The sequence below is a fragment of the Hymenobacter sp. BRD128 genome, assembly GCF_013256625.1.
GTDB lineage: Bacteria > Bacteroidota > Bacteroidia > Cytophagales > Hymenobacteraceae > Hymenobacter.
This window is the reverse complement of sequence record NZ_CP053908.1, coordinates 4,047,670-4,278,355: the sequence shown is the minus strand read 5'-3', so window position 1 is coordinate 4,278,355 and position 230,686 is coordinate 4,047,670. Positions and strand designations below refer to the sequence as shown.

The 230,686-nt window shown below is 61.5% G+C and carries 191 protein-coding genes, 5 tRNA genes, 2 pseudogenes and 2 riboswitches (2 of these 200 running past the window's edge); of the genes and pseudogenes, 94 read left to right on the top strand and 104 right to left on the bottom strand.

Going from position 1 to position 230,686, the window contains the following annotated elements; genetic code table 11:
* The 4 genes from GKZ68_RS18925 to GKZ68_RS18910 all read left to right on the top strand — a co-directional run.
* A protein-coding gene (locus tag GKZ68_RS18925) for a fatty acid desaturase (protein WP_173117545.1) crosses the window boundary here: on the top strand, nt 1–644 show its 3' portion. Its footprint begins 256 nt before the window's first position; only the last 644 of its 900 coding nucleotides appear in the window; its start codon lies beyond the left edge, outside the window; the stop codon is at nt 642–644.
* A gap of 89 nt (nt 645–733) precedes the next feature.
* Complete coding sequence (locus tag GKZ68_RS18920; protein WP_173117542.1) at nt 734–1,000, top strand: hypothetical protein; 267 nt, start codon at nt 734–736, stop codon at nt 998–1,000.
* Nucleotides 1,001–1,080: 80 nt separating this feature from the next.
* On the top strand, nt 1,081–1,962 hold the full coding sequence (locus GKZ68_RS18915) for a pirin family protein (protein WP_173117540.1): 882 nt from the start codon (nt 1,081–1,083) through the stop codon (nt 1,960–1,962).
* A 192-nt stretch (nt 1,963–2,154) separates the two neighbouring features.
* Complete coding sequence (locus tag GKZ68_RS18910; protein WP_173117538.1) at nt 2,155–3,321, top strand: Gfo/Idh/MocA family protein; 1,167 nt, start codon at nt 2,155–2,157, stop codon at nt 3,319–3,321.
* 3 nt (nt 3,322–3,324) lie between these two features.
* Here GKZ68_RS18910 and GKZ68_RS18905 read toward each other — a convergent pair whose 3' ends face one another.
* Nucleotides 3,325–3,870 (bottom strand): DUF4136 domain-containing protein, encoded by a 546-nt coding sequence (locus GKZ68_RS18905; RefSeq protein WP_173117536.1) that lies wholly within the window; start codon nt 3,868–3,870, stop codon nt 3,325–3,327.
* A 108-nt stretch (nt 3,871–3,978) separates the two neighbouring features.
* Entirely contained in the window at nt 3,979–4,836 is an 858-nt protein-coding gene (locus GKZ68_RS18900; protein ID WP_173117534.1) for an aldo/keto reductase, read from the bottom strand.
* Nucleotides 4,837–5,014: 178 nt separating this feature from the next.
* Here GKZ68_RS18900 and GKZ68_RS18895 point away from each other — a divergent pair, with 178 nt between their 5' ends.
* A complete protein-coding gene (locus GKZ68_RS18895) occupies nt 5,015–6,466 on the top strand; it encodes an NAD(P)/FAD-dependent oxidoreductase (RefSeq protein ID WP_173117532.1) in 1,452 nt (483 codons plus the stop codon).
* A 105-nt stretch (nt 6,467–6,571) separates the two neighbouring features.
* Here GKZ68_RS18895 and dxs read toward each other — a convergent pair whose 3' ends face one another.
* Nucleotides 6,572–8,506 carry a 1-deoxy-D-xylulose-5-phosphate synthase gene (gene dxs / locus GKZ68_RS18890; protein ID WP_173117530.1) on the bottom strand — a complete coding sequence of 645 codons (1,935 nt, stop codon included), beginning with the start codon at nt 8,504–8,506 and terminating at the stop codon, nt 6,572–6,574.
* Between the two features lie 261 nt (nt 8,507–8,767).
* On the opposite strand from dxs, the gene GKZ68_RS18885 reads away from it, so the two are divergent.
* Both GKZ68_RS18885 and GKZ68_RS18880 read left to right on the top strand, forming a co-directional pair.
* Nucleotides 8,768–11,785 (top strand): TonB-dependent receptor, encoded by a 3,018-nt coding sequence (locus tag GKZ68_RS18885; RefSeq protein WP_173117528.1) that lies wholly within the window; start codon nt 8,768–8,770, stop codon nt 11,783–11,785.
* Nucleotides 11,786–11,923: 138 nt separating this feature from the next.
* The gene (locus GKZ68_RS18880; protein WP_173117526.1) at nt 11,924–13,006 is read left to right on the top strand and encodes a lysylphosphatidylglycerol synthase transmembrane domain-containing protein; all 1,083 of its coding nucleotides are present in this window, start codon (nt 11,924–11,926) and stop codon (nt 13,004–13,006) included.
* A 6-nt stretch (nt 13,007–13,012) separates the two neighbouring features.
* On the opposite strand, the pseudogene GKZ68_RS18875 reads toward GKZ68_RS18880, so the two are convergent.
* From GKZ68_RS18875 to GKZ68_RS18855, 5 genes and pseudogenes are all read right to left on the bottom strand, one after another.
* Nucleotides 13,013–13,816 (bottom strand): annotated as a pseudogene (locus GKZ68_RS18875) (IS5 family transposase).
* Nucleotides 13,817–13,846: 30 nt separating this feature from the next.
* Complete coding sequence (locus tag GKZ68_RS18870; protein ID WP_173117524.1) at nt 13,847–14,704, bottom strand: hypothetical protein; 858 nt, start codon at nt 14,702–14,704, stop codon at nt 13,847–13,849.
* A 56-nt stretch (nt 14,705–14,760) separates the two neighbouring features.
* The gene (locus GKZ68_RS18865; RefSeq protein WP_173117522.1) at nt 14,761–16,056 is read right to left on the bottom strand and encodes an erythromycin esterase family protein; all 1,296 of its coding nucleotides are present in this window, start codon (nt 16,054–16,056) and stop codon (nt 14,761–14,763) included.
* Nucleotides 16,057–16,350, bottom strand: coding sequence for a hypothetical protein (locus tag GKZ68_RS18860; RefSeq protein ID WP_173117520.1), 294 nt, complete (start codon nt 16,348–16,350; stop codon nt 16,057–16,059).
* 248 nt (nt 16,351–16,598) lie between these two features.
* Nucleotides 16,599–17,024 carry a lipocalin family protein gene (locus tag GKZ68_RS18855; protein ID WP_173117518.1) on the bottom strand — a complete coding sequence of 142 codons (426 nt, stop codon included), beginning with the start codon at nt 17,022–17,024 and terminating at the stop codon, nt 16,599–16,601.
* A 171-nt stretch (nt 17,025–17,195) separates the two neighbouring features.
* On the opposite strand from GKZ68_RS18855, the gene GKZ68_RS18850 reads away from it, so the two are divergent.
* From GKZ68_RS18850 to metX, 3 genes are all read left to right on the top strand, one after another.
* Nucleotides 17,196–17,492, top strand: a complete 297-nt coding sequence (locus GKZ68_RS18850; protein ID WP_173117516.1) for a LysM peptidoglycan-binding domain-containing protein — start codon at nt 17,196–17,198, stop codon at nt 17,490–17,492.
* A gap of 199 nt (nt 17,493–17,691) precedes the next feature.
* Nucleotides 17,692–17,809: riboswitch (SAM riboswitch) on the top strand.
* Between the two features lie 444 nt (nt 17,810–18,253).
* Nucleotides 18,254–19,639 (top strand): O-acetylhomoserine aminocarboxypropyltransferase/cysteine synthase family protein, encoded by a 1,386-nt coding sequence (locus tag GKZ68_RS18845; RefSeq protein WP_173117514.1) that lies wholly within the window; start codon nt 18,254–18,256, stop codon nt 19,637–19,639.
* Nucleotides 19,640–19,772: 133 nt separating this feature from the next.
* Nucleotides 19,773–20,801: a homoserine O-acetyltransferase gene (metX, locus tag GKZ68_RS18840; protein ID WP_173117512.1), complete on the top strand. Its 1,029-nt coding sequence runs from the start codon at nt 19,773–19,775 to the stop codon at nt 20,799–20,801.
* Nucleotides 20,802–20,884: 83 nt separating this feature from the next.
* On the opposite strand, the gene GKZ68_RS18835 is transcribed toward metX, so the two are convergent.
* The 4 genes from GKZ68_RS18835 to GKZ68_RS18820 form a co-directional block, all read right to left on the bottom strand.
* Nucleotides 20,885–21,478 carry a hypothetical protein gene (locus tag GKZ68_RS18835; protein ID WP_173117510.1) on the bottom strand — a complete coding sequence of 198 codons (594 nt, stop codon included), beginning with the start codon at nt 21,476–21,478 and terminating at the stop codon, nt 20,885–20,887.
* A 36-nt stretch (nt 21,479–21,514) separates the two neighbouring features.
* Entirely contained in the window at nt 21,515–23,005 is a 1,491-nt protein-coding gene (locus GKZ68_RS18830; protein ID WP_254244068.1) for a SusD/RagB family nutrient-binding outer membrane lipoprotein, read from the bottom strand.
* Nucleotides 23,006–23,053: 48 nt separating this feature from the next.
* Complete coding sequence (locus tag GKZ68_RS18825; protein ID WP_173117506.1) at nt 23,054–26,221, bottom strand: SusC/RagA family TonB-linked outer membrane protein; 3,168 nt, start codon at nt 26,219–26,221, stop codon at nt 23,054–23,056.
* Between the two features lie 384 nt (nt 26,222–26,605).
* On the bottom strand, nt 26,606–27,847 hold the full coding sequence (locus GKZ68_RS18820) for an alpha/beta hydrolase fold domain-containing protein (RefSeq protein WP_173117504.1): 1,242 nt from the start codon (nt 27,845–27,847) through the stop codon (nt 26,606–26,608).
* 138 nt (nt 27,848–27,985) lie between these two features.
* Between GKZ68_RS18820 and GKZ68_RS18815 the strand changes: the two genes are divergently transcribed.
* Nucleotides 27,986–28,888: an LD-carboxypeptidase gene (locus tag GKZ68_RS18815; RefSeq protein ID WP_173117502.1), complete on the top strand. Its 903-nt coding sequence runs from the start codon at nt 27,986–27,988 to the stop codon at nt 28,886–28,888.
* Between the two features lie 4 nt (nt 28,889–28,892).
* On the opposite strand, the gene GKZ68_RS18810 is transcribed toward GKZ68_RS18815, so the two are convergent.
* Nucleotides 28,893–29,234: a hypothetical protein gene (locus GKZ68_RS18810; protein WP_173117500.1), complete on the bottom strand. Its 342-nt coding sequence runs from the start codon at nt 29,232–29,234 to the stop codon at nt 28,893–28,895.
* A 134-nt stretch (nt 29,235–29,368) separates the two neighbouring features.
* On the opposite strand from GKZ68_RS18810, the gene GKZ68_RS18805 reads away from it, so the two are divergent.
* The 6 genes from GKZ68_RS18805 (at nt 29,369) to GKZ68_RS18785 (ending at nt 34,816) form a co-directional block, all read left to right on the top strand.
* A tRNA-Thr gene (locus tag GKZ68_RS18805) sits at nt 29,369–29,441 on the top strand.
* 438 nt (nt 29,442–29,879) lie between these two features.
* Nucleotides 29,880–30,803, top strand: a complete 924-nt coding sequence (locus GKZ68_RS18800; RefSeq protein ID WP_173117498.1) for a cation diffusion facilitator family transporter — start codon at nt 29,880–29,882, stop codon at nt 30,801–30,803.
* Nucleotides 30,804–30,851: 48 nt separating this feature from the next.
* A complete protein-coding gene (locus tag GKZ68_RS22815; protein WP_367949181.1) occupies nt 30,852–31,358 on the top strand; it encodes a hypothetical protein in 507 nt (168 codons plus the stop codon).
* Nucleotides 31,313–32,056, top strand: a complete 744-nt coding sequence (locus tag GKZ68_RS22810; protein WP_367949180.1) for a hypothetical protein — start codon at nt 31,313–31,315, stop codon at nt 32,054–32,056. Before GKZ68_RS22815 ends, GKZ68_RS22810 begins: the two co-directional genes overlap by 46 nt.
* Before the next feature lie 98 nt (nt 32,057–32,154).
* Nucleotides 32,155–32,646 carry a methylated-DNA--[protein]-cysteine S-methyltransferase gene (locus tag GKZ68_RS22450; protein WP_173117496.1) on the top strand — a complete coding sequence of 164 codons (492 nt, stop codon included), beginning with the start codon at nt 32,155–32,157 and terminating at the stop codon, nt 32,644–32,646.
* 43 nt (nt 32,647–32,689) lie between these two features.
* Nucleotides 32,690–34,816, top strand: coding sequence for a prolyl oligopeptidase family protein (locus tag GKZ68_RS18785; RefSeq protein WP_173117494.1), 2,127 nt, complete (start codon nt 32,690–32,692; stop codon nt 34,814–34,816).
* A gap of 274 nt (nt 34,817–35,090) precedes the next feature.
* Here the strand turns inward: GKZ68_RS18785 and GKZ68_RS18780 are convergent, their stop codons facing one another.
* From GKZ68_RS18780 to GKZ68_RS18765, 4 genes are all read right to left on the bottom strand, one after another.
* Entirely contained in the window at nt 35,091–35,900 is an 810-nt protein-coding gene (locus GKZ68_RS18780; protein WP_173117492.1) for an O-antigen ligase, read from the bottom strand.
* 580 nt (nt 35,901–36,480) lie between these two features.
* Nucleotides 36,481–37,155 carry an FkbM family methyltransferase gene (locus GKZ68_RS18775; RefSeq protein ID WP_173117490.1) on the bottom strand — a complete coding sequence of 225 codons (675 nt, stop codon included), beginning with the start codon at nt 37,153–37,155 and terminating at the stop codon, nt 36,481–36,483.
* 401 nt (nt 37,156–37,556) lie between these two features.
* The gene (locus tag GKZ68_RS18770; RefSeq protein WP_173117488.1) at nt 37,557–40,751 is read right to left on the bottom strand and encodes a carboxypeptidase regulatory-like domain-containing protein; all 3,195 of its coding nucleotides are present in this window, start codon (nt 40,749–40,751) and stop codon (nt 37,557–37,559) included.
* 216 nt (nt 40,752–40,967) lie between these two features.
* Nucleotides 40,968–41,861 carry an alpha/beta hydrolase gene (locus GKZ68_RS18765; protein ID WP_173117486.1) on the bottom strand — a complete coding sequence of 298 codons (894 nt, stop codon included), beginning with the start codon at nt 41,859–41,861 and terminating at the stop codon, nt 40,968–40,970.
* A 136-nt stretch (nt 41,862–41,997) separates the two neighbouring features.
* On the opposite strand from GKZ68_RS18765, the gene GKZ68_RS18760 reads away from it, so the two are divergent.
* Both GKZ68_RS18760 and GKZ68_RS18755 read left to right on the top strand, forming a co-directional pair.
* A complete protein-coding gene (locus tag GKZ68_RS18760) occupies nt 41,998–42,333 on the top strand; it encodes an ASCH/PUA domain-containing protein (RefSeq protein WP_173117484.1) in 336 nt (111 codons plus the stop codon).
* 124 nt (nt 42,334–42,457) lie between these two features.
* Nucleotides 42,458–43,201 (top strand): lipopolysaccharide assembly protein LapB, encoded by a 744-nt coding sequence (locus tag GKZ68_RS18755; protein ID WP_173117482.1) that lies wholly within the window; start codon nt 42,458–42,460, stop codon nt 43,199–43,201.
* Between the two features lie 91 nt (nt 43,202–43,292).
* Here GKZ68_RS18755 and metF read toward each other — a convergent pair whose 3' ends face one another.
* The 4 genes and pseudogenes from metF to GKZ68_RS18730 form a co-directional block, all read right to left on the bottom strand.
* Nucleotides 43,293–44,270, bottom strand: coding sequence for a methylenetetrahydrofolate reductase [NAD(P)H] (gene metF, locus GKZ68_RS18750; RefSeq protein WP_173117480.1), 978 nt, complete (start codon nt 44,268–44,270; stop codon nt 43,293–43,295).
* A gap of 132 nt (nt 44,271–44,402) precedes the next feature.
* Nucleotides 44,403–48,118: pseudogene (metH, locus tag GKZ68_RS18745) on the bottom strand (methionine synthase).
* Nucleotides 48,119–48,298: 180 nt separating this feature from the next.
* Nucleotides 48,299–48,407: riboswitch (SAM riboswitch) on the bottom strand.
* Between the two features lie 86 nt (nt 48,408–48,493).
* On the bottom strand, nt 48,494–49,867 hold the full coding sequence (locus GKZ68_RS18735) for an SGNH/GDSL hydrolase family protein (protein ID WP_173117476.1): 1,374 nt from the start codon (nt 49,865–49,867) through the stop codon (nt 48,494–48,496).
* Nucleotides 49,868–49,888: 21 nt separating this feature from the next.
* Nucleotides 49,889–51,157 carry an OmpP1/FadL family transporter gene (locus tag GKZ68_RS18730; protein WP_173117474.1) on the bottom strand — a complete coding sequence of 423 codons (1,269 nt, stop codon included), beginning with the start codon at nt 51,155–51,157 and terminating at the stop codon, nt 49,889–49,891.
* Between the two features lie 418 nt (nt 51,158–51,575).
* On the opposite strand from GKZ68_RS18730, the gene GKZ68_RS22805 reads away from it, so the two are divergent.
* The 5 genes from GKZ68_RS22805 (at nt 51,576) to GKZ68_RS18710 (ending at nt 56,009) form a co-directional block, all read left to right on the top strand.
* On the top strand, nt 51,576–51,833 hold the full coding sequence (locus GKZ68_RS22805) for a transposase (protein ID WP_173117472.1): 258 nt from the start codon (nt 51,576–51,578) through the stop codon (nt 51,831–51,833).
* Nucleotides 51,721–52,245: a transposase gene (locus GKZ68_RS18720; protein ID WP_302051998.1), complete on the top strand. Its 525-nt coding sequence runs from the start codon at nt 51,721–51,723 to the stop codon at nt 52,243–52,245. Before GKZ68_RS22805 ends, GKZ68_RS18720 begins: the two co-directional genes overlap by 113 nt.
* A 25-nt stretch (nt 52,246–52,270) precedes the next feature.
* Nucleotides 52,271–52,474: a hypothetical protein gene (locus tag GKZ68_RS18715; protein WP_173109594.1), complete on the top strand. Its 204-nt coding sequence runs from the start codon at nt 52,271–52,273 to the stop codon at nt 52,472–52,474.
* A 212-nt stretch (nt 52,475–52,686) separates the two neighbouring features.
* On the top strand, nt 52,687–53,433 hold the full coding sequence (locus GKZ68_RS21770) for a hypothetical protein (protein WP_217275277.1): 747 nt from the start codon (nt 52,687–52,689) through the stop codon (nt 53,431–53,433).
* On the top strand, nt 53,349–56,009 hold the full coding sequence (locus GKZ68_RS18710; protein WP_217275276.1) for an LpqB family beta-propeller domain-containing protein: 2,661 nt from the start codon (nt 53,349–53,351) through the stop codon (nt 56,007–56,009). The genes GKZ68_RS21770 and GKZ68_RS18710 overlap by 85 nt, the downstream gene beginning before the upstream one ends.
* Nucleotides 56,010–56,057: 48 nt before the next feature.
* On the opposite strand, the gene GKZ68_RS18705 is transcribed toward GKZ68_RS18710, so the two are convergent.
* The gene (locus GKZ68_RS18705; RefSeq protein ID WP_173117468.1) at nt 56,058–56,555 is read right to left on the bottom strand and encodes a hypothetical protein; all 498 of its coding nucleotides are present in this window, start codon (nt 56,553–56,555) and stop codon (nt 56,058–56,060) included.
* A 237-nt stretch (nt 56,556–56,792) separates the two neighbouring features.
* On the opposite strand from GKZ68_RS18705, the gene GKZ68_RS18700 reads away from it, so the two are divergent.
* From GKZ68_RS18700 to GKZ68_RS18680, 5 genes are all read left to right on the top strand, one after another.
* Nucleotides 56,793–58,445, top strand: coding sequence for a TldD/PmbA family protein (locus GKZ68_RS18700; RefSeq protein ID WP_173117466.1), 1,653 nt, complete (start codon nt 56,793–56,795; stop codon nt 58,443–58,445).
* Between the two features lie 104 nt (nt 58,446–58,549).
* Entirely contained in the window at nt 58,550–60,202 is a 1,653-nt protein-coding gene (locus tag GKZ68_RS18695; RefSeq protein WP_173117464.1) for a TldD/PmbA family protein, read from the top strand.
* 23 nt (nt 60,203–60,225) lie between these two features.
* A complete protein-coding gene (locus GKZ68_RS18690; RefSeq protein ID WP_173117462.1) occupies nt 60,226–61,560 on the top strand; it encodes a TldD/PmbA family protein in 1,335 nt (444 codons plus the stop codon).
* 187 nt (nt 61,561–61,747) lie between these two features.
* Nucleotides 61,748–63,397 carry a TldD/PmbA family protein gene (locus GKZ68_RS18685; protein WP_173117460.1) on the top strand — a complete coding sequence of 550 codons (1,650 nt, stop codon included), beginning with the start codon at nt 61,748–61,750 and terminating at the stop codon, nt 63,395–63,397.
* Between the two features lie 32 nt (nt 63,398–63,429).
* Nucleotides 63,430–64,755: a TldD/PmbA family protein gene (locus tag GKZ68_RS18680; protein WP_173117458.1), complete on the top strand. Its 1,326-nt coding sequence runs from the start codon at nt 63,430–63,432 to the stop codon at nt 64,753–64,755.
* Between the two features lie 100 nt (nt 64,756–64,855).
* Here the strand turns inward: GKZ68_RS18680 and GKZ68_RS18675 are convergent, their stop codons facing one another.
* A complete protein-coding gene (locus GKZ68_RS18675) occupies nt 64,856–65,482 on the bottom strand; it encodes a porin family protein (RefSeq protein WP_173117456.1) in 627 nt (208 codons plus the stop codon).
* Between the two features lie 206 nt (nt 65,483–65,688).
* Here GKZ68_RS18675 and GKZ68_RS18670 point away from each other — a divergent pair, with 206 nt between their 5' ends.
* The 9 genes from GKZ68_RS18670 to GKZ68_RS18630 all read left to right on the top strand — a co-directional run bounded on the left by GKZ68_RS18670 (nt 65,689) and on the right by GKZ68_RS18630 (nt 78,035).
* Nucleotides 65,689–66,309 (top strand): DUF4159 domain-containing protein, encoded by a 621-nt coding sequence (locus GKZ68_RS18670; protein WP_173117454.1) that lies wholly within the window; start codon nt 65,689–65,691, stop codon nt 66,307–66,309.
* Between the two features lie 146 nt (nt 66,310–66,455).
* Complete coding sequence (locus GKZ68_RS18665) at nt 66,456–67,433, top strand: MoxR family ATPase (RefSeq protein WP_173117452.1); 978 nt, start codon at nt 66,456–66,458, stop codon at nt 67,431–67,433.
* Nucleotides 67,434–67,596: 163 nt separating this feature from the next.
* Nucleotides 67,597–68,472 (top strand): DUF58 domain-containing protein, encoded by an 876-nt coding sequence (locus GKZ68_RS18660; RefSeq protein WP_173117450.1) that lies wholly within the window; start codon nt 67,597–67,599, stop codon nt 68,470–68,472.
* A gap of 137 nt (nt 68,473–68,609) precedes the next feature.
* The gene (locus tag GKZ68_RS18655; protein WP_173117447.1) at nt 68,610–70,190 is read left to right on the top strand and encodes a BatA domain-containing protein; all 1,581 of its coding nucleotides are present in this window, start codon (nt 68,610–68,612) and stop codon (nt 70,188–70,190) included.
* A gap of 233 nt (nt 70,191–70,423) precedes the next feature.
* Nucleotides 70,424–72,478 (top strand): hypothetical protein, encoded by a 2,055-nt coding sequence (locus GKZ68_RS18650; protein WP_173117445.1) that lies wholly within the window; start codon nt 70,424–70,426, stop codon nt 72,476–72,478.
* A 169-nt stretch (nt 72,479–72,647) separates the two neighbouring features.
* Nucleotides 72,648–74,420 (top strand): hypothetical protein, encoded by a 1,773-nt coding sequence (locus GKZ68_RS18645; protein WP_173117443.1) that lies wholly within the window; start codon nt 72,648–72,650, stop codon nt 74,418–74,420.
* 279 nt (nt 74,421–74,699) lie between these two features.
* The gene (locus tag GKZ68_RS18640) at nt 74,700–75,278 is read left to right on the top strand and encodes an RNA polymerase sigma factor (RefSeq protein WP_173117441.1); all 579 of its coding nucleotides are present in this window, start codon (nt 74,700–74,702) and stop codon (nt 75,276–75,278) included.
* Nucleotides 75,275–77,020, top strand: a complete 1,746-nt coding sequence (locus GKZ68_RS18635) for a hypothetical protein (protein WP_173117439.1) — start codon at nt 75,275–75,277, stop codon at nt 77,018–77,020. The genes GKZ68_RS18640 and GKZ68_RS18635 overlap by 4 nt, the downstream gene beginning before the upstream one ends.
* Nucleotides 77,021–77,096: 76 nt before the next feature.
* Nucleotides 77,097–78,035 carry a hypothetical protein gene (locus GKZ68_RS18630; RefSeq protein ID WP_173117437.1) on the top strand — a complete coding sequence of 313 codons (939 nt, stop codon included), beginning with the start codon at nt 77,097–77,099 and terminating at the stop codon, nt 78,033–78,035.
* A gap of 77 nt (nt 78,036–78,112) precedes the next feature.
* Here GKZ68_RS18630 and proS read toward each other — a convergent pair whose 3' ends face one another.
* Nucleotides 78,113–79,588: a proline--tRNA ligase gene (gene proS, locus GKZ68_RS18625; protein WP_173117435.1), complete on the bottom strand. Its 1,476-nt coding sequence runs from the start codon at nt 79,586–79,588 to the stop codon at nt 78,113–78,115.
* 252 nt (nt 79,589–79,840) lie between these two features.
* Between proS and GKZ68_RS22445 the strand changes: the two genes are divergently transcribed.
* The 3 genes from GKZ68_RS22445 to GKZ68_RS18610 all read left to right on the top strand — a co-directional run bounded on the left by GKZ68_RS22445 (nt 79,841) and on the right by GKZ68_RS18610 (nt 82,893).
* A complete protein-coding gene (locus tag GKZ68_RS22445) occupies nt 79,841–80,590 on the top strand; it encodes a hypothetical protein (protein WP_173117434.1) in 750 nt (249 codons plus the stop codon).
* 59 nt (nt 80,591–80,649) lie between these two features.
* On the top strand, nt 80,650–81,174 hold the full coding sequence (locus GKZ68_RS18615) for a hypothetical protein (protein WP_173117433.1): 525 nt from the start codon (nt 80,650–80,652) through the stop codon (nt 81,172–81,174).
* A gap of 90 nt (nt 81,175–81,264) precedes the next feature.
* Nucleotides 81,265–82,893, top strand: a complete 1,629-nt coding sequence (locus GKZ68_RS18610) for an OmpP1/FadL family transporter (RefSeq protein ID WP_173117432.1) — start codon at nt 81,265–81,267, stop codon at nt 82,891–82,893.
* A gap of 83 nt (nt 82,894–82,976) precedes the next feature.
* Here the strand turns inward: GKZ68_RS18610 and GKZ68_RS18605 are convergent, their stop codons facing one another.
* The 3 genes from GKZ68_RS18605 to prmC all read right to left on the bottom strand — a co-directional run bounded on the left by GKZ68_RS18605 (nt 82,977) and on the right by prmC (nt 86,245).
* Entirely contained in the window at nt 82,977–83,987 is a 1,011-nt protein-coding gene (locus GKZ68_RS18605; protein WP_173117431.1) for a hypothetical protein, read from the bottom strand.
* A 192-nt stretch (nt 83,988–84,179) separates the two neighbouring features.
* Nucleotides 84,180–85,277: an alkene reductase gene (locus tag GKZ68_RS18600; protein WP_173117430.1), complete on the bottom strand. Its 1,098-nt coding sequence runs from the start codon at nt 85,275–85,277 to the stop codon at nt 84,180–84,182.
* Between the two features lie 92 nt (nt 85,278–85,369).
* Nucleotides 85,370–86,245, bottom strand: coding sequence for a peptide chain release factor N(5)-glutamine methyltransferase (prmC, locus tag GKZ68_RS18595; RefSeq protein WP_173117429.1), 876 nt, complete (start codon nt 86,243–86,245; stop codon nt 85,370–85,372).
* An 89-nt stretch (nt 86,246–86,334) separates the two neighbouring features.
* Between prmC and ribD the strand changes: the two genes are divergently transcribed.
* A complete protein-coding gene (gene ribD, locus GKZ68_RS18590; protein ID WP_173117428.1) occupies nt 86,335–87,396 on the top strand; it encodes a bifunctional diaminohydroxyphosphoribosylaminopyrimidine deaminase/5-amino-6-(5-phosphoribosylamino)uracil reductase RibD in 1,062 nt (353 codons plus the stop codon).
* A gap of 66 nt (nt 87,397–87,462) precedes the next feature.
* On the opposite strand, the gene GKZ68_RS22440 is transcribed toward ribD, so the two are convergent.
* A complete protein-coding gene (locus GKZ68_RS22440; protein WP_173117427.1) occupies nt 87,463–88,362 on the bottom strand; it encodes a TerB family tellurite resistance protein in 900 nt (299 codons plus the stop codon).
* Nucleotides 88,363–88,635: 273 nt separating this feature from the next.
* Here GKZ68_RS22440 and GKZ68_RS18580 point away from each other — a divergent pair.
* Nucleotides 88,636–88,713, top strand: a tRNA-Val gene (locus GKZ68_RS18580).
* 140 nt (nt 88,714–88,853) lie between these two features.
* Here the strand turns inward: GKZ68_RS18580 and GKZ68_RS18575 are convergent.
* The 3 genes from GKZ68_RS18575 to GKZ68_RS18565 form a co-directional block, all read right to left on the bottom strand.
* Entirely contained in the window at nt 88,854–89,891 is a 1,038-nt protein-coding gene (locus tag GKZ68_RS18575) for a YncE family protein (RefSeq protein ID WP_173117425.1), read from the bottom strand.
* A 131-nt stretch (nt 89,892–90,022) separates the two neighbouring features.
* Nucleotides 90,023–91,234, bottom strand: a complete 1,212-nt coding sequence (locus GKZ68_RS18570) for a hypothetical protein (RefSeq protein ID WP_173117423.1) — start codon at nt 91,232–91,234, stop codon at nt 90,023–90,025.
* 50 nt (nt 91,235–91,284) lie between these two features.
* Nucleotides 91,285–94,032: a TonB-dependent receptor gene (locus GKZ68_RS18565; protein ID WP_173117421.1), complete on the bottom strand. Its 2,748-nt coding sequence runs from the start codon at nt 94,030–94,032 to the stop codon at nt 91,285–91,287.
* A 446-nt stretch (nt 94,033–94,478) separates the two neighbouring features.
* Between GKZ68_RS18565 and GKZ68_RS18560 the strand changes: the two genes are divergently transcribed.
* Nucleotides 94,479–97,223, top strand: a complete 2,745-nt coding sequence (locus GKZ68_RS18560; RefSeq protein WP_173117419.1) for a bifunctional YncE family protein/alkaline phosphatase family protein — start codon at nt 94,479–94,481, stop codon at nt 97,221–97,223.
* A gap of 115 nt (nt 97,224–97,338) precedes the next feature.
* Here the strand turns inward: GKZ68_RS18560 and GKZ68_RS18555 are convergent, their stop codons facing one another.
* Nucleotides 97,339–97,794, bottom strand: coding sequence for an energy transducer TonB (locus GKZ68_RS18555; protein ID WP_173117417.1), 456 nt, complete (start codon nt 97,792–97,794; stop codon nt 97,339–97,341).
* Between the two features lie 212 nt (nt 97,795–98,006).
* Here GKZ68_RS18555 and GKZ68_RS18550 point away from each other — a divergent pair, with 212 nt between their 5' ends.
* Nucleotides 98,007–98,681 (top strand): response regulator transcription factor, encoded by a 675-nt coding sequence (locus GKZ68_RS18550; protein WP_173117416.1) that lies wholly within the window; start codon nt 98,007–98,009, stop codon nt 98,679–98,681.
* A gap of 6 nt (nt 98,682–98,687) precedes the next feature.
* Here GKZ68_RS18550 and GKZ68_RS22230 read toward each other — a convergent pair whose 3' ends face one another.
* A complete protein-coding gene (locus tag GKZ68_RS22230; protein WP_254244067.1) occupies nt 98,688–99,143 on the bottom strand; it encodes a hypothetical protein in 456 nt (151 codons plus the stop codon).
* Nucleotides 99,144–99,223: 80 nt separating this feature from the next.
* On the opposite strand from GKZ68_RS22230, the gene GKZ68_RS22225 reads away from it, so the two are divergent.
* The 6 genes from GKZ68_RS22225 (at nt 99,224) to GKZ68_RS18525 (ending at nt 107,217) form a co-directional block, all read left to right on the top strand.
* Nucleotides 99,224–100,153: a sensor histidine kinase KdpD gene (locus tag GKZ68_RS22225; RefSeq protein ID WP_254244066.1), complete on the top strand. Its 930-nt coding sequence runs from the start codon at nt 99,224–99,226 to the stop codon at nt 100,151–100,153.
* A gap of 23 nt (nt 100,154–100,176) precedes the next feature.
* A complete protein-coding gene (locus GKZ68_RS18540) occupies nt 100,177–101,610 on the top strand; it encodes a TolC family protein (protein ID WP_173117414.1) in 1,434 nt (477 codons plus the stop codon).
* Between the two features lie 208 nt (nt 101,611–101,818).
* Nucleotides 101,819–102,112, top strand: a complete 294-nt coding sequence (locus tag GKZ68_RS22220) for a hypothetical protein (RefSeq protein WP_254244065.1) — start codon at nt 101,819–101,821, stop codon at nt 102,110–102,112.
* A complete protein-coding gene (locus tag GKZ68_RS18535) occupies nt 102,034–102,675 on the top strand; it encodes an IS630 family transposase (RefSeq protein WP_254244294.1) in 642 nt (213 codons plus the stop codon). Before GKZ68_RS22220 ends, GKZ68_RS18535 begins: the two co-directional genes overlap by 79 nt.
* A 108-nt stretch (nt 102,676–102,783) precedes the next feature.
* Nucleotides 102,784–106,050, top strand: coding sequence for an efflux RND transporter permease subunit (locus GKZ68_RS18530; protein WP_173117412.1), 3,267 nt, complete (start codon nt 102,784–102,786; stop codon nt 106,048–106,050).
* A gap of 27 nt (nt 106,051–106,077) precedes the next feature.
* Nucleotides 106,078–107,217 carry an efflux RND transporter periplasmic adaptor subunit gene (locus GKZ68_RS18525; RefSeq protein ID WP_173117410.1) on the top strand — a complete coding sequence of 380 codons (1,140 nt, stop codon included), beginning with the start codon at nt 106,078–106,080 and terminating at the stop codon, nt 107,215–107,217.
* 28 nt (nt 107,218–107,245) lie between these two features.
* Here the strand turns inward: GKZ68_RS18525 and GKZ68_RS18520 are convergent, their stop codons facing one another.
* A complete protein-coding gene (locus GKZ68_RS18520; RefSeq protein WP_173117408.1) occupies nt 107,246–108,412 on the bottom strand; it encodes a cytochrome-c peroxidase in 1,167 nt (388 codons plus the stop codon).
* 331 nt (nt 108,413–108,743) lie between these two features.
* On the opposite strand from GKZ68_RS18520, the gene GKZ68_RS18515 reads away from it, so the two are divergent.
* From GKZ68_RS18515 to GKZ68_RS18495, 5 genes are all read left to right on the top strand, one after another.
* Nucleotides 108,744–111,830, top strand: coding sequence for a PAS domain-containing protein (locus GKZ68_RS18515; RefSeq protein WP_173117406.1), 3,087 nt, complete (start codon nt 108,744–108,746; stop codon nt 111,828–111,830).
* Nucleotides 111,827–112,390: an ATP-binding protein gene (locus GKZ68_RS18510; RefSeq protein WP_173117404.1), complete on the top strand. Its 564-nt coding sequence runs from the start codon at nt 111,827–111,829 to the stop codon at nt 112,388–112,390. Before GKZ68_RS18515 ends, GKZ68_RS18510 begins: the two co-directional genes overlap by 4 nt.
* 27 nt (nt 112,391–112,417) lie before the next feature.
* Nucleotides 112,418–112,855: a response regulator gene (locus GKZ68_RS18505; protein WP_173117402.1), complete on the top strand. Its 438-nt coding sequence runs from the start codon at nt 112,418–112,420 to the stop codon at nt 112,853–112,855.
* Nucleotides 112,856–112,983: 128 nt separating this feature from the next.
* Nucleotides 112,984–114,840 (top strand): PAS domain-containing protein, encoded by a 1,857-nt coding sequence (locus tag GKZ68_RS18500; protein ID WP_173117400.1) that lies wholly within the window; start codon nt 112,984–112,986, stop codon nt 114,838–114,840.
* A gap of 151 nt (nt 114,841–114,991) precedes the next feature.
* On the top strand, nt 114,992–118,039 hold the full coding sequence (locus GKZ68_RS18495) for a PAS domain-containing protein (RefSeq protein WP_173117398.1): 3,048 nt from the start codon (nt 114,992–114,994) through the stop codon (nt 118,037–118,039).
* Nucleotides 118,040–118,588: 549 nt separating this feature from the next.
* Here the strand turns inward: GKZ68_RS18495 and GKZ68_RS18490 are convergent.
* On the bottom strand, nt 118,589–118,753 hold the full coding sequence (locus GKZ68_RS18490) for a hypothetical protein (protein ID WP_173117396.1): 165 nt from the start codon (nt 118,751–118,753) through the stop codon (nt 118,589–118,591).
* Nucleotides 118,754–118,808: 55 nt separating this feature from the next.
* Nucleotides 118,809–119,168, bottom strand: a complete 360-nt coding sequence (locus GKZ68_RS18485) for a histidine kinase (protein WP_173117394.1) — start codon at nt 119,166–119,168, stop codon at nt 118,809–118,811.
* Between the two features lie 299 nt (nt 119,169–119,467).
* Between GKZ68_RS18485 and GKZ68_RS18480 the strand changes: the two genes are divergently transcribed.
* Nucleotides 119,468–119,770, top strand: coding sequence for a hypothetical protein (locus GKZ68_RS18480; RefSeq protein ID WP_173117392.1), 303 nt, complete (start codon nt 119,468–119,470; stop codon nt 119,768–119,770).
* A 59-nt stretch (nt 119,771–119,829) separates the two neighbouring features.
* A complete protein-coding gene (locus tag GKZ68_RS18475) occupies nt 119,830–121,005 on the top strand; it encodes a hypothetical protein (RefSeq protein WP_173117390.1) in 1,176 nt (391 codons plus the stop codon).
* Nucleotides 121,006–121,032: 27 nt separating this feature from the next.
* On the opposite strand, the gene coaE is transcribed toward GKZ68_RS18475, so the two are convergent.
* The 8 genes from coaE to GKZ68_RS18435 all read right to left on the bottom strand — a co-directional run bounded on the left by coaE (nt 121,033) and on the right by GKZ68_RS18435 (nt 127,059).
* Entirely contained in the window at nt 121,033–121,644 is a 612-nt protein-coding gene (coaE, locus tag GKZ68_RS18470) for a dephospho-CoA kinase (RefSeq protein WP_173117388.1), read from the bottom strand.
* A gap of 98 nt (nt 121,645–121,742) precedes the next feature.
* Entirely contained in the window at nt 121,743–122,204 is a 462-nt protein-coding gene (locus GKZ68_RS18465; RefSeq protein ID WP_173117386.1) for a hypothetical protein, read from the bottom strand.
* Nucleotide 122,205: 1 nt separating this feature from the next.
* Nucleotides 122,206–122,544, bottom strand: coding sequence for a preprotein translocase subunit YajC (gene yajC, locus GKZ68_RS18460; protein ID WP_173117384.1), 339 nt, complete (start codon nt 122,542–122,544; stop codon nt 122,206–122,208).
* Nucleotides 122,545–122,662: 118 nt separating this feature from the next.
* Nucleotides 122,663–123,166 carry a DUF1573 domain-containing protein gene (locus GKZ68_RS18455; protein ID WP_173117382.1) on the bottom strand — a complete coding sequence of 168 codons (504 nt, stop codon included), beginning with the start codon at nt 123,164–123,166 and terminating at the stop codon, nt 122,663–122,665.
* Nucleotides 123,167–123,226: 60 nt separating this feature from the next.
* Entirely contained in the window at nt 123,227–124,231 is a 1,005-nt protein-coding gene (locus GKZ68_RS18450; RefSeq protein WP_173117380.1) for an isocitrate/isopropylmalate dehydrogenase family protein, read from the bottom strand.
* 82 nt (nt 124,232–124,313) lie between these two features.
* Nucleotides 124,314–124,625 carry a YtxH domain-containing protein gene (locus GKZ68_RS18445; protein WP_173117378.1) on the bottom strand — a complete coding sequence of 104 codons (312 nt, stop codon included), beginning with the start codon at nt 124,623–124,625 and terminating at the stop codon, nt 124,314–124,316.
* A gap of 42 nt (nt 124,626–124,667) precedes the next feature.
* Complete coding sequence (gene nusB, locus GKZ68_RS18440) at nt 124,668–125,837, bottom strand: transcription antitermination factor NusB (protein WP_254244064.1); 1,170 nt, start codon at nt 125,835–125,837, stop codon at nt 124,668–124,670.
* 127 nt (nt 125,838–125,964) lie between these two features.
* The gene (locus GKZ68_RS18435) at nt 125,965–127,059 is read right to left on the bottom strand and encodes a Glu/Leu/Phe/Val dehydrogenase (protein WP_173117376.1); all 1,095 of its coding nucleotides are present in this window, start codon (nt 127,057–127,059) and stop codon (nt 125,965–125,967) included.
* Nucleotides 127,060–127,233: 174 nt separating this feature from the next.
* On the opposite strand from GKZ68_RS18435, the gene GKZ68_RS18430 reads away from it, so the two are divergent.
* Entirely contained in the window at nt 127,234–129,030 is a 1,797-nt protein-coding gene (locus GKZ68_RS18430; protein WP_173117375.1) for an ABC transporter ATP-binding protein, read from the top strand.
* 28 nt (nt 129,031–129,058) lie between these two features.
* Here GKZ68_RS18430 and GKZ68_RS21765 read toward each other — a convergent pair whose 3' ends face one another.
* Nucleotides 129,059–129,481, bottom strand: coding sequence for a hypothetical protein (locus GKZ68_RS21765; RefSeq protein ID WP_217275275.1), 423 nt, complete (start codon nt 129,479–129,481; stop codon nt 129,059–129,061).
* A gap of 218 nt (nt 129,482–129,699) precedes the next feature.
* On the opposite strand from GKZ68_RS21765, the gene GKZ68_RS18420 reads away from it, so the two are divergent.
* Nucleotides 129,700–129,773 (top strand) — tRNA-Pro (locus GKZ68_RS18420).
* Nucleotides 129,774–129,894: 121 nt separating this feature from the next.
* Nucleotides 129,895–129,968: transfer RNA gene (locus GKZ68_RS18415), tRNA-Pro, on the top strand.
* A 145-nt stretch (nt 129,969–130,113) separates the two neighbouring features.
* Here the strand turns inward: GKZ68_RS18415 and GKZ68_RS18410 are convergent.
* The 14 genes from GKZ68_RS18410 to GKZ68_RS18345 form a co-directional block, all read right to left on the bottom strand.
* Nucleotides 130,114–130,632 (bottom strand): GyrI-like domain-containing protein, encoded by a 519-nt coding sequence (locus GKZ68_RS18410; RefSeq protein WP_173117374.1) that lies wholly within the window; start codon nt 130,630–130,632, stop codon nt 130,114–130,116.
* Between the two features lie 53 nt (nt 130,633–130,685).
* Nucleotides 130,686–132,506, bottom strand: a complete 1,821-nt coding sequence (locus tag GKZ68_RS18405; RefSeq protein ID WP_173117373.1) for an ABC transporter ATP-binding protein — start codon at nt 132,504–132,506, stop codon at nt 130,686–130,688.
* A 140-nt stretch (nt 132,507–132,646) separates the two neighbouring features.
* The gene (truA, locus tag GKZ68_RS18400; protein WP_173117372.1) at nt 132,647–133,411 is read right to left on the bottom strand and encodes a tRNA pseudouridine(38-40) synthase TruA; all 765 of its coding nucleotides are present in this window, start codon (nt 133,409–133,411) and stop codon (nt 132,647–132,649) included.
* Nucleotides 133,412–133,482: 71 nt separating this feature from the next.
* The gene (locus GKZ68_RS18395; RefSeq protein ID WP_173117370.1) at nt 133,483–133,695 is read right to left on the bottom strand and encodes a hypothetical protein; all 213 of its coding nucleotides are present in this window, start codon (nt 133,693–133,695) and stop codon (nt 133,483–133,485) included.
* Nucleotides 133,696–133,745: 50 nt separating this feature from the next.
* The gene (locus GKZ68_RS18390) at nt 133,746–134,426 is read right to left on the bottom strand and encodes a response regulator transcription factor (protein WP_173117368.1); all 681 of its coding nucleotides are present in this window, start codon (nt 134,424–134,426) and stop codon (nt 133,746–133,748) included.
* Nucleotides 134,427–134,469: 43 nt separating this feature from the next.
* Entirely contained in the window at nt 134,470–136,302 is a 1,833-nt protein-coding gene (locus tag GKZ68_RS18385; RefSeq protein WP_173117366.1) for an ATP-binding protein, read from the bottom strand.
* Between the two features lie 264 nt (nt 136,303–136,566).
* The gene (gene atpG, locus GKZ68_RS18380; protein ID WP_173117364.1) at nt 136,567–137,469 is read right to left on the bottom strand and encodes an ATP synthase F1 subunit gamma; all 903 of its coding nucleotides are present in this window, start codon (nt 137,467–137,469) and stop codon (nt 136,567–136,569) included.
* 161 nt (nt 137,470–137,630) lie between these two features.
* A complete protein-coding gene (atpA, locus tag GKZ68_RS18375; RefSeq protein WP_173117362.1) occupies nt 137,631–139,211 on the bottom strand; it encodes a F0F1 ATP synthase subunit alpha in 1,581 nt (526 codons plus the stop codon).
* Nucleotides 139,212–139,218: 7 nt separating this feature from the next.
* On the bottom strand, nt 139,219–139,782 hold the full coding sequence (atpH, locus tag GKZ68_RS18370; protein ID WP_173117360.1) for an ATP synthase F1 subunit delta: 564 nt from the start codon (nt 139,780–139,782) through the stop codon (nt 139,219–139,221).
* Between the two features lie 97 nt (nt 139,783–139,879).
* Entirely contained in the window at nt 139,880–140,374 is a 495-nt protein-coding gene (locus GKZ68_RS18365; protein WP_173117358.1) for a F0F1 ATP synthase subunit B, read from the bottom strand.
* Between the two features lie 193 nt (nt 140,375–140,567).
* A complete protein-coding gene (gene atpE / locus GKZ68_RS18360; protein ID WP_151086975.1) occupies nt 140,568–140,828 on the bottom strand; it encodes an ATP synthase F0 subunit C in 261 nt (86 codons plus the stop codon).
* Between the two features lie 77 nt (nt 140,829–140,905).
* On the bottom strand, nt 140,906–141,970 hold the full coding sequence (gene atpB / locus GKZ68_RS18355) for a F0F1 ATP synthase subunit A (protein ID WP_254244063.1): 1,065 nt from the start codon (nt 141,968–141,970) through the stop codon (nt 140,906–140,908).
* Between the two features lie 63 nt (nt 141,971–142,033).
* Nucleotides 142,034–142,447 carry a hypothetical protein gene (locus tag GKZ68_RS18350; protein WP_173117354.1) on the bottom strand — a complete coding sequence of 138 codons (414 nt, stop codon included), beginning with the start codon at nt 142,445–142,447 and terminating at the stop codon, nt 142,034–142,036.
* 341 nt (nt 142,448–142,788) lie between these two features.
* On the bottom strand, nt 142,789–143,025 hold the full coding sequence (locus GKZ68_RS18345; protein ID WP_173117352.1) for an AtpZ/AtpI family protein: 237 nt from the start codon (nt 143,023–143,025) through the stop codon (nt 142,789–142,791).
* Nucleotides 143,026–143,186: 161 nt separating this feature from the next.
* On the opposite strand from GKZ68_RS18345, the gene GKZ68_RS18340 reads away from it, so the two are divergent.
* From GKZ68_RS18340 to uvrC, 3 genes are all read left to right on the top strand, one after another.
* Nucleotides 143,187–146,225, top strand: a complete 3,039-nt coding sequence (locus GKZ68_RS18340) for a lipopolysaccharide assembly protein LapB (protein ID WP_173117350.1) — start codon at nt 143,187–143,189, stop codon at nt 146,223–146,225.
* 92 nt (nt 146,226–146,317) lie between these two features.
* Nucleotides 146,318–148,675, top strand: a complete 2,358-nt coding sequence (locus GKZ68_RS18335; protein ID WP_254244062.1) for a penicillin-binding protein 1A — start codon at nt 146,318–146,320, stop codon at nt 148,673–148,675.
* A gap of 210 nt (nt 148,676–148,885) precedes the next feature.
* Nucleotides 148,886–150,694, top strand: coding sequence for an excinuclease ABC subunit UvrC (gene uvrC / locus GKZ68_RS18330; RefSeq protein WP_173117348.1), 1,809 nt, complete (start codon nt 148,886–148,888; stop codon nt 150,692–150,694).
* A 204-nt stretch (nt 150,695–150,898) separates the two neighbouring features.
* Here uvrC and gldN read toward each other — a convergent pair whose 3' ends face one another.
* From gldN to lipB, 10 genes are all read right to left on the bottom strand, one after another.
* Nucleotides 150,899–151,903 carry a gliding motility protein GldN gene (gene gldN, locus GKZ68_RS18325; protein WP_173117347.1) on the bottom strand — a complete coding sequence of 335 codons (1,005 nt, stop codon included), beginning with the start codon at nt 151,901–151,903 and terminating at the stop codon, nt 150,899–150,901.
* 37 nt (nt 151,904–151,940) lie between these two features.
* The gene (gene gldM / locus GKZ68_RS18320; protein WP_173117345.1) at nt 151,941–153,524 is read right to left on the bottom strand and encodes a gliding motility protein GldM; all 1,584 of its coding nucleotides are present in this window, start codon (nt 153,522–153,524) and stop codon (nt 151,941–151,943) included.
* A gap of 55 nt (nt 153,525–153,579) precedes the next feature.
* Nucleotides 153,580–154,392: a gliding motility protein GldL gene (gene gldL, locus GKZ68_RS18315; RefSeq protein WP_173117343.1), complete on the bottom strand. Its 813-nt coding sequence runs from the start codon at nt 154,390–154,392 to the stop codon at nt 153,580–153,582.
* 67 nt (nt 154,393–154,459) lie between these two features.
* Nucleotides 154,460–155,476, bottom strand: coding sequence for an SUMF1/EgtB/PvdO family nonheme iron enzyme (locus GKZ68_RS18310; RefSeq protein ID WP_173117341.1), 1,017 nt, complete (start codon nt 155,474–155,476; stop codon nt 154,460–154,462).
* A 231-nt stretch (nt 155,477–155,707) separates the two neighbouring features.
* Nucleotides 155,708–156,703, bottom strand: coding sequence for a PorP/SprF family type IX secretion system membrane protein (locus GKZ68_RS18305; protein ID WP_173117333.1), 996 nt, complete (start codon nt 156,701–156,703; stop codon nt 155,708–155,710).
* Nucleotides 156,704–156,865: 162 nt separating this feature from the next.
* A complete protein-coding gene (locus tag GKZ68_RS18300) occupies nt 156,866–157,693 on the bottom strand; it encodes a uroporphyrinogen-III synthase (RefSeq protein ID WP_173117331.1) in 828 nt (275 codons plus the stop codon).
* A gap of 69 nt (nt 157,694–157,762) precedes the next feature.
* A complete protein-coding gene (locus GKZ68_RS18295; protein ID WP_173117329.1) occupies nt 157,763–158,953 on the bottom strand; it encodes a DUF4271 domain-containing protein in 1,191 nt (396 codons plus the stop codon).
* Between the two features lie 36 nt (nt 158,954–158,989).
* Nucleotides 158,990–160,096, bottom strand: a complete 1,107-nt coding sequence (locus GKZ68_RS18290; protein ID WP_254244061.1) for an MraY family glycosyltransferase — start codon at nt 160,094–160,096, stop codon at nt 158,990–158,992.
* Nucleotides 160,097–160,148: 52 nt separating this feature from the next.
* The gene (locus GKZ68_RS18285; protein ID WP_173117327.1) at nt 160,149–160,571 is read right to left on the bottom strand and encodes a hypothetical protein; all 423 of its coding nucleotides are present in this window, start codon (nt 160,569–160,571) and stop codon (nt 160,149–160,151) included.
* Entirely contained in the window at nt 160,568–161,404 is an 837-nt protein-coding gene (lipB, locus tag GKZ68_RS18280) for a lipoyl(octanoyl) transferase LipB (protein ID WP_173117325.1), read from the bottom strand. The genes GKZ68_RS18285 and lipB overlap by 4 nt, the downstream gene beginning before the upstream one ends.
* Before the next feature lie 145 nt (nt 161,405–161,549).
* Between lipB and GKZ68_RS18275 the strand changes: the two genes are divergently transcribed.
* Nucleotides 161,550–161,909 carry a YraN family protein gene (locus GKZ68_RS18275; RefSeq protein WP_173117323.1) on the top strand — a complete coding sequence of 120 codons (360 nt, stop codon included), beginning with the start codon at nt 161,550–161,552 and terminating at the stop codon, nt 161,907–161,909.
* Nucleotides 161,910–161,977: 68 nt separating this feature from the next.
* On the opposite strand, the gene GKZ68_RS18270 is transcribed toward GKZ68_RS18275, so the two are convergent.
* Together GKZ68_RS18270 and GKZ68_RS18265 are read right to left on the bottom strand one after the other, a co-directional pair.
* Nucleotides 161,978–163,078: a toxin-antitoxin system YwqK family antitoxin gene (locus GKZ68_RS18270; protein ID WP_173117321.1), complete on the bottom strand. Its 1,101-nt coding sequence runs from the start codon at nt 163,076–163,078 to the stop codon at nt 161,978–161,980.
* Between the two features lie 130 nt (nt 163,079–163,208).
* Nucleotides 163,209–164,021: a cyanophycinase gene (locus GKZ68_RS18265; RefSeq protein WP_173117319.1), complete on the bottom strand. Its 813-nt coding sequence runs from the start codon at nt 164,019–164,021 to the stop codon at nt 163,209–163,211.
* A gap of 161 nt (nt 164,022–164,182) precedes the next feature.
* Here GKZ68_RS18265 and mgtE point away from each other — a divergent pair, with 161 nt between their 5' ends.
* From mgtE to GKZ68_RS18240, 5 genes are all read left to right on the top strand, one after another.
* Entirely contained in the window at nt 164,183–165,565 is a 1,383-nt protein-coding gene (gene mgtE, locus GKZ68_RS18260) for a magnesium transporter (protein WP_173117317.1), read from the top strand.
* A gap of 236 nt (nt 165,566–165,801) precedes the next feature.
* Nucleotides 165,802–166,617 (top strand): hypothetical protein, encoded by an 816-nt coding sequence (locus GKZ68_RS18255; protein WP_173109592.1) that lies wholly within the window; start codon nt 165,802–165,804, stop codon nt 166,615–166,617.
* Between the two features lie 62 nt (nt 166,618–166,679).
* The gene (locus tag GKZ68_RS18250) at nt 166,680–167,339 is read left to right on the top strand and encodes a hypothetical protein (RefSeq protein WP_173117315.1); all 660 of its coding nucleotides are present in this window, start codon (nt 166,680–166,682) and stop codon (nt 167,337–167,339) included.
* A 35-nt stretch (nt 167,340–167,374) separates the two neighbouring features.
* Entirely contained in the window at nt 167,375–168,130 is a 756-nt protein-coding gene (locus GKZ68_RS18245) for a sensor histidine kinase (protein ID WP_173117313.1), read from the top strand.
* A gap of 42 nt (nt 168,131–168,172) precedes the next feature.
* Nucleotides 168,173–168,838: a response regulator transcription factor gene (locus tag GKZ68_RS18240; RefSeq protein ID WP_173117311.1), complete on the top strand. Its 666-nt coding sequence runs from the start codon at nt 168,173–168,175 to the stop codon at nt 168,836–168,838.
* A gap of 694 nt (nt 168,839–169,532) precedes the next feature.
* Here GKZ68_RS18240 and arfB read toward each other — a convergent pair.
* The gene (arfB, locus tag GKZ68_RS18235) at nt 169,533–169,937 is read right to left on the bottom strand and encodes an alternative ribosome rescue aminoacyl-tRNA hydrolase ArfB (RefSeq protein WP_173117309.1); all 405 of its coding nucleotides are present in this window, start codon (nt 169,935–169,937) and stop codon (nt 169,533–169,535) included.
* 70 nt (nt 169,938–170,007) lie between these two features.
* Complete coding sequence (locus tag GKZ68_RS18230; protein WP_173117307.1) at nt 170,008–170,958, bottom strand: 3-oxoacyl-ACP synthase III family protein; 951 nt, start codon at nt 170,956–170,958, stop codon at nt 170,008–170,010.
* A gap of 197 nt (nt 170,959–171,155) precedes the next feature.
* Here GKZ68_RS18230 and GKZ68_RS18225 point away from each other — a divergent pair, with 197 nt between their 5' ends.
* Nucleotides 171,156–171,647, top strand: coding sequence for a hypothetical protein (locus tag GKZ68_RS18225; protein WP_173117305.1), 492 nt, complete (start codon nt 171,156–171,158; stop codon nt 171,645–171,647).
* A gap of 58 nt (nt 171,648–171,705) precedes the next feature.
* Here the strand turns inward: GKZ68_RS18225 and GKZ68_RS18220 are convergent.
* Nucleotides 171,706–171,781, bottom strand: a tRNA-Phe gene (locus tag GKZ68_RS18220).
* A 182-nt stretch (nt 171,782–171,963) separates the two neighbouring features.
* Between GKZ68_RS18220 and GKZ68_RS18215 the strand changes: the two genes are divergently transcribed.
* The 5 genes from GKZ68_RS18215 to GKZ68_RS18195 all read left to right on the top strand — a co-directional run bounded on the left by GKZ68_RS18215 (nt 171,964) and on the right by GKZ68_RS18195 (nt 177,880).
* Nucleotides 171,964–173,346 carry a (Fe-S)-binding protein gene (locus tag GKZ68_RS18215; protein ID WP_173117303.1) on the top strand — a complete coding sequence of 461 codons (1,383 nt, stop codon included), beginning with the start codon at nt 171,964–171,966 and terminating at the stop codon, nt 173,344–173,346.
* A 33-nt stretch (nt 173,347–173,379) separates the two neighbouring features.
* The gene (locus GKZ68_RS18210) at nt 173,380–174,288 is read left to right on the top strand and encodes a (Fe-S)-binding protein (RefSeq protein WP_173117301.1); all 909 of its coding nucleotides are present in this window, start codon (nt 173,380–173,382) and stop codon (nt 174,286–174,288) included.
* A 22-nt stretch (nt 174,289–174,310) separates the two neighbouring features.
* The gene (locus GKZ68_RS18205) at nt 174,311–174,799 is read left to right on the top strand and encodes a hypothetical protein (RefSeq protein WP_173117299.1); all 489 of its coding nucleotides are present in this window, start codon (nt 174,311–174,313) and stop codon (nt 174,797–174,799) included.
* A gap of 82 nt (nt 174,800–174,881) precedes the next feature.
* A complete protein-coding gene (locus GKZ68_RS18200; RefSeq protein WP_173117297.1) occupies nt 174,882–176,828 on the top strand; it encodes an OmpA family protein in 1,947 nt (648 codons plus the stop codon).
* 116 nt (nt 176,829–176,944) lie between these two features.
* Entirely contained in the window at nt 176,945–177,880 is a 936-nt protein-coding gene (locus GKZ68_RS18195) for a DUF4476 domain-containing protein (RefSeq protein WP_173117295.1), read from the top strand.
* A 114-nt stretch (nt 177,881–177,994) separates the two neighbouring features.
* Here GKZ68_RS18195 and GKZ68_RS18190 read toward each other — a convergent pair whose 3' ends face one another.
* The gene (locus GKZ68_RS18190; RefSeq protein WP_173117293.1) at nt 177,995–178,471 is read right to left on the bottom strand and encodes a DUF4293 family protein; all 477 of its coding nucleotides are present in this window, start codon (nt 178,469–178,471) and stop codon (nt 177,995–177,997) included.
* Nucleotides 178,472–178,568: 97 nt separating this feature from the next.
* On the opposite strand from GKZ68_RS18190, the gene GKZ68_RS18185 reads away from it, so the two are divergent.
* The 3 genes from GKZ68_RS18185 to GKZ68_RS18175 all read left to right on the top strand — a co-directional run bounded on the left by GKZ68_RS18185 (nt 178,569) and on the right by GKZ68_RS18175 (nt 181,888).
* Nucleotides 178,569–179,771 (top strand): acetyl-CoA C-acyltransferase, encoded by a 1,203-nt coding sequence (locus GKZ68_RS18185; protein WP_173117291.1) that lies wholly within the window; start codon nt 178,569–178,571, stop codon nt 179,769–179,771.
* Between the two features lie 94 nt (nt 179,772–179,865).
* Nucleotides 179,866–181,146 (top strand): kynureninase, encoded by a 1,281-nt coding sequence (gene kynU, locus GKZ68_RS18180; RefSeq protein WP_173117289.1) that lies wholly within the window; start codon nt 179,866–179,868, stop codon nt 181,144–181,146.
* 70 nt (nt 181,147–181,216) lie between these two features.
* The gene (locus tag GKZ68_RS18175) at nt 181,217–181,888 is read left to right on the top strand and encodes a hypothetical protein (RefSeq protein ID WP_173117287.1); all 672 of its coding nucleotides are present in this window, start codon (nt 181,217–181,219) and stop codon (nt 181,886–181,888) included.
* A 77-nt stretch (nt 181,889–181,965) separates the two neighbouring features.
* Here the strand turns inward: GKZ68_RS18175 and GKZ68_RS18170 are convergent, their stop codons facing one another.
* The 4 genes from GKZ68_RS18170 to GKZ68_RS18155 form a co-directional block, all read right to left on the bottom strand.
* On the bottom strand, nt 181,966–182,628 hold the full coding sequence (locus GKZ68_RS18170) for a phosphatidylserine decarboxylase family protein (protein ID WP_173118537.1): 663 nt from the start codon (nt 182,626–182,628) through the stop codon (nt 181,966–181,968).
* Nucleotides 182,629–182,793: 165 nt separating this feature from the next.
* A complete protein-coding gene (locus tag GKZ68_RS18165) occupies nt 182,794–184,080 on the bottom strand; it encodes a Glu/Leu/Phe/Val dehydrogenase (protein WP_173117285.1) in 1,287 nt (428 codons plus the stop codon).
* A gap of 167 nt (nt 184,081–184,247) precedes the next feature.
* On the bottom strand, nt 184,248–185,186 hold the full coding sequence (locus GKZ68_RS18160; RefSeq protein ID WP_254244293.1) for a phosphatidate cytidylyltransferase: 939 nt from the start codon (nt 185,184–185,186) through the stop codon (nt 184,248–184,250).
* 117 nt (nt 185,187–185,303) lie between these two features.
* Nucleotides 185,304–186,272 (bottom strand): CPBP family intramembrane glutamic endopeptidase, encoded by a 969-nt coding sequence (locus tag GKZ68_RS18155; protein WP_173117280.1) that lies wholly within the window; start codon nt 186,270–186,272, stop codon nt 185,304–185,306.
* A gap of 173 nt (nt 186,273–186,445) precedes the next feature.
* On the opposite strand from GKZ68_RS18155, the gene dusB reads away from it, so the two are divergent.
* Nucleotides 186,446–187,435, top strand: a complete 990-nt coding sequence (gene dusB, locus GKZ68_RS18150) for a tRNA dihydrouridine synthase DusB (protein ID WP_173117278.1) — start codon at nt 186,446–186,448, stop codon at nt 187,433–187,435.
* A gap of 373 nt (nt 187,436–187,808) precedes the next feature.
* Here the strand turns inward: dusB and GKZ68_RS22800 are convergent, their stop codons facing one another.
* The 4 genes from GKZ68_RS22800 to GKZ68_RS18135 all read right to left on the bottom strand — a co-directional run bounded on the left by GKZ68_RS22800 (nt 187,809) and on the right by GKZ68_RS18135 (nt 190,287).
* Entirely contained in the window at nt 187,809–187,922 is a 114-nt protein-coding gene (locus GKZ68_RS22800) for a hypothetical protein (RefSeq protein ID WP_367949234.1), read from the bottom strand.
* Nucleotides 187,923–188,109: 187 nt separating this feature from the next.
* Entirely contained in the window at nt 188,110–188,295 is a 186-nt protein-coding gene (locus tag GKZ68_RS18145; RefSeq protein WP_173117276.1) for a hypothetical protein, read from the bottom strand.
* Between the two features lie 153 nt (nt 188,296–188,448).
* Nucleotides 188,449–189,759: an acyltransferase gene (locus GKZ68_RS18140; protein WP_173117274.1), complete on the bottom strand. Its 1,311-nt coding sequence runs from the start codon at nt 189,757–189,759 to the stop codon at nt 188,449–188,451.
* A gap of 90 nt (nt 189,760–189,849) precedes the next feature.
* Nucleotides 189,850–190,287 (bottom strand): DUF4174 domain-containing protein, encoded by a 438-nt coding sequence (locus GKZ68_RS18135; RefSeq protein ID WP_173117272.1) that lies wholly within the window; start codon nt 190,285–190,287, stop codon nt 189,850–189,852.
* Nucleotides 190,288–190,431: 144 nt separating this feature from the next.
* On the opposite strand from GKZ68_RS18135, the gene gndA reads away from it, so the two are divergent.
* Genes gndA through pgl form a run of 3 tightly spaced genes read left to right on the top strand, consistent with a single transcriptional unit; the run spans nt 190,432 to nt 194,200 of the window.
* Nucleotides 190,432–191,958, top strand: coding sequence for an NADP-dependent phosphogluconate dehydrogenase (gene gndA / locus GKZ68_RS18130; protein WP_173117270.1), 1,527 nt, complete (start codon nt 190,432–190,434; stop codon nt 191,956–191,958).
* Nucleotides 191,959–193,473, top strand: coding sequence for a glucose-6-phosphate dehydrogenase (zwf, locus tag GKZ68_RS18125; RefSeq protein WP_173117268.1), 1,515 nt, complete (start codon nt 191,959–191,961; stop codon nt 193,471–193,473).
* Nucleotides 193,460–194,200, top strand: coding sequence for a 6-phosphogluconolactonase (gene pgl / locus GKZ68_RS18120; RefSeq protein ID WP_173117266.1), 741 nt, complete (start codon nt 193,460–193,462; stop codon nt 194,198–194,200). Before zwf ends, pgl begins: the two co-directional genes overlap by 14 nt.
* A gap of 71 nt (nt 194,201–194,271) precedes the next feature.
* On the opposite strand, the gene rpiA is transcribed toward pgl, so the two are convergent.
* A complete protein-coding gene (rpiA, locus tag GKZ68_RS18115; protein ID WP_173117264.1) occupies nt 194,272–195,024 on the bottom strand; it encodes a ribose-5-phosphate isomerase RpiA in 753 nt (250 codons plus the stop codon).
* Between the two features lie 91 nt (nt 195,025–195,115).
* On the opposite strand from rpiA, the gene GKZ68_RS18110 reads away from it, so the two are divergent.
* The 3 genes from GKZ68_RS18110 (at nt 195,116) to GKZ68_RS21755 (ending at nt 197,832) form a co-directional block, all read left to right on the top strand.
* On the top strand, nt 195,116–196,102 hold the full coding sequence (locus GKZ68_RS18110) for a DMT family transporter (protein WP_173117262.1): 987 nt from the start codon (nt 195,116–195,118) through the stop codon (nt 196,100–196,102).
* A gap of 132 nt (nt 196,103–196,234) precedes the next feature.
* Nucleotides 196,235–196,897: a protease pro-enzyme activation domain-containing protein gene (locus GKZ68_RS21760; protein ID WP_217275274.1), complete on the top strand. Its 663-nt coding sequence runs from the start codon at nt 196,235–196,237 to the stop codon at nt 196,895–196,897.
* A complete protein-coding gene (locus tag GKZ68_RS21755; RefSeq protein ID WP_217275273.1) occupies nt 196,894–197,832 on the top strand; it encodes a S8 family serine peptidase in 939 nt (312 codons plus the stop codon). The genes GKZ68_RS21760 and GKZ68_RS21755 overlap by 4 nt, the downstream gene beginning before the upstream one ends.
* A 63-nt stretch (nt 197,833–197,895) precedes the next feature.
* Here the strand turns inward: GKZ68_RS21755 and GKZ68_RS18100 are convergent, their stop codons facing one another.
* The 4 genes from GKZ68_RS18100 to GKZ68_RS18085 form a co-directional block, all read right to left on the bottom strand.
* A complete protein-coding gene (locus GKZ68_RS18100; protein ID WP_173117260.1) occupies nt 197,896–202,692 on the bottom strand; it encodes a DUF3320 domain-containing protein in 4,797 nt (1,598 codons plus the stop codon).
* Between the two features lie 68 nt (nt 202,693–202,760).
* Nucleotides 202,761–202,979 (bottom strand): hypothetical protein, encoded by a 219-nt coding sequence (locus GKZ68_RS18095; RefSeq protein ID WP_173117258.1) that lies wholly within the window; start codon nt 202,977–202,979, stop codon nt 202,761–202,763.
* On the bottom strand, nt 202,972–203,307 hold the full coding sequence (locus tag GKZ68_RS18090; protein ID WP_173117256.1) for a hypothetical protein: 336 nt from the start codon (nt 203,305–203,307) through the stop codon (nt 202,972–202,974). Before GKZ68_RS18090 ends, GKZ68_RS18095 begins: the two co-directional genes overlap by 8 nt.
* A 97-nt stretch (nt 203,308–203,404) precedes the next feature.
* Nucleotides 203,405–205,123, bottom strand: a complete 1,719-nt coding sequence (locus tag GKZ68_RS18085; protein WP_254244292.1) for an amino acid permease — start codon at nt 205,121–205,123, stop codon at nt 203,405–203,407.
* A 162-nt stretch (nt 205,124–205,285) separates the two neighbouring features.
* On the opposite strand from GKZ68_RS18085, the gene GKZ68_RS18080 reads away from it, so the two are divergent.
* The 3 genes from GKZ68_RS18080 to GKZ68_RS18070 all read left to right on the top strand — a co-directional run bounded on the left by GKZ68_RS18080 (nt 205,286) and on the right by GKZ68_RS18070 (nt 207,934).
* The gene (locus GKZ68_RS18080) at nt 205,286–205,585 is read left to right on the top strand and encodes a hypothetical protein (protein WP_173117252.1); all 300 of its coding nucleotides are present in this window, start codon (nt 205,286–205,288) and stop codon (nt 205,583–205,585) included.
* Complete coding sequence (locus tag GKZ68_RS18075; RefSeq protein ID WP_173117250.1) at nt 205,564–206,064, top strand: carboxypeptidase-like regulatory domain-containing protein; 501 nt, start codon at nt 205,564–205,566, stop codon at nt 206,062–206,064. Before GKZ68_RS18080 ends, GKZ68_RS18075 begins: the two co-directional genes overlap by 22 nt.
* A gap of 730 nt (nt 206,065–206,794) precedes the next feature.
* The gene (locus tag GKZ68_RS18070; protein WP_173117248.1) at nt 206,795–207,934 is read left to right on the top strand and encodes a lipocalin family protein; all 1,140 of its coding nucleotides are present in this window, start codon (nt 206,795–206,797) and stop codon (nt 207,932–207,934) included.
* Here GKZ68_RS18070 and chrA read toward each other — a convergent pair.
* Both chrA and GKZ68_RS18060 read right to left on the bottom strand, forming a co-directional pair.
* The gene (gene chrA, locus GKZ68_RS18065) at nt 207,931–209,232 is read right to left on the bottom strand and encodes a chromate efflux transporter (RefSeq protein WP_367949179.1); all 1,302 of its coding nucleotides are present in this window, start codon (nt 209,230–209,232) and stop codon (nt 207,931–207,933) included. The two genes, GKZ68_RS18070 and chrA, sit on opposite strands and share 4 nt — an antisense overlap.
* 189 nt (nt 209,233–209,421) lie before the next feature.
* Nucleotides 209,422–210,399 carry an isopenicillin N synthase family oxygenase gene (locus GKZ68_RS18060; RefSeq protein ID WP_173117246.1) on the bottom strand — a complete coding sequence of 326 codons (978 nt, stop codon included), beginning with the start codon at nt 210,397–210,399 and terminating at the stop codon, nt 209,422–209,424.
* A 218-nt stretch (nt 210,400–210,617) separates the two neighbouring features.
* On the opposite strand from GKZ68_RS18060, the gene GKZ68_RS18055 reads away from it, so the two are divergent.
* Nucleotides 210,618–211,484, top strand: a complete 867-nt coding sequence (locus GKZ68_RS18055) for a hypothetical protein (protein ID WP_173117244.1) — start codon at nt 210,618–210,620, stop codon at nt 211,482–211,484.
* A gap of 79 nt (nt 211,485–211,563) precedes the next feature.
* On the opposite strand, the gene GKZ68_RS18050 is transcribed toward GKZ68_RS18055, so the two are convergent.
* From GKZ68_RS18050 to GKZ68_RS18035, 4 genes are read right to left on the bottom strand one after another with little or no spacing between them, the layout of a single operon-like run.
* Nucleotides 211,564–212,937, bottom strand: coding sequence for an NAD(P)/FAD-dependent oxidoreductase (locus GKZ68_RS18050; protein WP_173117242.1), 1,374 nt, complete (start codon nt 212,935–212,937; stop codon nt 211,564–211,566).
* Nucleotides 212,938–212,980: 43 nt separating this feature from the next.
* Nucleotides 212,981–213,394, bottom strand: coding sequence for a hypothetical protein (locus tag GKZ68_RS18045; protein WP_173117240.1), 414 nt, complete (start codon nt 213,392–213,394; stop codon nt 212,981–212,983).
* A 13-nt stretch (nt 213,395–213,407) separates the two neighbouring features.
* Nucleotides 213,408–213,890: a GAF domain-containing protein gene (locus tag GKZ68_RS18040; RefSeq protein ID WP_173117238.1), complete on the bottom strand. Its 483-nt coding sequence runs from the start codon at nt 213,888–213,890 to the stop codon at nt 213,408–213,410.
* Nucleotides 213,891–213,923: 33 nt separating this feature from the next.
* Nucleotides 213,924–215,036 (bottom strand): mechanosensitive ion channel family protein, encoded by a 1,113-nt coding sequence (locus tag GKZ68_RS18035; protein WP_173117236.1) that lies wholly within the window; start codon nt 215,034–215,036, stop codon nt 213,924–213,926.
* A gap of 422 nt (nt 215,037–215,458) precedes the next feature.
* Here GKZ68_RS18035 and GKZ68_RS18030 point away from each other — a divergent pair, with 422 nt between their 5' ends.
* Nucleotides 215,459–215,779 (top strand): helix-turn-helix transcriptional regulator, encoded by a 321-nt coding sequence (locus GKZ68_RS18030; RefSeq protein ID WP_173117234.1) that lies wholly within the window; start codon nt 215,459–215,461, stop codon nt 215,777–215,779.
* A gap of 250 nt (nt 215,780–216,029) precedes the next feature.
* On the opposite strand, the gene hemA is transcribed toward GKZ68_RS18030, so the two are convergent.
* Nucleotides 216,030–217,310 (bottom strand): glutamyl-tRNA reductase, encoded by a 1,281-nt coding sequence (gene hemA, locus GKZ68_RS18025; RefSeq protein WP_173117232.1) that lies wholly within the window; start codon nt 217,308–217,310, stop codon nt 216,030–216,032.
* A gap of 173 nt (nt 217,311–217,483) precedes the next feature.
* Here hemA and GKZ68_RS18020 point away from each other — a divergent pair, with 173 nt between their 5' ends.
* Nucleotides 217,484–218,692: an ATP-binding protein gene (locus GKZ68_RS18020; RefSeq protein ID WP_173117230.1), complete on the top strand. Its 1,209-nt coding sequence runs from the start codon at nt 217,484–217,486 to the stop codon at nt 218,690–218,692.
* 28 nt (nt 218,693–218,720) lie between these two features.
* Here the strand turns inward: GKZ68_RS18020 and rfbA are convergent, their stop codons facing one another.
* From rfbA to GKZ68_RS17985, 8 genes are all read right to left on the bottom strand, one after another.
* Entirely contained in the window at nt 218,721–219,599 is an 879-nt protein-coding gene (gene rfbA, locus GKZ68_RS18015; protein ID WP_173117228.1) for a glucose-1-phosphate thymidylyltransferase RfbA, read from the bottom strand.
* 100 nt (nt 219,600–219,699) lie between these two features.
* Nucleotides 219,700–220,707 (bottom strand): SDR family oxidoreductase, encoded by a 1,008-nt coding sequence (locus GKZ68_RS18010; protein ID WP_173117226.1) that lies wholly within the window; start codon nt 220,705–220,707, stop codon nt 219,700–219,702.
* Between the two features lie 159 nt (nt 220,708–220,866).
* On the bottom strand, nt 220,867–221,922 hold the full coding sequence (gene rfbB, locus GKZ68_RS18005; RefSeq protein WP_173117224.1) for a dTDP-glucose 4,6-dehydratase: 1,056 nt from the start codon (nt 221,920–221,922) through the stop codon (nt 220,867–220,869).
* Nucleotides 221,923–222,046: 124 nt separating this feature from the next.
* Entirely contained in the window at nt 222,047–223,069 is a 1,023-nt protein-coding gene (galE, locus tag GKZ68_RS18000; RefSeq protein ID WP_173117222.1) for a UDP-glucose 4-epimerase GalE, read from the bottom strand.
* 88 nt (nt 223,070–223,157) lie between these two features.
* On the bottom strand, nt 223,158–224,459 hold the full coding sequence (locus GKZ68_RS17995; protein WP_173117220.1) for a nucleotide sugar dehydrogenase: 1,302 nt from the start codon (nt 224,457–224,459) through the stop codon (nt 223,158–223,160).
* Between the two features lie 31 nt (nt 224,460–224,490).
* Complete coding sequence (locus GKZ68_RS22795) at nt 224,491–224,751, bottom strand: hypothetical protein (RefSeq protein WP_367949233.1); 261 nt, start codon at nt 224,749–224,751, stop codon at nt 224,491–224,493.
* On the bottom strand, nt 224,634–225,119 hold the full coding sequence (locus GKZ68_RS22790; protein WP_367949178.1) for a DapH/DapD/GlmU-related protein: 486 nt from the start codon (nt 225,117–225,119) through the stop codon (nt 224,634–224,636). The genes GKZ68_RS22795 and GKZ68_RS22790 overlap by 118 nt, the downstream gene beginning before the upstream one ends.
* Nucleotides 225,120–225,491: 372 nt before the next feature.
* Nucleotides 225,492–227,009: a DUF2079 domain-containing protein gene (locus GKZ68_RS17985; RefSeq protein WP_173117218.1), complete on the bottom strand. Its 1,518-nt coding sequence runs from the start codon at nt 227,007–227,009 to the stop codon at nt 225,492–225,494.
* A gap of 239 nt (nt 227,010–227,248) precedes the next feature.
* Here GKZ68_RS17985 and GKZ68_RS17980 point away from each other — a divergent pair, with 239 nt between their 5' ends.
* Complete coding sequence (locus GKZ68_RS17980) at nt 227,249–227,812, top strand: hypothetical protein (RefSeq protein ID WP_173117216.1); 564 nt, start codon at nt 227,249–227,251, stop codon at nt 227,810–227,812.
* 78 nt (nt 227,813–227,890) lie between these two features.
* Entirely contained in the window at nt 227,891–229,210 is a 1,320-nt protein-coding gene (locus GKZ68_RS17975) for a hypothetical protein (RefSeq protein WP_173117214.1), read from the top strand.
* Nucleotides 229,211–229,240: 30 nt separating this feature from the next.
* On the opposite strand, the gene GKZ68_RS17970 is transcribed toward GKZ68_RS17975, so the two are convergent.
* Nucleotides 229,241–230,686, bottom strand: the 3' portion of a protein-coding gene (locus GKZ68_RS17970) for a hypothetical protein (RefSeq protein WP_173117212.1). It continues 402 nt past the right edge of the window; the window shows 1,446 of its 1,848 coding nt (coding positions 403–1,848); its start codon lies off the right edge, out of view — the gene reads right to left on this strand; it ends in the stop codon at nt 229,241–229,243.

Here is a 230,686-nt window from a genome sequence, read left to right as displayed (position 1 = left end):
TGCAGGCCGGCGTGGGTGGGCCCATTTCGTGGCTGAAATCGCACTATTATCGCGACTACTGGCAGAACCAACCCGCTAGCCCCGCCTACTTCCGCTACGACCATCCCATCTGGCTCGATTACCACTGGAACCATCACCTAGCCCTGCACTCGGCCGATGACACCGTGTACGCCATTCCGCCCACCGACCTGCATGACCCGTGGCTGCGGTGGCTCGAAAAAACCTGGGTGCTGCACGTGCTAGCCCTGGCTGGGCTGGTGTGGCTAGCCTTCGGCTTTGAGGCAATGGCCGCCGTGGTGTGCCTGCGCGTAGCCGTGAGTATGCTCGGTCACTGGTTCGTCACTTACGTGTCGCACACCTCGGGCTACGCCCGCTACCACGTGGCCGGCGCCGCCGAAAGCGGCTACAACAACCTGCTGCTCGGGGTGCTCAGCTTTGGCGAGGGCTTCCACAATACCCACCACGCCCACCCGCGCTCAGCCCGCATGGGCACCGCCTGGTACGAGCTCGACCTGGGCTGGCTACTGGTACGCGGCATGGAGGCGCTGGGCCTTGTTTGGGCCGTGGAAGCCGCCGGCCGCACCGATACGCAGAAGCCCCAGGCGCTGGTGCAGTCCACCCGCCGCTGGCCCTGGGCGGGCTAGGCCGCCTGTTTTGCATGGCAGCCTGGCAAGCTAGGTTAGAACTTCTGGTTTGACTTGGCGTATGTTTTCAGCAAAAATCCTCTTTAGCTATGAAAGCGATTTTGCTAGCCGTCCTCCTCAGCAGCGCCACGCTCAGCTACGCCCAAACCACCCCTAGCGCCACCCCGGCAGGCTCGTCAACGGCGGCATCGGGCACTAAAAACGTGGGCAGTGACCGTGCCGACGCGCCCCAGGCGCCGGGTATGCAAGCCTCGGGCACCACGCCTATTTCGTCGGGGCGCCTGCATAGCACGAAAGCCGGCAGTCGGCGCGGGGCTAAAAAGGGTACGGCCCACTCGGCGGCGCCTAGACAATGAGTATAATCGGGGCTAGCTGATAACCTTTAACCTCGCCGTGGCTTATAAAGACTGTACCTACATTGTTTTCCTTATTTCCTATGGCAGCTCCCGAATTCCGCCGCATCTTCCAGGTTATTGATGGCAACAAGAAAGCCGTCGGCGACGGCTTTGACGTGACCAGTCCCATGCCGGGACCGCGCATCCGGCAGCTGAGCCCCTATCTGCTCATCGACCACATCGGGCCGATGCAGATTGCGCCTACCGATACGCCGCTAGGGTCGCCGCCGCACCCGCACCGGGGCTTTGAGACGGTGACCGTAGTCTACGACGGCCACTTGGCTCACCGCGATACGGCCGGCCACGACGGTACCATCGGCCCCGGCGATGTGCAATGGATGACCGCCGGCGCTGGCCTGCGCCACGCCGAGATGTACGACCGCGACTTTGCCCGGCGCGGCGGCACCCTGGAGTTGCTTCAGCTCTGGATAAACATGCCCAAGGCCAACAAGCTTGTGCCGCCCAAGTACCAGGAGCTGCGCGCCGCCAGCATCCCGAGCGTACCGTTGGCCGACGACAAAGGCAGCATCCGCGTTATCGCGGGCAGCTACGGCGGGGCTACTGGCCCGGCCAGCACGTTTTCGCCCCTGACGCTGCTCGATTTGCACTTGCAGCAGGGTGCTGATTTTGTCCTCACGCTGCCCGCTGCCTACAACGTGGGCCTCTACGTGGTGCGTGGCGCCATACTCGTCAACGGCGACCGCCCCGCCCGCACCCAGCAGCTCGTGGTGCTGGGCTGGAACTCGGCCGATGTGCAGCTCACGGCTACCGAAGACAGCCTCGTGTTGGTGCTGGCCGGCGCGCCCATCGAGGAGCCCCTAGCCACCTATGGCCCCTTCGTGATGAACACCAACGAGGAATTAATGGCCGCCATCGCCGACTTTGAGAGCGGCAATATGGGTAAGTTTCCGAAGGATGAGTAAGGCTGGCGGTTCCTCACAGCCGCTGCTCTACCTGTCGTGCTGCACGCAGTGAAGCGTCTTCTCACCGCTGAACGACTTACTCCGGCGCGAGAAGGTGCTGCGTGCAGCATGACAAACGGGGTAGCACGGCTCCGTTAGGCAACTCACCCAGGCTGTTGACGGTAAGCAATAATGCATTCACCACTTGCTGCTATGAAAGACGCTTTTGCTTCCGAATCCTCGCGCCGCGACTTCCTGCGCACGCTCTCGCTCGGGGCGGGCGCTACGCTACTGGGCTCCTCGGCGTTGGCTAGCCCCCTCAATTGGCTCGCGCCTGGGCGCAAGCTGGGCGTGGCGCTGGTGGGCCTCGGCAACTACAGCACCGGCCAGCTAGCCCCGGCTTTGCAGCAAACGAAGTATTGCCAGCTGGCGGGCGTAGTCACGGGCTCACCGGCCAAGGCGGCGCAGTGGCAGCAGCAATACGGCATTCCGGCCAAGAACTGCTACGACTATAAGACCTTCGACCGCCTCATCGACAACCCGGCCATCGACATTGTGTACGTGGTGCTGCCCAACGCCTTGCACGCCGAGTACGTGGTGCGGGCGGCGCAGGCTGGCAAGCACGTCATCTGCGAAAAGCCGATGGCGACCTCAGTGGCCGATGCCCGGCACATGATTGCGGCGATGGAGAAGGCCGGCAAGAAATTCAGCATCGGCTACCGGCTGCACTTTGAGCCGCACAACCAGGCCATGATGCGCCTGGGCCAGTCACAGGCGTATGGCAAAATCAGTCATTTGGCGGCTGATAATGGGTTCAAGTTTAGCAGCGGCGGCACGCCCTGGCGGGTGAATAAAAAGCTGAGCGGTGGCGGCCCGCTCATGGATATGGGCATTTATTGCCTGCAAGGCTGCCTCTACACCAAAGGCCAGGTGCCGGTTTCGGTCACGGCCAAATTCACGCCCGAGACGGGCACTGGCTATTTCAAGGAGGTAGAAGCTGGCGTGAATTGGCAGCTACGCTTCGCCGATGGCACGGTGGCCGACTGCCGCACCAGCTACGCCGAAAATATGCAGGGCCGCCTGCGCGCCGATGCTGCCAACGGCTGGTTCGAATTAGAGCCCGCCTTTGGCTACGGTGGGCTAGCCGGCCGCACCAGCAAAAACGACGGCCTGCTCAACCTACCCAATAGCAACCAGCAAGCCGCCCAGCTAGACGACTTCGCCCAGTGCGTGCTGCTCAATAAATCTACCCGCGTGCCCGGCCAAATGGGCCTGCGCGATGTGCAACTGCTCGAAGCCATCTACCGTGCCGCCGAAACCGGCCAGGCGGTTTCAACCAAGGATGTAGTGCAGCTCATCGACCGCACCAGCGCTCATTAAAGCCTAGCGGGCCGGCACGGGGAAGCGGGCAAATACGTCGGCCACGCCCTTGTCAATCTGCTTGGCGGCGCGGGTGGGCGTGCGCGACAAGATGGCCGACGTGGTGCCCTGCCACACCAGCTCCTTGCGGGCGGCATCGACGAGGTCGATGGTGGCGGTTCCCTCCTGGTACTGGCCCACCGGGATATCGCCGGCCTGCCAGTGGTAGTTGCGCTGGCCGATGTAGTAGGGCGCACCGTCGGTCTGGTAGTTGGCCTGGCGGGTTTGGGTGCGCGTCTGGGTCACGAGGCCGATATTCACCCACAAGTCGGGCTTATCCGCTTTTTGAAAGCCCCGGGCTGCCATCTCGCGCGTCACGGCGCGCTTGAGGTCGAAAATATTGGAGCCTGAGTTTTGAAAAGCCGAGTCGTTGCGGGCCACCTCATCCATAAAATTATAGGTGTGGTACCGCGACAGGTTTACGCCGGGGCGGCTGTCTACTTGCGTAGTGGCCTGCTCCGATGAGCAGGCGGCCAGCCCCAAGGCCAAGGCTAATAATGGCTTATTCAACGCTTTCAAAAAACCAGACATGGGTGGGTAGTAGCGGAAGGGACGGAAAACAAAAAGCCGGCTAGCGAGGCTAGCCGGCTTTACTTAACGCGCAATCCGTTAGCTCCGTTACGCTTTTAGCTTATCGAGCGAGGCCATGTCCTCGGCCGAGAGGTGGATGTCGGCCGTTTTCATATTTTCCTCCAGGTGCTTCACCTTCGACGTGCCGGGGATGAGCAGGATATTGGGCGAGTGGTGCAGCAGCCAGCTCAGGGCAATCTGCTGCTGGGTGGCGCCGTGCTTTTTGGCTAGGGTGTCGAGCGCCGCCAGGGCTTCTTTATTACCGCCCGAAAGCGGGTACCACGGAATGAAAGCCATATTCTGCTCGCGAGTGTAGTCGAGCACCGGCTCCCACTTGCGGTTATCGACCGAATACATATTCTGCACCGACACCACCGGAAAAAACTCCTGGGCCTTTTTAATCTGGTCTACATCGACTTCGGAAAGGCCAATGTGCTTCACCAGACCATCCTGCTGGGCTTTTTGCAGGAATTTGAAGGTGTCTTCCATCGGCACGTGCGGGTCGATGCGGTGCAATTGGTAGAGGTCAATCTGCTCGACTTGCAGGCGCTTGAGGCTGCCGTGCAGCGCTTCTTCGAGGTGCTTGGGGCTGGCATCGACGGGCCATTGGTTGGGGCCGGTGCGCAGCAAACCGCCCTTGGTGGCAATGACGACCTTGTGGTAGGGGTGCAACGCTTCGGCAATCAGCTCTTCCGATACGTTCGGCCCGTAGCTGTCGGCGGTGTCGATAAAATCGACACCCAGCTCGACGGCACGCTTGAGCACGCGGATAGATTCGGCGTGGTCCTGGGGCGGGCCCCAGATACCGTCGCCGGTGATGCGCATGGCGCCGTAGCCGAGGCGCTTCACGGTGAGGTCGCCGCCGATGGTGAACGTGGCGGGATAAGTGGCGGGGGTAGTAGCCATGAGGGAGAGTGGAAAAGGAAAGTAGTTGGCCGGGCGGGCTAGCCCGGTGCTGCCTACGACAAACATCCACCAATACTTGTTTGGGAAAGGGGTGCTCCTTGGCTCATCGGGTACCCCGCCCGGTGAAAATCGCCGGTAGCCTACCCTAGCCCGGCCTATTTGCGTTTACCCGATGCCTATGGATAGTACGTATGATGCCGTCGTCGTTGGCTCCGGCCCCAATGGGCTAGCGGCGGCCATTACCCTGCAGCAAGCGGGCCTTGCGGTGCTGCTGCTCGAAGGTAAAAACGAGCTGGGCGGCGGCCTGCGCACGGCCGAGCTGACGCTGCCGGGTTTTCGCCACGACATTTGCTCGGCCATTCACCCGCTGGCGGTGGCCTCGCCGTTTTTTCGCACGCTGCCGCTGGCGCAGTATGGGTTGAATTTCATCACGCCGCTGGTGGCCGCCGCGCATCCGTTCGACGATGGCACGGCCGCCGCCGCGCTGTCCTCGCTGGCCGCCACGGCCCAGGCACTGGGGTCCGATGCGGCGGCCTACCAAAAACTGCTCACGCCACTGCTCGCCCATTGGCCACGGCTGGTTTCTGAAGTGCTAGCCCCGCTGCACTGGCCCAAGCACCCCGTCGAGCTGGCGCGGTTTGGCTTATCGGCCCTGCTGCCGGCTACGGTGCTGGCGCGTCGCTTTCAGGGCGACAAGGCCCAAGGCCTGCTGGCCGGCATGGCCGCGCACGCCATTCAGCCGCTGAGCAACGTGGCTACCGGAGCGTTTGGGCTGGTGCTGCTGCTCACGGCTCACAGCCAGGGCTGGCCCTTGGCACAAGGCGGCTCGCAGGCCATTGCCGATGCGCTGGTGGCGCATTTCCGGGCGCTGGGCGGCCACGTCGAAACGGGCACCTACGTGCGCTCGCTGGCCCAGCTGCCGCCTGCCCGGGCCGTGCTGCTCGATGTGACGCCGGCGCAGCTTTTGCAGCTGGCCGGGCATCGGCTATCGGGCATCTACCAGTGGCAGCTCCGGCGCTACCGCTACGGCATGGGGGTGTTCAAGGTAGACTGGGCGCTGGCCGAGCCCATTCCCTGGACTGCTGCTGAATGCGCCCAGGCCGGCACCGTGCACCTGGGCGGCACCCTGGCCGAAATAGCTGCTGGCGAGCAAGCTACGGCGCGTGGCCAGCTTCCGGCCCGGCCCTTCGTGCTACTGGCTCAGCAAAGTCAATTCGACCCTAGCCGAGCCCCGGCCGGCCGGCACACTGCCTGGGCCTACTGCCACGTGCCCAACGGCTCGCGCCACGACCTGACCGCCGCTATCGAGGCCCAAGTCGAGCGCTTCGCACCCGGCTTCCGCGAACGTATTTTGGGCCGCCACACTTTCAGCCCAGCCCAGTTGGAAGAGCATAACCCCAACTACGTGGGTGGCGATATCAACGGTGGGCTGCTTGATATTCGTCAGCTTTTTACCCGGCCCGTGCTGCGGGCTTCGCCCTACCGCACCTCACTGCGCGGGTTGTATCTGTGCTCATCGGCCACGCCGCCCGGCGGGGGCGTGCACGGCATGGGTGGCTACTGGGCCGCTCGCCGCGCCTTGCGCGACAGGTTTGGGCTAGCGGCAGCGCCGCTATATCATGAAAATTAGTCTGCCTGCTTATATCGGCGGGAGATGCCCACGGCGGGTGTTTTCCTACATAAAAAAGCCTCGCAGCAGCAGCTACGAGACTTTTTTATGTAAAGAAATCACCCTCTACGCCAACTCGCGCAACGCCACTTTGGCGCTCAGCTCGCGCACGGCCTGGGCGATGCCCTCGGCATCGAAGCCGCATTCTTTGTAGAGTTGATCCTGAGTGCCGTGCTCTACCACGCGGTCGGGGATGCCGAGGCGGCGCACCGGAACGGCTAGGCCCTGCTCGCTCAAAAACTCCAGCACCGCCGAGCCAAAGCCGCCGGGCAGGCAGCCATCTTCGACCGTCACGATGGCGCGGTAGCGGCGGGCCACGGCCAGCAGCATCTCCTCATCGAGTGGCTTGCAGAAGCGCATGTCGTAGTGGCCAGCGGCTAGCCCTTCGGCAGCCAGGGCCGCGGTGGCCTGCACGGCATAGTTGCCGATGTGGCCAATGCTGAGGATGGCCACGCCGCCCGCCTCGCCCTCGCGCACCACGCGGCCCGTGCCGATGGCTACGCGCTGCAAAGGCGTGCGCCAGGCCGGTAGCACCCCCTCACCGCGCGGGTAGCGGATGCTGAACGGCCCGGCGTTTTCGGGCAGCTGAGCGGTGTACATCAGGTTGCGCAGCTCCTGCTCGTTCATCGGGGCGCTCACCACGATGTTAGGGATGCAGCGCATGTAGGCCAGGTCGTAGCAGCCGTGGTGGGTGGGGCCGTCGGCCCCGGCAAAGCCGGCGCGGTCGAGGCAGAACACCACGTGCAGGTTTTGCAGGGCCACGTCGTGCACCACCTGGTCGTAGCCGCGCTGCATAAACGACGAGTAGATGTTGCAAAACGGCACCATCCCCTGCGTGGCTAGCCCCGCCGAAAACGTGACGGCGTGCTGCTCGGCAATGCCCACGTCGAAGGCGCGCTCGGGCATGGCAGCCATCATAATATTGAGCGACGAGCCGCTGGGCATAGCGGGCGTCACGCCCATTATCTTGTCGTTGGCCTGGGCCAGCTCCAGCAGCGTGTGGCCGAATACGTCCTGGTACTTCGGCGGCTGGGGGGTGGTGTGGACTTTCGTAAAAATCTCGCCCGTAATCTTATCAAACAAGCCCGGCGCGTGCCACAGCGTCTGGTCTTTTTCGGCCAGCGCGTAGCCTTTGCCCTTCACCGTGACGCAGTGCAGCAGCTTGGGGCCGGGAATGGATTTTAAATCATTGAGTACCGCCACCAGGTGCTGTACATCGTGGCCATCGACCGGGCCGAAGTAGCGGAAGTTCAGCGCCTCAAATAAGTTACTCTGTTTGAGCAGGGTAGCCTTCATGGCGGCCTCTACCTTGCGGGCAATCTGCTGCGGATTGGGGCCAAACTTGGAGAGCTTGCCGAGCACGTTCCACAGCTCGTCGCGCACTTTGTTGTAGGTGCGCGAGGTGGTAATGTCGGTGAGGTATTCCTTGAGCGCACCCACGTTGGGGTCGATGCTCATGCAGTTGTCGTTGAGCACGACAATCATATTGTTGCGAATGTCGCCGGCGTGGTTGAGCGCCTCGAAGCTCATGCCGGCCGTCATGGCACCGTCGCCAATTATAGCAATGTGCTGGCGGTCAAACTCTTTTTTATAATCAGAAGCCACGGCCATGCCCAGCGCCGCCCCGATGCTGGTGCTGCTGTGGCCCACGCCAAAGGCGTCGTATTCGCTCTCTGAGCGCTTGGGGAAGCCCGACATGCCGCCGTAGCGGCGATTGGTGGGAAAGCGGTCGCGCCGGCCGGTCAGGATTTTGTGGCCGTAGGCCTGGTGACCCACATCCCACACCAGCTGGTCGTAGGGCGTATTAAAAACGTAGTGCAGCGCTACCGTTAGCTCGACCACCCCTAGCGAAGCGCCGAAATGGCCGCCGTAGATGCTCACCGTGTCGATGATAAACTCGCGCAGCTCCTGGCTGACTTGCACTAACTGCTCGGGGGCGAGCTTTTTAAGGTCGTCGGGCGAGGCTATCGCCGCCAGAAGCGGGCCGGGTTCAATCATCATCGGGGCAGGCAGAAAAGAGGGGGCGGCACGCCGCCGCCGGGCGGGCTAAGAGATTGGCCGGCCGACCTCAAAGGTACGACAGCGCGGGCCGGGCGGTTGTGCGCCAAGGAGCCAAAATACGGACCGGACCGGGCTATTGCAATCGGCAGTGTGGCGGGCTTAGTCGGCACAAGCAGGGCTTCGGCCGACCATTTGCCGAAAACAGGGCCGGGCAGTGCAACTATTGCGGGCCATTTGCGCACTTTGGCCGTTATGAATTTTATGAACAAGCTTACTTTTCCTACTGCCTTGGTTCTGGCCGGCGCGCTGGCGGCTAGCCCGCTGCTGGCCTTTAGCCAGGCGGGCGGGCGGGCGCCCGCCACATCGGCCCCGGCATCCCGCTCCACCGGCCGCATCAGCGGTACCGTTACCGACGCGGCCAACGGCAAGCCAGTGTCGTACGCGACCGTCAACGTCATCAACCCCACCACCAACAGCCCCGTGAACGGCGGCGTGGCCGGCGACGATGGCAAGTTTGTGCTGCCCGTGCCCGCCGGTACCTACCGCGTCGAAATCAGCTTTATCGGCTACCAGACGCAGGTGAAAAACGACGTGACCGTGGCCGCCGGCGCCAACCTGGCGCTGGGTAGCGTGGCCCTGCGCGGCGAAGCCCAGAAGCTGGGCGAGGTAGTGGTGACGGGCAAAAAGCCGCTCATTGAGGAGCGCGTGGACCGCACCATCTACAACGCCGACGTGGACAAGACCACGGCCGGCGGCGACGCCACCGACGTGCTCAAGCGCGTGCCGCTGCTGAGCGTGGACCTGGACGGCAACGTGAGCCTGCGCGGCAGCTCCAACATCCGAGTGCTGATTAATAACAAGCCCAGCACCATCGCGGCTAGCAGCGTGGCCGACGCGCTGAAGCAGATTCCGGCCGACCAGATTCAGACCGTGGAGGTCATTACCTCGCCGTCGGCCAAGTACGATGCCGAGGGCTCGGGCGGTATTATCAACATCGTTACTAAGACGAATAACCTGAAGGGCGGCTCGCTGGGCATCAACACCAGCGCGGGCCTGCGGGCCAGCAACCTGGGCCTGAATGGCAACTACCGCAACGGCAAGTTTGGCATCAGTCTGGGCGGTTTTGGGCGGGCCAGCTACAACCAGCCGGGCAGCTTCGAGAACAGCCAGACTAGTACCAGCCTGGCCACCGGCAACCGCACCACCGTGGCGCAAAGCGCCGACACCCGGCGCAACGACGCCTTCGGGCGCTACACGCTGGGCCTCACCTACGACTTCGACAAGCACAACTCGCTGGCGGGCTCGCTAGCCTACGGTGTGCGCAATGCTGACAACTACCAGAATACCCTGGTAAGCCGCATTGGCACCAACGGGGCCCCGCTGGCCGTGAACTCGCTGCGCGACGTGGTTTCGGTAAATAAATCGAACACCATCGACGCTAGCCTCAACTATACGCACACCTACCAGACCGAGCAGCGCGAGTTGAGCGTGCTGACGCTGTTTAGCCGCAATAACCAGACAAACAACTTCACCAACAGCGTTTTCAACCCGAGCGACCTGACCAAGAGCACCTACATCGGCCAGCTCGGCAACAACAACAACAGCTACAACGAGGAATTTACCGGCCAGCTTGACTACCAGACGCCGACGGTGAAAAACCAGCTGCTGGAGCTGGGTGCCAAGGACATTGTGCGCCGCGTGAACAGCGACTACAGCTACTTCTACGACCCGGCGCTGGCGCCGGCGGCCGGCAGCGGTACGCTGAATAATTCGTTTCGCTACCGCCAGAACGTGACGGCCGGCTACGCTACTTATACCATCGGGCTACCCAAGGGCTTTACGGTGAAGCCGGGCGTGCGCTTCGAGTACACTACCATCTCGGCTGATTTTACTAATAACAAGGGCGTGCTCACCAACACCACTATTCCCGACTACGGGGTGCTGGTGCCCAGCATCAACCTTTCGCGCAAGCTGGAGAACGGCAACGTGGTGAAGCTCTCCTATAACCGCCGCATTCAGCGCCCGTCGCTGCAATTTCTGAACCCTAACGTGCAAGCCAGCAACCCGTTGAATGCCTCAGCCGGCAACCCGCTGTTGCGCCCCGAATACACCAATAACTACGAGCTGGGCTACAGCACCACCGTGAAGCAGAAGGTGAACCTGAACCTGACGGCCTTTGTGCGCAACACTACCGGCGCCATCCAGACGGTGCGCGTGCCGCTGCCCGATTCGCTCAATCCCAACCGCATCCAGGGTGCGCTACTGAGCACGTTTCAGAACGCCGGCACCGAAAACGCCTACGGCGGCAGCCTTTTTGCGGGCGCCAACTCGGGCAAGCTCTCGCTCAATGCCAGCGTGGACGTGTACTACGCCGTGCTGCGCAACAACGACCCCAGCGCGCTCTACAACTCCAGCAACCGGGGCACCGTGGTGAATGCGCGGGCCTTCGGCTCGTATGACATGGGCAAGAACTACTCGCTCCAGCTCTTCGGCTTCTACCGGGGCCAGCAGGTGCAGCTGCAAGGCTACCAGAGCGGCTTCGGCATCTACAGCCTGAGTTTGCAAAAGAGTTTTGCCGAAAAGCGCGGCAGCATTGGTTTCGGGGCCGAGAATTTCTTCACCGGCCAGATTCGCATTCGCACCGACGTATCGACGCCCTACGTGGATAGCTACGCCTACAACGGCGTAAACGTGCCCATCAACGGGCCCATCCTGACCCAGAACAGCACCAACGTCATTCACAACCTGAACTTTAAAGTCAACTTCAGCTATCGCATCGGCAAGCTGACGGCTGGCGACACCGGCCGCCGGGGCAAGGGTGTGAACAACGACGACCTGAAGGAAGGCGGCGACAACGGCGGCGTTGGCGGCGGCGAGATGGGCGGTGGCCAGGGTGGCGGCGGGGGCGGCGGCCAGGGCGGCGGGCGGCCTAGCGGCGGCCAGCGCCCCGGCGGCTCTCCCGGCGCAGCCGGCCAGCGGCCGGGCGGGGCACGCCCAGCTAGCGCTACCGACTCGACGCGTCGCGTCATCCCGGCCGACTCGCTGCAACAGCTGCGCAATCAGGCTAGCCCTGCCTCGGCCACGCCCGGCGCTTCTACGCCAGCTACTCCTGGCCTAGCGGCCCCGGCCCAGCAACCAGCCGATAGCTCGGCTACCAAGCCGGCTGCTTCGCCGGCCATGAAACCCAACACCCCGGCCGCGCCGGTAGGCCCGCCCTCGCCGGGCACCACTTCGCCGGGCGGCATCACGCCGGCCGGCAGCCCCGGCGGGCGGCCCTAGCCCTGCCGCACCGGGCTAGCCGCTCGCGGAAAGGCTCTGCTACGCTTGTCGTAGCAGAGCCTTTTTCATTGACTGCTCACGCCTCGGAAGTCCAGGCCTAAGGGTGGCCGTATTTTTGTCCTATCTTTTCCCTGCTCTATGCCGCTAGCTTCTCCTCCCCCCGTCCCGGCCCGCCTCGATGCCGACCTGCTGCACCAGCTGCGGCCTTCGCGCATCGTAGTGCCGGCGCTGATTGGGTTGAGTGTGGTAGCTTTTTTATTCTGGCGCTCCTATAAGCCCGGCGACCTCGCCCCGCTGCTACACGCCAAATGGCAGTGGCTGTTTATTACGCTGCTGGTGCTGTGGGCGCGCGACCTGGGCTACATCTACCGCATCCGCAGCATTTCGGAAAAAGCGTTGAGCTGGCGGCAGTCCTTCGGGGTGATTGTGGTGTGGGAATTTGCCTCCTGCGTGCTGCCCTCGGCGGCGGGCGGCACGGCGGCGGCCCCGGTTATCCTCACCAAGGAAGGCATTCCGCTGGGTAAAGCCATTGCGTACACCATCGTCACGGCCTTTCTCGACAACCTCTATTATGTGCTGATGGTGCCCCTGGTGGTGTGGCTAGCCAGCGATGGCCTCTACCCCCACGGCCTGCAATCGGCGTTTGTGCAATCGCTACGCATCCTCTTCATTTTCAGCTACCTGGCCGTATCGGCCTACGCCGGCCTGCTCATTTATGCCTTGTTCGTAAATCCGCGCTCGGTGCGGCGCTTGCTGGTGCGCCTGGCTTCGGTGCGGGTGCTGCGGCGGTTTCGGCGGCTAGCCTACCGCCAGGGCCAGGAGATGGTACTGGCCTCGGCCCAGCTGCGCGGCGCGGGCGCCGCCTACTGGTGGCGGGCCAGCCTGAGCACCGTGTTTGTGTGGACGGCCCGCTACGCCGTTATCGGCTGCCTCATCGGCGCTTTTTCCCCCATGACGACGAACACGTTTCTGTTCATCTTTGCCCGCAATATCACCTACAAAGTCATTCTACTGCTGGCCATTACGCCGGGCGGCGCGGGCATTGCCGAGGGGGCGTTTCCGACGTTCTTCGGCCGCTTTATGGGCACGGCCGCCATGACGAGCTTCTTGGTGCTGCTCTACCGCATCGTCACGTACTACTTCTACCTGGCGCTGGGCGTGGCCTACCTGCCCCGCTGGCTGGCTAGCCCAACCCGGTCACGCGTGCCTAAGAGGGAGTAGGGAAAATCAATCGCTATGTTTAGGCGGCGGCCCTTTCGCCAGTCGCCGGAGCATGAGATAGCAGAAACAAGCTTTGATAATGGCCTCACTGACACGCGGATTGGTTTCATAGTCGCGGCCCGCTAGGCGGCGATACTTACTGAGCCAGCTGAAGGAGCGCTCGACGACCCAGCGCCGGGGTAGCACCACGAAGCCCTTGGTGCCGGGCGGGGCCCGCACCACCTCCACGCGTAGACCCAACGCCACGGCGGCGGTGGCCACCAGCGGCCCCTGGTAGCGGGCGTCGGCCCAAAGCAAGTGCAATTGTGGAGCATTGGCCTTGGCTTCGGCCAGCACGGGAGCAGCCCCGACGGGGTCTTGCACGCTGGCCGCCTGCACCAGCACGGCCAGGGGTAAGCTGGGTATCGACCACGATATGGCGCTTACGACCAGCTACTTGCTTGCCCGCGTCGTAGCCGTGACAGCCCCCCTTTTACCGCCCGTGCGCACCGACTGCGAATCGATGGCCCCGGCCGTGGGTTCCGTCTCGCGGGAGAGTCGGCGCACTTGCTGGCGCAGGCCCGTAAGCAGCCGGTCCCAGGTGCCGTCCTCGCGCCAGGCTTCGAACTGCTTGTAGACCGTGCGCCAGGGCGGTAGGTCCTGCGGCAGCAAGTGCCAGGCCCCGCCCGCGCGCAACTGGTAGAAAATAGCGTTGAGCAACTCCCGTTTACTGTGTAGTGGCGGCCGACCAAGGCCGCTGCTGCGCACGTAAGGCTCCGCTAGTTGCCATTCCATATCGGTTAAATCGGTAGCGTAAGCAGCGCGGAACATAGACCAAATTTACATCGCTCTTTTATTTCCCTATTCCCTCTTAGGCCGAGCCTCCGGTGTAGCCAGTGCCCCGCCCGGCCGCTGGTAGCTGTTCCAAAACTCGGGGCGATAGGGTACCTGGGGGGTCGGAGGCGGCGGGCTGCCCTTGGATGCCGCAGGCGCAACCGGCGCTGGTCCAGCCCCCGGCAATGGCTTGAATAACTGCTCGCTAAAGCTTTGATAATAAAAATTTTGTCGACTCTTGAGCACGCGGCCAGCGCTCATCGCCTGCCCCAGGCTGTGCCGGGCGTAGTAGCGGTTGTTTTCTCCCTTGGCGTACTCTACCACGTGCGTCGTGCGGTTGGCGGTTAATACCTGCGCGTAAAGCTGCGCTACCAGACTCGTTTTCTTTTGATTCTGACGTGCCACCCTGTTGTAGTACGCCGTATCGACTTGCCACAGCGCCTCGTAGCGCAGCACCGCATAGTCGTGCTGGCGCACCACCAGCTGCCCCTGGTACACGCCCGCGAGGTAAATCCCGGTGCTGCGATAGTCGGGCCGCCGGGCCGCAAAACTTAATACATACAGCGTTTCCGCGCCTTGCTGGCGCACACTGTCGAGCTTCAGGGCAAACTTCCGCAGATTGCGCGCCACGAATAACGGGGAAATCCGCACCGGGTCGGCCATGCTGCCCGCCGGGCCGGCAATGCCATTCGCCGCGGCGTTATAGTCTTTCGGGACTGCCCCCGCCAGCACGTGCCGTTGTTCTACCTGCCGGGCCGGACCGGGCTCCAGCATCAAAAAGCCTTTGGCGTAGTGCCGGTAGCCGGCCGGCACCCACTCCCGGCTCACCGTTTCAATTTCGTAGCGCAGCGTGTCGAAGTTGCTGAGGCGGCGGTGCGCGTACACCTCACTGGCGTACTCCTGCTGCTCATAGTTGGCCGGAATATTCTTGATAACATTCTTCAGAATGGTCTGCGGGTTGAGCGGGGGCTAGCCACGCGCACTTCCGCCAGCGCGTAGTGGGCCGGGGTCAGCACGACCATCAGCTCCTCGGTGCCGGGCGGCGACTGTACCGTTACGGCATCGTAGCCCAGGCTGCTTACCCGCAGCTTCGTGGGCCCCGGCAGCGCGAGCGCAAAATGCCCACTGGCATCGGCTACGGTCCCCCGCCCCTGCCCAGCCAGTTCTACCGAGGCGTAGGGCACCGGCGCGCGGCGCTGGTCGAGCACAACGCCCCGCACCGAGCGCAGGCCCGATACATCGGCCACCGCCACCACGCGCCGCATCGTAGCCCCGGTGCGGCTAGGTATCGGATTGGCCGAGCCGGGTTGGCTTAAAGCAGTTTGGCCGCTGGTACTATCGGCTGGCGCAGTAGCGGCGTCAGCCAGGAGGTGCGGCGGCTCCACGCTGCGCAAAAACAAAAACCCATCTACCACCTCACTCCAGGGCCCGGCCAGGGGCTGGTAGTCAAAGGCATACGTGGTAAGCTGGCGGCCGGGCGCATCATGCCGCAGGCTCACAAAGGCGAAGGGCGTATCCAAAGCTAGCAGGCTGACCTCCAGCGTACCGGCGGCGGGCGGGGGTACGGGCACGCCCGCGGTGCCGGGCAGGCCGTGGCTGCCGCCCCCCGCCAGGGTACCCAGGATGTATACCTGCCCCGGCGGCAGGGCCGCCTTTACCGCCTGGCCCATCGGCTGGTAGCTGCGCAATTCTTCGCTGTTCAGTACGCCCACTTGGTTGGCAAAATGAGGCAGCGCGCCCCAGCAGACCACTTTTTCGGTGGGGTGCTGGCGCAGGTACCACAGCAGGTTATCCGCCATTTGAGCATCGCGCTGGTTGCTGTCGGCCGCTACCCAGTCGGTGGCAGTCTTGGCGCTAGGGTCGTGGGTGGCATAGTCGCGGGCCAGCGCCCGCAGGCTGCGCAAGCACTGCTGCCAAAAAAGCGCGTCGTTGCGCCGGGCCGCCGTGGGCGCGGCGGCCGCCTTGCGCAGCAGCGGCTCGGCTTTGGCTAGCTCGGCCTCCACGTCGGCCAGGTGCAGGTTAGGCGAAAAGGCATAGTGCTCAGCCATGTAGCTCACCGCCTCATCCAGCAGATCATAGTTAATGGCCTTGTTGCCCTGCTCCTCATCCAGAAAATCGTCCAGGTCATCTACCAGGTCGTCGCTATAATCGCCCCCCAGCTGCGGGTCAAAGCCCATCACGCGCAAGCCATCCGGCCCCACCAGCGGCACCACCGCCTGAAACTCCTGCGTGCGCATCTAGACGGGGAAAATGCTGCCATTCAGGTTTTTACCAACCGACTTGCCAATGCTAATCTGCCGCTGCGCCTTGTGCAGGTCAAAAAAACTACTTTCCATGGCTAGGGTCGTAAAGCCTAGCCGCTGCTGCAAATAGGCCAGCAGCCGGGCTTTGGCCGCCAGCACGTTGCCCTCTCCGTGCGTGGGCTCGCCTAAAAAAACCACGCGGGCACTCCCGATTTCCGCTCGCAAAAACTCCAGCTCGGCGAAGGTGGTATCAGTTGGGCTCACGCTAGCCATTCGCCGCGCGGGCACTGCAAGCTGCTCACTACGGCTGCTTTGGGCCCAAGCCTCAGGGGCTCCAACGGCCATGCACCCCCATAGTAAAAGCCAGCCTAGCCAGCTCATCTTCCCGCCAAAATTCAAGGTAAACGACATATTCCCCAAATTTCGGCCTAAAGCCTTAGTTTGAAACACCCCACGAGGTATGTAACATAAAAAAAGCCCCGCTCCGGCACTGGAGCGAGGCTTTTAGCTGGGCATAAGCCCTGTTCAAGTCCTGATTATTTAGCCTTCAGCACGTACATGGCGCCGCTGGTGCCCGACAGCGATAGCTTGTCGCTGGTCAGCTTCTCTACTTTAAAGGTATTGGCTGTCGAGCCACCTTGGGGCGTAAGCGTCAAGGTCTTGGCAGCTTGGTCAAACGTGTAGGTTCCGGTCTGGCTTTGGCCGCCTTCGCTAGCGGTAAAATTGGTGGCGGTAAAAGTAAACTCTGCTTCTTTGGCAGCATCATCTAGCTTCATTTTGCTGCCCGAAGCATCTGTCTGCTTATCAGTTACCCATGTTTTACTACCTGAGCCATACAAGGTAGCTGCATCTTCTACCTTGCCTTTGTCGCCGCCACCGCAAGACGAAACAACGAACAAAACGGCAAGCGCACTCAGTAGCGAGGTAAAGTAAGCTCGGAAAGAAACTGTTGATAGGTTCATAAGGAGAAAGGAAAGAATGTGAAAGAAAAGCTACCTAGCTTCCGGCCTGCTTACGCGCGTATTTTTTTTTAGTTATCCGTAGTAACCCTGCGCAACTGCCGCCGTAAAAGGCTCAAAAGCACCCCGCTTTACGGACGCGCTTTTCTTTCACACTTTAACCGCATTTGTCACATGGGCCTGCTCGATTTTTTGAATAATGAGGGTGATAAAAAGCCCGCTGCACCGGCGCAGCCGGCCGCTGGTGGCACCGATTTTTTCGGCAACAGCAATGCTGCCAACACCGCTAATTCTGCTGCCGCCGGCACCAGCTATACGGTAGTAAGCGGTGATTCGCTCTCCAAAATTGCTAAAAACCACTACGGCGACGCCGCTAAATGGCACCAGATATACGAGGCCAATAAGGCCATCATCGGCTCTAACCCCGACCACATAGAAGTGGGCCAGGAGTTAACCCTACCTAGTATCTAGGTACTTTTTGCAGAAAAAAGGTGAGAAAAGCCACTCCACTATTGGGGTGGCCTTTTTGTTTGTAAGCACCACTCTTCCACCGGGAGCGCAAAAAATATTTTTGACTTTTGCGTGAGCGACCTTGCGCATATCGTGCGCTACACTATCTTTGCCCCTACCAATCCGGTACTCCCCGCAGCAGGCAGGGCAGTTTTAGTAAGTTTTATACAGAAGCGGCGAGAGATTAGGCTCTTTGACCCGCTGGCAACCTTCACCCACTGAAAGGTGCCAATTCCTACCCCGGTAGCTGCCACGCGCCGCCCGGGGGTCTATAACTCGAGTACCCATGGCACACCTACCCTTCTTCGCTGTTTCCGTCCCTTGCGTCGCTTTTGCGCGCAGCTTTGGGCCATTCTCGTCGGTATCGGCTAGCCCGGCGCCTTTGCGCCAGCGAATGCGAATGTGCTGTTGTTGCCAAGGCTAAGGCCCGGCGCTTTTTGCTTTTTTTCTCTTTTGCGGGTAGTGCTCGCAGCCGCTGGCCTAGCCACAGCTGCGGCCAACTGATGCGGCTAGCCCGCGCTCATAATCTTGAAATTCAAGTGCTTGTGCGGTAGCAGTGCAAAAGAGATAAGGCCCGAAACCAACAGCACGGAGCTTCGACCGGGGTTTTCGCTACCCTTTCGCTTTTCAGCGACGGCCGGCCGCGGCGGCGCGGCCGGGCTAGGATTACCCAGCCACTTTTTCCTCGCTCATTACTACTAATTTTTTAACCTCTTAGCCTCATGGCCACTCAAAACCTGCACTTTGAAACCCTGCAACTCCACGCCGGCCAGCAGCCCGACCCCACCACTGGCTCGCGCGCAGTGCCCATTCACCAGACCACCAGCTATGTATTCAAGAACGCGGAGCACGGCGCTAATCTATTCGCGCTGAAGGAGTTTGGTAATATTTATACCCGCCTGATGAACCCCACCACCGACGTATTCGAGCAGCGCATTGCCGCGCTCGAAGGTGGCGTGGCGGCCCTGGCCGTGGGCTCGGGCCAGGCGGCGCAGTTCATTGCCCTGAACAACATCCTGCAGCCCGGCGATAATATTGTGTCGAGCTCCTACCTCTACGGCGGCACCTACAACCAGTTTAAGGTGGCTTTCAAGCGCTTAGGCATAGAAGCGCGCTTTGCCGACGGCGACGATGCCGACAGCATTGAGGCGCTGATTGACGGCAAGACCCGCGCTATTTACCTCGAAACCATTGGCAACCCGAGCTTTAGCGTGCCCGATTTTGAGCGCGTGGCGGCCGTGGCCAAAAAGCACGACTTGCCGCTGGTAGTCGACAACACCTTTGGCGCGGGTGGCTTCCTGTTTCAACCCCTCAAGCACGGCGCCGATATTGTGGTGGAATCGGCCACGAAGTGGATTGGCGGCCACGGCACCAGCGTAGGCGGCGTGATTGTGGATGGTGGCACCTACGACTTCGGCAACGGCAAATACCCGCAGTTTACCGAGCCTAGCGAAGGCTACCACGGCCTGGTTTTCAACGATGTATTTGGGAAGAATGGGCCGTTTGGCAACATTGCCTTCATCATCCGCGCTCGGGTAGAAGGCCTGCGTGATTTCGGTCCGGCCATTAGTCCCTTCAACTCCTTCCTGCTGCTGCAAGGCCTCGAAACCCTGAGCCTGCGCGTGGAGCGCACCGTCGAGAATGCCCTCAAAATAGCCCAGTGGCTAGAGCAGCATCCGCAGGTGGCACACGTGAATTACCCTGGGCTAGCCAGCAGCCCGCACCACGCCACGGCCGCCAAGTACCTGAAGCGCGGCTTCGGCGGCGTGCTATCGTTTGCCCTGCACGGCAGCAAAGACACGGCCACGGCCCTAATTGATAACCTCAAGCTAATCAGCCACCTGGCTAACGTGGGCGATGCCAAGACGCTCATCATTCAGCCTTCGGCCACTACGCACCAGCAGCTGAGCGAGCAGGAGCAGCTCGCCTCGGGCGTGACGCCCACGCTGCTGCGCCTATCGGTGGGCATCGAGCATTTTGAGGACATCAAAGCCGACCTGAAGCAGGCACTGGCGGCCGCCGCTGCCACCGCGCCGAAGGGCACGGATGAGGCGACCGATACGATTCCGGAGCCCGAGCCGGAGCACGCCCAGCCGCTGGAAGTATAAGAAAAATAACTCCTTATAGAATGGTGCCCCGGCAAAAGCTGGGGCACCATTTTGTATTACAGAAGCCGCTAATCGGCCACTACTGGCTTCCGCCGCTAGCCGCTTTTTTATCCGCCTTGTTTAATAGCCTGTTATGTCTGCTTTATTGTTCTCCTTACCCGACCCATTTCTCCTGGAAAGCGGCGAGGTGCTGACCGGCGCGCGGGTTGCCTACCGCACCTGGGGGCAGCTCAACGCCACCCGCGATAACGTGGTGTGGGTGTGCCACGCCCTCACGGCCAATGCCGACGTGCTCGACTGGTGGCCGGGGCTGTTTGGAGAAGGCTGTTTTTTTGACCCGGCCGACTGGTTTATCGTGTGCGCCAATGTATTGGGGTCGTGCTACGGCAGTACCTGCCCGCTCGACCCCGACCCCGCCACCGAGCTCGGGCGCTTTCAGGCATTTCCGCTGCTCACCATCCGCGACCTGGTGGCCGCCCACGAGGCGCTGCGCCAAGAGTTGGGGCTAGGGTACATTCACACGCTCATCGGCGGCTCGCTGGGCGGGCAGCAGGCGCTGGAATGGGCGGCCAGCCACCCCGAAGCTATTGGCCATCTAGCAGTTATTGCTACCAGCGCCCGGCACTCGGCCTGGGGCATTGCCTTTAATGAGGCGCAGCGGCTAGCCATCGAGGCCGATGCCACCTACCACGAAAACCGGCCCGGCGGCGGCGATGCCGGCCTAGCGGCGGCCCGCGCCGTGGCGCTGCTCAGCTACCGCAGTTACGAGGCCTACGGCAGTACCCAGACCGAGCCGACCAACGACGTCTTACGCGACTTTCGGGCCAGCTCTTACCAGCGCTACCAGGGCAATAAGCTCGTGGCCCGCTTCGACGCCTACAGCTACGTGGTGCTCACGCGGGCCATGGATTCGCATAACCTGGGCCGGGGCCGGGGCGGCGTGGCGGCGGCGCTGGCCACCATTCGGGCGCGCACGCTGGTGCTGGGCATTACCTCCGATGTGCTCTTCCCACTCAGCGAGCAGCAGGCCATTGCCGAGGGCATTCCGGGGGCAGTGTACGGAGAGTTGGATTCGAGCTTCGGTCACGACGGATTTTTGCTCGAAACGGGTAAAATCACGCAGGCCTTGGAGGCATTTTATGCAGCAGCGCTGGCCGAATAGCTAGCGGCGACGAGCGCTAACTATCAAAAAAAGAGCCCTGACAATGTGCCAGGGCTCTTTTTTATTGTTCAATTTAATCTTTTCTATATCAGACGCACATCCACTTCGGTGGAAATGAGTTGTGTACCATCTTCCAGTGTAACGAGGAAGAAGAAACGAAGTTGATTAGGGGTCTGCGGGGTTGGGTTTGGAGTGAGCGTTTGGCTCAACCGCTTTGTCTGACCGGTAAAGACGTAGGCCGTGCCTTTAACAGCGCTTGCCGCTAGCTGGCGGCTGTACGCACGTACGGTAGGCAGGTCTGAGGAAAACGTGATAGTGTTAGAACCGTTACCGGCAATGGGAGCGCCCGGGTAATTAGGAGCACTCGAGTTTTGCAGATACGAAACCCCGCTGTTACCCATAGCAATTTTCGTGATTTCCTTAATTTTACCCTTGTCAGCGGGAATGCTAAGGGCAATCGAGAACGTGCCGGTAGAATTAGTAGGGCCTTGCGTAGTATCCACTTTGGCAGTGACCACCGGAAAGCGCTCAAAATACACTTGGTTGGTAACGGTAATCGGGATGGCGGCTAGGCTATCCTGCAGCGGACCAAGCTTATTACCGTAATCCTTCTTGCAAGCTGCGAAGCTTACCGCCAATAGGAGAAGCGCAAAAAATTTGAGAACTATATTCTTCATAATCCAAGAGCGAATGAGAGTGAACGATACGGAGAGCTAATAGGAAGCCCACCAAACCTTATCCGTGATTAAGGCCTTTGGGACATTGTCAGCATTAGCCTGTATCTCAGATGGCGGATACAGCAAGCGTTGCGGTATGGTCGGGGTAATCGTAACGTTCAGGGCTGGTTTCAGGCTCGGATAGCCCGTGCGACGGTAGTCGTTGTAGGCTTCGTAGCCATTACCCACCCAGGCGGTCCACTTCTGGCGAATAATCTGGTTCACCTTGTGCGCGTCGCTGCCAGATAGCGTTACAATGGCCGGGTTGGCGGCGAAATAGGCATCTATAACGGTTGTTGACAGGCCGGTTTCCTCCATCGACCGGCGAATACCCTCCTGATAGAGCGCATTAGCATCGCCCGCTGTCTTCAGCATTATGGCCGACTCGGCTAGAATGAAGGCCCGCTGGAAATTAGTGAGTAAGCGTATCGGAGCCGACCCTGCCCCTGACTTACCATTCAGCACATATGGTCCGTAAACCGAGCGGAGCGTTTTCGTTGGGTCGGGGTCGCGGGCCGGTGGCGTACTATTGCTACCATTTTCGAAGCCCGTAAACTTGCCGAATGACGTTGTTTCGGTCGGGGTTGGGTTAGCCGGCGTAGTGGTGAAATACTGGGGCAGGCGGGGGTCATTGTAGGCTGCCAGCGAATCCAGAAAGCGCGTGCTAGCCATCTGGTCGTCGGGCCGGTTCGTCACGTTATACGAATAGAACGGACTCGTATTTCCTACTGAAGCGCCAAAAGGCACGGCAAAATCATCGGCATTGGCATTAATGGCCGCGCTGCCATCGGCACCCTTAGCCAGAACTTCGTTGATGACTTTGGTAGCCAGGGCCGGGTCTTTGCGGCTCACCGTATTGGCAAACTTTAGCAGCAGCATATTGCCGACTTTCTTCCATTTGGCAAGATTACCGTTATACACGAGGTCATCGGCACCGGGCATTAATGCGCTCGGCTTGTCAAGGTCAGCCATGCCTTCTCGCACCAGGTCAAACAGGCTTTGAATTCCGGTTGCACCCTCGTAGATATCCTGTTGCTTGTCAAATCCCGGGTGGATATTACCTAGTCCCTGCAACGCCTGCGAGTACGGAATGTCGCCCCAGAGGTCGGTGGCCAACGCAAAATCGTAGGCTTTGATAAGCTTGGCAATACCCGCATAGGCCGGGCTGGTGGCCTGAGTACTCGTAATCAGTGTCTGCGCGCCAATCAGGTCGGTGCCGTACAAATCGCTCCGCCACTCGTTGTCGTAGTTGCCAGTGATAACGTAGCGGTCCTCTGTAAACGGCTGGTTGTTAATACCGGCGTAGTGCTGAATGAACAGGTCCGCATCCCGGCCCAGGGTATTACCTACCACAAAAGCGGTACCAACAGTAATTGTCGGCAACTGCACGTTAGGCGGAACGGCGCTCACGTTGTTTGGGCTAACGTTAACGTCCAGAAACTTATTTGGGGAGCAGCTTACGGCCGCCAGGGCGGCAAGAGCAAGCATCGCATAGCGGAAATTAGCTATATTCTTCATTAGGCTTATGTATGTCGATTAGAGGGAGAACCGCAGGTAGGCGCCATAGCTGCGAACGCTTGGCGGACCCTGTAGGTCGAGCCCCCGAATGTTGCCGGCACCCTGGGTATTCACTTCGGGGAAGAAGTTAGCATTGGGTGCGTAGTAGAACAGGTTACGGCCAGACAGAGAGAAAGAAACGTTGCCGAAGGGAGTATGCTCCAGCAGGCCCTTGGGCAACGCGTAGCTCAGCGATACTTCGCGCAGGGTATAGTGCGTGCCATCGAAGATGTTCAGGTCGCTTTGCAAGCCTTGGTTGCTCCAGTAGCTCTGCGCGTCTATCTGAATGTTGTTGGGCCGGTACGAGGTAGTACCGTCGGGGTTAGTTACCGCAATCACCCCGGGAATGATGCGCGGCTGGTCCCGGTTCTGGCCGGTTTCTTTCAGCATCCCGGCATTGCGGTAGGCCGCCTGCGTGAAGGACAGAATGTCGCCGCCCACAATGGCATCAATCAGGAAAGAGAATGTCAGGCCTTTATAGGCGAAGGTGTTGGTTACACCGCCCTGCCAGTTGATGTTGGGATTGGCCGTCTGCTGCGAGCTAAGCTCGGGCACCCACAGGCCCGTCTGGCCGTTTATCAGGTACTGACCATCCGGAGCAGTTGCTTTTTTCTGGCCCAGAATAACGCCATAAGGCTGTCCTACTACGTACGAAGGTACCGAGCCAATAAATGCACTGCCCGGAATCGACGAGCTGGTAACGCCGGGGTAAATCGACACGACCAGGTTGCGGTTGCGCGTGTAGTTGGCCGTGATATCCCACGAGAAACCCGAAGCAGCTTTCACGGGCGTGATGGTAGCCAAGAACTCAAGGCCCTTGTTTTCCAGACGGCCCGCGTTGGTATAGAAGCTGCCGTAGCCGGTCGTACCGGGGAGCGTAACGGGCAGAATCAGCTGGGTGCTGGCCGTCGTGTAGTACGTAGCGTCCAGGGTAAGCCGGTTGTTGAAGAAGCCTACGTTTGCCCCCACTTCAAATGAGCGGGTAAACTCCGGCTTAAGCTGGTCGCCGCCGCCTAGCGTAGAGCTCGGGGTAAAGCCAACCAAGCCGTTAAACGGATAAGTTACGTTAGCCACATTATTGCCCTGACCTGCCTGCGTGTAGTAAGTGGCAATCTGATAAGGAGGCGCATCGCGGCCTACCTGGGCGATGTTGGCCCGAATCTTCCCGTAGGAGAAAAAGTCAGAGCTGATTTTAAAGGCATCCGTGAACACGAAGCTCGCCGCGAGGGAGGGATACAGATACGTGTTGTGCGCAACAGGCAAAGTCGAGGTCTGGTCAACGCGCGCGGTTGCTTCCAGGAACAAATAGTTATTATAGGCCAACGAGAGCTGCCCGAAATAGCCTAGGGTGCGGCGCTTGAAAGTACCGTTGCCAGCGCCATCGCCGCTACCGTTGAAGTTGGCCGCGTTGCTGAGGTTGTAGAAGCCAGGCAGCGACAGCGAAACCCCCGATACGTACTGCTCATTGCGCACGCGCTGGTTGGTTTGCTGCCCCACCAGTAGCGTAGCGTTCAGCTTGTCGAGGAAGAAATTCTCCTTCTTAGCCGTAATCAACAGGTCACCGGTAAATTCAGTGTACTGAATATTGTCTTCAAAAATCAGACCGGTGGGGTTACGCGCCGAGCTAAGCGCAGCAATCTGCTTACGACGGTCATTATAGGTATCCAGACCAGCCCGGTAGAGTACGCTCAGCCACGGGGTGAACTCGTACCCGATAGTAGCCACGTTGATGAAGCGGGTTACACTGCTCGACGTATTGCTGTTGGCCAGGTTGAAGTTCGGGTTATCCGACCCTGGAAAATAGATGTTAGCACCCAGGGCAGTTTGGTAGGGCTGGTTCTGCAGGTCGAAGCTGCGGGGAACTGCGCCTAGCGTACCGAAGGCGCTACCGCCGTTGCCCGTCTGCGGAGCCAGTTGGTCGGTTTGCGAGAAGTTAACCGAGCCCGTAATGCGAATCTTATTCTGAAGAGTAGAGGCCCCAGCTAGCTGCGCGTTGATGCGGTCCAGGTTTGACGAGGCGGTAATACCCGTCTGGTGCGTGTCGTTGACGTTGAGCGAGAAGTTGGAAGTCCCGTTATTACCGGCCAGCTGCACGCCATTAGTCAGCAACACGCCCGTTTTGAAGAAATTACGGATGTTATCGGGGTATGCTTGGTAGGGTAGGTTAGTACCGTTGGTGAGCAACAAACCGTTAGCCAGGGTAGGCGTAGTGCCAAAGGCGGGACCCCAGGAGGTCGACCTGCCGGTGAAGATATTACCCAGGCCACCTGCCGTAGTATTCACGCCGAGGCTGCCCTGACCGTAGGTGTTCTGAAAATCAGGAAGTCCGAGTACCGTCTGCAGGTTGACACCCGAATTCACATTCACTTCTAGCTTTTTGTTGACGTTGGCCCCCGACTTAGTCGTAATCAGAATAGCTCCCGAGGCGGCCCGTGAACCGTAAAGTGCAGCGGCTGCCGGTCCTTTCAAAATACTGATGTTGGCTACGTTCTCCGGGTCAATATCGGCCAGTCGGTTGGAGGTTTGCGCCCCGTACAGCGTACCGGCCGCACCGCCGTTGGTACGGTCAGTATCATTGCTAATTGGCACACCATCTACCACCACCAGCGGCTGATTGCTTTGCGTTAGCGACGTAATACCCCGGATGTTGATGTTGGTAGAAGAGCCGGCCAAGCCGCTGGAACCCGTAATGTTTACTCCCGAAACCTTGCCTTGCAAGGCATTCACCACATTGGGCTCCGATTTGGCAGCTAGCTGATTACCTTGTACTTCCTGGGTGGCGTAGCCCAGCGTGCGTTTGTCCTTAGCAATGCCAAGCGCAGTTACTACTACTTCGCTCAATTCCCGGGTATCCTGCGCCAGCGCTATGTTAATCTGCGTATTTGTACCAATTACGCGCTCCTGGGTAGCCATACCTACCGAGGAGAAGACAAGGGTACCCCCATCTGCCGGTACCGTCAGCGAAAAGTTGCCATCGGCATTGGTAGAAATACCATTTGTAGTACCCTTCACGAGCACCGTTACTCCCGGCAGGCCCTCGCCGGTTTTCTGGTCCGTAACCTTTCCCGATACTGTCTTGGTCTGGGCCAGAGCAATCTGGAACGCCGTTATCAGTAGCAGAAAGGTTATAAGTAAGCGTCTTTTCATGCAAGTGTAATGGGTAATGTGAAGAAAAATGTGAAATAAATCCAGCCCTAAACTAGGCACTAACAATTAGCCATTCACAACACCTTGCCTATTTTTTTTGCAGAAAATAAAAAAGGCCCCCTTTTTCGCAGGGGGCCTTTTACATAAATAACCTGTAAATCAAGGGTAACACCCTGGTAAAACACCCATAATCTTCTCGCATGAATTTATTACACAGCCTATTCCCTAAAGGAATAGATACGTGGATAGGGCAGCTATATCGCGGGCGATTTAGTAGCTGGACAGTTTAATAGTAGTCCGCCAGCTCAGCATTCACTTGCTTATCGGTATTTCATCCATAGGCGGGGTACTTGACCTTGACCGCTACTATGCTTGTGCACCGCCTCACTCAAATAGCACGCGCGCCGGCGCATATCCGGCAAATTTGAGCAAGTAGATACCAGCCGACAAGCTGCCCCGCGCGAGCTGCACTTGTTGTGCCTGCGGCGTAAACTGGCGCAACACGCGGCCAGTCATGTCAAGCAATTGTGCATCGCCCAGTTCCCGCCAATTAGTGGGCAGGGCCAGTTGTACCGCGTCGCGGGCGGGCGTGGGGTAAGCTAGCGCACTAAGGCTGGCGGCACTGGCCGCCCGCACTGCCAGCGGCGTGCCCGATAATCGCAGCAAGGGCCGTAAAAAATCGCGAATGGTCCAGAACGTGGTATCAGCATACGCCGCATTGCTCTCAAAGGGAATATGCGGCGCCTTGCTGAAGCGGCGCAGAGTGTTGCGGACACCCACGGCCGTAGCGCGCGGGTTCAGGCGGCCGCTGCCATATACGTACTTGGGTGGCAGCCCGCCGCCAATGCGCCCCTGCAGGTAAGGCACTGTGGCATCGGCTGTGCCGTGCACGCTGCACAGCGGGGCATTGCCGGCCTCGATGATGCTGGGGCTTTCGGTGGCGCCGCTCAGGTTGAGCACGGCGGCCACGGCGCTGCTGTAGCCGCCGTTGCCACCAGTACCCTCAATGCCGCCCAGCGCGGCTAGCCCTGCGTAGGCAGGCACTTCGCTGGGTTTGTCTAAGTAACCGGTTTCCAAAGCCATGAAGGCGCCGGCTGATGAGCCGCCCACCACGATGTAGTTGCTGTATACACGGTAAGCTTTAGTGGTGGCCGCATCGCTGCGAAAGAAGCGCACGGCGGCGCGCATATCCTGCATGCCCCGGATGGCGGCCTGGGCCACGCCCGCCGTATCGGCCGGCTGCGCAAGGCCCGTGAGCGGGAAGCCCAGGCGGTAGTCGATGCTGGCCGCCACGTAGCCCAGCCGCGCCATGCGGGTGCAGATGGCCACCATGTACGCGTCGGTTTTTGAGCCTACCAGAAACCCCCCCTGGTGGGCGAAAATGATGAGCGGCCGCCGTTTCACGGTGTCGCCGGCCGGCTGGTAGATGTCCATTGTGAGCGTTTGCGAAGTGCCGCGGTAAGTAGGGGCCGTGGCATAAGCCACGCCGCTGGTCACCGTGACAGTGGCAAACACCGGCTGGTAGTAGCGCCCGCCCGTGGTGTCGGCGGGGGCTAGCTGGGCCGAGGCCAGCCCCGGGCTAGCCAGCAGTAAAAGGACCGTCAGGAAGCGGAGAAGTAGTTTCATAGATAAAATGCTGGCGGGTGTACAACGGCCAAGTTGGTGAGCAGTGGTTTTGCCAACGCAGGTTTGGCGCGGAAGGTTAGTGCGGCGGCGGTGGTTTCTTTGTGAACTTTTGCCACTCCTAGCCTCGGTTCTCGCCATATGCTGCCGCTCGCTCCCCCCTTTTTACAAGCTGGCCAGCGCGTGGCTATCGTGGCGCCCGCCCGCAAAATCACTACTGCCGAAATTGAGCTGGCCCGCCAAACGCTGCGAGGCTGGGGCCTGGAGGTGGTACTGGGCGAGAGCATCGACGCCGCGCACCAGCAGTTCGCGGGCGACGATGCACTGCGCCGCCGCGACTTTCAGCGCCAGCTCGACGACCTCGGCATCCGGGCCATCCTGTGCGCGCGCGGCGGCTACGGTACCGCCCGCCTGGTCGATGAGCTGGACTTCCGCGCCTTTGCCGAAAATCCGAAATGGGTGGCCGGCTTTTCCGATATTACCGTGCTCAACAGCCACTTGCTGCGGCTAGGCTACCAAAGCATTCACGGCGTGATGCCGGTGCTTTTCGGCCAGGAAAACGGCGAGGCCACCCTAGCCAGCCTGCACCACGCCCTGTTTGGCGGGTTGCTGGCGTGCGAGGCCCCGGCCCACCCGCTCAACCGCCCCGGCACGGCCACCGGCGAGCTGGCAGGCGGCAACCTGAGCCTGCTGCATACTATTACGGGTACCGGTTCGCAGGCCAGCTTTGCGGGGCGCATCCTGTTTTTAGAAGACCTCGATGAATATCTCTACCACATCGACCGCATGCTGCTGCACCTGCACCGCAGCGGGCAGCTGGCCGGGCTAGCCGGACTGGTGGTTGGTCACTTTTCGCAGATGCGCGACAACGCCGTGCCCTTCGGCCAAACGGCCTACGAGATTATCGACCACTACGCCCGGCGCTACAGCTTTCCGGTTGGCTACGGCTTCCCCATTGGCCATGAGCCGACCAACCAGGCCGTAGTAGTGGGCCGGCCAGCTACCCTCCGCGTTACGGCCGGGGGCAGCCAGCTTAGTCAGTAAATTACTAGCTTATTGGCACTTGCGTCGCTTGCGCAATACCTGTAACCCGGCCCCGGCCACCAGTCCGCCCACGCCGGCAGCCGCGCCGCAGGTTGTACTTACCGCCATCTATCATGTTGTAGTAAAAGCAATTGCTGAGGATATTGCCGAGCATAGCAGCTACGCGGGCCTTGCCCTCACTGGGCTGCGGCAGGTCAGTCAAATACAGAATTTCGCGCAGGCTGCGCTCGTCCAGTACCTCCATGCGGGGGCGTCGTCGGGGGCGCAGGCGGCGCGCCGTTTCGTGCAACACATTGAGGGGGACGGCCCCGGTAAAGCCGGCAGCCAGGAAGAGGAGTAGTTTCATACGGGCTTCTTTGGTGTCTGCATTCAGGCGCAGCCGGGGCGCCGGGATTGCGCAAAATTTTTGCAAGCATTGCGCCGCGTTGGTCGGGCTGCGTATATTTGCAGCCCTGATGGCTACGAGCCATTGTGGAAAGCGCCGATTTAGCTCAGCTGGTAGAGCAGCTCATTCGTAATGAGCAGGTCGTTGGTTCGAGTCCAATAATCGGCTCACCTATTCCTCCCCGGAGCACCCGGAAAACCGCTTCTCACGTCGTGAAGGCAGTTTTCCGGGTTTTTTGCGTCTGGGGGAATCGGTACTCCTGGGCGCGAAACGTGGGGTTTGCGGCGTGAGCCGCGCCCCCCTTTACGCCCCCTATTTATGGTTACCCAATTTGTGTTCCGTAGCGACAAGAAAGACAATATAGGTTTCCCCGTTCGCTAAGTCACTTATAGTCAGATATTTCTTTATACCACTCTTCAAATCCAGTCGGCGGCCGATAGCGCAACCGGCAACCTTGCCAAAAAACCACGCCGCAAGCTGATTTTTTGACTTCTTTCAGCGAAGCCATTACCGGTTGGGCCAGTGCGTAATAGCAATGGCCGGGGGCCGGCTACTGCGCCCAGCCCGCCAACCCCCGCCCTCCGGGCGCGTACATGTCGGTTGCCTATGTCTGCAAACTCTTCTTCCAAGCTCTCGCTCTACGGTGGCATTGCCGCCAACGTGGCCATCGCCATCAGCAAATTTGTAGCGGCCTACGTCACCGGCTCTTCGGCCATGCTCTCCGAGGGTATTCACTCGCTGGTCGATACCGGCAACGGCGGCCTGCTGCTCTACGGCCTGAGCCGCAGCCAGCGCCCGGCCGATGCGCAGCACCCCTTCGGCCACGGTAAGGAGCTGTATTTCTGGGCGTTGATAGTAGCCGTGCTCATCTTTGCCATCGGCGGCGGCATGTCGTTTTACGAAGGCATTAAGCACTTGGAACACCCCGAGCCGCTCGAAGATGCTAAGTGGAACTACCTCGTGCTGGGCGTGTCCATCATTTTTGAGGGCGCGGCGCTGGTGCTGGCGCTGCGGGCACTGCTCGAAAAGCAGGCGGCGGGCACTAGTTTCTGGACCACCCTACGCACGAGCCGCGACCCGGCCGTGTTTGCCTCGGTGCTGGAGAATGCCGCCGCCGTGGCGGGGCTGCTCATCGCCCTGCTGGGCGTTTATTTTGGGCACCTACTAAATAATCCGCTCTTCGACGGCGGCGCATCCATCATCATCGGCCTATTGCTGATGGGCGTGGCTGTGCTGCTGGTGTCGCGCACCCGGGCACTGCTGGTGGGCGAAGGCGTGAGCGATGACACCCTAGCCGAGCTGCAAACCCTGGCCTGCGGCATCCCCGGCGTGACAACCGTGCGCCCGCCGCTCACTATGTACCTGGCCCCCGACGACGTGATGCTGGCCCTCGATGTGGACTTTGACGACCACCTCACGGCCACGCAGGTAGAAGAGGCCGTGGTGGCGGTGCAAAACAGCATTCGCGCCGGCTACCCTGAGTTTAAACGCATTTTCATCGAAGCCAAATCGCTGGCCGGCCGCGTGTAGCACGCCCCCCCACTAACTGGCTCCGGTGCTGATTATATTCCTGTTATTATGCAAAACAATTTGACTACCAATCCGTTTGCCTCTTTTTGGTGGGGCGGCTACGAGTGCACCGACCAACTCAACGCCTTTGGCAACCGGGTTGATTTTCTGCCCCTCACCGGCCACCTACCGCTCATCGACCAAGACTATGCCGACCTCGGCCAGCTCAAGGTAAAGACCGTGCGCGAGGGCATCCGGTGGGCTATGATTGAGAAAACCCCCTACCAGTACGACTGGAGCACTGTGAAGCTGATGCTCGACGCGGGCGAGCGCCACGGCATTCAGCAGGTGTGGGACATCTGCCACTTCGGCTACCCCGACGACCTGACGCCGCTGCACCCCATGTTTGCCCGGCGTTTTGCGGCGGTATGCCGCGCGTTTGTCGATTTTTATCGCTCGGTGCGGCCCGAGGGCACGCTCATCGTCACGCCCATCAACGAGGTCAGCTTTATGTCGTGGCTAGGGGGGATGTGCGCGGCACCTCCCCCTACTGCGTGGGCCAGGGCTGGGAAGTGAAGCTGGGCCTGATGCGCGCCTACATCGAAGGCAGCTGGGCCCTGCGCGAAGCCGACCCCGGCATTCGCTTCCTGAGCACCGAGCCACTCATCAACATTGTGCCGCCGCCCAACCCCTGGGCTAGCCACGTGCGCGAGGCCAAGCGCATGCACCGCGACCAGTTTCAGGCCATCGATATTCTCTCAGGCCGCATGTGCCCCGAATTGGGTGGCCACGAAAGCCTGCTCGACATTATCGGCTTCAACTACTACTACGACAACCAGTGGCAGCTGCACCCGCACCGCCACCTGGGCTGGAACGACCCGGTAATGGACCCCCGCTGGGTGCCCTTGAGCGAGCTGCTGCGCCAAGCGCATAAGCGCTATAAGCGCCCCTTCGTAATTACCGAAACCAGCCACCCTGGGGTAGACCGGCCGCTGTGGTGGCGCATGATTGGGCGTGAATGTGCCCAGGTGCTGCGCGCTGGCCTGCCGCTGCTGGGCGCCTGCATCTACCCGATGGTCGACCGCCCCGACTGGGACCACCTCGACCAGTGGCACCGCTCGGGCCTCTGGGATGCCGAGCTGCGGCCCGACGGCCCGCCCCGCCGCCTCTTGCACGAGCCCAGCGCCGTGGCCCTGGGCGAGGCGCAGGCTATGGTGCAGCAGGCCCAGCCGCTACCCAAAGCGCCCCGGCGCCGCCCAGTGCTGGTGGGTTAGGAAATAAGGCAAAAAAACACCCGGCGGGCAGTGCTCACCGGGTGTTTTGGCGTAGGGGCTAGTATCTTGCTGGAAGTAGCAACCCTTTTTCTGTGCCTATGCAAGCCGTTGCCCACCTGTACTCGCCCATTGGCATGGTCGCCCTGCATGGCTCCGATGCCGGGCTGCACGCCGTGCAGTTTCTCGACCACGACGTGCCGCCGCCCACGGCCCTAGCCGATGTTGCCGCTTGCCTGCAAGAGCCTCATCGCCAGCTGCAAGCGTATTTCAACCGGGAGCTGCGCGAGTTTAAGTTGCAGTGCGAGCCGCTGGCGGGCACCGAGTTCCAAAGGCAGGTGTGGGCCGCGCTGGCTAGCATTGCCCACGGCCGCACGGCCTCGTACCTCGACGTGGCTAAGCTGCTGAATAACCCCAAGTCGGTGCGGGCCGTGGGTGCGGCCAATGGCCAGAACCCGCTGGCCATTGTGTGGCCCTGCCACCGCGTGATTGGGGCTAGCGGTGCGCTCACGGGCTACGCGGGCGGGCTGGTGCGCAAGCAGTGGCTGCTGGCCTTCGAGCAACCCGAGCGCCAAGGCGCGCTCTTTGGATAAGCCAAACTGCTTACATTAGCGGTGCTTACTTCTTCCTTTTCTTATGAAAAACCTTTCCATACTGCTAGCCCTCCTGGCGGCCGGGCCCGCCGGTGCCCAAACGATGGCAGCCATCAAGCCCCTGCCCTACCCCCAAACGCGCAAGGTGGATACTACTACCACCTACTTTGGCACCAAGGTGGCCGACCCCTACCGCTGGCTCGAAAACGACCAAGCCGCCGACACCAAGGCCTGGGTGCAGGAAGAAAACAAAGTCACGCAGGACTACCTGAGCAAGATTCCGTTCCGCGAGGCCATCCGCCAGCGCCTCACCAAGCTCTGGAACTACGAGAAATACTCGGCTCCCCGAAAGGAAGGCAAGTACACGTATTTCTCTAAAAATACGGGCCTGCAAAGCCAGTTTGTGCTGTACCGGCAGCTCGGCACGGGCGCGCCCGAGGTATTTCTGGACCCCAACACGTTTTCGAAGGACGGCACGACCTCGCTGGCCGGCCTCAGCTTCACGCACGACGGCAGCCTGGCCGCCTACCAGATTTCGGAGGGCGGCTCCGACTGGCGCAAGGTTATCGTGCTCAACGCCGCCACCAAAGCCATTGTGGGCGACACGCTCAAGGATGTCAAGTTTTCGGGACTGGCTTGGAAAGGCAACCAGGGCTTCTACTACAGCAGCTACGACAAACCCAAGACTGGCAGCCAGCTGGCCGGTAAAACCCAGATTCACAAACTCTACTTTCACAAGCTGGGCACGCCGCAGAGCACCGACCAGCTCATTTTCGGCGGCGAGAAAGACCCTAACCGCTACATCGGAGCCGACCTCACCGAAGATGAGCGCTTCTTGGTGATTTCAGCCAATAATACGACCACGGGCAACAAGCTCTACCTGCAGGACCTGAGCAAGCCGGGCAGCCCCATCGTGAATGTGGTGGCCGACGAAAAAAGCGATGTGAACGTGGTGGACAACGTGGGCAGCAAGCTCTACATCTTTACCAATTACCAGGCGCCCAACTTTCGGCTCGTGACCGTGGACGCCGCCGCGCCCCAGCAGGCCAACTGGAAAAACCTCATTCCGGAAACCAAGAACGTACTGAACGTGAGCACAGTAGGTGGCCGCATTTTCGCCACTTACCTCAAGGATGCCACCTCGCTGGTCGAAGAGTACGACCTGGCCGGCAAGAAGCTGCGCACCATCCAGCTGCCGGGGGTAGGGGCGGCCAGCGGCTTCCGGGGCAAGAAGGAGGACAAGGAAACGTATTACACCTTCACTTCTTACACCTACCCGCCCACCATTTTCAAGTACGACCTGGCCAGTGGCAAATCAACATTGTACAAGAAGGAGGGCGTGCAGTTCGACCCCAGCAAGTACGAGTCGAAGCAGGTGTTCTACAATTCCAAGGACGGCACCCGCATTCCGATGCTCATTACTTATAAGAAGGGCCTGGTGATGAACGGCAAGAATCCGACCCTGCTTTATGCCTACGGCGGCTTCAACATCAGCCTGACGCCGGGCTTCCGCACTTCCAATATCATCTTGCTCGAAAACGGCGGCATCTACGCCGTGCCCAACCTGCGCGGCGGCGGCGAGTACGGTGAGGCCTGGCACAACGCCGGCATTAAACTCAAGAAGCAGAACGTGTTCGACGACTTTATTGCGGCCGCCGAGTATTTGATTAAGAACAACTACACCTCGAAAGACTACCTGGCCATCGAGGGCGGCTCGAACGGCGGCCTGCTCATCGGGGCTACCATGAGCCAGCGGCCCGACCTGTGCAAGGTGGCTTTCCCGGCCGTGGGCGTGATGGACATGCTGCGCTACAACCAGTTTACGGCCGGCGCCGGCTGGGCCTACGACTACGGCACGGCCCAGGACTCGCCCGAGATGTTCAACTACCTCTACAAGTACTCGCCCTACCACGCCCTGAAGCCAGCCGTGTACCCGGCCACGATGGTGACCACCGCCGACCACGATGACCGCGTGGTGCCGGCGCACTCCTTCAAGTTTGCCTCGCGCCTGCAGGAAGACCAGCGCGGCCCGGCCCCGGTGCTCATCCGCATCGAAACCAAGGCTGGCCACGGCGCGGGCCGCAGCACCGCCCAGGTTATCGGCCAGGAGACCGACAAATGGGCTTTCATGTTCGAGAATATGGGGGTAAGCTACAAACCGGCTATCTAACGGGGCTAGCCCCACTATTTTATAAAAGCGGGATTCGAGTCTATCAGTGGCTTGAATCCCGCTTTATTTTTGAGCGTGAAGTATCTACTGCCTGCTTTATTCTGCGCTAGCCTGCCCCTGAGCGAAGCGGCTGCGCAACAAGTAGTTCCACTTCTGAAAAAGGCGTTTCTCGATTCGACCTGGCATGCGCTGCCCTCGGCGGCCGGCGCCTACTACTGGCTTATCGAACGGGGAAGCATACAGTATAAGGCTAGCCGGCCCTCCTATTCTTTGGCTAGCATGCTGCGGCATCCGGCTCGCGGCACCCTGCCACCGGGGTGGGCGCCGCCGGCTCGGTGGCCAGCAGCAGAAAGAAAAGCCCGGTGAGGATGCCAATGTGCGTTTCCAGCGTGTATTCGACCAGAAAGGAAAGCGTCACCACTACGTAGAGCAGCACCAGCGTAATGTTGCGCCGCCGCAGGGCTAGCCAAAGCGGATAATAAAAGCCTAGCAAAAACACGCCCAAGCCTACCAGCCCATAAGCGACCATGTTGTAGATGAACTGATTATGCGGCATTAAGTAGTGGCGCCGCGCTATCTGCGGGTACATGTAGCCGTACTGCTCGGCCATTGCTTCATCCATTTTTACTTTACTCACCCCTAGCAGCGGGTGCTCGCGAATGATAACCCAGGCCACTTTGTAGGAATACACCCGGGCCGTAACCGAGTAGTTATTAGCCGCATCTACCGATGAGAGCCGGTCCGTATCGTCGCGGGTATTAGTAATCTTATTTTGGAGCGTCGGAAATAGCAGCAGGCACCCGCCTGCCAGCGCCGCCAGCAGCACGGTTGTGGTAAATACTACCCGCCAGCGCCGCTGTTGCCAGCCCAGCCACCCTAGCCACAGTACCCCGCCCACATACATGGTGGCGAGGCCGCTGCGCACCGCCAGCAGGTGCTGAAAGATAAACAGGAGGATAACTCCGGCCGCCGTAGCCCGCCGTAGCCTAATCGCTAGTGTTTTGTCGAATACCAGCACGGCGCCGGTAAGCACGGCCATGCTGATGAGCAGACTAAACCGAATATGGTCGGGAATAGTCGGCATTACCTTAGACTGCAGGTAAATTTTATTTATCTCCTGCTGGTTGCAAAGGTAGTTAATCGTCGCGCCGAGAGTCGCAAGCAAGCAGCAACCAATAAGCACCAGCCAGAGCACGTTTGTGTGGCGCCTGCGCAAGGGAGGCAACAGCCAAAATGACACCGGCAACAGGAGAAAGGGCAGCTGCAATAAGAGGTCTTGCCACAGAATCGGCTGCAGCAAACTACTGTTAATCAATCCCGTAACAACGTGTAGCAGATAAATAAGCGTAAAGCTCAATAGCTCGGGCCACTGGGCCCGTCGGGCAATACGCCGGTGGCTGATGCCGTAGCCTACACTCGTTAAAAACAATCCGGCAACCCCAATACTAGGCAGTATTCTTATTGCAAAAGCCAGAAAAATTCCAACAATAATAACTATACTCCAGCCTACACTAAGCTGGCGTACCCTAGCTTCAGAAAAGAAACTCCACATTCAGGAAATATAGACTGCACGCAGCTTGGAAGAAAATAATTAACTCTAGTAACCACCAACAAGTATGTATGTAGTATTTAGTTACCAGTCTGAAAAGCTATCGAAATTATATCTACCTACTTTGCTTAAAGATGCGCTTGAATTTCTTCCAGCCAATTAACAATTCCACTTGCCTGGTTGCCAGCTTATCAAGGAGGCTAACGGGAAAAAGGCCGTTCTTTATATATACGCTGTCGCTGCCATCTTTATACCAGCTAACGTAATTATGCTCTTTCAGCCAAGAAGTTATCTCCGGCAAAAAAGGATTTGTGTAGTATTTTCCGTGCGTCTCAATAGAAAGGACTTGCGGTTGGCTTTGCAGGTATTTCAACACATACCACTCGGCTCCTTCAATATCTATACTAAGTAACTCAATGGTGCCGTCGTCAATAGTCGAAAACTGCACGCAAGGCACCTCAAATGTAGTAGTGTTGCTAATATGGTACCGGTCATTTTCCAGCGCCGGGCTGGTAGGCAGGTCGGTAGCGAAAGTCGAAGAAGCCGCTTTGGAAAGCTTTAGAAACCCAGTGGTGTGCCAGACGGCTACGGCATGCACAATAACATTTTTTGAAGCAAAGGCCTGCTTGATTTGCGCAGCTATTTCCGGGTCGGCTTCTACCAGCGTAGTCTTTACGTTGTCATTTATGAAATCCAAGACGTTAGATGTTTCGGGCACGTAAACCCCAACCTCGCATACATGACCAAATTTTAATTTCTTAGCCGAAAGCTTTTTATATAATCTGGTCATAAGCTTAAACAGTTTTCTGTTTTTTTAGCAAGTAAGAATACGTCTGCATCAATCAAAAAATAAGCGCGGCGGCTGAATATTACAGCACCTGGCTCCGCGCCTCTTTTACAACTGGAAACCTTCTGCTCTAAGCTCGCCACGCCAGCCCGGCGTCTGCTGAGCAGCCCCCGGAAGCCACCCGGGAACAGCTCTCCGCACTGCACTCAACGGATGTAAAAGTACTGCCGGGAGGGCGGTTGCGGCCAGGCGGCCGGGTAAGCTTGCAACGGCGCCGGCGGCCGCACAAACCAAAATCCTCTTGCCCTGCTTTGCGCGGCCCCACCACGCCACCAGCGGCTTTTGCCCACAAAAAAGCTCCGACCGGCTGGTCGGAGCTTTTGCATTGTCACTGCCCGGCGGCGCTAGTCGAAGATATAGCGCACGCCCACTTGGGCGCGCCAACGGCTAGCCAGGCTGGGGTCGATGTAGAAAGTCTGGCTGCCGCCCCGGAAGGTGAAGGATGGCGTATCGCTGGTGAAGCCGGCCACGTCGATGAGGCGGTTATTGCCCACGAGCTGGCGGTTGCCCCAGCTACGGTTCAGCAGGTTGCCCAGGTTCAGGATGTCGAGGCTGAGCTGGAGCGTATTGCGCTTGCCGCCAGCCGTTTTTACGGAGAAGTCCTGCAGCAGCTTGGCATCGAGCTGGGTGTACCAGGGCGAGATGGCCCCGTTGCGCGCCGAGTACTCGCCGCGGTGCTGGCTCAGGTACTTATCCTGGCCGATGTAGGCATCGAGCTGCTGCCACTGCTGGGCGGCCGAAACCGTTTGGCCAGCGGCGTTGGTATAGGCCACCAGATTAATCTGGTCCTGAGTTTTGGGGATAAAAATCAGGTCATTACCGTCGATATTGTCGCGGTTTAGGTCGCCGGCGTAGGTGTAGCTGAAGCGGTTGCCCTGGCCAGCCTCGAAGAAGAAGCCGAGGGTAGTGGCCATGTGGTCGTTAGCGTAGGCAAAGCGCCGGCCACCGGCCGCGATGAAGCGGTGCTGCAAGCCAAAGTCGCTGTAAGCCAACGAAGGCTTATTGGGATTGCCCACCACCGGGAGGCGCTGAAAGGCGTCGCCGGCAATCTCGCCGGGGTTTGAAGTCACGTCCTTGGCCTGGGCGTAAGTGTAGGCCCCGGTGAGGTAGAAGCCGTTGGTAAACTCCTTGCGCAGCTGGCCGGTAAGCGAGTACTGGTAGCCCTGGCTCGTGTTGGTGAGGCCAATAACCCCGGCGTCGAGGAAAGTAAAGTTGCCATCGGGGCCGTTGAAAGAATTGAGGCGCGGGCCGCTAGCCGGGTAAATCTGGCGGTTATCGGCGCCGGCCAGCGTCTGGGTCGGCGTTACCAGGTTGTAGTTCTGGTGGAGCACGGCGTTGATATCCTTCGTATAAATAGCCTCAATCGTTCCCACGATGCCGCCGGGCAGCAGCTGGTCCACGGCCAGGTTGGTGCGCCACACCTGCGGAAACCTGAAATCGCGGCCCGTGGTATTAATCTGGAACGTGTACCCGTTGCCGAAGCTGGCGTTGGAAGCCTGGTTGCTAATCCACACGAACGGAATGCGGCCGGTAAAAATGCCAGTGCCGCCGCGCACCTGGGTTTTGGCCCCGTCGCCCTGCGAAGTGTAGTTGAAGCCCAGGCGGGGCGAAAACAGCGGCGTCGAGCTTGGCAGCTGCGACACGTCGAGCTTCACCGGGTTGCCGTTGGCATCGTGGAACGTAGCGGCCGAAATCTGTGGGTTTGGGGCGACGCTGGTACCGTAGAAGGGCATATCGGCGCGCACGCCCAGCGTCAGTTTCAGGGCTTGGCTAGCCTGGTATTCGTCCTGCAGATACACGCCCAGCTGCGCCACGTTCACATCTACTTGCTGCACGGGCTTGGCCGCGCCGGCCGCAGCCGTGGCATTGAAGTCAAGGTAGCCAGGCTTGCCGGGCTGGGTATCGGCCAGAAAGTCACTCAGCTCCAGCCGGTAGTAGCCGTAGCGCTGCAGGTTAAAGCCGTTCGTGAAATTAAAGTGCTCGTAGTTGGCCCCGGCCGTCACAATGTGCTTGCCGGCAAAGTAGCTCAGGTTGTCGGTAAGCTGTATAATGTTCTGGTTAAGGATATTATTGGCCGAAAACTGCTCGGTACCCACGCTGGTGTAGGTGGTGCCGCCCTGGGTGATGTCAATCATCGGGAAGAAGGTGGGTCTAGGTAGCGCGCGAAAGTCGCGGAAGGCCGAGAAGCCCGCCTGGGCCTTATTGCTGAACTTGCCACCCCCGAAGGTGCTGTTGAGTTCGGCCACTACCGAGTTCAGGTTGTTGTTGATAGTGTAGCCCGAGTTCGAAAACTGCAGCGTGTTGACGCCGGGCACCCGCGACGACGGCGCGATGGCAATGGGGTGCGGCCCCTGCTCGCGGTAGCTTTTGAGGTAGTTGTAGCGAATCGAGAAGGTATTGCCAGGGCTGATGTTCCAGTCAATCTTGGCCAGAATCTTATCCGAGTACGTGTGGTAGTTGAAGCCCTGGTAAGTGCCGGGGTCGTAGTTGTACACCGACGTCAGGCGCTGCCGAATCAGGTCCAGGTCCGATTGCAGCACCCGGCTCACGCCGTTGAGCTGGCCATTGAGGGCCTGCTGGGCCTCGGCGGCGCTGGTGGCGGGCCGGTAGGTCTGGCCGGGGTCGGTCTGGCGGGTCAGCTCGGCATTGGCAAAGAAAAACAGCTTGTTCTTGATAATCGGGCCACCCAGGGCAAAGCCCGTTTGGTTGAATTTCAGGCTAGGGTTGTCGATGGTAGCCCCCTCCACGTTCTTGCCAATCAGGCTCTGGTTGCGATAGTACGTGTATACCGTTCCCTTAAAGTCGTTGGTACCGCTCTTGGTCACGGCATTGATGCCGGCGCCAGTGAAGCCCCCCTGGCGCACGTCGTAGGGCGCCAGGCTCACCTGAATCTGGTCGATGGCATCCAGGCTTACCGGCTGCGAGTTGGTCTGGCCGCCGGGCGTGGGCGAGTCGAGGCCAAACGAATTGTTGAAGATGGAGCCGTCGAGCGAAAAGTTGTTATACAGCGTATTGCGCCCGCCAAAGCTCTGGCCGCTGGCTTGCGGCGTGAGGCGGGTAAAGTCTTCCTGCGAGCGCGAGATGGTAGGCAGCGTGCGGATGGCCGTCGAGCCGATATTGGTCACGGCGCCGGTGCGGTCGGGGTTAATCTGGCTGTCGCGGTTGCCTTTCACTACCACTTCATCGAGTTTTTGGCCGCTGCCCTCGGTCAGCGTCAGCCGCATTTCGTAGGTCTTGCCCAGCGTGAGCTGAATATTATTCTGGACTTCGGTTTCGTAGCCCACAAATGACACCTTCACCTCATAAGGCCCCCCGATGCGCATGTTCAGCAGGTCAAACTGCCCATTGTCGCGGGTAGCCGTGCCGTAGGTAGTGCCCGAGGGCAGGTGGGTGGCAATTACGGTAGCACCGGGCAGCGGCTGCCCCTTGGCATCGAGCACCAGACCCTTCACGGCAGAGGTCGTAACGCCTTGCGCCTTAACCTGATAGCTACCAGTGAAAAGCACAAAGCCCAGCAGCCAGAGTAGATAGTGTTTCATATACGGCTTTTTTATTTACCCAGGGCGCATCCCTGGATTTTCGCCGTAAAATTACCGTAACATTTATGTTATGCTTGCATCACATTTTAGTAACAATGCAAAACTTAACATTACGCATCCGGCATTACTTTCAGTAATTCTTCATTATCAGCTACTTACTCTAACAAAATTTCCGCTCACAGCATTTACGGCACCGCTGCCTAGCGCAACGGCGCGCTACTTCGCCAGCCGCTTCAACTCAGTATACAGCGTATTACCAGCGAAAAACAGCTGCGTGACCATGCCCACGTGCTTTTTGCCGGGTAAAATCGTGTACTTGGGCGCCTCGCCCAGCGCCGTGAGCCGCTCCCGAAACTTTTCGCTGCTGCCTTTGATGCTTGGGTAGGTATCGCCGCCAATGTAGATGCTCATAGGTGGCGCGCTAGCCCGCACGTGGTAGAGCGCCGAGGCCTGCCGCCACACCGCCGGGTCTTTGCTAAACGGCACGAGGTATTTCTCGTCGCCGGGATACTGCATTTTGGTGAGGTAGTCGAGCATATCGAGGCCGGCCGGGTCGTCGAGCAGCACGGCGTGCACGGCGCGGGCGGGCAGGCCGTGCCTGGCCAGCAGCGTGTCGGAGCCGGTAGCCAGCAGCGCGGCTAGCCCGCCGCCCGCCGAGTGGCCCAGGAGCACGAGGCGGCTAGGGTCGCCGCCGTACTCGGTGATGTGCGCCACCGTCCAGGCCAGGGCGCGGGCGCAGTCGTCGGCCTGCTGGGGCACCAGCACCTGCGGCGCCAGCCGGTAGCTAATTACCACGCCCACGAAGCCATTTTTGGCCAGCCGCCGGCCGATGGCTTTATACAGAATGTCGTCTTTGCTGCCGCTGTTCCAGCTGCCCCCGTGGATGAAGAGCACCACCGGGCGCGGCGCGGCGGCCTTAGCGGTGGGCTGGTAGATGTCGAGCAAGTGCCGCCTGGCGTCAAAATCGGGGGCCGCGGCGGCCACGTAGGGCACGTCGGCTATGCGGCGGCTAGCCTGGGCCACGGCCCATTCATTGGTGCATAGCACGGATGCGGCAGCCAGCAGCAGGCCGAGCGGCGGCAAAGCCAGCCAGCGAAAAACAGACTTCATACAGAGGTAGTTAGTAACCTGGTCGTTGTCCGGCTTTAATGCCAGCGCTTTTTCTTTAACGGCACGATAATGGCGGCTACCGTTTTTTCTACGTAGATTACATTAATTCGGCCCGCCTTAGCGGCCAGCTATCCTTATGCAACACTACACTGCCTCCCCCGTTTCGACTATCACCACGGCCCGCACCCGCACCCACGAGCTACAGCTCTGGACGCCCTGCTTTACGGCCGTAGCCGCCGGCACCAAGCCTTTCGACGTGCGCGAAAACGACTCTGATTTTCAGGTCGGCGATGCGCTCCTAATTCGAGAATACGACCCCGATACGAGTACTTACAGCGGCCAAACGCTGCTGCGCTGGGTGAGCTACGTAATGCCGGGCGGCGCTTTTGGCGTGGAAGCCGGCTGGTGCGTGCTGGGCCTCGGCAACGTGGCCCCGCTGCCCGCCGGCATCACCGATACCCGCCTCTGGTAGGGGCCGCTAGCCCCAGGTTGGTCAAAAACTTGCTGCCCCGGTATTTCAACCGGAGCCAGGTGTATTTTTGCCCATTCGAATTGGGGCTATTCTTTTGCGTCAGGCTTTCTAATTTTTTCTCCGCGTGTTTTTTTGGCTCACTCCCTGCCTGCGGCGCGGGGCTTTTGTTTTTCTGCTAGGCGCAGCGCTTGGCCTGCCCGCCCACGCCCAAAAGGGTAAAAAGGACAGCAAGTCTACCCCACCCCCTAGCGGCCCACAGCGCTTGCAGCCGCTGTTTGGAGGCCTCACGGCGGCGCAGGCACAACAGGCCGTCGGGGCTAGCGTGCTGGCCGATGTGGACCGCAGTTTTCCCTCGCGGCCCGAGGCCAGCAAGTTTTTCAGCACCAAGGGCTTTGAGTATCTGCAAGAAAACCAGCCCGATACGGCCGTCGTGCGCTTTAATTTAGCCTGGGCGCTCGACCCCAAAAACCCCGAGCCTTACCGGGGGCTAGCCGTGCTGCTGAGCCGCCGCCCCGATGCCTCGCCCGAGGCCATTCAGGCGCTGGTGCTGCAGGGCCTGGCCGTAGCTCCCACCAATGGGCTACTGCTCACCGATGCCGCCAACACGGCCCTAGCCCGCTACGAAGAAGGCAAGAAAAAGAAAGAGTTGCAGCAGGCCAGCGACTACGCCCAGCGCGCCCTGCTGGCCGACAGCACCAATGCCAATGCCTGGCAAGCCCAGGCGCGCATCCTGTATTACCAGGAGAAATACGCCGAAGCCTGGCAGGCCGTGCGCAAGGGCCAGAGTCTCAGCCTCACCAGCCTCGACTTTCAATTTTTGAGCGAGCTGATGGCCAAAATGCCCGACCCGGAAGGCAAGTTTAAGTAGGCAGGAGGCGAAAATGCGGGGGTATAAAAATTGCGAAATTACCAAGTAGTCTAGCTTTCATATTTCGCACATCCCCGCCTTTTTACAGCACTTAAAACAACCCGGCCGCCACGCGGCGGATGGCTTCGGCCTTACCCATCGAATAGTAGTGCAGGCAGGGCACGCCGTGGGCCATGAGCTCGCGGCTTTGGTTAAGGCACCACTCGATGCCGACTTCACGGGCGGCGGCATTGTCTTTGGCCTGGTGAATGGCCTCGGCCAGGGCCTCCGGAATGCTGAGGAAGAAGGCCCGGGGCAGCGCCGTGATTTGCGCTTTGGTAGTCAAGGGCTTGAGGCCGGGGATAATGGGCACGGTGATGCCCGCATCGCGGCAGCGCTTCTCAAATTTGAAAAACTCCTCGTTGTCGAAGAACATCTGGGTCACGATATAATCGGCGCCCCGGTCGATTTTCTGCTTCAGGAAGCGGATGTCCGAGCCGTGGTTGGGCGCCTCGAAGTGCTTTTCGGGATAGCCGGCGGTACCAATGCAGAAGTCGGTACACAGCACGGGCTCAGACCCCTCGGGCTGGTACTGCTCGTCGTGGTCGTGGTAGCGGCCGTGGTTGAGCGAGTCAATCTGGCCGATGAGGTCGCAGGCGTAGGTGTGGCCGTCGGGGTGCGGCTGGAAATGGCCTTCGCTCTTGATGGGGTCGCCGCGCAGGGCCAGCACATTGTCGATGCCCAGGAAGTGCAAGTCAATCAGCGCATTCTCGGTTTCCTCCCTGGCAAAGCCGCCGCAAATGAGGTGCGGCACCGTGTCTACGTCGAAGCGGTTTTTGATGGCCGCGCAGATGCCCACCGTGCCCGGCCGCTTGCGCACGGCCTTGCGCTGCAAGAGGCCGCCGGGCCGCTCGCGCAGCACAAACTCCTCGCGGTGGTAGGTGACGTCGATAAACGGCGGCTTGAATTCCATCAGCGGCTCGATATTCGAAAACAGGCTGTGGATATTTTCGCCCTTGCGGGGCGGCAGCACCTCGAAGGAGAAAAGCGTTTTGCCCTCGGCGCGGCGCAGGTGTTCGGTTACTTTCATTGTATGCAGCCCCACCCCCAACTCCTCCCCTTGGGGGAGGGAAGCCGGACGATTTTTAGGCAGGTTTTCAAGCTAAAAAACTGTAAATTAGCACTAGAGTTTCTCCCCCGCGGGAGAGGAACTGGGGTGGGGCTACGCCGGGTCGTAGTTCAAATTCGGCATCAGCCAGCGCTCCAGCTCGGCCAGCGGCATGTGCTTGCGCTCGGCAATGTCGGCCACCTGGTCGCGGCCTATCTTACCCAGGCCGAAGTACTTAGCGGCCGGGTGCGCATAATAAAGCCCGCTCACGGCGGCAGTGGGGTACATGGCCAGGTTTTCGGTGAGCGTGATGCCGGTTTGCCGCTCGGCATCGAGCAAGCGGAAGAGCGTGATTTTTTCGGTGTGGTCGGGGCAGCCGGGGTAGCCGGGCGCGGGCCGAATGCCCCGGTATTCCTCCTTAATCAACTCCTCGCCGCTGAGGTTTTCGTTGGGCGCGTAACCCCAGAACTCCTCGCGCACGCGCTGGTGCAGGCGCTCGGCGAAGGCCTCGGCCAGGCGGTCGGCCAGCGCCTTTATCATGATGCTCGAGTAATCGTCGTGGTCGGCCTCGTACTTTTTAATGAGTTTTTCGATGCCTAGCCCGGCCGTCACGGCGAAGCCACCGAGGTAGTCTTGGCGGCCGGTTTCCTTGGGCGCGAGGTAGTCCGAAAAGGCCACGTTGGGTACGCCGGGGCCTTTTTCGCCCTGCTGGCGCAGCGTAAAAAACTCGTCGCGCACGTGCTGACGGGTATCATCCTCGTAGATTTCGATGGTATCGTGGTCCTTGGTATTAGCTGGCCAGAAGCCCAGCACGGCCCTAGCGGTGAGGCTTTTATCAGCAATGACTTCGGCCAGCATCCGCTGCGCATCTTCGAAGAGACGGCGGGCGGCTTCACCCAGGTTGTCGTCTTCCAAGATGCGCGGATACCGGCCCTTCAGCTCCCAGGTGTGGAAGAAGGGCGTCCAGTCGATATAGCGCGCCAGCTCGTCGAGCGGGTAGTTATCCAGCACCTGCGTGCCCAGGAAACTGGGTTTGGTAATGGGCGTGGTTTCCCAGTCGGCGTGGTAGCCATTGGCGCGGGCGGCGTCGATGCTGAGGTAGTTTTTATCGCGCTGGCGGCTGGCGTGGTCATCGCGCAGGGCCGCGTACTCGGCGGCGATGGTAGCGGTGTAAGTAGCCTTGCCCGTGCCAAGCAGGCTAGCGGCCACGCCTACCGAGCGCGAGGCATCGTTCACGTAAACTGCTGACCCTGAGTAAGCCGGGGCGATTTTTACGGCCGTGTGCAGGCGCGAAGTAGTAGCCCCACCAATGAGCAGTGGCACTTGCAGCTTGCGCTTTTCCATCTCGCGGGCCACGTACACCATCTCATCGAGCGAGGGCGTGATGAGGCCGCTGAGGCCGATAATGTCGGCGCCCTGCTTCTGAGCCTCGTCCAGAATGCGCTCCAGCGGCACCATCACGCCGAGGTCCACAATCTCGAAATTATTGCAGGCCAGCACCACGCCCACGATGTTCTTGCCGATGTCGTGCACGTCGCCTTTCACGGTGGCCAGCAGTATTTTACCGGCCGTTTGGCGGGCCGCGCCGGCCTTTTCGGCTTCGAGGAAGGGCTGCAAGTAGGCCACGGCCTTCTTCATCACCCTAGCCGACTTCACTACCTGGGGCAGGAACATTTTGCCGGCGCCGAAGAGGTCGCCTACTACGTTCATGCCGGCCATCAGCGGGCCTTCAATCACGTCGAGCGGGCGGCCGACTTGCTGGCGCACTTCTTCGGTATCCTGGTCGATAAACTCGGTGATGCCACGCACCAGCGCGTGTTGCAGGCGCTCGGCCACCGGCAGGCTGCGCCAGGCGTCGGCCACTACTTCGACCTTGCCCTTTTGCTTCACCGTTTCGGCAAAGTCCACGAGGCGCTCGGTGGCATCGGCGCGGCGGTTAAGCAGCACGTCCTCACAGAGTTTGAGCAAATCCTTCGGAATTTCGTCGTACACCGCCAGCTGGCCGGCGTTCACGATGCCCATGTCGAGGCCGGCCCGGATGGCGTGGTAGAGGAAGGCCGCGTGCATGGCCTCACGCACCACGTCGTTGCCGCGGAAGGAGAACGAGATGTTGCTGACGCCGCCGCTGGTGCGGCAGCCGGGCAGGTGTTCCTTTATCCACTTCACGGCCGCAATGAAGTCGAGCGCGTAGTTGCGGTGCTCCTCCAGGCCGGTGCCCACGGTGAGGATGTTGGGGTCGAAGATGATGTCCTCGGCGGGAAAGCCAACTTCTTTAACCAGAATATCATACGAGCGCTGGCAGATGGCAATGCGCCGCTCGTAGCTATCGGCCTGGCCGTCTTCGTCGAAGGCCATTACTACCACGGCGGCGCCGTACTGGCGCACCAGCCGGGCGTGGTGGCGGAAGCGCTCCTCGCCTTCCTTCAGCGAAATCGAGTTGACGATGCTCTTGCCCTGCACGCACTTGAGGCCCGCCTCCAGCACCGTCCACTTCGACGAGTCAATCATTATCGGCAGGCGCGCAATGTCGGGCTCCGAGGCGATGAGGTGCAGGAAGGTGGTCATCACGGCCTCCGAGTCGAGCATGCCCTCGTCCATGTTGATGTCGAGCACCTGCGCGCCGTTTTCGGCCTGGGCGCGGGCTACGGCCAGCGCCGCCTCGTAGTCGCCCGAGCGAATGAGCCTAGCGAAGGCGCGCGAGCCCGTCACGTTGCAGCGCTCGCCAATGTTGACGAACAGGCTTTCGGGCGTGATGTTAAACGGCTCCAGACCAGCGAGGTGCGTGGTGCCCTTGGCCAGGCGCTCGCCGTTACCGCTCAGGGCTAGCGACGAAACCGAGGCCTGCTCATCATCAACCAGTTGAGCCGAGGGGCTAGCGGATGCAGCTGCGCAGCGTGCACTGCGCGCGGGCCGTAGCTGTCGGCCAGCTTCTTGAGCTCGGCAATGTGCTGGGGCGTGGTGCCGCAGCAGCCGCCCACTACGTTTAGCAGGCCCTCCTTGAGGTAATCCTCGACCAGGGCCGCAAATTCCTGGGCGCTCTCGTCGTAGCCGCCGAAGGCGTTGGGCAGGCCGGCGTTGGGGTAGGCCGACACGGGCACGTCGGCGAGCCTAGCCAGCTCGCGCACGTAGGTGCGCAGCTGGTCGGCCCCGAGCGCGCAGTTGAGGCCCACACTCAGCAAGGGCAAATGCTTGATGCTGTGCCAGAATGCCTCCACCGTCTGGCCGCTCAGGGTGCGGCCCGAGGCGTCGGTGATGGTGCCCGAAATCATGACGGGCACCACGCGGCCGCCTTCGTTGAAAAACTGCTGCACCGCGAAGAGGGCGGCCTTGGCATTGAGGGTATCGAAGATGGTTTCGATGAGCAGGGCATCGACGCCGCCGTCCACGAGGCCGCGGGTTTGCTCGAGGTAGGCGGTGGCTAGCTCATCGAAGGTCACGGCCCGAAAGCCGGGGCGGTTGACGTCGGGCGAGAGCGAGGCCGTGCGGTTGGTGGGCCCGATGGCCCCGGCCACGAAGCGCGGCTGCGCCGGATTCCGGGCCGTAAACTCGTCGGCCACCTCACGGGCCAGCCTGGCCGACTCGTAGTTAAGCTCATACACCACGTGCTCCAGGGCGTAGTCGGCCTGCGCGATGGTGGTGCCGCTGAAGGTATTGGTTTCGACCATGTCGGCCCCGGCCGCGAAATATTCGGCGTGAATGGCCCGGATAATATCGGGCCGCGTAAGGCTCAGCAGGTCGTTGTTGCCGCGCAGCGGACGCGGGTGGTCGGCAAAGCGGGTGCCTCTAAAGTCGGCCTCTTCCAGCGGGTAGCGCTGAATCATGGTGCCCATGGCGCCGTCGAGCACCAGCAGGCGCTGGCGCAGTAAGGTAGGCAGGGGCGACGTATAAGCGGAGTCGGTGGCGACGGCAGGGGCTAGCGCGGGGGCGGCGGACATATCTTCTGGAAGCAAAATCGGGAGCAAAAAGCGCCTATCCAGAAAGAAAGCCGCGCCGGGCAGCGCAGGTTCCGGCTGATATCTTCTTCGGCCCAAGTGCTTGGCCGAACAGGAGTTGGCACCTACTCGGGGTAGGTTGCCAAGACGTCATCGGGCCTGGTCCCTCGGTCTTTCTGGATAGCAGCAACAGCGAAGATACAACGGCTAGGCCAAAAAAAGCGCCTTCCCGGCGGGGAAGGCGCTTTTAGCAATTTGGCAACCAGGGTGTGGCTAGGGCAGCAGTACGCCGCGGTAGCTGTTGGGGTCTACGCTGGGGATGGTCGAGCCGTAGTAGGCATTGATAACCCGAATCCACTCGTTGGCAATGACGGCGTAGCCGCGGGGCGTGGGGTGCACACCATCGAGGCCAAATAGGTTGCCGCTGGCAAACGTGGCGGTGTTGTTCACAGCGTTAGTTGCAATGCCGCTGGTAGCCAGCCGAGTCAGGAACGCGTTGGCGTCTAGCACGGGCACCTTGAAGCGCAGGGCCGTTTTGGCAATGATGGCGTTCAGCTGGGTGGTGCGCGCCGTTACGTTGGCCGCCTCTACCGGGTCGAGCACGTAGTCGCTGGGCAGGGCATTGGCAGGGGTGGTGCCAACGCCAGGGTGCGCGGCAATGTACGGCTGGGCCGTCAGCGTCAGCAGGTCGGCCGAGGTAGCGGCACGGGCCGCGGTGGCAGTGCCGGCCGCGTTGAGAGCCTGCACATAAATAGTCGTAATGGGGATACCCGCCGCCTGGTAGGCCGCTACTACCGCTGCCACGGTCACGGTATTGAAGTACGGCACGCTGGTCACGTTCGGGATATTGGCCACGGCCCCTTTCACCGTGCCGCCCTTCGAGATGGTATTCAAGATAGCGCGGTAGCCAACGCCAAAGCGCGTGGTATCGGTGAGGCCGCCGAAGGGATTGAGCGGCGACACTACCCCGCCGGCCGTGGCATAGGCCAGCACGTCGTTGTTGCCCATCCAGCAGGTGAAGAAGGTCGGCGACTTCTGGCCGATGTACGTCACGTAGTCTTTGGTCGGTTTCTCGGCCGCCGTCAGCAGACGCTCATAGAAGGGGTTAATGAGGCCGTAGGGGGCTAGCCCACCCGTGAGGGCCGACACGCTGCTAAGCACCGAAATGCCAGGCACGCCCAGGTTGTCGGGCTGGTTGCCCGAATAGGCCTCCAGCTGCGGGCCGCCGGGCAGCGTAGCACCCGTCACGGCCAGCTGCTCACCCAGGTAGTTGTTGGCCGCCGTGGGCTGCACCGGCGCCAGGGCGCCGTTTACTACCTGCAGCTTGATATAGCCCGAACCATCCTTTTTGGCGCTCGAAAAAGCCGGCTGCACGAAGCTGGCCGGGCCTTTGCCGGTTTTGGCAAACTGCTGGGCCAGAATGGCCGGATAAGAATTAGCCTGCCCTTCGTTGTAGAGGCCGCCATCGGTGTAGCCCGAGGTGAGCGAGTTGCCCACGGCTACGTAGCTCGTAAAGTCGAGGCCATTGGCCGAAGGCGCGGGGTTGGCCGCGTCGAGGTTGGGCTGGCAGCCGGCCACCCCGAGGCCGAGGCCCAGCAGCGCAAGGGCCGGGCGGGTCAGCTTAGCAGTTGAAAATAACGGAGTCATTGGGTAGGAGAAAAGACGGAGTTAGAACTTCACGTACAGCTGCACGCCGGGCACGGCGATGGTGGTCTTGTAGGTGCCGGCCACGCGGTCGGTGGTGCCGTTGCTAAGGAGGTCGTCCTGACTCTGGCTGCGCTTCATGAAGTCTTCAAACAGGAACGAGGCATCGATGCCGAAGCGCTGGGCAAACTCGTAGCTAACCCCGGCCGTGAGGCCCAGGCGGTCGGCGTCGGGCGTTTCGGGCGTCACGAAACCGTCGCGCACGGCCGAAAAGTCATAGAACGTACCGGCCCGCACCGTGAAGGCATCCGTCACCTTGTACTGGGCGCCCAGGCGAAAGGCCAGCGCATCCTGGTACTGGCGCTTCGACGACGACGAAGTGGCCCCGCCCAGCACGCCGCCGGAGTACGCGAAGCTCAGCGACTGGTAGCGGCTCCAGCCCACGAGGTTGGCGTCGAAGGCCAGCAAGAGCTGGTCGCTAGGGTGCACCCCGATGCCGAAGCTGTACACGTCGGGCAGCGGCAGGGTCACGTCGAAATTCTTGGCCGTGAAGCTGCCGGCCGCCGAGGCCGGAATGCCGGTCAGCGTAATATCGCCGCTGCCCACGTGGGCGTCCACGGCCGAGCGGTAGCTAAGGCCCACGCTCAGCTTATCCGAAGGCTTGAACAGCACGCCCAGGTTGTAGCCCACCTTGTGGTCGGCCTTGCCCGTGAGCTGCGCGTGCGCGGGGCTGGTGCTGCCCTGGGCCTGCACCGGAATGTCGCGCTGCAAATCCACGTCGCCATACACGAGCGAGGTAATGCCCACGCCCACGCTTAGCTGCGGGGTAATGGCGTAGGCCGCCGTAGCCTGGGCCATTATCGAGCGCAGGTTGATGTCGGTGAGGGCATAGCGGCCTTCCCAGCCCTGCTGGTAGTGCAGTTCGCTGCCGAAGGGCGTGTACACGCCCACGCCCAGGCGCCACTTGCCTTCTTTGGGCCCGAAGCCGATAAAGCCGCTAAAAGGGAATACGTTGGTATTCTGCAAAGCCCGCTGCCCCTGGTCGGCATCGGTGGGCCGGAACGCGATGCGCGGAATTGCCAGGTTGCCCCCTATCTGAAAGCCGGTCGGCGCAAAGGCAAAGGCGCCCGGATTGAAAAACTGCGCAGCCTGGTCGAGGTAGAGGCCGGTACCCGTGCCGCCCATGCCCACGTTCTTGGCGCCGGTGAGGCCAACCTGGAAGCCGCTGGCCAGGGCCCCCGACGTGGCCGCCAGCAGCGCCCCGCCCGCGAGGAATATAGATTTGACTTGCATAAAATGCAAAAATTAGGTGGGGAAGATTGAGGTGCTAAATGTAAGGCCAATTTCTAAATAAGTAGTAGGCTAGCCTACTACTTATCCGGGTGGCGGCAGCCTAGTAGTTGCGGGGCTTTCGCTTATTCCAGCGCCTGGCGGGCACAAAGGTTTTGAGTTACAAATAGTAAGATAACAGATAGCTGCACCAATCAAACTTATTTTTGCACTTTAAATATAATTCATTATTACTTCACTTTATTTTTCATCCCGAGGTTCTGCATGAAAAACGACTCCGCTTCTTGGAAACTGTTTAAGTTAGTAGGCTTGCTGGATGCAGTAAAAGCGTTATAAATCAGCCCTAACTGAGCGCCAATGGCAGCGTATCGCGCCGCTTTTTATTGTGTAGCGCACCAGTAAGTGGCCGCGCTAATCTATTGTGAACGGCATTTTCTGCGTGCTTAGGAACGGCTGTGCCTGGCCAGATGTGCCCGCCGGCCTGCCGCCGTGGGGGACAGTCTACCACTACTTTACGAAATGGAGCGCTGCTGGCACCTGGGAGCGGATAAGTGGCTGCTTGAGCATTGCCGCGCGGGAGCGCGCAAAAAAACGCGCAACCCACGGCAGCTATCCTCGACAGCCAAAGCGTGAAAAACACGGCTACCAGTACGGCCCGCATGGGTTACGACGCAGGTAAACGCATCAAGGGGCGCAAACGCTTTTTCCTGGTGGACACGCTAGGTAATTTACTGGCTAGCTGCGTAGTGGCTGCCAATTGTCATAAAGGGACCACCGCCGCCAAGGTCTGGGATGCGCTGTCCCTGCCCAACGAGCTGCTCGACCAAGTGCGCACCGTATTTGTCGATGGCGGCTTTGGCCGGCGCTTTTACCAGCAGCTGGCCCAGTGCGGTATCCAGGCCCAAGTGCCCACGGGCGTCTTGGCGCGGAAAGGTCGCTTTTTCATCCACGCTAAACGCTGGGTGGTCGAACGCAGCATTGCCTGGGCTGGCAATAACCGGCGTTTAGCCAAAGATTATGAGCGCAAAATTGCCCACGCCAACGCGTGGCTGTACGTGGCTACTATTCGCCGAATTGCTCGATTAGCTTAAACAGCTTCTTAGCCTAACCAACTTTATGACGACTAGTATCCGTCACCTGGGCCTGCTGCTATTCCTCGCCCCGGTGGGCGCCGCGCTCGCCCAAAGCGGCTCGCCCACCACCACCGACCCCACCCCGCAGGCCGACCCCACCGCCGTGCCCCTCGATGGCAGAGCCTCGCTGCTGGCCGGCGGCGTTGCCCTGGGCCTGAAGAGACTGCGCGCCCGGCACCGAACCTAGCCTACCCACTCGCATTTAGTTACTTACAGTAACTTCAGGGTTGGTATAAGGTGCAGGCTACCGGCCCCGTTGCCAAAAGCGCCCGCTGACTTCGCCGGCGGGTGCTTTTGGCAACGGGGCCAGTAGTGGCGGGGTTGGCCGTGCAACACTAGGCGCCGCCCGACCTACTTTGCATCGGCTAGTTTATTGCCGCACCCTTCACCCGCTTCGCTTTGCTGAAATTTTACTGCTCACTGGCCCTGCCGCTGCTGGTAGTCCTGCCGGGGCTAGCCGCGCCGCCCGCCGCACTGCCCTATTTTTCGGAGCCCGCCGTATCGCCCGACCGCCAGGAAATTGCCTTCGTCTCGGGCGGCGACGTGTGGACGGTGCCCGTGGCTGGCGGCGAGGCGCGCCTGCTCATCGCCCACCCCGCCACCGAAAGCCGCCCGCTGTACGCGCCCGATGGTAAGTCGCTGGCTTTCATTTCGACCCGCACCGGCAACGGCGATATTTATCTTTTGAATTTCGCCTCGGGCGAGGTGAGGCGCCTGACCTTCGACGACGGCCTCGACCAGCTCGATGGGTGGAGCGCCGACGGCAAATACCTCTACTATTCGAGCACCAGCCGCGACATCTCCGGCATGAATGATATCTACCGCGTGCCGGTGGGTGGCGGCACGCCCACTGCCGTATCGGCCGACCGCTACGCCAACGAATTCTTCGCCGCCCCCAGCCCCGATGGCCGCACGCTGGCCTTTGCCGCGCGCGGCGTGGCCTCGGGCCAGTGGTGGCGCCACGGCCACAGCCACCTGGATGAGTCCGAAATCTGGCTGCGGCAGGAAGGCAAAACCGGGCCTGGCTACACTGGCCTCACCAGCGGCGGCGCCAAGGCGCTGTGGCCCATGTGGGGCCGGGCGGCCAAAAGCTGTTTTACACCAGCGACCAGGGCGGGGCGGAAAACATCTGGACAACCGGCCTGACCAAGGCCGCGCCCCAACAGGTCACCAATTTCAAAGATGGCCGCGTGCTGTGGCCCAGCGCTTCGGCCGATGGCCGGCTCATCGTGTTTGAGCGCGACTTCGGCATCTGGACTTTGAATACCGAAAACGGCCAGGCGCAGCCCGTGCGCATTGTGCGGCGCGGCGCGCCGGCTAGCCCCACCGTGGAGCGCCAGCGCTTCACCGACCGCTTGCAGGAGCTGGCCCTCTCGCCCGATGGCAAGAAGGTGGCCTTTGTCGTGCACGGCGAGGTATTCGCCGCCTCGGCCGCCGATGGCGGCGACGCTACCCGCCTCACCAGCACCGTGCCCGCCGAAAGCGACCTGACCTGGGCGCCCGACAGCCGCCGGCTCATCTACGCCTCGGCCCGCGACGGCGCCAGGCACCTCTACAGCTACACCTTCGCCACCGGCCAGGAAACCCGCCTCACCAACTCGCCGCTCAGCGATGCCCAGCCGCGCTTCTCGCCCGATGGCAAGCTGCTGGCCTTCGAGCGCGATGCCAAGGAGCTGCGCATCCTGGACCTGGCCACCAAGCAGGAGCGCGTGGCCGGCACCGGGCGCTTTGGCCGGCCGCCGCTGGCGGCCGAGCGCTCGTTTGTATGGTCGCCCGATGGGCGCTGGCTGGCTTTTTCGCCGGCCGGGGCCCGGGGTTTCACCAACGTGCAGGTGGTGCCCACGGCGGGCGGCGCGGCGCGGGCCGTGAGCTTTTTGGCCAACTCCAACAGCAACTCGCTCTCGTGGAGCCCCGATGGCAAGTACTTGCTTTTCGACACCGGCCAGCGCACCGAAGATGCCCAGGTGGCGCGCATCGACTTGCAGCTGCGCACGCCGCGCTTCCGCGAAGACCAGTTCCGCGACTTGTTCAAGGAAGCCGTGCCGGGGCCGGCTTCGCCCGATAAGAACCAGAGCCCGCCCCAGCCGCCGGCCAGGCCGGCTAGCCCCGCGCCGCTGCCCGTGGCCACCGCCGACTCGGCCCGCGCCAAAAATCCGGCCGCGGGCAAAAAAGCCAGGAGCAAAAACGGCGCGGCTACGGCTAGCCTGCCCACGCCCGCCAAGCCGCCGGTCAACATCAACTTCGACGACATCAGGCGGCGCCTGAGCCTGGTGCCGGTGGGCGTGGATGTGCGCAGCCAGCGCATCAGCCCCGATGGTAAGTGGCTGCTGCTCACGGCTACGGTATCGAACCAGACCAACCTCTACATCTACCCGCTCGATGAGCTGAGCAAGGATGCGCCCACGGCCCGGCAGCTCACCGCCACGCCCGGCCCCAAGCGCGAGGCCCAGTTTTCGCCCGATAGCAAGGAAGTGTATTACCTCGACCAGGGCCGCATTCAGGTGGTGCCGGTGGAGGTGGGCAAAGGCCCCGCCGCCCACCCGGTGGCCGTGGCCGCCGAGCTGGACGTGGACTTTGAACAGGAGAAGCTGGTGGTCTTTGACGAGGCCTGGAGCTACCTGCGCGACTTCTTCAACGACCCCACCTTCAACGGCACTGACTGGCCCGCCCAGCGCGAAAAATTTGCGCCCTATGTAGCTGGCGCCCGCACCCCCGACGAGGTACGCCGCCTGGTGAACCTGATGATTGGCGAGCTCAACGCCTCGCACTCGGGCATGGGCCCGGCCCCGGCCGCCACCGGCACCGTGGCCCCGGCTACCGGCCGGCTAGGGGTGCGCTTCGACCCGGCCGAGTACGAGCAAAACGGCCGCCTGCGCCTCACCACCGTGCTGCCGCTGGGGGCCGCCGCGCTGGCCGGCCTCAAGCCCGGCGACGTGCTGCTGGCCGTAGACGGCCGCCCGCTGAATGGCAGCACCAACCTCGACGAGCTGCTGCAATACAAGGTGGGCCGCCGCACCACACTCCGCGTGTCGGCCGATGGCAAGGAGCGCGAGGTAGTCGTGCGGCCCCTGAGCCGCGACACCGAGAAGGGCCTCGACTACCGGCAGTGGGTGGAGGAGCGCCGCGCCTACGTGGCCCAGGCCAGCGGCGGCCGGCTAGGCTACGTGCACATGTTTGACATGAGCGCCGCCTCGCTGGCCCAGCTCTACGTGGACCTCGACGCCGAAAACATGACCCGCGACGGCGTGGTGGTGGATGTGCGCAACAACAACGGCGGTTTCGTGAACGTGTACGCCATCGACGTGCTGGCCCGCCGCAGCTACCTCAGCATGATGAGCCGGGGCATGGCCGCGCCGGTGCCGGCCCGCTCGGCCCTCGGCCAGCGCAGCCTGGAAGTGCCCACAGTGCTCGTCACCAACCAGCACTCGCTCTCTGATGCCGAGGACTTTAGCGAGGGCTACCGGGCTAGCCACCTGGGCAAGATAGTGGGCGAACCCACCGGCGGCTGGATTATTTTCACCTCGGGCACCAGCCTACTCGACGGCTCCAGCCTGCGCCTGCCCACCAGCACCATCCGCGCCACCCGCGACGGCCAGGTGATGGAAATGAACCCGCGCCCGGTCGATATTCCCGTGACGCGCCCCATCGGCGAGAGCTACACCCCCCACGATACCCAGCTCGACGCGGCGGTAAAGGAATTGCTGGGGCAAGTAGGCAAGTAGGGCGAAGCTCGGCTTGCCTGACCGCACGGCTTAGCATCGGCCAGCCTTTTATTTCGTCCCGACCAGCGTCGAAACCTCATCGCTGCTAGTGGCGAGCAGTTGCACGTCGAATTTCACCTTGGCCGTATCTGGCAGCTTTGGAATCAAAACGTAATACACCACGCTGGCCGGCTTGGGTGCTGCATCGGGGGCTAGCTGCACGGCGTAGGTATAGCCGGCACAGGTTTGCACCACCTGCTGGGCTAGCAGGTGGTAGCTGCTGGCAGTGCGGGTTTTGCCGGCCAGCAGGGTGTGAGTAGTAAAATCAACGGGCGGCAGCTTGCGACTCCCGAACAAGTCATGATACTCGGCGGCCGAGTTGATGACGTACTCGTTGGTCTGGCCCACGTAGGGCACCGGCTCGCTGATGCTGGCCTTGAGGCTGGCTAGCGGCGTCAGGGTCACGTCGGCCGAGGCGTTGCAGGGCACCACGTCTTCTTTTTTGCAACTATTACTCATCGCCAAAAAGCTCAGCGTGGCTAATGCCAGGAGTTGACGTATGTTCATATAAACCAAGGTACTCGGGTGGGCAAAGGAGAGCGGGCAAGAAATATAGCGCCCGGCGGCCGATATCCAACCCGGCGCCACGCGCGGGCTATTCCCCTTGGCAAAGCGCTTTTTTAACTTATTCGAAAAAAAGGCTAGGCCAGGCTGCAACGCCCGGCCGGCGGGTATGTCTTTTTCGTGAAAAAGCTGCATCTTGCCAGCCGGTTTGGGCCTAGCGGCCGCTAATTTTTTTCTGCCTTGAAACGACGTGACTTTGTGGGCCTTACTGGCCTGGCCACCGGCGCCCTGCTGCTGCCCAACTTTCCCGGCCTAGGCGGCACCCTCGTAGACCCCGCCCGGCTGCTGGAGCCCGGCCTCGATGTGACCCAGAAAAAGCGCCTGGCCGACGTGGCCCTGAACGCGGCCAAGAGTGCCGGTGCCACCTACGCCGACGTGCGCATTGGCCGCTACCTCAACCAGAGCATTTTCACCCGCGAAAAGCAGGTGCAGAACATTGCCAGCGGCGAAAGCTTCGGGGCCGGCGTGCGCGTGATTGCCAGCGGCAGCTGGGGCTTCGCGGCCACCAACAACGTGAGCGACGCCGGGCTGGCCCAGGCCGCCAAGCTGGCCGTGGCCATGGCCAAAGCCAACGCCAAAACCCAGAAGGAGCCCGTGAACCTGGCTCCGCAAAAAGGCTACGGCGAGGTAAGCTGGAAAACGCCCATCAAGCAAAACGCCTTCGAGGTGCCCGTGGCGCAAAAGGCCGAGCTGCTGCTGGCCGCCAACGCCGCGGCGCAGGCCAACGGCGCCAACTTCGTCAATTCCAGCCTCTTTCAGATAAACGAGCAGAAGTATTTTGCCAGCACCGATGGCTCGTATATCGACCAGGATGTGCACCGCATCTGGCCCACGTTTTCGGTTACGGCCATCGACCGGGCCAGCGGCAAGTTTAAAACCCGCGACGCGCTGAGCTCGCCCATGGGGCTAGGGTATGAGTACCTTTCGCCCCAGGCCGCCGATAAGGTGGCCGGCCCCAGCGGCACCGGCCTGGTGGGCTACCGCAACAGCTACGACATCCTGGAAGACGCGGCCCTGGCCGCCCGCCAGGCCAAGGCCAAGCTCACGGCCACCTCGGTGCTGGCCGGCAAGTACGACCTCGTGCTCGACCCTAACCACCTGGGGCTCACCATCCACGAAAGCATCGGCCACCCTTTGGAGCTCGACCGCGTGCTGGGCTACGAGGCCAACTACGCGGGCACCTCGTTTGCCACCCTGGAGTGGCGCAAGAAAAATATTCCCTACGGCTCGAAGAACGTGACCATCGTGGCCGATAAGCTGCAACCCGGCTCGCTAGGGGCGGTGGGCTACGACGACGAGGGCGTGAAAACCAAGGAGTGGACGCTCATCGACCAGGGAAAACTCATTGACTACGAGAAGATTCGCGACCAGGCGCACATCGTGGGCCAGAAGGAATCGGACGGCTGCTGCTACGCCGACTCGTGGGGCACGGTGCAGTTTCAGCGCATGCCCAACGTGAGCCTGCGCCCCGGCACCGCCAAAATGAGCGTGGATGACCTGATAAGCAAGGTCGACAAGGGCATCTACATCGCCGGGCGGGGCTCTTACTCCATTGACCAGCAGCGCTATAACTTCCAGTTTGGCGGGCAGGTATTCTACGCCATCGAGAAGGGCAAAATCGCCGGCATGCTCGACGATGTAGCCTACCAGGCCAATACCCAGGAATTCTGGAACTCGTGCGCGGCCGTGTGCGACCAGAGCGACTACCGCCTGTTCGGCTCGTTCTTCGACGGCAAGGGCCAGCCCTCGCAGGTGTCGGCCGTGAGCCACGGCTCGGCCACCTCGCGCTTTAATGCGGTGAACGTCATTAATACGGGCCGCAAGCTTGGCTAGCCCCTTTTCCTAACGTCTGCCATTGCGAGCGCAGCGCTCGCAATGGCAGACGATTTTTCAACGTCATTTCTTGTTATCTCTCAAATCTTTACCAGCCTCCTCCCTTGAACAGACGCGATTTTACCACTCTCACCGGCCTTGCCGCCGGCGCCCTGTGGCTTCCTAGCTTTCCGAGCCTGGCCGGCAACCTTGTGGACCCGGCGCAGCTGCTGGAGCCCGGCCTTGACGTGGCCGCCAAAAAGCGCCTGGCCGATGTGGCCCTGAACGCGGCCAAGGCCGCCGGCGCCACTTACGCCGACATCCGCATTCAGCGCACGCTCAACCAGAGCATTTTCACCCGCGAAAAGCAGGTGCAGGGCATTGCCAACATCGAGAGCCTGGGCGTGGGCATCCGGGTGATTGCCAACGGCACCTGGGGCTTTGCCTCGACCAACAACATGACCGACGCGGGCATCGCCAAAACGGCCCAGTACGCGGTCGCCATTGCCAAAGCCAACTCGAAGGTGCAGAAGGAGCCCGTGAAGCTAGCCCCCCAAAAGGGCTACGGCGACGTGGCCTGGAAAACGCCGATTGAGAAAAATGCCTTCGAGGTGCCCATTAAGGAGAAGGCCGATTTGTTGCTGGCGGCCAACGCGGCGGCTACCGACAACGGCGCCTCGTTCGTGAACTCGGCGCTGTTTCAAGTAAATGAGCAGAAGTACTTTGCCAGCACCGATGGCTCGTATATCGACCAGGATATTCACCGCATCTACCCCACCTTCGGGGTGACTGTGGTAGACCGGGCCAGCGGCAAATTCCGCTCGCGCCAGAGCCTGAGCTCGCCCATGGGCATGGGCTACGAGTACCTCACGCCCAAGGCGGCCGATAAGGTGGCCGGGCCTACTGGCTCGGACGTAATCGGCTACAAAAACAGCTACGACATCCTGGAAGACGCCACCCGCGCCGCCAAGCAAACCAAGCAGAAAATAACCTGCAAGAGCGTGGTGCCGGGCAAGTACGACCTCATCTTGGACCCCCACCACCTGGGCCTCACCATCCATGAGAGTGTGGGCCACCCCACCGAGCTCGACCGCGTGCTGGGCTACGAGGCCAACTTTGCCGGCACCAGCTTCGCCACCCTGGAGTGGCGCAAGAAGGGTATTCCCTACGGCTCAAAAAATGTGACCATCGTGGCCGACAAGCTCCAGCGCAACTCGCTCGGGGCGGTGGGCTACGACGACGAGGGCGTGAAAACCAAGGAATGGACCATCATCGACCAGGGCAAGCTCATTGATTATCAGAAAATCCGCGACCAGGCGGGCATCGTGGGCCAGAATGCCTCGGATGGCTGCTGCTACTCGCAGTCGTGGCGCGATGTGCAGTTTCAGCGCATGGCCAACATCAGCCTCAAGCCCAGCGCTACCAAGCGCAGCGTGGATGAGCTGGTGAGCGGCGTGGACAAGGGCATCTACATTGCCGGCAACGGCTCGTTCTCGATTGACCAGCAGCGCTATAACTCGCAGTTTGGCGGCCAGGTGTTCTACGCCATCGAGAAGGGTAAAATCACCGAAATGCTCGAAGACGTGGCCTACCAGACCAACACGCTGGAGTTTTGGGGAGCCTGCCAGGGCTCGTGCGACCAGAGCGACTACCGCTTTGCGGGCTTCTTCAACGACGGCAAGGGCCAGCCCTCGCAAAGCTCGGCCGTGAGCCACGGCTCGGCCACCTCGCGCTTCAACGGCGTGAACGTGATTAATACGGCCCGCAAAATCGGTTAATTAGCTGAAATTCATTTACTAAAATGGCAATTCTTTCCCAAACCGAAGCCCAAGACATTCTCAAGAAGGTCATCGACTTCAGCACCGCCGACGAGTGCGACGCGACGCTCAACGGCAGCCTCGAAGGCAACGTGCGCTCGGCGCGCAACTCCATCAGCACGGCCGGCGCCGTGGATAACGTGTCCTTGGCCGTGACCTCGTACTTCGGCAAACGCTCGGGCACCGCCACCTGCAACCAGTTCGACGACGCCACGCTGCGCCGCTGCGTACAGCGGGCCGAAGAAATAGCCCGGCTAGCCCCCGAGAGCCCCGAGTACATGCCGCTGCTGGGGCCGCAGACGTATCTGTCGTCGCCCCAGTCGTTTGCGGCCAGCACGGCGGGCATCACCCCCGACTACCGGGCCAGCCAGATGGCGGCCAGCATGCAGTACTGCGACCAGAAGAAGCTGTCGTCGGCCGGCTTTCTGAATGACCAGGCGGGTTTCGTGGCCAAGCGCAACTCGAAGGGTTTGGAGGCCTACCAGCGCACGACCAACCTCGATTTCAGCATCACCGTGCGCACGCCCGACGGGCTGGGCTCGGGCTACGCGGCTACCGATTTTACCGACATCAAGAACTTCGACGCGGCGCGCCTCACGGCGGTAGCCGCCAGCAAGGCTTCGTCGTCGGTGGGTGCCAAGGCCATTGAGCCGGGCAAATACACCGTGATTCTGGAGCCGAATGCGCTGGTATCGAACTCCGATGCCTCGCTGCTCGGGGCGCTGATGCGCTCGTTCGATGCCCGTTCGGCCGACGAGGGGCGCAGCTTTTTGAGCAAGAAGGGCGGCGGCAACCGCAAGGGCGAAAAGCTCTTCGATGAGCGCGTAACGATTTATTCGGACCCCACCAACGCCGAGGTGCCCGACCTCACGTTCTCGGGCGACGGCCGCCCGCAGCAGCGCACCACCTGGATTGAGAAGGGCGTGGTAAAAAACCTGTACAGCTCCCGCTACTGGGCGCAGAAATCGGGTATCCCGGACCTGCCCAGCCCCGGCGGCTTCATCATGACGGGCGGTACGCAGAGCACCGCCGACCTCATCAAGAGCACGGCCAAGGGCATCCTGGTCACGCGCCTGTGGTACATCCGCCCCGTGGACCCGCAAACGCTGCTCTACACCGGCCTGACGCGCGACGGCACGTTTTACATCGAAAACGGGGCCATCAAGTTTCCGGTCAAGAACTTCCGCTTCAACGAGAGCCCGATTATCATGCTCAACAACCTGGAAGCCATCGGCCGCCCGGTGCGGCTAGCCGGCAACCTGGTGCCGCCGCTCAAGATTCGCGACTTCACGTTCACGAGCCTCTCCGACGCGGTGTAACGTTTCCGCAACTGGCCCGATACCCGGCACGGCCGGGTGCTCGGGCCACGTGGGCCGCTTCTTACCAGAAGCGGACTAGCCACGCCAAAGAGCGGCCGGGCAACCGGGCCGCTCTTTTTTGCATCTGCCGGCACTAGCTTGCCGCAGCTACCTACTTTTCTCTGACCACTTACACCTTTTTTCTGCCATGAACCGACGCAACTTTGTGGGCCTCACCGGCCTGGGCGCCACGGCCCTGCTGCTGCCGAGCCTGCCGGGCTTCGGGGCCAAAAGCGTGGACCCTAGCCGGCTGCTGGAGCCCGGCGCCGACACCATCCTGAAAAAGCGCTTAGCCGACGCGGCGCTGAACGCCGCCAAGAGCGCGGGCGCCAGCTACGCCGACGTGCGCATCGGCCGCTCGCTCAACCAATACGTGTTTACCCGCGAAAAGCAGGTGCAGAACATCGTGAGCACCGAGAGCTACGGCGTGGGTATTCGGGTGCTGGTGAACGGCTGCTGGGGCTTCGCCTCCACGAGCGTAGTGACGGAGGCCAGCCTGGCCGCCACCGCCCGCCTGGCCGTCGAAATCGCCAAGGCCAACCGCCTCGTGATGAAGGAGCCCGTGCAGCTAGCCCCCCAGCCGGGCTACGGCGAGGTGACCTGGAAAACGCCCCTGGTGCAAAGCGCCTTCGAAGTGCCGGTGAAGCAAAAGGCCGACCTGCTGCTGGCCGCCAACGCGGCGGCGATGGATGCCGGGGCCAATTACATCAGCTCGGCGCTGTTTCAAGTGAATGAGCAGAAGTATTTTGCCAGCACCGACGGCTCGTATATCGACCAGGATATTCACCGCCTCTGGCCCACCTTCACCGCCACGGCCGTCGATACCAAGTCGGGCAAATTCCGCTCGCGCGAGGCGCTGAGCGCGCCCGTGGGCCTGGGCTACGAGTACCTCACGCCCAGCGCCGCCGAGCAGGTGCGCGGGCCTAGCGGCACCGATACCATCGGCTACAAGCTGCGCTACGACCTGCTGGCCGATGCCGCCGCGGCTGGCCGGCAGGCCAGGGCCAAGCTGACCATGAAATCGGTGACGCCCGGCAAGTACGACCTCGTGCTCGACCCCGGCCACCTGGGCCTCACCATCCACGAAAGCGTGGGCCACCCCACCGAGCTCGACCGCGTGCTGGGCTACGAGGCCAACTTTGCCGGCACCAGCTTCGCCACCCTGGAGTGGAAGGCGAAGGGCCTGCCCTACGGCTCGCCGCAGGTCAACATCGTGGCCGATAAGCTGCAGCCCGGCGCCGTGGGCACCGTGGGCTACGACGACGAGGGCGTGAAAACCAAGCAGTGGGACATCATCAAAGCCGGCAAACTGGTCGATTATCAGAAAATCCGCGACCAGGCGCACATCGTGGGCCAGCAGGCTAGCGACGGCTGCTGCTACGCGCAGTCGTGGGAGGATGTGCAGTTTCAGCGCATGGCCAACATCAGCCTCAAGCCTAGCCCCACTAAAATGAGCGTGGACGAGCTGGTGAGCAAGGTCGACAAGGGCATCTACATTGCCGGGGCGGGCTCCTTCAGCATTGACCAGCAGCGATTTAACTTTCAGTTTGGCGGCCAGCTGTTCTTTGCCATCGAGAAGGGCAAAATCACGGAGCCGCTCGAAGATGTGGCGTACCAGTCAAACACCCAGGAGTTTTGGGGTGCCTGCCAGGGCTCGTGCGACCAGAGCGACTACCGCCTCTTCGGCACCTTCTTTGACGGCAAGGGCCAGCCCATGCAAAGCTCGTCGGTGAGCCACGGCTCGGCCACCACGCGCTTCAACGGGGTGAACGTGATTAACACCGCTCGCAAAGTTTAGTCCTGGTTAGCCCATTACATAGCATCATCAATATGGCTATTATCTCCAAAGACGAAGCCCAGGCGCTCCTCAAAAAAGTACTCACCTACAGCACCGCCGACGAGTGCGCAGTGGGCCTGAGCGGGCGCACCACCGGCAACATTCGCTACGCCCGCAACAGCGTGAGCACGGCCGGCGCGGCCGATACCGTGTCGCTCACCGTCGAATCGCGCTTTGGCAAGCGCAGCGGCATTGCCACCTGCAACGAATTTGACGAGGCCACCCTGCGCCGCTGCGTGCAGCGGGCCGAAGAAATAGCCCGGCTAGCCCCCGAAAGCCCCGAGTACGTGCCGCTGCTAGGCCCCCAAGCCTACCTCAACCCGCCTTCGACGGCCCCGGCGCCCCTCACGCCCACTACCCGCGCCCAGGCCGCCGCCGACAGCATGGCCCTGTGCGCAGCCAAAAACCTGACTTCGGCCGGCTTTCTCAACGGGGGCACGACCTTCACGGCCCTGCGCAACTCGAAGGGGCTGGAGGCCTACCAGCAATCAACCAATACCGACTTTTCGGTGACGGTGCGCACCGCCGACGGGCGCGGCTCGGGCTACGCCGTGGCCGATGCCACCGACCCGGCCAAGCTTAATTTCAAGGCCCTGACCCAGCGGGCGGCCGACAAGGCTACCGGCTCGGTGGGCGCCAAGGCCATTGAGCCGGGCAAGTACACCGTGATTCTGGAGCCGGCCGCGCTCATGGCTGGCGACGACCTGTCGCTGCTCGGCGGACTGGTGAGCGGCCTCGACGCGCGCTCGGCCGACGAAGGCCGCAGCTTCCTGACCCGAAAGGGCGGCGGCAACCGCAAGGGCGACAAGCTCTTCGACGAGCGCATCAACATCTACTCCGACCCGCTCAATACCGAGGTGCCCGGCAATGCCTTCGACGGCGAGGGCCTACCCACCAGCCGCATGAGTTGGGTAGAGAAGGGCGTAGTGAAAAACCTGTACTACTCGCGCTACTGGGCCGAAAAAAATAAGGTGGCGCCCACCGCCTACCCGAGCGGCTTCATCATGACGGGCGGTACGCAGAGCACCGCCGACCTCATCAAGAGCACGGCCAAGGGCATCCTGGTCACGCGCCTGTGGTACATCCGCGAGGTCGACCCGCAAACGCTGCTCTACACCGGCCTGACGCGCGACGGCACGTTTTACATCGAAAACGGGGCCATCAAATTTCCGATTAAGAACCTGCGCTTCAACGAGAGCCCCATTATTATGCTCAATAATATTGAGGCCATCGGTCGCTCGGTGCGGCTAGCCGGCTGCCTGGTGCCACCCCTGAAAGTGCGGGATTTCACGTTTACAAGCCTCTCGGACGCTATTTGATTTCGGTGGTAGGCGACCGCTGCTAAAAAAGAACGTCAGGCTTCACTTTGTTCAGCCTGACGTTCTTTTTTAGCAGCGGTCGCCAGTCCTGGCTAGCCCCTTACAGCTTGGGCAGCTGGAATGCGGCGTAAAACTGAAATACCCGGTTTTGCAGTTGCGGGTCATTCACGCCCACCAGGTACTGCACATTATTGATGTCGTTGAGGCCCGCCACGAAGCGGCCCCCCACGCGCACCACGGAGCCCAGCTTGAGCCCCACGCCGGCCACGAGGGCAAAATCGTTGCGCTTGTAGTTGCTGGTCGAGGTCTGGTCGGCACTCACGAACAGCGGCGCACCACTGGCGTTGCGCACCTGAATCATGCCGTTTTCATTGGCCGAAACCAGGTAGCTGAATTGCGGGCCCGCCTCCACGTACACCGGCCCCAAAGTGGCCTTCAGCAGCAGGGGCACCGACACGTAGTTGAGCTGCGTGGTGTAGTTGGCGGTAGTAGTGGCCCCCTTCAGCTGCGCGCCCTGGAGCGAGTACAGCACTTCGGGCTGAATGGAAAGCGGCCCCAGCAGCTTGGCCTCATAAAAGATGCCGGCGTGAAAATAGGTTTTATACGTGGCGTCTTCGCCCACGCGGCCCGTGAGCACGGCCTCATTAATTCCGCCTTTGATACCGAACTGGGCGTGGGCCTGGCTAGCCAGGAGCAGCAGGGCAGCCGCTAGGATAAAATTTTTCATGGGTATTGGGTATGAACAAGTTAACAAAAATCTGGGCGCTACGTGGCCAGGCCGCCCAGGCCGCCACTAGCCCCCCAACGCATACGAAGGGGCTTTTGGGGTGCGCAAAGGTTGCAGCCACAAAGGTTGCGCCGTGCGCCGTGAATGCGTAATGAATCGTTTTTGGGTGCAACCTTGCCACTTCGCTTGCCGCCTTTTTTCACATTATGCCAGCCCCTTTCACCTTCGTGCGCCTCAGCTACCACTCCGGCGATTGGGACGCCGTGGACGAACGCATGCCCGCCAACCTGCTGCACTCGCTGGTGCAGTACACCACGGTGCCCGTCGAAACCAAGGAAAAAGTAGTGGCCCTGGATAGCCCCGAGCTGTTCAACTACCCCTTTTGCTACCTCAGCGGGCACCGGCTGGTGCAGTTTTCGGCCCAAGAGAAAAAAAACTTTATCCAGTACGTGCGCAACGGCGGCTTCGTGTTTGTGGACGACTGCAACCACGACATCGACGGCCTCTTCGCCCGCTCCTTCGAAGAGCAGATGCGGGTGTGCTTCGGCGCCAGCGCGTTGCAGAAAATCCCAAAGACGCATCCCATTTACAGCCAGTTCTTTAAATTCAAGGACGGCCCGCCCAACACCGGCTTCGAACTCAATGGCTGGGGCGACGACCTGGTGCACGACTACCTCAAGGGCATCACGCTCACTAACCGGCTAGGGGTGCTTTACTCCAACAAAGACTACGGCTGCGAGTGGGACTATGACTTTCGCAACAAGCGCTTTCTGGCCGAGGACAACACCAAGTTTGGCGTCAATATTCTGCTGTATGCGCTAAGTTGAAAACGCCCCTGTGGCGTCTGTCATGCTGAGCTTGCCGAAGCATCTTGCCCGCTTTCTTGCTAGGCGTGCATATTGAAACGAACAAGATGCTTCGGCAAGCTCAGCATGACAGACGTTTTTAATAAGTGCTCATTACCAAGTAAATAATGACCGAACAAGACGTAACAACTTTACTCGCTAAGCTACCGCAGCTGAAGGCCGAAATCGGCAAGGTCATCGTGGGCCAGAGCCAGGTGCTCGACGAGGTGCTGGTGGCGCTGCTGGCCGGCGGCCACGCCCTGCTGGAGGGCGTGCCGGGACTAGCCAAAACGCTGCTGGTGCGCACCTTGGCGCAGGCCACCGATTTGCCGTTTCGCCGCATCCAGTTCACGCCCGACCTCATGCCGACCGACATCCTGGGCACCGAGGTGCTGGAGGAAGACCACGGCACCGGCAAGCGCTCGTTCAAGTTCAACCCCGGCCCCATCTTCGCTAGCCTCGTGCTGGCCGATGAGATAAACCGCACGCCACCCAAAACCCAGGCCGCCCTGCTCGAAGCCATGCAGGAAGGCCACGTGACCTACGCCGGCCAGGAGCACGCGCTGCCCAAGCCGTTCTTTTTGCTGGCCACCCAAAATCCGATTGAGCAGAGCGGCACCTACCCGCTGCCCGAGGCCCAGCTCGACCGCTTTTTGCTGTACGTGCGCATCGGCTACCCGAGCGAGCAGGAGGAAATGGCGGTGCTGGGCGGCACCACCGGCACGGCCCGCGCCGAGGTGCGGCCCATGCTGGGTGGCGACGATATCCGGCAATTGCAGCAGCTGGTGCGCCAGGTCAGCCTCAGCCCCGAGCTGCTGAGCTTCGTGAACCGGCTGGTGCGCGCCACCCGCCCGGCTACGTCGGAGGTGAAGTTTATCAAAGACTACGGCCGCTGGGGCGCCGGCCCGCGCGCCGGCCAGGCCCTGATACTCTGCGCCAAGGCGCGGGCGCTGCTGCAAGGCCGCTTCGCCGCCACGCTCGATGATATCAAGGCCCTGGCCCCACCCGTGCTGCGCCACCGCGTGCTCTTGAATTTTAATGCCGAAGCCGAAAACCTCACGCCCGATGATGCCGTGCGCGAGCTGCTGAAAGCCGTGGCCGTGTAGCCCGATGGCGCGGGGCCCTGCTCCGTGCCGGCTACCAACAGACCGCTGGCCTGCACGGAGCCGCACCACTGCCACATCAAGTATCGTTCAACGACTGCGGGCCAGCGGCCCGCCAATAGCCGGCACGGGGCGGAGCCCCGCACCATCGACGTAACTACTCCTAATGCTCACGCCCGAACTCCTCTACGCCCTGCGCAACCTGCCGCTGGCCGCCCGCCAGGCGGCCGAGGGCTTTTTGGCGGGCGCGCACGCCAGCCGCCGGCAGGGCGCGGGCATGGAGTTCAGCCAGTACCGGCCCTACCAGCCCGGCGACGACCTGCGCCGCCTCGACTGGCGCCTGGCCGCCCGCTCGGACAAGTATTTTTTGCGCGAGTCGGAAGTCGATACCAGCCTGGTCATCAACCTCGTGCTCGACGCCAGCGCCAGCATGAACCACCGCGACGACAATGGTCTTACCAAGCTCGACTACGCCCGGCTGCTGCTGGCCGCGCTGGCCTACCTGGCCCAGAAGCAAGGCGATGCCGTGGGCCTCACTATCCTCAGCCCCGGTGGCTTACAGCACTTCCCGGCCCGCGCCGATACCCGGCAGCTGCCGCGCCTCTACCACGCCCTCGCAACGGCCGAGGCGGCTGGCACTTTCCCTGATACCGCCACGCTGGCTCCGCTCACCGCCCGGCGCCAACGCGCCCTCACGGTGTGCGTGAGCGACTTATATGAGGAAAGCGGCGAGATAAACCACCTGCTGGCGCGCCTGCGCGCCACCAGCGGCGACGTGTTACTGCTACACCTCGTGGCGGGCAACGAGCTGAATTTTAGCTATAAAGGTCCCGTCACATTCCGCGACCTCGAAACCGGCCAGACCATCCAGCTCGATGCCGACCAGCAGCGCGCCGGCTACCAGCAGCAGCTGCGCCAGTGGCTGCGCGACACCGCCCAGACCACCCGCCAGCAGGGCCTCGACTACCACCAGCTCAGCACCGCCGACCCGCTCGACGGCGCTATGCGCGAGTTTTTGAAACGCCGGCAGTTGATGAAGTAATTTTTTACCGCGGAAGGCACGAAGGGTTTTCGTGCACGAGCGCGGAGTCCCACACCACCGAAAGTACTACGAAGCGTAGTCAGCTCGCGCAGCGGGCGTATCTGCGAAATCCGTTAAATCAGTTTGAATCTGCGGTATTGCTCACCCTCGCCAACCCTTCTGCGCTGCTTGCCCTGCTCGGCCTCCTGGTGCCGCTGGCCATCCACCTCTGGAACCGCCGGCCCGGCCGCGAGGTGGCGGTGGGCAGCCTGCGCTGGCTAGCGGCCGGCGCCAATCGCCGCCTGCGCAACCTCCGCCTGGAGCAGATTTGGCTGCTGCTGCTGCGCGCCGCCCTGCTGGCCGCGCTGGCCGGGGCGCTGGCCGGCCCGCAGTGGCGGCAGCCCCAGCCCGCCGGCCGCGGCCAGGTGCTGATAAGCCGCGAGCTGGCCGATGGCAGCCGCCTGGCCGCCGTGCGCCCGGCCCTCGACTCGCTGCGGCGGCGCGGCTATGCGCTGCGCTGGCTGGCGGCCGGGCTGCCCGCCATCACCAGTGCCGAGTGGCAGGCCGACTCGCTGGGGCTTAAAAGCCCGGTTGCGAATGCGCGGCCCGATAACCTGGCCTGGGCCCGCATGCAGCAGGCCGCCGACTCCTTTCCGGGCCAGCCGTTGCACGCCGTGACGCCGGCCACCCTGCGCACTTCTAGCGGGCCGCACCCGGCGCTGCCGGCTAGCCTCACCTGGCAAACCATTCCGACCCGCGCGGCCAGCACCTGGCTGCAAGCCGCCGCCGGCAGTGCCGACAGCCTCCGCCTGCTGCTGGGCCAGAGCAACGAAAAGCAGACGACTTACCGGGTACTGCGCGTGGCGCGGCCCCGGCCAGGCGCTACCCTGGCGGTGGCCGGCCTGCCACCGCTGCGCTACGAAACGGTGGGTGGCCAGCCCCAGCTGCGCCCGGCGCCGGCCGATTCGGCCCAGCCGCAGCCGGCGGTGCCGGTGCGCACCGGCCCAGTACGCGTGGTGCTATATGCCCCGGCCGGCGCGGCTGCGGAGGCGCGCTACCTGCGCGCCGCTTTGCGGGCGGCGGCCGTGGGTTTGCCCGCGCCGCTAGCCCTCACCGTAAGCACCACGGAACCTGACCCGGCCGGCGCGCCCGACTGGCTTTTTTGGCTGGGCGATAGTCCGCTGCCCGCTGCTTGGCGCGCCCAGGTGCCGCGCGGCCTACACCTGTGGCAGGAAGCAACCGGCGCCGGCTTGCCTGATACCGCCACCCTAGCCACCGCCGAAACGGCTGGCGACGCCCCCATCCTGCTTACGCGCCGCGGCCGCGCTAGCCTGCCAGCGGGCAGCTCCCCACGCTGGGTCGACGGCCGGGGCCGCTTCGTATTAGCCGAAACCCAACAGGGGAAAGGTGCTAGCTATCACTTGACTACGCGCCTCAATGCCCCTTGGAGCAGCTTGGCCGAAAGCCCGGCTCTCCCGGCTTTGCTGCTCGACCTGCTGGCGACCAATCCGCAGCTCGGTACCGACTCGCTGCTAACCGCCTACGACCAACGCCGCCTCGACCCGGCCCAACTGCCGCCGCACCCGGCGCGGCTGGCTAGCCAGGGGGCCGCCGCGCCCGTGGCCTACCGCTTCACCGACCTGCGGCCCGGGCTGGTGCTGCTCGTGGCTCTGTTATTCGGGCTGGAGCGCTGGCTGGCCGGGCGGCGCTCGGCAGGGCCTTTACCTTTTTCACTATGACGCAAACAGTTGCCTCCGCTCCTGAAATCAGCCTGCTTCATACCCAAGCAATAGCGCATGCTCAACTGCAGGCCGTGCGGCAGAGTTATGCTAGTCGCTACAGTAGCGGCGGGCTGCTGCCGCTGGTGGCAACTGGCTTGTTACTACTGAGTAGTAAATACCAGTGGCCCAGTATACCACCCTTATGGATAGCGCTGGCGGTGGTAGGGCTGCTGGTAGTATCTGGGTGGTGGATGGAGCCGCTGCGTAAGTTCGGCCGCGAAGAAGTAGCCCGGCAGTTAGACCGCCAGTTTCCAGCGCTTCAGGATAGCACAGGACTACTGTTATCAAACCCGGCCGACCTGCCGCTATTGGGTCAGCTACAAGTCAGGCACGTAGCGGAGCAACTCACCCAATTGCTCACTGATGGCCCAGCCTTACTTCCTTTTTCGTTTAAAAAACCGCTCATTATTAGTGGCCTATTAGCAGCGGCGGCGGCCATTATCGCGCTGCTTCCTCCACCTAACAAGCTCACACAGGCTAGCCCAGCCGCGGTAGCCGTGCGCTTCTCGCCCGATGCCGCCAGGCCCGTGCCGGCCGCGGCCCCGCGCCTTACTAAAGTCGAGCTGCTGGTGACGCCCCCCGCCTACACGCGGCGGGCCGCGTTTGCACCGGCGGCCGCCTCGTTTCAGTGCCCGCAGGGGGCGCTGGTGCGCTGGCTGGTGCACGTAAACCGTGCGGCGGGCAACGCGCCCATACTGGAAATTGGTAGCCAAAAGGTGTCGCTCCGGCCCGCCGTAGGGCTAGCCAATCAGTTTGAAGCTACGCAAACCCTCACTGCCTCAACTCTCTACCGGCTGCGCTTTGCGAGGCAGACTTCCGACGACTACGCCATCGACGTGCGGCCCGACCAAGCCCCCAGCATTCGCCTGCAAACCCCTAAGCCCTACACCCTTATTGCCGCCAGGGGCACCCGGCCGGAAGTACCCGTCAAGGCCACGCTGCGCGATGACTATGGCCTCAGCCGGGCCGAGCTGGTCATCACCGTGGCCCAGGGCCAGGGCGAGGCCGTGAAATTTCACGAAGTGCGCCGCGACCTGAGCACTGACCTAGGCAGCCAGCCGGGCGAGGCCACCGTGGCTAGCCTCCTGAATTTGCCCAAGCTCGGCCTGACCTACGGCGACGAGCTGTATTTCTACGTGCAGGCCCGCGACAACCACGGCCAGAGCGCCCGCTCCGACGCCTTTATCGTGCAGTGGCAGGACACGGCCGCCGCCGCCAGCGCCCTCGACATGGGCATGGGCGTGAACACCGCGCCGGCCTATTTTCGCTCGGAGCGCCAGATTATTATCGATACCGAAAAGCTGATTGCCGAAAAGCCCAGGCTCACGGCCGCCGAGTTCAGCAACCGCGCCAACGCCCTGGGCTTCGACCAGCAGTCGCTGCGCCTGCGCTACGGCAAGTTTTTGGGTGAAGAAGCCGAGAAGGGCCTCGGCGTGACGGCCGGCCCACCCACCGCCGACGAGCCCGCCGCGCCCACCGCCGATGCCCCCACGGCCGATGAAAAGCCCGCCGCCCCGAAGGCCGAGGCCGACGACCACGACCATCATCCCGAAGCCCCGCTAGGCCGCAACGCCTCGGCCACCGCCGCCACCGATGCGCTCATGGACCCCTACATGCACAAGCACGACGACGCCGAAACCGCCGACTTTCTGGAGCCAGCCGTGAAGGCCAAGCTTCACGCCGTGCTCGACGAGATGTGGGCCGCCGAGCTGCGCCTGCGCACCGCCCAGCCCGCCGCCGCTCGCCCCTACGAGTACCGCGCCCTTCGCCTGCTCAAGCAGGTGCAGCAGCAAACCCGCGCCTACGTCAAGAAAGCCGGTTTTACGCCCACGCCTTTCCCCGAGGCCACGCTGCGCCTCACCGGCGAGCTGAAGGGCGCCGCCGCCCCCCGCACCCAGGAAACCGTGCCGGCCCCGCCGGCCCAGCCCGCCGTGCGCGCCGCCCTGCGCTGGCTAGCCACCCAAAGCGGCCAGCCGGCCCGCCCCGCTGCCGCCGCCGCCCTCGAACAGGCGGGCGCTGTGCTGGCCCAGGCCGCCCTGCAAATGCCTGGCCTCTACCTACCGGCCTTACGCGCCCTGCGCCAGCTCGCGGCCGATGCCCGCGCCAGCCGCGTGCCGTGCGCTACCTGCCTGCCCCGGGCCCAGCGCGCGCTTACCAACCTGCTGCCCGCGCCCGTGCCCACCGCCGCCCCAGCCCCCGCGCCCGACCGCCTGGCCCGGCGCTACTTCCAGGAGTTGAGCCGCTAGGCCCGTTTTCCTTTATTCAACGCGTATGGGTGAATTTAAAAGACCATCATGCCGAGCTGGTCGAAGCATGACGGTCTACAAGCAATTTTAGTAAAAGCCAAATACACGCTCAGGCTGACATACACTGCGAAACACCGCGCGAAACAGCATTAGCTTGCCCCCCGATTCCTTGCCTACCATTGCCTTAATATTACTCGCCACGCTAGCCCTGGGGCTGCTAGTGGCCGCCCGGCGCCGGCCCGACCGCCGCCGGCTGATGCGGCGGCTGCTGGCTAGCCTGCTCGCCCCGCTGGCGCTGTGGTACACGGCCTACCCGCCGCTGCGCGCCGTGCCCGCCACCCAGGCCGCGGCCATTATCCTCACGCCTGGCTACCAGCCCGATACGCTGCGCCAGCTGCTGCGCCGCCTCGGGGCCGGCACGCCCGTGTGGGCCTACGGTACCCGCCCGCCGGCCCGCGCCAAGGCCTTGGGCAGCCTGCTGAAGCTAGCCGAGCAGCGACCGGCCCTGCGCCGGGTGCACGTGCTAGGTGAAGGCATGGCGGCCACCGAGCTTCCCGCGTTGGGGCCGCTGGCCGTGGTGCCCCACGCCGCCCCGGCCCCTCCGGGCGTGCAGGCCGCGGGCTGGCCCCAGCACCTCACGCTGGGCCAGCGCTTTGACGTAGAAGGCACGGTGGCCGGGGCTAGCTCCACCTGGGTAAGCCTGCAAGCCGAAGGCGCCAGCCGCGACTCGGTGCGGCTGCCGGCCGGCCGCGGCCCCTTCCGGCTGAGCTACCAGCCCAAGGTAGCGGGCCTGGCGCGCTATGCCCTGCGCCTGCGCCGTGAGGGCCAGCCCGCCACCACCGAGCCGCTGCCCCTGGAAATAGTACCCGCTGCGCAGCCCCCGGTGCTGCTGCTGGCCGCCGTGCCGGGCTTCGAATTCAAGTTTTTGAAGAATAACCTGGCCGCCGCGGGCCGGGCCGTGGCCCTGCGCACCAGCGTGAGCCGGGGCTTGGTGCAAACCGAGTTTCTCAACCAGCCGGCCCAGCCGCTCGACCGCCTCACCCCCGGCCTGCTCGCCCGCTACGCCGTGGTAGTGGCCGATGCCGCCACCCTGGCCAGCCTGCCCACCAGCGAAAGCCAAGCGCTGCGCACCGCCGTGCAGCAGGGCCGCCTGGGCCTAGTCGTGCTGGCTGAAGCCGCGGCCCTGCCCGCCGCCACGCCCGCCCGCGCCGACTTCGCCGTGCAGCCCTTGCCCACGGCCGGGGCCGTAGCGCAGCCCCTCACCTGGCCCGATGCGCCGGGTGTGGTGCGGGCGCTGGTGCCCGCCCGGCTGCGGCCCAGCGCCGCGCTGCAACCACTCATCACGGCGCCAGGCGGGACCGTAGTGGCCGCCAGCCGGCGCGTAGGGCTGGGAGCTACCGTGGTATCGGTGGTGCCCGAAACGTTTCGGTGGGCCTTGCAAGGGCAGGCCGCGGCCTATGCTTCTTTCTGGAGCCAGCTCTTAATGGCCGCCACCCCGCCGCCCGCCCCGGCCGCCACCTGGCTAGCCCTGAGCCGCTGGCCGCGGCCGCAGCAGCCGCTTACGCTGCGGCTGGCGGGCACCCGGCCGGCTAGCCTGCCCACCGTGCAGCCGCTGGCGGGCGGCCCCGCCGTGCAGCTAGCCCTGGCGCAGGACACCCGCCTGCCCGAGTGGAGCACCGCCCAGTATTGGCCCGCCACGGCCGGCTGGCACCAGGTGCACGGGCCGGGCCGCACGGTGCATAGCTTCTACGTGTACGACTCGGCGGCCTGGCGCGGGCCCGAGCTACTGGCCCGGCAGCAGGCGCTGAGCCAACGCGCTACCCTAGCCAGCTTCAGCCAGGCTTCCGAAACCACCACCGTGCAGCAGCCCTGGCCAGTAGGCTGGTTTTTTGGGCTGTTTCTAGTGGCCGCGGGCTTCTTGTGGCTGGAAGAAAAGCTGTGATTACCGCAAGTTTAGGGGTAGTGTATGCGCGGGTAGCAACGTGTCCCTACGTTTCCGCATCGGGCGGGCTCCCCGACGACAGGGCGCAGGCCAAGCGTGGCTACCCGCGCCCCTAGGCCAAGGCCGCAACCACTTTAGCTAGCCCTTACTTTGGAACTAAGACTGCCTGCTTGTTCGAAGTAGGCAGTTTTTTTGGGAGCTTACGCAACGGTTAGCCTGGCTTACCGGTCAAGCCCCTAACTGCCGGAAACCGATTCCCGGCGCTCGTGCAGCTTGCGTATGGCTACTCCTGTTTCTGCTGTTTCCGGGGCTTTGCTGGCGGCGTGCCGCCGGGGCGAGGAGGCGGCGCAGTTTCAGCTCTACCAGCTGCTTTCGCACCAGCTCATGGGCGTGTGCCTGCGCTACTGCCCTAGCCGGGCCGAGGCCGAAGACGCGCTGCAAAACACGTTTGTAAAGCTCTTTACCCGCCTCGACCAGTACCGGGCCGAGGGGCCCTTCGAGGCCTGGGCGCGGCGCGTGGCGGTGCGCACGTCGCTGCACGCGCTGGAGCAGCACCGCCTGCGCCACCCCGGCGGCTATGGCCCTAGCGACCTCGATGCTGTAGCTCCCGACTTGCCTAGTCCCGAGCCCTCGGCGCTCGACGAGCTGGCCGCCGCCGACCTGCTGCTGCACCTGGCGGCCCTGCCGCCCGGCTACCGCGTCGTGCTCAACCTCTACGCCATCGAAGGCTACTCGCACCCCGAAATCGCGCAGCTGCTAGGCATTGCCGAAGGCACCAGCAAATCGCAGCTGGCCCGCGCCCGCCAGCTATTGGCCCAGCGCCTGGGCCTAGCCAAACCCAAGCTTTGTCAATCATGAATGAACCGGCTAAATTGCCCACTGACGATACCCGCGACCCGCTGCTGGCTGCCCTGCGGGAGCGCCTGGGTGACTACGGCGCGCCGCCGCCACCGGGAGCGTGGGCCGGCATCCAGCAGCGCCTGCCAGCATCGGTGCGGCCGTGGTGGCGTCGGCCCCGCCGCCTGCTGCCCGCGCTGGCTTTGCTCCTATTCGTGCTGGCGTTGACTGGCTACTTGCTCAACCGGCCGGGTGGCCGCGCGGATAAAATTGCGGCCCACTCAGCGCATCAACCAGTGGCGGCCCCAGCCCGGCCGGCCTATGCAACTAGGGTGGCTGGCGAAAAGATAATACCTACCCCGAATGGCTCAGCTTCCAAGCAATCAGTTGCAGCAGTTACTCGTTCTACCCTAGCCAGCCGCGCCGCGCCAGCGCTTACCCAGCTGCCAACGGCCAGCGAGCTGCCAGCGCCAGCCGGCTTGCCGACTGCTACTACCGCTGCCCCGCGGGCGGACGCGGCCACGGTGAATGCCTCGCCCCACTCGGCACAGGCTACGCGGCCGAGAGGTATCAGGCTTGGCTTATACAAGCACTTACTACCCAGTGATTCCGCAGCTGCACTAGCAGCTAGCGTTTCCAACGTAAACCGCCGGGCGGCGCGGCGGTTGGCGGCCTCCGCGAGCGGCGGCCAGCGGCGGCGTAGCACAACGGCAGGGCTAGCAGAGGTCATTCGCCGCTCGGCTTTCGAAACGAATGGGGAAAAAGCTGCGGGTGGCCTGATTACCCCGCTCACGAGGACAGCCTCTGCCCCAACTAACATCCGAACCCAGGCCCGCCGCCACCAGCTGGCCCGCGCTACGCGGCACCGCCCGCGGCAACAAAGACCGCTTATTATTTCCGAAGCTGCCCAGTCTGCCGAGCCGCTCTTGGCAGGCAGCGACGCGCCCCGCCCGGCCCCGCGGCGCACCGGGCAGCTCGCTACGCTTGCTGCTACTACTTCCCAAGCCTACGCCAGCCAGGCCCTGCGCCGGGCTAGCCTGGCTCCACTAACCGCAGCTAACCTACCGGCCAGCCTGACCGCCTTGCCCGATTCGAGCCCCCTGGCGCGGCCTGGGCGGCGCTGGGCGCTGCTGGCCACGGCCGGCCCTACGCTTAGCTACCGCACCATTGGGGCCCTGCCGCCGGGGTTGGGCACCCGCCCCGATTTTGCGCACCTCGAGCGGCCCGCCGTGGGCCTGGGGGCGCAGGTGCAGGTGCGCCGGGTGCTGTCGGGCCGCTGGGCGCTGGCCGTGGGCCTAGGCTACCAAGAATACGCCACGCGCCTGGCCTTGCAGCAAGTGGACTCGGGGCGCACTACCCGCATTAGGCTGCGCGATACCTACCGGCTGCTGACGCTGCCCATGCAGCTGAGCTACGCGCTGAGCGCGCCGCGCGGCCGCCTGGCCAAGGCCCTGCTGCTAGGGGCCGAAGTAGGCTGGTACCGCGGCGGCCGCAGCACCGAGGGCAGCGACTGCCACTGCCAGCAGCAGGCCTACACGGCCACTGCCACCGACAGCCTTTACTCGGCTAAGACCCTGGCCCTGAGCCTGGGGCTCGACCTACGCTACCGCATTGGGGGCGCAGACTCGCGCTGGCAATGGCTGGTGCAGCCCACCGCGCGCTATGTGCTCACGCCTTTTGTGAAGCCCAACAAGGCGGGCTTTTCGCCGCGCCAACCTTTTAGCCTGGGCCTATATACGGGCTTTTCCTGGGATATCCGCTAGGGTTCAAAGCTGGCCGGCCGGCAGCTTCTACCTGCGCAATAACCCACTATTTCTCACCGATTTTTCTTCTTGACTTATGACTCGCTACCTGCTTTTGCTCGGCGCGGCCGGGCTGTTAGCCCTTGCCGGCTGCCGCAAGGATGACCTTGTGGAATGCGCTCCCACCACCACGCCAACCACGCTGCCACTTGCCGATTTTTCGCGGCGCACTAGCGTGCCGGCCCAGACATTTACCCTCGCACTGGGCACTAGCCAAACCATTACCACCGCCGGGGGTGCGGCCCTTACGTTTCCGGCCAATGGCCTGCTGCTGCCCAGCGGCGCTGTGGCCACGGGCACGGCCCAGGTGCGCATCCGCGAAATTTATACCGTGCCCGATATGGTGCTAGCCAACGTGCCCACCAATATAGTGCGCCGGGGCGATATGCTAGTATCGGGCGGCGAGTTTAATATTCAGGTCTGGCAGAACACTACCCGCCTGCGCCTGGCCCCTAGCCAAACGGTGGCGATACAGTCGCCGGTGCCAACGGCCCAGGATACTACCCGCCAATATGTGTGGCAGCAGCCCGCCGCCGTGATGGCCAGCGACAGCGCGGGCTGGCAGCTGGCTAGTACGCAGCGGGTGCAGCAGGTGCCCGGCTTATACCGGGCCTCGTTGCCCCTCGACTCTATTGGCTGGTGGAACCTCGACCAGTTTTGGCACGCCTACTACACGGCGGGTGTGGTGCAGGTGACTATAAAAACTACCGCTACGGCCGCTGGCGCAACCCGGGTGTACCTGCGCCCCGTGGGCTACAATGGCCTAGTGAAGTTGTGGCCCAGTACCACAGCGGGTACCGACTGGCTCCGCAACATACCGGCCGGTGCCGACATGGTAGCCGTTGTTTTGCAGTCAGTTAATGGCCAACTCTACTACGGCACGCAACGCATCACCATCACCAGTGGCCTGGTTATCAGCCCAGTCGTTAGCCCCGTTAGCGAGGCCGAGGCCGTACGGCTCATTCGGCAGCTCTAGGTTTTCAATTTACTGACATAAACGAACAAGGCCCCTGTGACATCACAGGGGCCTTGTTCGTTGGCAGGGCTAGCGGGCTAATAGGCCCTAGCAAACCACGCCCGGCGCTGGCTAGGCCGGCCGGTCACGATGCACACGCCGTCCTCGTCGGGCTCAGCTAGGGGCAGGCAGCGCACGGTGGCTTTGGTTTGCTCCTTGATGAGCTCCTCGGTTTCGGAGGTGCCATCGTAGTGGGTCACCACGAAGCCCCCTTTGCCATCAAGCACGGCCTTAAACTCGTCGTAGGTGTCGACGCGGGTGGTGTGGGCGTCGCGGTAGTTCTTGGCCTTGTTATAGATACTGCGCTGGATGTCGTTCAGCAGCTTATCTACGCTGTCTACCACGTCGGCTAGGGGCAGTTGCAGCTTCTGCTTGGTGTCGCGGCGGGCCGCCTCCACAGTGCCGGCGTCGAGGTCGCGGGCGCCGATGGCCAGGCGCACGGGCACACCCTTCATCTCCCACTCGGCAAACTTGAAACCCGGGCGCTCGGTATCGCGGGCGTCCACCTTCACCGAGATGCCGCGCTGGGCTAGCCCTTGCTGAATGGGCCGGATGCGCTCAAGCAGCGCGTCGAGCTCGCCGGTCTTGTAAATCGGAATGATGACCACCTGAATCGGCGCCAGCTTGGGCGGCAGCACCAGGCCCTCGTCGTCGGAGTGAGCCATGATGAGCGCGCCCATCAGGCGGGTGCTCACGCCCCAGCTCGTGCCCCATACGTGCTCCAGGCCCCCTTCCTTGGTCTGGAACTGCACATCAAACGCCTTGGCAAAATTCTGCCCCAGGAAGTGGCTGGTGCCGGCCTGCAGCGCCTTGCCATCCTGCATCAGCGCCTCGATGCAATAGGTATCTTCGGCGCCGGCAAAGCGCTCGTTGGGGGTCTTCACGCCCTTCACCACCGGCAGGGCAATGTGCTCTTCGGCAAACTCGGCGTACACGTCGAGCATCTGGCGGGTTTCGGCCACGGCCTCGGTGGCGGTGGCGTGGGCGGTGTGCCCCTCCTGCCACAAAAACTCGGCCGTGCGCAGGAAGAGGCGCGTGCGCATTTCCCAGCGCACCACATTGGCCCACTGGTTGATGAGCAGCGGCAGGTCGCGGTAGCTCTGAATCCAGTTTTTGTAGGTGCTCCAGATAATGGCCTCCGAGGTGGGGCGCACAATCAGCTCTTCCTCCAGCTTGGCGTTGGGGTCCACGCGCAGCTTGCCGGGCCGGTCGGGGTCGGTCTGGAGGCGGTAGTGGGTCACCACGGCGCACTCCTTGGCGAAGCCTTCGGCATTCTTTTCTTCGGCCTCAAACAGGCTCTTGGGCACGAACAGCGGGAAGTAGGCATTCTCGTGCCCGGTGCGCTTAAACATGTCGTCGAGCTGGCGCTGCATCTTCTCCCAAATGGCGTAGCCATAGGGCTTAATGACCATGCAGCCGCGCACGGCCGAGTTTTCGGCGAGGCCGGCGCGCTTCACCAGCTCGTTGTACCAGGCCGAATAATCTTCCTGGCGGGTAGGCAACTTTTTGCTCATAATCGCATCTAAAGACCAGCTAGTCGGGCTAGCCAACTGTGGTATGAGTTTTGTGTCAGTATCTTTCGTATAAAGGCACCGTTTCGGGGCGAAATTACGTTATAGTAGTGCGCGCGCCCGCGGCAGGCTGTTTAAAGTTGAGCGGTTCTTTTTGGGCCGGGCCACGGGGCCTGGACTTCACCTAGCCTCCATTCGCCACGCATTTATTTTACTATCCCACTCAGCCCCCGCTGATTTCTCATTTTTTCAATCATGAAAAACCTGCTCACCGCTACTTTGCCAGCGTTGGCGCTGCTCGCTTTGGGCGGGTGCGCCACCACCGGAGCGCTGACGAACTCCACGGAGAACGACGGCGTGTATTATTCCTCCAGCGACCACACCACCACTACGGTGCCGCGCGCGGCGGCCTACGGCAGCTCGGGTACCATTCCGGCCCGTGCCCTTGATGACACGGTGCCCGCGGCCACGGCGGCTACTACCGAAGATGCCAACCCCGACTACCAGGGCGGCACTACGCAGGGCACTTATGCCACCGGCACCGATTATTACAGCAACAGCTACAACAACGGGCTGAGCACGTACAATCCTAACCCCAGCGGCTTCGGCCAGCCCTACACCGGGCCGGGCGTCAGCGCTTATAACTACTCGCCGGGCTGGTCGGTGTCGCCTTCGTTCTACGGCTCGCCCTTTGGCTACGGCGCGGGGCTAGCCCTGAGCTACGGCTACTCGCCGTTTGCCTATGGGTATGGCTCGCCCTTCGGCTACGGCTACCCCTACGGTGGTTTCTATGACCCCTTCTTCTCGCCTTTCGGCTACGGCTATGGCTCGGGCCTGAGCATTGGCTTTGGCTACGGCTTCGGGGCTTTGGCTATCCGTATGGCTACGGTTATTCGCCCTTTGGCTATGGCTACCCCTACGGCTACTCGTCGTTCTACGGCCGAGGCTATGGGTACGATGCTGGCTATGCCAGCCCGGTTATCTACACGCGGGGCGCCAGGGTAAGCACGCCGGGCGCGGGCGCAGTGCTTTACGGCTCGCGCACTAACCGGGGCGGGGCCGTGATGAACGCCAGCCCGAACGCCGTGAACGCGGGTGGCAACAGCCGCGGCTCTTATACCGGCAATGCCGTGGCCCTGCCCGGCAATGCGGCCGGCGCTCCAACCACCTCGGCTCCTATGGGCCGGGGCGGCCGGGCCGTCAGCTTCGGCGAAGCCACAGGCCAGCCGACGTATTCCAACCCTTCGAGTTCGACCGGCAACGTGGCTCCGCAGACTACGCCGGCCGCTGGTCGGCGCGGGTTCTTCAGCGGCTTTTTTGGCAATGGCAGCACCGGCAACACTACTACCGCCGGCCAGCCGGTCAACCCCGAAAGTCGCCAGCGTAGCTACAGCCAGCCGGCCTACAACAATGGCCAATTGCAGCAGCGTAGCTATAGCCAGCCGCAACGCACCTATAGCCAACCCTCGTATAGCCAGCCGGCCTACAGCCAGCCCAGCCGCTCGTTTGGCGGGGGTAGCGTTGGTGGCGGGGGCGGCGGTAGCTTCGGTGGAGGGGGCGGCGGGGGCGGCGGCCGGGGCCGCCGCTAGGCCAAGCTGCCTCGCCTGCGTTGCTTTACTGCTTGATTTTACTCGAGCCGGTCCTCCTGGCCGGCTCTTTTTTGCCCCTACTTTTTTCTTATGAAGCACGCATTTATGGGCCTGGCTACTATGCTAGGCGGTTTTTTGACCTTCAGCCAGGCGGCGCACGCACAGGGTGGCTACGCCAACGATGCCCTGCTTTACATGCGCCAAAACCCGGCCGGTACGGCGCGCACCCAGGGGCTGGCGGGCGCTAACGTGTCGCTGGGCGCCGATTTTAGCAACCTGACCAGCAACCCCGCCGGCCTGGGTTTCTTCACCAAGTCGGAGGTGAGCCTGACGCCGGGCGTGGGTTTTGGCACCACCAATGCCACGCAGGCCGCCAACGCGGCGGCCGTGGGCAGCAGCTTTCCGACCATCGCGCAAACGGCCAACAGCTTTCACATTGCCAGCGCGGGCGTGGTGTTTGCCAATCGCCGGCCCGACAACGACAACACCAGCGACTGGCGCGGCGGGGCCTTTGCCCTGGGCTTTACCCGCCTGGCCGATTTCAACCAGGGCCTGCGCTACCAGAACACGACCGACGACAATCACTCGTTTTTTCAGCGCCTGCGCGAGCCGTACAATAATGGCGACTACACCAGCGCCGCCTATCAAAACAACCTTACTGATATTTATAATCAGTACAATACCAAAACGTACACCAACATCGATGGGCTAGCCTTCGGCGCTGGACTTGTAGACCAAGTGGAATTCCCCAAACCTGGCAGCGGAGTTTTCCGGGCAGCTACGCCAGCTCCCATTGACCCTAGCAATCCGGGTTATGCCACCACTTCCCCGGCCCTGCGTGCCGCCCGCAAAGGTCCCATCACCCAAACCGAAACCATCCAGACTACGGGCTCGCTCTCGCAGTTTGACCTGGGCTACGGTGCCAACTACCGCGACCGGCTCTACATCGGCGGGGGCGTGGGCATCGTGTCGCTGAATCGCACGCGCAACAGCACGTTTAGCGAGAGCTCGGGCGGCGACCAGGACTTTGTATCGACCGACTACCTCAAGACTACCGGTACCGGTATCAATGCCCGGCTAGGCTTCATTGTGCGGGCCGCCGATGCCCTGCGCCTCGGCGCTTCGATTCAGACGCCCACTTACATCCGCCTGACTGAAGAATACAGCACCAGCCTCACGGCCAATACCAAGTACGCCACCACCGGCACCACCCCCTCGCTCACTACCGCGCCGGGCACGTTTGACTACAGCATCACCACGCCCTTCCGGGCCAATGGCGGCGCCACGGTGCTGCTGGGCAAGGCCGGCTTCCTCACCGGCGATATCGAGTACGTGGGCTACTCGCAGGCCAAGTTTAACACCACCGACGGCAGCAGCGACCAGGGCCTGAACGATGGCAACGCCAACATTGCCAGCAACTACCGCAGCGTGGTGAACTTTCGGGTGGGCGCCGAGGCCCGCCTCGACATCTTCCGCCTGCGCGCCGGCTATGCCTACTACGCCTCGCCCTACGTCAACAACCCCATCAATCGCAGCCAGAGCTATTTCTCGGTGGGCGCGGGCGTGCGCACCAAGAGCTTCTTCGTGGATGTGGCCGGCTTCTACCTCACCGGCAAAGACCAGTACCAGCCCTATTCGCTGGCCTACGTGGCGCCGCCCACAGTCACCCAGACCAACAACCGCTTCACGGCTAGCCTCACCGGCGGCCTGCTGTTCTAGCACTGGCTTAGTCAGCCGCTTTATCCTAAAAAAGGCCTCTCCATGCGTATGGAGAGGCCTTTTGCTATCTAGGAAAGTGCTAATTAGCGCAGCTGCTTGGCTAGCCGCACTTCCAGCTGCAAGCCTACGGCGCTGGTGCCGTTGGGCACGCTGCGCACCAGCATCAGCCCATACACGGGCGTGTTGCTGGTGGGCCTGAAGGCCCGAAACGCGTAGACCTGGTTGACCGCCAGTGCGGGCAGGTAGGCGCGGCCGGTGCCCGTAAACTGATTTTGGATGGTCATGACATCCTGCGCGCTGGTAAAGTCGGTGGCCGAAAAGGTGGTGAGCCGAAAGCGCGTGCTGCGGCGGTTGGCGACGGGCCAGCGGATAGGGTCGAGCGGCGTGTGCTGGCTGGCCGAGTCGGGCGACACCAGGCGCAGGCCATCGGGCAGAATGAGTACGTCGGTGAGCTGCTGCAAGGCCTGGGCATCGCTGGCCGGGCCAATACTTTTCTTGTTGACCACCGTGTTGCCCAGCACCGAGTAGGCCGGCAGGGCTAGCCCCGACTTGAGGTCGAGAAAGCGCCGGGCGGCCACGCCGGTAGCCGGCACCCGCAGCTTGAGGGTGTAGTCGTGAAACACCACCAGCGAGTCGGCCCGGCGCATGGCCAGCACAAACGAGCGCGCCGAAGAGCCATTCACTTTATCCTGAACCGTAAACGTCCAGCGCTCGGTGCCCGCCGTGGTGCGCACCCCAAACACCGGCGTGTACAAAAAATCGCCCCGCGTGAGCGTCGAATCCATAAACGTCACCAGCGAATCGGCGGGCACGTTGTTGATAAACGAGGTGATGGGCGTGGGATAAGCAAACGGTGCCCGCTGCGGCGTGTAGCGCACCGTGGCCGTGAAGTGCGTGAGGTGGTTGGTCTTGTCGGTCGTGGTGTCAGTGATGGCGTAGAGGTTGGTGGCTAGGGTATCGGCGGGGCCCAGGCCGGTTTTGTTGCCGGTAGTGAAGCGCGACGAGCCTACGAAATAGAGCGCCAGCGGACCGTTGGTTTTGGCCCCGCAGCCGGCTAGCAAACCCACACTCAGCACCCCAAGCAAAAAACGCATACGCTGGTAATAAAAAGGAAAGTTTGGCAAAGGTCGGCAGGCGCGCCCGCCCACACTGCCTAACGCCCGGCAGCCCGTAGTTATTCCGTGCCGGGTTGGATTTGCGGCCGGCCGCTTTTTCAGCACCAAAAAGCGCGCCCGCAGCCGAAGCCACAAGCGCGCTAAATTATTATCCTCTAAATACTTATCTACCTACTTAGTAGCCATCGGGTAATCGGTGTAGCCCTTGGGGCCGGGCGTGTAAAACGTATCCTTATCACCCTTTGCCAGGGGCACGTGCTGGGCAAAGCGCGCCACCAGGTCGGGGTTGGCGATGTAGTGCGTGCCGTAGGCCACGAGGTCGGCGTCGCCGTCGGCCAGCACCTTGTTGCCCTTATCCTGGTCAAAGCCGCCGTTGATGATGAGCGTGCCCTTGTAGAGCGGGCGGTAGCGCTTGGCAATGTGCGGCTCGGCAAACTCGTTCTTGCTCACGTCGGTAAACGGCTCCGACAGGTGCAGGTAGGCTAGCCCATAGTCATTGAGGCGCTTGATGATGTAGTCGAACGTGGGAATAGTTTCGGCGTCGAGCGTCATGCCAAACAGGCCGTCGAGCGAGGGGTTGAGGCGGGCGCCCACCTTACCCAGGTCTACGCCGGCCGCCTTGATGCCATCGAGCACTTCAAAGAAAAGCCGGGCGCGGTTCTCGATGGAGCCGCCGTATTCGTCGGTGCGGTGGTTGCTGGTGCCGTTGAAAAACTGGTGAAACAGGTAGCCGTTTGACGAGTGAATTTCCATGCCGTCGAAGCCGGCTTCAAGCGCATTTTTGGCGCCCTGCACGAAGTCAGCCACTGTTTTCTTGATTTGAGCCACCGTCATTTCGGCGGGTGCTACCGTTTCCTTAAAGCCGGTGGGCGTGTACACCTGGCTGTGCGGGTTCAGGGCCGAGGCCGAAAGCGGCAGCTGGCCATCGAGCAAATCGGGGTGCGACATGCGCCCCACGTGCCAGAGCTGCACGAAGATTTTGCCTTCGTGCGCGTGCACCGCGCCGGTCACTTTTTGCCAGCCCGCCACCTGCTCGGGCGTGTAGATGCCGGGCACGTTGATGTAGCCCACCGCCTCGCGGCTCACGTAGGTGCCTTCCGTGATGATGAGGCCCGCCGTGGCGCGCTGGGTGTAGTACTCGACCATCAGGTCGTTGGGCACGTGGCCGTGATTGTCGGCGCGGCTGCGCGTCATGGGGGCCATCACGACGCGGTTTTTCAAAGTCAGCTTGTCGCTGTGGTAAGGGGTCAGGAGCGGTTGCTCGGCCATGAGTCAGGTCAGAAATTGTGGAGAAAGAGCGCCTTCCCGCTGGAAAGCGCTTGATAAGCTCCCGGCCCTCGCTTTTGTTTGATGTTGCTACATTATTTCTTCGACAACTCGGCGCGGCGCACGGCCCGCACAAAGCGCGGGCGCCCCAGGAAATCGGCTAGCACGGCCACCTGCTCCCACGCGGCTTCAGCGAACAAAGCGGCCGTTTCGGCTCCCAGCGCCTCGTTGATTTCCAACCAGATACTGCCGCCCGGCCGCAGCAGCACCTGCCCCACCCCGGCCAGCCGCCGGTAGAAGAGCAGCGGGTCATCGTCGGGCACAAAGAGCGCGGTAGCGGGCTCCCAGGCCAGCACGTTGGCGCGCATCAGCGGGCGCTCGCTTTCGCGCACGTAGGGCGGGTTGCTCACTACAATGTCGAGGCTAGCCGGCGCCACTCCGGCCGGCAGCGCCCGCAGCATATCGACCTGCTCGAACCGCACCGATGGCGCGTAGCGGGCCGCGTTGCGCCGGGCCACGGCCAGCGCCCCGGCCGAAATATCGACGGCCAGCACCTGGCTGCCGGGTAGCTCGCGGGCCAGCGCGATGGCCAGGCAGCCGCTGCCGGTGCCCACGTCGAGCAGGCGCAGGCCCGGCCGGCCGGCGTGGGCACGGGCCACCAGCTGCACCAGCTCCTCGGTTTCGGGGCGCGGAATGAGCGTGGCGGGCGTCACTTCCAGCTCCAGGCCGGCGAAGTGGGCCGTGCCCAGCACATACTGCACCGGCTCGTGGGCCAGCAGGCGCGCTTGCAGGGCGGGCACCTGGGCCAGCACGGCGGCGGGCACCGGCGCGGCAGCCTGCATGCGCCGCTGCAAGGGCGATACACCCAGCAGGTGCTCGGCCACCAGCGCGGCCACGGCCTGGGCCTCGGGGGCAGGGTAAAGAGCTTGCAGCGCGGTGGCGAGGCTAGCGGTGAGTTGCTGGATAGTCATGCGGGCACAAAGATGGCGGGTCCGGCGCGGCCTAGGCAGAATCCTCCCTGGCGAATAGCTTTACGCACCCAACCCGCGCTGCTTTCCCTATGTCCTTGCTCGACGACTCGTTTTTTATGCGCCGCGCCCTCGACCTGGCCATGCTGGGCCGGGGCCGCACCCGCCCCAACCCCCTGGTGGGCTGCGTGGTCGTAGGTCCGGCGGGCGATATTCTCGGCGAAGGCTACCACCAGCAGTACGGCGGCCCCCACGCCGAAGTAAATGCCCTGGCCAGCGTGGCCGACCAGGAATTACTGCGCCAGAGCCGCGTGTTTGTGACCCTGGAGCCCTGCGCCCACCACGGCAAAACGCCGCCCTGCGCCGACCTGCTCATCGCCAAAGGCGTGCCCGAAGTGATAGTATGCAACGACGACCCCAACCCGCTGGTGGGCGGCCAGGGGCTAGCCCGGCTGCGCGCCGCCGGCATAAAGGTTAGCACCGGGCTGCTGGCCGAGGACGGCCGCTGGCTCAACCGGCGCTTCTTCACGTTTCAGGAAAAGCAGCGGCCTTACCTGGTGCTGAAGTGGGCCGAGTCGGCCGATGGCTTCCTGGCCGGGCCGCACTTTCAGCAGGTGCAGATAAGCGGTCCGCAGGCCCAACTCCTTACTCATCAGTGGCGTACCGATGAGGCGGCCATCCTGGTGGGCACGCGCACGGCCCTGCACGACAACCCCCGCCTGAGCGCCCGCGAGTGGCCCGGCCCCCAGCCCATCCGCCTCGTTATCGACAAAAACCTGGCCCTGCCTCCTAGCCACCACGTGCTCGACGGCTCGCAGCCCACCATCATCTATACCCACCGCGAGCGGGCCAGCCGCCCCAACCTCGACTACGTGACGCTGCCCTTTGCCCCGGCCGGCGCGCCGCCCTCGCCCGACCTGCTGCCCGCCGTGCTGGCCGACCTGCACGCCCGCCACGTGCAGTCGGTGCTGGTAGAAGGCGGCCCCACTGTGCTCAACGCGCTCATCAACAGCAATGTGTGGGACGAAATTCGGGTCTTCCGCAGTACCAAGCGGCTCGAGCGTGGCGTGGCCGCCCCCCGGCTAGGCCTGCGCGGCTGGCAAAGCCATGAGAAAGCCGGCCCCGACGACTTGTTTATTTACCGCAATCAGTAATCCATACAAAAAGGGCTCCGGAGGATATCCGGAGCCCTTTTTTATCAGACCGAAGCTAGCGTAGGCCTAGCGGCCAAAGAGGCCGCCGAGCAGGCTGCCCATGCCGCTGCCCAAAAGGCCGCCGCCGCCCGCGCTGGCGGGCTGCGAGTTGGGTCGGCCACCCAGGCCACCCAGCACCGACATAATGGAGCCGAGGCCGCCGCCGCCCATCGAGCCCTGCTGCGGATACTGGCTGGTATCCACGCTCTGCTGCTGGCTGCCACCGCCGCCCAGCACCCCACTCAGCAGGCCGCCCCCGAGCAGGCCCCCGAGCAGCCCGCCCAGCGAGCCTTGCCCGCCCAGCGTGCCCATCGCGCCGCTCAGCAGGCCACCCATCGAGCCGCTGGGGCTTTGTGCCTGGCCGCCGGTGTTGCCGCTACCGCCGCCCATCACCCGCGAAATCACCATCGGGGCTACCACGCCCAGCAGGCCTGCCATCAGCGCACCCTTGGGAATGCCCACATTGCTGAGCTTGTCGCCAATGCTATTCAGAAAGCCTTGTTTATTAGGGTCTTGTGGGTCGTGGGGCACGCTAGCGGCCTGATCCACCACGTTTTCGAGCGTCTGTTTTTGCTCGGGGTTGATGCCGAGGTAGGCGGCCATTTTGCCCACCATCTCTTCTTCGCCGGGCGAATACGTGCCATCGGCGCGGGCCATGCTGATGAGGTCGGTCACGAGCGAGTAGCGTAGGTCGCTGTTCTTGAGCTGGTCGAGGCTCTGCTGCACCGTGTGGTTATCGGCACTATCGGCGGCGGTTAGTACCTGGCGGGTGGCATCCTGCGAAAGGCCAGCCTGCTGCGCCAGGCGCTGCAAAAACTCGGCCTCGGGGGCCGTGGCCTGGCGGTCGGCCGTAGCCAGAGCCGCAATAGCACTCAGGTAAGCGGTTTTTTCGGGCTCCGAATAGTTTTGAAGCAGCTGCGTTTCCATGAAAGAAAAGAATAAGGTGGAAAAAAGGGAAAAGACCAGGCCGCTAATTCACCAGGCCCGGCCCTGCTAACGGCAATGCGACAGCGGCGTTGCCGTTGGCAGGCAACCACCGACCCTAGCGGGCATTTTTTTCATTTTTTTATGCCTGATTGCTAAATTTTTACCTCCCATCGCTCGCTGCCCACCCTACTTTTTTTAGCGCCTGGTTTGGTCAATCCAAAAAAGCCTCCCATCTTTGTACTCCCAAACGGCCCCAACGCCACTATGGGACAAGGGAGATTAGCTCAGCTGGTTCAGAGCATCTGCCTTACAAGCAGAGGGTCACTGGTTCGAACCCAGTATCTCCCACCATTGAGAAACAGCCACTTAGTAGCAATACTGAGTGGCTGTTTTGCTTTTTGGGCATCTGAAATACGAAGGATTTCCTGCTCCCAACAGCAACAAGTCCCCAGTGCGATACACTAGGGACTCGCCGGGCAGGTGAGTAGAAACTACTGCCCAAACTCGAGCACGCGAAAGGTACCGGGCACGATGCTGGGGCGCGGGCGCGGGTTTTCGGCAGTGGCGGCCGGCGTGGGGCCGTAGTCGGCGGTGCAGGTGAAGAGGTGGTGGCTCTTGGGGTTAAGGGCGATGGTTTTGGCCCCTTTAGCCGTGGGCACGTTGGCTACCACCGTGTAGTTGGTGGGCGAGTCCTGGTGGATGACGGTGAACGTGCCCGAGCCGTTGGAGGTCACGATGTTCTGGGTCGAGGGGTCGAATACGGCCCCGTCCACGCCGGCCCCGATGGGCAGCACGGCGATTTGCTGGCCCGTCTTGCTGTCGGTCACGACCAGCTTCTCGTTGTGGCAGGCGCTGAAGAGGCGGTTGTGCTGGGGGTCGTAACCCAGGCCCGTGGGCGCCTCGCCGGGGGCCAGCTTGTGGCGCAGGTGCACGGCCAGCGTTTTGGCATCAAATTCAATCACCTCGCTCTTGTCCTCCACATTGGCAAACAGGTGCCCTTTGCCATCGGTGGCCGGGGCTTCGATATCGCCGCCCAGCTCGGCCGTGCCCTCCACCGCGCCGGTGGTGGCGTTGAGCACCGTGCTCTTGCCCCCGTCATTGCTGAAGAGAAACACGCGGTTGGAAAAGGCATCGTAGAGCAGCGCGTCGGGCTTGGGGCCGGTGGGGATGGGCGCGCCGATGGCTTTGAGCGTCTTCAGGTCAAACATCACGCAGGTGTTGTTGCGCCCGCAGGTGATGTAGCCCCGGTTGGCGCCGGGCACCACGTCGATGCCGTGTACGCCGGGCGTATTGGGGATGGTGCCGATAACCTTACGGGTTTTCAAGTCTACTACCTCGACCTGCGTGCCGTGCGAGAGGTAGAGGCGCTCGCCGGCCGGGTCCACGGTGAGGTAGTCCCAGCCGCCCTCCCCGCCCACCGCAATGGTGTGCAGCAGGTGGTAGGGCAGCTTAGCCGCGGGGGCCGTCTGGGCCTGGGTCCCGCCGCTTAGCCCGAGAGCCAGCGGCACCACAAATAGTAAATTTTTCATAAAGACAGTAGTAAGGAAGAGAGGATGCCGGGCTGGGCGGCAGCCCGGGGGCGAAGCTGGCTAGGGTGGCGAAAAAAGCCCCTGCCGGGGCAGGGGCTTTTTTCAAGCAAAAAATACCTTAAATCATTGTATTAGTGCATATTACCCTTGCCATCGCTGGTGTAGGCGCCGATGTCGTTGTTGTAGGTGGGGTTGCCCTTGCCTTTGGCCGGCGAGCCGGCTTGCAGGTGGAAGTCGCTGTTGTCGGTGGCCGCGCTCACATTGCTGGGGTCTAGGTTGACAAACAGCGGGTTGTTGTTCGAGGTTGAGGTCGAGATAATATCGGTGCTCTGCGCCTTGCCGAAGGAACCGGCCGGGTAGAAGTACTTGCGGGTCGAGTCCACGGCCGTATAAAAGAAATTGTTGCCGTAGCTGATGTTCTTCGTGTCGGCGGCGGCATTGATATCTAGGCCGTAGTAGTTATTCACCAGCAAGTTGTTGTAAAACTGCCCGGCGGCGAAGCGGTCCACCAGAATGCCCCGGCCCGGCTCGGCGTAGCCCCGGCGGTAGCCGTTGGCTACCAGCGTGTTGTTATTTACCGTCACCACGGTCTGGGGCGTCAGCAGCTTGGCATCGGTGTCGATTTTGATGCCGCTGCCCGCGTCGGCCCAAATCACGTTGTAAGCGATGGTGCCCGTCACGCCGTCGTAGATGTTAATCGACTCGCCGTCGGTGCTGCCCTCGTGCTCAATCGTATTGCGCTGCACGCTCACCTGGGCCATGCCCGAGAGGAAGATGGCATCGTCGAGGCCACCCTTAAACCAGCTGTCTTCGATGATAACCGGCACCCGCTTGGCCAGCGTGCGCTTAGGTGAGATGACGAGGGTAGCGCGTGGCCGACCCGTGGCGTCCGGCCCTCCGGTATAATCGATGTGCGTCCACTTGATAGTTACGGCCTGGGCGCTGTCGCACTGAAACCCACCCCACGAGCCGTTCGCATTTTTGGGTGAGGTAAAGGTGATGGGGCTGGCTTGGGTACCTTCAAAGTCAATGACGCCCTGAACGTAGACGGTGGAATTGTTAGGCACGTTCACCGTCACGCCTTTCTGCACGAAAAGCGTGTCTTTAGGACCGATTTTCAGGTCGCTGTTGATGGTGTAGGTGCCCACCGAGCTGAGCAGCGTGCCCTTTACGCTACCTGCCAGCGTAGTACCCGTGATGGGGTTAGAAGGCGCTTTAACCGGGGTCTGCACGGTCACGTCCTCGGTCTTTTTGCAGCTGGCCAGGGCTACGGCACCCAGGGCGATGCCTAGCACCAAGCGACCATTTAGTCGGTTGTTTAACAGCTTAATCAACGTTTTCATGGAAAAAATAAAAAGGAGAAAAGGAAAGGGTCGGTCGTAAAAAAAGCTGCCTAGCGGAGCGCGTAGCGCAGGCCTAGCAGGTAGTCGGCCCGCACTTCGTCGCGCTGTACGATGAGGTCGGACGTGCCCACCTTGAGCGTGGCCGGAGTATTGAGCAGGTTGTTGAATTTGCCGAAGGCCGTGAAGCGGCGCGACAAGCCTTTTTCCAGCGACAGGGCCAGGAAGGACTGCGGCTGCTGGTAGTAGTCGGGCCCGGCAGAATTGACTACTTGCAGCGTGCGGTCCGTGAACTGGTAGGAAAGCTGGGCGTAGAAGCGGGCCGGCCGCGCGCGGTAGAGCAGCGACACGTTGGCGATGTTGCGCGCCTGCCCTTGCAGCGGGCGGTCGAGCGGCAGGGTCACCTGGCTGGTATTGCCGGCCGCGTCGGTGGTATTGTAGGTTTTGCTGACGTGAATGCTTGAGTTCACGTAGGTGTAGTTGCCCGTCACCCCGATGTTGCCAAAGTATTTGGTCGCCACTACTTCCGCGCCGTAGTTGTTGGCCGTGCCGAAGTTCTGGGGCTGCAGCACCAGCTGCGAGCCCGTTACTTGCAGGTAGGCGTACTCGATGGGGTCCTGGATGCGCTTGTAAAAAGTGCCCACCGTGAACAGCCCCTCGTTGCTGGCGTACAGCTCGTAGCGCAGGTCAAAGTTGTCGGCCGTAGCCCGGCGCAGGTTGAGGTTGCCCACGGTGCTGTTGTTGGGCCCCACGTTCAGGTTCGGGTTTTTCTCGACGAGGCTGGGTCGGGTGAGGCCGGCGAAGTACGACAGGCGCAGGTTCTGGCTAGGGGTCAGGGCGTAGCGTAGGTGCAGGCTGGGCAGCACATCCTGGTAGGTCACGGCAAAGTTGTCGGGGTGGCCGGGGTCGGTCAGGATGTCGGCTTTTTGCAGGGTCGTAAAGTGCTGGCTGGTGCTCTCTACCCGCACGCCGCCCAGTACTTGCAGGGCGCCCAGCTCCAGCTTGGCCTGCCCGTAGCCGGCCGCAATGTCCTCGGTACCGTCGTAGTTGCTGGGGTCGCGGGCGGCGGTGCCCTGCGTGTTGTAGACCTCCCAGCTGGCGGTTTCGATGCCCGTAAACACTTCCTTGGCCCCGTTGGCGCCCAGGGCCGGCTTGAGGGTGTAGTCGTCCTGGCGGTTGTAACGGGTGGTGTGGCGGTAGAGGCCCCCGGCTTTCAGCTCTAGGTTTTGGCCAAACAGCGTGGGTTGATACGTCAGGTTGAGCAGGCCCGAAAGGTCGCGGTTGTCGTTGTGCCGCCAGAGCCGGTCCACGGGCTCCAAGAAGCTCTGGGTGCGCTGAATGCGGCGGCCAGTGGGGTCGCTAGGGTCCACCCGCAGCAAATACACCAGGTTCACGGTGGCCCAGTCCGGGGCCCGCTCGCGGCCTTCGGTGGCCACGGCGGCCCAGTCGAGCAGCAGGTTGGGCCGCAGCTCGTGCACCCCTTCCAGCTTGGCGTTTTCCACGAGCTGGCGCTGGGTGAGCGTGCGCACGTAGTCGTGCATCGTGCCCGTACCGGCAATGGTGTGCTGGTCTACCAGGCTCGAATCGGTGCTGGTGCGGGCCTGGGAGAAGTCGGAGAGCAGTAGCAGGTTGTGCCAGCCAATCTTGTTGCGCGGGTTGATAACGAAATCCACGTGCGTCACCAGGCCCACGTTGCGCTGGTGGCTCGACGTGAGGCGGGGCGCCGAAACCAGCGTCACGTTCTGGCGCGACTCGTTGAGCTGCGGCTGCACTTCGGCAAACGTGCCGTTGGAGCCAAAATACTGGTCCTGCCAGCTAGCGGCGGCAATAAAGCCTAGCCGCTGGTTGAGAAAGCGCCGGCCGTAGGTGAGGCCAGCCGTCGAATTGGCCGGCGCCTGCTTGGGCGACACGTGCAGGTTGGCGCGCGAAAAGTCGCCCGGCTGGGAAGTCACCACCTGCCCGGCGCGCTCGTTTGGGCTCTGCTGCTGAATAGCCGCCTTATCAAACCAGCTCCACTTGCGGTCCAGAAACAGCTGGCCGTAGCCCACCGAGCCGGTGGCCAGCAGCAGCGTCGTATCGGGCGCCGTTTTGGTCACAATATTTACCGTGCCGCCGATGGCGTCGCCTTCCATGCTGGGCAGCAAGGCTTTGTGCACCTCAATGCGCTGAATCAGGTCCGACGGGATAATATCGAGCGGAATAAAGCGCGATTGGGCATCGGGGCTGGCGATTTTCACGCCGTTGACCAGCGTATTATTATAGCGCGGCTCCATGCCCCGGATGACGGCGTAGGCCCCGCCGCTTCCCCCCGCCTGGCGCTGCACCGTCACGCCCGACACCCGGGTCAGCACGTTGGCCACGTTGATGTCGGGCGAGCGCTCGATGGCCCGCGCGGCAATGACGTTGAGCACATTATCGGCCGTGTGCTCGGTGCGGCGCGAGGCCGCGTCTTCCTCCCGGCTCAGCTTGCCCGTTACTACCACGTTGCCCAGGTCCTGGGCCTGGGCCTGCAGGCTAAAGTCGAGCGTAACTGCTTCTTCGGTGCCGCGAATGCTAACGGACTTGGCTTCCTGGCGGTAGCCCACGAACGATACCCCGACCACGTAGCGCCCGGCGGGCACGTGGCGAATTTCGTAGTGCCCGGCCGCATCCACCGGGGCGCTCAGGCTGGTACCCTGCACGACGACGACGGCCCCAATCAGATTTTCCCGCGCCGGGCCTCCCGTCACCCGGCCGACTATGGTAGCCGCCCGGCCGGACAAAGCCAGCAGTAATAAGAACAGCGTTCGTAACAGCTTCATAACCCTTCGTACCAAAATCCGGCACAAAGGTCCTGGTCTTAGCCCGGCTTACCGGTTACCGAATTATGACGATGTGATTACGGTTGCTTACGTTGTATGAGTTTTTTATGAGTTTAGTAATCAACATTTTAACTCCAGAATTAAAACAGAATTCAGTCAGATTTATACGAGGGGCTAGCAGGGCGCTTTACCGTATTTTTACGGCTGCCGGGCCGGCTCACTACCACCAGATAATCATAATTCAATGCCCCACTCGCACGGGGCGCAACTGCGGCCGGCCGGCCAAACTGAACAGGACAAGCTGGTAAGCAGGCATACTATCAGCCCCTTGGGGAAGCGCGCTTTATAAGGTATTGATTCGCTAATACTGGCGTAATGGCTACTGGCCGCCGGGGGCTCGTCATTTGCGCTTTTGGCTCCGCATCATGGGCGTACTTGGCAAAGGCATGAATTATTTCTTGACACTAAGCAGCCTGTGCGTGGGAATAGGCATCGGCTTAAGTGGCTGCTCGGTGCCGCCAACCAGCAAAACCACCGCCAGCCTGGAGCAGGCCGATATGCACCAGACCTACGACGACAGCACGCTGCGCACCAGCGGGCTGCCCGTGCTGCTGCCCTACAACCGCCTCGTTGCCCCGGCCGGCCAGGTGGTGCGCTACGGCGACCCCGGCCTGGAAAACCACAGCCTCGATGCGCAGCTGGTGCCAGGCGCGCCGCTACTGGCCGTGGAGGACCGCTACGGCGTGGCGCTGCTCGACACCGCGCGCCGCGCCGTGGTGGCCCGCTGGACCTACGCCGACGATGCGCGCTACAAGGGCGCCATGAGCACCTACTCGGGCCTGAAAGTGCGGCGCGAAGCCGACGGGGAGATTCATTTATTCTGGAGCGCTTCCAACGGCCAAAATCGGCAATCCTACGTGCTAGACGCGGTGTATGCCGCTGGCAAAATCCGGGTGCAGCGGGCATTTCCGTTTGCGGCGGTGGGCGCACCGCTAGCCCTACCCAACGACCTGGCCCTGGCTACGGAAGGCGGCCGCGACTACCTCTACGTGGTGCTCAACGGCAACAACCAGGTGGTGAAGCTGGACCGCGCCACCGGCCAAACCGTGTGGACGCGCCCCACCGGCGTGGCGCCCTACGGCCTGGCGCTGGCCGGCGGCCGGGTATTCGTCAGCAACTGGGGCGGCCCGCTGCCCACCGATACGCTGCACCAGGAAGTAGCCGGCGTGCCGCGCGTGTATGGCCGTACCTACACCGTGCCCGCCACCGGGGCCACTGCCCAGGGCACCGTATCGGTACTGCATCCGGCCGATGGGCAGCTGGTGCAAGAGGTGCCCGTGGGGCTGCATCCTAATGCCCTGCTGGCTAGCCCCGACGAACACTTTGTGTACGTGGCCAACGGCAACAGCGACGAGGTGAGCGTGCTCGAAACGGCCAGCCTGCACGTGAGCGAGCGCCTGGCGGTGCAGCTGCTGCCCGGCCCGCAGCGCTTCGGCGGCGACTCGCCCAATGCGCTGGCCCTCGACCCCGCAGGCACTACGCTCTACGTGGCCAACGGCCTCGACAACGCCGTGGCCGTGGTGCGGCTGGGCCGGGCGGCGGCCCGCGCCGGCGCGGCCGGGCCTAGCCAGGTGCTGGGCTTTATCCCCACCGAGGCCTATCCCGGCGGGCTGGCGCTGGGCGCACACCAGCTCTTCGTGACCAACCTCGAAGGCGAAGGCGCCCGCGTGAGCGCCCGCGACATTCAACAGGCGGGTGGCGAGCTGGAGGCCGTGGCGCGCCGGGCCCCGGCGGCCTACAACTCGCACCACCAGCTAGCCACCGTGTCGCTCGTGGCCCTGCCCACGGCGGCGCAGTTGGCGCGCTACTCCGAGCAGGTCGAGCGGCTGAACTTCTCTTTTCGCCGCGAAATAGCCCGGCGCCTGCCCCGACCCGGCGTGCTGCCCCGGCCCATGCCCGAGCGCATCGGCGAGCCGTCGGTGTTCAAGCACGTGGTGTACATCATCAAGGAAAACCGGACCTACGACCAGGTGCTCGGCGACCTGCCCGCCGGCCGGGGCGAAAAGTCGCTGTGCGTGTTTGGCGACAGCGTGACGCCCAACCAGCACCAGCTGGCCCGCGACTTTGTGCTGCTCGATAATTACTACGTCTCGGGCAAGTCGTCGGCCGAGGGGCACCAGTGGACCGACGCCGCGATGGTGACCGACTACGTGGAGAAAAACGTGCGGGCCTGGTTTCGCAGCTATCCGCACGTGCAGGAAGATGCCCTGGTGTATAGCCCACAGGGCTTTATCTGGAACAACGCCGCCGACCACGGCCACTCGGTGCGCATCTACGGCGAGGCCTGCAAGCCCCACTACGATACCCGGCTGAGCTGGAGCGATATCTACGCAAATTACCGGGCCGGCAAGCCGTTCCAGTTCACCAATACCAGCACCATTGCGCGGGTGCGGCCGCTGCTCTCGCCCAACTATCCGGGCTCCGACGAGCTGCGCATCACCGACCAGCTGCGGGCCGATGCCTTTATTAAGGAGTTGGCCGAGTTTGAGAAGCAGCCCGGCGAGGCCCTGCCCGAGCTTTCGGTTATTGCCCTCTCCACCGACCACACGGTGGGCACCCGGCCGGGCATGCCCACCCCGCGCGCCATGGTGGCCGACAACGACCTGGCCCTGGGCCGCATGCTGGCCGCGCTCAGCAAGAGCCGCTTCTGGAAGAATACCGTCGTGTTCGTGACCGAGGATGACTCGCAGGCCGGCTGGGACCACGTTTCGGCCTACCGCACCACGGGCTTCGTGGTGAGCCCCTACAGCCGCCTGCACCGCACGGTGAGCAAGAATTACAACCAGACCTGCATGGTGCGCTCGATAGAGCAGATTCTGGGCCTGCCGCCCATGAACGCGGTCGATGCCACGGCGCTGCCTCTGTTCGAGTGCTTTGGGGCCCGGCCCAGCGGGCAGCCTTACCGCAGCGTGCCCAACCGCGTGGCGCTCACTACCCTCAACCCGCCGCTCAGCAAGCTCACCGGCGCGGCCCGGCGCTTCGGCCGCCTCTCGCAGCGGCCCGAGTTTGACCACCTAGACGGCGGCCGCGACGACGTGCTGAACCGCATCATCTGGTTTGCCACCAAGGGCCGGCAGCCTTACCCCGCCGCCCTGGCCGGCAAGGCGGAAGCCGACGATGACGATGACTGAGGTACCCTGGCCAGCCCTACCGGGCTAGCCAGGGCCGCACCAAAAGCGCCCGTGCGGCATTGCGCGGGCGCTTGCAGATAGGTAGGCAGCCGGGAGGAAAGTTTGCGTCGGAAGGCTAGCGCTTGAACGTGAACGTGATGGGCAGCGTGCAGCGCACCCGCACCGGCTGGCCGTGCTCCTGGCCGGGCGTCCAGCGGGGCATGAGCCAGGCGAGTCGGCGCGCCTCCTCGTTGAATTCCGCATCGGTCGTTTTTACTACCGTCGGCTCCAGCACGCGGCCCTGCTCATCCACGACAAATTGCACTACTACCTGGCCCGACACGCCCCGCCGCAGCGCTTCGGGCGGGTAGTTGGTATGCGTGGCCAGGTACTGATGCAGCGCCGCCGAGCCGCCCGGAAAAGCCGGCATTTGCTCGGCATAGTTCAGCACAACCGGCGTGGAGCTGGTTGTCGTGCCCCCCTGGTCAGCCGCACGAAACTGTTGGGCGTGGCTTGGCAGCGCCAGCAATGAGCTACCACCCAGCGTTAACAGGAAAAAGATTTGCTTATAAAATCGAATGGGCCAACGCATAAACAAAATTCCCTACCTCGCTTTACCTTAGCGCCAAGTCCAAGTTAAGCTTATGTTAAATTAGGACTTTATTGTACAACCAGGCCCGGGGCGCCGGGGCGGGTACCGGGTTGTTTGGCGGCCTCGCCCAGCGTCACGTTGATAGTATTTTCGAGGTGCGCCGCGCCTGCTAGCTTCCCTAAGACTTACGCAAACCTGCCGACCTTCGCGCCATGAAACTCCTGCTGGTGGAAGACGAGGTCGTCGTCACGCACTTTATTCAAAAAGGCATTGAGGCCGAGGGCTACGACCTGCGCGTGGCCTACGACGGGCTCATGGGCCAGGCCATGTTCGACCAGCAGCCCTTCGACGTGGTAATTCTGGATGTGAACCTGCCCGGCCTGAATGGCTTTGAGCTGTGCCGCTACATCAAGCAGCACTCGCCGCGCCAACCGGTGCTGCTGCTCACGGCCCTCGATGGCCTGCAGGACAAGGAAAACGGCTTTGGCGCCGGGGCCGACGACTACCTGGTCAAGCCCTTCGCGTTTCGGGAACTGCTGCTGCGCATTCGGGCGCTGGCCCGGCGCGGCGAGGCCTACGCCGGCCTGCGCCACGTGCTGCGGGTGGCCGACCTGGAGCTGGACATCAATGCCCGCACCGTGCGCCGCGCCGGCCAGCCCATCGAGCTGACCACGCGCGAGTACTCGCTGCTCGAATACCTGATGACCAACCAGAACCGCACCGTGAGCCGGGTCGATATCGCCGAGAAGGTCTGGAACCTGAACTTCGACACCAATACCAATATTATTGACGTGTACGTCAACTACTTGCGCAACAAGATTGACAAGCCCTTCGGGCATAAGCTGCTGCACACGATAGTGGGCACGGGCTACATGATGCGCGGCTGAGCCGGCCTAGCCATGCAGATTAAACATAAGCTCTTGCTCTGGTTTGCGGCCCTGGCCATCGGGCTGCTGCTGGCCCTGGCCGGCTACGTGTACGCGAGCACGGCGCGCTTCCGCGCCCAGAGCTTTGCCGAGCGCCTGACCCACAAGGCGGCCCTCACCCAGCAGGTGCTGGCGCTGGGCGACTCGGCCGCCGGGGCCATGCTGGCCTCGCTGCCCGAACAGGCCGAGTACGTGTATGCGCCCACCGGCCAGCGGGTGTTCGCGGTGGGGCCAGGCCTTGATTTCCAGCCGGCGGCGGCTTGGCTGGCGCAGGTACGGGCGCAGGATTCGCTGGCTTTTACTTACCCTAGCCCCGGCCACAGCCAGCGCAAGGAGGGCGTGGCGCTGGCGTTTCGGCGGCGCGGCGAACCGGGGCAGTACGTGGCCGTGGTAACGGCCTACGACCAGCAGGGCTACGACCAATTGCAGCGCCTGCGGCAGGCGCTGGGGCTGGGCATCTTGGGCGCGGTGGTAGTGGTGGGGCGCTGGGGTGGCTGTTTGCGGTGCGGGCCCTGGCCCCGCTCACGCTCATCATCGGGCAGCTGCGCATCCCGCGGGCGGGCGCCACGGGCTTTCGGCTGCGCCCGGCCAATGCCCACGACGAGGTGGGGCAGCTCGCGCTGGCCTTCAATGAGCTGCTGGCCCGGCAGGAAACGCTGGCCGAAAGCCAGAGCGCCTTTATCGCCCACGCCTCGCACGAGCTGCGCACGCCACTTACTACCCTCAAGGGCTGGCTCGAAACCTCGCTGGCCTACGACCAGGATGCGGCTAGCCTGCGCGTGGGGCTGGGCCGGGCCGTGCAGGAGCTGGACCGCCTCACGGCCCTCACCAACGGCCTGCTCTACCTGGCCCGCCTCGACGGCCCCGACCCGGCTCTACCCACCGCCCCGCTCGATGTGGTGGACGTGCTGCTCGACGTAGTAAGCATGGCCCAGCGCCAGCACCCCGGCCAGGCCCTGAACTTCGACCTGAGCGAGGGCGTGCAGCAGCAGCAGCACGCCCCTACCCTGCTCGGCCACGCCACGCTGCTGCGCACCGCCCTGGGCAACCTGCTCGACAACGCCGCGAAGTACTCCAGCGGCCAGCCCGTAGAAGTGCACCTGGAAATGAACACCGAAACCGCCGTGCGCATCCGCATCGAAGACCGGGGCCCCGGCATCCGGCCCGACGAAGCCGAGCGCCTATTTGAGCCTCTGACGCGGGGCCGCGACGTGCCGGCCGACGTGCCGGGCTTCGGTATCGGCCTCACGCTGGCGCGGCGCATCATCCAGCAGCACGGCGGCACGCTGCACCTGCGCCCCCGGCCGGGCGGCGGCACCAGCGCCGAGGTAGGGCTGCCGCTGGCTAGGGGTGAGGCGCCCGCGGAGGGAAACCCAGCAGTCCCCAAACATCCCCTTCTAATAACTTCTAATTCCGTCTTAATTCCAGTCTAATACCGCCCCCGGAGGTTTGCGGCATGAAGCTGAGAATCCTCTTTTGCCTGAGCTGGCTAGGCCTGCTGCTGGGTGCCAGCGGCGGCGCGGCCTGGGCGCAACAGCCCCGCGAGCTGGCCCAGCTGCCCCGGCCGCTCACCTTGCCCCAGGCTTTGCGGGTGGCGCAGGCCAATTACCCCGCCCTGCGCAGCCGGCAAGCTGCGGTGCGGGCCGCCGAGGCCGATGTGCTTACCAACCGCGCTACCTTTTTGCCGCAGGTAACGGCGCAGGCGCAGGCCCTCAATGCCACCGCCAACCAAGTGCGCGGGGCCTACTTGCCGGGCGTCGCCTTTTCGGAGTCGGGCGCGGTGAAAGCGACGGGGCCCGACGGGCGCACCAATTTTTCCAGCCTCGGGGTGCTGGCCATTGAGTGGCCGGCCGTGACGTTTGGGCGCTACCGGGCCAGCGAAAACCGCTCGGCAGCCGCCGTGTCGGCCGCCCAGGCCGACTACGACCAGGCCGTGTTCGAGTACCAGGCGCAGGTGGCCGATGCCTACCTGCTGGCGCTGGGGGCCGAAAAAGCCGTGGCTTTGCAGCGGGCCAATTTGGCTAGGGCCCAGCAGCTGGCGCGCGTCATTCGGGCCGGGGGGCGCTCGGGCATTCGGCCGGGCATCGACTCCTCCACGGCCAATGCCGAGCTGGCCCGCGCCCAGCTGCAAGTGCTGGCCGCGCAGCAGCAGGCCCGCACGCAGCGCACCCGCCTGGCCGGCTTGCTGGGCCAGCCCACCCAGGAAGTGCAGCTCGATTCGATGCAATTCTACTCGCGCCTGCCCCTAGCGGGCGCCAGCCCGGCCGACACGGCCCGCGCCACCAACCCGCTGCTGCGCGTTTACCGCCAGCGTATTGTGGCCAGCCAGGCCCAGGCTTCTTTGCTGAATACTAACAAGCGCCCCAGCCTCAACCTGCTAGCCTCGACCTGGGGCCGGGGCTCGGGCGTGCGCGACCGCGTCGATGACCAGGGCAATTTTGTCATTGACTCGTCGCCGGGCGCGGGGCTGCCTTTCAAGGCCTACAACTACTTGCTGGGGGCCACGCTCACCTGGCGAGCCACCGAGCTTATTCACACTGGGCGGGCCGTGCAGGCCCAGCGCCTGCGCACCGAGCAGGCCCGCGCCGACTACGACCAGCAGGCCCTGCAGCTCGAAACTCAACTGCAAAACGCCCGCCTGCAAGTCGAGCTGGCCCAGCAAACCGCCCTGGCCGCCCCCACCCAGCTAGCCGCCGCCCGCCAGGCCTACACCGCCGCCCGCGCCCGCTACGACGCCGGCCTCGACAACCTGCTCGTGCTCACCCAGGCCACCGAAGTGCTCAACCGCGCCGAAACCGACCAGGCCCTGGCCACCAACAACCTCTGGCGCGCCGTGCTGCTGCAAGGCGCCGCCGGCGGCAACCTCGGCGGGCTGCTGGGACAATTGTAAAGCGGATTGAGAGTAAGCAGAACGTCCTGCTGCGCTTGTCGAAGCAGCTCTACTGCTTACTAGAGTGGTTTCGTAGTCAGTGTATACAGTATACAGGCGATGGTTTCTTTGCAGCATGAAACCGTACTCAGCTGATTTACGCGAACGGATAGCAGCAGCCTGTGCCTCGGGGGACAGTTCCCTGGGCCAGGTCGCCGCCCGGTTTAGCGTGTCGCTTTCCTTCGTCAACAAGCTGCTCAAGCGCCAGCGCACGAGCGGCTCGCTGGCTGCGCTGCCCCACCGGGGCGGTCCGTCCCCGCTGCTCGACGCGGCGGCTCGCACCCAGTTGGCCGCCTGCGTGGGCCAGCAGCCCGACGCCACGCTCGACGAGTTGCGCGTGCAGTTAGCCGCCAGCGGCGGGCCGGCGGTGGGCCGCACCACGGTCTGGCAGGGCTTGCAGGCGCTGGATTTGCGGCGCAAAAAAAGAGCGTCCACGCCGCCGAGCGCGACACCGAACGGGTGAAGCAGCTGCGCCGCGCCTTCCTCGAAGCGCTGCCGGACCACGATGCGGCCCGCTTCAAATTCGTGGACGAAACCGGCGTCAACCTGACCTACACGCGGCGCTACGGCCGGGCCGTGGGCGGCCAGCGGGTGAACCAGGCCGTGCCCTTACACAACGGCCCGAATGTGACGGTGATTGCGGCCCTGACGGCGCAGGGCATTGCGGCGGTCATGGAACTGGATGGGGCGGTCAACGCGGCCAGCTTTGCCGTCTACCTCGACCAGGTGCTCGGTCCCACGCTGGTGCCCGGCGATGTCGTCGTGCTCGACAATCTGCGCGTTCATAAGGCCGCCGGCCTGGCCGAGCTGGTGGAAAAACGCGGGGCCCGGCTCTTGTTTTTACCGCCGTACTCGCCTGACTTCACCCCGGTGGAACTGGCCTTCAGCAAGCTCAAAACCAGCCTGCGCACCGCCCAGGCCCGCACCCGCGAGGCCCTGACGGCCGCCTTGCGGGCCGCCCTGGACTGGATTAGCCAAGAAGACGCCATAAATTGGTTTCACCACTGCGGCTATCATGTACATTGATTACGAATTTGCTCTAATCATGCCTATAGCAACGAAGCGACCAAGATGCTTCGACAAGCGCAGCATGACGGACGATTTTTAGTTTAAAGAAGCTAACGGCTTAAAAATATGCTCAAAGCTGCCCTTGCCAAACCCATTGCCGTTATCGTGGCCCTGCTCGGCGTACTCGTCTTTGCGGGGCTGGCGCTGGGGCGCATTCCGGTCGATATTTTTCCGCGGCTCAACCTGCCTACCATCTACATCGCGCAGCCCTACGGCGGCATGACGCCGGGCCAGATGGAGGGCTTCATTGCCACGCGCTACCAGAACCAGATGCTCTACGTGTCGGGCATTAAGGATGTGGAAGTGAAGAACATCCAGGGCCTGTGCCTGGTCAAGTGCACCTTCTACGAAGACGTGAACATGGCCCAGGCCGCCGGCGAGGTGGCTAGCCAGGTGAGCCGCGTGATGAGCTACCTGCCGCCCGGCTCGGTGCCGCCCACGGTGGTGCGCTTCGATGCCTCGTCGCTGCCGGTGGGCGAGCTGGTGTTTAGCAGTTCGTCGGCTTCGCTGGGGCAGATGCAGGATTTGGCCTCGACCAAAATCCGGCCGCTGTTTTCGCAGATTCCGGGCGCTTCGGCCCCGCCGCCCTTCGGCGGCAACGAGCGCACGGTGGTGGTGCGCGTCGACCCCGCGAAGATGAAAAGCTACGCCCTCACGCCCGACGAGGTAGTTTCGGCTATTGTCAAAAACAACCAGGTGTCGCCGGCCGGGGCCGTGGGTATGGGCGACTACATGGTGATGACCCCTAGCAACACGGTGCTCGACAAGGTACCTGATTTTCTGAACATTCCGCTGCGCCAGGGCGTCGGGCCCACGGTGTTTATCCACGACATTGCTACGGTTGAGGACGGCACCGACATTCCGGTGGGCTACGCGCTCATCAACGGCAAGCGCTCGGTGTACATCCCCGTCACGAAGTCGGCCGATGCCTCTACCATGAGCGTGGTGAGCGCCCTCAAGGCCAAGCTGCCCGAAATGCGCGCCCTGCTGCCCTCCACTATCCAGCTCAGCTACGAGTTCGACCAGTCGGTGTACGTGACCCAGGCCGTGCACAGCCTAGCCTTCGAGGGGGGGCTGGGGGCGCTACTCACGGGCCTGGTGGTACTGCTGTTTCTGGGCGATTTGCGCTCGTCGCTCATCGTGATTCTGACTATTCCGGCGTCCATTCTGTCGGCCATTCTGCTGCTCCAGCTCTTCGGCCAGACCATTAATCTAATGACGCTCTCGGGGCTGTCGCTGGCCATTGGCATCCTCGTGGACCAGGCCACGGTCGTGATTGAGAACATTCACCAGCACCTGGAAATGGGCAAGCCCAAGGCCCGGGCCATCCTCGATGCCAGCCAGGAAGTATCGTTTCCGCTGCTGCTCATCACGCTCAGCATTCTGGCCGTGTTTGCGCCGGCGTTCCTCATGAGCGGGGTGCCGCGCGGCATGTTTATTCCGCTCTCGCTGTCGGTGGGCTTCTCGATTATCGTGTCGTATATCCTCTCGCAGAGCTTCGTGCCGGTGGTGGCCAACTGGTGGCTGAAGGGCCACGCCCACCCTAGCCCGCACGAGCTGAGCCTGCTGCCCGACCTGAGCGAGCCGCGCGATGCGGCCCAGGAAACCTACGAGGCGCACCACCCCGAAAAAGTCACCGGCTTCGAGCGGGTGAAGCTGCGCTACCTGGGCCTGCTCGACCGGCTGCTGCGCCACCGGGCGCTGGTGGCTAGCGTGTATGGCGTGGTGTGCGCCGTGGTAATTGGTACCTGCTTCTACTTTATCGGGCAGGATATGATGCCTAAAATCACGCACTCCAAGCAGTTTCAGGTGCGCATCGTGGCGCCCGAGGGGCTGCGCATCGAGCGCACCGAAGACCGTACCAAGCAGATTATCAAGGTTATTCAGGACATCGTGGGGCCGCAGAACGTGGCCATCACCTCGGCCTTCGTGGGCATGACGCCTAGCTCGTATGGCACGAGCGCGCTCTACGTCTTTAACGCCGGCCCCAACGAGGCCGACTTGCAGGTGAACCTGGCCGAGGACTACAAGGTGCAGAACCTCGACGCGCTGAAAGACAAAATAAGGCAGGCAGTGGCCCGGCAGGTGCCCGACGTGCAGCTCAGCTTCGAGCCCATCGAGCTGACTGACAAGATTATGAGCCAGGGCGCCCAAACGCCCATCGAGGTACTGGTGGCCGGCAAAAGCCTAGCCGACGGCAAAGCCTACGCTGACAAACTGGTGGCTAGGCTCCGGCAGATTGCCTACCTGCGCGACATCCGCGTGAATCAACCCCTGAGCTATCCCACGGTGCAGATTACGGTAGACCGCGGCCGGGCCGCGCAGTTTGGCCTTACGCCCGACCAGATTGCCAAGTCGCTGGTAGCCGCCACTTCCTCTAGCCGCTTCACGGCCAAGAACTTGTGGCTCGACCAAAGCAAGGGCTTTGCCTATCAGGTGCAGGTGCAGCTGGCCTCGCAGGATATGAAAACCGAGAACGACATGCGGGGCATTCCGCTGGTGCCGGGCCAGGCGCACCCCACCCTGGGCGACGTGGCCACGCTGCGCACGGCCACCGTGCCCGGCGAATACGACCGCATCGGGCCGCGCCGCATCGTCACGGTGTCGGCCAACATCAACAAGCAGGACCTGGGCACCGCCACCCGCGCCGTGCAAAAAGCCCTCCGGGAAGTGGGCGCGCCGCCCAAGGGCTCGGTGGTGCAGGTGCGGGGCCTAGCCAAGCTGCTCGAAGAAACCCTGAGCAGCCTGCAAACCGGCCTGGGGCTAGCCATCGTAGTGATTTTCCTGCTATTAGCAGCCAATTATCAATCGCTGAAAGTAGCAGGCGTGGTGCTCGTGACGGTGCCGGCGGTGCTGGCGGGCTCGCTGCTGCTGCTGCTCGCCACGGGCCAGACGCTGAACCTGCAATCGTACATGGGCATCATCATGTCGGTGGGCGTGTCGGTGGCCAATGCCGTGCTGGTTGTGACCAACGCCGAGAGCCTGCGCCTGCGCTACCGCGACGCCACGGCCGCCGCCCGCCTGGCCGGCGCCGCCCGCCTGCGCCCCATCCTGATGACTTCGATTGCCATGATTGCCGGTATGCTGCCAATGGCGAGCGGCCTGGGCGAAAGCGGCGAGCAAACCGCCCCGCTGGGCCGCGCCGTGATTGGGGGCCTGCTCGCCTCCACGGTGGCCGCGCTGCTGGTGCTGCCGGTGGTATTTGCGGCCGTGCAGCGCAAAACCAGCTTCGTGTCCGTCTCGCTCGACCCCGACGACCCCGAAAGCGCCGACTACGACCACGCGGCGGCCCCCGCGGCCGAGCGCCCGCTGACCGAGCCGGTGCTGGCTTAATTTTTCTTTTGCTGACTTTTGGTACCCATGACCCGCCTTTCGCTTTCTTTCCGCCCGGCCCGCCTGCTGACCCTAGCCACCTTACTGGCCGCCCCCACCCTGCTGCTGAGCGGCTGCGGCTCGTCGGGCGATGCCGAGCAGGCCACCGCGAAAACGCCGGCCGCCGCTAGCCCGGCCGCACCGGCTGCCTACGCTGCCGTGCAGGTCACGGCGGCCCCGCCGGCCCAGGCGCTGAGCCTGCCCGGCGAGCTGGAAAGCTTTTACCAAACCGACATCACGCCCCGCGTGAGCGCCTACGTGCGCCGGGTGAACGTGGACATCGGCGACCACGTGCGCGCCGGCCAGGTGCTGGCCGAGCTCGATGCCCCCGAGCTGACCGCCGCCCTCAACGAAGCCTTGAGCAAGCAAAAAGCTGCCGAGGCCACCGCCCAGGGCAGCCGCGGCAGCTACCGCCGCCTGCGCCAAACCGCCCGCACCGCCGGCGCCGTGTCGCCGCTGGCCGTGGACCAGGCCCGTACCCTAGCCGCCAGCGACAGCCTAGCCGTGGTGGCCGCCCGCGCCCACTACCGCGCCGCCGCTCAAATGGCTGCCTACTTGCGCCTCACCGCGCCCTTCGCCGGCACTATCACTGAGCGCACGGCCGCGCCCGGCGCCCTGGTGAGCCAGGGCGGGGCAGCGCTGTTCAAGCTTAAGCAACTGAGTCCTTTACGTTTGCGGGTAGCGGTGCCCGAGACCTACGTGGGCCAAATAAAGGACGGTAACCCGGTGCAGTTTACGGTGCGGGCCTTTCCGGGGCGCACGTTTACGGGCAAGCTGACCCGCACGGCGGGCAGCGTGCAGGCGGCCACCCGCTCCGAGCAGGTCGAGCTGGATATTCCCAATCCGAAGGAAGAGCTTAAGCCGGGCATGTTCGCCTCGGCTAGCCTGCCGGTGCAGGCTCGGGCCAACAGCTTGTTCGTGCCCAAGTCGGCGGTGGTCAATACGGCCGAGCGCACCTACCTCATTCGTGTGGCCGATGGCCGCACCGAGCTGGTCGATGTGCAACTCGGCGATGAAAACGCGGGCCAGGTGCAGGTATTCGGCAAGCTGCGGGCCGGCGACGTGGTACTGAAATCGGGCAATGAGGAAATTACCGCCCGCCAGCCCGTGCAGGTGACCATGCGCTAGGCCAACCCTAGCGGCCGCGCCGGCGGGGCTAGTGAATATTGCCGCCCACGGGCAGGCCGCTGGGCACCGTGGCCGGCACGGTGCGGTCGTAAGTACTGGCCGTGAGCGAGTTGAGAAAAGCAATAATGGCCTGCTTATTCGTGACCCGCGCCGGAAACTGCGCGTCGCGCTGGTTGGTGGCTACGTGGGGGTTTGCCGAGCGCGAGCCGCCGGGGCCGGGGTCGTAGAAATCGAGCACGTCCGCCAGGCTAGTCACCGTGCCGCTGTGCATGTAGGGCGCCGTGAGGGCTACGTTGCGCAGGCTAGGGGTGCGGAAGGCGTAGGTGCCGTTGGCCCCGGTGTCGGAGGCCGCATTTTTGGGGTTGTCGGCCACGCCCATCACGTGCAGCTGGTAATCGCTGAGCATGGGGCCGCTGTGGCAGTTGCCGCAGCCACTTTGCACAAAGGCCTGCATGCCTTGCACTTGCTGAGCGGTGAGGGCCGACGTAGTGCCGCGCATGTACTGGTCGAACGGCGAGTCGGTGGCCACCAGCGTGCGCTCGAAGCAGGCCAGCGCCTGGCTCAGGGTAGTGGCCGTGACGGGCTGCGCCCCGCCAAACACCGCCTGAAACTGCGTCGCGTAGGCCGGAATGCGGCGCAGCCGCGCCACCGCCGAATCGAGGGCCAGCCCCTCGGCGTAGGCGTGGCCGCGCATTTCTTCAAGAGTGCTGAGGGGCCGCAGGGCCTGGGTTTCGAGCGACTGCGCCCGGCCGTCCCAGAACATGCTGGCTAGGGTCGGGTCAATAGTGCCGCCGCTGGTCAGGCCGTTGAAGGCCGTGTTGAGGACCGTCTGGCTATTGCGCTGGCCGAAGGGAATAGTGTTGGGCGACTGGAAATGGCGGGCCGCCCCCAGCCCTTTGCCATTCTCCCCGATGGCCAGGTCGAGGGCATCGGCGTAGCCGGTGGCGGGGTGGTGGCAGCTGGCGCAGCTCACATCTTTGCCCCCCGAAAGCACCGGGTCCCAGAACAGCGCCCGGCCCAGGTCGGCCTTGGCCGGGGTGCTGGGGTTGTCGGCCGGGGCGGGCGCCGTGAGGGGCAGCGCGGCCAGGGTATTGGCCGGGGTGGGGCCGGTGGTTTGCTTCTGGCAGGCCACGGCCACGAGCAGCGCCGCCGAAGCCAGCAGAGAAGTAAGTTGCGCAGTAGTTTTAGCGGCCATCAGATTAGGCAGATAGAATAACCAGAATAAACTGATAGGCTAGAAGCGGCGGCGGCTAGCCACGCCCGGTCAGGCACCAGGTAGCAAGCGGAACGCCGGCCCACAGTTGGGCTAGCCACCGGCTTATTGTTGAGCCTGCTTGCCAGAATAAATTTCGGGCTCAGTCCTGCGCCACACCCCGAAACTCGACCAGCTTCCGGGTTGGGCAGACGAATGGCGACCGGCTGCGGGCACCTTGGCCCGCCGGGGTGGCCGGGGCGCTGCGCTTACCTTTGAGTACTTGGCGCTGGCTGCCCTATTGTAGGGCTAGTGCCAAAGAATTTCCGCCTGGATGACTCCCGACCCTTCCGACTCGCCGGCTGACGGCCCTGATTCGCTTGCCCACACCGCCTCTCCGCTACTGGGCAGCCTGGGGCGGCTGCCGGAGGTATTTGCGGCGCTCCCCGGCGCCTTCGTGCTGCTCACGCCCGAGCTGCGCATCGCGGCCGTGAGCGATGAATACCTGGCCAACGCATTCGTCACGCGCGCGCAGCTGGTCGGGCAGTCTTTGTTCGATGCTTTTCCGGGCGAGCCGGGTACGCCCGAGGGCGACACCATGACCAGCCTGCGCGCCTCCTTGCAGCAGGTGCTGGCTACAGGCCAGGCCCAGGCCATGCCCGTGCAGCACTACCGCCTGCCCGACCCGGCCACGCCCGGCGCCACCCTGGCGCGCTACTGGGAGCCCCGCAACACGCCGGTGCGCGATGCCCACGGGGCCATTTGCGGCATTATTCACAGCGTGGCCGATGTGACGGAGCGCGTGCAGGCCGACGCGGCGGCCACTGCCCAGCGCCAGCGCCTCCAGGAAATACTGCTGCGGCTACCGGCCCAGGTAGCCACCTACCGCGGGCCCGACTACCTCTACGACTTCGTGAACCCGCGCTACCAGCTGCCGTTTCCGGGGCGCGCATTTTTGGGCCGCCCCATCCGGGAGGTATTGCCCGAAGCCGCCGCGCAGGGCCTGCTCGCGGCCTTCGACCGGGTACATCAGACCGGGGAGCCCTTTTACAGCCCCGAGCAGCCCCTGGAGCTTGACCTGCACGGCACGGGGCAGCGCGAGCAGTTTTACTACAATTTCTTTCTGCTCGCGCTGCGCGACGCCCAGGGCAACATCGACGGGCTGCTGGATTTTTCCTTCGACGTGACCGAGCAGGTGCGCGCCCGCCAGCTGATAGAGGAAAAAGAGCGGCAAACCAACTCGCTCAACGCTGAGCTGCAAGCGGCCAACGCAAAAATCCTGGCCAACAATGCCGAGCTGGAGCGTACGCAGCGGCTGCTGCGGCAGCTCACCGAGGAGCTGGAGGCCCGCGTGCTGGAGCGCACCCAGGCCCTGCACCACGCCCAGGTGGCCACCGAGCAGGAGCGCGAGCAGCTGTACCAGGTGTTTGAGCAGTCGCCCGTGGCCATTGCCATTATGCGCGGCCCCAACCTGCGGGTAGAGCTAGCCAACCCGGCCGTGGCGGCCATTTGGGGGCGCGAGCCGGCGCAGGTGCTGGGCCGGCCCTACTTTGAGGCGGTGCCCGACACGGCCGGGCAGGGCTTCGAGCAGATTTTGGGCGATGTGCTGACCACTGGCCAGCCCTTCACCATCACCGAAGCCCCCGTGACGCTGGCGCGGGCCCACACCGGCCAGCCGGGGCAGGCCTACGTCAATTTCGTTTTTCAGCCCCTGCGCGATGCCGAGGGCGCCCCGGTGGGCCTGGTAGCCAGCGGCACCGAAGTAACCGAGCAAGTGCTGGCCCGCCACCAAGTGCAGGCGCTCAATACCGCGCTAGCCGCCAGCAACGAGGCGCTGGAAGTCCGCGTGCTGGCCCGCACCCGCGAGGCGCAGCCAGCCCAGGCCCAGGCCGAGGCCGACCGTACCACGCTGCAGCGCGTGTTTGAGCAGGCCCCCATGGCGCTGACCATTTTGGAAGGTCCCACGCACGTGATAACGCTGGCCAACGCTGGCATGGAAGTGCTGTGGGGGCGCTCCGCGGCGTCATTGCTGGGCCGGCCTCACTTCGAGGCGCTGCCCGACCTGGCGGGGCAGGGCTTCGAGGCCATTATTGCCGATGTGTACCACACCGGCCAGCCGTATTACCTGCGCGAAGTGCCGGTGCACGTAGACCGGGCCGGCACTGGCCACGCCACCCTGGGCTACTACCACATTACCTACCAGCCGCTGCGCGATGGGCAGGGCCACATTACGGCCATTACGGTTTCGGCCATCGACGTAACCGACCAGGTGCTGGCCCGCCAGCAGATGCAGGGTGCCAACGAGGAGCTCGAAACCCGCGTGGCCGAGCGCACCGCCGAAACCCAGGCCATCCTGCGCACCGCCGAGCAACAGCGCGAGCAGCTGCGCGAGCAGCAGGGCCTGCTGCGCCAGATACTGGGGCAGGTGCCGGCCTCGGTGGCCACCCTGAGCGGCCCCGAGCACCGGTTTTCTTTTTTTAATGACCACTACCTGGCCCTCACCGATGGCCGCGCCCGGCTAGGGGGCACGGTGGCCGAGCTGCTGCCGGAGGTGGTGGAGCAGGGCTTTATCGACCTGCTCGACCGGGTGTACACCACCGGCGAGCCGTTTTTGGGCAGTGAGCTGTCGATTTTGCTGCATCCTGCGGGCGCCAGCCGGCCCACCCAGCGCTACCTCGATTTTGTGTACCAGCCGCTCACCGATGGCCAGGGCCGCACCTTGGGCATTCTGGTTTTTGCCGTGGATGTGACCGACAAGGTGCTGGCCCGCCGCCAGGCCGAAACCCTGCAAGCGGCCGTGCTGGCGGCCGTGCAGCGCCAAAAAGAAGACCGCGAAAATGTGTTTCAGCTCTTCGAGCAGTCGCCGGCCGTCATTTGCCTGCTGCGCGAGCCCGAGCACCGCATCGAGTACCTCAACCCGGCCTACCAGGCGCTGTTTCCGGGCCAGCCGCTGCGGGGGCGCTCGCTGGCGGCGGTGCAGCCTACCGCTACTGCCCTCGTGACGCTGCTCGATGGCATTTACCAGAATGGCACGGCGCGGTTTCAGCCCGGGGTGCCCATCACCATCACGCCGCTAGGGGGGCTGCCGCCCCGCACGCGCTACTTTGACTTTACTTACCAGGCCTACCGCGAGCAGGAGCGCATTGCGGGCGTGTCCATCTTTGGCCTCGACGTGACCGAGCAGGTGCTGGCCCGCCGCAAAGTGCTGGAGCTGAACGCAGAATTGCAGGCCCGCAACCTGGAGCTGGGCACCACCAACCAGCAGCTTACGCGCACCAATGCCGACCTCGACACGTTTGTGTACACGGCTAGCCACGACCTGAAGGTACCCATTGCCAACATCGAGGGCCTGCTCGATGCCCTGAGCCGCGACCTGCGCAACCAGGAGGCCGGGGCAGCGTGCCGCACATTTTGCGCATGATGCAGGAGGCGGTGACGCGCTTTCAGCAAACCATCGGCCACCTCACCGATATCTCGCGCTTGCAGCAGGAAGGCAGCGCGGCCGGTGAGGCCGGTAGCCTGGCCGCCATCATTGCCGACGTGCAGCTCGACCTGGCGCCGCTGCTCGCCACCACCGGCGCGCAGGTAACCGTGGCGGTGGCCGATGCCCCCACGCTGCCGCTCTCGCCCAAAAACCTGCGCTCGGTGGTTTACAACCTGCTCAGCAATGCCCTCAAGTACCGCGCCCCCGACCGCGGGCCGGTGGTGCACATCGAGTGCCAGCCGCAGGGCGAGGCGGCGGTGCTGCGCGTGCACGACAACGGCCTGGGCCTCGACGAGCGCCAGCAGCAGCGGCTGTTCGGGCTATTTCAGCGCCTGCACGCGCACGTCGAGGGCTCGGGCGTGGGGCTGTACATGGTGCGCAAAATCGTGGAAAACGCCGGCGGCACCGTGCAGGTGCAAAGCCAGGTCGGGGTGGGCTCCACTTTTATCGTAACCCTGCCCCGGCCGCCGGAACATCTGGCCACCCAAATCCCTTAAAAGGGCAGTCGCTTAAGTTAACATCCCTTGAAAAAGCTTTCCAGCATATTGCTCGTCGATGACGACGCTACTACTAATTACCTCAACGAGTCGCTGCTGCGCTCGCTGCACGTCGCCGACCAGCTCATTATTGCCCAAGATGGCCTGGAGGCGCTAGCCCTGCTCGAAAACGAGTGTGCGGCCCCGTCTACCTCGTGCCCGGCGCTCATTTTGCTCGATGTAAACATGCCGGCCATGAACGGCATGGAGTTTTTGGAAGCCTACCAGCGCCTGCCGCGGGCGCACCAGGAAGGCATCATTATCGTGGTGCTGACGACCAGCATGAACTCGACCGACCTGGCTCGTCTCAACGAATTGCCCATTGCGGGCATGGCCAGCAAGCCGCTGACGGAAGAAAAAATCAATACCATCTTGCAGCTGCATTTTCAGCGCCAGCTGCCCACGGCCGAAGGGCTAGCGAGCTGAGCCCGTTGCTAATTGCCGGGCAGTGACAGCCCAAGCCGCGCCGCTGGGCAATCAGTTGTGGTGTTTTTTGCGTAAGGGGAAGGCTAGCCTGCGCACGTGCCCCTGGCCCGCTTTTTTGTACTGTTACCATGCCTGTTAGTTCTGCTTTACTATCCGTCTTTAATGCGCTGCCGGGTGCTTACCTGCTGCTCTCGCCCGCCCTGGTGGTGGAGGCTGCCAGCGATGCCTACGTGGCGGCCACGCTCACGCCGCGCGAGCAGCTGGTGGGCCGGCCGGTATTTGAAGTTTTTCGGGACAATCCCGACACGCCCGAGGCCAATAGCGTGCGCAACCTGCGGACCTCGTTTGAGCAGGTGCTGGCCACCGGCGAGTCGCAGGAATTGCCGCAGCAGCGCTACGACGTGCCCGACCCCGCCGCCCCCGGCCAGTTTGTGGAGCGCCACTGGCTGCCGCACAACAGCGCAGTATTCGGAGCCGATGGCCGCGTAGAACACGTGCTGCACGCCGTAACGGACGTTACGGCCCAGGTGCAGGCCCAGGCCGCGCTGCGCGAAAGCCAGGCCCGCGAGCAGGCCGCCCTGGCCGAAGCCGAGCGGCAGCGCGGCGAGCTGCAGCGCATTTTTGAGCAGGCGCCGGTGGCCATCGCCGTGTACCGGGGCCCCAATAATATTATTGAGCTGGCCAACCCGCAGGTGTGCGAGCTGTGGGGCCGCCGGGCCGAGGATATTATCGGTAAAGGCTTGTTTGAGGCCTTGCCCGAGGTGGCCGGCATGGGTTTCGAGGAGCTGCTGGCCGGCGTACTGGCTACCGGCGAGCCCTACGTGGCCCGCGAAATGCCCGCCCAGCACGACCGCAACGGCCGCCGCGAAACCGTGTACTGGAACTTTGTGTACCTGCCCGTGCGCGAGGCCAATGGCCACATCACGGGCGTCATGGTAGTAGCTAATGAAGTAACCGAGCAGGTAGTGGCCCGCCAGCAGGTGCAAGACCTCAACAAGCAGCTAGCCACCCTCAACCAGGCCCTGCACCTGAGCAACCAGGAACTGCTCATCAACCAGGAGGAAGTGCTGCTGGTGCAGCAGCGCCTGGAAGGCCACGTGCAGGAGCGCACCCAGCAATTGCAGGCGGCCCTGCACGAAGCCGAGCAGCAGCGCACCCAGGCCACCAAGCAGCAGCACCTACTCGACCAGATACTGGGGCAGGTGCCGGCCGCCGTTGCCACCCTCAGCGGGCCCGAGCACCGCTTTAGCTTCTTTAACGATACCTACCAGGCGCTGTCGGGCCACCGGGCCCAGCTTGGCCAAACTGTGGCCGAAGTGTTTCCGGAAGTAGTAGAACAGGGCTTCGTGAGCCTGCTCGACCAGGTGTACACGACCGGCCAGCCCTTCCGGGGCCAGGACACCCCGGCCCAGCTGCACAACCGCGCTACCGGCCAGTCTGAGCACCTGTTTATCGACTTCAGCTACCAGCCGCTCGTGGATGAGCGGACGCAAACCGAAGGTATCCTGGCGTTTATCATTGATGTGACCGACAAAGTGCAGGCCCGCCAGCGCGCCGAGGCGTTGCAAGCGCAGGTGCAGGCCGCCAGCCAGCGCCAGGCGCAGGCGCGCGAAACGGTGTACCAGGTATTTGCCCACACGCCGGCCGCCGTAGCCATTTTGCGCGGCCCCAAGCACCGCTTCGACTACGTGAATGCGGCCTATCAGTCATTTTTTCCGAGCCGGCAGCTGTTGGGCCGCCCCCTGGCCGAGGCCCTGCCCGAAGCCGTGGGCAGCGGCGAAGCTGCCCGCCTCGACCAGGTGTACCGTACCGGCGAAACGTATTTTGGCCAAGACCTGCCGGTGCTGCTCGACCAGCCTAGCGGGCCGCCCCAGCTGCATTACTTCACCTTCACCTACCAGGCGTACTATGAAAGCGAAGCTATTGTAGGAGTTTCAATTTTTGCTAATAAAGTAGCCGGGCCGGCGGCTCAGCACCCAGCTTAGCGCAGTAGCACTAGGGGTCTGACAGACAATTATTTCGCCTACGTAAGCGTTTCACTTATTACGGCTAGGCCCGACAATAGCTTTACATTAATTAAACACTGGCCGGGACGGCGCTAGGCTAGCTGCCGATTTTGTGCTTTTGAGTTCTTCTATGCCCGTTTCGGCTTCGCTACCCGCCGATTTTTTTCCTGAAAGCGACTTGCTGCCGGCCTTGCTCGACTTGTCGCTGGCGGGTGTAGTGGGCTATGCGCCCATAACCGATGTTACCGGCGCGGTGGTCGACCTGGCATTTACGTATCTCAATCCGGCGGCCCAGCGCCTGCTGGGGCTACCGGCCCGGCCGACTGCTACCTACCTGCAGCAGTTTCCGCAGAGCCTCGTCAATGGCAGCTTTGCCTTTCACCGCAACGCACTCCTGACTACCGAGCCGCAGCGCTTCATGCTAAGCCACCAGGCCGATAGCCGCGCTAACTATCTGCACCTGGCGGCCCGGCGCGTAGGCACGGGCCTGCTGGTGAGCCTTACCGATACCAGCGACTATCCGCGCTCCACCAGCGAAGACGCCCTGCGTGCTAGCCAGGCCCGCGAGCAGGAAGCCCGCGCCGCAGCCGAGCTGCAGCGCGCCCAGCTGCACCACGTGCTAATGCAGGCACCAGCCATGATTTGCATTTTCGAGGGACCCGAACACCGGTTTCAATTGGTGAATGGTCCTTATCAAGCTCTGGTAGGCGAGCGCCCGCTGCTAGGCAAGCCCATTGCCAAGGCCATGCCCGAACTGGCTGGCCAGCCCATTTTTGAGCTGCTCGACAAGGTGTACCGCACCGGCGAGCCCTTCGTGGCTACGGAGATGCTGGTGCAGCTCGACCATGATAATGCCCGGCCGGCCGAGCTGGAAAAGCGCTACTACAACTTCATCTACCAGGCCCGGCGCGACCTGCGCGGCCAAATCGATGGTATTCTAGTCTTTGCCTACGACGTGACGGCGCAGGTGCTGGCCCGCCACCAGGTAGAGGCCACGGCCCGGCAGCTGGCTAGCCTCAATGAGCAGCTCGACGCGTCGAACGAGGAGCTGCACGCCGCCAACGAGGAGTTTTTGGTCAGCAATACCGAGCTTACCAACACGCAGCAGGCCCTACGCCAGTTGAACGAGGAGCTGGAAGACCGCGTGCGGGCCCGCAGCCAGGATGTGCAGGCCGCCCTGCGCGAGGCCGAGCAGCAGCGCGAGCAGCTGCGGCAGCAGCAGCGCCTGCTCAGCCAGATATTGGGGCAGGTGCCGGCCGCCATCGCCACTTTGGTCGGGCCCGAGCATCGGTATTCGTTTTTTAATGAGAATTACCTGGCGCTGACTGGGCACCGGGCCCAGCTAACGCACAGAGTAGCCGACCAGCTACCCGAAATTCAGGCGCAGGGCTTCGTTGCGCTGCTCAACCAGGTGTATACCAGCCGGCAGCCCCACGCGGGTGCCGAAACACCGGTGCAGCTGCTCGATGCGGCCACCGGCCAGCTTGAGCAGCGCTACCTCGACTTCGTGTATCAGCCCATTCTTACTGGCCAGGGAGAGGTGCAGGGGATTCTGGCCTTTCTGGTCGATGCTACCGAGAAAGTGCGGGCGCGCCAGCGGGCGGCCACCTTGCAGGCCGAAGTGCTGGCCGCCGCCCAGCGCCGGGCCCAGGAGCGGGAGGACCTCTACCAGGTGTTTGAGCAAACGCCGGCCGCCGTTGGGTTGCTGCGCGGGCCCGAGCACCGCATGGAGTACATTAATCCGGCTTTTCAGGCGCTGTTTCCGGGCCGGGCGTTGCTGGGGCGCACCATTGCGGAAGCCCAGCCCGAAGCGGCGGCGCAGGGATTTGTGGCCCTGCTCGACGGGGTGTACCAAACGGGCGAAACGTATTTTGGCACTGAGCTGCCGCTAGCCGTTGCGCAGCCCGACGGCCAGCCCGCCCAAACCAAGTTTTTCAACTTCGCCTACCAGCCCTACCGCGAAAATGGCCGCATCGTGGGCATCTCGGTTTTTACCTATGAAGTAACGGCGCAGGTGCTGGCCCGCCGCGAGGCCGACCAGCAGCGCGGGCTGCTGCACACGCTGTTTATGGATGCGCCGGCCCCCATTGCCATTCTCGATGGGCCTGGCTACGTGTACCAGCTCGTGAACCCGGCCTACCAGCAGATATTTCCGGGCCGGGCGCTGGCCGGCCGGCCGGTGTTTGAGGCCCTGCCCGAGCTGGCCGATACGGCCGTGCCTGGCCTACTCGGCCATGTGTACACCACCGGCGAGCCCTTCGTGGCCCAGGAACTGCCCCTGCAGCTGGCGCGCCACGACGGCGGCGAGCTGCAGGAGCTGTTTTTTAATTTCACCTACCAGCCCCGCCACAACGCGCACGGCCAAATCGATGGCATCCTGGTTTTTGCCTACGAAGTGACCGAGCAGGTGCGCGCCCGCCGGGCGGTGGAGGAAAGCCGCCAGCAGGCCCAGGCCATCGCCGACGAGCTGGCCACCACCAACCAGCGCCTGCGCCGCACTAATGCCGACCTCGACACCTTCGTGTACACGGCCAGCCACGACCTGAAATCACCCATTGCCAACCTGGAAGGCCTGCTCACGGCCCTGCGCCAGCAGCTGCCCGATGCGGCCTTGCAGGCCCCGCTGGTGACGCGCCTGCTCGGCATGATGGATGGCGCAGTGGAGCGCTTTCGCGAAACGCTAGCCCACCTAACCGACGTGTCGAAGCTGCAACAAGCCGATGGCTCGCCCGCCGAGGCGGTAGACCTGGCCGCGCTGGTGCGCGCCGTGCGCCTCGACCTGGCTATCGACCTGGCCGCCGCCGGGGCTAGCCTCGCGGTAGAGATTGCCAGCTGCCCTACCGTGCAGTTCAGCGCCAAAAACCTGCGCAGTATCGTATACAACCTGCTCAGCAATGCCCTCAAATACCGCGCGCCCGACCGGCTGCCCATCATAGCGCTACGCTGCCGCCGCGCCGAGGGCCAGCTGTTGCTGGAGGTGCAGGATAATGGCCTGGGCCTCGACGCCACCCAACAGAGCAAGCTGTTTGGCATGTTCCGGCGCCTGCACACGCACGTTGAGGGCTCGGGCGTGGGTCTTTACATGGTCAAGCGCATAGTCGAAAACGCGGGCGGCACCATCACGGTGCAAAGCCAGCCCGGCGTGGGCTCTACCTTTACGGTAGCTTTGCCAGGCTAGCCGCTCCTGGTTAACTTAGTCGGCCACTTGCCGCCCCGCAGGCCCACGCGCTCCAGCATCTTGCCAGTCGATGACGACTCGACCAGCAACTTGTTGAATGAGCTGCTACTCAAGTACCTGGGCATAGCTGGTCGCCTGCTAGTTGCCGAGGCCCTGCCCCTGCCCGCCCTCATCCCGCGTGATGTAAACAGGCCCGTGATGACCGGCATCGGGTTTCCGGAAGCCTACCAGCCGCTATGGCCGCGACCTAGTCCGAACTCAGGAGCTGCTCATTGCCAGGCTTGTGAGCAAGTCCCTCACCAAAGACAATGCTAAGAATATTTTGCAGCTACGCCTTCCGCAGTAGCCGGCGAGAATACCCTAGCCCGGCTGAGCAGTTCTGCGGGTTGATTTTTACGCCTGGCTCTTGCGGCGCGGCAGCTTCGAGGCCCCTTTATTACGCGGAGCCGGCAACAACTTGTCTGGATACGACAATATTTTTTTGGTAACCAACCGCCTAACAGCTGTTTCTACGGTATGGCTGGCCCGAAGCAGCTGGGCCGGCAGCGCCTAGCGGGGCGCCGACGCGGTTGGCACGGCGGCTGTCCCTGATTTGCTGCGGTCGAGCAGGTATTGGTGCCGCCACAGCACCCACGCTAAGCCAATAGCCGCCGTCACGATGAGCAGCGTATACACAATACGGTCTTGGCGGATGATGATTTCAGTGCGTTTCATAGGCGAGCGCGTAGTCGAGCCACGTCCTTAACGGAGGGTGGGGCGCGGGGGTTGCCTAGCTCATCCCAAGGCTGTGTTGCAGGCCTAGCAGCACCGCATCTATCTGGTCGGCAAGCGTGTTTACCTGGTCGAGGCCGGCGCGGGCCTCCTCAATCTGGCCCCGCTGGTAGCGGGTGGTCAGGTCCTGGCCAGTACGCAGAAGTTGCTGCAACAGGCGCTCCGCTTCGCGCACCTCGGGCCGGGTGCCGTAGTCGGGCTTGAGCACCGTTTGTAGCCACTGGCCCAACGGGCTGTCGGCGGGCGAAAAAAGTGTGGCATCAGCCTCGCGCACCCCGTAGAGCACCGAGCGCAGCCGCGACTTAAACAATACCTGCTTGACGCGGGCCTGTTGAAAGTCGAAGGGAGAAAGTGCCATAAGGGGAGTGAAGCGAAAAACCAGGGCAATATAGAAAGGGCAACGGGCCGGCCACTTAGCGCTCGTGCGGAGCGCCGGGGCCGCCCGTGCCCCGCGCGCGCAGCTCAGCTAGCTCGGCACGGGCGCGCACCAGGTCGGTCACTTCCACGCCAAAAACCAGGATACCCGCCGGTTGGTTCTGCTCTTTGAATTGCTGCAGGGTCAGGTTTACGTAAATTTCCTGTAAAGCAGGCCTGGGCCGACGCTTCAGCCCAACGCGCAGGGGCCGGGTCGCGGAGGCTTTCGCCGGTGATATACGTGTGGTCGAGCACCTTTATCAAGCCTTGCTCGGCTACCTCGGGCAGGGCTTCGGCAATGGGCCGGCCCAGCAGCTGCCGGCGCGAAAATACTTGCTGGTAGGCGGGGTTGGTGAACTCGTAGCGATGCCCGGGACCACGCCGAACACCTACGAGTACCGGAGCTTCGGCAAGCAGTCGGCCGTAGGCTCGGCGCTGGTTTTCGGCTCGCTGATAGGTGTGGTAGGCCCGAAGACCAGGGCGGCCTGCGGCCCGCCCTGGTCTTCGGGATGCGCCAGGTTGTTCCAGGTGCTGGCAGCGTATTAGCCTTCTGGCGGCAGGCTGCGGCGGCCTTAGGGCCGGAGGCTAGCCCTACCTTTGCCGCTATGCCACTTCTCGAAGTTCTCTCCAAGGCCCAGCAGCGGCAGTTTTGCGCCCTGCCCCACCGCCTGCATCGCCACGAGCCGGCTTATATCGGCCCGCTCGATAATGAGGTCGAGGCCGTGTTTGACCCGGCTAAGAATAAGCTTTTCGCCGCCGGCGGCCAGGCGCAGCGCTGGCTGCTCACCGACGCCCAGGACGCGGTCATCGGCCGCATCGCGGCGTTTGTAAATGTGCTCACCGCCACGGCTACCGATGCCAGCCTGCCAGCGGGCGGCCTGGGCTTTTTTGAGTGCATTAATGACCAGGCGGCGGCCAACCAGCTCTTCGACGTGGCCGGCGACTGGCTGCGGGCGCGCGGCATGCTAGCCGTGGACGGCCCCATCAACTTCGGCGACCGCGACCGGTTCTGGGGCGTGCTTATTGATGGCTTCGACCGCGAGCCCAACTACGGCATGTTCTGGCATCCAGCGTATTACCAAAGGCTGTTTGAGGGTTACGGCTTTCAGCTCTACTTCAAGCAGTATACCTGCTGGCGGCCGGTGCTGCTGCCGCTACACCCCAGCTTCCACCAGAAGCTGACCGATTTTCAGGCTAGCGGCGAGTTTCGCTTTGTGCACGCCCGCAAGGCCGAGCCCGAGAAGCTGGCCCAGGATTTTCACCACGTCTACAACCTGGCCTGGGGCCGCCACGCCGGGGTGCAGCCCATGACTATTGAGCAGGCCCGCACCATTGTGCGCGAGATGAAACCCGTGCTCGACGAGCGCCTGCTCACCTTCGCTTACCACGGCGACGAGCCGGTGGCTTTCTTCATCAATATTCCCGAGCTGAACCAAATTTTCAAGCACATCGGCCACCGCCTCAACCTGGTTGGTAAGCTGCGCTTTGTGTACCAGCAATGGCGCTACATGCGGCGCCGCGACAAAAAAATGCTGGGCATTATCTACGGAGTAGTACCCGAGTTCCAAGGCAAAGGCGTAGACCAAGCGCTCGTGGCCTGGACGCAGCTGCCGTTCAGCAACATTGGCTACCGCGACATTGAGATGAACTGGATTGGCGATTTTAACCCCCGCATGCTCGTAACCACGCGCAGCATCGGCGCCAAAATCATCAAGACCCACGCTACTTACCGCAAGCTATTTGTGGACCGGCCCTTCGAGCGTTACCCGATTATCAGGTAATTCAGCATGCGGAGTGAGGCATTGCCGCTAGCGTAATTCTTCATTCCGCATGCCGAATTTCTTATCCAACGCCAGTACTTGGGGCAGCACCAGCTGCGAGTCGTCGTTGTAGATGACGTAGTCGGCCCTAGCCAGCTTTTCTTCTTCGCTAAGCTGCTTGCTCATAATGGCTTGCACGTCGGCAGCCGAGCGGTGGCTGTCGCGCCGCAGCACCCGCGCCGCCCGCACTTCGGCCGGCGCAAACACGGTAATAATGCCGTCGAGCCCCCGGTAAGAGCCTGACTCGTAGAGCAAAGCGGCTTCTTTCAGCACATACGCGGAGCCGGCCCTTGCCTGCGCGGCCGCCCAGGCGGCAAAATCTTCGCCCACGCGCGGGTGCACCAGCGCATTGAGCCTAGCCAGCTGGGCCGCATCGTTGAAAGCGACCCTGGCCAGGTGGGAGCGATTGAGCTGGCCCTCCGCGTCGTATGCCTCGGCCCCAAAGGCTTGCTGCAACTGCGCCCGTAACACCAAATCATTGGCCATCACATGCTTGGCACGGCTGTCGGAGTCGTATACTGGCACGCCGAGCGCGGCAAAGACCCGCGCCACCACGCTCTTGCCCGAGCCAATACCGCCCGTAATACCAATGCGAAGCATTTGTTGGGGTTATGAGGTAAGAATTATGAGTTGGCGATAAGGTTTCTAACGATTTTATGAGCATCAACTCATACTTCCTAACTTTTGACTTATACCTCTCACAGCGAGTCGCCGCCCGATACCAAATAATACGTGGCCGAGTCGGCGGGCAAGCGCACTAGGCGCACGGTGCCCAGCGAGCGGCGCAGCGGCGGCCGCAGCGGCGAGCGCGGCGGCGGCGTGCCAGGCAGCCGCAAGCGCACCTCGGCGGGCGGCAAGTGCAGGCCCACGGCCCGGCTAAGCAGGCGCCAGCCATTGCCCCGCACCTCGATAGGCACGGTGGGCGGCAGGGGGCGCGCCGGGTGATAGCGCCGGGCATTGTAGCGCCAGCGCACTGGGTAGTCGAGCGAGGCGGTGTAGCTGTTGCTGAGCGAGCGCAGCATCCACAACGTGCTGGCTATCACGAAGCACGCCAGCACAGCGCGGTAAAAGCTCGGCTCGCGGCCTACCAGCGGGCGCAGCAGGCGACCGAGCACCTGGCTAGCCCGGCCGCTGGCGGCGGGGGGCGGCGCGGGCCTCATGCTAGCTGGCTATCGGCGTGGCGCTATCGGTGGCAGTGGCGGGCGAGCCGGCCACGCGCGCGATGGCGCTGCGGTCGAAGCGCAGGCGCTGGCCACGCTCTACTTCGAGCAGCACGGTTTCGGGGCCTACTTCGACCAACAGGCCGTGCAGGCCGCCGATAGTGACTACGCGGGTGCCCTTCACCAGCGACTCGCGAAAGGCCTTGGCCTCGGAGGTTTTGCGCTGCTGCGGCCGAATCATGAAGAAATACAGCACCAGGCCGATAGCTGCCGGGAAGATAAGCTGCATGATGCCGCTGCCCGATGCAGGTGCCTGAAGCAAGAGAGTTAAAAAAGTCATGAGTTAAATCTAAGAAAGCGCAAAAAACGCGGAACTGACAAGGCCGAGAAATAACCGGGCAGCAAGGTAGGCTAGCCAGCGCCGTTGTAGCGGCTACCACCCTAGCCAGCACGGCGCCTTACTTCGTCAGCACATTGCCTTTGATGTAGATAGTCGTGATGCTGGGCTGGGTATTGGCCCGCACACTCACTTGCTTGCTGATGAGGCCCTGCTTGCCGTGGCTGTCAAACTGCACTTCCATCTCGCCGGTGGCACCGGGCGCTACCGCATTTTTAGTCCAGCTGGGGGTGGTGCAGCCGCAGCTGGCCGTGGCATCGGCAATGAGCAGCGGCGTCTTGCCGGTGTTCGTAAACTTGAAGACGTGCTGCACCTTGCTATCAGGCTGAATATCGCCAAAATCGAACTGCTTTTCGGCGAAAGTAAGTACCGGTGCGTTGGGGTTGGGCGCCTCGGTATCGCTGGCCACGTTGGGGTTATCGATGGTGGGGTTAGCCTTGGCATCGGTGGCCGCCTCGTCGGCGGCCGCATTCATGCCCTGGGTACCGGCTTCGGTTTTGTCGCGGTTGCAGCCGCCCAGCAGCAGGGCCGCCACGGCAAGAGAGTAGAGAGTAGAACGCAGCATATACGCAGCATCGGGCGCGGCCTGGCTAGCCTGCGCCCGATGGTCAGGGGTTAAAATCGATTACTTCAGCTTATCAATAATATGCTGGGCAAATTCGCTGGTCGAGGCCCGGCCGCCGAGGTCGCCGGTGCACTGCTCTTTGTGCAGCAGCGTTTCGTTGAGGGCCGCCTCAATGCGCTCCGCATAAGGCTTTTCGTCCAGGTGCTCAAGCATCATCAGCGCCGAGCGCAGCAGGGCGGTGGGGTTGGCTTTGCCCTGGCCGGCAATGTCGGGGGCCGAGCCGTGCACGGCCTCGAAGATGGCCATATTGTCGCCGATGTTGGCACCGGCCACCACCCCTAGCCCGCCCACGAGGCCAGCGCAGAGGTCGGAAAGGATGTCGCCAAACAGGTTGGTGGTCACAATCACGTCGAACTGCTGGGGCTTATTCACCAGCTGCATGCACATATTATCAATGATGCGGTCGTCGTAAAACGTCACCTCCGGAAACTCGGCCGACGCCTCTTTGCAGGCATCAATCATAAGCTTGCCGGCCTGCTTCAGGATGTTGCCTTTGTGGGCCAGCGTCACGTGCTTGCGGCCGTGCTTGGCGGCGTAGGCAAAGGCGGCGCGGCAGATTTTGCGGCAGCCCACCACGGTGTTGCGGCTGATGGAATCGGCAATGCCCAGGCGCTCGTCCCACAACTCCAGCCCGGCATAGAGGCCCTCGGTATTCTCGCGAAACAGCACCAGGTCAATGCCTTTGAAGGGCGTTTCGATGCCGGGCGTCGTCTTGGCCGGGCGCACGTTCTGGTAGAGGTCGTATTTCTGGCGCAGCGTAATGTTTACGCTGCGAAACCCTTTGCCTACCGGCGTGGTCACAGGGCCTTTGAGGCCCACACGGGTGCGCTCCAGCGAGTCAAACAGCGTTTGGGGTAGCAGGGCACCGCTTTCGGCCAGGGCCGTTTCGCCCGCGTTGTGGGTTTCCCACTGCACCGGCGCCTGGGCGGCGGTGAGGATATCGACAACGGCACGGGTGATTTCCGGACCGATACCATCGCCGGGAATGAGGGTTACGAAATGCATACAAAAGGTGGTAACAGGAAGTAGTAAGGGCGCCAAAAGCAAGCGGGTGCGACGGGGCTAGCCCATCGCACCCGCCGCTAGCTTAGTTGATGGCGCGCCGCGAGTTGATTTGACTGATGAGCTGGTCCACATCGCCCAGCAGCTGCTCGGCCTTGCTTTTGGCGTCCTGAATCACGCGCTGGCCTTCGCTTTTGGCCGACGACGGGGTGTTGTCGCGGCTCGTGACGAGGCTTTCGGTGAGGTCGGCCAGCACCGAGCGATATTTCTCCAGCTGGTAGCTGAGCCAGGAGCGGGTTTCGCGGCCGGTTTCGGGCGCGTAGAGCAGGCCAATGGCGGCCCCAGCCAGGGCGCCGCCCGTGAAGCACAAGATACCGGTGGTGGTTTTGCTAGCCATTTGAGAGGAAGGGTGGTGAGAGAAAAGGAGTTAAAGGAAAAGCTACTGGTTGTCCAGCAGGCCGCGGCCCGACTTGCGAATTTCGCCGCTAGCCGCCAGGTCCTGGGCCAGCTTATCCAAAATGCCGTTTACGAATTGTTTGCTCTTCGGGGTGCTGTACAGCTTGCTGATTTCGATGTACTCGTTGATGGTCACCTTCACCGGGATGCCCCGAAAAAGCTGCATCTCGCAAAGCGCCATCTTCAAAATGATTTTATCGAGCAAAGCTACTCGCTCCACGTCCCAGTTCTGGGTCGATTCGGCGATGAGCTTTTCCGACTTCGCATCATCGGCCAGGGTCTGCTTGTAGAGCGTTTCGGCAAAGTCGCGGTCGTCCTGCCAGTTGGCGCTCAGGTTCATCAGCTCCTGCTTCTCATCGGCCGCGTAGGGCAGCATTTTCAGGGTCTTAAGCACCAGGTTGCGCACGATGGGCCGGTTTTCCTCCCAGTTCAGGTCGTTGCTTTCGAGCCAGCGCGGCAGGGCTTCGCCCTTGAATACGAAGTCTTTGTAGAGGTGGCGCGCCAGCTCCATGTCGGTGTCGTAGTCGGTTTCGGCCAGGCCCGTATTTTTGCCGGCCAGGTAAGCCTGCACGGTTTCGTCGGGCTTCATCTCCTTCTGCCAGGCTTCGCGCAGGGCGTCGAGCTCCTCGCTGTCCGTCCATTGCAGCTTGCGCTTGATGGTGGTTTGCAGCAGCTGCTCGTTTTCCTTGAGCTTGGCAAAAGCAGCGTTGCCGAACAGCCTAGCCGTGCCTTCGGTATCGAAGCGCGGGCCGGTGTAGCGCCGCGCCTCGCGCTCATTGTCCTCGGTGATGACTTGCAGCAGCGCCTGCGGCATGTTCAGCAGGTGCAGGTACTGGTCGTGAATGCTCTCGGCGCCGTGCAGCAGCTGCCCACCGTAGAACGCGCCTTCCTTGTTTACCAGCCGCTCGTAGTATTCGATGGCGCCTTTTACAGCGGCGGCCACCTCCTTGTCGTCGGAGCCCGACTCGGGCAGCTCGCCGGTGCGGTGCCAGTCGCGCAGCTGCGCTTCGCCCAGCTTGCGCTGGCCTTCGAGCAGGCGGCGGTCGGGGGCCTTGTCGGCGGTGAGGTCGGGCTCAAAAGCCGCCGCGATGCGGTCCTGGGCCAGCAGCAAATCGGCGGCAACCGCTTGCTGGTAGGCATAAAGGGCCTGCATGACTTTGATGCGGAGAAGACGGCGGTTTAGCATTTTCGGTTGATTATGAATTATGAATTATGAATTGAGAACAACTGAATGGGACCAAGCAGCTTGCCCAATTCATACTTCTCAATTCATAATTTTTTTAGTAGGTCGCTTTTACCCGGCCCACGGCTTCGATGCGCTCCTGGGCCTGGCGGATGGCAGCCGCCTGGGGGTGGCTGTTTTCCTGCTCGGCTTTCTCCAGCACTTGCAGGGTATAGTCGTAGATGTTGGAGGTTTGGGCCAGGGCACCCTGGCGGGTGCTACCCGTTATTTCGGAGTAGACGTTGATGAGGCCGCCGGCATTTATCAGAAAGTCAGGCGCGTACACGATGCCGCGGCGCACCAGCTCGGGGCCGTGCTCGTTTTCGCGGGCTAGCTGGTTGTTGGCCGAGCCGGCAATGACGCGGCACTTGAGGCGGCCGATGGTGTCGTCGTTGATGGTGGCCCCCAGCGCGCAGGGCGAGTAAATGTCCACGTCCTGGTCGTAAATTTCTTCCAGGCCCACGGCCACGGCACCGAAGCGGCTGGCCGCCTCGTAGGCGCGCTCCTCGTAGTAGTCGGTGAGCACGAGGCTAGCCCCTTCTTTTTGCAGATATTCCAGCAGGTAGGTGCCCACGTGGCCCACGCCCTGCACGGCGATGCGCTTGCCGGCCAGGCTGTCCGAGCCGAAGGCTTTTTTGGCGGCGGCCTTCATACCCATGTACGTGCCGTAGGCCGTCACCGGCGAGGGGTCGCCCGAGCCGCCCATGCTCTCGGGCAGGCCGGCTACGTGCTTGGTTTCCATGCGAATGTACTCCATGTCCTTGGTGGTCATGTTCACATCCTCGGCCGTGATATACTTGCCGTTCAGGTTGTTCACGAAGCGGCCGAACTTGCGCAGCAGCGCTTCGTTTTTCAGCTTCTTCACGTCGCCGATGATGACGGCCTTGCCGCCGCCCAGGTTCAGGCCCGAGATGGCGGCCTTATAGGTCATGCCCCGGCTCAGGCGCAGCACGTCGCGCAGCGCCTCGGCCTCGGTGGCGTAGTGCCACATGCGGGTGCCGCCCAACGCGGGGCCGAGCACCGTGTTGTGAATCCCGATAATGGCTTTGAGGCCGGTTTCGTGGTCGTGGCAGTACACCACTTGCTCGTGCTGAAATTCGGCTACCTGCTCAAAAATGGAGCCGGTGGCCTGGGTTGGCGCGTCGAGTACCATAGGGTTAAAAAGGAAAAATGGGTGGGATTGGGAGGGAAGAGTGGGGTGTAACTTTGTTAGAGCCGTGCCCGGCAACTGGTTCCGGGCCAGCGCTCGAACGCCGTTCTGAGTGCAAAAGTACCCGTTTTTTTTCGGTTGCGGCCCGGTTTTCCGGCCCTAACCCCTCCCCTGCTTATGCCCACCCGCGCCCTGGTTGCCGTCAATCCGCATATTTTCCGCTACAAATGGCATTTCCTCGGCGGGGTGCTGTTTGTGATTCTGAGCACGCTGCTAACCATTTTTCCGGCTCAGCTCGTGCGCTATTCCTTCGATTTGGTGAATGAAGGAATCGACCTCTACCACCTCTACGCCGGCACGCAGGCGCAGGCGGGCGTCTACCAGCTGTTTGGGCGCAACGTGCTGTTCTACGGCATGGTCATTATCGCGCTAGCCCTGCTGCGCGGCATTTTCCTGTTTTTTATGCGCCAGACGCTCATCGTGATGTCGCGGCTCATCGAAAACGACCAGAAAAACCAGATTTACCAGCACTACCAGTCGCTGCCGCTCGCCTTCTACCGCCGCCACAGCACCGGCGACCTCATGTCGCGCATCTCCGAAGATGTGGGCCGCGTGCGCATGTACCTCGGACCGGGCATTATGTATTTCCTGCAATTAGTGGTGCTCTTCATCCTCGTGGTGCCGCTCATGCTGCTGGTAAATGTGCGCCTGACGGTGCTCACGCTGCTGCCGCTGCCTGTTCTGTCGGCGAGCATTTTTTACATCAACAACCTGATTGAGAAGAAGTCGGACGACATTCAGAAGGCCCTGGCCGCCATGACGACCTTTACCCAGGAAGCCTTTTCGGGTATTCGGGTGCTCAAGTCGTTCGTGCGCCAGCAGGATTCTTACGAGCAGTTTCAGGTATCAACCAACGAATACAAAGACAAGTCCTTGAGCCTCAACTTCGTCAATTCCCTGTTTTTTCCGCTGATTATGTTCCTGGTGGGCATCAGCACCATTGTCACGGTCTGGATTGGCGGCCAAGAGGTTATCCGGGGCACCATCACGACGGGCAGCATCGCCGAGTTTATTATTTACGTGAATCTGCTGACCTGGCCCGTAACGGCGCTCGGCTGGACCTCCTCGCTGGTGCAGCGCGCCGAGGCTTCGCAGGCCCGCATCAACGAGTTTCTGGACGAGAAAACCGACATCGTTTCGCGCCAGCACATCCGCCAGGAAATCGCGGGCGACATTGTATTTGACCACGTTACGTTTACCTACCCCGACACCGGTATTAAGGCGCTGCGCGACGTGAGCTTCCGCATCCGGCCGGGCCAGACCCTCGCCGTGATTGGCAACACCGGCTCGGGCAAGAGCACCATTGCCGCGCTGCTCTGCCGGCTGTATGACGTAACGAGCGGGGCTATTCGGCTAGATGGTACCGATGTGCGCGACTACGCGCTGGCTAGCCTGCGCGAGCAAATCGGCTACGTGCCGCAGGACGTTTTCCTCTTCTCCGACAGCATTCGCAACAACATCAACTTCGGCCTCGACCAGCCCGATGAGGACCGCATGACCCAGGCCGCCCGCGACGCCGACGTGTACGACAACATTATCCGCTTCCCCGAAGGCTTCGATACCAAAGTGGGCGAGCGCGGCATCACGCTTTCGGGCGGCCAGAAACAGCGCGTGAGCATGGCCCGCGCCCTGGTGAAGGAGCCTAAAATTCTGATTCTCGACGACTCGCTCTCGGCCGTGGATACCAAGACCGAGAACGCCATTCTCGACAGCCTGCAGCGCGTGATGAAGAACCGCACCAGCCTTATCATCTCACACCGCGTATCGTCGGTGAAGCTAGCCGATGAAATACTCGTGCTCGACGACGGCCAGATAGTGCAGCACGGCACCCACACCGCCCTCATGGCCGAGCCCGAGGGTCTGTACCGCGCCCTCTACGAGCGCCAGCTTCAGGCCGAGGCCACAGCTTCGTAAGCAGCCGGAGCGGCGCTGGCCAGCTTGGCTATTGCAGCTGTATCAGCTTGGTGCCTTTCTTCTCGCCGGCGGTGCAGCGCACCACGTAGGGGCCGGCGGGTAGCGTGCCCACGCGCATCACGGTGGGGGTGGTGCCGACCATCACCGTTTTGGTGAGTACCGGGTGGCCTTCCTTGTCGTTGATTTCGAAGCGCGTGGGGCCGGGCGCATCGCAACGCACGGTGAGCGTGTGCGCAATGGGGTTCTGGTCGGCCTTGATTTTCAAGGCGTTCGGGTCGGGCGCCGGGGTTACGGGGGCTAGCGCGATGGGTGCGGGCGTGCCCGGAGCCGCCGCAGGCGCAGTAGTGGCAGCAGCAGCGGGGGCCGCCGGTTTAGCTGGGGGCGTAGTCTGGGCCAGCAGCCCAAGCGGGGCCAGCAGCAAGCCGGCCGCTAGTATAGATACTGATTTCATAAAGTAATACAAAATAAAGCCGGGTCCCTAGTTCTGGTAAATTAGCCGGGTAAAGATACAGCAGCACGAAGTATGCTACTTCACAAACCGTATAGTTGTTTTTTATTCGCTGCTAGCTACGCTTTTAGCTTTATTTTCGAGGGCAGGCAGCCGAAAAGCGCTGGCTAGCCTTGCGAAAACACGTTTTGATTGCCTACCTTTGCACTTCCAAATGCCCTCGGGGTGTAGCGTAGCCTGGTATCGCGCCAGCATGGGGTGCTGGAGGTCGTAGGTTCGAATCCTGCCACTCCGACCGAGGAGCAAGTTAGCCCCCCGAAAAAGCCCCCGACCTTCGGGTCGGGGGCTTTTTTAGGCCAACTTTCCCCATTTGGAATTCCCGACGCGGAGCCGCCCCATCGGTTTCGCTTAGTTTTCGGGGTGTAGCGCAGCCCGGTAGCGCGCGTCGTTCGGGACGACGAGGCCGTAGGTTCGAATCCTGCCACCCCGACTGGCTAAAAAGCCCGGCCCTTCTCGCGGGAGAAGGGCCGGGCTTTTTAGTTTTCCGGGCTTGCGTCCGGGCGCGGCTTTTGGGCGCACAAAGCCAAATTGCCGGCGTGGTATACGACCGGTAGTCGGCCGGGCCGGCGGTTTGGCTACTTCACTCCCACCCGCAATTCATCTACCTCATCGGCGCCAAACTGCTCGAGGTAGAAGGGCTGCTTAGTCAGCTTTTGCTCTTTAATAGCCTGCTGAGCAGCGGCGTAGAGCTTGCCGGGGGCTAGCAGAAAGCTCACGCCCCGCACGCGGGCGGCCACTACGCGCCGGCCGGCCGGCACCACGCGGTAGCGCCAGCCGGTGGGTAGCACGGCGGCCGAATCGGGCACGCGCACGCCCACAAAGGCCCGGATGGAATCGTGGGCCGACTCGGGGTCATTGTAGTACAGGTTGGCTAACGGGAGGTCATGATTGGCATCTTGCCGCTGCTTGGCTTCGCGGAATAGCTCGCCAAAACGGGCATCATCAACCTTGCCGCGAAAAGGCTGGCCGGCCAGCAGCACCGGCGCGGCGGTAGTTTCGAGGGCCGCGCTAGGGGTGCGCAGGCCCCCCAGGTAAGCATAAATGCTCAGGCCAATAGCAGTAAAAATGAGAACGAGAGGAAAGAAGAAACGCATAGAGTGAATAAGAAATTGAAAATGAAGTAGTACCTGTCGCAATTGAGCGCCCGCTAGCCCTCGTTCGAAAGCCGCACTTCCTCATTCTTCATTCCTAGTTCTTCATTGCTTTCCGCGCCCTTATACTGCATGCGGTAGAGCTGGGCGTAGTAGCCGCCGAGGCGCAGCAGCTCGTCGTGGGTGCCGGTTTCCTTGATTTCGCCGCGGTCGAGCACGATGATGCGGTCGGCCTTTTGGATGGTGCTGAGGCGGTGGGCGATGACGAGCGAGGTGCGGCCTTCCATCAGCTTGTCGATGGCGTGCTGAATCATCTCCTCGGTTTCCGAATCGACCGACGACGTAGCCTCATCGAGCACGATAATGCGCGGCTCGTACACCAAGGCCCGCACGAAGCTGATGAGCTGGCGCTGGCCCACCGAAAGCGTGGCCCCGCGCTCCATCACCGGGTAGTCGAGGCCGCCGGGCAGGCGCCCGATGAAGCGCTCGGCGCCCACCAGGGCGGCGGCTTCCCAGATTTTAGTATCCTTTATTTCCTTGTTGCCCAGCGTAATATTGTCGCGGATGGAGCCGGCGAACAAGAATACGTCTTGCAGCACCACGCCAATCTGACGGCGCAGCTGGCTAAGGTCGTACTCGCGCAAATCCTGGCCATCGACCCGGATGTGGCCTTGTTGAATATCGTAGAAGCGGCTTAGCAGGTTGATAATACTCGTTTTGCCGGCGCCGGTGGCACCCACGAAAGCGACGGTCTGGCCGGGCTGCACGTGAAAGCTGATATCCTTCAGTACCCATTCGGGCTCATTGTAGGCAAACCACACCTTATCAAACTCGACCTCGCCTTGCAGCTGCGGCACGGGCTTGGTGCCCGAAGTAGCTACCAGGTCCTCGTTGTCGAGCAGCTTGAGCAGGCGCTCGGTACTCACGAGGCCTAGCTGGAGGGTATTGAAGCGGTCGGCAATCTGACGGATAGGCCTAAAAAACAGTGCGTTATACATAATAAAGGCAATCAGCTCGCCCTTCGAGATGGTGCCCGCAATCTGGCCCTGGGCGGCATACCACACCAGCAGGCCCACGCCGATGGCACCCAGCACCTCGGCCACCGGAAAATAAATGCTGTAGTAGAGCACCGACTTGATGTTGGCCCGGGTGTGCTCCTGGTTTATCGCCTCAAACTTGCGGTACTCGCGCTCCTGGTTATTAAAAATCTGCACCACATTCATGCCCGTGAGGTGCTCCTGCACGAAGGAATTGAGCTTAGCCACGGCGTTGCGCACTTCCTGAAAGCTGCCTTTGACTTTTTCCTTAAACACGTAGGTGCTGAAGAGCAGCGGTGGAATAACGGAAAGGCTGATGAGCGCCAGCTGCCAGTTGGTCCAGAACATGAAAATCATGAGGAACACAATCTGGAGCAGGTCGCCGACCATCGCGGCTAGCCCCTCGCTGAAGACATCGGCCAGGGTTTCGACGTCCGAGATGTTGCGCGTGACTAGCACGCCGATGGGCGTGCGGTCGAAGAAGCTGAGCTTGAGGCTGAGCAGGTGCCGGTAGAGGTCGGCCCGGATATCGCGCACGATGTACTGGCCTAGCCAGCCGCCGTAGTAGGTCTGCAGGTAGCTTACCAGGGTGTGCACCAGCAGTAGCCCGAGCAGCCACAGTGTGGAGCGGTTGAGGCCCGCCCAGTCGTTGTTGGTGATATCCACATCGACCATGCGCTGAATAAGCGCCGGGCGCACGGTGCCCAGCACGGCCGTAGCCACCGTGAGCACAATGAGGCCGATAAACGTGCCGCGGTAGGGCTTGACGTAGGTGAGCAGGCGGCGCAGCACCTGCCAGTCAAACACCTGGCCGGTTTTGGTAGCGGAGGTTGGGTCCATAGAAGTAGCTTGCTAACAAAGGTCGGCACGTTTCGTTGCCAGGCGTGCCGCTTCTCGCCCACTTAGCAGTGTACTGTTTTATACTGGGCAGGGAACCCATTCAAAATAAAACAAGCTTTTTTGTACTTCAGCGCGCGTTTTTAGGAATCAGTTTCACTTGGCACTATCCCCGGCCCATAGTCTACTTTGCTTAAATACAGTCCTTTAGCCGGCGCCGCACCACTGGCAGCAATACGCTGCTGGCGGTGTAGTACCTGCTGAAATTCGAGCGGCGTGAGCTTGCCGCGGCCCACGTCGAGCAGGGTGCCCACAACCAGCCGCACCATGCCCCGCACGAAGCGATTGGCCCGAATGCTGAACACGAGGCCGCTGGCCTCCTCGCGCCAGCCAGCCTCGTAGAGGTAGCACACGTAGTGCGTTTCGGCGCCCTTGACCTTGGAGAAGGCCGTGAAATCGAACTGGCCCACGAGGTAGGCGGCGGCCTCGTTCATGGCGGCCACGTCGGGCGCCCGGTCGAGGTACAGCGCCTGGTCGCGCCGAAACGGGTTAGGCCGCAAGCTCACGAAGTATTCGTAGGTGCGCGCCTCGGCCGAGAACCGGGCGTGGTCCTTGGGCCCCACTTCGTGAATGCGGAAAGCCTGCACATCGGGCGGCAGGGCCCGGTTTACGCGGTAGCGCAGCAGGTCGAAGGTCATGCCCTCGGGCAGCGCGGCCTCAAAATGAGCTACCTGGTGGCTGGCGTGCACGCCGGTATCGGTGCGGCCGCTGCCTAAGGTATGCACGGGCTGGCGCAGCACCTGGCTCAGCGCCTTATCGAGGGTGGCCTGCACGGTGGGCACGCCGGGCTGCACCTGCCAGCCGCAGTAAGCCGTGCCGTCGTAGGCAAAATGAATGAAGTAGCGCATGGCAGCCGCAAAAGTACCGCCAGTACGCCGGGCAGGCGTTTGCGCACGCGGCTGTGCGGCTGGGCTATCCGCTACATCAGCCCTTCGTACAGGGCCATAAAGGCTTGCTCGCGCGGCAGCTCGCCCGCCTCGTAGCGCCGCAGCCGGGCCAGGGCATCGGGGCTAGCCGGCTGCCCGCACAGGGTTTGCACGAGCAAGGCGGTTTCGACCTCGCGCTGCCGGGCCGCCCGAGCGGCAGCCGGCCCAGCGGATTGGTCTAACGAAGAAGAAGCTTGGAAATTCATAACTCAGAAAGGTGCAACTGAGAATAGGTCAGAATAGTTGGCAGGAGTATTTACCAGGGCAGCAGCGGCCGGGGACGGGTTTTGGCCATTATTTCAGCCTTTGAGTTGACTTGCAGCTTGCGATAAACCTGCCGGATGTGCGAGCGCACGGTGTCGAGGCTAAGCCCCAGACGGTCGGCGATGAGCTTGTAGCTCAAGCCATCTTCGATGCCCCGCACGATGTCGTGCTCGCGGGGAGTAAGGCTAGCCAGTGGACTGGTAGGCTGGGGGGCAAAGTAGCGGGTGACGTGCCGGGCCACGCTCGGGCTCATGGGTGAGCCGCCGGCCGCCACTTGCAGCAAGTGCTCTTTTAATAACGGGAGCGGCGTCGTTTTTTCGAGATACCCGATGGCACCTTGGCGCAGGGCTTCGAATACCCGCTCGGCATCGGTATACACGCTAAGCATGAGCACCTCGGCCTCTGGCAGCACCTGCCGCAGCAGCGCCAGCCCTTCTATGCCTGAGCGCCCGGGCAGGCCGATATCGGACAGCACCAGGGTAGGGAGCACCGGCAGGCTACCCAATTCAACCATAAATTCCTCGTGCGAGGTCGCACACAGCACGCAGTTGAATTCAGGCTGCGCATCCAGGTATTCGCACAGCGCTTCCCGGATAGCCGTCTGGTCTTCGATGATGCCAAGGATAATCACGCGGGCAAAGGTCGGTGCCACCGTCATACGGCGGTATCGCATAAAGATGTTAGATAACGCGAACATCACCACCGCCCCGGCCGGGCTAGCGGAGCGGCAGCCGCACTATCAGGCGCGTGCCGGGCTGCGCGGCCTCCAGCCCGATAGTGCCGCCCACGGCGCGCGCGCGCATGCGCATGTTGGGCAGGCCCTGGCCGCCGGGCCGGCCAGGGCTGGTGCTGGCTAGGCCACGGCCATCGTCGCGCACTTCCAGCTCGAGCTGCTGGTGGTGCAGGCGGAGGCGCACGTGTACTTGCCGGGCGTGGGCATGCTTCACCACATTGTGCAGCGCCTCCTTGTAGATATAATATAGAGCCTGGCGCGTAGCCAGCGGCACGGTGGCACTGACGATACTGGCCTCAACGCCGAAATCCAGCTCGAGGCCCGCGGGCGGCAGCACTTCGTGGGCATGGTCGCGCAGACGGTCGAGCAGGCTAGCGGCCGAGTCGTAGCGGGCATCAATGCTCCACACGGCATCGCGCATCTGGCGGGCGGCCAGGCGGCTAGCCTCCGCTATCTGGTCGAGATACACCTGCTGCTGGGCCGGAGCGTAGCGGCCCTCGCGCAGCAGGGTGCTCTGCATCGAAATCTGGGTTAGCATACTGCCCACCTCGTCGTGCAGGTCGGCCGCAATACGCGTGCGCAATGCCTCCTGGCGGCGGGTTTCGCGGTGCCGGTAGCGCCAGAAAAATACGCTCCCGCCAGCGGCCAGCAACAAGCCCAGCACTACCAGCGCACCCAGTTGCTGGCGATAGCGCAGCTGCGCCAGCTCCTGCTGCTGCGTTTGCAGCCGCCCCTGCTGCTGCCCCAGCTGCTGCTGAATCTGTTGCCGCCGATGCGACTCCTGCGCCTGCAGGCCCGCCACGCGGCGGCGCGCATCCTCGCCAGTCAGGCTGTCGGCATAGCTGATAGCCAGCGCCTGATACTCATACGCCTGGTGCCACTTACCAAGCTGGGCGTTGGCCTGCGCTAGCACCTGCGCGGCATCGCGGATGGCGGGCCGCAGGCGATGGCCCCGGTTAAGGGCCAGGCTGCGCTTGCCGTAGTAACAGGCGCTATCGGGCTGACCCATAGCCAGGTAGATGCGGCCCAGCAGTAGCTGAGCCCGCGCGGCTGGCCCTTCCCATTCAGCCTCCAGGGCCTGGCGAAGCAGGTCCCGCGTAGCAGCCAGTGCGGCTTCGTGGTTGCCCTGGCGGTCGGTCATTTCGGCAATACTCAGCTCTACCGGCAGCATGCCCTGGGTATTGAATACGTCGTGGTAGCTAGCGGCGGCGGCCGTATAGTAGTGGCCAGCCAGGCTCCAGTGGGCCTGCTGCCGGTTCAGGTCGCCCAGGCCGCTATAAGCCCCACCGATGCCAATTTTGTCTTTGATGCTTTGCGCCAGGCGCAGGGCCTGGTCGAAATGCGTCTGCGCGGTAGCGTACTCACCCAACGGAATTTCTACCAGTCCGGATTCAATTAGCTGAAAAAGCTCTGCCCGGCGGTTATGAATAGCCTGCGCCAGCGCCAAGCCTTGCAGGTTAACATCCAGGGCGCGGCTGTAGTCGCCCTGCTCCGAATAGATGCGCGCCAGGTTATACAGCCCCCGGGTGCGGTCATAATCACTGTGCAGCTTCGCGGCCAGGCGCAGCGCCTGCTGCGTGTGATAAAGCGCCGAGTCGTACTTGCTAGCCCCCCGATAGTAGTAGCCCAAGCTGAAGTGCGCATTGAGCAGACCCCGGTCGTAGTGCAACTGCTGCGCCAGTCGCAGCGCTTGCTTGGCTAGCTGGCGCGTTTGCAGCGCGTGGTTGATGCGCAATACGAACGCCTGTTTGTTGAGCCGGTTTACCAGGGCTGTATCGGGCTTGGCTACCCGGCCCGGCTCGGATGCAGCAGCCAATAATGGGGGGGCCGCTGGCGCTGCCTGGGCGCCCACTCGAAGTACGGTAGCGCCCAGCAGCCACAGTATTCCCAGCGCCTGATAGCTTAGCAACCGGCTTACCAGCCTCGATTTAAATATACTCCGCAGCATAGGGCTAGCAACTCATACTACGAAGTAACTACGTTTAGCACAATTAAGCTAAGCGAATTAGCTATATGCACCAAAAAAAAGACTCAGCAACCATCTGGCGCTGAGTCTTTCCTGAATGGCTTAAGTAGGGGGCTAGCGGCTGGCGGCCAGGGCCTCAGCGCCACCCACGATTTCGAGAATCTCGGTCGTGATGGCCGCTTGGCGCGTGCGGTTGTACGTTAGCTTCAGTGCCTTCAGCAGCTCGCCGGCGTTGTCGGTGGCTTTGTCCATCGCCGTCATGCGGGCGCCGTGCTCCGAAGCGTTGCTTTCCAATACGGCTTTATAGAGCTGAATTTTCAGGCTCTGCGGAATCAGGGTCTGAATAATTTCTTCTTTGCTTGGCTCAAAGATGTAATCGATGCTGGCATCCGGAGCGTTGGCGCTAGGGGTACCGGCCGGCACCTCGGTAGGCACCAGCGGCAGCAACTGTTCGGTCTGCACCACCTGAGTAGCCACATTTTTGAACTCGTTGTATACCATCACTACCTGGTCGTAGCTGCCTCCGGTAAAGCCGCGCATGGCTTCCTCGGCCGCCACGCGCACCGTGTCGAACGACAGCTTGGCAAACACGTGCGTGTAGTCGCCCACGCGCTTGTAGTTGCGTCGCCCATAGTAGTCGTGCGCCTTTTTACCGATGGCCATCACCGCGATATTGGCCGCCGGCAGGTTGGCGTAGCGCTCCGCAACCAGGGTGTTCACGCCCTTAAATACGTTGGCATTGAACGCGCCGGCTAGCCCTCGGTCCGACGTGATAGCAATAATGAGCACCCGACGCACCTCGCGTACCTGGCCGTACTCGCTCACCACCTCGTCGGTAGTTGTGCGGGTCAGGTTAGCCAGGATACTGGTTAGCCGCTGGGCATAGGGGCGCATCCGAATAATGTTGTCCTGGGCCCGGCGCAGTTTGGCCGCCGCCACCATTTTCATGGCTTTGGTAATCTGCTGCGTGCTCGAAACCGACTGGATGCGCGAGCGAACTTCTTTTAGAGAGGCCATAAAATAGAATAAAAACTAAAATCGTCTGTCATTGCGAGCAGAGCGAAGCAATCGCCCCAGCACAAAATCGTCCGCGCCCGTCTCGTTCAGGTGCTGTCGTTCTGGGGCGATTGCTTCGCGTTGCTCGCAATGACAGACGATTTTTTGCTTATTTACCGAATCTAAGCAGCGTAGCTGGCCGCCACGTCCTTAGCCGTTTGGCGGATGGCACCCGTCACCGAGTCATCCAGCTTGCCAGCTTTCAGCGCCTTAAGAGCGTCGGGGTTGCGGGCGTTCATCACCTGCGTAAACTCCTTCTCAAACTCGCGCACGCGGTTCACGGGCACGGTGTCGAGCAGGCCGTTGGTAGCGGCGTAGATAATGGCCACCTGGTCCTCCACTTTTACGGGCGAGAACTGGGGCTGCTTCAGAATCTCCAGGTTGCGACGGCCACGCTCGATGGTGAGCTTGGTCGAGGCATCGAGGTCCGAGCCGAACTTGGCGAAAGCTTCCAGCTCGCGGAACTGCGCTTGGTCGAGCTTCAGCGTACCAGCTACCTTCTTCATGCTCTTAATCTGAGCATTACCACCCACGCGGCTTACCGAGATGCCCACGTTGATAGCGGGGCGCACACCGGAGTTGAAGAGGTTGGTTTCAAGGAAAATCTGGCCGTCCGTAATCGAGATTACGTTGGTCGGAATGTAGGCCGATACGTCACCAGCCTGGGTTTCGATGAGCGGCAGGGCCGTTAGCGAGCCACCACCTTTCACTAGCGGCTTCAGGCTTTCGGGCAGGTCGTTCATGTTGCGCGCAATCTCGTCCGAAGCGTTGATTTTAGCGGCGCGCTCCAATAAGCGGCTGTGCAGATAGAATACGTCGCCGGGGTAGGCTTCGCGTCCGGGAGGACGGCGCAACAGCAGCGACACCTCGCGGTAAGCCACGGCCTGCTTCGACAAGTCATCATAAACTACCAGCGCCGGACGGCCCGTATCACGGAAGTACTCGCCGATGGCAGCACCCGTGAAGGGAGCGTAGAACTGCATCGGAGCAGGGTCAGAAGCCGAAGCCGACACCACTACCGTATAGTCCATAGCACCGCCCTTGGTTAGGGCCTGCACTACCTGCGCTACCGTCGAAGCCTTCTGGCCGATGGCGACGTAGATGCAGAAAACCGGCTCGCCACGCTCGAAGAACTCGCGCTGGTTGAGGATAGCATCGAGCGCTACGGTTGACTTACCAGTCTGACGGTCGCCGATAATCAGTTCACGCTGGCCGCGCCCAATCGGAATCATGGCGTCGATAGCCTTAATACCGGTTTGCAGCGGCTCAGTTACCGGTTGGCGGAAGATTACCCCAGGCGCCTTGCGTTCCAGGGGCATCTCATAGGTCTGCCCCTGAACAGGACCGCGACCGTCGATAGGCTGGCCCAGCGTGTTTACCACGCGGCCCACGATGCCCTCGCCTACCTGAATAGCGGCAATTTTATTGGTGCGGCGCACGGTAGCGCCCTCTTTGATGTCGCCGTAGTCGCCGAGCATTACGGCACCTACGTTGTCTTCTTCAAGGTTCAGCACCAGCCCTTGCAGGCCATTTTCAAACTCAATCAGCTCGCCCGACTGCGCGTGCGACAGGCCGTAGATGCGGGCCACGCCGTCGCCCACCTGGAGCACGGTGCCGACTTCTTCCAGCTCGGCGGCCGATTTAAAATTGGACAGCTGCTGCCGCAGGATGGCGGATACTTCGTCCGGGCGTACTTCTGCCATTGGAATATTAGTTTAAGCTGGGAGTATAAGTATTGTCGGTGAGGGAGGTGCGCAGGCGGCGCAGGTTGCCTTTCACCGAGTCATCAATCTGGCGGTCGCCTACGCGCAGCACAAAGCCACCAATCAGCGAAGCATCCACCTTTTCGGTAAGCGACACGTCGGGCAAGCCGGTTTGCAGCTTCACCATCTTCTCAATCTCGGCGCGGGTGGCCGGCGTAAGCGGCGAGGCCGAGGTTACTTCGGCTACCTGCACGCCCATCAGGGCATTGTATTGCCGCAGAAACTCGCTGCCGATGTGCTCCAGCGCATCCTCGCGGTTTTTGCTGGTCAGAATTTGAAAAAAGCGCATCAGCATCTCTGACACCTTACCACCAAAAATGGCAGTGAGAATGCTGAGCTTCTTATCGTGCTTCACAATCGGGTTGCGCAGCAGCAGGCGCAGGTCGCGGCTGCCGGCCATAGTGCTGGCCAGCAAGTCCATATCCTGCTTTAGCTTCGCTAGCGTGCCCTGCTCCTGCGCCAGGTCCAGCAAAGACTTGGCGTAGCGGGCGGCTACTTGTTGGTCGGCCATGTTTTTAATGGGTAATGGTTAGTGGTCAATGATTAATGGGTAATAAATGGGAACACTTACGCCAATTTATTACCCATTAACCACTAAGCATTTAGCATTAATTAAGCTTTACGTCTTTCAGGTAATCGTCCACCAGCTTCTGCTGGGCGGCCGGGTCGGCTAGCTCACGGCGCAGCACGCGCTCGGCGATGTCTACGCTTAGCTGGGCAGCGGTATTTTTCACCTCGGCCAGAGCTTGATTTTTTTCCTGCTGAATGGCTTCGCGGGCCTGCTGCGAAATGCGGTTGGCTTCCTCCACAGCCGTGGTCTTAGCCTGCTCGACAAGCTGGTTGGCAATCTTCTGGCCTTCCTTCAGCATCTGGTCGCGCTCGTGGCGGGCGTCGGCCAGCAGCTTTTCGTTGCCGGCTTTCAGGTTTTGCATTTCCAGCTTGGCCTGCTCGGCCATTTTCAGCGCCTGGTCGATGCTGTCTTCACGCTCCTTCAGCGAACCCAGGATGGGCTTCCAGGCGAATCTGGCCAGCAGGAAGAGCAGGATGAGGAAAATCAGGGTTTGCCAGAACAGCAAACCAAATTCGGGGGTGATAAGCGACATAAGGGCGGCAATTATCGGGGTGGCAGCGCGCCCGCTAGGGCACACCAGGTAACATCCGGCGGCGGCAGGTAAGTTGCCAAAGCGGTTGGTTTAGGTTGCTTTACAAACCAAACCCAGGCTTCAGCCGAACGAAAACCCGGCCGGCTGACCTCCTTGCGTGCGGATGCCAGCCGGCCGGGCTATACCGACGCGATTACTGCAGTTTCAGGGCGATGAGCAGGCAGACTACCACTGCGAACAGGGCTGCACCTTCTACCAGAGCGGCCACGATGAGCATAGCAGTCTGGATTTTGCCCGAAGCCTCCGGCTGACGGCCGATGGCTTCCATAGCGCTACCGCCGATGCGGCCAATGCCCAGGCCAGCGCCCAGGATAGCCAGACCAGCGCCGATGCCGGCACCCATTACAGCCAGACCAACCGAATTAACAACTTGCAGCAACAACGAAAGAAGCATGGTAAAAAGAGAAATGTGTGTAGAAAAAAACTTGGAGAAAATACAACCCGGCCACCTGCAGGCAGCCCGGCTAGAGGCTAGTGGGAGGCCGCTACATCAGGCTTGCCAATGTGGTCAAAGTTGGAACCACCCGCCCGCTCATCAGCCGTACCGAAATTTTCGTCGTGGCCGTGGTTTTCGTCATGGTGGTGCTCTTCGAGCGCGCCACCGATGTACATGGCCGTGAGCAGGGTGAAGATGTAAGCTTGCAGTATCGACACCAGCAATTCCAGTACGCTGATAAACAGGCCAAACGGCACCGACAGAAAGCCAGTGAGCGCCGAGCGGAAGATGAAGATGAGGCTGATGAAACTCAGGATGATGATGTGGCCGGCCGTGATGTTGGCAAACAAACGCACCATGAGCGAAAACGGCTTGGTAACGACGCCAATCAACTCAACCGGAATCATGATAATGCGCAGGGGCAGGGGCACACCAGGAGTCCAGAAAATGTGTTCCCAGTAGTATTTATTGCTGCTGAAAAGCGTGACAATCAGCGTCAGTACGGCTAGCATCATCGTCACGGCAATATTGCCGGTGAGATTGGCCGCACCGGGTGTAAGGCCGAGCAGGTTGTTAAACCAGATGAAGAAGAATACCGTGAGCAGGTACGGCATGTAGCGCTCGTACTTGGGGCCAATGCTTTTCTTGGCTACTTCATCGCGAATGAAGATGACAAACGGCTCCAAAAAACCTTGCAGGCCTGCAGGAGCTTGACCGGCACGGCGACCATAAGCTCTAGCTACTGAAGTAAAGACCAAAAACAGAATCAGGCTGCTGACGGCTAGCGCGGCCACGTTCTTGGTAATGGAGAAATCGTATACTTTGCTGCCGTCGGTCGTAACGAGATGCTCTTCCTCCAACTTAAAGCCATTATACGTTTCGCCTTCGGCTACGTGCTTAGAAGAGAACACCGACAGGCCTTTACCGGGCTGGTAGGCGATGACGGGCAGGTAGGTGACGAAGTTGCCGTTGTCGGTGCTGAACCAGTGCCACTCGTGCGAGTCGGCGACGTGGTGCAAAATAACTTCGCCGGGGTTGAAGGCGCCCTCCTTTTTGCCCGCTTCAGTGGGTTCGGCGGCAAAACCGGCGAACGTAAACAAGCAGAGAAAGAGAGTAAGTAACCGCTTCATTAATATTGAGTAAAATCCGGACCCGAAGGTAAATTATTCGCTTTTCGGGAGTTGCTTCGCTGAAAACGGGCGCAAGTTACTAAAAATAGCCCAGATTTCAAACCCGGCGCAGAGAAAGTACCCGATAAAGAAGGCCCCGAGGAAGGTGAGCAAGCCGTGGTTTTCGGCCAGCCCGCCCCGAAAAAAATAGGCTAGCACGATGCCGATGCCCAGCACCAGCCGCAGCCCCACCCCCCCAAAGTAGGCGGCCAAAAAGTTGTCGGGCGCGCGCCGGGTGGTGCGCGCCGTAAACCAATAAGCCAGGAGGGTGAGCCCCAGCAGCGCCCCTAGTACATAGGGTGCCAGCGGGTGAACCACAGTCGAGCCAAAAGCTGCCCGCAAGCCAAAAAGCACGACCAAACAGGCGAGCGCAAAAGCAGCAAACTGCGTGTAAAAGCGGGTATTCATGGGCAGCGGGTCGAAACCGGGCCGCAAAGGTCGGCATGGAAACACGCAAAAGCCCCGTCGGCCGGGGCCGACGGGGCTTTATTTATGAAAAAAAGCTGAAAATCTTTCTTCTCTACAAGTCGGGCAGTTTTAACTCCGGCATTTTGTGCCTTTAGCGGCGGAGTAATACCGCACAGTACTGAGTCACTACCTCTGCTTGCTTCTGAAAGCGATTCTGCTTTCAGCGCGGGTTCTCGCTACTCACTACTGGCTAAGGGTCTGACAAGGGTGGCAGCGCTGGCCCTTGGCCCTAGTAGTCCTCCTCTGCCTAGGCTTAGACAGCAATTAATACTGCCAGCGGACTAAGGCTGCGTAGCGGAACGAATAACTTGGTACAGCGCTCCCAAGATACCGGTCAGCGTTAGGCCAATGGTAAACCAGGGCGTGTGCGTTTGAAAATGCTTATCGAGCCAGATACCGGCCCAGGTGCTGAGGCCGATAATGGCCACCATTTGCGCGGCAATGCCGGAATACTTAGCCAGGGCTGAACTGTTACGGGCCGATTCGTCGGCGTCGGGGGTGGGTGGGGTGGTTGCCATGCTGGCCGGCGGATTAGAAGAGTGGTAAAGCTAAGCGTCAGATGAAGGTTTCGGGCTAGCCGGGCGTAATTTTACGGGTTGCCGGCCGTTAGCGCCAGGGTGGCCGAACATTTTGGGCCGCGCCGGGCGTTGCGACCTACTTACCAGACCAGCTTTCGACGTTGAAAATCGCTATTTCCTTGAGATACTACCGGTTTTGGCTGCTGGCCTGGCTGGGCTTGAGCGCGGCTGGCTGCGCCTCGGACAAGTCGCTGGTAAGCCACGCCCTCAACAACGTGGCCGCCCGCGACAACGGCTTTTTCCTGGCCCGCGAAAAGCTGTGGGCTACTGAGGCCACGCTCTATAAAGGCCGCGGCGACGACTACAACCGCCTGCTGCCCCTCTACCCTACCCTGGATAGCGGCACGGTGCGCGCCACCCGCGCCGACCTAAATGATATTATCAAGAAGGCCTCGTTGCCCATTCAGCACCGGCCGGGCTCCGACTGGACCGATGATGCCTACCTGCTGGTGGGCTGGTCGCGCTTCTACAAGATGGAGTTTGACGACGCCATCCTCACGTTTAAGTACGTGAACAGCACCAGCCGCGACCCGTTTGCCAAGCAGGAGGCGCTAATTGGCTTGATGCGCACCTTCCTCATTACCAAGCAGCTCGACAATGCCAAGGCCGTGTCGGACTTGCTCGATAAGGAAGTGGGCCTGCCCAAAGATGCCCGTGAGCTGTTTCTGGCCAGGGGCGATTATTACCTGCAAACCGAAGAGCCGAAGCTAGCCATCGCGCAGCTGGAAAAGGCCGTGCCGTTGATTCCGGCCAAGAATGAGCGCTCGCGCACGCGCTTCCTGCTGGCGCAACTCTACCAGGCGCAGGGCCAGAACAAGGAAGCCACGGCGCAGCTCAATAACATCTTGAAGCACAACCCGCCGTATGAGCTTGACTTTCAGAGCAAGCTGCTGCTCGGCCAGGTATCGGACCTCGACCAGCAAAGCAAGGCGCGGCTCGATAAGTACTTTGCCGCGCTGCTGAAAGACCCTAAAAACAAGGAGTACCGCGACAAAATCTACTACGAGATGGGCCGGCTAGCCTACCGCCAGCAGAAGTACGCCGATGCGCTGGCGCTGCTGCGCACTTCGGCCAGGCAGCCCACCACCAGCAAGTCGCAGAAAGGCTACACTTACCTGCTGGCCGGGCGCATCTACTACGAGAACCTTCAGAAATACCGGCTAGCGGCGGCATACTACGACAGCACCGCGCGGGCCATGCCCAAGGAGAATCCGCTCTATGCCAGCACAAAAGAGCGCGGCGATATCCTCAAGGAATTTGCCAAGCAATACACTATTATTGAAACGCAGGACAGCCTGCAAGCCCTGGCCAGGCTGCCCGCCGCCGACCTCGACAAGCGCCTGCACACCTATGCCGCCGCCGACCTCGAAGCCAAGCGCATAGCCGAAGCCAAGGCCCAGGACGCCCAGAAAGTGCTGGCCCAGAAGCAGCAGGCCGATGCCAGCCGCATCACTGCCGCACCGAGCGCCTTGAGCGGTAACCAGCGCGACATCAGCAACCCCAATGCCTTCGATGCCACTACGGCGGTAGCCTCGGGCGCGGGCTGGTATTTTGACAACGCGACTTCGCTGGGTACAGCGCGGGCCGACTTTATTCGGCTGTGGGGCGACCGCAAGCTGCAGGACAACTGGCGCACCGTAAATACGCCCAGCAGCTCGCCCAACACGCCGCAAAACGGCGGCGCGCCCGTGAGCATTACCGGCAACGACCAGACCCGCGTAAACGGCAGCGCGCCGGGCGCGGGCGGGTCGGCCGCGCCGGCCGCTGCTGCCGACCCGCTCGCCGCTCAAAATGCGCTGGTAGCTACGTACCGCCAAACCATCCCTACTACGCCCGATAAGCTCCAAGCTTCTGACAAGCAGATAGAAGCGGCCATGTACGCGCTCGGCGGCATCTATAAAGAGCTGCTAAAGGAGAAGCAGCGCGGCTACGAAACCTACGCCGGCGAGGTAACGCGCTACCCGCGCGGCGAGCACGCCCCCGACGCTGATTACCTGCTCTACCTCTACTACAAGGACCTGCCCGACCCGGCCAAGGCGGCGCAGTATGCCGCCGCCTTGCAGCGCGAGTTTCCGGCCTCGACCTACGCCAAGCTCATTGCCGACCCGCTGTATCGCGAGCACGAGCGCGCCCTGCACACTGCCGTAGCCGCTAGGCTCGATTCGGCCTTTACCTTGTATAAGGACCAGTGGTTTACTAAGTCGAAAGCCGTGGTGGCGCGGCTCGAAAAGCAATATCCCAAGAGTGACCTTCAGGACCGGGTGGCGTATTTAAAGCTGCTGCTGGCCGTTCGGACCCAGCCGCCGGTGACGGTGCGAAATTCGGTCAGTCAGTTTGCCAAAGACTACCCCGACAGCCCGCTGGTGCCGCAGGCGCTGGCCTTGGCCGGCGCCTACCAGAAGGCCGAGGCCGGGCAGCTCTACGGCGCGCTGGCCTCGACCGAGAAGCCGCAGCTGTCGTCGGTGTTCCGGCCGGGCGAAGTCGATAACCGCATGCGCATCGCCTACGCCGAAGACGAAACACCCGCCTTGCCACTGGCTAGCCCCGCCCCAGCACCGCCCGCGCCCGCCAATGCCATGTCCGTATCTAAAGCTGCTAGCCTGCGCACGCCTATTCCGGCTCCGGTTGCCTCGGCGCTCCGCCCCAAGACCGACGGCACCACCACGGCACCAGCCGCTACTACGCCCAGCCCGGCCGGCGCTACCGCGCCGGCCACTGCCGCGGCTAGCCCGACACCTGCCCCGGCGGCTCCGGCCGCGCCCGCCGTGGCCTACACTACGCAGCTTAGCGCGGCCCATGCCGTAGTCTTGGTGTATCCGAAGGGCGCGGCACCCGCTGCCGACCTGGCTAGCCAGCTTACGGCGTACAACGGTAAGTTTTTCCGGGCCAATAATCTGACCGTGCAGCCAGCCCAGCCGCTGGGAGCCGACCAGGAAATGGTGGTGGTCCGGTCTTTGCCGGGCTCGAAAGTGGCCCAGAGCTACGCCACCAAGCTGCGCGGTCCGCAGTCGCCGCTAGCTCGCTTGCGGGGCCAGGGCTACCAGGCCATCGTCATCAGCCTGGCCAACCTGGCGCTGCTGCAAGCGGCGGGTGGCGACCTGGCCGGCTACCAACAATTTTACCAGAAGGTTTACCAGTAAGAGAAGTCGGGAAGTAAGAGTGAGGAATTGGGAGTTGCCTTCGCCGCCCGATTTATTTTTCCTTCCTCCTTCCCTACTCCTGATTCAATCCGATGCCCAGCTACCCCACCTCCCCGCCCCGCAAACAACCTCCCGTGCGCCGAGGCTCGCCGCCGCCGGCCCGCAAGGGGCGCTTCGAGGCGTTTACGCGCACGATGTGGGTGCTGTTTGGCGGAGGCGCGCTGGCGCTGCTGCTCTACGTGGGGGCAGTGAGTATCAACTTCATGAACTTGTTTGGGCGGATGCCCAACCTGAAGACGCTCGAAAATCCGAAGAGCGAGCTGGCCTCCGAAATTTACTCGGCCGATGGGGTACTGCTGGGCAAGTACTTCCGCGAAAACCGCACGCCGGTCGAGTACAAAGACCTGCCGCAGAATGTAATCGACGCCCTCATTGCCACCGAGGACGTGCGCTTTGAGGAGCATTCGGGCATCGACTTCAAGAGCATTATGCGCGCCGTGGCGGCACTTGGGCACGCCGGCGGCGGCTCGACCCTGAGCCAGCAGGTGGCCAAAAACCTGTTTAAAACCCGCCCCGGCGAGGAAAGCAATCTCAACGACGGCACCCTCAACGGCCCCGGCAAGCTGGGCCTGCTCATCACCAAAACCAAGGAATGGCTGCTGGCCATCCGGCTCGAGCGCAACTACACCAAGCGCGAGATTCTCCGGATGTATCTGAACACCGTGGATTACGGCTCCAACGCCTTCGGCATCAACACCGCCGCCAAAACGTTTTTCAACAAGAGCCCCAAGCAGCTTACCACGCCCGAAGCGGCCACGCTGGTGGGCATTGTGAACGCCCCTTCGCGCTTTAGCCCGGCGCTGCACCCGGTGCGCTCGAAGCGCCGCCGCAACTGGGTGCTGCAGCAGATGAGCAAGGCCGGCTACCTCTCGGCGGCCGAGATGGTGCGGGATACCGCCAAACCCATTGTGCTGCACTACTCGGTGGAAAGCCCCGTGCAGGGGCTAGCCCCCTATTTCCGCACCGAGGTAGCTAAGTATTTGCAAACCTGGGCCAAGGAAACCGACCACGACCTCTACGCCGATGGCCTGAAAATCTACACCACCCTCGACTCGCGCATGCAGACCTACGCCGAGAAGGCGGTGGCCGAGCACCTAGCCTTGCAGCAAAAGTGGTTTTCGGCCCACTGGAAGGGTCAGCTGCCCTGGCGCGACGAAAACGGCAAGGTCATTCCGCAGTTCCTGGAAACCTCGATGCGCCGCACCCAGCGCTATAAGTCGCTCATGGAGCGCTACGATGGCAACCGCGACTCGGTGAACTACTACCTGCGCAAGAAATACAAGATGACGGTGTTCTCGTGGCAGGGTGAGAAGGAAATGCTGCTGTCGCCGATGGACTCGCTAGCCTACTACAAGCGCTATCTGCAGGCCGGCTTCATGGCCGTGAACCCGCTCAACGGCTATATCAAGGCTTGGGTAGGCGGGCCGAATTACAAGTTCTTCAAATTCGACCATGTGCGGCAGGGCAAGCGCCAGCCGGGCTCTACATTTAAGCCCATTGTGTACACGGCGGCCATCGACCAGGGCTACTCGCCGTGCTTCCCGCGCCCCGATGTAGCCACTACCTTCCCCGGCGCGGCCGGTCGCCCACCCTACACACCCAAGAACTTTGAGGGCGGCTACTCCGGGCGCACCTTCACGCTGCGGCAGGCCCTAGCCAGGTCCATGAATTCCATCACGGCCTGGCTGGTGTATAAGCTCGGCCCTGAAACGGTAGTGGCCTACGCCAAGCGCCTCGGCATCACTTCGCCCATCGACCCGGTGCCGGCCGTGGGCTTCGGGGCGTCCGATTGCAGCATCTTTGAGCTGTGCGGCGCCTACGGCACTTTCGTGAACAAGGGCGTGTGGACCGGCCCCATCATGGTGACGCGCATTGAGGACAAGAACGGCAATGAGCTGCGCCGTTTCGTGGCGCCTACCAAGGAAGCCCTCAGCGAAGAAACAGCCTACGTAATGACTAATATGCTGCAAGCCAGCACTACCGAGCCGGGCGGCACCAGCACTATCCTGCACACGGGCTTCAACTTTCCGTATCAGATTGGGGCCAAAACCGGCACCACCTCCAACTACTCCGACGCGTGGTTTATGGGCATCACGCCCAACCTGGTGTGCGGCATGTGGATTGGCGGCGAAGACCGCAGCATTCACTTCCGCACCGGCGCCTACGGCCAGGGCGCCCGGCTAGCCCTGCCGCTCTACGGCATCTTCATGAAGAAAGTGTATGCCGATAAGTCGCTTGATATTGACCGGGGACCGTTTCCGGCGCCGGCCGCGCCGCTTACCATCGAGTTCGATTGCTCTAAGTACTACGGCGGCCAGCGCGATACCATTCCGGCCGACCAAAAGATGGTGCAGCCTACCCTCGACCCGCTCGATAATAAGGATATTTAGCGCGGCTCCCAAGCCGGTGTACAGCTTAGCTGGTGCGGGCTACCGGCTTGAGAATCGGGCTAGCCGCTGGCTAGCCCCAAATTATAGAAATGGCCGGCGCTTTTCGTCGGCCATTTTTGTTACGGTAAATCCCCGGCGCACCTCCGCGCCTTCCGCTGCGTACCTCTGCGGTAACTTCCCGAAAAGCTCGCCTGACCAACCCGCCCCAACATGGCTGCCAAACCCGAACTACAAGAACAAATAAACCGCCTGCCGCACCAGCCCGGCGTGTACCGCTACTTCGACGACGAGGGCATCATCTACGTGGGCAAGGCCGTGGATTTGCGCAAGCGCGTGAGCAGCTACTTCACCAAGCAGGACCACAACAAGAAAACCCAGCAGCTGGTCAAGAATATCAAGCGCATCGAGTTTACCATCGTCAACTCGGAATCAGATGCCTTTCTACTCGAAAACAATCTCATCAAGCAGCACCAGCCCAAGTACAACATCCTGCTCAAGGATGGCAAGACCTACCCCTACCTGCTGCTGACCAAGGAGCGGTTTCCGCGCCTCATTCCCACGCGCAACAAGCAGCCCGGCGATGGCCAGTATTTTGGGCCCTACGCCAACCAGGGTGGCCTCAACGTGCTGCTAGAGCTCATTCGGGCCCTGTATCCACTCCGCACCTGCACGTATAATATGACGCCCGAAAACGTAGCCGCCGGCAAGTTTAAGGTGTGCCTGGAGTACCACATCGGCAACTGCAAAGGACCGTGTGAAGGCAAGGAAGATGAGGCTACTTACAACCAGTACATTCAGCAAATCCGCCAGATACTCGGTGGCGACTTGCGCCTGCCCAAGCAGTATTTCCGCGATAAGATGACTGCCGCTGCGCAGGAGATGCAGTATGAGCTAGCCCACCAGTTCAAGCAAAAGCTGGATAAGCTCGACGACTTCCAGGCGAAAAGTACTATCGTGAGCGCCACGCTGACCAATATCGACGTGTTTGCCATTGCCTCAAATGAGAAATCGGCGTTCGTCAATTACTTCAAGGTGATGAATGGCAGTATTATTCTCACCCAAAACCTGGAATTAACCAAAAAGCTCGACGAAACGGACGACGAAATCCTGGCCCCGCTCATCATGCAGCTTCGCCAGGAGTTTGAGAGTGAGGCCAAGGAGATTCTCACCAACGTGCCCATTGAAAGCCTGCCGCTGCCCGGCGTCACCTTCACCGTGCCCCAGATTGGCGACAAACGCAAACTCTTGGAGCTGAGCCTCAAAAATGTACTCTACGCCCGTAAGGAGAAGGAGAGCATGAACGAGAAGAGTAAAGACGTGAACGAGGTGCGCATTATGGAGCAGATTAGGAAAGACCTGCACCTGAAAGAGCTTCCTAAGCACATCGAGTGCTTTGACAACTCTAACTTTCAGGGCGACAACCCGGTGTCGGCGATGGTATGCTTTCGCAATGCGCGTCCGAGCAAAAAAGACTACCGCCACTACCACGTGAAAACGGTAGTCGGCCCCAACGACTTCGATACCATGTACGAGGTTATCACGCGCCGCTACCGCCGCCTTGTCGACGAAGGGGCTAGCCTGCCCCAGCTCGTGATAGTAGATGGCGGCAAGGGTCAGCTCAGCATGGCCGTAAAGGCCCTGAAAGACCTCAACCTGTGGGGCCAAATTCCAGTCATCGGCATCGCCAAGCGTCTTGAAGAAATTTACGTCCCCAACGACCCCCTGCCGCTTTATATTGATAAGAAAAGCGAAAGCCTGCGCTTGTTCCAGCGCATGCGCGACGAGGTTCACCGCTTCGGCATCACTTTTCACCGCAACACCCGTGATGCCGCTACCCTCAAAACCGAGCTTACCGACGTGAAAGGGCTAGGCCCCGTAACCGCCGATAAGCTCCTGAGTAAATTCAAGTCGGTCAAAAAAATAAAGGAATTAACCGAAGCCGAACTAATTGCCGAAGTCGGCAAGGCCAAGGCTAAGGTGTTACTTACCTACTTCGGGCAGACCGCAGAGTCAAACTAATCCAAAGAATTTTGCAGCTATGCCCGTTGCGCAGGCTGTCTATTCAAATTTTACTGCATGGGGTGAGATGCCTAGCCTTTGACTATAAGCCACATCGGCCACATGCCAATAAAAAACCGCCCCGGCTTATTAGCCAGGGCGGTTTTTTTGCTTAGCGCAACGGGCGTAGCTGCAAAATTCTTTGGATTAGTTTGACTCTGCGGTTTAGAAGCTCCACAGGCTGTACTCGTATTCTACGAGGTCAGCAGCAGTTTGCTGAGCAGCCAACAGGCCCTGGCGTTCGCCACCATACTGGCTAGCCAGGTCATCGCCAGCCGGGTTCGATACCTTGGTAATGTAAGAATTGAACAGCCACAGCTCAAATGCATCGGCCAGGTTCTTATGCTGGGCATCGTTCTGCGCATTAAACCAGATGGCTTGCTGCGGATTGTTGCGAAACACTTTTACTAGGTCCGAGTACTTAAAAGTGGCGATAGTCTTCTCCAGACCCGAGGTATTATCTTTTAGTGTCGAAGGTAGCTTCAGCGATACCGTCTTAATCTGGTGGTACATCCGCGAGCGCTTCTTGTCGAAAATCATTTCTTCAGTCAGCTCCATCTGGTAGATGTCCTTGGGACGGTATTCAGCCGATGTAGCGGGCGGGGGTGGCGGAGCAGCGGCTACGGTTGAGGTACGCACCGTGCGGTACACGTACTTCCCATTTTTCTTCACCGGTTTGCCGTTTTTATCCAGCACCTTTTCGCGCCGAGAAGCCGAGGCTGCGGGCGTAGAAGCGGCTGGTGCACCCCAGCCATCATTGGCAGGTGCAGGGTTCCGCCGAGCGCTCGGCGCAGGCGCGCCACCCCAGTCGCCACCATTTGCATCGGGGCTGATGGGTGCTTCCAAGGCATACGACATATTCGCCGACATTTCCTTCGGCGTGAACGTCGAGGTTACCGAGTCGTTTTTGTAAGCAGTCAGCTCGCCGCGCTTTACAGCATCTATAATAACCCGGCTGATTTCCTTACCATCCGAAAACATCGGACGGTTTTGCTTCTCACGCAGGTCGATGGCCCGGGTGATGGTTTTGCGGAACATCTGGTCGGAAACCGGGATTTGCCGGATGGCCCCCGTCGTGGCAGTCGAGGTAGCCTGCTCCTGCGCCCGACCCACCAGCGCGGCCATCAGGGCCGCCGCGGTGATAGGCAATGCTTTGAAATAGCGGGTCATAATAGAATTTTAAAAGCTAACGAAATACGTAATTACCTTATTGCACCGACACCGTGAAGGTGCGGGTCATATTCACATCCTCAATTTTACCCTGGAAGTTCTTACGCTGCACGCCTTTCACTTCGATAAATAGACGGTCGTCAGCGCGAGCTGCGTTTGACATTTCGCTGATATCGCCTTGTGGACCATTGATAGATTTAGTTTGCTGCACTGGTCGCTTACCGCGGGCTAGGGTCACTTCAAAACGTGAAACCAGGAAACGAGCATCATCAGGCAGGAAAGTAGCAAATCCAGGGTCAGGAACAGCACGCATTGTAATCGTGCGCAACGAAGCAGCAGATACACCACGCTTGTCTTCCCCGTCGGTGCTGCCAATGTAGCACTTGATAGTCGGCAACGGAATGGGACGCACCTTAAAGGTTTGCGAGCCAATGGCGTTGCCACCGCTGCTTACGTTCAGGGTTACTTCACGGGCGTTGGGTACCAGGGTTACTTCACCCTTCTGACCCGGAATCGTAGCCGCCCCCGAAGCCGAGAAGCTAGGCTGGTACTGGGCACCCAGAGCCGGCACCTGTACGCTTAGCTTGTTGCCGCACTGGTAGTACAGTGCCTGCACCGAAGCCGACTGAATCTGCATTACCGGCTTGGTAATGGTGTAGGGCACCACTACTTTAAAAGTAGTGTCGCGGCCATTCTGGTTGATGCGGATGCTACCAGTCCAGCTAGCCTTTGCGTTACCAGAGGCGTCGAAGTTGCCTGGACGCGCCGTAAACTCGATTTTGCCGTGGTTGGTCTTGGGGTCAACGGCTAGCGCGCTACCGTTGTACGTCATGTTCTGCTTCAGGCCGCTAGCGGCAGCCGTTAAGAACAGTTCAGCCTTATACTTAGTACCGGCGGCTACCGTGTTCGACTCGGCCGAAGCAAACGCACCCAGCTTATCGAATACGATGGTCTTAGCACCTACCTTCTCAGCCTGCTTTTGAAGGGCATCAGCTTCATACTTAAGTACTTCGGTTTCTTTCTGGCTTAGTACAGCGAGGGCAGCTACCAACGGCGTATTCTCGAAGTTCAGCTCAGCGAAGTTCTTGTTCTTCTGCTCGGGGTCAGTCACCCGTGGGTCAACTTTGGCATCCAAGGCTAGCGGCGCGGCACCGGATACAAACTGCCCGATGTAAGACGAGTAGTCATTGAGTGTTTTCTGCATGGGGTAAGCCAAACCGTTTTGCTTGCCGCCAAGCATCGTGATGGCCACCTTGTCTTCGGCGCTCATGTTCTTGTACTCGTTCTTGCCTTTGTCGTTCTCGGTGGCGGCTACGAGCTTTTCGCGCACACCAGCCAAGTAGGCAACTACTTCTTTGGTTTTGCTGCGAATTTCTTCGCTTTGTTTCAGTACTGCCTGGTCAGCTGCCTGATTGCGGTTTTTGGCCACTGCCTCCTGAATACCTTTTACAGTACCGTCGGCCGCCTTATCCGTCTTAGCATTAACGTCAGTCAGGCTGTCGTCAATAAACTTAAATTTCAGCAGAATCGCTGAGTTAACCTGAAGCGCCAGCAGAGCGGTCAGCACGAGATACATCATGCCAATCATCTTCTGCCGCGGTGTTTCTTTTCCGCCTGCCATCTGCTAGAGATATTGCTAAATTATGTGATAGAATAAGCGATGAGTAATAGCTCGCTTAGCTAGCGGCACCAGCCCGCATGGCGTTCAGCATGTTGCCGTACACGCGGTTGAGCGACGACAGGTTGCCCGTGAGGTCGGCCACCTGATGTTGCAGGCTCTCGGTGTCTTTGCCAGCCTGTACCATGTTTTCCATGGCTTTGCCGAGCGTGCCGTAGAACTGGTTCATCGACTTGAGGTGCGTGTTGGCATCCTGCAACTCCATCTCGTACACGGCATTCAGCGCACCGAGGTTCTTAGTCACATTCTGCACTTGCAGGTGGTATTCTTTCGCATCGCCCGTGGCATTCGAGAGCGACGTGATAGCATCTACCGTGTTGGCGTAAGCCTTATTAATGCCATCGAGCGACTGGGCAGCCGTACGCACTTTCTGGGTGTACTCATCGGTCACGTTGGTAGCCTCGCCAAGCTGGCCGAGTTGCGCGGTAGTGGCGCTGAGGCGGTTCAAACCCAGGCCAAGGTTAGTGAGTGCTTCGGGCGTTACGTTGGCATTCTTCAACATATCGTCCAGCTTGCCGGTCAGGCCGTTAGGAGCAGGTGCTTTATCGCGGAAACGGTTATCGTTGGTCGAGGGGTCATAACCTTCGCTCAATTCGGGATATACCAGCGACCAGTCGGTTTCGGCCTGGTGGGGCTGGAACGCGCTCAGGAAAAAGATAACAGCCTCCGTACCCAGACCGACCATCAGCATGACGTCGGCACCTTTCCAGTGCAGGATTTTAAAGAGTGCACCGATGATAACAACTGCTGCGCCAATGCCATATACTTTCGGCATTACATCGTCGTAGAGGAAGTTTTTCTTAACAGCCATTTTGGGTAAAAGCTCAGAAGCTTAATTAAAAAGAGAGAAAGATGAAGAGGACTACTACTAAGGAAGACTAATTGAGACGGCGGTTGGTGCCCATGCCAATCTGAATCATGGAGCAACGGAAGCCGATGTACGAGCGGGCCGAGTCCTGGTATTCGAAATTGCGGGTGCCGGTTTCGAGGAAATACTGAATATCTTTCCAAGAGCCGCCACGGACTACTTTGCGGGGTTCGTTATCGTCCGGGTTGGTCGGGTTCAAGTCCCAAACTACCGGTACGGAGGCTTCCATGTAGGCGTCGTCGCACCATTCGCTCACGTTGCCGGCCATGTCATACAGGCCGAAGTCGTTGGGGAAGTACGAGCCTACCTCTGAGGTATAAGCATAGCCGTCGGAAGCGTAGTCGCCCCGGCCGGGCTTAAAGTTGGCTAGCATGCAGCCTTTGGTATTGCGAACGTAAGGGCCGCCCCAGGGGAAGGTAGCGCCTTCGCGACCACCGCGGGCGGCGTATTCCCACTCAGCCTCTGAGGGCAAGCGGAAGTTCGGGTACGGAGCGTCGCCGGTTTCCTCGGCGGTCGTGTTCTTATACTTAGTGCGCCAGTTGCAGAAATAACGGGCGGCAAACCAGTCAACCCCCACTACGGGGTAGTCATCGAAGGCCGGGTGCGAATAGTAATATTCCAGGAGCGGGTCACCCATGTGATAAGTAAAGTCACGCACCCAAACAGTAGTATCCGGATAAAGCTCGGTTTTGATATAATCTTCCCCTAGCGCCTCCACCGAGTCCGTCATAATAGCGTTCACAAACTGCCGGTATTCGTTGTTCGTGATTTCGGTTTCGTCCATGTAGAAGCCGGCAATAGTTACCTGCTTGTTCATGTTTACCATCGAAGCCGCAATATCCTGGTCGGTTTGGCCCATATGGAACGTGCCGCCGGGGCAAGGAACCATCCCGAAGGGCACTTCTTGGGGGTTAAAGATAGGCCGGTCGTCGGTACCAACTAGGTCGCCCTGGAAGTTTTTAGTAAAACAGCCACCTAGAAATACCCCCGATAAGGCGAGTAGGGGTAATACCAGAAATTTTTTCATAATAGGAAGAAAGAACTAATTTATAATCAGGCTGCGATTGGGGCAAATTGTGTAATTACTGGCAAATCTACGTTATCCAAAGTAGCCGCACAATATGAAAAACCCGTGTGAAGCGGCTAATTCGCTAAGTAGGCAAAAAAACTCGTTTAATGACCCTAAAATCCTAAGTTAGATACAATATAAGCTGCAATTAATGCGGCTTATAACTGTAAATTTTACCCCCATAACAGTTTAGTAACTATAACGCGGGGTGCGAATGGCCGGGCGAACGAGCGGTACAGACTTGGGCAAGCGTAGCGAAAGCATTATTTCGTGAGAGCTGAAAGCGCGGGCTGCCTGATTGAAAGCAATAAAGTCGAAGGCGTAGCCAATGCGGTAGCGATTATCAGGGCCGAAGCCGTAGCCGAGCAGGCCGGATATTGATTCGTCGTATCGATAGTTCAGGCCAGCCCAAAACTGGTCGTTTAGTGTTGCCCGCACACCCGTCTCGAAAGAGTAGTTGTGCTGGTTGTCGTACTTGCTTTTGGTATCGTATCGGCCTGGCAATACGGCTTTTACTAATACCATCGGCGTGACCGTAACGTTCGATGACGCCTCGATATTGTAGCCAGTAGTAAAGTAGGCATGGTTCTCGCCCAGATATTGGCTAGCTACCCCCTGCACGCCATTGCTCTTGAATGTATATTCGGAGCGAAACAGGTTATTTAGGCTCAGACCAGCGTAAAACTTAGGCGCTTCGTACCAGATGCCGGCGCCCGCGTCAAACTTATGGTCGGAGGCATTAGCCGGGATGTTGACATCGTTAGGGTCAATGGCTCGGTAAGTACCTTTCCCAATATAGGTATAAATACCTTGAATACCAATGCCAAGCTGGCCACTCCCTAGCTTGACATGCTGCGAGTATGAAAGCGCGGCGTTGGTCATCTTCGTCACGCCCGCCTGGTCGTAATACACTACCAGTCCTAGGCCGCCATTGAGGGGTAAAATAGGCACCGACGCCGATACCATACCCGTGCGTGGCGAACCATTGTCGTCGCCGAGTGAGTTGCTCAGATTCAGGTACTGATAGCGACCGATAATATTGACCTCCGTTTGGCCCTTAATCCCGGCGTAGGCCGGATTTAGGTACATGCTATTGAGGCCGTAGTGCGTGAACTGTGGCTGTTGTTGGGCGAGCGCCGGCACAGCCCCCGCCGCTAGCAGCGTGGCAAGTACAATTCCTTTCATGGGAGCGACGAAGAAAGGGGACGAGAAAAGAGTAGGAGAAGAGCAGGTAGCGTACGCAACCTACGTTCAAATGTAACCAACAACCACCCGTGAAAAGCTCCCAGCCGAGAAAAGAAACGACCGGCCGAAGTATTCAATCGGCCGGTCGGAGGGTGAGTTCGGCTAGTGGCTGGCCGACTTGTCTTTACCGGTTAGGATACCCGACTGGGCGGCGTGCTGCCGGATGTAGGCCTCGATAGCGCCCGTCATCGACGGTGCGTTGGGCATAGGAGCCTCTATATCAAGAATTAAATTGGCGTCGCGGACGGCCTTGGCAGTAGTGGGGCCGAAGGCAGCGATGCGGGTACCATCCTGCGTAAAATCAGGAAAATTAACGAATAGCGAGCTGATGCCTGACGGGCTAAAAAAGGCCAGACAGTCGTACTTCACCTCGGCCAAGTCGGAGAGGTCGCTGGCCACCGTGCGATAAATCACGGCTTCGGTGAATTTGAGGTTGTTAGCCCGCATAAACTCAGGCAGGTCATCCTTGCGAATATCGGAGCAGGGATATAAAAACTTCTCGCCCTTATGCTTCTTAATTACCTCAAATAGGTCGGCGGCCGTGCGCAGGCCTACGAATAGCTTGCGCTTACGCAGCACAATGTATTTCTGGAGGTAATTAGCCGTTTGTTCCGAAATACAGAAATACTTCATTTCGGCGGGCATCTCCAGCTTGGCTTCCTGGCAAATCCGGAAGAAGTGGTCGACGGCGTTGCGACTGGTGAAAATGACCGCCGTATGCTCCAAAATGTTGACTTTATCCTTACGGAACTCTTTGTACGGTACGCCCTGCACGTCGATAAACTCCCGAAAATCTACGCGGATACCGTATTTCTCAGCCAGCAAAGAGTAAGGCGAAACGTCGTTGGCAGGTTTAGGCTGGGTAACCAGAATGCTACGAATGGGCTTGGCGTGCCGGTCCGAACCCGGTTGTGCTGCGCTCTCGGCCATAGAAAGAAAAAAGGGTAACGCTAGAACTATAGAAGAAAAATAAGCCTCACCTCGGTGGCTCGGCGCTGCTTAGGCAGGATAAGTAAACACAATGAGTTTCAATAATACCGCTAAAGGCAGTACTTCGGTAGCACAAAGGTACGCGAACAAATGAAGATTCAGTAAGGAGGCCCGATGGTGCAACGTTCGCGCCACGCGCAGCACCGTGACTGTGAGCAGCAGCAGCACACAGCCGTTGGCTAGGCCAACAACGCCGGGCCAGCGAGCGTTCAATCCGAGATATAGCAGGAGCACGAGGGGCAGCAGCAAGCCGAGCAGCAAGGTAGTGCGCAAAAACTCGCGGTAGTGCAGATTGACCAGCAGGCGTAGGTCGAATATATAGCTTAATAACTCTACCAACAAGTACTTGCCTAGCACAAAGCTGAGGATAAGACTGGTGTACACAAAGACGCGCGCCACGATGGCCGACTCGGGCACATCAAATACTTGCTGAAACAGCGGCAAGCTGCTGAAATCGGTATGCAGCGCCGTGAGTAGCAGGGCTAGCGAAAACGAGAATAGCAGTACCAAGCCCATATTGAGCCAGGTAAAGGCGGGGCGGGCCAGAAAATTTTGCGGGTCGGTGGAGCTACCAAACAGCTCATTTACCTGCAAAATGCGGGCTAGCCCGGCTGGATAAGTACTGCGCACTACGCCGTATAACAAGCCTAATACCAACAGAAATACCAATAATACATTAGTGCCCTGCCCCGCGGGCAGGCGGAGCTGCAGGCGGGGCAGCTGCGCCGCAGGGACCATGGCCGGGGTCGTCGGCTGCGCCGAGACACTTACCGCGGCACCGAAGGAACTAAGGGCAGGGTAGCCATCGGGCTGCCACACGGCCAGCAGATGGGGCCGCCCTAGCTGGCTGGCTGGTACCACTGCCGCCAGGTCGAGGCTGAAACGGCCCGCAGTCGGGGCCGTGAACTGCAGCTGATTATCAAGAAAGATACTTAGCCCCGGCGCGGCGGCAAAGGACAGTACGAAGGGCTGCCGGGGCCGGAAACGCACCCACTGGTAGTAGGTATGCGCCGGCGCGTGGTAGCCCGGCAAATACAGAATCAGGCGGTTGCCGGCCGCATCGTGCAACAACCATTCATCGGGCGCCAGGCCGGGTGTGGCGGCGGGCGGCAGCGGCTGATACTCGGCAGCGTGGCTCGGCAGCGACCAGACTAAGCCTAGCAGCAGCCAGGCTAGCAGACTGGCCCAGTGGCGATACATAAGAAAGCTACCTGCCATCGCAGCGGTGGTGGAATATCAGGAGGAAGCAACCTGCCGACGCGCAGCCCGGCTCTGGTACACGCCCATAAACACGCTGAGCAACATGCCAAACAATACCAGAATACCGATGAGCGGCAGGTTGCCTAAAAAGTAGAAGTTGATTACGAATAGTATCACCACAATATTGAGCAAGCCCAGGAGCAGTACGGTGCTGATTTGGGGGAAACCCATGGCCATAATGCGGTGGTGCACGTGGTTTTTATCGGGCGAAAAGGGCGACTGGCCAGCCGCCATGCGCAGAATAAACACGCGCAGCGTATCGAACAGCGGCACAAACAATACCCCCAGCGTAACGGCCGGCGCCGCGTTGCCAAACGGCTGCCCCGTGCGGTTGCCCAACTCGATAAACTGAATGGCCAGAACAGACACAATAAAGCCGCACACCAGCGAGCCGGTATCGCCCATAAAAACGCTGGCTTTATGAAAATTATAGCGCAAAAAGCCTAGCATGCCGCCAATAAGGCACACTGCCACGAAGGCGTAGTTGCTAAAGGTTGCTCCGCCGTAGCGATAGAAATAATATCCGAACGTGCCGGTGAGAATGAGCACAATGGTGCCCGCTAGCCCATCGAGGCCGTCAATAAGGTTGATAGCATTGGTAATGCCGATAATCATCACAAACGTGAAGGCGTAGCTGACGCCCACCGGCAGCGTATAAATGCCCAGAATGCCCTGAAAGCTGGTCACGCGCACATCAGCCATTATCATCACTACGCCGCTGGCCAGCAGCTGGCCCACAAACTTTTTGGCCACCGAAATCGTCACCAGGTCATCCTTCAGGCCCACGAAAAAGAGGATGATGCAGCCCGCCAGCAACTCCTTCACGCCGTTGTTGAGCGGGGCGAAAATGGTGAGCGCCGACATAAACCCCGCAAATACGGCCACGCCGCCCAGGCGTGGCGTCAGCGACTTGTGCACGGTGCGGCCGTTGGGGGCATCGAGCAGGTTTTTGAGGTGCGCAATGTGCACGATGGAAGGCACGGCAAACATGGACACGAGCAGGGCCCACAGGCCAGCTAGCCCCAGATAAACGCTAAAATGGTCGCCGATAACAGGAGTTGTAATTTGTAATAAGCTCGTCATTAGGAAGTAGCGGGATATAACAGATAAAACAAAGAACTCGCTGGCGCAGGGGCTAGCTGTGCAGCACGCCCGCCCGCCCGCCCAGCAGGGCTAGCGGGCTAAGATTGGCCGGCACAATGGAATCGGGCACAAACAAAAACTTCTTGTCGAAAATGCGCCCTTCCTGGTAGTAGCTCACCCAATACTGGTTGGTGAGGTGAAAAACGGCGGGGTCAATCAGCTCGACCGGCGTGGCCGAGCGGGGCGCCACCCGCTCGAACCGGTAGCGCAGCGTGGAGGTGCGCACGGCTTCACCGGTGGGCTGGGTGCCGTAGCCTTCGGCCGCGATGAGGACGGTTTCGAGCGGCATGTCATTATCATTCAGCAAGTAAACCGTCCAGGCGGGCTGGCCGGCGGTGCCGGGTGCACCCTGCTCATCAGGCACAATGGCAATGGAAACGCCCGCTACCGGGTCAAACGAAATATCCTGTTTCATGAAGCAGACAAAGGGCTTGCCATTGGCGCGGCCACCACGCGGGCGTCGAACTGCACCAGCAGGGCGGCCAGCAGGCGCTCCTGCACTTCCGCTACGGGCACGGCGCGGCCCAGCTCGGCTTGCAGCGAGGTCACGGCCTTGTCGGTGATGCCGCAGGGCACGATGTAGCCAAAATAAGTAAGGTCGGTATTAACGTTGAGGGCCAGGCCGTGGAGCGTGACCCAGCGGCTGCACCGCACGCCCATTGCGCAGATTTTGCGCGGGTTGGCGGCGCCTGCTTCCCACCCTAGCCACACGCCGGTAAGGCCCGCGATGCGGCCGGCGCGCAGTCCATACGTAGCCAGGGTTTGAATAACCGCCTCTTCGAGCGCCCGCAGATACCAATGAATGTCGGGCCGAAAGTTTTCGAGGTCGAGCAGCGGATACGCCACCAGCTGGCCAGGGCCGTGGAAGGTGATGTCGCCGCCTCGGTTGATGCGGTGAAACGTGGCGCCGTGCGCCGCCAGGGCCGCCTCATCGAGCAGCAGGTGCTCGGGCTTGCCGCTCTTGCCCAGCGTGTAGGTGGGCGGGTGCTGGCAAAAAAGCAGGTGATTGGGCGTAGGCTGCGGCGGCTGGCTAGCCGCCTCGGCTTGGCGATTGTGCGCTTTAATAGCCAGCGTATCGGCTAGTAAGTGCTCCTGCAAGTCCCAGGTGGGCACGTAGGGCACCAGACCCAGCCGCTGCACCTGAATGCCGCGCTGGGCAGTAGCGCCTGACGGTTCGGCCGCTGATACAGCCGCAGCGGTTTCGGCTACCGGAGCAATGGGGGCCACGCAGGCCGGGTATATATCCATCGGGAAGGCAGAAAAAAGACGGGCTGGTGAGGCAAAGTTACTTCGCACCAAATGGTTTAGCTTGCGCGCCGGCTGGGCTAGCCCGCCTACTTGCCCAGCTTACAACCATTTTTTATAAGCTCCTCAAGCTCTCAACCAATTAGTTATGCCAACCACTGCGCACGCCCTGGGGCAAGCCGGCGAAGCCGCCGCTGCCGACTTTTATCGGCGGGCGGGCTACGAAGTCTTAACCCAGGGCTACCGCCACGGCCGGGCCGAGGTAGACCTGGTGGTGCGCCAGGGCACGACGCTGCTGGTATTTGTGGAAGTAAAAACCCGCTCGGGCGGCCAGTATGGCCCACCCGAGACCTTTGTTTCGGCCCGCAAAAAAGAGCTTTTTCGGCTGGCTGCCACGCACCTGCAAGAGGAGCTGGACTGGCGCGGCGACATCCGCTTCGATATCTTGGCCGTGACGCAGCTGCACAGCGGCTTCCGACTGGAGGCGTTTGAGGATGCTTTCTATTGAGTTGAGAAGTTGGCATGGGGCATGAGAAATTATCGCCAAGGTGAGTGTTCAGGCCCCCCGTCAGCTTCTCAATTCGCCGTCGGGGCTGGCGTGGGCGACACGGCGGGCGGCGTAGCGGCCGGCGGGTGGTAGCCGGGGCGGCGGTCCTGGGCCTTGCGCACGGGCGGGCGCGGCACGGGGGCGCCGTGGTTGCCGGGGCGGCGCGTGTCCTTGACGGGTGCGGCGTCGGGGTCGGCCTCGCCGCGCTTGTCGATATTCTTCTCCTTATCGAAGATGACGGAGCCGCCGCGGCTGTATTCGCGCACCAGCTCGGGCTCTTCTACCTCGGGCTCGTAGCCGCTCTCGCCGTACTGAAACACGTAGTGCGGATACTTTTTGTAGTCGCCGAAGTTGGTCCACTCCCCTACCCGGCGGCCGTTCTCGAAGTGGCCGGTCCACTCGCGGCGGCCATCGTTGCGAAACTTTGCGTAATCGCCTTCCAGCTTGCCGTTTACGTAGGGCACTACTTCCCTCAGCATCGTCTGGCCGGCGTCGTAATAGCTGATGTTGGCATCGCGCGGGAAGCCCATTTCGTAGTGGGTTTTGGTAAGAAGGTTACCCTTCACGTCAAATTTTTCCCAGCGCAGGTGGCGGGTGCCATGGGCAAAGTAACCGGTTTCGAGCACCTGGTTATTCTGCATTTTCTTGTAGGGGCCGTGCAGCACCTTATCAGTTGAGGCATCCAGCTCACCGATGGCCTTGTATATTTTATGTTTTTTGGCGCTGTAGTAGTAGGCGGCCGGCGCCATTGGGTCGGGCTGCTTAAACGTTTTGAGGTAATAAAACACCTCAACAATCTGGTTGCGGCCCTTGGGGCCCGACTTCACATAAGCCTTCTTAATGCGCTCGCCCAGAAATATCTTTTTCTTGATGGGCTTGTTGCGCTGGGCAGCTTTTTCCTCGTCCTTGGCGGCCTTTTCTTCGGCCTTGGTGAGCACGGCTTTCTTGCCGGCCGTGCTGAGTTTGGGCGCGCCTTTGCGGGCGGTGGTGGTGAGCGTATCGCCGGGCGCGCCGAGGCTAGCCACGGCTATGTCGCCGGGGCGTGAGTTGAACGAAACCGTTTTGCGGGTGCAGGCCACCGCCAGCAGGGCCAGCAGCCCCAGCAGCGCCCGAGAACGAAGCAACGACATGGAAATGAGTACTGAAATTATCCGGCAGCCCAACGCAAAAGTATCGGGTTTTGGTGCCCGGCTAGCACTACTGAGGAATTTGGCAGGAAGAATTACCCTAGCGGCAATCCTACCCGCTGCCTTTCAAATTCTAAATTTCAGCTTCAATCTTGTCGCCCTTCACCAGCAGGCTCAGCCGAAACCCTTGGCCGCCGATAGGCTGGCCAGCCGGCTGCGTAGCGTAGTTGCTGGCCGTGAGGTGGCGGCCATCGACGAGCACTACTACTTCATCGCCAAATACTTCGGGCGCCCGGCCGGGACGGAAAATAACGCCCGTTTCTTCGCTAAGGCCCAGGCCCAGCAGCGTGGGGTGGGCCAGCACGGCATGCAGCAGGCGCGGGTAGCGGGCGCGCTCGGCAAAGTGCTGGTCTATCAGCAGGTTGGGCAAAATGGCCAGCCCCGGAATCACCTCAATGCCGCCAGCCAGCAGGCTGCGCCAGCCCCGGCCAGCCACTAGCATCTGGCCGCCCAGCGCCGAGGCGCCGGCGCTGGTGCCGGCCAAGATAAACCCGGTCTCGTGCTGGCAGCGGCGGCGCAGTACTTCCAGAAACTCGGTACCCAGCAGCAATTCGGTGAGACGCTCCTGGTCGCCGCCGGTGAGGAATACGAGCGCGGCGGCCCGCAGGCGGGCTAGCGTGGCCAGGGCATCGGCGGGGTGGTCTTCATCGACCTGCAGGTGGCCTACGTGGGGGCAGCCCAGCTTGTGCAGCACGCGGGCGTAGGCGGCGTGGGTGCGGGCCGGCTCGTGGGCCGTGGCGGTAGTCAGAATCTCGATGCGGGCGGTGCGGGCGGGCAGCAGCTCGGCCAGCAGGGCTAGCGTGGGGTCGTCGTAGCCACCGCCCAGCACCACAATGGTGCCCTGGGGCGTAGCAGTGGCGGCGGACGAAGGAATAACGGAAGACAAAACGACAATCGAAAGCAGATACAGCAGCGAAGTACGCCAAAAATGCTGGCCGGGCTGCCGACCTAGCGCTGGCTAGGGCGTAATTTTGCCCCGCAACTACTCAGTGCCTAGCGAAACAACTGCCTCGCCCAACGTCTTCACCCGATTTTTCAGCTCTGCCCATGACTGCGCCCGAAACCGTGGACCACATCACGACACTCATTCAGGAGGGCGAGTTTTTTAAGCTAAAAAAGCTCTTACGCGGCTTTCAGGCCAGCGAGCTAGTCGAGCTGATTGAGAATGAGGAGGAGCGCGAGCAGCTCATCATTTTCCGGCTGCTGCCGCTGGAGCTGGCCACGGCCGTGTTTGAGTACCTCGACTTGGAGGTGCAGCGCCACTTTCTCGAAAACCTGGCCCAGGACAAGGTAACGGACATCTTGAACGAGATGTCGCCCGACGACCGCACGGCCCTGCTCGAATTCTTACCGGCCAACTTCGTGGCCGAGCTGGTGCAAAACCTCTCGGAGCCCGAGCGCCGCGTGACGCTGCAGCTGCTGGGCTACCCCGAGTACTCGGTGGGCCGCCTGATGACGCCCGACTACATCGCCATCCGCGAGAATTGGACGGTGCAGCAGGTGCTCGACTTCGTGCGCCAGCACGGCGGGCAGTCTGAAACGCTGAACATGCTCTACGTGACCGATGCGCGCGGCAAGCTCATCGATGATATTCGCATCCGCGAGTTTCTCTTGGCCGCGCCCACCACCCGAGTGCGCGACCTCATGGACCACCGCTTCGTGCAGCTCTCGGCCGGCCAGGACCAGGAAGAGGCCATCGACGTGTTTCGGCGCAACGACCGGGTGGCCCTGCCCGTGGTGAGCCCCGACCAGGGCATCCTACTCGGCATCGTGACGCTCGACGACATCCTGAGCATTCGGGAAGAAGAAGACACGGAGGACATCCAGAAATTTGGCGGCTCCGAAGCCCTCGATGAGCCCTACCTCACCATTCCGCTGCTGCAGCTGGTGCAAAAGCGCGCCGGCTGGCTAGTTATTCTATTTTTGGGCGAGCTGCTGACGGCTTCGGCCATGCAGTTTTTTGAGGGCGAGCTGCAAAAGGCCATCGTGTTGGTGCAGTTTATTCCGCTCATTATCAGCAGTGGCGGCAACTCGGGCTCACAAGCTACCTCACTCATTATCAGAGCTATGGCCTTGGGTGAGTTTACATTGGGCGAGTGGTGGCGGGTGCTGCGGCGCGAACTGGCGGGCGGCCTCATGCTGGGCATCATTCTGGGCATTGTGGGCTTTAGCCGCATCGCCATTTGGCAGAGCATTACGCCTATTTATGGGCCGCATTGGCTGATGGTGGCGGCTACGGTGGGCGTGGCGCTGGTAGGCATTGTGCTGTGGGGCAGCATTGCGGGCTCGATGCTACCGCTCATTTTGCGGCGGCTAGGGCTCGACCCGGCCACGTCGTCGGCGCCGTTTGTGGCCACGCTGGTAGATGTAACGGGGCTGATTATCTACTTCACCGTGGCACTGGTAATGCTGCGCGGCACCCTACTTTAGCGCGTGCTTTCGGCCGGGGCAGACCACGTAGAAATACCTGTTTTTAAAACCACGTAGAAATACGCTCAAGCACCTAGGCCGTCGGTTGTCTCTTTGCAGCGACAAACCCGGCTTCTAACTGGTAGAAGGCTACTGTAGAAAGCCCCTATGCTTATGCACAGGGGCTTTTTCTAGCCAATGTGCATAAGCATAGGGGCTTTCTACAGTAGCCTTTCTCCCTTTATCCCCTCTTTCTAATGTCTCAGGAATCTCCTTCCAAGCCCTACGTAATTGGTCAGCAGGAGTTCGAACCGCTGGCTCAACTGTGGAAAGACAGCCTAGCCGTTCCCAGCATCTTACAAAAAAGCTTTCTGGATAGCTCAGGAAGTATTTTGCAGGGCGTCGGCTTCCGTATGAAGCATATTCTCGAGCTGGTTTCCACTATTGGCGCTACTCACATTAAGGTTGCGTTCATCATGCAGCCTGATGAAAGCGGGCACCTGCAATTCAGCGTAGCCCTCTTCGCCGTAGATTTCCTGACTACCCGCTTGTCGTCTTATTACGTGCCTAGCTACGTTACCACCGACGAGACCATGCTGACCGAAGCCGTAGGCGGAACGGAAATGCGCTATAAAAATCAGGTATCCAGCCCACTGCTGCGAGACTGGCTTTATAATTGGGCCACCTATGGCAAAGGCGAGGCCTCGTATTTTGACAGCCAATATGGCCCTTTGCAAGGCTACACATTTGAGATATCAGAATTTACGGCCATGTTCTACCGGCTGCACAGCCAACGGGTAAAAGATTCTAATCTGGAGCTTTTGTTTGTGCTGCACCACTATTGGCGGTCGATGCCCCTTGAAGCCCCCACGCACGAGGCACAAGTCTACACGTTCGGCTTAGTAATTCGGCTGAAGCGCCCAAGCTTAGCATTACCTGGTACGGGCCACGGCGAAGATGATGGCACTGGCCACGGCCCTGGCGATGGTACCGGGATGGGCGGTGGTACTGAGGTTGGCACTGGCGACGACGCCGTTCTGGATATGGGCAAGCCCTCCCCCCGTACTAAGTAACTCAAGGAGAAAACTGCCGGCCAGGAACAGTTCCTCATCTTTCACTGGCTACCAATACCCTCATGAAGTGGCAGATATATTTTGCAATCGACACTATTCTGCATGTTGGCTATATCATACTAGCTGCCACGGCCGTCATTGGAATAGCCCGGTTTAAAAAACTACCTAGCAACTTGCGCTACCTTTTAGTGCTTGTAGGCTTTGAAGCAGTTACTGAGTTGGCTGGCAACATTTTATATGCTCAGCACCGGCCCAACCTGCTTATCTATCCCATCTTTTCGGCCGGTGAGTTCTGGCTGCTGGCACTGATTTACGACAAGGCGCTCAAGTCCCCCGCTTTTTCACTAGTTCGCCCGTGGCTGGCGGGTAGCTTCGTTGCCTATTGCGCTCTCGACAGCTTATTCGCGCCCGAGGCAGTGCATTTTAAGCCGACGCTCCAACTGGTCGAAAGCCTCCTGATACTGGGGCTGGTTGGGTTATTTTTCCGTAAGTTACTCAACGAGTTACGCATTTCGCGCCTCGACCGGGAGCCTATGTTCTGGGTATCCGTAGGCCTGGTCATCAACCACCTAGGCAACATCCAGATTCTTTTGTTCAGTAACTTTCTGCTCAGTCATTATTCCAAGCAGCTAAACATGAACATCTGGGCCATTCATGCCCTGCTGCTCATGGTATTGTACAGCTGCTACTGCGTAGCCCTATGGATTCGCCCCCGGAACTAGCGTTTGGTCAATTACTGATTAGTGGCATTAGCTTTATGCTGCTGTCGGGGGTGGCGCTGGTACTTTTCGTGGTGGTGTACCAAAAGCGCCTGCTGCAACAGCAGTTGCAACTACGCGCCGCCGAAGCCGAATATCAGCAGCAACTGCTGGCCGCCGTTATCGAGGCGCAGGAGCACGAGCGCGAGCGCATCGGGCGCGACCTGCACGACGGCATTGGCTCGACCCTAGCCACGGCCAAGCTGCTGATGGGCCGCCTCGAAAGCACCGACGCCGCCGAAGAGGCGGCCAACCTGAGCAGCATGGTGAAGGAGATTCTGGGAGAGGCCGTGCACGACGTGCGCGGCCTTTCGCACAGTCTGTATCCGGCCGTGCTCGACCGCTTTGGCCTGGCCGAAGCCTTGCAGCACCTGGCCGACGTGTGCAACGAAACTAGCACCCTCGACGTGGAACTGAGCATTGAATACCAGCAGCCCCTAGCCCTGGCGCAGGAGTTGGCCCTGTACCGCATTTGCCAGGAGCTTATTCACAACGCGCAGAAGCACGCCCGGGGCGCTACACTGCTGCAAGTGCGGCTGCGCCAGCACGGCACCAGGGTTTCGCTGGCGGTCGAAGACGACGGCTGCGGCTTCGACTCGGCGGCGCTCGAAAGCAGCCGGCCGGCCTCGGGCGGCGCCGGCCTGCGCAGCATCGAAGTGCGCGTGCAGATGCTGCGCGCGCGCCTAAGCCAGCAGTCGGCTCCCGGCCAGGGCACCTGCACCCTCATCGAAATGGATACACCCACGGCGGCTTGATGTTCACTAAGTTACTGCGCCACGCTTATCTCAGCTTTCACTATGCCAACGCCTACTGCCCCCATTCATATTGCACTGCTCGACGACCACCAGCTGTTTCGGCAGGGAATGCGCTACATTTTGCAGGCGCTGCCCTACGTGGCATCCGTAACCGAGACTTCGGAGCTGCCCGAGCTGCTGGCTAGCTGCCGCCAGCGCCTGCCCGACGTATTGCTGCTCGACCTGCAAATGCCGAACGTAGACGGCCCGGAAGCCGCCCATCAGCTGCTGCGCGAGTTTCCGGATTTAAAAATCATCGTGCTTTCGATGTTTTCGGCTGATAAGTACATCACCCAGATGATGAAGGCCGGCGCCCGCAGCTACCTGCCCAAAGACGTGGACCAGGAGCAGCTCCGCCTTACGATTGAAGAAGTTATTACGACCGGCTTTCACTTCACACCCCGCATTTCGCGGGCCCTGATTCGGGGCGTGCAGCATCCCGAGCGCACGCCCACGCCCAAGCAACCCGAGCTGGTTCAGCTCACCACGCGCGAGCACGAAGTGCTGCGCCTCATCTGCCAGGGCTGCACAGCCGCCGATATTGCTGAGCAGCTGTTTATCAGCCGGCGCACCGTGGAGGGCCACCGCCAGAAGCTACTCGAAAAAACCAGCGCCCCCAATTCGGCGGGCCTGGTAGTGTACGCCGCCCGGCATGGCCTGCTTGGCTAGCCAAAGCGCCGCTGGCTTGGCCCGCCAATCACGTAAAAATACGCGGTTCGAAAAGCAGGTATTTTTACGCTCAAATAGTACTTCCTGGGTCGTGTCCTTTGCGCTCGCAATAGCCACCGCGGCTGCTGCCATGCTCTTTCTGACCTATGAAAACACTGCCTCGCCTTATATCTTAGCGCCTCCCCCTCGTCTATTTCAGTAGCTAGCGGCTCATAGAGCTCTGCCATTTATAGAACAATTTTAATGCGCCACCTATTACGAGCGATGGTTTGCACGAGCACCCGTTTTTAGAGCAGTTCCCAAGTCGGTGTACAGGGCAGGCTGCTGGCTTGGCAACGGCTATGAGTGGTTGCCGCAGGTCGCTGCTCGCAGTCGAGCCACTCGGTGCAACGGGTAATTCTTTTCCTGTCATTACACTCAGCTGTCTACCAGGGGCAAAGCACCGCGGAGCGCGATTACGCTAGCCAAAGCCTTCGTTAGCAGTATTATCCGTTTCTAGAGCCTGAGTATTAGTGCTAGCGGGGCGCAATCGAGCACCGCGGCTAGCTGCGCGCAAGCGCCCGCCACGGGCAGCCCCACCCCGCAGGTCGCTTCCGACTCTACGCAGGTGCCGCGTACCCTGGCTCCTCTTTTCAACAAAAACTCCCTGGCAGCGCGCAAGCAGGCTTTTTTATTGACTCCCTGCCCAACAACATCAGTCCAACCGGCGCCGGCTAGCCTTTTTCTCGCTCTGCATTTTCTTGCCTTCCAAGCGCTTGCGCACGGCGCCCGCACTAGGCCGAGTGGCGCGGCGTGGCTTGGGCCGGCGCAGGCTTTTTTGTAGTAATTCGTGAAAGCGGACCAGCGCGATTTCTTTGTTGCGCAGCTGGCTGCGGTCGTCCTGGGCCACCACTAGCAGGTAGCCATCGGCAGTGAGCTGACCAGCCACTTTTTCTAAGATGAGTTGCTTTTGCGCCTCCGTGAGTACCTGCGAGGCTTGCAGGTGCCAGCGCAGCTCCACACGGCTCTCCACCTTATTCACATTCTGCCCGCCCGGCCCGCTGGCCCGGCTGGTCTGAAACGTGATTTCGGGCAAAAAGGTAGCGGCAGGCGGCAGCACGGTTCTTTAGTCAGCAATGAGGCAGGAAGAGGTACCGGGTAGATAATACTTCCTTCTTCAGTTTCCATTCCTAATTTTTTTGCAACAGCATAGCGCCGTAAGAATACCCACCACCAAATACCGTGATAATCAAGTTATCACCATCCTTGATGCGGGGCCAAATCTCGGCCAGGCCAATGGCGGCGCCCGCGCAGCCAGTGTTACCGAGGCGCTCGATATTATTTACGGCGCGGGCTGGGTCGAGGCCAAGCTGCTTCACCACGTTGGCCGAGATGCGCAGGTTGGCCTGGTGCGGGATGAGGTAACTCAATTCATTCACCGTCAGCCCATTCTTATCAAGTAGCTGCTGCGTAATGCGTGCCATGTAGGTGCAAGCCTGCTGAAACACGTCGCGCCCAAACGGCATCACGATGCCTTTGTCTACGGGCTTGAGGGTCACGGCCTCATCGGCCTTGCCCATCGGGGCTGCCCCGCCCGTTACTACCTGCACCACGCGCAGGTCGCCGGGGTTCAGCGCCTCCTTCGTGAACAGCAGCGCCGCCGCGCCATCGCCCCACAAGTGGCCGGCCATCGTGTCTTCCTCATTATTGTAGGCAGTATTGTGCTCGCTCACTACTACCAGCGCGCGGCTAGCCTTACCCAAGGCAAAATAGCCCTCCACAATCTCAACCGCGTTGAGCAGCGACGAGCACGCCGACGAAATGCTCACGGTAGGTATCTCATTAATATTCAGCGCCCGCTGCACGGCGTGCGCGGCCGTATAAATAGTATCGTGCGGCGTATAGGTGCCCGCCACGATGAGGTCGATGCTGGCCGGGTCAAAGCTCGGCAGTTCGGCAAGCAGGGCATGGGTAGCCGCCACGGCCATCGTATTGGCATTTTCCTCCGGGCCGGCCTTGCGGCGCTCCCGGATACCCGTGCGCTCAATTATCCAATCGGAGGCTAATCCATTGAGGCGAGTAAAATGTTCGTTCGTAACAACGGCCGTCGGCAAGTAGGCGGCCACGTAATGCAGGTACACGTAGTGGGTAGTGGGTGGTAGAATATCGATGCAAAGGTCCGGCTAACAAACGTTAGGCCTAGAATAAAAGCTGCAAAAGCCGGAATCTTATACGTAGCACCACGTCGGGCACCGGCCGATATAAGCACTAGCCAGCCCCTGGCCGGCGTTGGCACCGTAGTTGTCTGGCTTCCGACAACTCTGCTTTTTAAAATTCTATGCACCTACGTTTTTTTGGGCGCGGCGGGTTGCTGCTCCTACTGCTAAGCCTCGCCTACGGCGCCTCAGCGCAGAAATACGATACGGCCCTGGGCGCCCGCCTGGGGGGCGGCAACTACGGCATTACGTTGCAGCAGCGGGTAGCCTCGCGCGTCACCATCGAGGGTATTGCCGGGCTGGGCCAGCGCGAGTACAGCGGCACGGTACTGGGCGAGTATCACTTTGGTATTCTGGGGCCTAGCCTCAACTATTACTTCGGCGCCGGCGGGCACCTGGGCCACAACAAAGATACCGGCGGCTTCGGCGGGTTTGATGGCTTGGTGGGCGTCGAGTACAAGGTTGCTTTTCTGCCCGTGGTGCTTAGCCTCGACTTTAAGCCGACCATTGAAGTCAACAGCGCCGATTACGCCCGCTTCCCCACCGCCTTCTCGATTCGCTACGTGTTTTTTAAGCGTCGCACCAACCTGTTTGATACCATTCGGGGACGCTAGCCAATGCCAGTAAGAATAACCAAAAAGGCCCTTGGCAAATTGCCAAGGGCCTTTTTGGTGGTGGCAACAGTTGGAATCGAACCAACGACACCAGCATTTTCAGTGCTGTGCTCTACCAACTGAGCTATGTTGCCTAACTTTTCCCAAGCCGCCGAGCGGCTTGGGAGCGCAAAGGTACGAAAAGAGCCCAGCGGTGCAAGAATTTGGGTGAAAAAATTTCACTCCGCAGCGGAGACAGACTCATAGGCAATGAAAGTAGTCGTCATGCCTACTAAATTGCGGCCCTATCCCACCCAGTCGGCTTACCTTTACTGCCATGCTGCAACCCATTCTTTTCGCGCTGCTGCTGCTGGCAGCTTTCGGCCTGTTTACGTGGCAGGTTCGAAAAATCCGGGCCAATATCCTCGTCGGACGTGACCGCGATATGAGCGGCCGCTTTGGCGAGCGCCTCAACAAAACGCTGCTGGTGGCCTTTGGCCAGCAAAAAATGTTTAAGCGCCTCACGCCCGCGCTGCTACACCTGGTGGTATACGTGGGCTTCTTAGTCATTAATATTGAAGTTATTGAGATTATTATCGATGGGTTGTTTGGCACGCACCGCTTCCTGAGCTTTCTGGGGCCGGTGTACGATGTGCTGATGGCCGTGAATGAGACCCTGGCGGCGCTGGTTATCATCGCGGTAACTGCTTTCTGGTGGCGCCGCAACCACAACCCGCCGGTGCAGCGCTTTACGGGCCCCGAGCTGCGCATGTGGCCCAAGCTCGATGCCAACATCATTCTCTATATTGAGGTAGCGCTCATGCTAGCCCTGTTTTTTATGAACTCGGCCGACATTAAGCTGCATCAGCTCGAAGGCAAGGACTTGCCGGGCGCGTTTCCGGTCAGCCACTTTCTGACTAACCTGCTGCCGGCCAGCAATGTGGGCACGCTGCACGTGCTAGAACGCGCCGGCTGGTGGCTTCACATTACGGGCATCCTACTGTTTCTCAACTACCTGCCTAGCTCCAAGCACTTCCACATCATCCTGGCGTTCCCGAATGTGTGGTACTCGCGCCTGGTGCCGCAGGGGCAATTTTCCAACGTGGAGAGCATTACCCACGAGGTGAAAGCTATGACGGACCCTAGCTACGAGGTGCCGGCCCCAGCTACTAACCCCGATGGTTCGGCGGTGGCACCCACGCCCTTCGGCGCCAAGGATGTGGAGGATTTGCCTTGGACCAATCTGCTGAACGCCTACTCGTGTACCGAGTGCGGCCGCTGCACCTCGGTATGCCCGGCCAACCTCACGGGTAAGCTGCTTTCGCCGCGCAAAATCATCATGGACACCCGTGACCGGGTGGAGGAGAAATATAATTCGCCGCTCATCTTTCACCCCAACGTATACGGAGCCGAGGCCAAGCATGAGCCGGTTACGGACCTGGCCAATGCCACGCTGCTGCGCGGCAAAGTGACGCCCGAGGAACTCTGGGCCTGCACCACCTGCAACGCTTGCGTGGAAAGCTGCCCGGTAAATATCAACCCCCTCGAAAGCATTATCGAGATGCGTCGCTTCCTGGTGCTGGAAGAGTCGGCCGCCCCCAACTCGCTGAACGTCATGTTCTCCAATATCGAGAACAACGGCGCCCCGTGGGCCTTCTCGCCCTCCGACCGCCTCAACTGGGCCGACGAGCTATACGTGGCCGAGAAAATAGCCGTATAACCTTGACTTATAAGCAGTAGTATTCTTTTTGCCATGACTTCTACCTCCTCTCCTGCTGCCCCGGCCAAGCGCCAGCTTACGGTGCCCACCGTGGCCGACCTCGCGGCCCAGGGCAAGGCCCCCGAAATCCTGTTTTGGGTAGGCTGCGCCGGCGCTTTCGACGACCGCTACAAGCGCGTGACGCGCGCCTTTGCCCGTATTCTGGAACACGTGGGCACCAACTATGCCGTGTTGGGCCTCGAAGAAAGCTGCACCGGCGACCCCGCCAAGCGCGCTGGCAACGAGTTTTTGTTTCAGATGCAGGCCATGCAGAACATTACCACGATGAATGGCTACGGCATCAAGAAAATCGTGACGGCCTGCCCGCATTGCTTCAACACTATTAAGAATGAGTACCCGGCACTGGGGGGTGACTACGAGGTGATTCACCACAGCACCTATCTGCAACAGCTTATCAATGAAGGCAAAGTGGCCGTGCAAGGCGGCGAGAGCTACAAGGGCCGGCGCATCACGTTTCACGACTCGTGCTACCTGGGCCGCGCCAACAACATCTATGAAGCTCCGCGCGATGTGCTGGCCGCCCTCGACGCTGACCTCGTAGAGATGAAGCGCAGCAAGGCCAACGGCCTGTGCTGCGGCGCCGGCGGCGCCCAAATGTGGAAGGAGCCCGAGCCCGGCAAAAAAGACATTAACATCGAGCGCACCGAAGAGGCCTTGGCCACCCTCAGCGGCCAGGCCGCAGCCCTGGATAACCTGCGCGGCGTCGAGACCGAGCGCACTGCCCCTAGCCAGCACAGTCTGCAAGGCAGCATCATCGCCGTGAGCTGCCCCTTTTGCATGACCATGATGAGCGACGGCGTGAAAAATAAAGAGCAGGAAGGCGCCGTTCAAGTCTTCGACCTGGCCGAGCTGGTGGCCAGCGCCGAGGGTATTAACGCGTAATTTTTAGCTACTTCCACACCCTATGTACGTCGCCTTTGACCACCTGCCCCCGCAGGCTCGCGTGTGGATTTACCAGGCTAGCCGCCCGCTGGCTGAGGAAGAACTAATGTCCCTGCTGCCCCGCCTGGCCACCTTTGCCGAAGAGTGGACCAGCCACGGCCGGCAGCTGGCAGCTTCGGCGCAGTTTCTGCACCGGCAGTTTCTGGTGATTGGGCTCGATGAGGCGGTGGCCGGGGCCAGCGGCTGCTCTATCGACGCCTCGGTGCGCTTTGTGCAGGAGCTGGAGCAGCGGCTAGGGGTGCAGCTACTCGAAAAGTCGCGCATGGCTTTTCTGGTCAAAGGCGAGGTGCGGCAGCTCACACGCCGCGAGCTGCGCGCGGCCATCGGGGCGGGCGAGGTGCAGGCCGACACACTCTACTTCAATAATACCCTGACCACGAAGGCGCAATTGGCCGACCAATGGCCGGCACCGGCCGGCCAAACCTGGCTAGCCAGCTATTTTGCCGCCTAGCTTCAGGCCAGGGCACTAATGAGCGGGCCGAAATGGTTGTATTATTGCCTATCAAAACAATAGACTTGCTTTTTCCGGCTGCATGGCTTTTTCCATTCGATACTCGTCGCTCCAAAAATTCGTGGTTATTGGGCTGGCCGGCCCGGCGGTAGCACTGAGCGGGTGCGCCACGTCGGGCAAACTCAGCAAGGCCGACAAGCGTTTTTTACGCGGGGAGTATGAGGCGGCTATTCCGCTCTACAAGGCTGATATTGCCAAGGCCAAGAACGCGGCCACGGCCAACTTTCGCCTGGGCGAAGCCTATCGCCTTTCCAACCGCCTCGACCAAGCCGAGCCTTATTATAAAGCTGCCCTCGACGGCAACTCGCGCAATGCCGACCTCGGCTACCGCTACGCCGAAGCCTTGAAAGCCAACGGCAAGTTTGAGGAGGCGGCCACGCGCTTCACGGCCTACGCCCAGAGCGGCACCAACCGCACCCTGGCCGCGCACGCCCCGGCCGAAGCGGCCAGTGCCACGGCCAGCAGGGCGCTAGCCGGCCAGGCAGCTGCCTACGACGTGGCGGCGCTTGACGCGGTGAACTCGCCCAGCTCCGATTTTTCGACCGCGCGCATGCCAAACAGCGGCGAGCTGGTATTTGCCTCGGGCCGCGATGGCAAGCCCTACCCCGGCAACGGCGAGGGCTACACGGCGCTCTACGCGCAAAAATTTGACGACCCGGCGGCCATGACCGGCGGCACGCCGCGCAAGCTGGAGCCGCTTTTCAACAACGACAAGGAGCTGCAAGCCAGCGCTACCTACACGCCCGACGGCAAGACGATGGTCTTTGCCCGCTCGAACGATGGCTCGAAAAAAGGCTACCGCAGCGTCGATATCTGGATTTCGTATTACCGCAACGGTGCCTGGACCGAGCCCGTTCTGGCCAACATCAACGACCGCACGGCCGACGACTTTTCGCCGGCTTTTGCGCCCGATGGCACCACGCTCTACTTCGCCTCGGGGCGCAAGGGCGGGCTGGGCGGCAACGACCTGTACAAGGCCGCACTCGGGGCCAACGGCCGCTTCTCGCCGGCCGAAAACCTGGGCGAAACCATCAACTCGGTGGGCAACGACAACTTCCCCGGCGTGGCGCCCGATGGCACGCTGTACTTCTCCTCGGATGGGCACCCCGGCTTCGGCAAGCTCGATATTTTTGAGGTGAAAGGCGGCAAGCCGGTGAACCTGGGGCCGGGCATCAACAGTGCCGGCGATGACTTTGCGCCGTTTTTTACGGCGCCGGGCGTGGGTATATTTTCCTCCAACCGCGCCGGTGGCAAGGGGTCGGACGACCTCTACACGTTTAAGAAGAAGCCGCGCAAAATCGTGACCTTCTACGCCGATGGCACCGTGCTGGAGCGCAACGATAAAGCCGGCACTACCACGCCGCTAGCCAACGAGACTGTCACCATCACGAGCGCCAACGGGCAGAAGCGCGATGTGCAAACCGGCCCCGACGGGAAGTTCTCGGCCAAGCTCGACTCGGCCCAGGTGTATAGCCTGCTGGCCGACCACCCCGGCGATTTCACGGCCCGCACCAGCCTGAGCACCGTGGACCGCTACCCTAGCCCGGAAACGCTGACCCAGCCGCAAACGGATGTCCGGCTGCCCGTGACGCTCACGCTGACCAAAATCGTCGTGAACAAGGCCATCGAGGTGAAGGATATTTTCTACGACTACGACAAGTCGAACATCCGCCCCGACGCGGCCATCCGCCTCGATACGCTGGTGCAAACCTTGCAGGACAATCCGAAAATCAACATCGAGTTGAGCTCGCACACCGACCAGCGCGGCAAAGACGCTTATAACCTGGCCCTTAGCCAGCGGCGCGCCGAGGCAGCCGTGGCCTACATCGTGAGTAAGGGCATCAGCCCGAGCCGCATCACGGCCAAGGGCTACGGTGAAACTAGGCCTATCATTAAGGATGCCAAGACGGAGGCCGAGTATCAGCGCAACCGCCGCACCGAGTTTAAGGTGACGCGCATTGATAAGTAGGCTAGCCCCGGCTACCGCAAAAAGCCTCCGCTGCGCGGAGGCTTTTTTGTTGGCACGGCGTTTGGAATCAGCGCATAAGGCGGGAGCTTCTTCACCTGTTCCTGGCTTTTGCTTTCATGAAAACGCTCTTTAAGCTGGCCTCCCCGGCGCTGCTTACTTGGATAGGGACCGCATCCGCGCTGGCTGCCCCTCCCGCCAACTTGGCCATTATCTCGGAGCGGGGCCAGCCCTTCAGCCTGGTGCTGGATGGGCGCCTGCTGACGCAGCCGCTAGCCCGGCAGGTGCGCGTGGCTATGCTGGCGCCCGGCCGGCATTGGGCCGAGTTTAGCGTGCCTACCGGCTACGGGTCGCTGCTGCATTTTCGCACTACGGTGTGGCTTCAGCCGGGCTTAGAGACAGATTACGTGCTGCTGATGCGGCCTTATGGCCCGCAGCTGCGGCAGGTAGGTGTGGTACCGCCGGCCGGTCCCAGCTACGGCCAGGGCGGCTATTATGGCCCGGCCAACGGGCCTTACGGCAACGGCCCCGGTGGCTACTACGGCAATGCCCAGCCACCAGTGCCGCCCCAGGGCGGCTACGGCAGTGGCCAGTATGGCCCCGGCTACGACCCGCGCGGCAGCTACCCTAGCCAGGGGCAGGGTTACCCTACGCCGGCCCCGGCTTATCCGGGCGGCGCCAACCGTGCACCGGGCAATACCTACCCCAACGCGACCGCCGATGGTGGCTACTACCCTAGTCTGGGCGGTGCCACCAATCTGCGCCCCTTTTCGCCCGAAGAGATTACGGGGCTAGCCCAGGACCTGCGCCAGCAGTCTACCGAGGCCGAGCGCCTGCGCACCGCCACCCAGGCCCTCGACCAATGCAGCCTGCGCGCCGACGAGCTAGCCGAGCTGATGCAAGCTTTCCCCCACGATGAGTCGCGCATCGAGTTGGCTCGCTTCAGCTACTCGCACTTGAGCGACCCCCAGAATTTCAGCCGCTTGTACGAGGCGCTGCAATTCAAATCCAGTATTCGCACCCTGCAACAGGCCGTAGGCCTGCCGCAAGAGTAACCGCCCTTTCCAACCTTAAACACCACTAAAAAGCCCCGGCCGCCAAGTTGGCAGCCGGGGCTTTTTAGGTACTGGCTAATTGCTGATTATTCGCAATTGCCAATCAGCCCGCAGCTAGCGCAGGCGGTCGTAGCTGTTGCGCACCAGCTGCTCGTCGCGGCGGATAAAGCGGTTGGCCAGCAGGTTGAGCATCAGCCCCAGCGTGGGCAGGTAGAAGGCCGGCTGAAACTTGCCTTCGAGCTTGGGATTGAGCAGCGCTTCGCCCAGATTGGAAAAGTAAAACGCGGCCCCGAAGGTGGCCACGAGCAGCAACAGGTTGAGCATGCCCAGCTTGAGCTGCGTGAAGCGGTTGCGACACTGGAAGATTTCGTAGGCTGCCACGGCCGCCGAGGCCAGCGCCAGCACAGCAATTATCCACACCGGGGCGCCGGGCGTGGGCGTGGGCATATTAACGGCGGTGAAGTTGAAGGCCGTCAGGGTCAGCTCCTGGTGCGTGAGGGCATCGGCTTTGTACCAGAGCGGCAGGGCCAGCAAACTCAGCATCGACAAAGCCAGCAGCAAAAGGAAAACGCTTTGGATTCTTTGTATCATCTTTGTGGTTGTGAAAAAGGCCCGCGCCGGTGCGCGTTGCCAGGCCAAAATTAGCCCTCAACCGGCGGACTCGCTCTGCCCCAACGATACTCCCGGAATGCCTAATGCGTATATCGTGGATGCCGTGCGCACCCCGATTGGAAAATTTGGCGGTGCGCTCAGCAGCGTTCGCCCCGACGATTTGGCTGCCCTCGTTCTGCGCGAGCTGTTGCGCCGCAACCCTGGCCTCGATAAAAATGCGGTCGAGGACGTAATAATGGGCGCCGCCAACCAGGCCGGCGAAGACAATCGCAACGTGGCCCGCATGGCCGCGCTGCTGGCTGGCCTGCCCGTCACGGTGCCCGGCAATACTGTAAACCGCCTCTGCGCCAGTGGCATGCAGAGTATTATCGACGCGGCCCGCGCCATCAAGGTGGGTGAGGGTGACGTGTACCTGGCCGGCGGCGCCGAAAGCATGACCCGCGCGCCCTTCGTGATGGCGAAGTCGGCCACGGCCTTTGCCCGCGACTTTACGGCCCACGACACGACGCTGGGCTGGCGCTTCGTGAATGCTCGCCTAGCCAAGGAGCACTACCCCTACACAATGGGCGACACGGCCGAGAACGTGGCCCGGCAGTACGGCGTGAGCCGCGAAGACCAGGACGCGTTTGCCTTTGAAAGCCAGCGTAAGTACCACCGCGCCGCCGAGAAGGGCCGCTTCCGCAAGGAGCTGGTGCCGGTGTTTTTGCCGCAGCCCAAAGGTGATACGGCGCTCTTCGACACCGACGAGCAGCCCCGCGTTTCGACCCTCGAAAAGCTAGCCACCCTCAAGCCCGCCTTTCAGCCCGACGGCGGCTCGGTGACGGCCGGCAACTCGGCCGGCATCAACGATGGCGCCGCCGCCGCCCTGCTGGTGAGCGAAGAAGCCCTGACGCGCTATAACCTCAAGCCGATGGCGCGCATTATCTCGTCGGCCGTGGCGGGGGTCGACCCGTCTATTATGGGCATGGGGCCGGTGCCGGCAGTACGCAAGGTGCTGGAGCGCGCCGGCCTGACCCTAGCCGACATCGACCTGTTTGAAATCAACGAAGCCTTTGCCTCGCAGAGTGTGGCCGTGGTGCGCGAGCTGGGCATCGACATGGCCAAGCTCAACGTGAACGGCGGTTCCATTGCCATGGGCCACCCGCTCGGGTCGAGTGGCGCCCGCATCATTGCCACGCTGGTGCACGAGATGCAGCGCCGCGAAGGCGTGCGCTACGGCCTAGCCGCCATGTGCGTGGGTGTGGGCCAGGGCACGGCCATGGTTTTCGAGAAAATGTAATAACTGACTTGATTTGAAGCCCGAAAACGTTTGTCATTACGGCCATGCGCAGTAATGGCAAACGTTTTTCCTTACCTGACCTATTCCCACCCGCATGACCTACGATGTTTCGCCCGCTTTTGCCGCTGCCCAGGACGCGGCCGATTCGCTAGCCCCCTTCCGGCAGGAATTTCACATTCCGCCCGGCCCCGATGGCCAGCCCACGGCGTATTTCTGCGGCAATTCGCTGGGCTTGCTGCCCACGGCGGCCCGCGCCGCCGTGGAGGCCGAGTTTAAATCGTGGGAAACGCAGGCCGTGGAAGGCCACTTTCACGGCGAGTCGCCGTGGATGTTTTACCAAGACACCCTAGCCGAGGCTACGGCCCGCGTGGTGGGTGCCAAGCCGATTGAAGTAGTGGTAATGAACACCTTAACGGTGAATCTGCACCTGCTGCTTATTTCCTTCTACCAGCCCACGGCCACCCGCTACAAGGTGCTGATGGAGGGCGGTGCCTTCCCTTCGGACCAGTACGCGCTCGAAAGCCAGGCCCGGCTGCACGGTCTCGACCCGGCTGAGGCCATTGTGGAAATGACGCCCCGGCCCGGCGAGCACACGCTGCGCACCGAGGATATTGAGGCCAAAATCGCGGAGCTGGGCGACTCGCTGGCCACGGTCATCTTCGGCGGCATTAATTACTACACCGGGCAGGTATTCGACATGGCGGCCATCGCGCGGGCCGGGCACGCGGTGGGCGCCACCGTGGGCTTCGACCTGGCCCACGCGGCCGGCAACGTGGTGCTGAACCTGCACGACTGGGACGTGGACTTTGCCTGCTGGTGCACCTACAAGTACCTCAACTCGGGGCCGGGCGGCACGTCGGGCGTATTTATTAATGAGCGCTTTGCGCACCGGCCCGACTTGCTGCGGCTAGCCGGCTGGTGGGGCTACGACCCGAAGGAACGCTTTCAGATGAAGCCGGGCTTTCGGCCGTCGCCGGGCGCGGCGGGCTGGCAGCTTTCGTGCGGGCAGGTGCTGCCCATGGCCGTGCACCGCGCCAACCTGGAGATTTTTGACCGGGCCGGCGGCGTGGCTAGCCTGCGCCAGAAGAGCGAAAAGCTGACTGGCTACCTCGAATACCTCATTCAGCAACTCGGCCTGCCGCAGTCGAAATTCGAGATTATTACGCCCGCCGACCCTAGCCAGCGCGGCTGCCAGCTCTCGCTGCTGGTGCACGAGCGCGGGCGCGAGCTGTTCGATTTTTTGGCCGCGCGCGGCATCATTGCCGACTGGCGCGAGCCAAATGTGATTCGCCTGGCACCCGTGCCGCTCTATAATTCGTTTGAGGATGTACGCCGGGCGGGCGCGGCCCTTTCGGAGTTTTACAAGGAGCAGTAAACAATGAGCAGTTGTTTTCGCTGCTTTTAACAGCTGCTCATTGTTTACTGCTCCTTGCTCACTGACTAAAATGGAAGATTACGCAGCTAAAATGGCGCTCAAGCCCGAGGCAGCGCTCCGCGAATACGTGAAGGGCCACGCGCAGTACCGCGAAGAGGCGGTTTTGGCGGCCCTCGATGAGCTGCGCCGCCGGGGCCTGCCCGCACCCGAGGAGGCCAGCCTGCGCCCGCAGCTCGAAGCCGTAGTACGCACCCAGCAGGCCGAAGCCGCCACCAGGGCTAGCGAGCTGAGCCGCTCCGAAACCCAGGCGGTACCCGAAGAGGAACAACCCGTGCTCTACACGCCGGGCGTGATTGTGCTGTTTTCGGTGCTCTTCAACACTATTATTACCGGGGCGGTGCTGCTGGCTATCAACCTGCGCCGCCTTAAGCAAACGAAGGCTATCTGGGGGCTAGTGGCATTTGTGCTGGCCTATCTGGTAGCCGAGGCGGCGGTGGTCAACCTGCTTATGCAGCGCTATGTGCTGAGTCCCTGGTTTGTATCACTGCTCAATTTGCCCGCCATCCTGGTGTATATTTTTTGGTTTTGGCCACGCTACGTGGGCACTTATCAGTTTCAGCCGCGCGGCTGGCTGATACCACTCTTAGTGTGCTTCATTATTGTAATGGGGCTAGGCATGCTGCTCACGCACATTCCCGGCGCGGCCCAATTGATGAAGCAGCAGACGCAACAAGCGCCATAATCTTCTGAGCATCAGAAAAAAGCCCGGCGGCACTTGGTACCGTCGGGCTTTTTTATGATGCTCCGGTTTGCAGTCTGCTAGCCTTTAAGCTGGCACAATACGGTTTCGCCGCCTTTCACTTTCTGGCCGAGCGTTACTTTAATATCAGCATCAAGCGGCACGAAAACATCGACCCGCGAGCCGAATTTAATAAAGCCAAACTCTTCACCCTGACTCACTTCGTCGCCTTCGTTCACGTACCATACAATGCGGCGGGCCATAGCGCCGGCTATCTGCCGGAAGAGCACCAACGGGCCGGCGTCGCTTTCGACCACCACCGTGGTGCGCTCATTGTCGGTGCTGCTTTTGGGATGCCAGGCCAGCAGGTATTTGCCGGGGTGATACTTGAAATATTTCACAATGCCCGATACCGGGTTGCGGGTAATGTGCACGTTGATGGGCGACATAAACACGCTAATCTGGCGGCGCGCATCCTCAAAGTATTCGGATTCGAATACTTCCTCAATCACCACTACCTTGCCATCGGCCGGGGCTAGCAGCAGGTCCTCGTGGGTGAGCAGGCGCCGAAAAGGTGAGCGAAAAAACTGCAACAGCGCCAGAAACGCCACCACCGAGGCCCCCGCAAAAATGCGGTTGAACAATACGTTGGGGCCATTATAGCGGCTCAGCAGCAGATTGAGGGCCAGCAGCACCAGCAGCGTCACGAACAGAATGCGGCGGCCTTCTTTGTGTATCTTAATCACGGATGAAACGAGGAATAACGAATTTCGCAGGGGCTAGCGGCATTCAAAAATAGAAACACGTAAGGCGGCCAGCAAAGTTACCGCCGGCCACCAGCGGGCTTAAAAAAGAAAGGGCGCGGCCCCTAAGCGCCGCGTCCTTTCTCTACAATGAGGTTGTAAGGCTTAGTAGCCGCCGCGGTACTTATACGTCTGGGCCACTTTGTCGATGGCCACCACGTAGGCGGCGATGCGCATCGGAATGTTGTACTTCTGGCTGGTGGCGTACACCTTTTCGAAGGCCTCGGTCATGATGCGGTCGGCACGGTCGGTAACCATGTCGAGGCTCCATTTGAAGCCCTGCTTATTCTGCACCCATTCGAAGTAGCTCACCGTCACGCCACCCGAGTTGGCCAGGATGTCGGGCACTACCAGAATGCCTTTTTCATTGATGATGGGGTCAGCCGAAGCCGAAGTCGGGCCGTTAGCGCCTTCTACAATCAGCTTGGCCTTGATGTTGGGCGCATTTTGCTCGGTAATCACGTCTTCCACGGCGGCGGGCACAATCACATCCACCTCCGACGTCAGCAGCTTGGTGGGGTCCATCGGGTCGGCCCCTTCGAAGCCTTCGAGGCGGCCCCCGTGGGCATTTTTGTAAGTAATGGCCTCGTCGATATTGATGCCATTCTCGTTCCAGTAAGCGCCCGAAATATCCGATACCCCTTTTACTTTCAAGCCTTTATCAAACAGCAGCTTGGCGGCCCACGAGCCTACGTTGCCGAAGCCCTGTACGGCTACGGACGTTTGCTCGGGCTTCATGCCCAGCTTGTTTAGCGCGGCTAGGGTCGAGGTCATCACGCCGCGGCCGGTGGCTTCGGTGCGGCCCAGCGAGCCGCCCATTACCAGCGGCTTGCCCGTGACCACGGCCGAGGCCGTCTGGCCCACGGCCTTCGAAAATTCGTCCATAATCCAAGCCATCTCGCGGGGGCCAGTGCCCATGTCGGGGGCCGGAATGTCGCGGTCGGGACCAAAAACATCCTTCATCGATACGGTGTAGGCGCGGGTGAGGCGCTCCAGCTCGCCCACGCTCATAGTGGTGGGGTCGCAGATAATACCACCCTTGGCGCCGCCGTAGGGAATATCAACCACGGCGCACTTCCAGGTCATCCAGGCGGCGAGGGCCTTTACCTCGTCGAGGTTTACATTCTTATCGTAGCGGATACCGCCTTTGCTGGGACCCAGGATGGTGTTATGCACCACGCGGTAGCCTTCAAAAACCTGTACTTTGCCATCGTCCATCATCACGGGCATGTGCACGATGACCTGCTTATCGGGTGCCTTCAGCACTTCGTAGGAGGTGTCGTCGAGTCCCAGGATTTCGGCCGCGATATTAAAGCGCGACATCATGGATTCAAGCGGATTTTCGGTGTCGACCCGCGGGGCCGGCTCTTTATACACAGTGGTGGCTGCCATGTGAGGAGGTAATAAGTGAGGAGTTGGGTGGGATAAGAGAGGGTGCGTGTGCTTACGAAAAAGCGCCGCAAAGGTACGCCTACGGCGAAGGAGGAAGTGGGAACGAGGAATGAAGAATTACGTCAGCATAATTCTTCATTCCTCGTTCCCACTTCCTCCTTCGCCTTTTACCCCAGCAGCACTTGCAGCAGCGCCAGCACCGGCAGCACCAGCAAAAAGGCGTCGAAGCGGTCGAGCAGGCCGCCGTGGCCGGGCAGAAAGGTGCCCGAGTCTTTCACGCCCGCGCTGCGCTTGAGCATACTCTCGGCCAAGTCGCCGAGCGGACCAAACACGGCCACCACGCCCGCCGCCACCAGCCGGTGGCTCAGCGGTATATCGGGCAGGAAGTAGCCGGCTGCCCAGCCCGTGGCTAGGGTCAGGGCTGCGCCGCCGGCCCAGCCCTCCCAGGTTTTGCCCGGCGAGATGCTAGGCGCCAGCTTGTGCTTGCCAAAGTTTTTGCCCGCGAAGTAGGCGCCGGTATCGGCCGCCCACACGAAGAAAATGAGGAGAAATACATAACCGGGGCGGTAATTTTCCCCACGAAATGCCAGCGAACTAAGCAAGCTCATTGGCATACTTACGTAGAGCAACCCAGCTAGCGTAACTGCTACATTAGGAAACGGCTGGCCATGATTGGGCCAACAAATAATTTCGCGCAAGAGCAGCGCTGTTACTAATACAGCACTGAGTACTAGCCCTAAGTACAGATGGGCAGCACCAGGTATTCCAAATAAAAGGTGATAAACCTTCTGCGGCATGCTTACCGGATGCATAGGCTCAATCCAGCCTTGCATGGAGGACAAGGGAGGATATAACGTCGTGTTAAGATGCCAATCAAAGCGTTGCGCGTAGTGCCAGAAGCCAGTAAGCAGATGCACCCAGCAAAAAATCAGTACCCCAATTATGCCACCTATCCAACTGGCCGGCCGATACCCGCTAGCCCGCATTATCCGGTAAAACTCCTTCAGGATAACGGCCTGCACGGCGGCAAAAAACACTGCAAACGAGATAGGCCCGCCAAACGTGCAGCCGATGAGCAGCGCCGCCGCCAGGGCGCCCCAAATCACGCGCAGGCGCAGGTTACTGGGGCCTTTGGGCTCGGCTGGTTCGGGGGCAGGCAAAGGGGTAGCGTCTGGGTTCAAATCGGGCAAAGGTTGGGGCCGGAGGGGCTTGTGGTGGAAAAGCTAGGGTAGCACGCGTGCGCTGGGCGGGGCCGGGTCAAACGCGGCGGGCGGGCGGCTAGCCGTCCAGCGCTGGTGCAGCCAGTAGAGCAGCGCCGCCGTGAGCAAGGCCGAGGCCAGCACGGCGGGCAGGGGCACGGCCACGTTGGCATCGGGGTTAAAGGAGCTAGGGAGTTGCTTATTCTGAAAGAGATAGAGCAGCAGCAGCTGGAAGGCATTCTGGGTAAAGTGCGCGGCCATCGACACCATAATATTGCCGCTCCACTCATATAAGTACCCGAGCACCAGCCCCAACACAAAGCGCGGCACAAACCCGAAAAACTGCATGTGAATGCCCGAAAAAATGGCCGCCGCCAGCCACACGCCCACGTGCCGCGAGCCAAACCACTGCACCAAATTGCGCTGCACGCCGCCCCGAAATACCAGCTCCTCGGCCACGGCCGGCACGATGGCAATAACGATAAGACCCACCAGCAAGCGGCCGGGCGAATTAAAATCAGTAAGAAACTTGGTGAGGCCGGCGGCCTGGTCTTCCATGTCGCGCGCCCAGGTTTCGAAGCTGTGCAGCGCGCCGGGGAAATGCGCCCCGGCATTCCAGCTTACTAAGGCCGAAAGAAAGGGTACCGAGCACAGAATAACGAGCCCGGCCGCTACCAGCCACCACGCCGCCCTTAGCCGACGCGGCGCAAAATAGCTGGCTACCGACTGCCCCAGCAGGCGCGGCAGCACCAGCGCGCCCGCGCCCGCACCCGCCAGCGACAAGCCCTGGTAGAGCATAAGCACATCCCAACCGTGCGGATATTGGTCGGGCATGGCCGCCAGGCTAGAAAATTGCCGCATCGAAATGCCGTACAACGCATTGACCAGCACCAGGGCTAGCAGGCTAGCCAGGCACAGCCCCGCCACGGCCAGCCCCAGCAGCATGAGCAGTTGCACGGCGGGGTGCACAGGGCGGGGCACTAAACCTTTCATAAGGGCGGGGGTGTTCAAGGGGGTGTAAATTTGCGCAATAAATATTCGTTTGTCCTGCTGAGCTTGTCGAAGCAGCTCTACTGCGCCACTAGGTTCGTGACCACAGCAGCGCAGTAGAGTTGCTTCGATAAGCTCAGCAGGACGTTTCTTCTGCTCAAACCTCGTTTATTTCCGTGGTCAATATCCGTAACATCCAGTTGCCCGACTTCCCGCTTTTGCTAGCCCCGATGGAGGACGTGAGCGACCCGCCCTTCCGGGCCGTGTGCAAGGCCAACGGCGCCGACCTCATGTACACCGAATTTATCTCCTCGGAGGGCCTGATACGGGCGGCGGCCAAGAGCAGGCAGAAGCTCGATGTATTTGACTACGAGCGCCCTATCGGCATTCAGCTCTTCGGCTCCGATGTGGATACGATGGGCGAGTGCGCGGCCATTAGCACCGAGGCCGGCCCCGACCTTATCGACATCAATTACGGCTGCCCGGTGAAGCAGGTGGCCCTGCGCGGCGCGGGCGCCGCGCTCTTGCGCGACATTCCGAAGATGGTGGCCATGACCGCCGCTGTGGTCAAGAACACCCACTTGCCCGTGACGGTGAAAACCCGCCTGGGCTGGGACGAAAGTACCCTCAACGTGGAGGAAGTAGCCGAGCGCCTGCAAGACGTGGGCATTGAGGCGCTTACGGTGCACGGCCGCACCCGCGTGCAGCTCTACAAGGGCGAGGCCGACTGGCGCCTCATCGCCAAAATCAAGGAAAACCCGCGCATCAAGATTCCGATTTTCGGCAACGGCGACATCGACACGCCCGAGAAAGCCCTCGAATACAAAACCCGCTACGGCGTAGATGGCGTGATGATAGGCCGCGCAGCCATTGGCTACCCCTGGATTTTCCGGGAAGTGAAGCACTTTGTGGCCACCGGCCAGCGGCTAGCCCCGCCCACGCTCGAAGAGCGCATTGCCATGTGCAAGATGCACTTCGACAAGAGCCTGGAGTGGAAAGGCCCCAAGGCCGGCATCTTCGAGATGCGCCGCCACTACGCGCATTATTTCCGGGGTTTGGAAGGTGCCAAGCAGTGGCGCACCCGCCTGGTCGATGCCGAAAATGGCGCCGATATATACGCCATTCTGGAAGAAATCGCGGCTAGCGATGCCGTACTGGTAGGCTAGCCGGCCAGCATAGCTAAGCAAGCCAAGGTGCGGACTATGGACTATAAGCCGACTTGGTCCAGGACTTGGGCAAAGATGAATAAGGCAATTTTTAAAGCAAAGCCTGCGGCCATGACGGCGTGAATCTGTTTAGAAAAGCGGGCGGTGAGCTGGCTGGCACGAGTTTCGACGCTCTTGCGAAAATACTGTAGCAGAAAGCGTTGCGCCGGATGCTAGGGCCGGTTGCTGTTCTGCTTACGGGCGGTTTGCTGCTGGCTCCTACTAGCCTCGTTGAAGAGGGCTTACGCCACGTAGTCCGTGCAGCTGGTATTGGTGTAGAGCCCGCTGCCCACGGGCGACCGCGCTGGCCAGTCTGCTCTGACTCGGCCCCGACCTAGATGTAAAACCCGACGGGCAGCCTATTGCTGGTGGCTATAACTTGCACCTTGAAGCCGTAAAACCAACTGCGCTTGCTGACGCAGCGGCCGTGATAAGCCTTGCCTGTCAGTATCTTACAGCATGAAATACGTGCATTATGACACGGCTACCGGAAACGAATCCAGCACGTAGTGGGCTTCCGAGTGCAGGTGTTTGAGCAAGTCGCCGCAGGTAGCAAAGAGGGCTAGCAGCGTATCGGTGAGCGCATGCAAACGGTGCGTGAATCCGCTCTTGTCCAACCGATTCTGGCTCCAATGCTACTCCATGTATTGCTTGGCTACGACTATTTTGCCACCGAAAACGCGGGTGGCTACCAGGGCCGTCGTCAGCACCTGGGCATCGGTCAAGCGCTGGCCCGATGTCGGTGGCCGCGTGCCGGCAGGGCTGGCAAAGCGGAGTAAATCATCGAGGACGCAGTACATTACAACGGTCTGTTTGCGCATGGTCAGCAAGGGCTTGGGAGGTCAGAAACCCTAAACCTAGCCTGTACACGCCGAACAGACTTTTTTATGCTCCTACTCTACCCCGCAACTTGGGCTAAGTAGTTAAACGTTTGCCAAACTGAACTGCTTACCGGAGCATCTTGCTCACTTCAGTTACTTCACAGATTGCTGAGGAAGAAAATAATTCTTGATACGTGGTTGAATAACTTTTTCCAGCAAATAGGATAGCAGTAGTACTAACGCAAAAAGAATTACTACGCGCACTGCAAAAGTAATTTGACTTCCGGAAAATACTTTTATACGATTTAGCAACAGCATAATTGGGTAATGAACCATATAAACCCCATATGATATAGAACCCAACCATATACCTGCTTGAATAATTTTTTTTCCAATATGCTCAAGCCAGGAATTACGAATAAAAACACATATCATCGCGAATATTAGAAAAATAGTAGGCATTACGTACATAGTCAGGTCTAAATCACCCTGACGCAAATGCTTACCCACATAAATTAAATTTATAGAGGAAATAATCAATAATATTTTTAAATATAAATTGAAATTATATTTACCATTATTTACAAAAACACATATAATTAAGAATGACATAGGGGCATCCGCTATATCAAAATTAGTTATTGCAATTTTAAAAAACTCCGTCACTCCCAGAAATGTACCTGTCGTATGCAATGCATTAACTATCCGATGCAACAATGTGTCAAAAAGGTTGAATTGCGTAATGCATAACACTAAAAATAGGCAACCTAAAAGTGTCTGATACGAAATTTTTTCTTGGTTCTTAAGAGCTGACAACTGACTAATTATTAAGCCGAGCAGCCAAAAAACTAAGCCATAGGATAGGGATGTAATAATAGGAAATTTTATATATGGATAAAATAAATAATTACAAACAGCCACTACAAAAGAAATAATTGCCAATATAGATGGATTTATTTTATTAGAAGATATAAGTACGAATAGAGCATAGTACAGCAATTCGTATTGTAGTGACCAGGCAATTGGGTTTATTGCAGGCAAGAAAAATCCTTGCAAAAAAAGTGCATTACCACATATCTCCTTCCAAGTAAAATGCTCTTCAGTAACTAATACAGTAAGTAATAATGTCAGAAGAAAAACAGGATATAGGCGCACGATACGCTTTTTAACATACAGCCCGCTCGTGGACCAGGTCATAGGCTTTTTATTACTAATACCAATGACGTATCCTGATAAGATAAAAAAAAGCAATACGCAGAAATGCCCAGAAGGTCCGTAAGCAAATATACCAGTTGGACTAAATCCGGGGTCAACCATGCGAGTAAATACTATCACATGGTGCCATACTACGAATATGGCAGCAAAGCCCCTTAATGCTTCAATGTTATAATTAATATTATTTCTTTCTACTAATGCATTAGACAGTGAATTGGATATCGGAGATATAGTTAATGAATTTGCCATTAGGAATACATTTTTGATGACAATTGTAAAGTTCGCTCAAATATACTAGATAAAATTTTTTTAAAAAATTATAAAATTTATATTATATAATTATTTACTTTTTATTTCCTTGCGGGCCATAGGCATTTTATCGACGGTGCTAAAGAGGGCGGCCGAGGCTAGCGGCTGGGTTTCGGTGCGTTTCACGCCGCCGTCTTTGCCGATGAGCAGCAGGCGAAAGCCGGCTAGGGGCTGGCCCAGCTGATGCGTCCAGCACCAGCGGTCGGCGGGCGAAAGCTGGTCGTAGAATACTTCTATAATTTTAAAATCGCGGGCAGCTAGGCCTTTTTCAGCCGCAGCTAAGAGCTTTTTTTGCCGCTGAAAGTCGGGCTGGCTAGCCTTGGGCGCACCCAGCAGCAGTAGCCGGTGCTGCCAGCGGCCAGCCCGCAGCGTGCGCGCCAGGTCGGGCGCGGGAGCGGGCCGGGCCGCTAGTAGCGTCAGCAGCCCCAGCGTGGCTAGCCCACAAAATATCCGGTTGGGAGCGCTCATTTTCAAACCAAGGAGGGTGTAAGCTGCTTACGCTAATCGGGCTGACAGAGGCCGCGACTGGGCTTCACAAACAATTCAGGGCAGCCCGGCGGCCTTTTCCGCGTATAGCCTTCCTTTGCGCTTTCACTCCTATTCCTTCGCACGATGAGCGACACCCCCACGGACTACGCATTCGGCATGATTGGCCTCGGCACGATGGGCCGCAACCTGCTGCTGAACATGGCCGACCACGGCTTTGCCGTAGCTGGCTACGACAAAAACCAGAAGCAGGTAGACCTGCTGGGCCAGGAAGGCCAGGGCAAGCCGGTCAAGGGCTTCACCGATGCTAAAGCCTTCGTGCAGAGCATCAAAACGCCCCGCGCCATTATGATGCTGGTGCCCGCTGGCCCTATCGTGGACAGCGTGATTGCCGATATGCTGCCGCTGCTAGCCCCCGGCGATATTCTCATCGACGGCGGCAACTCGCACTTTACCGACACCGAGCGCCGGGCCAAGGACTTGGCCAGCAAGGGCTTTCACTTCTTCGGCATGGGCGTGAGCGGCGGCGAGGAAGGCGCCCGCTTTGGGCCCAGCATGATGCCGGGCGGCGACAAGGATGCCTACGCTACCATGCAGCCGGTGTTTGAGGCCATTGCGGCCCACGTGGATGGGGCGCCCTGCGTGGCTTACATGGGCCCCGGCGCGGCCGGCCACTTTGTGAAAATGGTGCACAACGGCATCGAGTACGGCCAGATGGAGCTGATTGCCGAAACCTACGGCTTGCTCAAAAACGGCCTCGGACTAGACAACGCGGCTATCGGCCAGGTATTTACGCAGTGGAACGAGGGCCGCGCGCAGTCCTTTTTGCTCGACATTACCAAGGATATCTTCGCTTTCGACGCGCCCGGCACCGACCACCTGCTGCTCGACGACATCAAGGACGAGGCCCGCGCCAAGGGCACCGGCAAGTGGACCTCGCAGGTGGCGATGGACTTGCAGGCGCCCATCCCGACCATCGACGCGGCCGTATCGATGCGTGACCTTTCCAAGTACAAGGACCTGCGCGTGCAGCTCAGCCAGCAGTACGGCGCAGCCGGGCACCTGGCCGGCGATAAAGCTGAGCTACTCAAGCAGTTGGAGCAGGCTTTCTACTTCAGCATGATAATTTCCTACGCCCAGGGCATGCACATGCTGGCCAAGGCGTCGGAAGAGTTTAAGTATGACTTGCAGCTAGCCACCATCGCCAAAATCTGGCGCGGCGGCTGCATCATCCGCTCGGCGTTCTTAAACGACATTTATAATGCCTTTGAAAAGGATAACAAGCTGGCGCATTTGCTGCTAGATTCAAAAGTGCAGGAACTGGTGCAGGGCGCCGCGCCCGGCGTGCGCGCCGTGGTGGCCGCCGCTACCCTGGCCGGCCAGCCGGTGCCGGCCTACACCTCGGCGCTAGGCTACTTCGATGCCTTCCGCACGGCGCGCCTGCCTTCCAACCTCATTCAGGCCCAGCGCGACTACTTCGGGGCGCACACTTATGAGCTTATTGGTAAGGAAGGTGTTTTTCATACCCAGTGGACTGGCTTGCGCAGCAAGACTGAGACGCCGGCCGGCCCAGCGGCCAACGAAAAACCCGCCACGCCGCCCGTGGCCGGCACTAAGCAGTCGAACCAGGAGCCTCTTAACCCGCAGCAGTAAATGAACGCCGCCCTTAAATCGCAGCCGACCGTATTCGTCATTTTTGGCGGCACCGGCGACCTAAACGCCCGCAAGCTGGCCCCGGCCATCTACAACCTCTACCTCGAAGGCTGGCTACCCGACCATTTTGCCCTCGTGGGCACGGGCCGCACCAAGCTCACCGACGAGGAATTTCAGGGCCGGATGCTTAAGGATATCAACGAGTTTTCGCGCACCGGCAAAGTCGCCGACGACAAGTGGACGGGCTTTGGCCCGCACGTGCGCTACCAGGCCGCTGATGTGCAAAACGCGGAAACCTATAAGGACTTCGGCAACCTCATCAAAGAGCTAGAAAAGGAGTGGCAGGCGCCCGCCAACGTCATTTATTACCTGGCGGTGGCGCCCAATTTCTTCCCCATCATCGCCGAAAACCTAGCCAAGGCCGGCCTCACCGAAGATGCCGACCGCACGCGCATCGTGATTGAAAAGCCGTTTGGCCACGACTTGGAATCGGCTAAGGAGTTGAACGCGCTGCTGGGCCGCATTTTTCAGGAAAAGCAGATTTACCGCATCGACCACTACCTGGGCAAGGAAACAGTCCAGAACATCATGGCTTTTCGCTTTGCAAACGCCATTATGGAGCCGCTCTGGAACCGCGAGCACATCGAGCACGTGCAGATTTCGGTGACTGAAAACCTGGGCGTGGGCGAGCGCACCGGCTACTACGACGGCTCGGGCGCGCTGCGCGACATGATTCAGAACCACCTGTTGCAGCTGCTGTGCATCGTGGCGATGGAGCCGCCGGTGCGCTTCACGGCCGAGGAAGTGCGCGACCGCAAGGTGGACGTGCTGCGCGCCATGCGCCGCTTTACGCCCGAGACCGTGCGCGAGCAGGCCGTGCGCGGGCAGTACGGCGCCGGCTGGCTAGAGGGCCAGCAGGTGCCCGGCTACCGTGAGGAGCCCGGCGCCAACCCGCAGTCGAACACCGAAACCTTCGCGGCGGTGAAGTTTTTTGTGGATAACTGGCGCTGGCAGGGCGTGCCGTTTTACCTGCGCACCGGCAAGCGCCTGCACCGCTCGGCGTCGGTCATCACGATTCAGTTTAAGGACGTACCGCACTTCATCTTTTCGCCCGAAACGGCCGAAACAATGCGCCAGAATCGGCTCATTATCAGCATTCAGCCCGAGATGAGCATCCGGCTGCAAGTGCAGGCCAAGCGCCCCGGCGTGGACATGATGCTGAACACCGTGGACATGGTATTCGACTACAAAGGCACCTATAATAACCAGGCGCCCGAAGCCTACGAAACACTGCTGCTCGACGTGATGCTCGGCGACCAGACACTATTCATGCGCGGCGACCAGGTGGAGGAAGCCTGGGACCTGGTGATGCCCATCCTGACCTCGTGGCAGAACCGCATCAGCCAGAATTTCCCCAACTATTCGGCCGACTCGTGGGGCCCCGAAGATGCGGAGGCCCTCGTGGCCAAGGATGGCTTCCACTGGTTTACTTTACCGCTCAATGGAAAGAAGTAGCTTCAATTTGCACGTTTTTGCCACCGCCGACGCGGTGCTCGGGGCCTTGGCCGACTACTTTGTGGCCCAGGCTAGCCAGGCCGTGGCGGCGCGCGGCCGCTTCGTAGTGGCGCTCTCGGGCGGCAGCTCGCCCAAGAAATTGTACGAGCTGCTGGCCTCGCCTGCCTACCACGAGCAGGTAGCCTGGGAAAAAGTCTACTTCTTCTTTGGCGACGAGCGCAACGTGCCCCAGACCTCGCCCGACAGCAACTACCTGCTGGCTAAAAAGGCCCTTTTTGACCCGCTGGCCATCCGGCCGGCCCAGGTATTTGCCGTCGATACCAGCCTGGCCCCGGCCGAGGCTGCCGCGCAGTACGGCGTAGATGTGGAGGAGTTTTTTGGCGAGCAGGAAGCCCGTTTCGACCTGGTGCTGCTGGGCCTGGGCGACAACGCCCACACCGCTTCCCTCTTTCCCAACACGCCCGTGCTGCACGATAAGACTGTGGCTGTGAAAGATGTATGGCTGCCCGTGGAGCAGGTTTTTCGCATCACCTTCACGGCGCCGCTCATCAACCAGGCGCGGGCCGTGGCCTTCCTAGTCTATGGCCAGGGCAAGGCCGAAGCGGTGCACCAGATTCTGGATTTGCCCCGCAATGTGGACCAGTATCCGGCCCAACTCATCGAGCTGGAGGGCAAAGAAGTCGATTGGTTTCTAGACGCCGCAGCAGCTTCGCAGCTGAAAAAATAATCAACTAAACAAGAACGTTCTACTGAGTTTGCCGAAGCAGGACGTTCTTGTTTAGTTGGTTCTTGCTTTTTCTACGGCAGCGCTGCAAACTCCGTGGCTGGGCGGGCGGCCTCGCCGGGCTTAAGTACCATCGGCTGGCCGTGCTGAATGACGATAGCCGCCTTGGCTAGCCCCAGAAAGATACCGTGCTCGACCACGCCGGGGATGACTTGCAGCCGCGCAGCCAGGGCCTCGGGGTCAGCGATGGCTCCGAAGTGGCAGTCTACTATCAGGTTGCGCTGGTCGGTGTAGTAGGGCTGGCTAGGGTCGGCCAGGGCGGGGCGCACCACCGGGTGGGCACCCAGGCCATCGAGCGCATCGAGCACCCAGGGCAGCGTAAAGGGCACCACCTCCAGCGGCAGCGGAAAGCGGCCGAGCTGCGGCACCAGCTTGGACGAATCGGCCACCACGAGCAGGTAGTCGGACGCCGTTTCGATGGTTTTTTCGCGTAGCAGCGCCCCGCCACCGCCTTTAACGAGGCGCAGGTGAGCGTCGAGTTCGTCGGCGCCGTCCACGGTAAGGTCGAAGCGCAGGCCCCGGCGCGGCTCCAGCAGCGGAATGCCCACCTGCCGGGCTAGCGCCTCACTCGCCAGTGAAGTAGCGGTGCCCTGCACTTTCAGGCCATTTTGGACGGCTGCCCCGAGCTGAATGATAAACTGGGCCGAGGTGCTGCCGCTACCCAGGCCCAGCACCATGCCATCGCGCACCCAGCGCACGGCAGCGGCGGCAGCTTGTTGTTTTTCGAGTTCCTGGGGCGAGAGAGTGGGCGTGATGCTAGCGGGCATAGGGCGGAGAAATAAAAATCAGGGGCAATGTTACGGCGCGGCAGCCGCTACGGGCAGGCTAGCCAGCCGGCGCCGGGCGTAATTTTGCACGATGCCCGCTCCTACCCTGCCCGATTCCTCAACTGCCGCCGACGTAGCTATCGCGCCCGCCGCGTCGGCCGCGCCCGAAGTGGCGGTGGCTAGCCCCGCGCCGCCAGCCTCGGCCTGGGGGCTGCTCGGGGTGCTATCGCTTATCTGGGGCACGTCGTTTATTTTGATGAAAAAAGGGCTGGTGGTGTTTTCGGCCCTGGAGCTGGGCGCCGCGCGGGTGAGCGTGGCGGCCATGCTGCTGCTGCCGTTTGCGCTGCGCGAAATCGGGCGCGTCGAGCGCGGCCGGCTCAAGTGGCTGGCGCTCAGCGGTACGGTAGGCACGCTCATTCCGGCTTTTCTATTCGCCTATGCCGAAACGCGGCTGGCCTCGGGACTGGCGGGCGTGCTCAATGCCCTCACGGCGGTGTTTGCGCTGCTGGTGGGCGCGCTGCTGTTTGGGCAGCGCCTCACCGGGCTGCGGGTGCTGGGCATTGGGCTGGGCCTGGCGGGCACGGTGGTGCTGATGCTGCTGGGCGGCAGCGGCGACGCGGCTAGCCCAACCGGCGAGGCGGGCTCGGCCTGGTACGGCGGCTACATCGTGGTGGCTACCGTAGGCTACGGCCTCAGTGTGAACGTGATAAAGCACCGCCTGCACACTTTGACGCCGGTGGCCGTGACCTCGCTGCTGCTGCTCCTTATCGGCGGGCCGGCGCTGGCATATCTGCTGCTCGGCACTGGTTTCGTGCACAAACTGGCCACGGTACCGGGCGCCTGGCCGGCATTTGGCTACATTGCCCTGCTGGCCACCATGAGCACGGCCGTGGCTACGGTGCTGTTTAATATGCTCATCCAGCGCTCAACTACGCTCTTTGCCTCATCGAGCACCTACCTCATTCCGATTGTGGCGCTGGCCTGGGGCGCGCTCGATGGAGAGGCGTTTAACCTGTGGCACGCGGCGGGCATGGTCGTTATTCTGGCCGGAGTGTTCATCATTCACCGGGCGCGGTAACTAGCGGCGGGCACCCGCGGCAGCATTGGCCAGCAAGCCGGGGCGGCCTTTGCACGGGTGAGGAGTAATCGGATGCTGGCCGTTTGCGTAGAGAGAAGCTATTCCCTCTATCCCTTTTCCAGCAAGCTAGCTATGTCCCCCACCCAAGCCCGAGTTGCCGTGCCCGGCAGCGAGCGCGTGCCCCTGCCCGAGGCGCAGCCTTTGCACCCGTTGCCCCCTACCGAACGACTGGAGGTAACCGTGCGCGTGCGCCCCAAAATGCCCCTGACCAACCTGCAAGCCACCGGCGCCCTGGCCGATGTGCTGCCGCAGCAGCGGGCCTACCTCACCCGCGAAGAGCTAGCCGCCCAGTGCGGCGCCGACCCGCACGATATCCAGCAGGTAACTGACTTTGCCCGCGCCCACGGCTTGGTGGTAATGCACACCGACCCGGGGTGCCGCGAGGTGCAGCTAGCCGGCACGGCCGCCGAATTTGAGGCAGCCTTTGGCACGCAGCTGCACCAGTACACGTATCCCGAAGGCACGTACCGGGGCCGCACTGGCCCCGTAACGGTGCCCGCCGCGCTGAGCGACATCGTGCAGGGCGTGTTTGGACTCGACAACCGGCCGCAGGCGCAGCCGCACTTTCAGGTGCGGCCCGCGCCGGGGCTGGGGGCCATTGTGGCGCGGGCGGTGGCCCAGGCCTTTACGCCGCCGCAGCTGGCGCAGCTGTATCAGTTTCCGACCGGCCTCGATGGCACGGGGCAAACCATTGCCATCATTGAGCTGGGGGCGGGTTTAAGCCGCAGGATTTGAAAACCTACTTCGCTGGCCTCAAGCTGCCCGCGCCCACCGTGAAAGTGGTGAGCGTGAACGGCGGCCGCAACCAGCCCACCACCGCCAACAGCGCTGACGGCGAGGTGCTGCTCGATATTGAAGTGGCCGCCGCCGTGGCGCCCAAGGCGCGCATCGTAGTGTATTTCGCGCCCAATACCTCGCAGGGATTTCTCAACGCCATTACGGCAGCGGTGCACGACACCACCAACAAGCCTTCCATTATTTCCATTAGCTGGGGCGGGCCCGAATCAACCTGGACCGCCCAATCAATGGACCAGTTCGACCAAACCTTTCAGGCCGCTGCCCTACTGGGCGTCACGGTGTGCTGCGCGGCCGGCGACAACGGCTCGGCCGATGGCGTGGCCGACGGCCAGCCGCACGCCGACTTTCCGGCCAGCAGCCCGCACGCCCTGGCCTGCGGCGGCACCAAGCTCACGGCTAATGCACAGACCATCAGCGACGAAGTGGTGTGGAATGAAGGCCCCGACAGCGCCACCGGCGGCGGCCTGAGCGCCCATTTTCCGGTGCCCGACTACCAGCGCGCCCTCACGCTGCCCACTGCCACCCCGCCCGGCCGGGGCCTGCCCGACGTGGCCGGCGACGCCGACCCCGCCACCGGCTACCAAGTGCGGGTAGATGGCCAGAATATGGTAATCGGCGGCACCAGCGCCGTGGCGCCGCTGTGGGCCGGCCTGCTGGCCCTGCTCAACCAGAAGCTGCCCAAGCCAGTGGGCTTTCTGAACCCCTTACTCTACGGCTCGCTGGCCGGCAAAAACGTATGCCGCGACATCACCAGCGGCACTAATGGTGCCTTCGCGGCCGCGCCCGGCTGGGATGCCTGCACCGGCTGGGGCAGCCCGCAGGGGGCTAGCCTGCTGGCGGCGCTGCAAAGCGCTTCGCCGTCCGTCGCTTAATGGCAATTTTCAATCTGTCGTAGTTGCAAAGCCGATGCACAAAGTTTGCAGTAGGTCAGCTATTTAACTAGCAGTCAGCACACCGTTATTTTCCACTAATTCCTTCGCCAGCAAAAGCTTTTCCACCGCTTCGCCAATCAGCTGCTTCTGTTCCTCGCTAGGCCTGCCGAAACCCAACAGCCGCGCGGTGGGTAGCGCTACCGCCTCGCGCTCCAGGGCAAAGCTGTCGCGCACTACGGTGCGCACGGCGGCGGCTAGCTCTTCGGGCGCCACCAGACTAAGCTTGCGCGAGATAGCCGGTAGGGCGCTGCGGTCGCGCACGGGCACGGCGGTAGGCAGCATAGTGGGCGTCCACAAAAAGTCGCCCTGCACCCGAATACTGCCGATTTTGGCGGCTAGCCGGGCGGCCTCGGCCACGCTGGCCCGGATGCGCGCGCCCACCTGCGCGGCGCCGGCGGCATTGGCGAGGCGCCGCGTTACCTCGTCGAGGTGCACGGGGCTTTCCACGGCCACCACCTCGGCCACCCAGGCGGCCAGGCGGCCCACCGGGTGCTGGGGCACTTCGCGCTGCGCAATGGTGGGCGGCAGCTGCGCCACCTGGTAGGGCGGCGCGGCCGAGGCGCCGGGCGCGGGCGGCTCCTCGCGGGCCAGCGCGACGGGGCTAGCGCTTTCAGCAGCAGCCTCTTCCGGCTCATCAGCCTGGGCGAGGCTAGCCTGGCGGCGGGCTTCTTCGATAGCGGCCACGGCGCGCTCGGTGGCGGCCGCCGGGTCGCGAAACCAGTCGGTGCTCCAGATGCGGTGCAGGCGCCAGCCCACGGCTTCGAGCACCTGCTGGCGCAGGCGGTCGCGGTCGCGGGCCGAGCGGGCGCTGTGGTACATGGCCCCGTCGCACTCGATACCCAGCGCGTAGCGGCCCGGCTCGCCAGGGTCAACTACCGCCAAATCAATGTAAAAGCCCTGGCTGCCCACCTGCGGCCGCACGGTGTAGCCCCGCGCCGTGAGCGCCCGCCGCACCTCGTCCTCAAACGGCGTGGCGACCTCGCGGCTAGCCTCCTCGCTTTGGCTGAGGCGGCCGTGCTGGGCAAACTGCAGAAAGGTGCGCAGCGCCGCCACGCCCTTGGCGCGGGTGCGGCTCAGGTCGAGGTCGTCGGCGGTGAGGTTGGTAAAGACCTCGCAGCGCTGCTTAGCGCGGGTTATCAGTACGTTGAGGCGGCGCTCGCCGCCCTCACCATTCAGCGGGCCGAAGCTCATGGTGAGGTTACCGTCCTCGGTGCGCCCGTAGCCGAGGCTGATGAGGATAACGTCGCGCTCGTCGCCCTGCACGTTTTCCAGGTTCTTGATAAAAAACGGCTCGTGCGGGTGGCCGCTGAAAAATGCCTCGGCTTCAGGGTGCTGCTTACGCCGGCTTTCCAGCGCATCCTGAATGGCCTGGCGCTGCGCCGTGCTAAACGCCACTACGCCTAGCGTAAGCCGAGGCGTAGTGCGCGCGTGGTGTAGCACGGCCTCGGCCACGGCCGCAGCCTCCAGCGGATTAGTGCGTGTGGTGCCGCGTTCGTAGTAGGTGTCGGGCAGGTGATGGTACACCAACCCGAGCTGCCCCTGCCCGCCGGGACTGGGAAAAATCACCAGCTTATCCTCGTAGAAAAGATGATTGGACGCCGCGATAAGCGACTGGTGCAGCGAGCGATAGTGCCAACGCAGCATCCGCTCGGGCATCTGGCGGGCTTTGCACAGCTCCAGAATGCTCTGGATGTCGGCGGTCACGTTTTCTTCGTCGGCCGCTTCGCCGGTGCCGGTGAGCGAGTCGAAAAAGCTCGTGGGCGGCAGCTGCTTCGAGTCGCCCACTACCACCAACTGGCGGCCCCGCGCAATGGCGCCCAGCGCATCCACGGGCTTCACCTGGCTAGCCTCGTCAAACACCACCAGGTCAAATTCGACCGCGCCGGGCGGCAGGTAGCTGGCCACCGATAGCGGCGACATCATAAAAATGGGCTTGATGGCCTGCACCGCCCGGCCGGCTTTTTCCATAAGCTGGCGCAAGGGCAAGTGGCGGGTTTTCTTGGCAAACTCGTTGCGCAAGAGCAGCATCTGTCCGCCCGCCTGCGGGTTGGGCAGCTGCTCAAAGTGGTGCCGCATGGCCCGTATCCGGTTGTGATACAGCGAGTCGCGGTCGGCCGCCCGGAAGCGGGCGGCCACTTCTTCGTGGCTAGCCCGCTCAAACTGCCGCAGGGCCGGGTACTGCTCGTAGGCCAGCCGCTGCAAGTATTCGAGCCAGGTTTGGCGCACGGCGGCGGCCAAGTACTGGCTAGCCTCGGGCCAGGTTTCGGCCAGCACCAGCAGCTCGGGCAGGTGCTCGGCGCGGGCGGTGGCGGCCACGTTGTTCCACTCGGTAGCGAGGCGCAGGGCCGGCAGGTCGGCGGCCCAGGCGGAGAGTATAGTTAGCTGCTGGTCAAATGGTTGAAACTGCAACCGCCCCTCGGGGCCAAAGCGCCGGGCCTCGTTCAGCTGCAAGGCGTCGGCCACGGCCTGCACGGCGGCGCGCTGCTGATTCAGCGCGTTTTCGAGGCTAGCCAGGGGCGCGGCAATAGCTTCGGGCCGCTCGGCGCGGGCCAGGTAGGCTAGCAGCGCGGCGGGCAGCTCGCCGCGCGCAATGCGCTGGTGCGTACCCGTGAGGTACTGCTGTGTCTTCTGCAACGCCGGCCAGTCGGAGCGCTCACCATGCCAGGCAGGGCCAAAGAGTTGCTGGCCGAGCGGCGCGGCGTCGGCCACCGTCTGCACGTGTCGGGCGGCTTCGTGAATGGCATCGATAACCGCCACCAAACCAGCATTATCCTTCGGCAGCGGGCCGCGCCACAGGCTTTGCAGGCGCTGGCGGGCGCGGCGGTAGTCGCTGATGATGAAGCTCCACCACTTGTCGCCGTAGGCCAGCAGGGCGGCGCGCTCGGCCAGCAAGTGTTGGCTCCAGGCCTCGGGCAGTAGCTCAGCGTCGTGCTGCTGGCGCAGGGCGGCGTGGGCGGCACCGGCGTGCAGCGCCTCGGTGAGGCGGCCGGCCTGGTGCAGCCAGGCGGCATCGGCCACGACGGCGCCGGCCAGCGGTGGGGCTAGCTGGGCGTGGCGGGCGGCGGGAAGCAGCGCTTCGGCAGCAAGGCGGCCGGTGGGCGCAGGCAGGCCGAGCAGGTGCGCCAAGGTTGTGACGGCGGCTTGCAACGCCTTCACGGCAGCCACGGCTTCGGCCAGGCGCGGGGCTAGCGCGGCTTGGTCGGCGGGCAGCAGCACGGTCAGCTCGCTGCCCCAGAAAAGCAGGCTTTTGGGCGGGCCGATTTTCTGCAGCGTGGCTTGCAGGCGGGTGGCCAGGGCCCCGGCCTGGGCGGCATCGGCATCGGTCCAGTTGGCTAGCTCAGTAAAAGGAAGGCGTGGCAGCTGCACCGTGCCGGTGGCTTCGCGCAGGGCCAGCAGCTCGCCGGCTAGCTGCTGGGCGGTGCGGCGGCTGCGACCTAGCGGGGCGTTTACGGCCAGGGCATAGTCATTGAGGGCCAGTCGGTAGCGCGGCAGCTGGGCCATCTGGTCTTCTACGCTGGCGGCGGTGGCGGGGCGGCCCAGACTGAGGATTTGCTTAAGCTCGTCGTGCAGGGCTTTTTTGTTGGCTTTGTGGCTGTGCAGCTCTAGGCAAGCCGCGCCGAGGCCTAGCGCGTCGAGGCGGCGCTTTACGACTTCGAGGGCCGCCATTTTTTCGGCCACGAAGAGCACTTTCTTACCGGCCCCAATGGCCTCAGCGAGCAGATTCGCAATGGTTTGCGACTTGCCGGTACCGGGTGGGCCCTGAATGACGAGGTTGCGCCCCTCGTGCACCGCCAGCAGGGCTAGCAGCTGCGACGAGTCGGCGTCGAGCACTTGGTGCAGCTCGGCAGCCGGGCTTTCGGTATCGAGGAAAGCTGCTTCGCCCACCGTGGGCGGGGCATCCTGAAAGCCCGTATCGGTGCCTAGTAGCGCGCCGATGGCCGGGTGGTCGAGCAGGCTAGCCCCGGCCGGCCAGGTGCTGGGGTCAAGGTCACGATAAAGCAGGAATTTCCCGAAGGAAAAAAAGCCCAGCGCCAGGCTGTCAATCTCGACCCGCCAGCGCGCGAAGCCCGCCACGGCCGCTGCTACTTCGGTATAGTAGTCACCCAGCTGGCCTTCCTCATCGAGCTCGGGCAGCGGCAGGGCTAGCCCAAAGCTGGCCTTAAGCTTGGCCTGGAGCGACAAATTGCCCTCGACCTCGGCGCCGGTGTGGCGCAGCCGAAAGCGCTCGGCAGCGGTGCCGCGCTCCAGCAGCACGGGCACCAGCACCAGCGGCGCCTGGCGCGGCTCGGGGCTGCTGGCATCTTCGTACCAGGTGAGCATGCCCAGGGCCAGGTAGAGAATATTGACGCCGGTTTCTTCGAGGCTGGTGCGGGCGGTGTAGTAGGTGTTGAGCAGGCGCTTTTCGAGCTGGGCCAGCGGCTCGGCGGTTTGCAGCTTGTTATCGGAAAGCAGGGCTAGCCGCTCGGCTTCGGTGGGCGGCAAGGGCGGGTTTTCGACCAGATAATCGGTGAGGGCCGGCAGGTCATCGGAGGCGGTGGTGGGTTGCTCCTTGAGCGCAGGTCTGGCCGGCTTCGGCGCTTCGGGCGCGGCCTGGAAATACATGGTTTTGCCCTGGCGCACCAGCACGTCGAACACCGGCGCGGCCTCCTCCCGCACAATGCTCACGCCCTGCGCTTTAGATAGGCGAAAGTTGAGCAGCGGATTGCGCATGCCCAGGTCAAGCAGCTCCTGGCGGGAGGCGTCGAGGCGGGCGACCAGGGTCGTTGCATCGGTGGCGGGCAGCGTATCGGGAGGCGACATAAAGAGCTGGCTAGGCGGTAGTATAGAATCCTAACGCCAAGATAGCCGGACCATACCCACCCACCAGCCTAGCGCCGCGCCGCCACACGTCGCCGCACGCGCCGCAGGGCCAGCCGCTGTCCCACCCGCACCCCGATAAGCAGCGCCAGCAGCCCCGGCAGCAACACCAGCAGCACCCAGGTATTGGCCTCGTAGTAAGAGCTATGCGTGCGGTTGCCCAGGTTCACCATAAAGTCGCAGCAGTACCAGAAGGCCCAGCGCATTGCCTGTGTTAGCGTGTCAGGCATGGCGACGGAGTTGAGCTAGCCGCTGGCCATCGCGCAGGGCGCCGTAAGTGAGCCAAACGAGCAGGGCCGGCAGCAGCACCAGGTACACGACCACGTTGGTAGCAGCGTACCAGCCGCGTCCGCCGCTGGCTAGGGTTCGCACGGTGGCGTCGTACACGGGCAGCAGCTGATAATAGGCCGGGCTGTTGGCGCGGGTGGCGTGGGTGCAGTAATGCAGCGCGCAATACCGCGTGCAGTGGCCCGCCGCGTGCGCACGGCTAGCCGGATAGGGAGCGCGTGCGTTAACCCAGTAGCCCAAGGCCAGGGGCAACAGGGCTAGCAGCAGCATAAAGAATAATGGGCGAGCGGCTGGCAACATAGCGCGGGAAAAGCTAACCCGCTAAACTAGCTGCCGTTCTACTCACTTGCCAACTACCCGGTAGCATCTAAGCGGCCGATTTATTTAGCTTGGAATGCTTGTAGCCGTAGCCGAAGTAGATGGCTAGCCCGATGAGCAGCCAGATGAGGAACATCGTCCAGTTGTTAATGCCGAGCTGCGTCATCAAATACAGATTGGTGAGCAGGCCCAGCACCGGCAGCAGCGAGAGCTTCTTCTGGAACGTGACCACCGCGATGGCCAGCGACGCCAGAATGAACACGAGGTACGGAATTTGGTGGCGGAAGACGCTGTAGTAGCCTTCGCCCGAGCGGGCGGCGGTGCTGCCGTTTACGTCCTCGATGAGCTTCACAATCGTGTCGTGGTCGTAGCGCCACAGCAGCCAGCCGGCCGCCAGCAGCAGCAGCGGCACCAGCCAGCGCCCGCTGATGTAGGGCACCGTGAAGCGGGCATCGGACTTGCCGTAGGGGTCAATGATGAGGATGCCGCCGCACACCAGCGCAAAGGCGAACAGCGTGCCGATGCTGGTGAGGTCCACCACTAGGTCCATGTTCAGAAACAAGGCCGGCACGCCCACGAAAATACCCGTGACGATGGTGCTGAACGAAGGCGTGTGAAAGGTGGGGTGCACCTTGGCAAACACGGGCGGCAGCAGCCCATCGCGGCTCATGGTGAGCCAGATGCGCGGCTGCCCCAGTTGAAACACCAGCAGCACCGAGGTCATGGCAAACACGGCGCTCACGGCCACGATTTTGGAAAACCAGGTCAGGCCCACCTTGGCAAACACGAACGACAGTGGGTCGCCCACCCCTAGCTCTTTGTAATTCACCATGCCCGTGAGCACCATCGTGATAAACACGTAGAGCACCGTGCAGATAATGAGCGCGTACATCATCGCCTTGGGCAGGTCGCGCTGGGGGTTTTTGCACTCTTCGGCGGTGGTCGAGATGGCGTCGAAACCGATGTAGGCAAAAAACACGGCCGACACGCTTTTCAGCACGCCGCCAATGCCATTTGGAGCAAAAGGATGCCAGTTGGCCGGCTGCACGTAGAAAACGCCCACCGCAATCACGATGGCCACCACGGCTAGTTTTAAAGCTACCAACAGGTTAGACACGTTCTTACTTTCCTTGATGCCCACGTACACCAGCGCCGTGATGGCCACCGTGATGAGGAAAGCGGGCAAATCGACCACCAGCCGGAAGCCGCCGGGCAGCTCGGGCGCCTGGGCCCAGGCGTAGTAGGCATCGAGTTGGGCAGGCGTGGCCGCCGCCAGGGGCTTGCCGGCCTGCATAAGCCCCATAACGGCCTCGTAGCCAGCGTGCGCGCTCTGGGTGCCCATCGTGAGCCAGCGCGGAATATGCAGCCCGATGCCATCGAGCAGGCCGGTGAAATAGTCGCTCCACGAAATGGCTACCACGATGTTGCCCACCGCGTATTCCATGATGAGCGCCCAGCCGATAATCCAGGCCGCCAGCTCGCCAAAGGAGGTGTAGGCGTAGGTATAGGCCGAGCCGCTCACCGGAATAGTCGCCGCAAACTGCGCGTAGCAGAGCGCCGAAAACGCGCAGGCCACCGCCGTAAACACAAACAGCAGCGACACCGCCGGCCCGCCGTTGAGGCTAGCCTGGCCGATAGTCGAGAAAATGCCCGCCCCGATAATGGCCGCGATGCCGAGGCCGGTGAGGTCGCGCACGGTGAGGTGGCGGGCTAGCCCGCCGGGGGCACCGCCGTGGCCGTCGGCGTCGGCGGGCGGATTAGCCAGGATGGCCGCGATGGACTTGCGGCGAAAGAGCGAGGAATTGGTGGGGGCATTCGGCCGGGAAGAAGATTGGGCGCGCAAACTAGTAAACGGCCAAGATACGGCCCGGCCGTGTGCAATCGGGCGCGGCCCGGCATCGGAAGGAAAACCACCGTGCTTTTCTGAGCTATGCTTCAATGCCCTACCCTAGTCCGCATTCCGCAGCCCTGCGCCGAAAGCTGGGACGCCATGACGCCCACCGCCACCGGCCGCCACTGCGCTGCCTGCCAAAAAACGGTGGTCGATTTTACCCTGAAAACCGACGCGGAAATCCTGGCTGCTCTGCGCCAGGCTTCCGGCCAAACCTGCGGCCGCCTGCGGGCCGACCAGCTAGCCCGGCCCTTAGTGCCGGCCACCCAGCCCAACCGCTGGCGCAGCTGGCTAGGGGCAATGCTGGCAGTCGGGGAGTGCTCGGCAGCAGCCGGGTAGCGGCACAAACGCGCGGCAGCTACTACGCCGGGCCGCTGCCAGCGGCCAGCAGCGCCACTACCGCGGCGCAGCCCGGCCGCGCCGCTGCGCCCGCACCAGCCCCGCCCACCGGCGGGCTCCTAACGATACGCGGCACCGTGACCGACTCGGCCACGCACGAAGGCCTGCCGGGCGTGACGGTGCTGCTGAAGGGCACTGATACGGGCGTTTCGACTGATGTCAACGGAGCCTTTGCGTTGCCGGTGGCGGCTAGCACTACGCCTATACACCTCATTTTTAGTTCCGTAGGTTTTACCAGCCAGGAGAAAGTGGTAGCGGCGAGTAGCCAGCCGCTCACGGTAGCGCTAGCCGCTGACACTCGTATGCTGGCGGGCGAAGTAGTCATCATCGGCGGCGTTTATCAGCGCCCGTGGCCCTGGCACCCGCGCCGCTTCTTCAACTGGGGTAAGTATTGGGTTACCAAGCCATTTCGGCCTTAATTGCGGTAGTAGACATACATTTACTGCTATGCCCCCCACTACTATTCATCAGCCTGCCCCCTGCGCCGAAAGCTGGGATGCCATGACTCCTACCGACGTAGGACGGCATTGCGCTAGCTGCCAAACGCAGGTCGTGGACTTTACTTGGATGACAGACGGGGAGGTCGTGGCCTTTTTGAAACAGTATAGTCCTGAACGCAGATGCGGCCGGTTTCGGGAAGACCAAGTGGACCGGCCCCTAGTGGCGGCGGCGCAGCCCGTAACCGGGTGGCAGCGGTGGGCGGTGGCTACGGTGTTGCTGCTAGGGTCGGTGTCCGGGATGAAGGCGCGGGCACAGGGTGTGAAGCCCAGAGCTACGGTTACCAATTCCACACACGCTACCATTCCCGATAGCTTGTTTCTTGTTCAAGGAGTGGTGAGTAACTGGTTGGGCATTCGCAAAGTCGAGGCGCGGGTGAGAGTGAAAGGCATTGATGGCAGTACTGATGCCAGGGGTCATTTTCGGTTATTACTGCCCAAACGTGAGTTTAGTAAAGTGCACTACATTACTGTTATTTATTGGAAGAAGAGTTATGGAAGAAATCATCTAGGGGCAAGGGTGCCGTTTGACTCTACCCGTACCAAGCCTTACCATATTAAGATAAAAAAAGTAATCAACCGAAACCCTGGCTTCTTCTAAACCCAGCACCGCACCCAAACTTTTCGGCCCCGAAAAGCCTTGTGCCAGGGTATGATGCGCCTACCCCTAGCCCTGCTGCTGACGCTTTTTTTATCGGCCTGCTCTTCGTTTAAGCCGGTGCCGACCATCCGCTTTAATCCCACCACTACCCGCGCCGACCTGCCCCATGAGGAGGCCGTGCACCCCAAAAACTCGCTGGAGTGGTGGTACCTCACCGGCCACCTGCGCGACGAGGCTAGCGGCGAAGAGTTTGGCGTGGAATACGTCTTTTTTCACTTCAATCTGAAGGATGGCCGCGATGATTACCAGATGGTGAACGTGGCCATTACCGACCCCCAGGGCCAGAAATTCAACTACGACTACCAGCTCGACAAGCTGCCACGCCTGCTCACCGACTCGCTGCCCGTGCGCCTGCGCGACCACAAGGCCGGGCAGACCTGGACCTTCAACGGCCAGGAAGGCACCTACCAGTTTCAGGCCGTCCTCACCGGCAAAACCAACGCCGGCTACGCCCTCAACCTCAGCACCACGCCCACCAAGCCGGTGCTGCTGCACGGCGGCACGGGTTACGAAAACTACGGCCAGGGCATTTTGGCGGGCTACTACTCCTACCCAAGGCTAGCCACCACCGGCACGCTCACGGTGGGCGGCCAGGTGCACCAGGTAAGCGGCGAGCTGTGGTACGACCGCCAGTGGAACTGCACCAGCATCGTGAGCAAAGGCGTGGGCTGGGACTGGCTCAGCATCCAGCTCGACCAGCCCCGCGAGGAGCTGATGCTTAATACGCTGCGCAACACCGAAACCAACCAGACGCTCAACAACGGCTCGTTTTTCAGCGCCAGCAATGAAAACGTGCACCTGAGCGGCAACGACTTCACGCTCACGCCCCTCACCTACTGGACCAGCCCGCACTCCAAGAAGAAATACCCGGCCAAATGGCGCGTGCAGGTGCCGGGCCAGGGCTACGACCTCGTGGTAGAGCCCCTCGTGCCCGACCAGGAACTGGGCCTGCGCTTCTTCCACGCCTTCACCATGTACTACTGGGAAGGCATGTGCAAGGTCACGGGCACCCACCGCGGCCAGCCCGTGACGGGCAAGGCCTACGTGGAAATCACCAACCGCCAGGCCGAGGCCGCCCAGCGCGCGCCTGCCGATGCGGCCAGCCCAGCGGCCCCGGCCAGCACCCGCTAGCCCTTTAGCAGCGCGCCGGCCAGCAGGGCCGCGCCCACGATGGCCACGCTCGGCACTTTTTCCCAGAGTAATAGCAAAAACGTGAGGCCCACCAGCAGCGGGTTGAGCGGCAGGGCCACGCCGTGAGCCGTGGCCCAGGAGCCGGGCAGCGCCAGCAGGCGGTCGGGCAGCGGGTGGTAGAGCAGCAGCGCCGCCGCGCACACCAGGCCGGCACTCACGGCATTCACGCCTTCGAGCGAGGCCTTCACCACGCGGTACTGCCTCAGGCTGTCCCAGAAGCGAATAACGAAAAATATCAGGAACGTGCCGGGCAAAAAGATGCCCACCGCACCCACCGCCGCGCCCAGCAGCTGGGCCGCCGGGCCGCCCACCGGCCGCATGGCCAGCGCCCCGATGTAGCTGGCAAACGAGAAGTTGGGCCCCGGCAGCGCCTGCACCAGCCCGAGCCCCGACAGAAACTCCGGCCCCGTGAGGTAGTGCTTGTACTCGACAAACTCGGCGAAGAGCAGCGGCGCCAGCACCTGCCCACCGCCGAATACGAGCGAGCCGTTGCGGTAGAAATTCTCGAACAGCCGCACCGGCAGCAGCCGGGTATAGTGCCCCAGCACGGCCGCCACCAAAAAGGTACCTAGCCACAGCGCCCCGTTGGCCCATTCCACCCGAATGGGTTTTTTATTGGGCACGATGGCGTGCTTGCGGTAGCGCAGGGTGGTCACGGCGCCGCCCGCCAGCAGCAGCAGCGGCAGCACGCCCGGCAGTTGGAAGAAGTACGCCACCATCGCCGCTATTGCCATCAGGGCCACCGCGGTTTTGGTTTGAATAACCTTTTCGGCGATGCGATAAGCCGAAAACGCCACGAAGCCTACTGCTACGGGCTGCACAAACTGCACCAGCCGCGCCGTAAACGCCGTGTCGAAGTGCGTGAGCAGCAGCCCCGCCAGGGTCATTATTGTGACGGCCGGCAGGCACCAGATAAACAGCGTGAGGTAGGCCAGATTTGGCCCCCCCAGCCGAAAGCCGATGGCCGTCATGGTCTGGGTGGAGGTGGGGCCGGGCAGCAGCGCGCACAGTGCCTGCAGCTCCAGCAGCTCGGCGGCGGTGAGGTAGCGGCGCTTATTCACCAGCAGCCGAAACATCATGGCCAGGTGCGCCTGCGGCCCGCCGAAGGCCGTGCAGGCCAGCGCGGCTACATCCTTGAGGAAGATAAAATTGCGGGTGCGGCGCATCCGGCGGCCCGCCCGGCGCAGCGGCACCAGCGGCACGGATAAATCGGGGCGGGCAGGCAATTGGTCGGGCACGGCGCAGGCAAGTAGCTGTGCCGAAGATAAAGCCGGCTAGCCGGTTGTGTGGCTTTGCCAGGCAAAAAAGAACGTCATGCTGAGCCCCGCGAAACCTCGCTGCTGCGCCGCTAGGGTTGGTACTCCAACGGGGCGGGCAAGCTGCTTCGCGGGGCTCAGCATGACGTTTTTACTCGGCTTCCTATTCGCTTACTTCTTCTTGAGCCCCAGCTCGATGAGGCGCTCGTTTAGAAATTCACCGGCCGTGATGTCAGCTTCCTTTTTGGGGTTGTCCTCGGTCACGAGGTGCGGCAGGGCGGCCAGGCTCATCTCCGAGCGCGGGTGCATGAAGAACGGGATGCTGTAGCGCGAGGTGTTCATTTTTTCGCGGGGCGGGTTCACCACGCGGTGAATGGTGCTCTTGAGCACGCCGTTGGTGAGGCGCTGCAGCATATCGCCCACGTTCACCACAATCTGGTCGGGCAGAGCCGTGATGCTAATCCACTGGCCGTCGCGGCGCTTCACTTGCAGGCCGTCGGCGCTGGCCCCCATCAGCAGGGTAATGAGGTTAATGTCGCCGTGCTCGGCGGCGCGCACGGCATCGGCGGGCACCGCGTCGGGGTCTTCGATGGGGAAGTAGTGAATGGGGCGCAGGATGCTGTTGCCATTCTGCACCTTGTCGTCGAAGTAGCTTTCGGGCAGGTTCAGGTACAAGGCAATGGCGCGCAGCACGTCTTTGCCGGCGGCTTCCAGGGTGCGGTAGGCCTTCATGGTGCTTTGCGCGAAGCGGGGCACCTCCTGGGGCCAGATGTTGGCCGGGTAGTCGTTTTTCACCGGGTCGTTCTCGTCGAGCACTTCCTGGCCTACGTGGTAAAACTCCTTCAGGTCGCCGGTGTTGCGGCCCTTGGCGTGCTCCTTGCCCTTGCTGATGTAGCCGCGCTGGCCGGCCAGCTCGGGCACTTCATACGACTGCTTGGCCGGGTCGGGCAGCTGAAAAAACGCCTGCACGTCGGCGTACAGCTCCTTGGTTTGCTGGTCGTTAAGGCCGTGGTTTTTGAGCGCAATGAAGCCAATGCTTTCGTAGGCATCGCCGAGGGCTTGCACGAACTTAGCTTTGCGGGCGGGGTCGCCCGAGCGGAAATCCGCGAGGTCGAGCGAGGGAATGTGGTCAGGCAGGTTATCAGCCATAACTTGGTAAAAGTGGTTGGTGGTTGATGAGTTGCTGATTACGCTCCCTAACCACTGGTAGCGAGCCAAGGCCGGTGGGCTAGCCTGCCAAAACAGCCCGCCGCCGGCTCCAACCCACTAGCAGCAACCAGTAGTTAGCTAGGGCGAAGTTAACAAAAAAACCCTGTAGCCACTTACTTGCGTACTCACTGTTCACCTTACACCTTTCTTCTCAGCACATGCTTTTCCAACGTAAAATGCTCGGTGGCCCGGTAGCCCTGGCGGCCCTGGCTCTGCTTGGCAGCTGCAGCACCACGCAGCAGGCCGAAACCACCACCAGCCCCGCCGACCGCCCCAGCGCCATCGGGGCGCCGCGCGCGGCCTCTACCGTGTCGGGCCAGGCGCAGAGCAAAGGCGGCATCACGCTCACGCCCTACAACGACTCGCCCAAATTTCCTTCTGCCCAAATGCGCCTGAATGCGCCTATTCAGGGCTCGACGGTGCCCAGCGGCGAGGTAACGTTTTCGTATGAGCTGACCAACTTCCAGCTGACCAAGATGACGGACAGCGACCACGCCATGCAAATGGCTAACTCGATGAAGGGCCAGCACATCCACAATATTGTGGATAACATGCCCTACACCGCCCACTACGACACCAAGTTTACCAAGCCCATTCCCGACGGCCAGCACGTTGTCCTGTCGTTTCTGTCGCGCTCCTACCACGAGAGCCTCAAGCACATGGGGGCCTACGACCTGCGCACCATCACGGTGGGCACCCCGGCCGCCGGCACCCCGCCGATGGCCTTCGACCTGAAAGCCCCACACCTCTTCTACAGCCGCCCCAAGGACACGTACTCGGGCAAGGACGCGCAGAAGATTATGCTGGACTTTTACCTCGTAAATACCACGCTAGCCCCCGACGGCAACAAGGTGCGCGCCACCATCAACGGCACCGAGTTTATGCTCGACCAGTGGCTGCCCTACATGATGGAAGGCCTGCCCGCCGGCCAGGCCACCATCAAGCTGGAGCTGCTCGATAGCAGTGGCAACCTGATTCCCGGCCCGTACAACTCGGTGACGCGCACCATTACGGTAGCCCCGTAAGGTTAGCCACTATAAAAAAGAACGTCATGCTGAGCTTGTCGAAGCATGACGTTCTTTTTTGCCGACTGCGTAAGCTTTCTTATCTGCCTGCCAGCTCCCGCTGCACCTGCTCCTGCACCTCGGGCTTTTCGTAGTCAGCCTCGACCTGAATGTGCGGCATGAGCCTAGCCATAATGGCTTCCTGGCGCTGGCCGGCGGCCCAGGCCTCGGCATAAGAGGTATCGGGTGAGAACGTGACGCGCGAATACAGCGGCACCCACTGGCCGGGAAACTGCGCCGCGATTTTGCTCTCGATTTTCTTTTGCAGCAAGAAGCGCGGGTCGGCCACGCGGTCGCGCATCTCCACGAAGTTGTAGAGTGCGAGGTCGGCCATCGCGTCGGTGTTGGGCTTGCGCTGGTGCTCAAACTCGTCCATCACCCGGTCCCAGTTGGCCTCGCCGTGCTGTTCTAATAGCTGATTGAGCACGGTGCAATCCTCAAAGCCCGCGTTCATGCCCTGGCCGTAGAACGGCACGATGGCGTGCGCGGCATCGCCGAGCAGCAGCACCGTGTCGCGGTAGGCCCACGGAAAGCAGCGGATAGTGACGAGCGAGCCGGTAGGATGGTCAAAAAACTCGTCGGTGAGCTGCGGCATCAGCGGCACCGCGTCGGGGAAGGTGGCGGCGAAGAAGCTAGCCACGTCGGCCGGCGTCTGGAGCGCCGCAAACGATTTGTCCCCCTCGTAAGGAAAGAACAGCGTAGCGTTGAACGAGCCGTCGAGGTTGGGCAGCGCAATCATCAGAAAGTTGCCCCGGGGCCAGATATGCAGCGCGTTTTTCTCCAGCTGCCACGCGCCGCCAGCCCCCGCCGCAATGGTTAGCTCCTTGTAGCCATACTCCAGATATTGCTGCGAGTAGTCGGTGCGGTCGGTGCGCTGCAAGGCCGCGCGCACCGCCGAGAACGCCCCATCGGCCCCAAAGAGCCGCTCGTAGGCCACGTCGTGCTCGTGGCCGCTCGCCACATCCTGCAAGTGCAGGCGGCGGCCGGGCAGGTCGAGCTGGGTCAGCTTTTGGCCGAAGGTGATTTGCACGCCCGCTTCTTTCTCGGCCAGGTCGAGCAGCGTGCAGTTGAGGCTACCTCGGTTGATGGAGTAAATGGCCTGATTTTCCTGCCCGTAGGGCTGAAACGTCAGGTTGCCTTGACCGTCGTGCATCACGCGCCGGTACATCGGAATACCTACCTGCCGAATATCATCGGCCACGCCCACGCCGGCTAGCCCCCGCCAGCCCCGGTCGCTCAAAGCCAGGTTGATGGAGCGCCCCCCCAGCAGGCCCTGTCGGCGCGGGTCGGGCAGCCGCTCAAACACCTGCACCGGGTGGCCGCGCCGCGCCAGGTACAGCGCCAGCAGCGAGCCCACCAGGCCGGCGCCCATAATTACCAGCGGCTCGGCGGCGGCGGCAGTTGCATCGTGCATCGGCTCCATAAGGTGCAGAAAGAAATTGCGCCAGCTGCTTTTCTTAGCGCAGGCTGGCTATTGGGTAAATAAATGCTTGGGAGCTGGAGCTGTTGCGCGGCGAAAAGAGGCTGCGCCGGAAAGTAGCCTGGGCGCTCACCACCTGGTAGCTGGCGGGGCTAGCCAGGTCAGCCACCAACAGGCGCGCCAACTTGCGCAGGCGCTGCTTTAAGGTATCGGGATGCTCGGGCGTACTGTGCGGGTTGATTACTTCGAGGGTGAGCAGCCGGGGCGCGGCTGGCCCCGCTCTGCCCGCCGTAGTAACCGATACCTTCACCTGCTCGGCCGCCAACAGCTTTACTTGTTGCTGAAAGCCCGCGCTGTGCCCGTGCTTCAGCGCTACGCCGGGCGCTATTTCTACTTGCGTGCCGCAGGCCGTTAGTGCCACCGCCAGCAGCCATCCCCAATGCTTACTCATGCTGTTACTTTTATCAAAACCAAGTGGCGGCCAGTTGCATCAATTGCTCCAGCCCGGCCTGGTCGGCTTCGTCGAAGTCGGCTAGCCGGTCGCTGTCCACGTCGAGCACGGCCACTACCCGGCCGTCTTTAAAAACCGGCACCACGATTTCCGATTTTGAGTCAGAGCTGCACGCAATATGGCCCGGAAAAGCCTCCACATCGGGCACCAGCACGGTGCGCGCCTCGGCCCAGCTCGCGCCGCACACGCCGCGCCCGCGCCGGATGCGTGTGCAGGCTATCGGCCCCTGAAAGGGCCCCAGTACCAGCTCCTCGCCTTGCACCAGGTAGAAACCCACCCAGAAAAACCCGAACGCCTGCCGCAACGCGGCGGCCGTATTAGCCAGGTTGGCCGTGCGGTCAGTTTCGCCGGCCGTGAGGGCTTCGAGTTGGGGATGCAGCTCGGCGTAGCGGCCGGCCTTGGGCAGGCCCGGCGTCAAAAACAGCGTTTCGGACATTAGTGATTGCGAATAAAAAACAGCCGGCCCGCTTTAGGCCGTAGCGGCCACGGGTGCTGGCGTAGCCAGGGCAAAGCTACCGCCCTGGTGCTCGACGGCCTCGATTAAGCGGTAGTTCAGCGACTCTTTCACATCGAGGTATTCGTCGTAGCTGCTCGTTTCTACGAAGTATTGCACCGTTACCTCCTTGCCGGCGGGCGAGATGGCGTTGAATTTCATCTGCACATCGTCGGTCACGAGCGGATGTTCTTTCATCGCCGCCACCGCCTCTCGGATAATGGCTTGCAGCTGGTCGCTGGTCGTTTTCTGGTCAAAATAAAGCGTGAAGCCCACCCGCCGCGCCGTGCGCAGGCTCAGGTTATCCAACGGCTTGTCAATCATGCTCTTGTTGGGCACCGTGAGGTAGCTTTTTTCGGCCGTGCGCAGGCGGGTGCTGCGAAAGCCGATTTTCTCCACCGTGCCGCTTACCGAGCCCGCCGTCACGAGGTCGCCCACTCCAAAAGGCTGGTCAAGAAAAATGGTAAACGAGGCCAGCAGGTTTTCCAGGCTTTCCTTGGCCGCAAAAGCCACCGCTAGCCCGCCAATGCCCAGGCCGCCAATCAGGGCCGTCACATTCACCCCAAATACCTGCCCCAGCGCCACCAGCAGGCCGATAACTACTATAAAAACCTTCAGTAAGTCTTTAGCAAAAGGCAGAAACTGGCTGTCGAGCCGCCGGGTGCCGGCCGTGGTAACCAACTCGGCCCGGCGCTGCACTACCAGCAAAGCAAAATCGACCAGCCGCATAATTACCCACACCACCGTCGCAATCACCCCCAGATGAAAAAGGCCTAGCAACGCCACTTTCGGCCAAGGCTCCACGCCTTTCACTGCCAGCGGCGGCATAGGATAGCGCAATACACTGAAGGCCAAATAAAAAGAAACCAGGAATAACAGCGCGCCCAGCGGCTGAATCAGCAGGTCGTGCAGCTCGCTCTCCGAGACGCCGGCCGTGTAGCGCTTGGTAAGCCGAAACAAGCCTTTGCTCAGCAGGCGCGACAGTAGCCGGTTGAGCGCGGCCCCTAGCAGCATAATAATGGCCGCAAGCAGATAATCCAGCAACTCGTTGCCGATTACCTCGCGGTGTAAAAAAGCAGGAATTTCCATAGGCAGCAAATAACGCAGTACGTCAACCCTCAACGGTACGCAAGCGCGCCAACGCTAGTTGAAGAAAATTCTTCCGTAGCGCGTCATTGTATTGAGCCTGCTCTTCACCGCTAGCATGGAGCTAACTAGCAGCCTTTAAGTAGAGCTGTATGGCTGCTTTTTTGCGAAGAAAATTCAGTTGGGTACAAAAAAAATTACCTGATTAAGTACTCAAAAAAAGTAAAAAAGTGCCAAAATAGAACGTATGGCCACAAATTGTATTTACCCAAGTGGATAGACACTATTTTTATTATTTTTTTATGTGTTCAGAATACTCTACAATAGTATTCTTTCACTTACTTTGCGGTGCCAACACCCTAGCAATAGGGGTTTGGTTTCATTCTTCTATTTTCCCTTCTACCATTTCTTAATTTAAAGTTACCATGAAACCATTGCACAGCCGCGTCGAAGCGGAGCAGCTGGACCGCGCAGCCGCTATGCTTAAAGTGCTCTCGCACCCCAAGCGCCTGGCTATTGTCGACCTGCTCGGCAAAAGCAAAACCAAGGACCACCAGATGTCGGTTACTGAAATTTATCAGGCCCTCGACATTCCCCAAGCTATTGCTTCGCAGCACCTTATTACGCTCAAAGACCGTGGCGTGCTGAAGTCGAGCAAAGTAGGCACCAAGATTTACTACTCGTTGGCCGTACCAGAACTGCTCAAAATCATCGACACGCTGGAATCATACTCCGGCCGTATCTAATCTGACTATTGTAGCGGGTGCGCAGGCCATTGCTAGTGGGCTGCGCACCTCTTTTTTTTAGTCAGGAAATTTTATCCTGTTTTGCACTTTGAGCGGTCTGCCGCAAACGAATGAACTTGTAATTTAACAGGAAGTGTGAATGACGGATTAATTTTGACGGTAACCTGCGTCATAAGCAGCCCGCCCGCCCAATTGCCGATACAAAACCGGCAATTGGGCGGGCGGGCTGCTTATAGCAATGGCGGTTTTGCTAAATGCTGGCTGGTTGGCGCTCTAAGTCGAAGATGTCGGTAAGCAAGGGTAGTAGCTGCTCGGCTTCGTCGCGGCGGCAGGCGGCTTTGAGGTGCAGCACGTGTTGCTTCAGCACCTTCTGCATGAAGGCGCGGGTAGCATCGTCGAGCAGCTTTACTTCGGCCGGAGTGGCTTTTTTCTGAAACCGGTCCAGCTCCTGCTGGCGCAATTGCTCCAGGCCCGCTTTCATGCGCTGAATAAGCGGCGACACGAGCATTTCGCGGCTCCAGTCGGCAAAGTCGGCCAGGCTCTCGCTGATGATGGCCTGCACCTGCGGCACGGCCGCCAGGCGCTGCTCCAGGGCCGCCGAAGCCTTGCTATAAATGGCATCGACGTTGTAGACCAGCACGCCGGGCACCTGCTCGACATCGGCAGCCACCGAGCGCGGCACGGCCAGGTCGATAAAGAACTTGTAGCTCAGCACGTCGAGGCTAGCCACCAGCTCGCGGGTGAAGAACGGCGTGTCGCGGCTGATGGACGAGATAATAACGTCGGCCTCGCGCAGCGTGTCGGGCAGGCGCTCAAAATCGGCGATGCGCAGTTGGCCGGGCGCAAACTCTGCCGCTAGCTCCTCGGCACGGGCGCGGGTGCGGTTGCAGAGCGTGACGCTGGCAAACGACTTGCTATCGGCCAAGTGGCGGCACACGTCGCTGCCGATTTCGCCCAGGCCCACCACCAGCACGCGGGGGCTAGCCACGTCGGCCGTAAGCTCCTCTACCAGCTCCAGGGCGGCGTAGCTCATCGAGGCGGCGCCATCGCGGAAGCTCGTCTCCTGCTGCACCCGCTTGTTGGCGAAGAAGATGGTGTGCAGCAGGCGGTGCAAAAACGGACCGGCCGCATCGGCATCGGCCGTCCACTGGTAGGCCTGCTTCACCTGGTTGATAATCTGCATATCGCCCACTACCTGCGCATCGAGGCCCAGCGCTACCTCAAATAGGTGGCGCGTAGCCGCTTCGGCATTATCGAAGCGGTCAAAATACTCGGCAAAGCTGCCCGCGTCGGGCCGCTGCTTGAGCTCGCCCAGCGCCCGGATGATGGCCGCCGAGTAGTCATGCTCATGGGCGTAGTAGATTTCGGTCCGGTTGCAGGTACTGAGCACCAGCAAGTCGGTGAGGTGCAGCTCAGTACGCAGCTGCGTCAGAAAGCGGCGGCAGGCGGCCTCGTCCAATGCCAGCAGCTCGCGGATGGCGAGCGGGGCATTACGGAAGGATAAACTAACAGCCTTAAATGGATGAGACATAGCACGGGTCGACCCAGGGCCGGCCTGCAAAATTACGGCATAAATAACTGCGATGGAAACAGGCGAATGGGCCAATGGGTTCGGCGGCGGCGGGCCGCGCACAAACTAGCGCTTTCGCTCGTTGAATGGGGCTAGCGGCGCTCCGGACGCTGCGCCCGACCTTTGCCGCTCCTATGCTTCCTCCCCTTTACGACCAGAAATCGCGCATTAAGCTCTTGGTCTTGCTGATGGCCTTGCTTATTGCCGGGGCTACCGTAGTGTATACTAATACGCTAGTGCAGCGTCTTTCGGAGCGCGAGCAGCACCAGATTGATTTATACGCCAAAACCCAACGCTACATTATTAATACGGAAGACACTAAAAACCTGCCTTTTTTGCAGGAGCAGATTATTGAGGCCAACACCACTATCCCGGTTATTCTGACCAATGGGGAGGATATTATTGATACCAAAAACTTGGGCTTGGCTAAACACCTTTCGGCCGCCGACTCGATACAACAGCTACGGGCAGTGCTGCTTGATATGCAAAAGCGCCACCCGCCCATCGTGATTGAGCTACCCGGCAATACCCGCAACTATCTGTTTTACCAGGATTCGCGCCTGTTGCGGCAGCTGCGCACTTACCCCCTAGCAGCGCTGGCCGTAATTGCCTCACTAGCCATGATGGCGTATATCGCCTTTAGCTACTCGCGCCGGGCCGAACAAAACCGCGTGTGGGTGGGGCTAGCCAAGGAAACGGCGCATCAGCTCGGCACCCCACTGAGCTCGCTCGTGGGCTGGCAGGAATATTTGCGGCAGTCGGACCGCTTCCGCGACGAGCCCATAGTAGAGGAGCTCGGCAAGGATATTAAACGTCTGGAAATCATCACCGAACGCTTCAGCAACATTGGCTCGGTGCCGGTGCTCAAGGCCGAAAACCTCTACCACACCACCCGCAACGCCATTGCCTACCTCGAGAGCCGGGTGTCGCGCAAGGTCAAGTTCAGCATCGAAACTGAGCTGCCACTCGACACGCCGGCCTGCCTCAACGTGCCACTCTTCGACTGGGTAGTGGAGAATATTTGCAAAAACGCGGTGGATGCTATGGATGGGCGCGGCTCCATCACGCTGCGCCTGTGCCGGGTGAAGCCCCGGCGCGAATGGTGGCGCCGCCGCGCTCCGCGCCCGCAGGTAGCCATCGACATCACCGACACGGGTAAAGGAATCGCCAAGAACAAGCTCGAAAGCGTTTTCCTGCCCGGCTACACTACCAAAAAGCGCGGCTGGGGCCTGGGCTTAGCCCTGGCCCGCCGCATCATCGAAAACTACCACGAGGGCCGCCTCTTCGTGAAGTGGAGCGAGGTGGGCAAAGGCACCACGTTTCGGCTGGTATTGAACCAGTAGCGCGCGGCTTCGGCTGCGCGCTACTGCACTACCCACCCATTACCAGCTGGTCGGGCAGGTTTACCAGGTAGTCGCCGTAGCCGCTTTTGCGCAGGGGCGCCGCGATTTTACGCAGCTGTTCGGCATTGATAAAGCCTTGACGGAAAGCAGCTTCCTCAATCGAGCCTACTTTCAGGCCCTGGCGCTGCTCCAGCACGCGCACAAACTCGCCGGCCTGCATCAGGCTCTCGAAGGTGCCGGTGTCGAGCCAAGCGGTGCCCCGGCCCAGGATGCCGACTTTCAGCTTGCCCCGGCGCAGGTACTCGCGGTTGACGTCCGTGATTTCGTACTCGCCGCGCGGGCTGGGCTGCAGGTTTTTGGCAATCTCCACTACTTCATTGTCATAAAAGTAGAGACCCGGCACGGCGTAATTGCTCTTGGGCTTGGCGGGTTTTTCCTCGATGCTGAGGGCTACCTTATTCTCGTCGAACTCGACTACGCCGTAGCGCTCGGGGTCGTGCACGTGGTAGGCGTAGACCACGCCACCGTCGGGGTCGCTGTTGGCTTTCAGTAACTCTTCCATGCCTTCGCCATGAAAAATATTATCGCCCAGCACCAGCGCCACCTTGTCCTGCCCAATAAAATCGGCCCCCAGCACGAAGGCCTGGGCTAGCCCGTTGGGCACTTCCTGCACCACGTACTGGAAGTTGCAGCCCAGATTCTGGCCGGTGCCGAGCAGCTTCTGGAACTGCGCCTGGTCGTGGGGCGTGGTGATAATCAAGATTTCCCGAATGCCGGCCATCATCAGAATCGACAGCGGATAGTAAATCATCGGCTTGTCGTAGACGGGCATGAGCTGCTTGCTCACGGCCAGGGTCAGGGGGTGCAGCCGGGTGCCCGAGCCGCCAGCGAGGATGATGCCTTTCATAGCGCGAAGTTTCGCAAGGTTAAAATGAGTTTCGCAAGTTTTTCGATTCTGTTTTCATCAACTTCGCGAGACCTTGCTCAACCTCGCGAAACCTTGCGCGCTAGTTGCGCTCCTTGATAAAGTCCTGGTTGGCCCTAAACCACGACAGCGTCCGTTTCAGGCCCTCGCGGATGCGCACCTGCGGGGCGTACCCTAGCCGGGTTTCGGCCTTGGTAATGTCGGCCAGCGAGTCGCGGATATCGCCGGCGCGGTTGGGACCGAACTTGGGCTCCAGGTTGGAGTGGGCTTCTTCACGCAGGATGTCGTACATCTGCACCAGCGAGGTGCGGTCGCCGACGGCGATGTTGTATACCTGGTTCACGGCCTCGGGATTCTGCGTGAGTGCGGCCCGGATGTTGGCCTGCACGGCGTTGGCCACGAAGGTAAAGTCGCGGGTCTGGCCACCGTCGCCGTTGAGCGTGGGTGCGCTGTTTTCCAGAATGGCGTCGATGAAGAGCGGGATTACGGCCGCGTAGGCCCCGCCGGGGTCCTGGCGCGGGCCGAAGATATTGAAGTAGCGCAGGCCGATAATCTCCATGCCGTAGGTGCGGGCAAACACGTCGGCGTAGAGCTCGTTGGCGTACTTCGTTACGGCGTAGGGCGAGAGCGGCTTGCCGATGCGGTCCTCCACCTTGGGCAGGCCAGGGTGGTCGCCGTAGGTCGAGCTGCTGGCCGCGTACACGAAGCGCTTAATGCCGGCTTCTTTGGCCGCAAACAGCATTTTCACGAAGCCGCCCACGTTTACCTCGTCGGTCGTAACGGGGTCGTTGATAGAGCGCGGCACCGACCCTAGCGCGGCCTGGTGCAGTACAATGTCGATGCCCGCGCAGGCGCGGGCGCAGGCCTCGCGGTCGCGGATATCGCCTTCCTGCACTTCCAGCGCGGCGTTGCCTTCAAACAGGCGCAGGTTTTTGCGGAAGCCGTTGGAGAAATTGTCCAGCACCCGCACCTTTTTGGCGCCGTGCTTCAGCAGGTATTCAACCAGGTTGGAGCCAATAAAGCCGGCCCCGCCGGTGACGAGAAAGCTCAGCTCAGTAATGGGCTGGTCGGTAAAGGGAGTTTCGTACATAAAGCTGTTTTGGCATTGCGAGCGCAACGAAGTGGAGCGCGGCAATCTTTCCTTAATCGTTGTTAATCGTTTGGTTGCCCCTGCTGCCAGAGAGGAAAGCTTGCTGCGCTCCACTTCGTTGCGCTCGCAATGACACACGATTTTAGGCTGACTACCAGCCTAGCGGTTGCCGTACTGCTTCTGGTTGTAGTCCTGGTAGGCGCCGCTGGTCACGTTATCGAGCCATTCCTGGTTGGCCAGGTACCAATCTACGGTCTGGCTCAGGCCCTGCTCGAAGGTCACGCTCGGCTTCCAGCCCAGCTCATTCATGATTTTGCTGGAGTCGATGGCATAGCGCATGTCGTGGCCGGCGCGGTCGGTGACGAAAGTGATGAGCTGGCGCGAGGTGCCGGCCGGCTGGCCGGTTTTCTCGTCCACTACATCGCAGAGCAGCTCGATGAGCTTCAGGTTCTGCCACTCGTTTACGCCGCCGATGTTGTAGGTGTCGCCCAGCTTACCTTGGTGAAACACCGCGTCGATGGCCGTAGCGTGGTCTTTCACGAAAAGCCAGTCGCGCACATTTTCACCCTTGCCATACACGGGCACTTTCTGGCCGGTGCGCAGGCGGTGAATGGCTAGCGGGATGAGCTTTTCGGGAAAGTGGTTGGGGCCGTAGTTGTTTGAGCAGTTGCTCAGCTTAATCGGCAGGCCGTAGGTGTGGTACCAGGCGCGCACAAAGTGGTCGGAGCTGGCCTTGGAAGCCGAGTAGGGCGAGCGGGGGTCATAGGAAGTTTCTTCGGTAAACAGCTCGGGGCCGAAGTCGAGCGAGCCGTATACCTCGTCGGTGCTGACGTGGTAAAACGTATGGCCTTCAAAGCCGTTGGGCTTCCAGAGGTTTTTGGCCGCGTTCAACAGATACACGGTACCCAGCACATTGGTGCGCACAAAAGCCAGCGGGTCGGTGATGCTGCGGTCGACGTGGCTCTCGGCCGCGAGGTGAATCACGGCATCGGGCTCCTCGGTAGCAAACAGCTGGTCAACGAATGCCTGGTCGGCAATGTCGCCCTTGATGAACTTGTAGTTCGGCGCGTGTTCAATATCGCGCAGGTTTTCCAGGTTGCCCGCGTAGGTGAGCGCGTCCAGATTCAGAATCTGGTACCCGGGGTATTTGGTCACGAACAGGCGCACCACGTGCGAACCAATGAAGCCGGCCCCGCCGGTAATGAGAATTTTCATAAAACGTTTGTCATCTTTGAGCTAGCGTCCGCGCAGCGAAGGACCTTACCACACTCGACTGGCTTGGGTTACTAAATCTGACGAACGCAGCCGTGATAAGATGCTTCCTTCGTCAGCCTGGCAATTACTTGCCCAACGTTTCCTGCCATTTCCAGGCGCTGGCCAGCGAGTCGAACAGGGAGGTCGTAGTCTTAAAGTCCAGCACCTCGGCCGATTTTGTAGCGTCGGCGTAGATGGCGGGCACGTCGCCGGGGCGGCGCGGGCCGATTACGTAGTTAAGTTTCTGGCCGCTAGCCTGCTCGAAGGTCTTCACGACTTCGAGCACCGTATTGCCGTGGCCGGTACCCACGTTGAAGGTTTCGACCGCGTCGCTGGCCTTGCGGTCGAGCAGGCGCTGCACGGCCACGATATGGGCCTTAGCCAAGTCTACCACGTGGATGTAGTCGCGCACGTTGGTGCCGTCGGGCGTGTCATAGTCGTTGCCGAAAATAGTCAGCTTCTCGCGCAAACCGGCCGCCGTTTGCGTGATGAAGGGCACCAGGTTGTTGGGCACCCCTAGCGGCAGCTCGCCAATCTTGGCCGACGCGTGCGCCCCGATGGGGTTGAAGTAGCGCAGCAAAATGGTGTGCACCTTGTTGTCGGGCGCGCCGGCCGCGTCGTGCACGATGTCTTCGCACATCTGCTTGGTGCGGCCGTAGGGCGAGCTAGCGGGCTTGGTGGGCGTGGCCTCGGTCACAGGCAGGTGGTCGGGCACGCCGTAGACGGTGCACGACGACGAAAATACCAGATTCTCAACCTTCTTTTCCTGCATCACCTGCAAGAGCGTGATGAGCGAGCCCACGTTGTTGTGGAAGTAGGCTAGCGGCTTCTGCACCGACTCGCCCACCGCCTTGAAAGCCGCGAAGTGAATGACGCCGGCAATGTTGCCCTCGGCCTTAAATACCTGGCGCAGCGCCTCGGCATCGCCGCAGTCGATGCGGTGGCACGGCACCTCACGGCCCAGAATGGCCTGGATGCCCGCCAGCGCCGACTCCTGCGAGTTGCTGAAATTATCGATGATAATCGGCTCGTAGCCCGCCTGCGCCAGCTCGACTACGGTGTGCGAGCCGATGTAGCCGGCCCCGCCGGTAACCAGAATTTTGCTCATAGCTAACTCGTTTTTCATTGATGGTTTTCGTTACCGTTTCGCGTTTCTGCCCAGGCCGAAAACGAAAAACTGCTACCGCAAAACCGGCTTACAGGCTCCAGTAGTGGAGTTCTTCCATCGGCTTGGTGCGATACAAGCCCTTGATGTCAACCAGCACGGCATTGTCGGCCGTGATGGACCGGAAGTACGCCTCGTCCTTTTCCAGGTAGGGCTTGTGGCTCACGGCCACAATCACGGCATCGTAGTCCTTGCGGATTTTATCGGGTGCGGTAAGGCGGAAGCCGTACTCGTGGTGCAATTCATCGGAGTTGGCGTGCGGGTCCACGATGTCCACATTCACCGAGAAGTTTTTCAGCTCCTGAATCACATCGGCCACCTTCGAGTTGCGGATGTCCTCCACGTTTTCCTTAAAGGTTGCGCCCATCACCAGCACGCGGCTCTTGGCCACATCCTTGCCGCGCTTAATCATCATCTGCACCGTTTTGCGGGCGATGTAGGCCCCCATGTTGTCGTTGGTGGTGCGGCCGCTCAAAATAACCTTGGCATCGTAGCCCAGCTCTTTGGCCTTGTAAGTCAGGTAGTAGGGGTCCACGCCGATGCAGTGGCCGCCCACCAAGCCGGGGCTGAACTTGAGGAAGTTCCACTTGGTGCCGGCGGCTTCGAGCACCTCGTAGGTGTTGATGTTCATGCGGTCGAAAATCATCGACAGCTCGTTCATCAGGGCGATGTTGACGTCGCGCTGGGTGTTTTCGATAATCTTGGCGGCCTCGGCCACCTGAATGCTGCTGGCGCGGTGCACACCGGCCTTCACCACCAGTTCGTAGACTTTGGCGATGGTGTCGAGGCTCTCGTCGTCGCAGCCAGCCACCACCTTTACAATGCTCGTGAGGGTGTGCTCCTTGTCGCCGGGGTTGATGCGCTCGGGCGAATAGCCGACCTTAAAATCGCCCTTGGCGAAGCTCAGGCCCGAGAATTTCTCCATCACCGGAATGCAGTCCTCCTCGGTGCAGCCGGGGTACACGGTGCTTTCAAACACCACGTAATCACCCTTCTTCAGCACCTTGCCCACCGAGCCCGAGGCGCCGAGCAGCGGCTTGAGGTCGGGCTGGGCGTGCTCGTCGATGGGCGTAGGCACGGCCACGATAAAGAACTTGGCCTCGCGCAGCACGTCGAGCGAGTCGGTAAACGTGATGTCGGTACCCGCAAAGGCCGAGCTGTCGAGCTCGCCGCTAGGGTCCTGGTGGTTGCGCATCATCTCCACGCGGCCCGCGTTGATGTCGAAGCCGATAACCGAGAGTTGCTTGGCAAATTCGAGGGCGATGGGCAGGCCCACGTAGCCGAGGCCAATCACGGCCAGCTTGGCTTCTTTGCGGAGGAGTTCGTCGTACACTTCTTTAGAGTTAGGAGTTAGTAATTATGAGTTATGAGTTGGCCGTTAGCGAGATAACTTCTTCACTCACAATTGACACCGATTTTTTATCGGGGCTAAGCAGGTACTGTTCGCCCGTTTCGGGGCAGCTGGCCCGGCCACTTTCGTCGAAGGCTAGCCGGTGGCCGGCGGCGCTCAGCCAGCCGTGCTGCCGGGCGGGCGTGCCGTAGACGAGCGCATGGGCCGGAACGTTGCGCGTGACGACGCTGCCGGCGCCCACAAACGCGTAGCGCCCGAGCCGCACGCCGCACACCACGGTCGCATTGGCCCCGATGCTGACGCCCTGCTCCAAGTACGTAGGCTGGTAGTGGCCAGCCCCCGGCGCGGCACGGCGGCGCGCGGGTTTTTCACGTTGGTAAATACCACCGAGGGGCCCAGAAAAACGTCGTCTTCGCACACCACGCCTGCGTAGAGGCTCACGTTGTTTTGCACCTTCACGTTGCGGCCCAGCGTCACCCCATCGGCCACAAACACGTTTTGGCCCAGCGAGCAGCTTTCGCCCAGCACCGCCCCCGCCGCCAGGTGGCAAAAGTGCCAGATGCGACTGCCCGCCCCCACGCGGCAGCCCGCGTCGAGCACGGCGGTGGGGTGAGCGTAGAAATCGGCAGCGGGTTCGGCCACGGGTCGGGAAAAAGCAATTGCGCCTGCAAAGGTAACAGGCCGGGCGGGGTTGGGCGGACGGGGCGTATTTTTGAAAAGCAAAAGCTTCCGGGCCCTAACTACCTGCTTTTATGGGGCTGCCCGCTTTCAAAATCGACGCGCCCGGCTGCGTATCGCCCGAGGACTATCTACGCCTGGAGGCGGAAACGAAGCGCCCAGCGCGTGCAGGTGCTCAATGCCAGCCCCGATTTGTCGGCGGTGTGCGGGGAAGCGGAGTTTAATCGAACCAAGACGCCCGAAAACCCGCTTAACCCCACGCTTACCGCGGAAGTGCCATGCTGCCGCTGGCCGCCCTTTACCGCGGCGTGCCGCTGGAAGGCTAGCCCGCTGGTGCTAGGGCCGCCACGAGGCCGCCGAGTCGGGCGGGGCAAACTGCCGGGCCAGTAGTACTACCCGGGCATCTTCATAGAGCACGCGGTAGCTGGGGTCGGCGCAGAGCTGCGCGGCGGCACGCTTGCCCTCGGCCGGCGAGAGCGGCCAGGCACCGCGCTCGTCAGGCTCGCGCAGCAGGGCCACGAGCCGGGCCGTGCGCAGCACCGGAAACAGAAACAAGTTGCGCCGGTCGGTGAGATGCGGCACCAGGGTCGAGGAAGCGCTGAGCGGCACTCCGGCCGGCACCCTGGCCAGCGCCGCCCGCAGCGCCGCACGGTCGGCATAAGCCGGGCGGTAATGGCTGCCAATGAGAAAGTTGGTGGTGCTGCGGTCGTACCAGGTGCTGCGCCTGGTATAGAGCGTGACCACCGTAAAGAGCACCACGCCGGCCAGCGCCCAGAGCCAGCGGTGAGCGCTGGCCGGGCGGCGGCTAGCCAGGGCATCGGCCACGGCCAGGGTCAGCACCGGCGCTATCTCGACGGAGTACTGATAGTTAATTCCCCAAAAGCCGGCATCATTGGCCAATACTTTCTGGCCAATGATGGGCACCAGCATGAGCGCATACCAGGGGCGGCGCGGCAGCGCCCAGCCGCCCGAAAGCAGCAGGCCCACCCACAGCTCCAGCTTGATGTAGTCGTAGGCCGTATCGGGCAGCGTGTTGGTGAAGAGCACGTTCCAGAGCACGCCGGGGTGCGTGAGCAGGTGCCCGGCAATGCCCGGCAGCGAGGAGCCGAACTGGCCGTAGCGGGCGAGCTGGGTATAGGGCCGGTGAGTAGTATCGAGGGCCGGCATGAGGTAGCGCGTCACCGCTACGAAGTAGCCCAGCGCCAGTACCACGCCTACAGCGGCCCGCCACACCACCGCCCGGCGCGGCCAGTGCTGCCAGGCCAGCCCCAGCAGCACAAAGGCTAGCCACAGCGCCAGGTTTTCTTTGCTGAGTACGCTGAAAGCCGCCGCTAGCCCCGCCCGGCCCCAGCGCCCCTGGGCCACCCAGCGGGCCAGCCAGGGCAGGACCATCGCGACCAGCACATTATCGTGAAAATCGAACCCTAGCGCCGAGAAAAGCGCCCATTGGCTGCCCAGAAAAGCCAGCGCCCAGTTGGCCAGCGCCTCGCTAGCCCCCACCGAGCGGGCATAGCGCCGGGCACCTTCCAGCCCCACCAGCAGCGCCCCGATTTGCAGCAGCAGCAGGGCCCACACCGGGCCCACCAAGTAGTAGAGCGGCACCGCCAGGGCCGGCGTCAGGCTGAAGTGATTGGCCAGGAAGGCGGTGGGCGGCGCATCGGGTAGCAGCGTAACGCGGGGCGCCCGCAGGTGCGCAAAGTCGGTGACGGCCTGCGCCTCGTAGCCCATATCGAGCGCACCCGTGCGAAAATTCACCTGATTCACCAGCGATACCAGGCTGTAAATCAAGGTAAAAAGCAGCAGCAACGCGAGTTGCGGTCGGACGCGCAGGGCAGGGAGAGCAGTAGCAGGCATAGGCACGGGTAGAAGGCAGCAAGCAATAGCGTTGCTATTGACTCACTGGCTGCTGGTGGCAACGGCGCTTCAAAGTTGGGGCTGAAGTGCAGGCGATGCTGGCAGTTGGTGGCGCGGCCAAGCTTATTGCCTGCCGCTAGGTGGCAACGCGCGGTCGATATAGGGCCAATAATGGACCTCAAGTGCCCGACAGCCGCCCTACCTTTGTCACAGGTCTTTTACCTAGCAAGCTCTTTTTTATGCACCTCGCATTTTCTACTCAGTTAGCCAGATTATTCACCTTTTCGGCGCTCGGCCTAGGACTTCTACTCGGCAGCGGCTGCTCCAAAACTAGTGCGGAGGAGAAAGACGTATTGACGAGCAACGATTTTGACCACCTCGACGGCTGGGTAGGTGATGTGCCTTCGCTTACTCGCGAAAAGGCCCATTCGGGTGCTTACAGCATCGTAGTGCAGCCCGGCATAGAGTACGGACTGGGCTACAGCAACCCGCTGGGGCGCCTTAGCACGATGCGGCCCGATAAAATTCGCATTAGCGCCTGGGTAATGCGCACCGGCGACCAGAACGCGGCTAAGCTGGTGGCGGAGATAAAAGACCCGGCTACCGGCGCCAAAGCCCTGTGGGAGGCCATCGACCTGGGCAAGGAAGTGCCGAAGCTCAATGAGTGGAAGCACATTGAGCATGTAATTACGGTGCCACCAACCGTGTCGGCTACCAGCCGCATCATGGTGTATATGTGGGGCGCCGGGGCAGGCCAGCCCACTTACCTCGATGACCTCACGCTGAGCCAAGTAGCTAAGTAAATCAGCGCGCCAGCCAGGCCTTATCTGGGGCCGCGCCGCGGGCCGAGGGGCTAGCGGCGGCACCCGTTACCGTATCCGATGAAATCTCTGTTAGTGGTTTTGTTTACGCTCGTCCTGGCGTTGGTGGTCGTAAACAAAACCGCCAAATGGGACCACGCCGACGTGCTGGTCTGGGATACGGCCGGCTACTACCAGTACCTGCCCAGCCAGTTTATCTACCACGACCAGGGCAACGGCACCTACACGGCCTACGCCCGGCAGCAGTACCGCCCCGAGCTGGATAATCGCTACGTGCTTATTGCTGCCCCCAACGGCGGGCACGTCATCAAGTATCCGCTAGGAATGAGTCTGTTCTACGCGCCTGCCTTTTGGGTAGCGCACGGCCTAGCCCTAGCGGGCGCAACGAGCAGGCCCGACGGCTTTTCTTCATCCTACCAGCACGCTATTCAACTCGGCAGCCTATTATGGGCCATGCTGGGGCTGTGGGTGTTGCGGGGCGTGCTGCGGCGCTACTTTGATGACCTGACTACGGCGGCGACGCTGCTGGCTATCGGGCTGGGCACCAACTTCTTCTGCTACGCCAGCTACGAGTCGCCCATGTCGCACGGCACGTTATTTATGCTCAATGCCGTGCTGCTGGGCCTGACGGGGCAGTGGCTAGCCCACTTTCGCCGGCGCGACGCGCTGGGCTTGGGCCTGGTGCTGGGCCTGCTCACGCTGGTGCGCTTTACCGAAGCCTGGAACGTGCTGGTGCCGGCCCTGTGGGGGCTGACTTCGGGGGCGGCGGTGCGCGGCCGGGCGCGCGACTTGTGGCAGCACAAAGGGCAAGTGGCCCTAGCGGCGGGCGTAGCGGGCGCGCTGCTGCTCGGCCAGCTGCTCTACTGGCACCACTACGGCGGTGCCTGGCACATTGACACTTATCCCGACGAGCACTTCGATTTTGCCCACCCGCACCTACGCGAGGGCCTGTTTAGTATCCGCAAGGGCTGGCTGACTTACTCGCCGCTGATGGGGCTGGCGCTGCTCGGCATCCTGGCGCTGCGCGGGCCGGCGCGGGCGGCCCTGCCGGTGCTGCTGGCGTTGCTGCCGCTGGTGCTGTGGGTCACGTATTCGTGGTGGGACTGGGGCTACGGGGGCAGCTTTGGGGCCCGGCCGCTCATCAGCCTCTACCCGCTGCTGAGCTTGCCCCTGGCGGCGCTGCTGGAGCGGGCCTTCCGGCGGCGCTGGGCCGGGGTGCTACTGGGGGTGCTGCTCGTGCTGGGCGTGGCCCTCAACCAATTGCAGACCTGGCAGTATTACCGCGGTATCCTGCACTGCTGCGACATGACGGCCACCTGGTACCGCGAGCGGTTTTTCTGGCTTGATTGGCCACCAGTCCCGCCCAAGCCAGGCAGCTAATCATCTTTAAGACAAGCGCTTAGCTGCTGCTTATTCGACCCGCACAGATTGACGCTGCCGCACGAGCACCTGGGCCGGGTCGTTCGACTCCAGACTAACGTCCAGCACGTAGGTGCCGGGCTTATCGGGACAATGCAGGGGCAGCACCTGGGTCCAGGCGCCCCGCACATCTACCTCGAGCGGCGAGCTGGTGACTTCGGTTGGCACTTCGTAGGTGGGGTCGAGGATGAAGCGGGTGCTGAGCCGGAGGCTAGCCGGTGCGTTTAAGCCAGCGTGTAGGAGCTGGCCGGCCGGGGCAGTGAGCCGCACCACCACGGTGCGCGCGCGGCTAGCCCGCAGCGCGCGCGGAATCTCCACTATCTGCAGCTTAGTGGCTTGAGCTACGGCGGCCAGGTAGGGCGCCGCGTCGGGGCCAGCCGGGGGGCTGGTGACCAGCAGGCGATAAGGCGTGGCTGGCAGGCGGAAATACCGGGCTGGTAGCTCCGGCAGCGGGCTCGTATCCCAGGGACCGAGAAATAAGTTGTTGTTTTGGCCAGCGGCTAGCTTCTCGGCCTCCGGCACAATAAGCACGGTGCGCGCCGAGTCGGGGCTAGGCAGCGTGCTTACCAGCATCGACTCGTAGGCGGCGGCCCACAGTGTACCGTTGGTGGCGCGCTGGTTGTGCGGGTCGGCGGTGGCCTCGCCCATTATGAATTTGCGCTCCGGAAACTGCCGGGTATAATTCAGCACCCGCGTCAGCCAGCGCTGGTGCTGCACGTAGGGCTCGCTCAAGTGCTGGATGAAGCCTAGCCGGGCCAGCATCACCACCGTGAGCACTAGCGCCGCCGCCCGGCTGCTCGCCGGCCGCGCCAGCAAAGCGGGCAGCACCTCCACGCAAAACGGGATGAGCAAGGCCACGGCCAGCGGCAGCAGCAGGTTTTCAAAATACACCAAGTCCTGCTCGCCCGGGTACGAGGTGCACACAATGGCCAGGTACACGGTGCCGAACGCCACCAGCCACAACCAGCGCAGCCGCGCGCCGGGCGCGCGGCCGGCCGTGAGCCAGGCCAGGCCGCGCCCGGCGGGCCACAGGTAATATACAGTGAGCAGGCCTAGCAGCACCGGCAGCGCGGCCAGCGTACCCCGGCACATCACCAGCAGCTGCGTAAAGCTTGGGTTGTCAAAAAAATGCAGCAGCGCGCCGATGGTAGGCGTCGTCAGGCGCTGCGCCTCGTAGGAGCCGGGCGGGATGGTAGCGGTGCGGTACCAATACGTGAGCACCGCCAGCAGTATCGGCACATAGTAGAGGCCATCGCGCCACCGCCGATTCAGCAGCCAGTCGTAGACCCATAGAAAGCCGAACGGCAGCAGCATCAGCGGGTGCCCAAAGATGATGACGGGCACCAGGGCAATTAGCGCGATGGTAGAAAACCGGCGGCGCAAGGGCGCCTGCCCACTAATGCCGGCGTAGTAAAACAGCAGGATTGCCAGGCTCTG

Coding starts and splice junctions, on each gene's coding strand:
- GKZ68_RS18920 (WP_173117542.1), top strand. CDS start 734: ATGAAAGCGATTTTGCTAGCCGTCCTCCTCAGCAGCGCCACGCTCAGC.
- GKZ68_RS18915 (WP_173117540.1), top strand. CDS start 1,081: ATGGCAGCTCCCGAATTCCGCCGCATCTTCCAGGTTATTGATGGCAAC.
- GKZ68_RS18910 (WP_173117538.1), top strand. CDS start 2,155: ATGAAAGACGCTTTTGCTTCCGAATCCTCGCGCCGCGACTTCCTGCGC.
- GKZ68_RS18900 (WP_173117534.1), bottom strand. CDS start 4,836: ATGGCTACTACCCCCGCCACTTATCCCGCCACGTTCACCATCGGCGGC.
- GKZ68_RS18895 (WP_173117532.1), top strand. CDS start 5,015: ATGGATAGTACGTATGATGCCGTCGTCGTTGGCTCCGGCCCCAATGGG.
- dxs (WP_173117530.1), bottom strand. CDS start 8,506: ATGATGATTGAACCCGGCCCGCTTCTGGCGGCGATAGCCTCGCCCGAC.
- GKZ68_RS18885 (WP_173117528.1), top strand. CDS start 8,768: ATGAACAAGCTTACTTTTCCTACTGCCTTGGTTCTGGCCGGCGCGCTG.
- GKZ68_RS18880 (WP_173117526.1), top strand. CDS start 11,924: ATGCCGCTAGCTTCTCCTCCCCCCGTCCCGGCCCGCCTCGATGCCGAC.
- GKZ68_RS18865 (WP_173117522.1), bottom strand. CDS start 16,056: ATGCGCACGCAGGAGTTTCAGGCGGTGGTGCCGCTGGTGGGGCCGGAT.
- GKZ68_RS18855 (WP_173117518.1), bottom strand. CDS start 17,024: ATGAACCTATCAACAGTTTCTTTCCGAGCTTACTTTACCTCGCTACTG.
- GKZ68_RS18850 (WP_173117516.1), top strand. CDS start 17,196: ATGGGCCTGCTCGATTTTTTGAATAATGAGGGTGATAAAAAGCCCGCT.
- GKZ68_RS18845 (WP_173117514.1), top strand. CDS start 18,254: ATGGCCACTCAAAACCTGCACTTTGAAACCCTGCAACTCCACGCCGGC.
- metX (WP_173117512.1), top strand. CDS start 19,773: ATGTCTGCTTTATTGTTCTCCTTACCCGACCCATTTCTCCTGGAAAGC.
- GKZ68_RS18835 (WP_173117510.1), bottom strand. CDS start 21,478: ATGAAGAATATAGTTCTCAAATTTTTTGCGCTTCTCCTATTGGCGGTA.
- GKZ68_RS18830 (WP_254244068.1), bottom strand. CDS start 23,005: ATGCTTGCTCTTGCCGCCCTGGCGGCCGTAAGCTGCTCCCCAAATAAG.
- GKZ68_RS18825 (WP_173117506.1), bottom strand. CDS start 26,221: ATGAAAAGACGCTTACTTATAACCTTTCTGCTACTGATAACGGCGTTC.
- GKZ68_RS18820 (WP_173117504.1), bottom strand. CDS start 27,847: ATGAAACTACTTCTCCGCTTCCTGACGGTCCTTTTACTGCTGGCTAGC.
- GKZ68_RS18815 (WP_173117502.1), top strand. CDS start 27,986: ATGCTGCCGCTCGCTCCCCCCTTTTTACAAGCTGGCCAGCGCGTGGCT.
- GKZ68_RS18810 (WP_173117500.1), bottom strand. CDS start 29,234: ATGAAACTACTCCTCTTCCTGGCTGCCGGCTTTACCGGGGCCGTCCCC.
- GKZ68_RS18800 (WP_173117498.1), top strand. CDS start 29,880: ATGTCTGCAAACTCTTCTTCCAAGCTCTCGCTCTACGGTGGCATTGCC.
- GKZ68_RS22815 (WP_367949181.1), top strand. CDS start 30,852: ATGCAAAACAATTTGACTACCAATCCGTTTGCCTCTTTTTGGTGGGGC.
- GKZ68_RS22450 (WP_173117496.1), top strand. CDS start 32,155: ATGCAAGCCGTTGCCCACCTGTACTCGCCCATTGGCATGGTCGCCCTG.
- GKZ68_RS18785 (WP_173117494.1), top strand. CDS start 32,690: ATGAAAAACCTTTCCATACTGCTAGCCCTCCTGGCGGCCGGGCCCGCC.
- GKZ68_RS18780 (WP_173117492.1), bottom strand. CDS start 35,900: ATGCCGACTATTCCCGACCATATTCGGTTTAGTCTGCTCATCAGCATG.
- GKZ68_RS18775 (WP_173117490.1), bottom strand. CDS start 37,155: ATGACCAGATTATATAAAAAGCTTTCGGCTAAGAAATTAAAATTTGGT.
- GKZ68_RS18770 (WP_173117488.1), bottom strand. CDS start 40,751: ATGAAACACTATCTACTCTGGCTGCTGGGCTTTGTGCTTTTCACTGGT.
- GKZ68_RS18765 (WP_173117486.1), bottom strand. CDS start 41,861: ATGAAGTCTGTTTTTCGCTGGCTGGCTTTGCCGCCGCTCGGCCTGCTG.
- GKZ68_RS18760 (WP_173117484.1), top strand. CDS start 41,998: ATGCAACACTACACTGCCTCCCCCGTTTCGACTATCACCACGGCCCGC.
- metF (WP_173117480.1), bottom strand. CDS start 44,270: ATGAAAGTAACCGAACACCTGCGCCGCGCCGAGGGCAAAACGCTTTTC.
- GKZ68_RS18735 (WP_173117476.1), bottom strand. CDS start 49,867: ATGACTCCGTTATTTTCAACTGCTAAGCTGACCCGCCCGGCCCTTGCG.
- GKZ68_RS18730 (WP_173117474.1), bottom strand. CDS start 51,157: ATGCAAGTCAAATCTATATTCCTCGCGGGCGGGGCGCTGCTGGCGGCC.
- GKZ68_RS18715 (WP_173109594.1), top strand. CDS start 52,271: ATGACGACTAGTATCCGTCACCTGGGCCTGCTGCTATTCCTCGCCCCG.
- GKZ68_RS18705 (WP_173117468.1), bottom strand. CDS start 56,555: ATGAACATACGTCAACTCCTGGCATTAGCCACGCTGAGCTTTTTGGCG.
- GKZ68_RS18690 (WP_173117462.1), top strand. CDS start 60,226: ATGGCAATTCTTTCCCAAACCGAAGCCCAAGACATTCTCAAGAAGGTC.
- GKZ68_RS18685 (WP_173117460.1), top strand. CDS start 61,748: ATGAACCGACGCAACTTTGTGGGCCTCACCGGCCTGGGCGCCACGGCC.
- GKZ68_RS18680 (WP_173117458.1), top strand. CDS start 63,430: ATGGCTATTATCTCCAAAGACGAAGCCCAGGCGCTCCTCAAAAAAGTA.
- GKZ68_RS18675 (WP_173117456.1), bottom strand. CDS start 65,482: ATGAAAAATTTTATCCTAGCGGCTGCCCTGCTGCTCCTGGCTAGCCAG.
- GKZ68_RS18670 (WP_173117454.1), top strand. CDS start 65,689: ATGCCAGCCCCTTTCACCTTCGTGCGCCTCAGCTACCACTCCGGCGAT.
- GKZ68_RS18665 (WP_173117452.1), top strand. CDS start 66,456: ATGACCGAACAAGACGTAACAACTTTACTCGCTAAGCTACCGCAGCTG.
- GKZ68_RS18660 (WP_173117450.1), top strand. CDS start 67,597: ATGCTCACGCCCGAACTCCTCTACGCCCTGCGCAACCTGCCGCTGGCC.
- GKZ68_RS18650 (WP_173117445.1), top strand. CDS start 70,424: ATGGAGCCGCTGCGTAAGTTCGGCCGCGAAGAAGTAGCCCGGCAGTTA.
- GKZ68_RS18640 (WP_173117441.1), top strand. CDS start 74,700: ATGGCTACTCCTGTTTCTGCTGTTTCCGGGGCTTTGCTGGCGGCGTGC.
- GKZ68_RS18635 (WP_173117439.1), top strand. CDS start 75,275: ATGAATGAACCGGCTAAATTGCCCACTGACGATACCCGCGACCCGCTG.
- GKZ68_RS18630 (WP_173117437.1), top strand. CDS start 77,097: ATGACTCGCTACCTGCTTTTGCTCGGCGCGGCCGGGCTGTTAGCCCTT.
- proS (WP_173117435.1), bottom strand. CDS start 79,588: ATGAGCAAAAAGTTGCCTACCCGCCAGGAAGATTATTCGGCCTGGTAC.
- GKZ68_RS22445 (WP_173117434.1), top strand. CDS start 79,841: ATGAAAAACCTGCTCACCGCTACTTTGCCAGCGTTGGCGCTGCTCGCT.
- GKZ68_RS18615 (WP_173117433.1), top strand. CDS start 80,650: ATGAACGCCAGCCCGAACGCCGTGAACGCGGGTGGCAACAGCCGCGGC.
- GKZ68_RS18610 (WP_173117432.1), top strand. CDS start 81,265: ATGAAGCACGCATTTATGGGCCTGGCTACTATGCTAGGCGGTTTTTTG.
- GKZ68_RS18605 (WP_173117431.1), bottom strand. CDS start 83,987: ATGCGTTTTTTGCTTGGGGTGCTGAGTGTGGGTTTGCTAGCCGGCTGC.
- GKZ68_RS18600 (WP_173117430.1), bottom strand. CDS start 85,277: ATGGCCGAGCAACCGCTCCTGACCCCTTACCACAGCGACAAGCTGACT.
- prmC (WP_173117429.1), bottom strand. CDS start 86,245: ATGACTATCCAGCAACTCACCGCTAGCCTCGCCACCGCGCTGCAAGCT.
- ribD (WP_173117428.1), top strand. CDS start 86,335: ATGTCCTTGCTCGACGACTCGTTTTTTATGCGCCGCGCCCTCGACCTG.
- GKZ68_RS22440 (WP_173117427.1), bottom strand. CDS start 88,362: ATGGAAACGCAGCTGCTTCAAAACTATTCGGAGCCCGAAAAAACCGCT.
- GKZ68_RS18575 (WP_173117425.1), bottom strand. CDS start 89,891: ATGAAAAATTTACTATTTGTGGTGCCGCTGGCTCTCGGGCTAAGCGGC.
- GKZ68_RS18570 (WP_173117423.1), bottom strand. CDS start 91,234: ATGAAAACGTTGATTAAGCTGTTAAACAACCGACTAAATGGTCGCTTG.
- GKZ68_RS18565 (WP_173117421.1), bottom strand. CDS start 94,032: ATGAAGCTGTTACGAACGCTGTTCTTATTACTGCTGGCTTTGTCCGGC.
- GKZ68_RS18560 (WP_173117419.1), top strand. CDS start 94,479: ATGAATTATTTCTTGACACTAAGCAGCCTGTGCGTGGGAATAGGCATC.
- GKZ68_RS18555 (WP_173117417.1), bottom strand. CDS start 97,794: ATGCGTTGGCCCATTCGATTTTATAAGCAAATCTTTTTCCTGTTAACG.
- GKZ68_RS18550 (WP_173117416.1), top strand. CDS start 98,007: ATGAAACTCCTGCTGGTGGAAGACGAGGTCGTCGTCACGCACTTTATT.
- GKZ68_RS18540 (WP_173117414.1), top strand. CDS start 100,177: ATGAAGCTGAGAATCCTCTTTTGCCTGAGCTGGCTAGGCCTGCTGCTG.
- GKZ68_RS18530 (WP_173117412.1), top strand. CDS start 102,784: ATGCTCAAAGCTGCCCTTGCCAAACCCATTGCCGTTATCGTGGCCCTG.
- GKZ68_RS18525 (WP_173117410.1), top strand. CDS start 106,078: ATGACCCGCCTTTCGCTTTCTTTCCGCCCGGCCCGCCTGCTGACCCTA.
- GKZ68_RS18520 (WP_173117408.1), bottom strand. CDS start 108,412: ATGGCCGCTAAAACTACTGCGCAACTTACTTCTCTGCTGGCTTCGGCG.
- GKZ68_RS18515 (WP_173117406.1), top strand. CDS start 108,744: ATGACTCCCGACCCTTCCGACTCGCCGGCTGACGGCCCTGATTCGCTT.
- GKZ68_RS18510 (WP_173117404.1), top strand. CDS start 111,827: ATGATGCAGGAGGCGGTGACGCGCTTTCAGCAAACCATCGGCCACCTC.
- GKZ68_RS18500 (WP_173117400.1), top strand. CDS start 112,984: ATGCCTGTTAGTTCTGCTTTACTATCCGTCTTTAATGCGCTGCCGGGT.
- GKZ68_RS18495 (WP_173117398.1), top strand. CDS start 114,992: ATGCCCGTTTCGGCTTCGCTACCCGCCGATTTTTTTCCTGAAAGCGAC.
- GKZ68_RS18490 (WP_173117396.1), bottom strand. CDS start 118,753: ATGAAACGCACTGAAATCATCATCCGCCAAGACCGTATTGTGTATACG.
- GKZ68_RS18485 (WP_173117394.1), bottom strand. CDS start 119,168: ATGGCACTTTCTCCCTTCGACTTTCAACAGGCCCGCGTCAAGCAGGTA.
- GKZ68_RS18475 (WP_173117390.1), top strand. CDS start 119,830: ATGCCACTTCTCGAAGTTCTCTCCAAGGCCCAGCAGCGGCAGTTTTGC.
- coaE (WP_173117388.1), bottom strand. CDS start 121,644: ATGCTTCGCATTGGTATTACGGGCGGTATTGGCTCGGGCAAGAGCGTG.
- GKZ68_RS18465 (WP_173117386.1), bottom strand. CDS start 122,204: ATGAGGCCCGCGCCGCCCCCCGCCGCCAGCGGCCGGGCTAGCCAGGTG.
- yajC (WP_173117384.1), bottom strand. CDS start 122,544: ATGACTTTTTTAACTCTCTTGCTTCAGGCACCTGCATCGGGCAGCGGC.
- GKZ68_RS18455 (WP_173117382.1), bottom strand. CDS start 123,166: ATGCTGCGTTCTACTCTCTACTCTCTTGCCGTGGCGGCCCTGCTGCTG.
- GKZ68_RS18450 (WP_173117380.1), bottom strand. CDS start 124,231: ATGCATTTCGTAACCCTCATTCCCGGCGATGGTATCGGTCCGGAAATC.
- GKZ68_RS18445 (WP_173117378.1), bottom strand. CDS start 124,625: ATGGCTAGCAAAACCACCACCGGTATCTTGTGCTTCACGGGCGGCGCC.
- nusB (WP_254244064.1), bottom strand. CDS start 125,837: ATGCAGGCCCTTTATGCCTACCAGCAAGCGGTTGCCGCCGATTTGCTG.
- GKZ68_RS18435 (WP_173117376.1), bottom strand. CDS start 127,059: ATGGTACTCGACGCGCCAACCCAGGCCACCGGCTCCATTTTTGAGCAG.
- GKZ68_RS18430 (WP_173117375.1), top strand. CDS start 127,234: ATGCCCACCCGCGCCCTGGTTGCCGTCAATCCGCATATTTTCCGCTAC.
- GKZ68_RS21765 (WP_217275275.1), bottom strand. CDS start 129,481: ATGAAATCAGTATCTATACTAGCGGCCGGCTTGCTGCTGGCCCCGCTT.
- GKZ68_RS18410 (WP_173117374.1), bottom strand. CDS start 130,632: ATGCGTTTCTTCTTTCCTCTCGTTCTCATTTTTACTGCTATTGGCCTG.
- GKZ68_RS18405 (WP_173117373.1), bottom strand. CDS start 132,506: ATGGACCCAACCTCCGCTACCAAAACCGGCCAGGTGTTTGACTGGCAG.
- truA (WP_173117372.1), bottom strand. CDS start 133,411: ATGCGCTACTTCATTCATTTTGCCTACGACGGCACGGCTTACTGCGGC.
- GKZ68_RS18395 (WP_173117370.1), bottom strand. CDS start 133,695: ATGAATTTCCAAGCTTCTTCTTCGTTAGACCAATCCGCTGGGCCGGCT.
- GKZ68_RS18390 (WP_173117368.1), bottom strand. CDS start 134,426: ATGCGATACCGCCGTATGACGGTGGCACCGACCTTTGCCCGCGTGATT.
- atpG (WP_173117364.1), bottom strand. CDS start 137,469: ATGGCCTCTCTAAAAGAAGTTCGCTCGCGCATCCAGTCGGTTTCGAGC.
- atpA (WP_173117362.1), bottom strand. CDS start 139,211: ATGGCAGAAGTACGCCCGGACGAAGTATCCGCCATCCTGCGGCAGCAG.
- atpH (WP_173117360.1), bottom strand. CDS start 139,782: ATGGCCGACCAACAAGTAGCCGCCCGCTACGCCAAGTCTTTGCTGGAC.
- GKZ68_RS18365 (WP_173117358.1), bottom strand. CDS start 140,374: ATGTCGCTTATCACCCCCGAATTTGGTTTGCTGTTCTGGCAAACCCTG.
- atpE (WP_151086975.1), bottom strand. CDS start 140,828: ATGCTTCTTTCGTTGTTGCTGCAAGTTGTTAATTCGGTTGGTCTGGCT.
- GKZ68_RS18350 (WP_173117354.1), bottom strand. CDS start 142,447: ATGAATACCCGCTTTTACACGCAGTTTGCTGCTTTTGCGCTCGCCTGT.
- GKZ68_RS18345 (WP_173117352.1), bottom strand. CDS start 143,025: ATGGCAACCACCCCACCCACCCCCGACGCCGACGAATCGGCCCGTAAC.
- GKZ68_RS18335 (WP_254244062.1), top strand. CDS start 146,318: ATGCCCAGCTACCCCACCTCCCCGCCCCGCAAACAACCTCCCGTGCGC.
- uvrC (WP_173117348.1), top strand. CDS start 148,886: ATGGCTGCCAAACCCGAACTACAAGAACAAATAAACCGCCTGCCGCAC.
- gldN (WP_173117347.1), bottom strand. CDS start 151,903: ATGACCCGCTATTTCAAAGCATTGCCTATCACCGCGGCGGCCCTGATG.
- gldM (WP_173117345.1), bottom strand. CDS start 153,524: ATGGCAGGCGGAAAAGAAACACCGCGGCAGAAGATGATTGGCATGATG.
- gldL (WP_173117343.1), bottom strand. CDS start 154,392: ATGGCTGTTAAGAAAAACTTCCTCTACGACGATGTAATGCCGAAAGTA.
- GKZ68_RS18310 (WP_173117341.1), bottom strand. CDS start 155,476: ATGAAAAAATTTCTGGTATTACCCCTACTCGCCTTATCGGGGGTATTT.
- GKZ68_RS18305 (WP_173117333.1), bottom strand. CDS start 156,703: ATGAAAGGAATTGTACTTGCCACGCTGCTAGCGGCGGGGGCTGTGCCG.
- GKZ68_RS18300 (WP_173117331.1), bottom strand. CDS start 157,693: ATGGCCGAGAGCGCAGCACAACCGGGTTCGGACCGGCACGCCAAGCCC.
- GKZ68_RS18295 (WP_173117329.1), bottom strand. CDS start 158,953: ATGTATCGCCACTGGGCCAGTCTGCTAGCCTGGCTGCTGCTAGGCTTA.
- GKZ68_RS18290 (WP_254244061.1), bottom strand. CDS start 160,096: ATGACGAGCTTATTACAAATTACAACTCCTGTTATCGGCGACCATTTT.
- GKZ68_RS18285 (WP_173117327.1), bottom strand. CDS start 160,571: ATGAAACAGGATATTTCGTTTGACCCGGTAGCGGGCGTTTCCATTGCC.
- lipB (WP_173117325.1), bottom strand. CDS start 161,404: ATGGATATATACCCGGCCTGCGTGGCCCCCATTGCTCCGGTAGCCGAA.
- GKZ68_RS18275 (WP_173117323.1), top strand. CDS start 161,550: ATGCCAACCACTGCGCACGCCCTGGGGCAAGCCGGCGAAGCCGCCGCT.
- GKZ68_RS18270 (WP_173117321.1), bottom strand. CDS start 163,078: ATGTCGTTGCTTCGTTCTCGGGCGCTGCTGGGGCTGCTGGCCCTGCTG.
- mgtE (WP_173117317.1), top strand. CDS start 164,183: ATGACTGCGCCCGAAACCGTGGACCACATCACGACACTCATTCAGGAG.
- GKZ68_RS18255 (WP_173109592.1), top strand. CDS start 165,802: ATGTCTCAGGAATCTCCTTCCAAGCCCTACGTAATTGGTCAGCAGGAG.
- GKZ68_RS18250 (WP_173117315.1), top strand. CDS start 166,680: ATGAAGTGGCAGATATATTTTGCAATCGACACTATTCTGCATGTTGGC.
- GKZ68_RS18245 (WP_173117313.1), top strand. CDS start 167,375: ATGCTGCTGTCGGGGGTGGCGCTGGTACTTTTCGTGGTGGTGTACCAA.
- GKZ68_RS18240 (WP_173117311.1), top strand. CDS start 168,173: ATGCCAACGCCTACTGCCCCCATTCATATTGCACTGCTCGACGACCAC.
- GKZ68_RS18225 (WP_173117305.1), top strand. CDS start 171,156: ATGCACCTACGTTTTTTTGGGCGCGGCGGGTTGCTGCTCCTACTGCTA.
- GKZ68_RS18215 (WP_173117303.1), top strand. CDS start 171,964: ATGCTGCAACCCATTCTTTTCGCGCTGCTGCTGCTGGCAGCTTTCGGC.
- GKZ68_RS18210 (WP_173117301.1), top strand. CDS start 173,380: ATGACTTCTACCTCCTCTCCTGCTGCCCCGGCCAAGCGCCAGCTTACG.
- GKZ68_RS18205 (WP_173117299.1), top strand. CDS start 174,311: ATGTACGTCGCCTTTGACCACCTGCCCCCGCAGGCTCGCGTGTGGATT.
- GKZ68_RS18200 (WP_173117297.1), top strand. CDS start 174,882: ATGGCTTTTTCCATTCGATACTCGTCGCTCCAAAAATTCGTGGTTATT.
- GKZ68_RS18195 (WP_173117295.1), top strand. CDS start 176,945: ATGAAAACGCTCTTTAAGCTGGCCTCCCCGGCGCTGCTTACTTGGATA.
- GKZ68_RS18190 (WP_173117293.1), bottom strand. CDS start 178,471: ATGATACAAAGAATCCAAAGCGTTTTCCTTTTGCTGCTGGCTTTGTCG.
- GKZ68_RS18185 (WP_173117291.1), top strand. CDS start 178,569: ATGCCTAATGCGTATATCGTGGATGCCGTGCGCACCCCGATTGGAAAA.
- kynU (WP_173117289.1), top strand. CDS start 179,866: ATGACCTACGATGTTTCGCCCGCTTTTGCCGCTGCCCAGGACGCGGCC.
- GKZ68_RS18175 (WP_173117287.1), top strand. CDS start 181,217: ATGGAAGATTACGCAGCTAAAATGGCGCTCAAGCCCGAGGCAGCGCTC.
- GKZ68_RS18165 (WP_173117285.1), bottom strand. CDS start 184,080: ATGGCAGCCACCACTGTGTATAAAGAGCCGGCCCCGCGGGTCGACACC.
- GKZ68_RS18155 (WP_173117280.1), bottom strand. CDS start 186,272: ATGAAAGGTTTAGTGCCCCGCCCTGTGCACCCCGCCGTGCAACTGCTC.
- GKZ68_RS18145 (WP_173117276.1), bottom strand. CDS start 188,295: ATGCGCAAACAGACCGTTGTAATGTACTGCGTCCTCGATGATTTACTC.
- GKZ68_RS18140 (WP_173117274.1), bottom strand. CDS start 189,759: ATGGCAAATTCATTAACTATATCTCCGATATCCAATTCACTGTCTAAT.
- GKZ68_RS18135 (WP_173117272.1), bottom strand. CDS start 190,287: ATGAGCGCTCCCAACCGGATATTTTGTGGGCTAGCCACGCTGGGGCTG.
- gndA (WP_173117270.1), top strand. CDS start 190,432: ATGAGCGACACCCCCACGGACTACGCATTCGGCATGATTGGCCTCGGC.
- zwf (WP_173117268.1), top strand. CDS start 191,959: ATGAACGCCGCCCTTAAATCGCAGCCGACCGTATTCGTCATTTTTGGC.
- pgl (WP_173117266.1), top strand. CDS start 193,460: ATGGAAAGAAGTAGCTTCAATTTGCACGTTTTTGCCACCGCCGACGCG.
- rpiA (WP_173117264.1), bottom strand. CDS start 195,024: ATGCCCGCTAGCATCACGCCCACTCTCTCGCCCCAGGAACTCGAAAAA.
- GKZ68_RS18110 (WP_173117262.1), top strand. CDS start 195,116: ATGCCCGCTCCTACCCTGCCCGATTCCTCAACTGCCGCCGACGTAGCT.
- GKZ68_RS21760 (WP_217275274.1), top strand. CDS start 196,235: ATGTCCCCCACCCAAGCCCGAGTTGCCGTGCCCGGCAGCGAGCGCGTG.
- GKZ68_RS18100 (WP_173117260.1), bottom strand. CDS start 202,692: ATGTCGCCTCCCGATACGCTGCCCGCCACCGATGCAACGACCCTGGTC.
- GKZ68_RS18095 (WP_173117258.1), bottom strand. CDS start 202,979: ATGCCTGACACGCTAACACAGGCAATGCGCTGGGCCTTCTGGTACTGC.
- GKZ68_RS18090 (WP_173117256.1), bottom strand. CDS start 203,307: ATGCTGCTGCTAGCCCTGTTGCCCCTGGCCTTGGGCTACTGGGTTAAC.
- GKZ68_RS18080 (WP_173117252.1), top strand. CDS start 205,286: ATGCTTCAATGCCCTACCCTAGTCCGCATTCCGCAGCCCTGCGCCGAA.
- GKZ68_RS18070 (WP_173117248.1), top strand. CDS start 206,795: ATGATGCGCCTACCCCTAGCCCTGCTGCTGACGCTTTTTTTATCGGCC.
- GKZ68_RS18060 (WP_173117246.1), bottom strand. CDS start 210,399: ATGGCTGATAACCTGCCTGACCACATTCCCTCGCTCGACCTCGCGGAT.
- GKZ68_RS18055 (WP_173117244.1), top strand. CDS start 210,618: ATGCTTTTCCAACGTAAAATGCTCGGTGGCCCGGTAGCCCTGGCGGCC.
- GKZ68_RS18050 (WP_173117242.1), bottom strand. CDS start 212,937: ATGCACGATGCAACTGCCGCCGCCGCCGAGCCGCTGGTAATTATGGGC.
- GKZ68_RS18045 (WP_173117240.1), bottom strand. CDS start 213,394: ATGAGTAAGCATTGGGGATGGCTGCTGGCGGTGGCACTAACGGCCTGC.
- GKZ68_RS18040 (WP_173117238.1), bottom strand. CDS start 213,890: ATGTCCGAAACGCTGTTTTTGACGCCGGGCCTGCCCAAGGCCGGCCGC.
- GKZ68_RS18035 (WP_173117236.1), bottom strand. CDS start 215,036: ATGGAAATTCCTGCTTTTTTACACCGCGAGGTAATCGGCAACGAGTTG.
- GKZ68_RS18030 (WP_173117234.1), top strand. CDS start 215,459: ATGAAACCATTGCACAGCCGCGTCGAAGCGGAGCAGCTGGACCGCGCA.
- hemA (WP_173117232.1), bottom strand. CDS start 217,310: ATGTCTCATCCATTTAAGGCTGTTAGTTTATCCTTCCGTAATGCCCCG.
- GKZ68_RS18020 (WP_173117230.1), top strand. CDS start 217,484: ATGCTTCCTCCCCTTTACGACCAGAAATCGCGCATTAAGCTCTTGGTC.
- rfbA (WP_173117228.1), bottom strand. CDS start 219,599: ATGAAAGGCATCATCCTCGCTGGCGGCTCGGGCACCCGGCTGCACCCC.
- GKZ68_RS18010 (WP_173117226.1), bottom strand. CDS start 220,707: ATGTACGAAACTCCCTTTACCGACCAGCCCATTACTGAGCTGAGCTTT.
- rfbB (WP_173117224.1), bottom strand. CDS start 221,922: ATGAAAATTCTCATTACCGGCGGGGCCGGCTTCATTGGTTCGCACGTG.
- galE (WP_173117222.1), bottom strand. CDS start 223,069: ATGAGCAAAATTCTGGTTACCGGCGGGGCCGGCTACATCGGCTCGCAC.
- GKZ68_RS17985 (WP_173117218.1), bottom strand. CDS start 227,009: ATGCCTGCTACTGCTCTCCCTGCCCTGCGCGTCCGACCGCAACTCGCG.
- GKZ68_RS17980 (WP_173117216.1), top strand. CDS start 227,249: ATGCACCTCGCATTTTCTACTCAGTTAGCCAGATTATTCACCTTTTCG.
- GKZ68_RS17975 (WP_173117214.1), top strand. CDS start 227,891: ATGAAATCTCTGTTAGTGGTTTTGTTTACGCTCGTCCTGGCGTTGGTG.